At 59.2% G+C, this 230,686-nt stretch carries 182 protein-coding genes, 43 pseudogenes and 2 riboswitches (1 of these 227 cut by a window edge); of the genes and pseudogenes, 82 read left to right on the top strand and 143 right to left on the bottom strand.

All coding sequences use genetic code 11. From position 1 onward, the window contains the following. Nucleotides 1–124: 124 nt before the first annotated feature. The 16 genes and pseudogenes from ACSKB8_RS00195 to ACSKB8_RS00270 form a co-directional block, all read right to left on the bottom strand. A pseudogene (locus ACSKB8_RS00195) lies at nucleotides 125–355 on the bottom strand (acetyl-coenzyme A synthetase N-terminal domain-containing protein); the annotation flags it as partial. Beyond that, nucleotides 352–903: a hypothetical protein gene (locus ACSKB8_RS00200; protein ID WP_438101688.1), complete on the bottom strand. Its 552-nt coding sequence runs from the start codon at nucleotides 901–903 to the stop codon at nucleotides 352–354. The gene ACSKB8_RS00200 and the pseudogene ACSKB8_RS00195, both read right to left, overlap by 4 nt. 4 nt (nucleotides 904–907) lie before the next feature. Next, nucleotides 908–2,899 carry a c-type cytochrome gene (locus ACSKB8_RS00205; protein WP_438101690.1) on the bottom strand — a complete coding sequence of 664 codons (1,992 nt, stop codon included), beginning with the start codon at nucleotides 2,897–2,899 and terminating at the stop codon, nucleotides 908–910. Between the two features lie 9 nt (nucleotides 2,900–2,908). Continuing rightward, complete coding sequence (locus ACSKB8_RS00210) at nucleotides 2,909–3,352, bottom strand: copper resistance CopC family protein (RefSeq protein WP_438101692.1); 444 nt, start codon at nucleotides 3,350–3,352, stop codon at nucleotides 2,909–2,911. Nucleotides 3,353–3,480: 128 nt separating this feature from the next. Further along, nucleotides 3,481–3,948 (bottom strand): hypothetical protein, encoded by a 468-nt coding sequence (locus tag ACSKB8_RS00215; RefSeq protein ID WP_438101693.1) that lies wholly within the window; start codon nucleotides 3,946–3,948, stop codon nucleotides 3,481–3,483. Between the two features lie 95 nt (nucleotides 3,949–4,043). Next, a complete protein-coding gene (gene amoB / locus ACSKB8_RS00220) occupies nucleotides 4,044–5,366 on the bottom strand; it encodes a bacterial ammonia monooxygenase, subunit AmoB (RefSeq protein ID WP_438101694.1) in 1,323 nt (440 codons plus the stop codon). Between the two features lie 27 nt (nucleotides 5,367–5,393). Then, complete coding sequence (locus ACSKB8_RS00225) at nucleotides 5,394–5,816, bottom strand: methane monooxygenase/ammonia monooxygenase subunit A (protein ID WP_438101696.1); 423 nt, start codon at nucleotides 5,814–5,816, stop codon at nucleotides 5,394–5,396. Then, entirely contained in the window at nucleotides 5,761–6,042 is a 282-nt protein-coding gene (locus ACSKB8_RS00230; RefSeq protein WP_438101698.1) for a methane monooxygenase/ammonia monooxygenase subunit A, read from the bottom strand. The genes ACSKB8_RS00225 and ACSKB8_RS00230 overlap by 56 nt, the downstream gene beginning before the upstream one ends. After that, the gene (locus ACSKB8_RS00235; protein WP_438101699.1) at nucleotides 5,990–6,184 is read right to left on the bottom strand and encodes a methane monooxygenase/ammonia monooxygenase subunit A; all 195 of its coding nucleotides are present in this window, start codon (nucleotides 6,182–6,184) and stop codon (nucleotides 5,990–5,992) included. The genes ACSKB8_RS00230 and ACSKB8_RS00235 overlap by 53 nt, the downstream gene beginning before the upstream one ends. Before the next feature lie 194 nt (nucleotides 6,185–6,378). Then, nucleotides 6,379–7,170, bottom strand: a complete 792-nt coding sequence (amoC, locus tag ACSKB8_RS00240; RefSeq protein ID WP_283045335.1) for a bacterial ammonia monooxygenase, subunit AmoC — start codon at nucleotides 7,168–7,170, stop codon at nucleotides 6,379–6,381. Between the two features lie 91 nt (nucleotides 7,171–7,261). Then, nucleotides 7,262–7,366, bottom strand: coding sequence for a pyrroloquinoline quinone precursor peptide PqqA (gene pqqA / locus ACSKB8_RS00245; RefSeq protein ID WP_283021219.1), 105 nt, complete (start codon nucleotides 7,364–7,366; stop codon nucleotides 7,262–7,264). 1,055 nt (nucleotides 7,367–8,421) lie between these two features. Continuing rightward, entirely contained in the window at nucleotides 8,422–9,162 is a 741-nt protein-coding gene (locus tag ACSKB8_RS00250; RefSeq protein ID WP_438101702.1) for a P63C domain-containing protein, read from the bottom strand. After that, the gene (locus tag ACSKB8_RS00255; protein WP_438101703.1) at nucleotides 9,149–9,712 is read right to left on the bottom strand and encodes a hypothetical protein; all 564 of its coding nucleotides are present in this window, start codon (nucleotides 9,710–9,712) and stop codon (nucleotides 9,149–9,151) included. Before ACSKB8_RS00255 ends, ACSKB8_RS00250 begins: the two co-directional genes overlap by 14 nt. A gap of 2,036 nt (nucleotides 9,713–11,748) precedes the next feature. Next, nucleotides 11,749–12,072 (bottom strand): hypothetical protein, encoded by a 324-nt coding sequence (locus ACSKB8_RS00260; RefSeq protein ID WP_438101705.1) that lies wholly within the window; start codon nucleotides 12,070–12,072, stop codon nucleotides 11,749–11,751. A gap of 264 nt (nucleotides 12,073–12,336) precedes the next feature. Beyond that, nucleotides 12,337–12,495: a hypothetical protein gene (locus ACSKB8_RS00265; protein WP_438110868.1), complete on the bottom strand. Its 159-nt coding sequence runs from the start codon at nucleotides 12,493–12,495 to the stop codon at nucleotides 12,337–12,339. 229 nt (nucleotides 12,496–12,724) lie between these two features. Further along, nucleotides 12,725–12,941, bottom strand: a pseudogene (locus ACSKB8_RS00270) (ATP-dependent DNA ligase); the annotation flags it as partial. Here ACSKB8_RS00270 and ACSKB8_RS00275 point away from each other — a divergent pair. From ACSKB8_RS00275 to ACSKB8_RS00300, 6 genes are all read left to right on the top strand, one after another. Next, nucleotides 12,934–13,248 (top strand): hypothetical protein, encoded by a 315-nt coding sequence (locus ACSKB8_RS00275; RefSeq protein WP_438110869.1) that lies wholly within the window; start codon nucleotides 12,934–12,936, stop codon nucleotides 13,246–13,248. The pseudogene ACSKB8_RS00270 and the gene ACSKB8_RS00275 overlap by 8 nt on opposite strands. Nucleotides 13,249–13,322: 74 nt before the next feature. Next, nucleotides 13,323–14,804 (top strand): PLP-dependent aminotransferase family protein, encoded by a 1,482-nt coding sequence (locus tag ACSKB8_RS00280; protein ID WP_438101707.1) that lies wholly within the window; start codon nucleotides 13,323–13,325, stop codon nucleotides 14,802–14,804. A gap of 81 nt (nucleotides 14,805–14,885) precedes the next feature. Continuing rightward, entirely contained in the window at nucleotides 14,886–15,515 is a 630-nt protein-coding gene (locus ACSKB8_RS00285) for an FMN-binding negative transcriptional regulator (protein ID WP_438101708.1), read from the top strand. A gap of 45 nt (nucleotides 15,516–15,560) precedes the next feature. Beyond that, nucleotides 15,561–16,007: a DMT family transporter gene (locus tag ACSKB8_RS00290; protein WP_438101710.1), complete on the top strand. Its 447-nt coding sequence runs from the start codon at nucleotides 15,561–15,563 to the stop codon at nucleotides 16,005–16,007. 140 nt (nucleotides 16,008–16,147) lie between these two features. Next, nucleotides 16,148–16,453, top strand: coding sequence for a hypothetical protein (locus tag ACSKB8_RS00295; protein WP_438101712.1), 306 nt, complete (start codon nucleotides 16,148–16,150; stop codon nucleotides 16,451–16,453). Then, nucleotides 16,446–16,685 (top strand): hypothetical protein, encoded by a 240-nt coding sequence (locus ACSKB8_RS00300; RefSeq protein WP_438101714.1) that lies wholly within the window; start codon nucleotides 16,446–16,448, stop codon nucleotides 16,683–16,685. The genes ACSKB8_RS00295 and ACSKB8_RS00300 overlap by 8 nt, the downstream gene beginning before the upstream one ends. 405 nt (nucleotides 16,686–17,090) lie before the next feature. Here the strand turns inward: ACSKB8_RS00300 and ACSKB8_RS00305 are convergent, their stop codons facing one another. Further along, nucleotides 17,091–17,282, bottom strand: a complete 192-nt coding sequence (locus tag ACSKB8_RS00305) for a helix-turn-helix domain-containing protein (protein WP_438110288.1) — start codon at nucleotides 17,280–17,282, stop codon at nucleotides 17,091–17,093. On the opposite strand from ACSKB8_RS00305, the gene ACSKB8_RS00310 reads away from it, so the two are divergent. Further along, complete coding sequence (locus ACSKB8_RS00310; RefSeq protein ID WP_438110871.1) at nucleotides 17,190–17,474, top strand: hypothetical protein; 285 nt, start codon at nucleotides 17,190–17,192, stop codon at nucleotides 17,472–17,474. The genes ACSKB8_RS00305 and ACSKB8_RS00310 overlap by 93 nt on opposite strands. A gap of 883 nt (nucleotides 17,475–18,357) precedes the next feature. On the opposite strand, the gene ACSKB8_RS00315 is transcribed toward ACSKB8_RS00310, so the two are convergent. From ACSKB8_RS00315 to ACSKB8_RS00340, 6 genes and pseudogenes are all read right to left on the bottom strand, one after another. Then, nucleotides 18,358–18,519 (bottom strand): DUF2934 domain-containing protein, encoded by a 162-nt coding sequence (locus ACSKB8_RS00315; RefSeq protein WP_438101715.1) that lies wholly within the window; start codon nucleotides 18,517–18,519, stop codon nucleotides 18,358–18,360. Between the two features lie 147 nt (nucleotides 18,520–18,666). Then, nucleotides 18,667–18,870, bottom strand: a complete 204-nt coding sequence (locus ACSKB8_RS00320) for a hypothetical protein (protein WP_438101717.1) — start codon at nucleotides 18,868–18,870, stop codon at nucleotides 18,667–18,669. 414 nt (nucleotides 18,871–19,284) lie between these two features. Next, nucleotides 19,285–19,596, bottom strand: coding sequence for a hypothetical protein (locus ACSKB8_RS00325; protein ID WP_438101718.1), 312 nt, complete (start codon nucleotides 19,594–19,596; stop codon nucleotides 19,285–19,287). A gap of 1,202 nt (nucleotides 19,597–20,798) precedes the next feature. After that, nucleotides 20,799–22,956: pseudogene (locus tag ACSKB8_RS00330) on the bottom strand (peptidase domain-containing ABC transporter). Nucleotides 22,957–22,987: 31 nt separating this feature from the next. After that, nucleotides 22,988–24,073 (bottom strand): HlyD family secretion protein, encoded by a 1,086-nt coding sequence (locus tag ACSKB8_RS00335; RefSeq protein WP_438110290.1) that lies wholly within the window; start codon nucleotides 24,071–24,073, stop codon nucleotides 22,988–22,990. A gap of 716 nt (nucleotides 24,074–24,789) precedes the next feature. Beyond that, entirely contained in the window at nucleotides 24,790–24,933 is a 144-nt protein-coding gene (locus ACSKB8_RS00340) for a hypothetical protein (RefSeq protein WP_438101720.1), read from the bottom strand. A 1,423-nt stretch (nucleotides 24,934–26,356) separates the two neighbouring features. Between ACSKB8_RS00340 and ACSKB8_RS00345 the strand changes: the two genes are divergently transcribed. The 4 genes and pseudogenes from ACSKB8_RS00345 to ACSKB8_RS00360 all read left to right on the top strand — a co-directional run bounded on the left by ACSKB8_RS00345 (nucleotide 26,357) and on the right by ACSKB8_RS00360 (nucleotide 29,676). Then, nucleotides 26,357–26,485 carry a hypothetical protein gene (locus ACSKB8_RS00345; RefSeq protein WP_438101721.1) on the top strand — a complete coding sequence of 43 codons (129 nt, stop codon included), beginning with the start codon at nucleotides 26,357–26,359 and terminating at the stop codon, nucleotides 26,483–26,485. Between the two features lie 284 nt (nucleotides 26,486–26,769). Continuing rightward, nucleotides 26,770–27,613: pseudogene (locus tag ACSKB8_RS00350) on the top strand (polysaccharide deacetylase family protein). A 350-nt stretch (nucleotides 27,614–27,963) separates the two neighbouring features. Further along, nucleotides 27,964–28,362, top strand: a complete 399-nt coding sequence (locus tag ACSKB8_RS00355) for a CoxG family protein (RefSeq protein WP_438101723.1) — start codon at nucleotides 27,964–27,966, stop codon at nucleotides 28,360–28,362. 565 nt (nucleotides 28,363–28,927) lie between these two features. Then, a protein-coding gene (locus tag ACSKB8_RS00360) for an IS5 family transposase (protein WP_438101725.1) occupies nucleotides 28,928–29,676 on the top strand; the annotation gives its coding sequence in 2 pieces (ribosomal slippage) (nucleotides 28,928–29,252 and nucleotides 29,252–29,676; 750 coding nt in all). Here the strand turns inward: ACSKB8_RS00360 and ACSKB8_RS00365 are convergent. The 12 genes and pseudogenes from ACSKB8_RS00365 to ACSKB8_RS00420 all read right to left on the bottom strand — a co-directional run bounded on the left by ACSKB8_RS00365 (nucleotide 29,673) and on the right by ACSKB8_RS00420 (nucleotide 38,670). Then, on the bottom strand, nucleotides 29,673–29,852 hold the full coding sequence (locus ACSKB8_RS00365; protein ID WP_438101727.1) for a hypothetical protein: 180 nt from the start codon (nucleotides 29,850–29,852) through the stop codon (nucleotides 29,673–29,675). The genes ACSKB8_RS00360 and ACSKB8_RS00365 overlap by 4 nt on opposite strands. Before the next feature lie 355 nt (nucleotides 29,853–30,207). Then, the gene (locus ACSKB8_RS00370; RefSeq protein WP_438101729.1) at nucleotides 30,208–30,570 is read right to left on the bottom strand and encodes an ABC transporter permease; all 363 of its coding nucleotides are present in this window, start codon (nucleotides 30,568–30,570) and stop codon (nucleotides 30,208–30,210) included. 3 nt (nucleotides 30,571–30,573) lie between these two features. Continuing rightward, the gene (locus tag ACSKB8_RS00375; protein WP_438110873.1) at nucleotides 30,574–31,065 is read right to left on the bottom strand and encodes an ABC transporter permease; all 492 of its coding nucleotides are present in this window, start codon (nucleotides 31,063–31,065) and stop codon (nucleotides 30,574–30,576) included. After that, a pseudogene (locus ACSKB8_RS00380) lies at nucleotides 31,059–31,292 on the bottom strand (ABC transporter ATP-binding protein); the annotation flags it as partial. The gene ACSKB8_RS00375 and the pseudogene ACSKB8_RS00380, both read right to left, overlap by 7 nt. Nucleotides 31,293–31,344: 52 nt before the next feature. Then, nucleotides 31,345–31,623 (bottom strand): annotated as a pseudogene (locus tag ACSKB8_RS00385) (ABC transporter substrate-binding protein); the annotation flags it as partial. Then, entirely contained in the window at nucleotides 31,596–31,901 is a 306-nt protein-coding gene (locus tag ACSKB8_RS00390) for a hypothetical protein (RefSeq protein WP_438101730.1), read from the bottom strand. The gene ACSKB8_RS00390 and the pseudogene ACSKB8_RS00385, both read right to left, overlap by 28 nt. A 124-nt stretch (nucleotides 31,902–32,025) precedes the next feature. Then, a pseudogene (locus ACSKB8_RS00395) lies at nucleotides 32,026–33,452 on the bottom strand (M20 family metallopeptidase). A 31-nt stretch (nucleotides 33,453–33,483) separates the two neighbouring features. Continuing rightward, entirely contained in the window at nucleotides 33,484–34,026 is a 543-nt protein-coding gene (locus ACSKB8_RS00400; RefSeq protein ID WP_438101732.1) for a TOBE domain-containing protein, read from the bottom strand. Nucleotides 34,027–34,051: 25 nt separating this feature from the next. Next, on the bottom strand, nucleotides 34,052–34,612 hold the full coding sequence (locus ACSKB8_RS00405; protein ID WP_438101733.1) for an ABC transporter ATP-binding protein: 561 nt from the start codon (nucleotides 34,610–34,612) through the stop codon (nucleotides 34,052–34,054). After that, nucleotides 34,609–35,751, bottom strand: a complete 1,143-nt coding sequence (locus ACSKB8_RS00410) for a M24 family metallopeptidase (RefSeq protein WP_438101735.1) — start codon at nucleotides 35,749–35,751, stop codon at nucleotides 34,609–34,611. Before ACSKB8_RS00410 ends, ACSKB8_RS00405 begins: the two co-directional genes overlap by 4 nt. 123 nt (nucleotides 35,752–35,874) lie before the next feature. Next, nucleotides 35,875–37,671, bottom strand: coding sequence for an ABC transporter permease subunit (locus ACSKB8_RS00415; RefSeq protein ID WP_438101737.1), 1,797 nt, complete (start codon nucleotides 37,669–37,671; stop codon nucleotides 35,875–35,877). A 6-nt stretch (nucleotides 37,672–37,677) separates the two neighbouring features. Next, nucleotides 37,678–38,670, bottom strand: coding sequence for an ABC transporter substrate-binding protein (locus tag ACSKB8_RS00420; protein WP_438101739.1), 993 nt, complete (start codon nucleotides 38,668–38,670; stop codon nucleotides 37,678–37,680). Nucleotides 38,671–38,916: 246 nt separating this feature from the next. On the opposite strand from ACSKB8_RS00420, the gene ACSKB8_RS00425 reads away from it, so the two are divergent. Next, a complete protein-coding gene (locus ACSKB8_RS00425; RefSeq protein ID WP_438101741.1) occupies nucleotides 38,917–39,192 on the top strand; it encodes a winged helix-turn-helix transcriptional regulator in 276 nt (91 codons plus the stop codon). Then, nucleotides 39,193–39,399: an Lrp/AsnC ligand binding domain-containing protein gene (locus ACSKB8_RS00430; protein WP_438101743.1), complete on the top strand. Its 207-nt coding sequence runs from the start codon at nucleotides 39,193–39,195 to the stop codon at nucleotides 39,397–39,399. Nucleotides 39,400–39,414: 15 nt separating this feature from the next. On the opposite strand, the gene ACSKB8_RS00435 is transcribed toward ACSKB8_RS00430, so the two are convergent. Both ACSKB8_RS00435 and ACSKB8_RS00440 read right to left on the bottom strand, forming a co-directional pair. Then, nucleotides 39,415–39,978 (bottom strand): pyridoxal-phosphate dependent enzyme, encoded by a 564-nt coding sequence (locus ACSKB8_RS00435; protein WP_438101744.1) that lies wholly within the window; start codon nucleotides 39,976–39,978, stop codon nucleotides 39,415–39,417. Beyond that, nucleotides 39,954–40,637, bottom strand: coding sequence for a pyridoxal-phosphate dependent enzyme (locus ACSKB8_RS00440; RefSeq protein WP_438101745.1), 684 nt, complete (start codon nucleotides 40,635–40,637; stop codon nucleotides 39,954–39,956). Before ACSKB8_RS00440 ends, ACSKB8_RS00435 begins: the two co-directional genes overlap by 25 nt. A gap of 259 nt (nucleotides 40,638–40,896) precedes the next feature. Here ACSKB8_RS00440 and ACSKB8_RS00445 point away from each other — a divergent pair. Beyond that, nucleotides 40,897–42,088 (top strand): annotated as a pseudogene (locus tag ACSKB8_RS00445) (aminotransferase class V-fold PLP-dependent enzyme). 306 nt (nucleotides 42,089–42,394) lie between these two features. On the opposite strand, the gene ACSKB8_RS00450 reads toward ACSKB8_RS00445, so the two are convergent. Next, nucleotides 42,395–42,910, bottom strand: a complete 516-nt coding sequence (locus ACSKB8_RS00450; RefSeq protein WP_438101747.1) for a hypothetical protein — start codon at nucleotides 42,908–42,910, stop codon at nucleotides 42,395–42,397. Between the two features lie 425 nt (nucleotides 42,911–43,335). Here ACSKB8_RS00450 and ACSKB8_RS00455 point away from each other — a divergent pair. After that, nucleotides 43,336–43,629: pseudogene (locus tag ACSKB8_RS00455) on the top strand (AMP-binding enzyme); the annotation flags it as partial. A 71-nt stretch (nucleotides 43,630–43,700) separates the two neighbouring features. On the opposite strand, the gene ACSKB8_RS00460 reads toward ACSKB8_RS00455, so the two are convergent. After that, nucleotides 43,701–43,847, bottom strand: coding sequence for a hypothetical protein (locus tag ACSKB8_RS00460; protein ID WP_438101749.1), 147 nt, complete (start codon nucleotides 43,845–43,847; stop codon nucleotides 43,701–43,703). Beyond that, on the bottom strand, nucleotides 43,790–43,945 hold the full coding sequence (locus ACSKB8_RS00465) for an aldehyde dehydrogenase family protein (protein ID WP_438110291.1): 156 nt from the start codon (nucleotides 43,943–43,945) through the stop codon (nucleotides 43,790–43,792). Before ACSKB8_RS00465 ends, ACSKB8_RS00460 begins: the two co-directional genes overlap by 58 nt. A gap of 272 nt (nucleotides 43,946–44,217) precedes the next feature. On the opposite strand from ACSKB8_RS00465, the pseudogene ACSKB8_RS00470 reads away from it, so the two are divergent. Together ACSKB8_RS00470 and ACSKB8_RS00475 are read left to right on the top strand one after the other, a co-directional pair. Then, nucleotides 44,218–45,781 (top strand): annotated as a pseudogene (locus ACSKB8_RS00470) (S10 family peptidase). 474 nt (nucleotides 45,782–46,255) lie between these two features. Beyond that, a protein-coding gene (locus tag ACSKB8_RS00475) for an IS630 family transposase (protein WP_438101750.1) occupies nucleotides 46,256–47,198 on the top strand; the annotation gives its coding sequence in 2 pieces (ribosomal slippage) (nucleotides 46,256–46,591 and nucleotides 46,593–47,198; 942 coding nt in all). Nucleotides 47,199–47,210: 12 nt separating this feature from the next. Here ACSKB8_RS00475 and ACSKB8_RS00480 read toward each other — a convergent pair. Both ACSKB8_RS00480 and ACSKB8_RS00485 read right to left on the bottom strand, forming a co-directional pair. Continuing rightward, nucleotides 47,211–47,444, bottom strand: a complete 234-nt coding sequence (locus ACSKB8_RS00480; protein WP_438101752.1) for a hypothetical protein — start codon at nucleotides 47,442–47,444, stop codon at nucleotides 47,211–47,213. Nucleotides 47,445–47,826: 382 nt separating this feature from the next. Then, a pseudogene (locus ACSKB8_RS00485) lies at nucleotides 47,827–48,209 on the bottom strand (transposase); the annotation flags it as partial. Between the two features lies 1 nt (nucleotide 48,210). Between ACSKB8_RS00485 and ACSKB8_RS00490 the strand changes: the two are divergent. Beyond that, nucleotides 48,211–49,419: pseudogene (locus ACSKB8_RS00490) on the top strand (IS1182 family transposase); the annotation flags it as partial. 693 nt (nucleotides 49,420–50,112) lie between these two features. Here ACSKB8_RS00490 and ACSKB8_RS00495 read toward each other — a convergent pair. From ACSKB8_RS00495 to ACSKB8_RS00560, 14 genes and pseudogenes are all read right to left on the bottom strand, one after another. Further along, complete coding sequence (locus tag ACSKB8_RS00495) at nucleotides 50,113–51,054, bottom strand: ABC transporter substrate-binding protein (RefSeq protein WP_438101754.1); 942 nt, start codon at nucleotides 51,052–51,054, stop codon at nucleotides 50,113–50,115. Further along, nucleotides 51,051–52,151, bottom strand: coding sequence for an LLM class flavin-dependent oxidoreductase (locus ACSKB8_RS00500; RefSeq protein ID WP_438101756.1), 1,101 nt, complete (start codon nucleotides 52,149–52,151; stop codon nucleotides 51,051–51,053). The genes ACSKB8_RS00495 and ACSKB8_RS00500 overlap by 4 nt, the downstream gene beginning before the upstream one ends. A gap of 30 nt (nucleotides 52,152–52,181) precedes the next feature. Next, a pseudogene (locus ACSKB8_RS00505) lies at nucleotides 52,182–53,353 on the bottom strand (acyl-CoA dehydrogenase family protein). Then, on the bottom strand, nucleotides 53,347–54,138 hold the full coding sequence (locus ACSKB8_RS00510; protein ID WP_438101758.1) for an ABC transporter ATP-binding protein: 792 nt from the start codon (nucleotides 54,136–54,138) through the stop codon (nucleotides 53,347–53,349). Before ACSKB8_RS00510 ends, ACSKB8_RS00505 begins: the two are co-directional and overlap by 7 nt. Beyond that, complete coding sequence (locus ACSKB8_RS00515) at nucleotides 54,132–55,154, bottom strand: ABC transporter permease (RefSeq protein WP_438101760.1); 1,023 nt, start codon at nucleotides 55,152–55,154, stop codon at nucleotides 54,132–54,134. Before ACSKB8_RS00515 ends, ACSKB8_RS00510 begins: the two co-directional genes overlap by 7 nt. Continuing rightward, a pseudogene (locus ACSKB8_RS00520) lies at nucleotides 55,132–56,232 on the bottom strand (ABC transporter substrate-binding protein). Before ACSKB8_RS00520 ends, ACSKB8_RS00515 begins: the two are co-directional and overlap by 23 nt. 267 nt (nucleotides 56,233–56,499) lie before the next feature. Beyond that, nucleotides 56,500–56,701: pseudogene (locus ACSKB8_RS00525) on the bottom strand (hypothetical protein). Between the two features lie 272 nt (nucleotides 56,702–56,973). Next, complete coding sequence (locus tag ACSKB8_RS00530; RefSeq protein WP_438101762.1) at nucleotides 56,974–57,546, bottom strand: flavin reductase family protein; 573 nt, start codon at nucleotides 57,544–57,546, stop codon at nucleotides 56,974–56,976. Then, nucleotides 57,543–58,412 (bottom strand): ATP-binding cassette domain-containing protein, encoded by an 870-nt coding sequence (locus ACSKB8_RS00535; protein WP_438101764.1) that lies wholly within the window; start codon nucleotides 58,410–58,412, stop codon nucleotides 57,543–57,545. Before ACSKB8_RS00535 ends, ACSKB8_RS00530 begins: the two co-directional genes overlap by 4 nt. 20 nt (nucleotides 58,413–58,432) lie before the next feature. Further along, on the bottom strand, nucleotides 58,433–59,239 hold the full coding sequence (gene ssuC, locus ACSKB8_RS00540; protein WP_438101766.1) for an aliphatic sulfonate ABC transporter permease SsuC: 807 nt from the start codon (nucleotides 59,237–59,239) through the stop codon (nucleotides 58,433–58,435). Next, nucleotides 59,236–60,414, bottom strand: coding sequence for an FMNH2-dependent alkanesulfonate monooxygenase (gene ssuD / locus ACSKB8_RS00545; protein ID WP_438101767.1), 1,179 nt, complete (start codon nucleotides 60,412–60,414; stop codon nucleotides 59,236–59,238). The genes ssuC and ssuD overlap by 4 nt, the downstream gene beginning before the upstream one ends. Next, nucleotides 60,411–61,364, bottom strand: a complete 954-nt coding sequence (locus ACSKB8_RS00550) for a sulfonate ABC transporter substrate-binding protein (RefSeq protein WP_438101769.1) — start codon at nucleotides 61,362–61,364, stop codon at nucleotides 60,411–60,413. Before ACSKB8_RS00550 ends, ssuD begins: the two co-directional genes overlap by 4 nt. Before the next feature lie 38 nt (nucleotides 61,365–61,402). Beyond that, nucleotides 61,403–62,353: a sulfonate ABC transporter substrate-binding protein gene (locus tag ACSKB8_RS00555; protein WP_438101771.1), complete on the bottom strand. Its 951-nt coding sequence runs from the start codon at nucleotides 62,351–62,353 to the stop codon at nucleotides 61,403–61,405. 158 nt (nucleotides 62,354–62,511) lie between these two features. Next, nucleotides 62,512–62,790 carry a hypothetical protein gene (locus tag ACSKB8_RS00560; RefSeq protein WP_438101773.1) on the bottom strand — a complete coding sequence of 93 codons (279 nt, stop codon included), beginning with the start codon at nucleotides 62,788–62,790 and terminating at the stop codon, nucleotides 62,512–62,514. 545 nt (nucleotides 62,791–63,335) lie between these two features. Between ACSKB8_RS00560 and ACSKB8_RS00565 the strand changes: the two are divergent. From ACSKB8_RS00565 to ACSKB8_RS00585, 5 genes and pseudogenes are all read left to right on the top strand, one after another. Beyond that, nucleotides 63,336–63,655: pseudogene (locus ACSKB8_RS00565) on the top strand (integration host factor subunit beta). 189 nt (nucleotides 63,656–63,844) lie between these two features. After that, entirely contained in the window at nucleotides 63,845–64,297 is a 453-nt protein-coding gene (locus ACSKB8_RS00570; protein ID WP_438110293.1) for a hypothetical protein, read from the top strand. 295 nt (nucleotides 64,298–64,592) lie between these two features. Continuing rightward, on the top strand, nucleotides 64,593–66,476 hold the full coding sequence (locus ACSKB8_RS00575) for a phospholipase D-like domain-containing protein (RefSeq protein ID WP_438101775.1): 1,884 nt from the start codon (nucleotides 64,593–64,595) through the stop codon (nucleotides 66,474–66,476). An 86-nt stretch (nucleotides 66,477–66,562) separates the two neighbouring features. Then, entirely contained in the window at nucleotides 66,563–67,741 is a 1,179-nt protein-coding gene (locus ACSKB8_RS00580; protein WP_438101777.1) for a hypothetical protein, read from the top strand. A gap of 55 nt (nucleotides 67,742–67,796) precedes the next feature. Continuing rightward, nucleotides 67,797–68,690: a S1/P1 nuclease gene (locus ACSKB8_RS00585; protein ID WP_438101778.1), complete on the top strand. Its 894-nt coding sequence runs from the start codon at nucleotides 67,797–67,799 to the stop codon at nucleotides 68,688–68,690. A gap of 11 nt (nucleotides 68,691–68,701) precedes the next feature. Here ACSKB8_RS00585 and ACSKB8_RS00590 read toward each other — a convergent pair. After that, nucleotides 68,702–69,856, bottom strand: a pseudogene (locus ACSKB8_RS00590) (DUF2235 domain-containing protein). Between the two features lie 732 nt (nucleotides 69,857–70,588). Here ACSKB8_RS00590 and ACSKB8_RS00595 point away from each other — a divergent pair. Beyond that, nucleotides 70,589–70,804 (top strand): hypothetical protein, encoded by a 216-nt coding sequence (locus ACSKB8_RS00595; RefSeq protein ID WP_438101780.1) that lies wholly within the window; start codon nucleotides 70,589–70,591, stop codon nucleotides 70,802–70,804. Nucleotides 70,805–71,191: 387 nt separating this feature from the next. On the opposite strand, the gene ACSKB8_RS00600 is transcribed toward ACSKB8_RS00595, so the two are convergent. The 3 genes and pseudogenes from ACSKB8_RS00600 to ACSKB8_RS00610 all read right to left on the bottom strand — a co-directional run. Next, complete coding sequence (locus ACSKB8_RS00600) at nucleotides 71,192–71,395, bottom strand: hypothetical protein (protein WP_438101782.1); 204 nt, start codon at nucleotides 71,393–71,395, stop codon at nucleotides 71,192–71,194. Nucleotides 71,396–71,713: 318 nt separating this feature from the next. Next, nucleotides 71,714–72,335, bottom strand: a pseudogene (locus tag ACSKB8_RS00605) (LabA-like NYN domain-containing protein). 948 nt (nucleotides 72,336–73,283) lie between these two features. Further along, a pseudogene (locus ACSKB8_RS00610) lies at nucleotides 73,284–73,433 on the bottom strand (chorismate-binding protein); the annotation flags it as partial. A 1,025-nt stretch (nucleotides 73,434–74,458) separates the two neighbouring features. Between ACSKB8_RS00610 and ACSKB8_RS00615 the strand changes: the two are divergent. Continuing rightward, nucleotides 74,459–75,400 (top strand): annotated as a pseudogene (locus ACSKB8_RS00615) (IS630 family transposase). Nucleotides 75,401–75,709: 309 nt separating this feature from the next. Here ACSKB8_RS00615 and ACSKB8_RS00620 read toward each other — a convergent pair. Both ACSKB8_RS00620 and nac read right to left on the bottom strand, forming a co-directional pair. Further along, nucleotides 75,710–76,381, bottom strand: coding sequence for a 4-carboxy-4-hydroxy-2-oxoadipate aldolase/oxaloacetate decarboxylase (locus ACSKB8_RS00620; protein ID WP_438101784.1), 672 nt, complete (start codon nucleotides 76,379–76,381; stop codon nucleotides 75,710–75,712). A 96-nt stretch (nucleotides 76,382–76,477) separates the two neighbouring features. Continuing rightward, nucleotides 76,478–77,458 carry a nitrogen assimilation transcriptional regulator NAC gene (gene nac / locus ACSKB8_RS00625; RefSeq protein ID WP_438101785.1) on the bottom strand — a complete coding sequence of 327 codons (981 nt, stop codon included), beginning with the start codon at nucleotides 77,456–77,458 and terminating at the stop codon, nucleotides 76,478–76,480. A 186-nt stretch (nucleotides 77,459–77,644) separates the two neighbouring features. On the opposite strand from nac, the gene ACSKB8_RS00630 reads away from it, so the two are divergent. The 6 genes from ACSKB8_RS00630 to ACSKB8_RS00655 all read left to right on the top strand — a co-directional run bounded on the left by ACSKB8_RS00630 (nucleotide 77,645) and on the right by ACSKB8_RS00655 (nucleotide 82,314). Then, nucleotides 77,645–78,400 (top strand): SDR family oxidoreductase, encoded by a 756-nt coding sequence (locus tag ACSKB8_RS00630; RefSeq protein ID WP_438101787.1) that lies wholly within the window; start codon nucleotides 77,645–77,647, stop codon nucleotides 78,398–78,400. A 47-nt stretch (nucleotides 78,401–78,447) separates the two neighbouring features. Continuing rightward, nucleotides 78,448–78,918: an acetyl-CoA carboxylase biotin carboxyl carrier protein gene (locus tag ACSKB8_RS00635; protein ID WP_438101788.1), complete on the top strand. Its 471-nt coding sequence runs from the start codon at nucleotides 78,448–78,450 to the stop codon at nucleotides 78,916–78,918. Then, a complete protein-coding gene (accC, locus tag ACSKB8_RS00640; RefSeq protein ID WP_438101790.1) occupies nucleotides 78,918–80,273 on the top strand; it encodes an acetyl-CoA carboxylase biotin carboxylase subunit in 1,356 nt (451 codons plus the stop codon). The genes ACSKB8_RS00635 and accC overlap by 1 nt, the downstream gene beginning before the upstream one ends. Next, nucleotides 80,270–80,932 (top strand): 5-oxoprolinase subunit PxpB, encoded by a 663-nt coding sequence (gene pxpB / locus ACSKB8_RS00645; RefSeq protein WP_438101792.1) that lies wholly within the window; start codon nucleotides 80,270–80,272, stop codon nucleotides 80,930–80,932. Before accC ends, pxpB (ACSKB8_RS00645) begins: the two co-directional genes overlap by 4 nt. Beyond that, entirely contained in the window at nucleotides 80,929–81,906 is a 978-nt protein-coding gene (locus ACSKB8_RS00650) for a biotin-dependent carboxyltransferase family protein (RefSeq protein WP_438101794.1), read from the top strand. Before pxpB (ACSKB8_RS00645) ends, ACSKB8_RS00650 begins: the two co-directional genes overlap by 4 nt. Nucleotides 81,907–82,107: 201 nt before the next feature. Then, the gene (locus tag ACSKB8_RS00655) at nucleotides 82,108–82,314 is read left to right on the top strand and encodes a hypothetical protein (protein ID WP_438101796.1); all 207 of its coding nucleotides are present in this window, start codon (nucleotides 82,108–82,110) and stop codon (nucleotides 82,312–82,314) included. Here ACSKB8_RS00655 and ACSKB8_RS00660 read toward each other — a convergent pair. From ACSKB8_RS00660 to ACSKB8_RS00700, 9 genes are all read right to left on the bottom strand, one after another. Further along, the gene (locus ACSKB8_RS00660) at nucleotides 82,307–83,074 is read right to left on the bottom strand and encodes a LamB/YcsF family protein (RefSeq protein WP_438101798.1); all 768 of its coding nucleotides are present in this window, start codon (nucleotides 83,072–83,074) and stop codon (nucleotides 82,307–82,309) included. The two genes, ACSKB8_RS00655 and ACSKB8_RS00660, sit on opposite strands and share 8 nt — an antisense overlap. Before the next feature lie 35 nt (nucleotides 83,075–83,109). Then, on the bottom strand, nucleotides 83,110–84,087 hold the full coding sequence (locus ACSKB8_RS00665) for a biotin-dependent carboxyltransferase family protein (RefSeq protein WP_438101800.1): 978 nt from the start codon (nucleotides 84,085–84,087) through the stop codon (nucleotides 83,110–83,112). Then, nucleotides 84,084–84,821, bottom strand: a complete 738-nt coding sequence (pxpB, locus tag ACSKB8_RS00670) for a 5-oxoprolinase subunit PxpB (RefSeq protein WP_438101801.1) — start codon at nucleotides 84,819–84,821, stop codon at nucleotides 84,084–84,086. Before pxpB (ACSKB8_RS00670) ends, ACSKB8_RS00665 begins: the two co-directional genes overlap by 4 nt. Nucleotides 84,822–84,917: 96 nt before the next feature. After that, nucleotides 84,918–86,012, bottom strand: coding sequence for an ABC transporter ATP-binding protein (locus tag ACSKB8_RS00675; RefSeq protein ID WP_438101803.1), 1,095 nt, complete (start codon nucleotides 86,010–86,012; stop codon nucleotides 84,918–84,920). Between the two features lie 11 nt (nucleotides 86,013–86,023). Continuing rightward, on the bottom strand, nucleotides 86,024–87,088 hold the full coding sequence (locus ACSKB8_RS00680; RefSeq protein ID WP_438101805.1) for an extracellular solute-binding protein: 1,065 nt from the start codon (nucleotides 87,086–87,088) through the stop codon (nucleotides 86,024–86,026). Between the two features lie 28 nt (nucleotides 87,089–87,116). Then, on the bottom strand, nucleotides 87,117–87,920 hold the full coding sequence (locus ACSKB8_RS00685) for an ABC transporter permease (RefSeq protein WP_438101807.1): 804 nt from the start codon (nucleotides 87,918–87,920) through the stop codon (nucleotides 87,117–87,119). Next, nucleotides 87,920–88,852 (bottom strand): ABC transporter permease, encoded by a 933-nt coding sequence (locus ACSKB8_RS00690; RefSeq protein WP_438101809.1) that lies wholly within the window; start codon nucleotides 88,850–88,852, stop codon nucleotides 87,920–87,922. The genes ACSKB8_RS00685 and ACSKB8_RS00690 overlap by 1 nt, the downstream gene beginning before the upstream one ends. A gap of 219 nt (nucleotides 88,853–89,071) precedes the next feature. Further along, complete coding sequence (locus ACSKB8_RS00695; protein WP_438101811.1) at nucleotides 89,072–90,274, bottom strand: pyridoxal phosphate-dependent aminotransferase; 1,203 nt, start codon at nucleotides 90,272–90,274, stop codon at nucleotides 89,072–89,074. Continuing rightward, entirely contained in the window at nucleotides 90,267–91,070 is an 804-nt protein-coding gene (locus ACSKB8_RS00700) for an SDR family oxidoreductase (RefSeq protein WP_438101813.1), read from the bottom strand. The genes ACSKB8_RS00695 and ACSKB8_RS00700 overlap by 8 nt, the downstream gene beginning before the upstream one ends. A 240-nt stretch (nucleotides 91,071–91,310) precedes the next feature. Here ACSKB8_RS00700 and ACSKB8_RS00705 point away from each other — a divergent pair, with 240 nt between their 5' ends. Next, nucleotides 91,311–92,003 carry an SDR family NAD(P)-dependent oxidoreductase gene (locus tag ACSKB8_RS00705; protein WP_438101815.1) on the top strand — a complete coding sequence of 231 codons (693 nt, stop codon included), beginning with the start codon at nucleotides 91,311–91,313 and terminating at the stop codon, nucleotides 92,001–92,003. A gap of 522 nt (nucleotides 92,004–92,525) precedes the next feature. Here the strand turns inward: ACSKB8_RS00705 and ACSKB8_RS00710 are convergent. Next, nucleotides 92,526–94,081: pseudogene (locus tag ACSKB8_RS00710) on the bottom strand (ISL3 family transposase). 266 nt (nucleotides 94,082–94,347) lie between these two features. On the opposite strand from ACSKB8_RS00710, the gene ACSKB8_RS00715 reads away from it, so the two are divergent. After that, nucleotides 94,348–95,889, top strand: a complete 1,542-nt coding sequence (locus ACSKB8_RS00715; protein WP_438101817.1) for an acyl-CoA dehydrogenase family protein — start codon at nucleotides 94,348–94,350, stop codon at nucleotides 95,887–95,889. Nucleotides 95,890–96,025: 136 nt separating this feature from the next. On the opposite strand, the gene ACSKB8_RS00720 is transcribed toward ACSKB8_RS00715, so the two are convergent. Beyond that, entirely contained in the window at nucleotides 96,026–96,343 is a 318-nt protein-coding gene (locus ACSKB8_RS00720; protein WP_438110875.1) for a hypothetical protein, read from the bottom strand. Between the two features lie 630 nt (nucleotides 96,344–96,973). Between ACSKB8_RS00720 and ACSKB8_RS00725 the strand changes: the two genes are divergently transcribed. Next, entirely contained in the window at nucleotides 96,974–97,564 is a 591-nt protein-coding gene (locus ACSKB8_RS00725) for a hypothetical protein (RefSeq protein ID WP_438101818.1), read from the top strand. 294 nt (nucleotides 97,565–97,858) lie between these two features. Beyond that, nucleotides 97,859–99,208, top strand: a complete 1,350-nt coding sequence (locus ACSKB8_RS00730) for an MFS transporter (RefSeq protein ID WP_438101820.1) — start codon at nucleotides 97,859–97,861, stop codon at nucleotides 99,206–99,208. Nucleotides 99,209–99,615: 407 nt separating this feature from the next. On the opposite strand, the pseudogene ACSKB8_RS00735 reads toward ACSKB8_RS00730, so the two are convergent. After that, nucleotides 99,616–99,792 (bottom strand): annotated as a pseudogene (locus ACSKB8_RS00735) (integrase core domain-containing protein); the annotation flags it as partial. A 111-nt stretch (nucleotides 99,793–99,903) separates the two neighbouring features. Between ACSKB8_RS00735 and ACSKB8_RS00740 the strand changes: the two are divergent. Continuing rightward, nucleotides 99,904–100,074, top strand: coding sequence for a hypothetical protein (locus ACSKB8_RS00740; RefSeq protein WP_438101822.1), 171 nt, complete (start codon nucleotides 99,904–99,906; stop codon nucleotides 100,072–100,074). A 172-nt stretch (nucleotides 100,075–100,246) separates the two neighbouring features. Here the strand turns inward: ACSKB8_RS00740 and ACSKB8_RS00745 are convergent. The 3 genes and pseudogenes from ACSKB8_RS00745 to ACSKB8_RS00755 form a co-directional block, all read right to left on the bottom strand. Continuing rightward, a pseudogene (locus ACSKB8_RS00745) lies at nucleotides 100,247–100,420 on the bottom strand (transposase zinc-binding domain-containing protein); the annotation flags it as partial. Between the two features lie 262 nt (nucleotides 100,421–100,682). Next, the gene (locus ACSKB8_RS00750; protein WP_438101824.1) at nucleotides 100,683–101,423 is read right to left on the bottom strand and encodes a glycosyl hydrolase; all 741 of its coding nucleotides are present in this window, start codon (nucleotides 101,421–101,423) and stop codon (nucleotides 100,683–100,685) included. Between the two features lie 316 nt (nucleotides 101,424–101,739). Continuing rightward, nucleotides 101,740–101,952 carry a hypothetical protein gene (locus ACSKB8_RS00755; RefSeq protein WP_438101826.1) on the bottom strand — a complete coding sequence of 71 codons (213 nt, stop codon included), beginning with the start codon at nucleotides 101,950–101,952 and terminating at the stop codon, nucleotides 101,740–101,742. A 623-nt stretch (nucleotides 101,953–102,575) separates the two neighbouring features. On the opposite strand from ACSKB8_RS00755, the pseudogene ACSKB8_RS00760 reads away from it, so the two are divergent. Then, a pseudogene (locus tag ACSKB8_RS00760) lies at nucleotides 102,576–102,763 on the top strand (IS110 family transposase); the annotation flags it as partial. Nucleotides 102,764–103,202: 439 nt separating this feature from the next. Here the strand turns inward: ACSKB8_RS00760 and ACSKB8_RS00765 are convergent. Next, on the bottom strand, nucleotides 103,203–105,920 hold the full coding sequence (locus ACSKB8_RS00765) for an EAL domain-containing protein (protein WP_438101827.1): 2,718 nt from the start codon (nucleotides 105,918–105,920) through the stop codon (nucleotides 103,203–103,205). Nucleotides 105,921–106,362: 442 nt separating this feature from the next. Here ACSKB8_RS00765 and ACSKB8_RS00770 point away from each other — a divergent pair, with 442 nt between their 5' ends. Further along, complete coding sequence (locus tag ACSKB8_RS00770; protein WP_438101829.1) at nucleotides 106,363–106,719, top strand: methylamine utilization protein; 357 nt, start codon at nucleotides 106,363–106,365, stop codon at nucleotides 106,717–106,719. 5 nt (nucleotides 106,720–106,724) lie between these two features. On the opposite strand, the gene ACSKB8_RS00775 is transcribed toward ACSKB8_RS00770, so the two are convergent. Beyond that, a complete protein-coding gene (locus ACSKB8_RS00775) occupies nucleotides 106,725–107,735 on the bottom strand; it encodes a hypothetical protein (protein WP_438110295.1) in 1,011 nt (336 codons plus the stop codon). Nucleotides 107,736–108,007: 272 nt separating this feature from the next. On the opposite strand from ACSKB8_RS00775, the gene ACSKB8_RS00780 reads away from it, so the two are divergent. Further along, nucleotides 108,008–108,169: a hypothetical protein gene (locus ACSKB8_RS00780; RefSeq protein ID WP_438101830.1), complete on the top strand. Its 162-nt coding sequence runs from the start codon at nucleotides 108,008–108,010 to the stop codon at nucleotides 108,167–108,169. A gap of 33 nt (nucleotides 108,170–108,202) precedes the next feature. Here ACSKB8_RS00780 and ACSKB8_RS00785 read toward each other — a convergent pair whose 3' ends face one another. Both ACSKB8_RS00785 and ACSKB8_RS00790 read right to left on the bottom strand, forming a co-directional pair. Beyond that, nucleotides 108,203–109,228 carry a cytochrome-c peroxidase gene (locus ACSKB8_RS00785; protein ID WP_438101832.1) on the bottom strand — a complete coding sequence of 342 codons (1,026 nt, stop codon included), beginning with the start codon at nucleotides 109,226–109,228 and terminating at the stop codon, nucleotides 108,203–108,205. 421 nt (nucleotides 109,229–109,649) lie between these two features. Beyond that, on the bottom strand, nucleotides 109,650–109,847 hold the full coding sequence (locus ACSKB8_RS00790; protein WP_438101834.1) for a hypothetical protein: 198 nt from the start codon (nucleotides 109,845–109,847) through the stop codon (nucleotides 109,650–109,652). A 353-nt stretch (nucleotides 109,848–110,200) separates the two neighbouring features. Here ACSKB8_RS00790 and ACSKB8_RS00795 point away from each other — a divergent pair, with 353 nt between their 5' ends. Together ACSKB8_RS00795 and ACSKB8_RS00800 are read left to right on the top strand one after the other, a co-directional pair. Beyond that, nucleotides 110,201–110,404, top strand: a complete 204-nt coding sequence (locus tag ACSKB8_RS00795; protein WP_438101835.1) for a DUF6894 family protein — start codon at nucleotides 110,201–110,203, stop codon at nucleotides 110,402–110,404. A 570-nt stretch (nucleotides 110,405–110,974) separates the two neighbouring features. Further along, a complete protein-coding gene (locus ACSKB8_RS00800) occupies nucleotides 110,975–111,316 on the top strand; it encodes a hypothetical protein (RefSeq protein WP_438101837.1) in 342 nt (113 codons plus the stop codon). A 1,053-nt stretch (nucleotides 111,317–112,369) separates the two neighbouring features. Here the strand turns inward: ACSKB8_RS00800 and ACSKB8_RS00805 are convergent. After that, nucleotides 112,370–113,616, bottom strand: a pseudogene (locus tag ACSKB8_RS00805) (cytochrome P450). A gap of 201 nt (nucleotides 113,617–113,817) precedes the next feature. Between ACSKB8_RS00805 and ACSKB8_RS00810 the strand changes: the two are divergent. Next, complete coding sequence (locus ACSKB8_RS00810; RefSeq protein WP_438101839.1) at nucleotides 113,818–114,054, top strand: hypothetical protein; 237 nt, start codon at nucleotides 113,818–113,820, stop codon at nucleotides 114,052–114,054. 598 nt (nucleotides 114,055–114,652) lie between these two features. Here the strand turns inward: ACSKB8_RS00810 and ACSKB8_RS00815 are convergent. Next, nucleotides 114,653–114,880: a hypothetical protein gene (locus ACSKB8_RS00815; protein WP_438101841.1), complete on the bottom strand. Its 228-nt coding sequence runs from the start codon at nucleotides 114,878–114,880 to the stop codon at nucleotides 114,653–114,655. Nucleotides 114,881–115,650: 770 nt separating this feature from the next. On the opposite strand from ACSKB8_RS00815, the pseudogene ACSKB8_RS00820 reads away from it, so the two are divergent. From ACSKB8_RS00820 to ACSKB8_RS00835, 4 genes and pseudogenes are all read left to right on the top strand, one after another. Beyond that, a pseudogene (locus ACSKB8_RS00820) lies at nucleotides 115,651–115,764 on the top strand (IS3 family transposase); the annotation flags it as partial. A 113-nt stretch (nucleotides 115,765–115,877) separates the two neighbouring features. After that, nucleotides 115,878–116,318: an IS3 family transposase gene (locus ACSKB8_RS00825; protein ID WP_438110297.1), complete on the top strand. Its 441-nt coding sequence runs from the start codon at nucleotides 115,878–115,880 to the stop codon at nucleotides 116,316–116,318. 171 nt (nucleotides 116,319–116,489) lie between these two features. Then, nucleotides 116,490–117,827 carry a hypothetical protein gene (locus ACSKB8_RS00830; RefSeq protein ID WP_438101842.1) on the top strand — a complete coding sequence of 446 codons (1,338 nt, stop codon included), beginning with the start codon at nucleotides 116,490–116,492 and terminating at the stop codon, nucleotides 117,825–117,827. 1,217 nt (nucleotides 117,828–119,044) lie between these two features. Beyond that, nucleotides 119,045–120,075, top strand: a pseudogene (locus tag ACSKB8_RS00835) (Ulp1 family isopeptidase); the annotation flags it as partial. Nucleotides 120,076–120,581: 506 nt separating this feature from the next. Here the strand turns inward: ACSKB8_RS00835 and ACSKB8_RS00840 are convergent. Then, a complete protein-coding gene (locus ACSKB8_RS00840; protein ID WP_438101844.1) occupies nucleotides 120,582–120,893 on the bottom strand; it encodes a hypothetical protein in 312 nt (103 codons plus the stop codon). Between the two features lie 81 nt (nucleotides 120,894–120,974). Here ACSKB8_RS00840 and ACSKB8_RS00845 point away from each other — a divergent pair, with 81 nt between their 5' ends. After that, a complete protein-coding gene (locus ACSKB8_RS00845; RefSeq protein WP_438101846.1) occupies nucleotides 120,975–121,226 on the top strand; it encodes a helix-turn-helix transcriptional regulator in 252 nt (83 codons plus the stop codon). Next, complete coding sequence (locus tag ACSKB8_RS00850) at nucleotides 121,226–121,573, top strand: hypothetical protein (protein ID WP_438101848.1); 348 nt, start codon at nucleotides 121,226–121,228, stop codon at nucleotides 121,571–121,573. The genes ACSKB8_RS00845 and ACSKB8_RS00850 overlap by 1 nt, the downstream gene beginning before the upstream one ends. 216 nt (nucleotides 121,574–121,789) lie before the next feature. On the opposite strand, the pseudogene ACSKB8_RS00855 reads toward ACSKB8_RS00850, so the two are convergent. From ACSKB8_RS00855 to ACSKB8_RS00865, 3 genes and pseudogenes are all read right to left on the bottom strand, one after another. Beyond that, a pseudogene (locus tag ACSKB8_RS00855) lies at nucleotides 121,790–122,185 on the bottom strand (acetyl-coenzyme A synthetase N-terminal domain-containing protein); the annotation flags it as partial. Nucleotides 122,186–122,429: 244 nt separating this feature from the next. Beyond that, nucleotides 122,430–124,052 carry an MFS transporter gene (locus ACSKB8_RS00860; RefSeq protein ID WP_438101850.1) on the bottom strand — a complete coding sequence of 541 codons (1,623 nt, stop codon included), beginning with the start codon at nucleotides 124,050–124,052 and terminating at the stop codon, nucleotides 122,430–122,432. Nucleotides 124,053–124,066: 14 nt separating this feature from the next. After that, the gene (locus tag ACSKB8_RS00865; protein WP_438101851.1) at nucleotides 124,067–124,900 is read right to left on the bottom strand and encodes an alpha/beta fold hydrolase; all 834 of its coding nucleotides are present in this window, start codon (nucleotides 124,898–124,900) and stop codon (nucleotides 124,067–124,069) included. A 224-nt stretch (nucleotides 124,901–125,124) separates the two neighbouring features. Here ACSKB8_RS00865 and ACSKB8_RS00870 point away from each other — a divergent pair, with 224 nt between their 5' ends. Next, complete coding sequence (locus ACSKB8_RS00870) at nucleotides 125,125–126,474, top strand: sigma-54 interaction domain-containing protein (protein ID WP_438101853.1); 1,350 nt, start codon at nucleotides 125,125–125,127, stop codon at nucleotides 126,472–126,474. Between the two features lie 41 nt (nucleotides 126,475–126,515). On the opposite strand, the gene ACSKB8_RS00875 is transcribed toward ACSKB8_RS00870, so the two are convergent. Both ACSKB8_RS00875 and ACSKB8_RS00880 read right to left on the bottom strand, forming a co-directional pair. Further along, nucleotides 126,516–126,872: a hypothetical protein gene (locus ACSKB8_RS00875; protein WP_438101855.1), complete on the bottom strand. Its 357-nt coding sequence runs from the start codon at nucleotides 126,870–126,872 to the stop codon at nucleotides 126,516–126,518. A 187-nt stretch (nucleotides 126,873–127,059) separates the two neighbouring features. Further along, nucleotides 127,060–128,739 carry a cache domain-containing protein gene (locus tag ACSKB8_RS00880; RefSeq protein ID WP_438101856.1) on the bottom strand — a complete coding sequence of 560 codons (1,680 nt, stop codon included), beginning with the start codon at nucleotides 128,737–128,739 and terminating at the stop codon, nucleotides 127,060–127,062. 200 nt (nucleotides 128,740–128,939) lie between these two features. Between ACSKB8_RS00880 and ACSKB8_RS00885 the strand changes: the two genes are divergently transcribed. The 7 genes from ACSKB8_RS00885 to ACSKB8_RS00915 all read left to right on the top strand — a co-directional run bounded on the left by ACSKB8_RS00885 (nucleotide 128,940) and on the right by ACSKB8_RS00915 (nucleotide 136,817). Continuing rightward, on the top strand, nucleotides 128,940–129,938 hold the full coding sequence (locus ACSKB8_RS00885; protein WP_438110298.1) for a CobW family GTP-binding protein: 999 nt from the start codon (nucleotides 128,940–128,942) through the stop codon (nucleotides 129,936–129,938). A 141-nt stretch (nucleotides 129,939–130,079) separates the two neighbouring features. Further along, entirely contained in the window at nucleotides 130,080–130,802 is a 723-nt protein-coding gene (gene nthB / locus ACSKB8_RS00890; RefSeq protein WP_438101858.1) for a nitrile hydratase subunit beta, read from the top strand. A 9-nt stretch (nucleotides 130,803–130,811) separates the two neighbouring features. Continuing rightward, entirely contained in the window at nucleotides 130,812–131,432 is a 621-nt protein-coding gene (nthA, locus tag ACSKB8_RS00895; RefSeq protein ID WP_438101860.1) for a nitrile hydratase subunit alpha, read from the top strand. 5 nt (nucleotides 131,433–131,437) lie between these two features. Then, complete coding sequence (locus ACSKB8_RS00900) at nucleotides 131,438–131,752, top strand: nitrile hydratase accessory protein (protein WP_438101861.1); 315 nt, start codon at nucleotides 131,438–131,440, stop codon at nucleotides 131,750–131,752. A 188-nt stretch (nucleotides 131,753–131,940) separates the two neighbouring features. Beyond that, nucleotides 131,941–132,942, top strand: coding sequence for a GlxA family transcriptional regulator (locus tag ACSKB8_RS00905; RefSeq protein WP_438101863.1), 1,002 nt, complete (start codon nucleotides 131,941–131,943; stop codon nucleotides 132,940–132,942). A gap of 377 nt (nucleotides 132,943–133,319) precedes the next feature. Beyond that, entirely contained in the window at nucleotides 133,320–134,312 is a 993-nt protein-coding gene (locus ACSKB8_RS00910) for a GlxA family transcriptional regulator (RefSeq protein WP_438101865.1), read from the top strand. A gap of 801 nt (nucleotides 134,313–135,113) precedes the next feature. Next, nucleotides 135,114–136,817, top strand: a complete 1,704-nt coding sequence (locus tag ACSKB8_RS00915) for a carbon-nitrogen hydrolase family protein (protein ID WP_438101866.1) — start codon at nucleotides 135,114–135,116, stop codon at nucleotides 136,815–136,817. Nucleotides 136,818–137,371: 554 nt separating this feature from the next. Here the strand turns inward: ACSKB8_RS00915 and ACSKB8_RS00920 are convergent. Continuing rightward, nucleotides 137,372–138,472 carry an NAD(P)-dependent alcohol dehydrogenase gene (locus ACSKB8_RS00920; protein WP_438101868.1) on the bottom strand — a complete coding sequence of 367 codons (1,101 nt, stop codon included), beginning with the start codon at nucleotides 138,470–138,472 and terminating at the stop codon, nucleotides 137,372–137,374. 80 nt (nucleotides 138,473–138,552) lie between these two features. Continuing rightward, nucleotides 138,553–140,028, bottom strand: a complete 1,476-nt coding sequence (locus tag ACSKB8_RS00925) for a benzaldehyde dehydrogenase (RefSeq protein WP_438101869.1) — start codon at nucleotides 140,026–140,028, stop codon at nucleotides 138,553–138,555. Nucleotides 140,029–140,205: 177 nt separating this feature from the next. On the opposite strand from ACSKB8_RS00925, the gene ACSKB8_RS00930 reads away from it, so the two are divergent. The 3 genes and pseudogenes from ACSKB8_RS00930 (at nucleotide 140,206) to ACSKB8_RS00940 (ending at nucleotide 142,207) form a co-directional block, all read left to right on the top strand. Beyond that, nucleotides 140,206–140,412 (top strand): hypothetical protein, encoded by a 207-nt coding sequence (locus ACSKB8_RS00930; RefSeq protein ID WP_438101871.1) that lies wholly within the window; start codon nucleotides 140,206–140,208, stop codon nucleotides 140,410–140,412. Between the two features lie 6 nt (nucleotides 140,413–140,418). Next, nucleotides 140,419–141,631, top strand: a pseudogene (locus ACSKB8_RS00935) (sigma 54-interacting transcriptional regulator); the annotation flags it as partial. Nucleotides 141,632–141,784: 153 nt separating this feature from the next. Continuing rightward, nucleotides 141,785–142,207, top strand: coding sequence for a helix-turn-helix domain-containing protein (locus ACSKB8_RS00940; RefSeq protein ID WP_438110300.1), 423 nt, complete (start codon nucleotides 141,785–141,787; stop codon nucleotides 142,205–142,207). A gap of 651 nt (nucleotides 142,208–142,858) precedes the next feature. On the opposite strand, the pseudogene nodU reads toward ACSKB8_RS00940, so the two are convergent. Next, nucleotides 142,859–144,524 (bottom strand): annotated as a pseudogene (gene nodU, locus ACSKB8_RS00945) (nodulation protein NodU). 1,196 nt (nucleotides 144,525–145,720) lie between these two features. On the opposite strand from nodU, the gene hemN reads away from it, so the two are divergent. Continuing rightward, nucleotides 145,721–147,055 carry an oxygen-independent coproporphyrinogen III oxidase gene (gene hemN / locus ACSKB8_RS00950; RefSeq protein WP_438101873.1) on the top strand — a complete coding sequence of 445 codons (1,335 nt, stop codon included), beginning with the start codon at nucleotides 145,721–145,723 and terminating at the stop codon, nucleotides 147,053–147,055. Between the two features lie 65 nt (nucleotides 147,056–147,120). Continuing rightward, nucleotides 147,121–147,276, top strand: a pseudogene (locus tag ACSKB8_RS00955) (NYN domain-containing protein); the annotation flags it as partial. A 2,745-nt stretch (nucleotides 147,277–150,021) separates the two neighbouring features. On the opposite strand, the gene ACSKB8_RS00960 reads toward ACSKB8_RS00955, so the two are convergent. From ACSKB8_RS00960 to ACSKB8_RS00995, 8 genes are all read right to left on the bottom strand, one after another. After that, nucleotides 150,022–150,198 (bottom strand): hypothetical protein, encoded by a 177-nt coding sequence (locus ACSKB8_RS00960; protein ID WP_438101875.1) that lies wholly within the window; start codon nucleotides 150,196–150,198, stop codon nucleotides 150,022–150,024. A gap of 521 nt (nucleotides 150,199–150,719) precedes the next feature. Continuing rightward, on the bottom strand, nucleotides 150,720–151,076 hold the full coding sequence (locus ACSKB8_RS00965) for a PilZ domain-containing protein (RefSeq protein WP_438101877.1): 357 nt from the start codon (nucleotides 151,074–151,076) through the stop codon (nucleotides 150,720–150,722). A 655-nt stretch (nucleotides 151,077–151,731) separates the two neighbouring features. Beyond that, complete coding sequence (locus tag ACSKB8_RS00970) at nucleotides 151,732–151,932, bottom strand: hypothetical protein (protein WP_438101879.1); 201 nt, start codon at nucleotides 151,930–151,932, stop codon at nucleotides 151,732–151,734. Between the two features lie 773 nt (nucleotides 151,933–152,705). Continuing rightward, nucleotides 152,706–153,059 carry a hypothetical protein gene (locus ACSKB8_RS00975; protein ID WP_438101881.1) on the bottom strand — a complete coding sequence of 118 codons (354 nt, stop codon included), beginning with the start codon at nucleotides 153,057–153,059 and terminating at the stop codon, nucleotides 152,706–152,708. Nucleotides 153,060–153,478: 419 nt separating this feature from the next. Further along, on the bottom strand, nucleotides 153,479–155,284 hold the full coding sequence (locus ACSKB8_RS00980) for an FAD-dependent oxidoreductase (protein ID WP_438101882.1): 1,806 nt from the start codon (nucleotides 155,282–155,284) through the stop codon (nucleotides 153,479–153,481). Nucleotides 155,285–155,316: 32 nt separating this feature from the next. Continuing rightward, complete coding sequence (locus ACSKB8_RS00985; RefSeq protein WP_438101884.1) at nucleotides 155,317–156,147, bottom strand: phosphoenolpyruvate hydrolase family protein; 831 nt, start codon at nucleotides 156,145–156,147, stop codon at nucleotides 155,317–155,319. Nucleotides 156,148–156,152: 5 nt separating this feature from the next. Then, nucleotides 156,153–156,551: a hypothetical protein gene (locus ACSKB8_RS00990; protein ID WP_438101886.1), complete on the bottom strand. Its 399-nt coding sequence runs from the start codon at nucleotides 156,549–156,551 to the stop codon at nucleotides 156,153–156,155. Then, complete coding sequence (locus ACSKB8_RS00995; protein ID WP_438101888.1) at nucleotides 156,493–157,311, bottom strand: Tm-1-like ATP-binding domain-containing protein; 819 nt, start codon at nucleotides 157,309–157,311, stop codon at nucleotides 156,493–156,495. Before ACSKB8_RS00995 ends, ACSKB8_RS00990 begins: the two co-directional genes overlap by 59 nt. A gap of 724 nt (nucleotides 157,312–158,035) precedes the next feature. Here ACSKB8_RS00995 and ACSKB8_RS01000 point away from each other — a divergent pair. After that, complete coding sequence (locus ACSKB8_RS01000) at nucleotides 158,036–158,641, top strand: hypothetical protein (protein WP_438101890.1); 606 nt, start codon at nucleotides 158,036–158,038, stop codon at nucleotides 158,639–158,641. Between the two features lie 9 nt (nucleotides 158,642–158,650). Here the strand turns inward: ACSKB8_RS01000 and ACSKB8_RS01005 are convergent, their stop codons facing one another. The 10 genes from ACSKB8_RS01005 to ACSKB8_RS01050 form a co-directional block, all read right to left on the bottom strand. After that, nucleotides 158,651–158,929: a helix-turn-helix domain-containing protein gene (locus tag ACSKB8_RS01005; protein WP_438110302.1), complete on the bottom strand. Its 279-nt coding sequence runs from the start codon at nucleotides 158,927–158,929 to the stop codon at nucleotides 158,651–158,653. A 16-nt stretch (nucleotides 158,930–158,945) separates the two neighbouring features. After that, nucleotides 158,946–160,427: a phosphoenolpyruvate hydrolase family protein gene (locus ACSKB8_RS01010; RefSeq protein ID WP_438101891.1), complete on the bottom strand. Its 1,482-nt coding sequence runs from the start codon at nucleotides 160,425–160,427 to the stop codon at nucleotides 158,946–158,948. A gap of 33 nt (nucleotides 160,428–160,460) precedes the next feature. After that, nucleotides 160,461–161,573, bottom strand: a complete 1,113-nt coding sequence (locus ACSKB8_RS01015) for an ABC transporter ATP-binding protein (RefSeq protein ID WP_438101893.1) — start codon at nucleotides 161,571–161,573, stop codon at nucleotides 160,461–160,463. Further along, complete coding sequence (locus ACSKB8_RS01020) at nucleotides 161,573–162,400, bottom strand: HAD-IIA family hydrolase (protein WP_438101894.1); 828 nt, start codon at nucleotides 162,398–162,400, stop codon at nucleotides 161,573–161,575. Before ACSKB8_RS01020 ends, ACSKB8_RS01015 begins: the two co-directional genes overlap by 1 nt. Continuing rightward, on the bottom strand, nucleotides 162,393–163,163 hold the full coding sequence (locus tag ACSKB8_RS01025) for an SDR family NAD(P)-dependent oxidoreductase (RefSeq protein WP_438101896.1): 771 nt from the start codon (nucleotides 163,161–163,163) through the stop codon (nucleotides 162,393–162,395). Before ACSKB8_RS01025 ends, ACSKB8_RS01020 begins: the two co-directional genes overlap by 8 nt. A gap of 36 nt (nucleotides 163,164–163,199) precedes the next feature. After that, nucleotides 163,200–164,960 carry a PfkB family carbohydrate kinase gene (locus ACSKB8_RS01030; RefSeq protein WP_438101898.1) on the bottom strand — a complete coding sequence of 587 codons (1,761 nt, stop codon included), beginning with the start codon at nucleotides 164,958–164,960 and terminating at the stop codon, nucleotides 163,200–163,202. An 11-nt stretch (nucleotides 164,961–164,971) separates the two neighbouring features. Further along, nucleotides 164,972–165,934 (bottom strand): carbohydrate ABC transporter permease, encoded by a 963-nt coding sequence (locus ACSKB8_RS01035; RefSeq protein WP_438101899.1) that lies wholly within the window; start codon nucleotides 165,932–165,934, stop codon nucleotides 164,972–164,974. A 57-nt stretch (nucleotides 165,935–165,991) separates the two neighbouring features. Next, nucleotides 165,992–166,564, bottom strand: a complete 573-nt coding sequence (locus ACSKB8_RS01040; protein WP_438101901.1) for an extracellular solute-binding protein — start codon at nucleotides 166,562–166,564, stop codon at nucleotides 165,992–165,994. After that, complete coding sequence (locus tag ACSKB8_RS01045) at nucleotides 166,464–167,372, bottom strand: ABC transporter substrate-binding protein (RefSeq protein ID WP_438101903.1); 909 nt, start codon at nucleotides 167,370–167,372, stop codon at nucleotides 166,464–166,466. Before ACSKB8_RS01045 ends, ACSKB8_RS01040 begins: the two co-directional genes overlap by 101 nt. Before the next feature lie 438 nt (nucleotides 167,373–167,810). Then, nucleotides 167,811–168,491, bottom strand: a complete 681-nt coding sequence (locus tag ACSKB8_RS01050; RefSeq protein ID WP_438101904.1) for an HAD family hydrolase — start codon at nucleotides 168,489–168,491, stop codon at nucleotides 167,811–167,813. A 689-nt stretch (nucleotides 168,492–169,180) separates the two neighbouring features. Beyond that, a riboswitch (cobalamin riboswitch) is annotated at nucleotides 169,181–169,395 on the top strand. Between the two features lie 120 nt (nucleotides 169,396–169,515). On the opposite strand from ACSKB8_RS01050, the gene ACSKB8_RS01055 reads away from it, so the two are divergent. Both ACSKB8_RS01055 and ACSKB8_RS01060 read left to right on the top strand, forming a co-directional pair. Beyond that, on the top strand, nucleotides 169,516–172,404 hold the full coding sequence (locus ACSKB8_RS01055; protein ID WP_438101906.1) for a ribonucleoside-diphosphate reductase subunit alpha: 2,889 nt from the start codon (nucleotides 169,516–169,518) through the stop codon (nucleotides 172,402–172,404). Nucleotides 172,405–172,414: 10 nt separating this feature from the next. Then, nucleotides 172,415–173,573 (top strand): annotated as a pseudogene (locus ACSKB8_RS01060) (ribonucleotide-diphosphate reductase subunit beta). A 157-nt stretch (nucleotides 173,574–173,730) separates the two neighbouring features. On the opposite strand, the gene ACSKB8_RS01065 reads toward ACSKB8_RS01060, so the two are convergent. Together ACSKB8_RS01065 and ACSKB8_RS01070 are read right to left on the bottom strand one after the other, a co-directional pair. Next, nucleotides 173,731–175,200, bottom strand: coding sequence for an aspartate ammonia-lyase (locus tag ACSKB8_RS01065; protein WP_438101907.1), 1,470 nt, complete (start codon nucleotides 175,198–175,200; stop codon nucleotides 173,731–173,733). Between the two features lie 300 nt (nucleotides 175,201–175,500). After that, nucleotides 175,501–176,904 (bottom strand): carbohydrate porin, encoded by a 1,404-nt coding sequence (locus ACSKB8_RS01070; RefSeq protein WP_438101909.1) that lies wholly within the window; start codon nucleotides 176,902–176,904, stop codon nucleotides 175,501–175,503. A gap of 1,001 nt (nucleotides 176,905–177,905) precedes the next feature. Here ACSKB8_RS01070 and tnpA point away from each other — a divergent pair. Genes tnpA through tnpC form a run of 3 tightly spaced genes read left to right on the top strand, consistent with a single transcriptional unit; the run spans nucleotide 177,906 to nucleotide 180,350 of the window. Beyond that, nucleotides 177,906–178,307, top strand: coding sequence for an IS66-like element accessory protein TnpA (gene tnpA / locus ACSKB8_RS01075; protein ID WP_438101910.1), 402 nt, complete (start codon nucleotides 177,906–177,908; stop codon nucleotides 178,305–178,307). After that, on the top strand, nucleotides 178,304–178,651 hold the full coding sequence (gene tnpB / locus ACSKB8_RS01080; RefSeq protein WP_438101912.1) for an IS66 family insertion sequence element accessory protein TnpB: 348 nt from the start codon (nucleotides 178,304–178,306) through the stop codon (nucleotides 178,649–178,651). The genes tnpA and tnpB overlap by 4 nt, the downstream gene beginning before the upstream one ends. 46 nt (nucleotides 178,652–178,697) lie before the next feature. Then, entirely contained in the window at nucleotides 178,698–180,350 is a 1,653-nt protein-coding gene (gene tnpC / locus ACSKB8_RS01085) for an IS66 family transposase (protein ID WP_438101914.1), read from the top strand. 48 nt (nucleotides 180,351–180,398) lie between these two features. Here the strand turns inward: tnpC and ACSKB8_RS01090 are convergent, their stop codons facing one another. After that, nucleotides 180,399–181,316: a TauD/TfdA dioxygenase family protein gene (locus ACSKB8_RS01090; RefSeq protein WP_438101916.1), complete on the bottom strand. Its 918-nt coding sequence runs from the start codon at nucleotides 181,314–181,316 to the stop codon at nucleotides 180,399–180,401. Between the two features lie 394 nt (nucleotides 181,317–181,710). Then, nucleotides 181,711–181,935: riboswitch (cobalamin riboswitch) on the top strand. Nucleotides 181,936–182,041: 106 nt separating this feature from the next. Between ACSKB8_RS01090 and metE the strand changes: the two are divergent. Next, nucleotides 182,042–184,368 (top strand): annotated as a pseudogene (metE, locus tag ACSKB8_RS01095) (5-methyltetrahydropteroyltriglutamate--homocysteine S-methyltransferase). Between the two features lie 538 nt (nucleotides 184,369–184,906). Next, nucleotides 184,907–185,413, top strand: a complete 507-nt coding sequence (locus ACSKB8_RS01100) for an avidin/streptavidin family protein (protein WP_438101917.1) — start codon at nucleotides 184,907–184,909, stop codon at nucleotides 185,411–185,413. 333 nt (nucleotides 185,414–185,746) lie between these two features. Here ACSKB8_RS01100 and ACSKB8_RS01105 read toward each other — a convergent pair whose 3' ends face one another. Both ACSKB8_RS01105 and ACSKB8_RS01110 read right to left on the bottom strand, forming a co-directional pair. Next, nucleotides 185,747–187,051, bottom strand: a complete 1,305-nt coding sequence (locus ACSKB8_RS01105) for an MFS transporter (protein ID WP_438110304.1) — start codon at nucleotides 187,049–187,051, stop codon at nucleotides 185,747–185,749. 219 nt (nucleotides 187,052–187,270) lie between these two features. Continuing rightward, the gene (locus ACSKB8_RS01110) at nucleotides 187,271–188,170 is read right to left on the bottom strand and encodes a 3-keto-5-aminohexanoate cleavage protein (RefSeq protein WP_438101919.1); all 900 of its coding nucleotides are present in this window, start codon (nucleotides 188,168–188,170) and stop codon (nucleotides 187,271–187,273) included. A gap of 482 nt (nucleotides 188,171–188,652) precedes the next feature. Here ACSKB8_RS01110 and ACSKB8_RS01115 point away from each other — a divergent pair. After that, nucleotides 188,653–189,273 (top strand): annotated as a pseudogene (locus ACSKB8_RS01115) (GlxA family transcriptional regulator); the annotation flags it as partial. A gap of 64 nt (nucleotides 189,274–189,337) precedes the next feature. Here the strand turns inward: ACSKB8_RS01115 and bla are convergent. Beyond that, the gene (bla, locus tag ACSKB8_RS01120) at nucleotides 189,338–190,222 is read right to left on the bottom strand and encodes a class A beta-lactamase (protein ID WP_438101921.1); all 885 of its coding nucleotides are present in this window, start codon (nucleotides 190,220–190,222) and stop codon (nucleotides 189,338–189,340) included. Nucleotides 190,223–190,321: 99 nt separating this feature from the next. Here bla and ACSKB8_RS01125 point away from each other — a divergent pair, with 99 nt between their 5' ends. Further along, on the top strand, nucleotides 190,322–191,224 hold the full coding sequence (locus tag ACSKB8_RS01125; protein WP_438101923.1) for a LysR substrate-binding domain-containing protein: 903 nt from the start codon (nucleotides 190,322–190,324) through the stop codon (nucleotides 191,222–191,224). A gap of 70 nt (nucleotides 191,225–191,294) precedes the next feature. On the opposite strand, the gene ACSKB8_RS01130 is transcribed toward ACSKB8_RS01125, so the two are convergent. The 3 genes from ACSKB8_RS01130 to ACSKB8_RS01140 form a co-directional block, all read right to left on the bottom strand. After that, complete coding sequence (locus ACSKB8_RS01130) at nucleotides 191,295–192,299, bottom strand: Na+-dependent transporter (RefSeq protein WP_438101925.1); 1,005 nt, start codon at nucleotides 192,297–192,299, stop codon at nucleotides 191,295–191,297. Between the two features lie 110 nt (nucleotides 192,300–192,409). Continuing rightward, entirely contained in the window at nucleotides 192,410–193,444 is a 1,035-nt protein-coding gene (locus ACSKB8_RS01135) for an alpha/beta hydrolase fold domain-containing protein (protein ID WP_438101926.1), read from the bottom strand. 338 nt (nucleotides 193,445–193,782) lie between these two features. Next, nucleotides 193,783–194,553, bottom strand: a complete 771-nt coding sequence (locus ACSKB8_RS01140) for an outer membrane protein (protein WP_438101928.1) — start codon at nucleotides 194,551–194,553, stop codon at nucleotides 193,783–193,785. 480 nt (nucleotides 194,554–195,033) lie between these two features. On the opposite strand from ACSKB8_RS01140, the gene ACSKB8_RS01145 reads away from it, so the two are divergent. Both ACSKB8_RS01145 and ACSKB8_RS01150 read left to right on the top strand, forming a co-directional pair. Further along, nucleotides 195,034–195,456: a hypothetical protein gene (locus ACSKB8_RS01145; protein ID WP_438101930.1), complete on the top strand. Its 423-nt coding sequence runs from the start codon at nucleotides 195,034–195,036 to the stop codon at nucleotides 195,454–195,456. A gap of 717 nt (nucleotides 195,457–196,173) precedes the next feature. Next, nucleotides 196,174–196,638, top strand: coding sequence for a hypothetical protein (locus ACSKB8_RS01150; RefSeq protein ID WP_438101931.1), 465 nt, complete (start codon nucleotides 196,174–196,176; stop codon nucleotides 196,636–196,638). Nucleotides 196,639–196,963: 325 nt separating this feature from the next. On the opposite strand, the gene ACSKB8_RS01155 is transcribed toward ACSKB8_RS01150, so the two are convergent. The 4 genes and pseudogenes from ACSKB8_RS01155 to ACSKB8_RS01170 form a co-directional block, all read right to left on the bottom strand. After that, nucleotides 196,964–198,031 carry a CaiB/BaiF CoA transferase family protein gene (locus ACSKB8_RS01155; RefSeq protein ID WP_438101935.1) on the bottom strand — a complete coding sequence of 356 codons (1,068 nt, stop codon included), beginning with the start codon at nucleotides 198,029–198,031 and terminating at the stop codon, nucleotides 196,964–196,966. A 28-nt stretch (nucleotides 198,032–198,059) separates the two neighbouring features. Beyond that, entirely contained in the window at nucleotides 198,060–198,164 is a 105-nt protein-coding gene (locus ACSKB8_RS01160; RefSeq protein WP_438110306.1) for a CoA transferase, read from the bottom strand. 202 nt (nucleotides 198,165–198,366) lie between these two features. After that, nucleotides 198,367–199,380: a CoA transferase gene (locus ACSKB8_RS01165; RefSeq protein WP_438101937.1), complete on the bottom strand. Its 1,014-nt coding sequence runs from the start codon at nucleotides 199,378–199,380 to the stop codon at nucleotides 198,367–198,369. A gap of 86 nt (nucleotides 199,381–199,466) precedes the next feature. Further along, nucleotides 199,467–201,105: pseudogene (locus ACSKB8_RS01170) on the bottom strand (flavin-containing monooxygenase). A 557-nt stretch (nucleotides 201,106–201,662) separates the two neighbouring features. Between ACSKB8_RS01170 and ACSKB8_RS01175 the strand changes: the two are divergent. Continuing rightward, nucleotides 201,663–202,376 (top strand): methyltransferase, encoded by a 714-nt coding sequence (locus ACSKB8_RS01175; protein ID WP_438101939.1) that lies wholly within the window; start codon nucleotides 201,663–201,665, stop codon nucleotides 202,374–202,376. A gap of 293 nt (nucleotides 202,377–202,669) precedes the next feature. Here the strand turns inward: ACSKB8_RS01175 and ACSKB8_RS01180 are convergent, their stop codons facing one another. Together ACSKB8_RS01180 and ACSKB8_RS01185 are read right to left on the bottom strand one after the other, a co-directional pair. Beyond that, complete coding sequence (locus ACSKB8_RS01180) at nucleotides 202,670–202,852, bottom strand: hypothetical protein (protein WP_438101941.1); 183 nt, start codon at nucleotides 202,850–202,852, stop codon at nucleotides 202,670–202,672. Continuing rightward, nucleotides 202,849–203,858: pseudogene (locus ACSKB8_RS01185) on the bottom strand (MFS transporter). The gene ACSKB8_RS01180 and the pseudogene ACSKB8_RS01185 overlap by 4 nt, the downstream one beginning before the upstream one ends. A 494-nt stretch (nucleotides 203,859–204,352) precedes the next feature. Here ACSKB8_RS01185 and ACSKB8_RS01190 point away from each other — a divergent pair. Next, a pseudogene (locus ACSKB8_RS01190) lies at nucleotides 204,353–204,980 on the top strand (FMN-binding negative transcriptional regulator). Nucleotides 204,981–205,622: 642 nt separating this feature from the next. Here ACSKB8_RS01190 and ACSKB8_RS01195 read toward each other — a convergent pair. From ACSKB8_RS01195 to ACSKB8_RS01205, 3 genes are read right to left on the bottom strand one after another with little or no spacing between them, the layout of a single operon-like run. Beyond that, nucleotides 205,623–206,009, bottom strand: a complete 387-nt coding sequence (locus ACSKB8_RS01195; protein ID WP_438101943.1) for a Ulp1 family isopeptidase — start codon at nucleotides 206,007–206,009, stop codon at nucleotides 205,623–205,625. Next, a complete protein-coding gene (locus ACSKB8_RS01200; RefSeq protein WP_438101945.1) occupies nucleotides 205,978–208,938 on the bottom strand; it encodes a hypothetical protein in 2,961 nt (986 codons plus the stop codon). Before ACSKB8_RS01200 ends, ACSKB8_RS01195 begins: the two co-directional genes overlap by 32 nt. Further along, entirely contained in the window at nucleotides 208,935–210,635 is a 1,701-nt protein-coding gene (locus ACSKB8_RS01205) for a hypothetical protein (RefSeq protein WP_438101947.1), read from the bottom strand. Before ACSKB8_RS01205 ends, ACSKB8_RS01200 begins: the two co-directional genes overlap by 4 nt. Nucleotides 210,636–211,166: 531 nt before the next feature. Here ACSKB8_RS01205 and ACSKB8_RS01210 point away from each other — a divergent pair. The 5 genes and pseudogenes from ACSKB8_RS01210 to ACSKB8_RS01230 all read left to right on the top strand — a co-directional run. Further along, the gene (locus ACSKB8_RS01210; RefSeq protein ID WP_438101949.1) at nucleotides 211,167–211,349 is read left to right on the top strand and encodes a hypothetical protein; all 183 of its coding nucleotides are present in this window, start codon (nucleotides 211,167–211,169) and stop codon (nucleotides 211,347–211,349) included. Nucleotides 211,350–212,019: 670 nt separating this feature from the next. Then, on the top strand, nucleotides 212,020–212,664 hold the full coding sequence (locus ACSKB8_RS01215; RefSeq protein ID WP_438101950.1) for an ABC transporter substrate-binding protein: 645 nt from the start codon (nucleotides 212,020–212,022) through the stop codon (nucleotides 212,662–212,664). Nucleotides 212,665–212,728: 64 nt separating this feature from the next. After that, nucleotides 212,729–213,154, top strand: a pseudogene (locus ACSKB8_RS01220) (ABC transporter substrate-binding protein); the annotation flags it as partial. A gap of 81 nt (nucleotides 213,155–213,235) precedes the next feature. Then, complete coding sequence (locus tag ACSKB8_RS01225) at nucleotides 213,236–213,496, top strand: hypothetical protein (protein WP_438101952.1); 261 nt, start codon at nucleotides 213,236–213,238, stop codon at nucleotides 213,494–213,496. Nucleotides 213,497–213,596: 100 nt separating this feature from the next. Further along, nucleotides 213,597–213,932: pseudogene (locus ACSKB8_RS01230) on the top strand (chloramphenicol acetyltransferase); the annotation flags it as partial. 403 nt (nucleotides 213,933–214,335) lie between these two features. On the opposite strand, the gene ACSKB8_RS01235 reads toward ACSKB8_RS01230, so the two are convergent. From ACSKB8_RS01235 to ACSKB8_RS01275, 9 genes and pseudogenes are all read right to left on the bottom strand, one after another. Continuing rightward, nucleotides 214,336–214,959, bottom strand: coding sequence for an MATE family efflux transporter (locus tag ACSKB8_RS01235; RefSeq protein WP_438110308.1), 624 nt, complete (start codon nucleotides 214,957–214,959; stop codon nucleotides 214,336–214,338). A gap of 9 nt (nucleotides 214,960–214,968) precedes the next feature. Beyond that, a pseudogene (locus ACSKB8_RS01240) lies at nucleotides 214,969–215,249 on the bottom strand (MATE family efflux transporter); the annotation flags it as partial. Continuing rightward, nucleotides 215,200–215,511 (bottom strand): hypothetical protein, encoded by a 312-nt coding sequence (locus ACSKB8_RS01245; RefSeq protein ID WP_438101954.1) that lies wholly within the window; start codon nucleotides 215,509–215,511, stop codon nucleotides 215,200–215,202. The pseudogene ACSKB8_RS01240 and the gene ACSKB8_RS01245, both read right to left, overlap by 50 nt. Further along, nucleotides 215,508–215,699 carry a hypothetical protein gene (locus tag ACSKB8_RS01250; RefSeq protein ID WP_438101956.1) on the bottom strand — a complete coding sequence of 64 codons (192 nt, stop codon included), beginning with the start codon at nucleotides 215,697–215,699 and terminating at the stop codon, nucleotides 215,508–215,510. The genes ACSKB8_RS01245 and ACSKB8_RS01250 overlap by 4 nt, the downstream gene beginning before the upstream one ends. Nucleotides 215,700–215,848: 149 nt before the next feature. Next, nucleotides 215,849–216,976, bottom strand: coding sequence for a condensation domain-containing protein (locus ACSKB8_RS01255; protein ID WP_438101958.1), 1,128 nt, complete (start codon nucleotides 216,974–216,976; stop codon nucleotides 215,849–215,851). A gap of 71 nt (nucleotides 216,977–217,047) precedes the next feature. After that, nucleotides 217,048–217,686, bottom strand: a pseudogene (locus ACSKB8_RS01260) (AMP-binding enzyme); the annotation flags it as partial. Next, a complete protein-coding gene (locus ACSKB8_RS01265; RefSeq protein ID WP_438101960.1) occupies nucleotides 217,670–220,207 on the bottom strand; it encodes a non-ribosomal peptide synthetase in 2,538 nt (845 codons plus the stop codon). The pseudogene ACSKB8_RS01260 and the gene ACSKB8_RS01265, both read right to left, overlap by 17 nt. A 4-nt stretch (nucleotides 220,208–220,211) precedes the next feature. Further along, on the bottom strand, nucleotides 220,212–220,511 hold the full coding sequence (locus ACSKB8_RS01270) for a hypothetical protein (protein ID WP_438101961.1): 300 nt from the start codon (nucleotides 220,509–220,511) through the stop codon (nucleotides 220,212–220,214). After that, nucleotides 220,498–221,973, bottom strand: a complete 1,476-nt coding sequence (locus tag ACSKB8_RS01275) for an amino acid adenylation domain-containing protein (protein WP_438101963.1) — start codon at nucleotides 221,971–221,973, stop codon at nucleotides 220,498–220,500. The genes ACSKB8_RS01270 and ACSKB8_RS01275 overlap by 14 nt, the downstream gene beginning before the upstream one ends. 1,001 nt (nucleotides 221,974–222,974) lie before the next feature. Here ACSKB8_RS01275 and ACSKB8_RS01280 point away from each other — a divergent pair. Together ACSKB8_RS01280 and speD are read left to right on the top strand one after the other, a co-directional pair. Continuing rightward, nucleotides 222,975–223,178, top strand: a complete 204-nt coding sequence (locus ACSKB8_RS01280; RefSeq protein WP_438101965.1) for a hypothetical protein — start codon at nucleotides 222,975–222,977, stop codon at nucleotides 223,176–223,178. A 95-nt stretch (nucleotides 223,179–223,273) separates the two neighbouring features. Beyond that, nucleotides 223,274–223,624, top strand: a complete 351-nt coding sequence (gene speD, locus ACSKB8_RS01285) for an adenosylmethionine decarboxylase (protein ID WP_438101967.1) — start codon at nucleotides 223,274–223,276, stop codon at nucleotides 223,622–223,624. 1,310 nt (nucleotides 223,625–224,934) lie between these two features. Here speD and hypE read toward each other — a convergent pair. From hypE to hypA, 6 genes and pseudogenes are all read right to left on the bottom strand, one after another. Continuing rightward, nucleotides 224,935–225,976 (bottom strand): annotated as a pseudogene (gene hypE / locus ACSKB8_RS01290) (hydrogenase expression/formation protein HypE). Continuing rightward, nucleotides 225,973–227,115 carry a hydrogenase formation protein HypD gene (hypD, locus tag ACSKB8_RS01295; RefSeq protein WP_438101969.1) on the bottom strand — a complete coding sequence of 381 codons (1,143 nt, stop codon included), beginning with the start codon at nucleotides 227,113–227,115 and terminating at the stop codon, nucleotides 225,973–225,975. Before hypD ends, hypE begins: the two are co-directional and overlap by 4 nt. Beyond that, nucleotides 227,112–227,348: a HypC/HybG/HupF family hydrogenase formation chaperone gene (locus ACSKB8_RS01300; RefSeq protein WP_438101971.1), complete on the bottom strand. Its 237-nt coding sequence runs from the start codon at nucleotides 227,346–227,348 to the stop codon at nucleotides 227,112–227,114. Before ACSKB8_RS01300 ends, hypD begins: the two co-directional genes overlap by 4 nt. After that, a pseudogene (hypF, locus tag ACSKB8_RS01305) lies at nucleotides 227,348–229,601 on the bottom strand (carbamoyltransferase HypF). Before hypF ends, ACSKB8_RS01300 begins: the two are co-directional and overlap by 1 nt. Next, nucleotides 229,598–230,494, bottom strand: a complete 897-nt coding sequence (gene hypB, locus ACSKB8_RS01310; protein WP_438101973.1) for a hydrogenase nickel incorporation protein HypB — start codon at nucleotides 230,492–230,494, stop codon at nucleotides 229,598–229,600. Before hypB ends, hypF begins: the two are co-directional and overlap by 4 nt. Further along, nucleotides 230,494–230,686, bottom strand: partial view of a hydrogenase maturation nickel metallochaperone HypA gene (hypA, locus tag ACSKB8_RS01315; RefSeq protein ID WP_438101974.1) — the 3' portion only. 149 nt of this gene lie beyond the right edge of the window; the window shows 193 of its 342 coding nt (coding positions 150–342); its start codon lies off the right edge, out of view; the stop codon is at nucleotides 230,494–230,496. Before hypA ends, hypB begins: the two co-directional genes overlap by 1 nt.

Consider the following 230,686-nt stretch of genomic DNA (forward strand, 5'->3'; position numbering starts at 1 on the left):
AACTCACGTCAGATCAGCGCTCGTCACGCGTCGCATTGCAGGAGGCGCCCATTGAAGCCGCCGAGGAACTGCGCGGCGAAGAACCGCGTGATCCACATTTCGCCGGAACGGCCGCCGACCAGCTGCCATGTGCGACATGGCGATCGAGCGTGTTGTAGCAAGTGTTGACCGCTCCGCCGGCGCACCAACGGCCGTAGATGCCCATTGATGGATCGAAGATCTTTCTCGGCCACTCGATCCAATCAACCTCCTTCGCAGCTTCCGCCCAAAATCCTTCCGAATCAGCTAGCGCACGCGCAAGACTTTCCTGATAATGGCTCACACCTAAGCCCCCAATGATTGACGGCTTGCTCATTTTGATTCCTTCACAACCACGTTGAGGGTCTGTACCGTCTCGGAGATTGTGTGATGCTGCGGATCCGCCCAATAGAGTCTTATTGTGTGCGGACCAGGCTTGGCAGGGAGATCGAAAACATAGAGATAGCGGCCATCACCAAGCTGGATCAGCTGGTCTACCATTGGCATGAGCTCGGTTTCGTCCATCGCAACATGCAGATGAACGCTCGGATTGGCAGAGCTCATGGTCATTTCCGCGATGTTATCGTCGGCTTGGAAAACGAAAGCAACACGCTCGCCGATGGTATTACCCGATTGCGGCAGGAGGATCTTCAATGCGGGCAGCTCGCCGGTATTTCCCGATCTCGCAACAGGCGCACCGTCAGACCCGTGCATATGGTGCATGCCCGGCTCATGGTGTTGTGCGTGGGCTGGAGCCGCGACCAGAGCGCCAGCCACAAGAATCATGCACCAAATGAACTGTTCGAATCGATCGCCAAACCGGTTGGGACGGGATGATATTTGCATGCTTTCCTCGTTTGTTTGCGAGCCCTGAAAGATTTCCACTAATTCAGTGCACATGTTGAGCGGGTGGCGGGAGAATTTTGGATTCTCTATTGAGAACTCGGACCTGCGAGATCAGCTCGTCGGAATTTTGCCAACCACATTCGTCCTCCTCTTGCAACCAGCGCGCACGGATGTATCCGAACCTGTCGATTAGGAATTCCATGGAATGTCTTCCCATTTCCAAACGCTTGGGATCTCCACGATTTGTAGTGCTCCGGGAGAGCAGATCGTAACTTTCTCTAACCTCTTGTGCTCCATGCCGGACATTTGGGACGCCCGCCGCCAGCTTTGCGTCCGGCGACACGATAATCGCCCACAATCGTTCTTTCCGGAATCTTTTCTGCTCAAGGCGTAGCTGTTCAACGCGCATTGCGTCGGACTTTTCGGGAAACACGAGCAGCACATTGCTTTGCTCACGGAAGTCCTTCAGCTCCCTCTCCGCCCCATTCTCGTCCTCTAAGAAAAAGTTTGGAGCCCCCAGCCACGGATGATCGGGTACGATTTCAGGCGACAGGAGGCGCGCCTGAAATCCCTCTGAAAACGTCCGCAGGAAGTTGATCACATCCCAGCGGGCCTGTTCGTCCAATACATCAGCAAATCCGGGCATGCCGCTTTTTGGAATTCCATGGCTAAGCCACCAAAACATGTCGCCGGCCGTGTGCAGCACAGTATGCGGTTCGCTCAAATTCGCGGGCGGCTTGGGAAGGGTCGATGCCGCCGGACCATCGCCAAGCCCTCCGCTGCCGTGGCAAGCCGCACAATTCTGGGCAAATAGACGCTTTCCATTGGTTATTGATATCGTCGAATAGGCAACCGACGGGCGGCGGTAAGTATCGGGATAGGCTTGCACGGATATCTGCCACAGACCGCCTGCGACCGAAATAACGGCGGCGGCGCCTGCTGCAACTGCTTTTACCTTTTGCGGCTTTCTCAAACAAACGAGCAGGCCCCAGAAGAGTGACAATAGTGCTAGTGAGAAGGCGCCCGCCGCGATAACGGGCGTCGGCCACGCCGGCCACGTGGCTTCGATCGAAAAGCGAAACGGCAGCCACCAGATGGGCTGATCATGTCGTGCTGGTATGACTGAAGAGAGCGCGGCTGCGCAGCCGACGATCAGAACACCGCAAAAGAATTCAGTTGCTGCCCATCCAGCTCCTGCAAGAAAAGCCGCGGGTTTTGCTCCTACGGTTTCCATGACGGGTAGGAAGCGCGTGCGAATCCGATTGGCCACCAACAGGATGCATGCAAGTAGAGCAAGCTTCGTTATAACTAGTTGACCGTAGGTCGTGCCAAGCCACTCGCCAGCCGAACTAGCGGAGCTAAACGCGAGCACCAAACCTGATGCGACGACGACGACCACGAAACCGATTGCTAGTTGGGAGAAACGTCGCAGCGTCGCTGCGACATAGACGCGCCGAGTCTCCGTGGGGGTGACAGCGACCGAAGCCACCAGCCAGATCCAAGCCGGTAAGGCCCCAAGCCAAGCCGAAACCGCGAGCACGTGAAGTTGATGGGTCGGAACGAGCCAACGGCTGTCGTCTTCCCCGGCGGCGTGTCCAGCAAGTGGACCAATCAGCGCGATCAGTGCTGCTGTCCCGGCTGTCACGATTGAAACTAAACGTTGCTGCTCCCTCGACCAGCCGCGAATTAGGATCGCTGTCGGCAGCAGCAAAAGAAGAGAGAGCGCTAACCTTGCAAGCGTGATCCGACCGTAATGTGTGTCAAATCCGAAGCTTTCCAGCGTCTGGCCAGCCGCTACTATCTCCGATAGTGCCATATCTGTCGCAATCGCGACTTGAGCGATAAATAACCCAGCGGTAGCGAAGAGGTGAATGCCGGCCGCCCAGAGAAAGCTCACCTGCACTCGTCTTCGCCAAGCGGCAAGGAACGGATCGGAAGCCGGCGCTGCCAGCAACAGAAAGAGTACTCCGCCTATGACCCATGCAAGCGCAATGTCAGCGATGGCCTTGCACAGAGCTGGAAACAATACCGTCATTCCGCATGCCTAACGTTGCTCGACGGTGAACTGATAGCCGTAGTCCACCACATGCCCGTCTTGCGAGAGCACGCGGTAATGAACCGAATAGCTGCCCGGTCTCATGTCAGATACTGCCGTTACCATGCACTTCGGATCATTGCCTGCTTTCAAATCGCCGAGCGTTAGCGACTGACCGTTGGCGTTCTTGAGCTCCACTTTCGAAAACTTGAGCTCTATGCGTTCGTTGAAGCACAGTTCGATCTGCTGCGGCGAATGAGCTAACACTGACCGGCTCGCGGGATCGGACTTCACGAGAGCGGCATGTGCAGAGGCAGCCGTCGGCAGGCACACGAGGCCAACGCACAGCAACGTGATGCCAAGCGCTGATACCGGACGCCTGCTTGCGGACGAGAGTTCTTTTACCGTCCCTTGAATCAGCCTAGTTCGCGCCCTGCCGGTGCCGGCGGTCAAGTTTGGCGTGCCAGCATGATCGAGTGACGGCCCCGTCGCTACTCGGATGTAATCGCTCTTGTTTCCGTGTTTTTCGTGAGACATGAGTGTGACCCTTATTGCCGGACAGCGGCCGACAAAGTGCTAGCCTAGCTTTCCTTGCGCAACGTGGAGTACCAAAACAGGGCGGCCCCGGCTGCCAGCGTTCCTAGAACGATTGCGAAACTGTCCCTATATCGGACCCAAATCCCGTTGCCGTAACCAACCGAAAACGGAAATCTCGATACGTATTTCGGTCCGTCGCCGACTGTCACGAGGCCCACAAAGCGCCCGGATTCGGGGAACGTGTACTGAAACGATAGTGAGCCTGTCGGATATTGTTTTGGCGGGATTCGAAGGACGGCCTCGCTGTCTACGTCGTTGCCGGCGTCTCGCAACAACCGCACCTCGATGGGCAGATCACGTAGCACATCGCCGACGGCATCCAAGACGATGACCGTGCGGCCGATTTCCGGAATGTCCTCGCAAAATTCCTGATTCCCCTGCTTGGCCGGCTGGTATCCGGTAAAATGCATCATATAGGGCCCAGCGCGAAGCTTGCACACGTCTTTCTCCATCGATACTCCCCCGTGTGCAATCGCTGGCCGCGCCCCACCGCAGTCTAGGATGAGGAGCAAAGATGGAATTCCAAGCACTGCGGCTTTTACGATGTTCAACCCGGACCTCCTTTCGGATTCTCAGCCGTGCGGTTATCGGGATCGGTGAATACAGGGACCATGGGGCCGCTGACGTTTGAGATTGTCCGTTTGCCGTGCTCGTCATAGAAGAACAACAGTCCTCCCAACGTGTTGTCCGGATCGTTGATCAGGCTACTCAAGCGCTCCGTCTCCCATGCCGCGTCGGCCGCTTCGATATCGACTGTCTTCGTTTCACCCGGCTTGAGCGGTCGGGTGTGGCTCACCTTAAGCCCATTCGGAGGAAGCAATTCCTTGGGGTAATTCGGATCCACCGTCGCCATTGCCTGGCTAACCTCATGGTTGATGAAGCGCTGATTGGAAGTTAAGAACTCGCCAAGCTGTGCTGACGTGCTCCCATTGTTCGTCAGTGTCACGTTCATACGAAGCGAGCGGCCAGGGACGTCATAGTTTGACTTGTTGACCACAACTTTGACCTGCTCAGGCACTTCCGGTAGAGGCTCGACGGTTGCACGGGATCCCTGCAGCGGCACGGTCCTTGGATAAGCGGTGTCGGTCGCCTGAAAGCCGAAGAATACGATGAGAATCGTCGCCACGAGCAAACCGGCCCCAAATAGGCGATCGGTGCTGGTAACGAGCTGAGATCGATCGCCGCCTTTTTCCGTCAACGCGCGAAAACGAGGCAGCAGGAGCGGCCGGCGCAACCACCAGACAAGCCACACGATGGCGATCGCAACCCACAAGCCATGCCAGAAGAACACCCTGCCAAGGCCCCAGGTTTCGAGATTATCGATAGTCTCGCCACTGAGAGTTTTGATTGGAAGCTTGAAGTCGCTTTCGTTCCCCGTCACCGTCAGCCAGTTTCCCGGTCCGAGCAGCGGCCCGGCTCCCATCACGTTGATCATCGGATGGACGTGATGGTGGCCTGGCACTCGTCCTTTGAGCACTGTTTTGAATTCATAGTCCCGGTTCAACTCCAGTTTGGTGGACTGAATTGCTGGGACACCATTAATGTAGCTCTCGGTTCGGGCTAGCACCGGGCCCGGCGTCCCGTTTCCCAGAAAGGCCGCTTCGGGAAGGGGTAGGTTGACTGGCCAGATCGGGAAGAGTCGGAACTTGCCGGTGACAACGATTTCACCGTTCACGGGAATTTCGTTCGTGCTCCACTTCACATCGTAAAAATGAGCCGTTCGCATCCGCAGAAACGGCTCCTGATTGCGCTCACCATGCGCCAGAGCAGCATCTGGGATGAAGGTCAGTATTCCGATCTGCATGATCGCCGCCGCTGCCGATAAGATTACACGCACGCATGAGCTTTTGCGGAAACAGAATGTTCTCATTTGGAGTCCTCCACAGTCCCAGCAGGATCATTCGGCTGCGGCGAAGCGCCCTTGCAGGCTGGTGCCGTCTATGGCTTTTTGGGCTGTCTCAGCTGGCTCATCCTTATCGGTGAGCCCCATGAAATTTTTCAGGGTGTTTGGCGTCGTTACCACACGAGCGAGGAGCATTCCGATATGCCACCACGCCAAATACATCAGTATGGATACGAACGCCGAGAAAAAGGACGCGATAATGGCTGAGTGGCCACCAAAAGTTCGAAGCGTGCCCCGCTCTATCAGCCGGATATACTCAGGCAGGGCGGTGCGGGTGAAGGCATAGCTGATGTAATCGCCCACGGAAACAAGCTGCCCCATCACTTCTACGGGTAGCCGATATGGCGCCAGCCAAAACCAGTTAGCCGGGTAGAAAAGCAGTGCGAATGCAAAGGCGCCGGACATCGCCGTGAACAAACAATTCCCGGTCAGCAAAAGAGCGACATCGAGGACTGAGTGCGCCAGGCATCAGCAGCGCTGGAATGACCTCGCTCATCGGAAAGTACGACCACAGGTGGAAACCGAAATATCGATTTATCCACTGACCGAACAGGAGACAAACGACCGCAAATGTAGCGGCGATTGGAAGTCTAAATTTCGTCCAAAACACATACTGCAAAGCTGCAGGGAATGTTATGGCCATAATTGGAGTTAAGGGTGACCCACCACTGTCTGTCTTTCCAATCGATCCACATATCCCAGTCCCCTGCGGTCAGCATGTAATGCAGGTGGAATGCGCCGGAGACGGCCAGAAAGAGGATGGCGGCGACGAGAAGGTCAAACACTCTTGAGATTCTTGCTGACTCTTTAGGCCATTCGAGCCCATACAGTCTCACAGACGTTCCTCCTTGCATGGCTTCCTCCTAATTCTTTTACCGAGTTGAGATCGACCTTCCTGGAAACCGACGCCCGACATGATTGCAAGGCGGCATGCTTTGCACATGCCGGGCTGTCAGCAATTAATGGTTCATAAGCGGTTTCAGCGCTGGGTGGCGACCGAAACTTCGTCCTCTTGGGAAAGCCGCCCGATCACTTCAAGCATGTGCATCGCGATCTGGATCAGGAGCCCACCCAAGGCCAGCACACTCCAGCCCATCACGACAAAACCCCAGTGCAAGGGATAGGAGAACACCTCTTCCATCAGGAAGAAGGCATGACCCCACTCGTTGTAGCCCAAGTTCGGCAATATTAGAAACGGACCTACAACCACGAGCACGAATGGAATTGAGATCTGCGTTGCGAACTTCGGCAGCCTCGTCATCGCGTACAGAAATGATCCCACGCCAAACAGCACGTAGAGTGGCATGGTGCCGTAGAACAGCACGATGTGACTCGGCGTGAAGCTTGTATCCCGGACCACAACCTGATGCCATGAGGCGTCCTGCTCGGCAAAGAAGCTGGTAGCGAACCAGACGCAAAAGGCATAGACGAAGATGAACAGGACCAGATTGAAGTAACGCCGGAGCTCTTCCCGCGGTTTGAGCGCGCCAAGATTGCGGTCTCGCGTGAACCATAGATACGCCCAGGTCACCACCCAGAGCAAAGGGATGACGCTAAGCTCAACCTTCAGCAACGTCATCCAGGCGGCATCGAACGCGGGCTCAGTCGAATCCAGGCCGGCACTCCAAGCATAGACCTGCTGAAAGATGCGCCAGAACACCATCAGCGCTAGCACCGCCAGAGTGACTCCTGCTGCAAGTTTGAAATTCGCCAACGGCTGAGTACGGTCCTCAGCGGCAGACTTGGCGTTATGAGTCATCGTGATCGACATCTTGTCTCCTCCTTGAGATTGCCTAAGGTGTGGTGTTGTTTACGAGGGTAGTGCTCACTCCGATCGTTGACCGCAAGGATAGGATCTGTCTTCAAGCTCCCAGCTTTCTGGTTACCTCCTTGCGAACGGCGCACGCATACATGTTGATTTCGAGACCGACCGGTAATTCGACGATTTTTGGGGCTTTCCAGCTCATATCGATTTGCTCCTGGCTAGATGAATGCGGCGCAAAAGGTCGCGAGGACACGAGGTCCTCGCAGTGGGGAGAACTCACCGAGTGCGCTGCAAGTGCTCGGCGAAAAGAAACCCATGATCACGCCATCCCTGCCACCGCGCGCTGTGCCGTCACCCTGATGAGATTGGCGCGATAATCCGACGATCCGCAGGAATATGATCCGACTCTTGCCTCGCCCGCTGCTGCTCTTGCAAAGCAGCGTATTGATGCATCCAAGCGTCCGTATTGAACCATTCGTTATAGTTGGACTCCACATCACTCTCCCTAGATGAGGTAACTCTTCATAGCTGACCCGGAGCTAAGCCGTTCGCTCAGGTCGACGACCGCAACAAAGCCAAAGAACGACAGTCCTCCCCCTTCTCTTTGTTCGCTCATTACCCGCACCCTCCTTTTGAAAGAGCGGTGCGGCACGTCGGGTTTGAACCTGGCCCGTATAGACGCAAGACGTCCGCTTTCATCTCAAACAACCCGTCCAGCTCCGGCTTCAATTTGGAAATTGGCCGCGCGCTCGGTCTCAGGTTACAACCTCACGCCACGTACGAATCAAGCCTTGACGGCTGTGGCGAGGCTGATTGAGGTATGTGCAAGTGTCGAGAAAGCGGGTTCGCCTCGCGCTTTTTTCGTCGGAATCCGCAGAGGATCATTAACTTGAACGCGCTACCCGGGACAGGAGCAATAGCACCGGCAAAGCACCACTAAGCTCCATGGCGCCCGGCGAGACACTGACAATTACGTCTTGGGCGCGTGGGTGACGGGGGTCGGGGCCGGCACCTGCTTCGGAGCCTGCGTGAGTATGGTCGGGCAGCTGACGAGAGCAGCTACGAGGTTAGAAGACGAGGCCCCTCGTTGCTCAAGCGATCCGCAGAGGTTGCCCGAGCTTACCCCATTAAGCTCGGGCCCGACTGAGCAGCGCCTCCTGTAGAGGATCGCACGGACGTACCATATTCCTTGGTCATGATTGTACCTTCGAGTTAAAGCTGCTGAACGAGCCGGCATCCGCGCTCATTGCATTTCTCTCACGCCGCTTTCGAGGAATTTGTCTGCTTCTCCTCGCCAAGGTCGAGGGTTAGCTGCTTGCCGAAGACACGTTCCAGCAAGATTTGAAAGGTCGCCTTGTCAGGCGAGGCACGCAGAAGCGTCATTACGCTCACGACTTGAGTCTTGAAGTGCTCGAGTTCGATCTTATCAGTCAGGAATTGATGATGCTTGTATTTGCGGCGATGTTTCTCGTTTGAGGGATTGCACGCATCGAGAGCCGGCAAAACGGGAGACGGCATCTTCTCGTAGATCAGCTTTCGGATCAGTGTTCCCGCATAGCGGGGGCCGCGGTTATTCGACGTATGCTTCCAGCCATGCACGCGATGAAGCTCCTTCATGAAGTCGGGCGGAATTGCAGTGGTCCATGGGCGATGCTCCGGAAGAACGTAGGCTTCCAGGATGCGTTGAAGCTCGTCACTCTCACGCTTGTACTGGTACCCTGTCGCCTCATCGATCAGCGCGATAAGGCCGATTCTCGTCAGACTTGAGTTGATCAGCCGGCATTGAAAAGCGATCGCAAACTGCTGGCGCTGCAGGACCCCGGCGCCATCAGCACGGATCACCGCCTCCGCGATGTCGATCAGCGTGTCGGAATCAAAGCCGTAGGCGACAACTCGGTTGATCTTGAACTTTACCGGGTTGCGAACCCTCTCCAGCAGATCTTCGGAAACGAAAGGCCTGAGGAGCTTTCCGGAGACAAAAAGCTCAAGTCGGCTCATGCCCTTCTTGAAGGTCCTCGCGTGTCTTGACAAGATTCCGATGGTATTCATCCCAACCTTCGCGAAACGGTGTGTCAGCAACACGCGCAAATAGTGTGCGAGGCGAATTCGGTTTTCGATGTCTCTGTGCCGACGACACGAATTGCCGAATGACCTCGTTACGTAGGAAGGTCTCGCCTTTTCTTTGTTCGAGATAGGCCGTTCCGTACTGAAACAGCGGCGGAATGAGCGCTATAGCTATAGCCGCTACGACACTCCCGAGAACGAATTTCCAGAAATCAAGACGAGCCTTGTACCAGTCAAACTCAAACTGGCGCTGCTCTGTGGTCTTCGTACCGTCAAGCGCGATCCGTAGCCGTTCGAGTTCGATCTGCTTGGTCGCCGTGCGACGGCCGAAAAACCGGAAAAACCCGTGACGACGGAGAAGCCTGCGACGACGACGAAGCCAGCGACGACGGAGAAGCCTGTGACCACGGAAAAGCCGGCGAGAAACGGAAAACCTTCGACGAAAACCCGAACCTGACCTGTCCTCCAAGTCGTTGTTGGTCACGTCTACCTCGGCGATGGAATTTAAAGGAGGTCTGTTGCTTGAGAAGTCTACGAAACAGCTATCGCTGGCGACCGAACCGACAGTGCTGTCAAATTGCACACGAAATCTTTCAGCGGGTCAATCTCTGTATCGAAAGCTCGTCGATAGGAATTGAGCGACGCGCAGGACTTCGGCCGCTGCTCAATCCGAACCCTTCAACGTTTCGCATCGGCCGCCAAAAGAATTGCGATTTGGGAAAACATGTATGTGTAGGGTAAAAAAAGTTGAAATATCTAAGTAAATTCAATGAGATTGGTGCCTAGGAAAGGATCATAAGTCCGATTTTCTATCGCCTGCTATCACACGATTTGTAGTCAGGCCGGCGTAATTAGTGTCATTGCGTCACTTGCGCGCAGATGGTTCCGATTTACGGTTATTACTTCAAGGCGGACACTACCCCGTTGGCGGCTCCGGGGCCGCTTCGCCGACATTCTGGTTGAGGCGATCGTGAACGCGGCGGCGAGGATCCGGGCGGCCAACATCAAGCCCAACTGATCCTGCCTGGTAGGCCTGATCGAATGCGGGCATGTCTGTTCGTGGCCCATACCGACAAGCTCCGCCGTCCGGCTGAATGTCGGCTGTCGAGGGTAGAACGGAACAGCTAAGCAAGAAGTCTGCACCACGAGAAATCCAGAGTACGCCAAGACATTGGGACAAAGGATGGGAGCTGAGTGCGACATCACGTATAGCGAAGGTAGAAATGGCACTTATGCGGTTCCTGGAAGGATTGCCGTGGCGGTGGCCATTTTACGAGCGGTCGTTTCAGTCAATAATTACGATTGTCCATTGCTTTCTTTCCACTCCCACATCTCGACATGGTTGGCGAGCGCGAGGTCATTCTCGACGTTCGCGGAAAGCTGATGCATTCCCTGCTGGAGCTGCTGGGCGGCCTCTCGCAGGCCTTCCTCTGCTTTGCAACGATGTTGCGTCGTTCTTGGAGTGTCTTGCGCTTGTCGCGGTTGTCTTTCGTGTGTTAGTCCACGGCGCTGTCGAGTTCTGTTATGTGTGCTTCGAGATCGGCGTCTTCCTTTTGAAGTTTTTCAAAGTCGGCCTGCTGCGCCCCGACACAAAATCCGCGTTGCAGGCAGCCCCCAGGCTTTCTGACGGCGTTCCTCGATGAATAACTTGCGGGCAAGCTGTTGCTGTTCTTTAGAGAACGTCATATGAGGCCAGTATAGCGCGGCAGGAGATTAAGCGTGGCAAAAGCAAGGAAGACGGTGAAAGCAAGGAAAACAACGAATCGCGTTGTTCAACACACTTGGAAGGTAACGCGGCGTAATAACGAATCGGTGGAAATCACTGCGGACGACTTAAGTGTAGTGTACGGTGATTTGGTATTCTTGACCAAGGGGGTTGTCGTCAGGGTAATTGGGGTAGACGCTTATAGCGATGTTGAACTAGTGAGCGCCTTAGAACTCTAGCGCGGCAGCTTCATCACACCATCAAAGAAGGACAGGACGAAGCCAATTCCCATGACAACAATACATGAGCCCGACGACGGTGAGTGAGCCGAGCAATGCTCCGAGGCATATCTCCGTAAGTTCCCAGATCATGGCCGTGTTTGAGGTTTGTGAGTAAGGTGTCAGTGCCAGCATTTCGCGGCATTTACCGCGCGAGCGGTTTAGTCCATTGGACCGGGGCGGCTGATGGCCGAGGGCAATGGTGTGCGACGAGCTTTAGTGGAGAGGCTGTCTTCGTCAGGCATGATCGTACTCCTCCGTTTGTGAGGGCATCGAGCATGCCTTGTGACGCGCGGATCGTGTCTGCCTTCAGAGGCTTGCGGCCGTGGGGGTCCCGTGGGGCCGCTTTAGGTCCGCAGCGAATGACGAGTCGCCCGGAAGACTTTTCCCGCAGCTAGAGCCAGGAACCAAACTGCTCACTCTCGCTTGAGTCTTGCCGGCTCCACCCCGAGCTGGCGGAGCGGCCCCGGCCCATCCCTCAACCGCCCCCTGAAGCCGGGGCCGTCTCTCCCATATCGCTCATAGTAAACCGCCCGCCTAATTCTGTTCATAGAATCCGATAATCGTTACGACGTGGCCGTTGCCGATGTAAGTCGTATTATCGTATTTCAGAATGACGCTTACGCTACTACCGCCAGAGGCAATACGACCAAAACCCATACAGCCAATGACCGCCGTCTCGGTTGCGAGAACACTTGCAGCGCGTTTGGCCGTACCGGTGGGCAACGGTATCGACATTGTCTCCGATGCGGTGCCCTTGGCTGTAATTGTGATTGTGACGCAAAAGTAAACGAATTTCCCGATCACCTGATAACCACCGGCCGCAGAAACGGTGGTGAATGCGCCGCTGCCGGGCGTCACTGTCGGTGCCCATGTCGTCCATGCCGCGTCGCCCGTGACGCCGATGTTGGCGCGTGCCTGCGCTTGATCTGCAGCCGTCAGCGATTGGGCGCCGCCTCGGCGGCCTACCGCGACGCGTTGGTCGCCCGCGGCGCGTGCCGACCCTGGTAGAGGCCCGCGCGCATAGGTTTCCCCGACAATGCGCCGTCGTGACGCTCAGCGGCTCGACGGGGCGTAGTGTAGCTGTCGGTGGGCCACCATGTTCGCCGGCATGGGCCGGACAGGTCAGCCGGCGATTGCCGGGAAGCTGACGGCGGGATCATCGCTCAAGGGCGCGATGGTTTCCAGTGTCATGTAGCGGGCGCGCTGCCGGCGCTGTCGCGCACGGGAGCGGGCGGACTCCTCAACAACCCCGTTGCCGTCCTGCTGGAGGGACGCCCGCATGGAAGGCAATCATCGGGCATCGCGCGGTTGCCGCGCCCGAGGGGCGGCGCGACCGCGTACACGGTCGGCGACGCGCTCTCGCAGGCGCGCCGCACCGCGCCGTGCTCCGCGCGTACTCAAGCTGGCCTTGCTTATCAGATTGGTGCGCGTGTCGCGGTTGCCCTGATCAAGTAGAAGCGATCAGTGGACGCGAAGTCCGTCGAACGCGTTGCCCGCAGCGCGTCTGGCCCCCCATCAACTCGTTCTGCAGGACCGAGAAGTCCGTCGTCCCATCCGACGCCGGGACGACCCCTCGCCATCGCGGATTACCGACCTCGCTTTGACGCGCCAAGCGTCATCGGAGACCTTCTTGAAGCGGCCTGTCCAATTGTTGGCGCGGCGAATGAAGACCATGACGGTTTCGTTCGCCAGGTGGACCTGGGCGGGTAGCCATCGAACTTGATTTCCGGCTCGATGAAGGCAAATGGGACGACATCTGCCTCGGCCGGCGGAAGGGTGACGATCTCGTCTACGCTGGCGAAGGTCGACCACGGCTTCGACAAGGCCTCCGCCGCCGACTTGCAGACGCGCGTGAAGCCGCCCATCCGGAAGATGCAGCCCATCGCTCACAAAGGCATCTGGGTCGAGCCGAAGCTGCTTGCCCAGGTCGAATACGGGGCAAGGTGCGGCAGCCTTCCTCAAAAATCTTCGCGAGGATCTGCAGCAGTTCCTGGCAACGGCATCCTCGAGACCGAAATTTGTGGCCTCGATTAACGCCCAGCGGCTTGGCAACCGCTCGTGCAACCTCCAAACTGGACTGGACGATTTTTAGTTTTTCGGATGCTTGGATGGGCCAAATAAAATCCGCTCTGAGACGCCAGACTGAGGGCATAGGTGCCCGCCGGATCTACGAAGACTTGCGAGACCAGATACTGGCGCGGACGTATGGGACTCATGGCGTGCTGCCGTCGTCCAGATCTCTCGCCGGCGAACTCGGCGTCTCGAGATCGACGGTGACGGTGGCATACGAACAATTGGCCGCCGAAGGCTTCATCGAAGTTCGCCACGGCGCACGCCCACGGGTCGCGAAGTCCGTGGTAGGAGGCAGCAAATCGCGCGCTGTGGATGCACTACCGACGCACGTCGTTCCCCTCTCGGAGTTTGGAAAGCGACTGCGGAAAGATCCGCCGAAGTGGACCGCGCCGTCTGGCCATCCCGCCGTGAACTTCCGGTATGGCGACCTCTCGCCGGCCGATTTTCCGGTTCTCGCCTGGAAGAAAGCCATCATTGCTGCCGTTACTCGACGCCCGGCCCGACTGGCCTACGACGATCCCAGCGGCGCGTTGCGGCTTCGGACCGCGCTGCAGGGATTTCTTTGGCGATCGAGGAGCGTCCGATGCAGCGTGGATCAGATCGTCGTCGTCAACGGATCGCAGCAGGGTCTCGACCTTTGCGCGCGACTGTTGCTCGATGCCGGCGACCGCTTCGTCATGGAAGATCCTGGATATCTGATGGCCAGTCACACATTCTCGTCGACCGGTGCGGCCCCTGTGCCCGTTCCCGTCGATAGAGACGGTCTCCAGACTGCCCGGCTCGCCGGCATCGACGCGCGGCTCGCCTACGTCACGCCATCGCACCAGTACCCGCTCGGCGGCGTTTTGCCGATCGCGCGACGGCACGAACTCTTGGCATGGGCCCGGCAGCGTGACGCCTGCGTGATTGAAGACGACTACGACAGCGAATACAGGTACGATACGAAGCCCGTGCCGCCGCTGCACGCCCTCGAAGGCGGCCACAACGTCGTCTATCTCGGAACTGTCTCCAAGACGCTCTCGCCGACAATGCGGATCGGATACATGGTCGTTCCGCTCGCACTCGTCTCGGCCTTCGCCGCGGCCAAGCAAATCATGGACCGCCACACGCCGCTCGCCGAGCAGGAGGCGCTGGCGTCCATGCTGGAGAGCGGCGCCTATGACAGCCACATGCGGCGCGTCCGGCGACGGAATGCCGAGCGACGCCAAACTTTGCTCGATATGTTGCGCCGGCGGTTCGGGGACCGGGTCAGGATCGAGGGCGCAGCGGCCGGCCTGCACCTAGTCGCCTGGTTCGACGATCTGCCACAGCGATCGGAAGAGGCGCTGGTCCGAACGGCCCGGTCCAAGGGCGTCGGTATCTATCCGATATCTGCGCTGTTCGACCGAAGGCGGCAAGGCCGCGCGCGTCCGGACGCAGTCGGCTTGATCATGGGCTACTCGGCTCTGGAGACGCGGCAAATCGACAAGGGCTGCAGGCTTCTCGCCGCCGCGATCGACGAAATCCGGGAGCAATAACTGGACTAGCAAAATCGTACAAAACTGGTCGTTCTGCACAGACCAGATTTGCCCTATCTCCGGGCCGAACGGAGATGAGCCATGTACGTACCCCCCGCCTTCAAGGACGACGACATCGAAAGCATCCGGACCACCATCCGGAATGCCCGTCTGGTCAACCTGGTCACCGCGACGGCTGAGGGGCCGGTTGCGACGCCTCTGCCGCTTTTCCTCGACCAAAGCGAGGGCGAGCACGGTACGCTTTACGGGCACCTCGCGAGAGCAAATCCCCAGTGGAAACTGCTACCGATCGGCGAAGCGCTGGCGATCTTCAATGGACCGGAGGCGTACGTGACGCCGTCGTGGTACGCGACCAAACAGGAGACAGGAAAGGTCGTGCCGACCTGGAACTACGTCGCAGTTCATGCCTACGGTCCGGTCGAGTTCTTCCATGAACCGGAGCGCCTGCTGGAAGTCGTCACGCGCCTGACCCGGAAGCACGAAGAGGTCCGCGCCAAGCCGTGGGCCGTCTCGGACGCGCCGGCCGACTTCATCGCGTCGCAACTTCGCGGCATCGTCGGGCTCCGGGTCCCGGTTAGTCGCTTCGAGGGTAAGCGCAAGATGAGTCAAAACCGTCCTGAGGCCGATCGTGTCGGAGTCTCCGCCGGGCTTGGTGCAAGTGATAATCCTCAGGACCGTGATGTCGCGCCACTGATCCCGCTGCGGGGCTAAACACGTGCGATGGTCGAAAGCCGAGCGCAAGAATTCGGGCATCAGATGTTGAAACTCGCCTTTTCAATGACTTTAGCTATTGCGGCCGGGATCAGTCTCGTCGTGCAGCAGGCCCCCAATGCCAATCTGCGCGTCGGGCTGGCCTCCACCGCCTGGTCGGGATTCATGAGCTATCTCTTCGGCGTGGTCTGCATAGCGGCGCTGGCCTTGCTGCTGCAGGAAGCTCCACCCACGATCGCGGCGGCATCGCGGATATCCTGGTTCGCCTGGAGCGGCGGCCTGTTCGGTGCGATCTTCATCGGCCTCGGGATTTTTCTCGTCCCGAAGCTTGGCGCCGCCACCTTCTTTGCGCTTCTATTCGCCGGCCAGATGCTTGGATCGATCGCCTTCGACCACTTCGGTCTGCTGGGCGTTCCGATCCACGAGGTGAGCGCGATCCGCGTCGCCGGCGCCGCCATGCTTGTCGGTGGTGTCGTTCTCGTTCGCATGTAGAACAGCGGTTTCGCGCAATGCACGCTCCATGCAAACCGAAGCCCGCTCCGTTCTACGGCTGGCGGGTCGTCGCCGCCTGCGAGCGCCGGGACCAAGATATCGAGAGACAGCTCATACGTTGCGCCCTGTCGCGGGGCGTATTGGATGCGCTCTATCGCCATTTAGAACTCATCCTTTGCGGTGCCGAGTTGGACGACCTTCACTTCGATACGCGCAACGCCATCAGGTCGTATGTCGGTGACCTCGTACAAGGCGCGATTGCACAGCCGCATGATCCGGTAACCCTGCGCAAGCGGGAACGGCAGCGTGCCGTATCCGCGAACTGCGGGCCGGATGTGGCTGCCAGCCCACCAGATCAGATAGTTGAGACGGCGGGATCACGTCAGCAGACTCCGGCGAATCTGCCGTTCGCGCCGAGGGGAGCCATGAGGGCCGGTGATGAGTAAGGAAAGAGAAGGCGAAAAGGGAGCAATGAAGGGCGGCGGACGGCACGAATTCTTCCTGGTGAATCTGACCAATGAAAAGCTGAAGGGCCACGGAGGAGTGGCGGAAACGAGATCAAGCTCGACGTCAACGGGCTTGAGCCTGGCAGGGGTTGGCCGCGAAAGCAGTTTTTCCCGTCCAGTGGTACCCGGGATTATTGGCGCTGGTCAGAACGATTCAGGGAGTACCAGCTGAACTGTTACGACGGGGACACCTATGCCGTTGTCACCATCAGCGGCTACGGAATCGGGGTGCTTGTTACTGCCACGAGCCCCGATACGTGGAAATGGTAGTATAGCGCACGCGCGGTGCCGCCCTTCGGCCTCGCCTACGGCCGCAGTCCACGCCTCATCCGTCCAGCCCCGCATGGCTTCCGGCACCACCAAGGTCACCGCCAACACCACCGGCCATGTAAAGTTTCACCACTGGCGGCACCACCACTGGCTACATGAACACTGCGGGCAACTTCATCCTCCCCGGCATCGGCATCACTGGGACCATTAGTGCCTCGTCGTTGGCCGTCATCAACGGAGCCAACAGCAGTGGCGATTGCCAGCGGGAGCAAACGACACTTCGCTCTCTCCCATCGACGCATGATAGCTATTCCTTCCTACGATGCGGACGGGGTGGTTTGCGCCCTTTAGGCAAGGTCTTGGGAGTCCCTGCACGTTTCGATGGCCGAACAAAGAATTCGGACACATGAACGCCCAGCCTTTCGGCGATGCGGTCGAGAAGATCAATCGTCGGGCTTTTCGATTGCCGCTCAAGACCGGCGATGTAGGAGCGGTCAATCCCGGTATCGTAAGCCAATTTCTCTTGCGAAATACCGCGTTTCAGACGGATCCGACGCACGTTGCAGGCCACAAGTGCACCAGTTTTCATGCGGCAAACCATGCCATTCGCTCGGTCAAACCACTGGTTATAACCCCACTATTAGCAACACAGTTAGCTGCCTTTGCGGAAGCTGGCGACTTTGTCGGTTGAAGGAAGCGCTGGTTGCGACTGAGACGCCGCAGTCATGCTTCGCCCACCCCTACCAAGAATGCGTTGGCACATGACTTTTAATCACGGGGGCCTGGGTTCGAGCCCCAGCGCGCTCACCAAATAACTTAGAAAATCGCCTCAATACTGATCACGTGTCGTAGACCGTTTTGAGCCTCCGGGTAACACGGGGGTAACAGATTTCCCGGGCAAGCACGTACGGCCCTACACATTTTCGTCCAGAAGCGAACAGGCCAATTAGAACGAGTGCCACGAACGCGTCGCAATCTCCACGCACATAGGAGCCCGGGCTCCCTCGCACGATTCGCACTGTCTGAACGAGCCTGACAGGTTGGCCCGCCCAGCCGGGTACTAAATGGGTGCGTAGCATCCAGCCTGTCCGCTCGCCGCGTCACCTCGCATGTAGGCAATGCAGCATGCACGAAACCGCCCGCTGCGATCACTGCGAAGAAGAGTTCGCGCCGAAAGAGCTAGTCATTCACAACGTCCACCAAACAACCCGTCCTTCAGGTATAGAAATAGACCAGAGGCAGAAAGACGTATGTCCACCAGGCTAAGCCAGCTAATCCGGCCAGGACGACCATATCCTCGTCGCTCATGGGGACCTCCGAGAGCAGTTTCGATTACCCTCCAAACCAACGAGCGGCGGTGCGCGTTTCAATCGCGCATCAAATATACTTCAAAGGGGGAACATTTTGCGTTGCGCGGTCCCGGTGACCTTGCCGCTTTCAGTCTGCGAAGCTTATCGCTGATCTCCCGGGCGAATGCTTCGAGCAGGACAGCCCGATGAGCCAATTCGAGCGGATGCTCAAGTCGCTGCAGTTCGGGTAGGTAGTCCATCAACGCACTCGGGATGGACGGGGCGTCAGAGAGTGTCTGGCGTCTTAAGCTCGTGGCGGATTCTCTCTTCCTTCAACTGTTGCTCCGCTTCGTACCAAAGCTCGTCTATCCGACCTTCAGGCTTCCCGGCTTCCTCCCAAAGTCTGTATGCGCGGGCGCGTATCTCGTCTGAGTCTGTTTGGGGCATGGTGTTTCTCTCATCGAGCGCAATGCTAACTGCGGAAGTAACTCGACTGATTTTGAGGGGTTCCAGATTCCCGAAGGTGCGCCACGCGCGAGAGCCACCCTCACTCACGAGGCGGCCTGAACCGTTCCTAGCCAAGCGGCCAAGCGGTTACGCGGCAGCCCATGCCAAGAACTCGTTCATTACATGCTCTTTGATCGCCGCTGGTTCCCGCTCGCCTTGCGAAGCAAGCCATAGAATGCGCTCCGCGACCTCCACCGCAGAACGATGTTGCTGACGGGTGAAGGCCGGGCTCGCGAGCACTTCATCGAGAATGGTGCGGAGCAACTGCACCGTAGGTGTGTCGTACGCCATGTGCCGAATACCCGAATACTGAACAATTCACAGCTCAAAAGGTCGCCCGCGCGATATGAGCAAGCCCATCTTCTCGTTCGGTCCGACTAGCAATTTGCCGGAAACCGGTAATCTACGACGGGTTGATTGCGGGTCTATGACAGCGAAACAGCAACGCCAACGCTCGAAATAAGTGCAGGCGGCGCTGTCCAGCCCCCGGGAAGGTGATTGCAAAATTCCGGCACGGATTAGTCTGAACAGCTTAGGCCAAGGTTCAGTGGCACTCGCGGATAAACAAGAGGCGACCAACTGAGTGGTCTCAATTTAGGTCGGGGCCCTTAGCCCCGAAGAATTCAACCACCCATCGCCGTGTGGCTAGCCGCCTCCAAAATGCTTGAGGCCCCACTCAAACGCGCCCTTTACTAGCGGGTTTTCCTAGACCCGCTTCAGCAAGCTCTTCGCCTTTTCCTTCTCGACCGTGCTCGCGTTCGAACTGTCAATATAGTTGTTCAACCTTTCGAGATTCAAACTGACGTTCTGAATGTACCCTTGGCCCCCAACTTGCACGCCCTGCGAGCCGTGGATGTTGATGCTTCCGTCGAGCGTAATTGCTGTTGGCGGTATTGCGCGCCCCTCAATTACGTCTGTCCCTTCGCCGGTGATTCTCGCGTGTATGACCACATACTCTATAGTGCTCGTCGTTGACGGTTTGCGGGGCTTCCAATCTATCAGACCCTTGTCCGGCAAGCTGTTCAAGCGCTTTGCCAAGGTCGCGAGATGCTAACTCAAGATCAGCGAAGCCGGCCAATTCAAGATGGCCCTCGTTTCCCGCAGGTCGTAAAACCGCTTGAGCACCAGGCCCCGCGCCTCGCTGTCATTCATCCTGTAGGCGCCCGCATCAGTTGCAAGGATATTTACGGACCTCCGCCTGAGCTGCAAGGATTGCTCGCCCTCATCAGGAATAGGTGTTCGCGTCCTCCGAACAGCCTTCCGGCTTGCCGCTCTGATTGATGCACGCCCGATAGTGCCAGGGCGCGGCGTAACTCCCCGCCCACATGCCGCGCCCCGCGTGTTCGGCTTCGCGTTGCGCGCTGTCGTATTGCCTTTGGAGTAGCGAGGCCAATCGAGCGCGAGCCCACCCCGCACAAGCCACTCCGCAAGATCGGCACCGTTGACTGAGCACGTTGCGACTGTGCGCCCATAGACATCACCGCTCACCGCCATGTCTGATCTGCGTCTTAGCGACGAAGCCCCCGGCTCCTCGATCTCAAAGAAGCGGCCCGGCACCTCGCCGGGATCACGCGCGAGCAGGTCGAGTCTCGTCCTGATCGTGATCGAAGAACTGACCGAACAAAGAGCCACAGCCGGCGGCGTGCGGCGCTCATCCAAGACAAGATGCGCCGGACAAAGACGAGGTCGGTGAGAGCGAGGCAGCCGCGTGGCGCAAGCACCACGAGACGCAACGCTTCGGCCGGCCGCGAGCGCGTGAGGTTCGTTGCCTTGCTGAGTTTCGCCCGCTCGATAAGCGGCGCTCGCGCTACAACGCCAGCGGTACGACCGTCCTGCAATTCGAGAGGCCGTGCCGCCACAACGGTGAAAATCGGCACGCGGTGCCACGCCGTGGAGCATGCACCGCGTGCCGCCGAAGCTCGTGCCAGTGCGAAGCCGACGACCAGCTCGCCGATACTGGTCGCCTCTTCCACGAGCATCAGTACGTCGCGTATGCCGCATCCACCTGACGAGAAGCTGACCGGGCGGCCACTTGCATTTGTCTGGTCCGGAGGCAGCCATGACCATAATTGGAGCTGTACGAGAGCAGAAGAAGCGCAGGCGCGGCCAGCGTAGCGAATCTCACAACAACAGAGGTCACGATCCGGAGCGGCGCCGTCAGCGCGTTCGGTTTATCGCAAGATCTCGACAACACTCTGCGATGCCCCTCACCCGAACTGTTAGCTGACTCCGGTTTGCGCTCGCCACAAACGAGTGTAGGCGCCTTCGACTCTCAGCAGCTCAGCGTGCCTTCCTTGCGCAACAACCCGTCCCTTGTCCAAGACGACGATCTTGTCGGCTCCACAAATGGTACTGAGACGATGGGAGATGACGATGATGATTTTGCCGGCCCGACGCAGATCGTCAATCAGCCGCACGACGGATGCCTCGGCAGCCGAGTCGAGAGAGGATGTCGCCTCGTCCAAAATCAGGATCTTCGGATCGCGATACAAAGCCCGAGCCAGCGCGAGGCGCTGCTTCTCGCCGCCGGAGAGGCGTATGCCGCTCTCGCCCAGATAGGCCTGGAAACCGCCGGGCCAGCGCTTGATCAACTCGCACAGCCCAAGTTGATCGCAGATTTGCAGTATCTTCTCGATGTCAGGCTCGAACTCGCCAAGAGCGACGTTCTCGATCAGCGAGCCCGAGAACACGTCGATCGATTGCGGTACCGCAGCAACAACCCTGCACAGGGATACGGTCGAGAAGTCCTGGACGTCATCAGGGCCCGATCCCGGATGCGTCCACCCTCGAGCGGATAAACGTTCTGTAGTAGCGCCACAAGGGAGCTCTTGCCTGAGCCGCTTTCCCCACCACGGCCGTCATCTCGCCTCGGCCGAAAGTGACGCTGAGATCCCGGAAAAGGTTCGGCTGCGCGCCATGGCGAAACGTGACGTTCTCCAGGCAGATATCGCCAAGGTCGGACTTGGTGGCATCAATGCCACCACCGCTTGCCGGTTCCAGATCGAAGATCTCGAACAGGCGATCCGCCGCGATAAACGCATCCTGAACGATCCGATTGGTTTCGATCAGGTTGGCAATCGGCCGGGTAATATAGCCAAGCAACGTGTAGCAGGACAGTAGTTCGCCGGGCGTGATGGTCTGATCGAGGGCAAGCGTCGTACCGAACCACATCAGCACGATGGTGAATAGGCTCGAGAGGAAGGTCGAGGCATTGTCTCCGAAGACTGAGATGAGGCCGGAGTTGTAGACGGAATGCAGCGTCTTGATGAAGCGGGTCTCCATCTTAAGATTGGCCAGGCCCTCTATACCGAACGTCTTGATCGTGGAGACCGCTCCGAGTGATTCAACCAATTGCGCCTCCAGGTCGGCGGCATTTTCCATAATGGCCCGCTGGCGCTTCCTGTTCAGCCAGTTGATGGTCCAATAGACCAGTAAGTATAGTGGGATCGAGGTCGCCACTGCCAAGGCGATCTTCCACGAATAGACAAACATCAGCCCCAATGAGAACAGTATCACGAGCAGATTGACGAACATGTTGATTGAGACGTCGTTCAGGAAGGTCCTGATCTTCACCGCGTCATTCATGCGGGAGACGATCTCGCCCATGCGCATTCCGTCGAAGAACTTTTGGGGCAGGCTTAGGATGTGATTGTAGTAGCCGAGGATCAAGTGAACATCGATCTTCTGACCCGTTTGCAGCGTGAGCTGGTGTCTGAGCAGATCGATCAGGATCTGTGGCACCAGGATCAGCAGCATGGCGACGCTCATCAGGTTCAGCAAGTTGCGGTTGCCCGCTGTGATCACATGATCGACGATCTTCTGAACGTAGATGGCCGTGGAGAGGCCAAGGATCGTCGTCACCAATGCCCCGACGAGAGCCTGCACCATCACCTCTCTGTGTGGCGCAAGCAGACGGGCAAAACGGGCGAGGGGTGAGGTGGTTTCGTCGCGTCGCTCGAAGGTGCCTGCCGGAACCAGGAGCACCAGGACGCCGGTCCATTGCGTCTTGAATTCCTGATGCGACAGCTTGCGGATTTCGCCATAGGCCGGGTCCATGATGACGACCCACCTCGCATCGACGGCCTGGATGACGACGAAGTGGTGCAGTGTCTCCTTGACGATGACGTGCGCGATGGCGGGCTTGGGAATCTTGTACAGGCTATCGAACCCACCCTTCACCCCCTTGGCGATGAACCCTAGTTTTTGAGCCGCTTGCGTGAGGCCAGACACCGTGGTGCCGGAGCGATCTGTCGAGGCATACTGGCGGATGCGCGACAAGGGCAGCTTGTAACCATAGAAGGCTGCGACAGAAGCAAGACTGGCGGCCCCGCAATCTGTGATATCGCGCTGCTTGAATTTGATGACTTTGCTCGACATAGAGCGCCCGGGCTATTTGGAAACGAAACAACTAGCGGGCCACAAGGAGCGGATTGAGCCAATCGTCGAGCTCATTGTAGAGGAGTTGAAAGAGACTGCGCTCGGCCACGAGGAAGCGGGCTCGGACCGTCATGCCTTTTTTCAACTTACCGATGACCCCGTTCTTGAGCGTGAGATAACTGCCAGAGAGCGCGCAGCGGACCTTAAAGATCGGGTTCCTATCATGGAGGGTGAAGTCCTGGGCCACGTCGAGCACTGTCGCCTCTAGAACACCCCATTGATTGTAGTTGAAGGCATCCACCTGGAGCCGTACTGACTGGCCGGTTCGCACAAAGCCGATGTCGTTGGGGGAGACGTAGATCTCCGCCACCAGTTCGCCATCCGGCGACACGCGAGCGACAGTTTGTCCCGCCTGGACGTAGCCACCGGCGGTGAGGCCGGAGAATTGCTCTAGAGCACCGGACACGGGAGCTCGAATGCGGGTGAGATCTCGTTCGTTTTCGAGCTGATGCAAGCGGGCTATGAGCTCCTTTAAGCGTAGGTTCGTGTCGAAGAGCTGCTGGTTCCATTCGGCGGTTTTGCGCCGGGCAAGGATCTCGCCTTTGACCTCAATGCTCTGCAGCGCGAACGCCCTGTCGTCGACCGCCTTTGCGGGCGCTGCAGCAACAGCGAGCAGCCGCTTGGCGCGCTCGAGTTCTGCCGCGGCGTTACTGCGGGCATATTCGTTCTCCCGCAGCAGGTTCAGAAAATGCAGCCGTTCGGCCGTGGCAGACTCGGTCAGCAGGTGGATCGGGTCCTTGGCCTCTGTTCCCGAGGAGATCAGGGTCTCGAGGTCACGGGCCAGATCGCCCTTGGCGCGAATTTCGCCTGTAACTGCCCCAAGCTTCTCCTCAACCACCTGATCATCGAGGGTGAGGATCTCTTGCCCCTGGGCAACAACATCGTTCTCAACGGCAAGGATACGCGAGATGCGCCCTGAGATGGGCGCGATCAGGGGTGTCTTCTCGATGGTGGGCCGAATGGCGCCGGCACTTTGAACAGAGACCGTTATGGTGATGAGTGGCAGCGCCGACAATGCCGCGACCACAGAAATTAAAATGACCTTGTAGATGAGCAGAGATCGTCCTGACCTTCGGGAGAGGATGCTCTCCGCAGTGTAGCTGACAATTTCAGCCGGAAGTAAGACATCGCTCATACAACAAGTTCATTTCCTGACGACGATCAGCAGTTTCCATGGAAACTGCTAATCTGCCGAGAATAGAGAATTTCCGCCGCCTACGTTCTAATGGCGCGGGCTTGCGGCCGCTCCCCCTATAGCTGCAACTGCAAGGCCTACTACCCCCACAATTGCGAAAGCGATTGCCCAAAACACCCCTCCCGAAGTTGCGGACGCTTCTTCAGAAGTTAGCTCGGTCACACCATAGGCTGACATATCGGTCTTCATTGTTGTCTCCACCTTTAAGTCATTAGTCAGCGACTGACGCTCCGCAGCTCCTGCCGCGGCAAAAGGAAGTAACTCAAGAATCGTGCCACCGCAGGAGGAGCTCCAGAAGAACCGTTCGGTATTTTTTGACGATGACTGTGGCCCCGCGGTGCGCCGGCTGAACATAACCGTGTCGCGGACGCGACAAATCCGACACCAGGAGTGCTCGACGTCCAGCTGAAACGTCTCGAGCAAGTTTAAGATCTCGTAGCGATATACGATCGGTTCGGTCGGTAGGGGCTAGAACCCGAACCGACCAAGACCCGTTTGTAGACTTCCGGTCCAAGCCCGGTTGGCGTCATCCCGCGATGGCCCCGACCACATTCAACCTTCCTGGTTTCGTATGCGGATCAAGGGAGGAATAATCCAGCTGCAATGGCTGCCGCTAGCCCGGCCAAAACTCCCGCAATCGCCCAGAACCACCCTCCCGAAGTTGCGGATGCTTCTTCAGGAGTTAGTTCGGTTACACCATAAGCTGACACATCGATCTTCATTGTCGTCTCCTTTTCAAATGCGTAGATCAGTCAGCATACCGGTCGGCAGCCGCTGACGTTGTGCGAAGGAAGAAACTCAAAAATCGTGCCAATTGCACAGCAGCGCTCGAGAAAAGTCATTCTGTTGACTATTCAACGGTCTAACTGTCAGCACGGCGCCATGCTAGTCGAAACATCGTGCCGTCCTGGATGTGACAAAGCCGGCAATCGAGACAACGCAATGCAAGTCGAGAGCAGCAACGAACAGATCGTGCAAGTTCAGCTCAATGAACGAGGTGCGATCCGCGACGTCACAGCGATTGAACATATTTGCCGTCCGCGTTCGCGCTCTCTGGGCGAACGCGCCCTGCGCCATTTATGTTCTAACGACGCTTAATAGCTAATACCACTTCCGCTATGCCCGCGGCTGCTAGGGCTACTAGCCCAAACACTCCGAGAGCTACTCCCCAAAACATCCCTCCTGAAGTTGCGGATGCTTCCTCATGCGTTAATTCGGTTAGACCATAGGCTGACATATCGATTTTCATTGTCACTTCCTTTAGAGGATCAGTCAGTGATGAATGACTGGCCGGCAGCTCCTGCCGCTGAGAAAGAGATAAATTCAAAAGTCGGGCCAACTCCGCAGGAAATCACAGAAAGACCGCTCTGCTTTTTTATTCAGTGGCTTAGCTGAGAGCGCCGGGCACGCCAGCCATACCACGTCTCGGATGCGACAAAACCGACAACAGGAGGCAACACAAGATAGGTCGGGGAGCGGCAAGGAGGGGAAATGGATCCGCGGCACCTGGCGCGGAACAGCGGATTCCATCATAGCAACAGCGGACAGTGTTATGGACGTGCGTTCCTTCAATCTGGTGATGGACAAAGGAGCGCGGTGGGGTCGTCGATAATGCGGCAATTGACGCATCGCCGAAGCAGGTTTGTGCGGCACTCAACGGCCTCGACGTGCTAAGCGGTGGCATCTCTGGGACGGCGACGGACTTCAACGGCTGTCCAATTGGAGATACTCTGATGCCGATTGGCCGGTCTTTACCGGTTGAAGACAACGGTTTGAACGCGATTCAAGCTCTCAAACCGGGGGCATCGGAGGCGACCTGCCGGAAACCTATGGCCCCCGCACCACTTGCTATGATCGCTTCGTTGTGAGGTCGGAGTAGAGGCGTTCACGCAAACGGAACTGCAAGGGACAATTTCCGGCTGACGTCAGACGTCATTGGGCGAAGGCCCATCAACTGATCCGTCGAGGCTATAATCGATATAGCGTCGAACGCTTCGAGCCGGGCGGCTCCATCATCAATCTTCATGCTGTGAATATCATCTAAGCGCTTCTGAGTCAGTTGGCCCTGCCGGCACACCAGCCTAGCCCGCCCGTTCGATTGTCGCCTCCACACGCACCATCTCCGAATCTCATCGGAGCCACTGAATGACGGTCGCCGGCCGCAGCGAGCACCTTTTCAATCGCCGGATAGAGCTCTCAACTTATCTTACTGGCTTTCGCCGCAAGACTGCGAAGCATCCGCTATTCTTGCTGGAAAAGAGCATTCTTTCCTGATGACGGCGGGAATTGTGCATCAGATTCAAATTATAATTTATGTGTCGAGCGGACGAACGGCTGCTAAGCAGCGATTTTTGATCTCTATTCCGCCGTAAAATCGCGGGCATTCATGCGCAATCATGATCTTGTCTCCAGTGGTTTCCTGGGACTGACTGCGGCCGGTCTCGTGCTAATTGGCTCCAGCCTGCTCGCCATTGCCCTTATTTGAGGCCGAGGGCAGGACAATCTTGTTCAAAGCCGCAACCAGAAACCTGTTCGGGAACGACATCGAGGGCAGGTGTCTGCTTCGATGGGCTCTGCTGCTCGCTGGCGCGAGCGTTGTGCTTGCCGTCATCACGGCGGCGGACGCGGCCGACTGTCCGCGCCAGAATGCGCTCGGCACCGCGCGCGTACTCACGCTCGACGCCCAGACCTATCCGCGAGTTGGACTGAATAGCTTTCCGCAGACGCTGCCGCTCGCCGACCACGAGGTCGTGTTGACCTTCGACGACGGTCCGCGGCCGCCGTTCACGCAAAAGGTGCTGGCAGCGCTTGCGCAGGAATGCGTGCGCGCCACATTCTTCTTGGTCGGCAAGTCTTCAGCCGAGTTTCCCGAGCTCGTCCTGCGCACGACCGCGCAAGGCCACACCATCGCGCACCACACCTGGTCACATCCGATGTCGTCCAAAATCAGCTTCGAGCAGGCGAAGGAGGATATCGACCGCGGCATTGCGGCTGACGAGATGGCACTCAATGGGGTCTCGACCACGACACCCTCGACTCCATTTTTTCGCTTTCCCTATTTCGAACTCGACGCCTGCGATGCTCGATCTTTTGCAGTCGCGCGGGATGATCGTCTTCGGGGCGGACCTGTGGGCTAGCGATTGGGAGGACATGACCTCGGAACAGGAGCTAAAGCTCATCATCAGCCGCCTAGATGTTGCGGGCAAGGGCATCATCCTGTTTCACGACCCGAAGGCACATACTGCGGCCATGATGCCCGCCTTCCTGCGGTACCTGCACGACAACAGCTATCGCATTGTACACATTGTTCCGGAACCAACACCGCAGAAGAACTCCGACTTGCCTATACCGGGTCATGAGCGCCCAACACGGGGTGATGCGGTGCCGATCGCTACACCGTGACTTCGGCTGAATGAACGGCAGAGCTGAAGCTAAAATATAGGCTATGTCTGCAAGATCGGACAGTGCGTTCGATCTTGCCAGCCCGCACATCCCAAGCAGCCGGTTCTCACAACTCCGAACGGAGTCAACTCCCAGGCATCATTTTGGGGCCGGAACAATTGTAGGTAACTTAAGCGAAGCTACCATGTCCAACATGCCCAGGAAGCACACGATGCCAGTAAGAGAAGAGACCATCGCCCAAAAAGCTGCCCAAGAAGAAACAGTCCAAAAATCCACCTAGAACAAATAAGAAAGGAACGAGCGGCGGCCTGATTTCTGTGGGCTTTTACAGCACTTGCCGAGTTGTTAGCGTGCCTGGGAGCCGCAAGAAACTACAGGCAATGGTTGTCCTCAAGATCGGCCCGATCAAGTCGCGCTTCAGCGGCACCGTCAAACTGGATCAGAGCGGGGCGCCCGACTCTTTTTCGCTGTCAGGGCAAGGGAATGGCGGAATGGCGGGCCACGTGCGGGGCGGTGCTCAAGTGACTCTCGCGGCCGATGGACCTGATCGGACCATCCTGCGCTACGGAGCGCACGCTGAGGTCGGGGGTAAACTTGCGCAGTTGGGAAGCCGGCTTGTTCAGTCTACCGCACGCTCACTTTCCGCACAGTTCTTCGAGACCTTCGCAGTCGTCGCAGGTGGGGATAATCGCCTCAATCTGCCCGGCTCACCCGAAACTGCAGGACGTTTCTCTCATCCACAACGCTGATACGTCGGTATCGAATTCCACGATGTTCATGCGGTCCCCTTGGTTCGATCAAAATCGCCGCTACGTAGCTCGTCTAACGTTCTAAGCCCAAATGCTTAGACCCGGGCGCGCTGCCAAGATTGCCCCGCCATCCGTGCGGCGTGGTCGGTGACCGCGCTCGTGTCACCGAGAGTTGTGAAGCGACGCACTTCTGGGCGGAAATACACGTCGTGAGGATCTGCAGATCGTCGTCGGCACGCCGGGAGGCGCTTCGTCATGCGCGAAGTTGCCACCTTCGAACACGCCATCGGGTTTCACAGGCCGCGCTGTCCCAAAGGACAGAAGTCATGCTGCGCGGCGAGAGCTCGCCGGCGGGGGCGATCGGCGCGTAGCCCGCAGAACTCAGGATCGATGTGTCCATTTCCTCAGTGTAGGCGCGCTGGCGACCTTCCCCTGCGCCATGTCAGCATTCGGTTGACCGACGGAATTTTTCCGCATTCTCCGCGGCAACAGCTAAGGCCTGTTTACAGACAGGATTCCCAAATCAGTAGAAAATTGATTCAAGGCTGAAAATTGGAGATCAGCCTTGATTCGATTGATGTTGAGCGATGCGCAGTGGGAGCGGATTGCGCCGGAATTGTCTGGCAAAGCCGGTGATCCCGGCGGCACCGGGCGTAACAACCGGCTCTTTATCGAAGCAGTTCTTTGGATTGCGCGCACGGGCTCGCCGTGGCGAGATCTGCCGGAAGCGTTCGGCAAGTGGTTCACAGTGTATACGCGCTTCTGGCGCTGGGCGCAGAAGGGGGTCTGGGAGCGGGTCTTCAAAGCTCTCTGTGACGATCCCGATTTCGAATATGTCCTGATCGACGGCACACTCGTCCGGGTCCACCAACATGGCACCGGGGCAAAAGGGGAACTCAAAATCAGGCCATAGGCCGCTCGCGTGGTGGCCTGACTACCAAAATCATGGCTCTGGTCGACGCACTCGGCAATCTCATTCGCTTCGTCCTGCTGCCCGGCCAGCGTCACGACAGCATTGGCGTCGAGCCTTTGATCACTGGCCTCGATTTTGAAGCGCTGATCGGCGACAAGGCCTTCGATAATAACTGGCTGCGCGCCAATGTGAACCAACGCGGCGCCGCAGCGGTCATCCCGTCCAAGGCCGACCGCGCCGGGCGCATCCCGCACGACGCCGAAATGTACAAATGGCGCCACCTGGTCGAGAACTTCTTCTGCCAGCTCAAGGCATTCCGCCGCATCGCAACTCGCTACGAAAAGACAGACGCCTGCTTTGCCGGCCTCCTCAATCTCGTCGCGGCTTTCCTCGCAAACTAGCGACTGTAAACAGGCCTTAGTGCCTGAGAGAGCTTGAGCGCCTGATCGGCCGTTACCTGAAAATGAACGCCCACAAGGCTCGCGATAGCGACAGTGATCTCGTCGTCGATCTGCTCAACTATGATCGCAGCCGAATCGTCGATTTCGATCTCTAGCGATACGCCCGAGGTCGTCACGTTCCTTTGCCATCGCTACACTCCCCATGTGCCCCCGCCATTGGTATATTGGAGATCTTGTATTAGGTCACTGCGGAATTGATGGGCACCGCGAGAGCTCGCGGGCCAGAATGCTCTGAGCACTGCGCCTGGCTGTAATCATCGATAAAAGCCCGCCATGTAGCGGATTGCGACGAAAGTCCCGACGACAACGGCGGCCGTGATAGCGACTGAAAACCCCACTCGAGCCAAGAACTGGCCAGGGCTAAGTCCGTCCCATGACGGTCCGTTGGTGTCGAACCTGCGCTCGGCGCGGCGGATTTTAGTGTTATTGATCACGTCTCCAGCTTAAATGATTGCAATCGATCCATCGCGCTCACGCCCCGACCGGAGCCTTCCACCGCATCAAGCGCCGCTCCAGCGCCTCGAGCACCGCGTTAAACGCCAGGCCGATCACCGTGATGCCCAGAATGCCGAAATACATTTGCGGGATCAGGAAGCTGTACTGGCTGTTGATGATGAGATAGCCGAGCCCCGCCTTGGCCCCGACCATCTCGGAGGCGACCAGCACCAGCATGGCGGAGGCGCTGGCGAGGCGAATGCCGACGAAGATGGTCGGAAGCGCCGCCGGAAGGATCACCTTGCGGAAAAGTTGCGGCAGGCTCGCGCCCATCGTCCGCGCCGACTTGATAAGGAGCGGATCGACCTGCTTGACGGCAGCAATTGTGTTGAGCAGCAATGGTCAAGCGCAGCTGTAGATCACCATGGTGATCTTCGACATCTCGCCGATGCCGAGCAGCAGGATGAACACCGGCAGCAGCGCCAACGGCGCGGTGTTGCGGCAGATCTCGATGAACTGGTTGACGAGATTGCCGAGCCGGGCGTACCAACCGACGAGAAGGCCAAGCGGCACGATCAAGGCCACGGAGATCAGGAAGCCGCTCAACGCGCGCAGCAGGCTCGCCGACACGTCGTCATAGAGCTCGCCCGTTTGCGCGAGCTGCCAGCCGGCGGCGATCACCTCGGAGAACGGCGGCAGGAACACCGGATCGACGAAGCCGAGCCGCGGGGCGGCCTCCCACAGCGACAGTAGCGCGATGAGCAGCAGCGAGCGATGCCCGAACGCGCCGATCCCGCGCGCGCCAGCATGAAGCCGGCCGGCGATCGGCGATGGTCGGCGATCCACGCCGGAGATAGCCCCCGGACGCCCGTGGGCGAGTTCCAGCAGCGACAACGTTGCACTTCCTCGCGCAGCAGGCTCCAAACCGCTTGCCTGACATGGCCGAACTCCGGCAGCGAACGCACGTCGTCGGCCTCGCGCAGCGAAACCGGAATGTCGATGACCTCTTTTATCCGGCCCGGGCGCGAGGTCATCACGGCCACGCGCTGGCCGAGCACGACGGCCTCGTCGATGCCATGGGTGATGAAGACGATGGTCTTGCCGGTGGCGCGCCAAAGTCTGGTGGCTCTGCTCGAACGGAACGGCAAAGGTAAAGCCTTTCCAGTTCTTCGGATCGCGATTGTCCCTGTGCTTGTTGGCCAGGACGAGAGAGTTTCCATTTTGATTCAGAATGGTAAGCACTTTGATCGACTGGACATTGCCCCCAAGCCCTGCGGCCATCGTCAGAGGCACGGGCATTACCTGCTGTGAGATGTCCAGTTCTCCGTTGAGCATCTTGTCTCGAATCAAAGCTATTCCGGCGATCTTCTGCAGGCTGACCTCGAGGCCTTCCTTGCCGTAGCTTCCAAGCTTCTCGCCGTAGATCAGCGGAACGGCGCAGGTAATCGGCAAAAAGCCACGGCAAGCTTCGTCTTCTCAAGAGGCTTGCGCTCCTGGGCAATCGCCTTCAGCGTCTCGATTGGGAGAATGCTCGACAGCGCCCCGATGATCGCACTTGCTCCGACCTTGCGCAGCATTTCACGGCGCAAGATCGGTTGCGGGAACAGACCATGCAGCAGTGTCTGCTCGACTTGGTCCGACATGGCGGCCTCGAAGCTCGGCTGGGCTGGACCGGGATCGCAACAACGGCAACGCTTGCCGCCGCCATGATGATCCGATGCGTCAGTCATCTGCCCTGCCCCCGTTCTAGCGTCCGGTTTCAAACATGGCGCCCGTCGCCGCCTCGACGGAGCTTGGCGTATCGATTGGGAAGCGGTACCTCGAAAATGCGCAAGGGCCTTCGCAGAAAAGCGATCACCCGGCAACCGGCAAGCCGCACCCGATCAGTTCAGCCTCGTCGCACGGCGGAAGGCTATCCAGCTCCCCCAGATCCCAATATAGGCCCGCCATAACCTCCAGGGCCTCACGCGCGAGCTCGATCGGCAAGTGCTCATCGGCTGCATGTTGCTGGCATCCAGGATAGGCATGAGGCACCCACAACGTGGGCAAATTTAGCAGGTTGGCAAAAATGTCGTTCGGAAGCGAGCCAGCGAAATTGGGCAAGATCGCCGGCGATTTCCGCGTCGTCCGAACGATCGAGGCTTGGGCCCATTTGGCCCAGGGACCCTCAGGATCAAGGCGCGTGGCGAGAAACACACCATCGTCAGGGCTGGGCGTCACCTGGACCATGTCGAGACCGGCCTTCACGAGATGTCGCCGAAGCGCCGGCACGATGTCTTCGCAATCAACGCCGACCACGAAGCGGAGCTGACAGCGCGCCCAGGCACTCGCGGGAATGGCATTGACCGGCGCCCGCGGATTTCCGCAACTGATGGCGAGAACATCAAACGAGCACCAGCCATACACCTGCTCTGCCGGAGTTAGTCCCGGCTCGCCCCAGGCCGGATCGATGTCAGGTCCGCCAGGTCCCCCGTCAACGACACAGTCGGCAAGGACCCGCCGGACGGCATCAGGCAGCTCACTTGGAAGCCATTCTGCGATCAGAATGCGGCCGGTCGGAGAGACGATCGTAGCCAAGGCATGCGCGAGCTGGATTGCGGGATCGGAAAGCAGACCGCCCAATTGCCCGAATGATATGCGCTCTCGCGCGCATTAATTGAGATGTCGAATGTAACACATCCGCGCGAGCCCAGGAACACTGTCGGCCGATGCTCGGACAAGCGCGGTCCGTCCGACGCAACGAAGATGTCTGCGCACAGGAGCTTCTTGTGCGTCGTACATAGTTCGCGGAGGCCAGGCGAATCGACCTCCTCACCCATTTCGATCAGGTATTTCAGGTTGAACCCCAGCCGACCTCTAGTCTCGAGCACAGCACGGAGGCTGGCAATGTTGATGGCGTGCTGTCCCTTGTTGTCGGCGACACCACGTCCGTACCAGCGATCATTGAGCTTTGCGAGACGCCAAGGGGACCTTCCTGCGGCCCACGATGCGTCCATTCCCCGAACCACGTCGCCGTGCCCATATCCGAGCACCGTCAGCAATGATGGATCTTCTATGCGTTCTGCATAAAGGAATTGTGCGCCTGCAGCGGCCAAAACCTGGCAATCGCAGCCGAACTCTTCAAGCATGCAGCGAAGCTGGTCGAGATACTCGGCGAGCTGACGTTTTCGCTCCGGGTTCTGACTCTCGGAAGGAATAGCGACGAGCCGCGAGAGAACGGTCTCGAAGTCTCCAGAAGCCAGATGGCTTCTCGCGCGCGAGATTGCGGCGTTCCGGCTCATTACGGGTAGCTCCTCGCACGCCAAAGGCAGCTCAACTGGGGGCCGGAAACACGCGGGTATGCGCAGCCTCGATCTCAATGCGGACGCGTTGACCGGATTGGAACAGCGGCCGTCCGGGGCTCACCGAAGTCCGGGCGGTCAACCGAATGGACCCGACCTGCACGAGCACGCTTTGGTTCGTGCCCGTGTAAGCAGATTCCAAAACCATCGCGGTAGCGCGCTCGTCCGGTCTCAGGCCGACATACTCCGGGCGAACTGCCAGCAACCCTCGGTCGCCTGACGTCAGCACCTGACTGGCCTCCTGCACAACGTCAATGCCGAGATCGGCGCTGCGGGCACAGACCTCGCCTCCAGATTGCCGCAACTCGACCGGCAGAAAGTTCATCTCACCGATGAAATCAGCGACAAATGCAGTCGCCGGCTGCTCGTATAGCTCACGCGGTGTCCCACACTGCTGCAAGCGGCCTCGCTCGAGAACGGCAACGCGATCGGCCATTGACAGCGCTTCCTCCTGGTCGTGGGTAACAAAAATGATCGTGCTACCGACCTCCTTATGGATCAGCTTGATCTCCATTTGGAGCTGCTGCCTGAGCTTGCGATCAAGTGCCCCGAGAGGCTCGTCCATGAGCAGCAGGGGCGGACGGAAAACAAGAGCGCGGGCCAGAGCGACACGCTGGCTGCTGCCCACCCGACAACTGGCTTGGAAGTCGCGCACCATATCCGTCAAGTGCAACGAGCTTCAGGGCTTTTGCGACCTCACGTTCGACGTCTCCGCCACGCAAGCCCCGGCGCCGCAGCGGATAGGCGATGTTCTCAGCGATGGTCATATGGGGGAACAATGCGTAGCTCTGGAACACCATGCCGAAGCCGCGACGATAGCTCGGAACATCATTGATCCGTACGCCGTCGAGCATGATATCGCCAGAGGACGACACCTCGAATCCGGCGATCATCATCAACAGAGTTGACTTTCCTGACCCGCTCGATCCGAGCAAGGCGACGAACTCTCCTGGCTCTATCGACAGTGAGACGTCGTCGACCGCCTTGACCGGACCAAACATCTTGGTCAACGAGTTGACCGAAACGGAACCATGTTGACTTTGCGACGTCACTACACCTGTCGTTACCTTTTCGCTCACGATTGCTGTGCTGACGCTCATTTCGGCCTCGTCTCGAATATCTTGCGCGGTATTGAGGTCAATCGCTTCCCACCCGCACTAGTCACCACGACGGACTCGCTGAAGGCAAGGCCAGCAGCGGATGTGTACATGTGAAAGACCATTCCTTCCTCGATAGCCCAATCCGAACGAGGCGTGAAACAGCGATACAGGTCACTCGTGTGCTGGGAAACGAGCGGAGCGGTACCAAGCGTGTACCCGGTGATGTTATCGTAGGTCTCGCGCAACCCGGCCGCGACAACGCCTTCCCGCACGATGCGGTCGACGTCAGCGGCAATCGCGCCAGGCCGGAGCGCGGCGATTTGGCGATCTTGTAACGCGATAAGAGCCTGAGCCGTGGCTCGCTGCTCGCCGGTTGCGCGCCCTACGATGACCGATCGCATGATCCGTACCGTATAGAATCGCAAGCGCGGCAGGAGCTCGATATGAACGATATCGCCATCGACCAGCGGTCGCTCTGCGAGGAACCCATGCAGCGAATCCCAGCCCGATCCGACATTGAGAGGCCCAACAAAGCCATCGTCGAACCCAAGCCGATAGTAGGCTGCAGCGGCAGCTGCAGCGATATCACGTTGACTCTTGCCGCTCGCCACCTCCTTGATAGTCGCGTCGAAGGCCGCATCCAAGAGTGAACCGGCCCGGGACATATGCGCGATCTCTTCCGGCGACTTGCATCGCCTGAGATCCCATCCCGAACGCTCAAGGTCAAAAAACTCGGTATCCGGCAAGAGCTTGCGAAGCGATTGGAGTCTTTGGATCGTAAACGAGTTCGATTGAAACTCAGCGCCAATCCGGGCGGGCACCGAACCAATTGCCCGCAAGGTGCTCGCCAGCACCGTCAGCGGGTTGTCCCAATCGCCAAACCCCACGATGTTATCCATCCACGTGCGCTGCCGCGCCGGGGGCATATCAAGCTTGCGCACCAGCAGGAACGGCTCGGACGATTCCGGCACGATGCACGCTCGCCAGAGATTTTCGGAGACCGTATAGCCCGAAAGCCATGACATCATCTCGGGCTCGTCAAAGATGACACAGTCAAGGCGACGCTCTGCCATCAATTTTCGGACGGCGTCACATCGACGCTTGTACTCCTCGACGGAGAAAGTGAGATCGCGGCTCATGCTCGATGCTCCGTTGCGATTGCGAGACCTCGCCCCAGATTGGATCGAGTGGGCTGCTTCAGGAAAGGCGTCATTGGCTTCCTCGTAGGATGAACAATGCACAAGCGCGATCTCTTCATCTGCTCAACGATGGAGGCCTTCCTGCGGGCGACGACCTTGAACAACCGCGCCCACGAACAGCCGCAAAAGCATCAGAAGCGCAAGCACGATGAGAAACAGAACGGCGATGACGGCGATCTGGGGACTGATTTCCAGGCGGATGTTGTCCCACATTCTCATGGGCAACGGCGTCGCGGTGGGCCCGCTCAGGAACAGACCGAACACAACGTCATCGAACCCCACGATGAACGCGAAGAGCACCGCGCTCGCTAGCGTCGGCAGCAGCAATGGGAGCGTCACCGTTCTCAGCGTCACGAGAGGGCTCGAGCCTAGGCTGGCGGCAGCCAGCTCAAGGGTGCGATTGAACCGCTTGAGCCCCGCGATCATAACAACGACCGTATATGGAGCGCCAATGATCGTATAGCTGAGGGCAAATGCCAGCGGATTGCCGATCAGCGAGGATCCGGCGAGAGCGAAGAACAGGGAAACTGCGATAACGACATGAGGAACGATCAGCGGGGAAATCAGGAGAAGATAGACAGGCACGCGAGCAGAGAACCTGTACCGCACGAGAGCGAAGGCGGCGGGCACACCAATCGCCACGCTCAGGAGAGCGGACAGTCCTGCCCATCTCAGGCTGAAGCTTAGGGCATCGAGCCATTGCGTATTCTTGAGCAAACTTGAGAACCACCGCAGTGAATAGCCGGGCGGCGGAAAGGTGAGGTATGGCGCATCGCTGAATGCAAGAGGAATTACGACCACGAAAGGCAGCACCAGAAGAAGGAGCGTTAGCCCTGCGCTAACGTACAACGCGGGTCGCAGGACGACCGTCAACGCCTCATGCAGCCTCATTGACGGGCCGTGCAAAATCGCCGTCAGTCGCTCCAGTATCGGCCACCGCGCGGAGAGACCGGATGTCGACTTGCCGATCGAAGAAACGTTGTTATGTGGGCGATCGTCGAGTTCTTCCGCAATCCGCTGACGAAATATGAGAAAGACCGCGATCACCGTCAGCATCAAGATCGATGATTGGGCTGCGGCTTCATCAAAATTGCCGAGGATCAGCACGCGCAGGCTGATGCCCTGAGCGATCAGATAGCTGTCAGGACCACCAAGAAGCTCTGGCGTAATGTAGAAGCCGAGACTGGATAGAAAGACGAGCGTGCAGCCGCTAATCACGCCTGGCATCGAGGCTGGAAGCGTAACCCTCAGGAAGGCGTCAGTAGGAGGACTTCCGAGGCTTTGTGCCGCTTTTGCAAGGCTTGGATTAACGCGCGCCAGCACGGCGTAGAGAGGAAACACCATGAGCGGCAGCTGGACCTGCACCATGCCGACATAGACGCCGACCGAATTGAACACCATTTGCAGCGGCTCGGAGATAAGGCCAAGTTGCAAGAGGAGCTGGTTAATTGGCCCGTTGGGGCTGAGCAGGACGATCCATGCATAAGTTCTGATCAGGACACTCGTCAAATATGGGAGAGTGACAATAAGAAGCAGAAATGCCGCCGGACGCGGAGGACATTTCGATATGGCATACGCGAGCGGATAAGCAATGAGCAAACAGACGATCGTCACGGTCGCGGCCAGCGCGAGCGTCCTGACGACGATCCATAGAAATGCCGGCGAGTTGGCGATCTCGATGTAGCTCTCAAGCGTCCAGGCACCATCGTGCTGGAGGCTCTTGAGCACGAGTTGCGCGAGCGGCACGACGTAGCCGACCGAGAACAGGATCACGATCGGCAAGAGAAGGAGGACGGGCACCAGGCGCACCCGTCCTAGGCTGTCTCTGCTATGCGGCATGGCCAGACTCGCATCCACCATTTTGAGCTACCGTACGCCGGAAATCCAACGTTCCCATTGAGCAACGGCAATTTCATTGTTGGCCTTACCGTTGGAGCTCACAGCGTTCCAGAATTCGTAGTCCTGGACGAACTGCAGCTTCCGTGCTTCGGGCGAGGTCGGCAGGAGTTTTGCCCGTTCAGACGGCACATGCTCGAATGCACGCGAGTTTGGCGGCGCATAGAGGATGTGCTGGACGAACTTCGCCTGATTTTCGGCTCGCGCTGAGAACGCGAGAAACTTGAATGCGTTGTCCGCATTCTTCGTGCCTTTCAAGACCACCCAAGTGTCGTACTGCAGCATTCCCTGATTCCAGGTGTAGCCGATCTTGGCCCCCTGCTCGTTGGCTGCCGAAACCCGGCCGTTCCAGGCGCTACCAGCCGTGATCAACTTATCAATGATCATCTGCGGAGCTTCCGCCCCGGTGTTCCACCACTTCAGGATATTCGGCTTTACCCGGCTGAGGCTCTTGAACGCGCGATCCCAATCGAGTGGATAGAGCTTCGACGGCTCAACACCATCAGCCATCAGAGCTGCTTCGAAGGTGCCGCCGTCCGACGCCCAGGTTCCGGCCATGAGCGAACGCCGTCCCGCGAATTTTTGGGCGTCCCAGACATCTGCCCAAGTGTTCGGCGCATTGGTTGCAAATTTTGACGCATCGTACGCAATAAACAGCGAATAGATGATGGCGGGCACGGTGAACTTGCCGACCTTGACCGGACTGAACGCGTCGAGGTCCGCCTTGTCGAAGTAGCCATAGTCGATCGGAAGCAAAAGATTGTCCCGCTCGAAAGTCGGGGCCTTGCCGCCAGGAAGTATCGTCACGTCATATCGGGGGGCACCGGCGAGCACGCTCGCTCGCACGGCTCCCGTGTCGGTCCGCGGTTGAGCTATAACCTTGATGCCGGTCTCTTTCTCGAACGGCTCGAAATAGGCGATCCGCTTGGCCTCGCCCCAAGACCCGCCGCCGTCGTAGACCACGACTTCACCTGTGCCCTTCGGGATTTGCGCAATTGCGGGGCGGGAAACAGCGACCGCGCGGCCACCAGCGCCCCGGCCAAAGCGGTGCCCTGAAGTAGCTTCCGCCTGACTACATCCACCATGTAACCCTCCCTGTGTGGCAACTACTTGCTCGAACCGGTTTTGTGCATATAATCGTACAAGCTCGTGGCTAAAATCGCCGTTTTGCGACCCCAAATGCCAGAAAACTGCAAATTGGAATTTTAAATGGCTGTCACGCGCACCGACCTGGATCGCCTCGATCTGAAGCTTCTCATGCTGCTGCAGGAGAATAACCTGCAGACCTCTGAGGAATTGGCAGAGCGCGTGGGACTTTCGCCGACTTCTTGCCTGCGTCGGCTCAGGCGATTGCGCGAAAATGGGGCGATCATGTCCGACGTCTCGATCATATCGCCTTCGGTCGCCGGGAAACGGGTCACGTCGATCGTGCTTGTGGCGCTCGAGCAAGAGCAGCTCGATCTTCTGCACACCTTTAAGAATTGAATGAGCGCCTATCCTGAGGTTACCCAGTGCTACTACGTAACAGGTTCGGCTGATTTCATTCTGGTCGTCAACACTGGTTCTATGGAGGAATATGGGGCTTTCACCGAGCGAGCATTCTTTCCCGACAAGAACATCAAGTCGTTCAGCACATATGTGTCGATGCAGACGGTCAAGTTCACCACCCGCATCAATCTTGACGTATCCTGACTGCCCGGGCTCTGCTCATGCCAATTGGTTTCCGCTCCAAACCGATAGGTCGGTTGGGCCTTCTGTGGCAAAGAGCAGAACCTTGGCGGACTGATCGAGGCCAAGTCTCTTTCGGTCCTTCTCTTCGGCCGCCCTTAAGAGGCCTGCAAGTCCCGCCGCTCCCGACTCTCCGACGCGAAGACGCTGATCGCCCGAAACGCCTTCATTAAGCAAACGAACCGCGCCCACGGCCTCTTCTTCGGTTACCGTGATGTAGCCGCTGGTCAGCTCTTCGATAATCGGCCAAACCAACAACGATGGGCTTTGGCATTCGAGCATCGACATGTTCGTCCCAGGCCCCGGCGGGAGCCGCACGGGCATCTTGGCTCGGGCGCTCTCGTAAAGGCATGCCGACCGTTCTGGCTCGACGATCCAAAGATGGGTATCGCCCCCGAATAGACCCCGTGCCGAGCCATGGCCGAACACACTTGCTGCAAGACCTCCCACACCAGCCTGAACCAGAACATGCGTAAACGGCTTTGACTGTCCTGCCGTGGCTGCAATAATTTCGTCGATCAGTATCGCATACCCCTGGACCACAAACGTGCAAGCAGTGTCGTCCTCCCGGGGCCGACCGTATCCGGGACAGCGATCCAACCGTCCTGCGAGGCAGCCTTGGCCGCAACCTCGACGGAGTCGTTATAGTCTCCAGCCACGCGCACGATCGCAGCGCCGAGCCGCGAGATATGAGCGGCCCGCTCGTCGCTCACACCCGCATGGAGATATACGACCGCCCGCGCTCCGATGAGCCTCGCTCCGGCCGACACCGAACGGCCATGGTTGCCGTCCGAAGCACATGAAAATGTGAGCTGTGAAAGCATAGATCGCACGCCAGGCTCCGACAATTCTGCAGGCAGAATCGAGCGTCCAGTCCGTCTCTCAACGTGCTTCATAGCGAGCTTCAGCACTGCGTAGGCTCCGCCGAGCCCCTTGAAGCTGCCTATGCCAAGCCGCTGTGTTTCATCCTTGATCCAGATTTCGCCGAGACCCAGCTTTTCGGCGGTATGCGGCAGAGGAATCAGGCTGGTCGGTGCATAGCGCGGGCAGGCCTGAAGGAGGCGGAGCGGCTCATTTCCTGCGTTGCGGTCGCACCACCATGGAGCCTGTTCCAAGCCAGGTGAGCGATTGCGCAGCAGAAAGGGCCGATGATTGGCAAGCGTCTCCGACGGAGTTTCCGCGGGCTTTGATGTGGGAACCAAGGTCATCCTCCTGGCAAACAAGTACGATCTTCTCGAACCACTTTGCCGACCCGTAAGGCCGTTTGGCGCAATCTATGAAGCAGCCAATGAAGGATTTTGGCATTATCGGCCTTAAAACGGCGGGTTTGGGCCCTTCTGTCAGGTATGTTTCCAGAGATTTGCTGATCGAAGACCGTTAGTGCCTGCGAATCTGTATTTCTACCGCGTCGCGAAGAAGGGACTTCAGGTGCACGATATTCGGAAGCGAACTGCAAGCTCGATCGGCGATCTTTCCGATGCCGAAGTCGTTCGTTTGCGAGCGGATACGCCTGGCGTTGTACATCGAATCCATCTTAATAATGCCGGCGCCGCGTTGATGCCGAGCCCCGTCGTCGATGGCATGATCGCATACCTCCAGCGCGAAGCTGAAATTGGCGGCTATGAAGCGAGCGCCGAAAGCGCGGCGCGGTTAGAGGGTGTATACGATAGCATTGCTCGACTAGTCGGCTCAAAGCGCGAAGAAATTGCGCTGACTGAGAATGCCACTCTGGCATGGCAGCGCGCCTTCTATTCGCTCCGCTTTGGCCCTGGCGACCGAATTCTCACCACCTCCGCAGAGTTTGCGGCAAACTATGTAGCGTTCTTGCAGGTCGCCCGTCGTACGGGCGCACGGGTCGAGGTTATACCCGACGACGCAAATCACGTTCTGGATCCGGAAGCGCTCGAGCGCATGATTGATGAGCGCGTAAGGCTGATCGCCATCACGTGGATACCGACCAACGGCGGCTTGGTGAACCCAGTTGAAGCCGTGGGACGCATCGCGCGCGCTCATAGTGTTCCCTACCTGCTGGATGCGTGCCAGGCTGTTGGCCAGATCCCCGTCGACGTCCGCGCACTTGGTTGCGAACATGCTGACGGCGACAGGTCGGAAATTCTTGCGTGGTCCGCGCGGAACAGGCTTCCTCTACATGCGAGACGATTTCCTGAAGGACATTGAACCGGCTATGATCGACCTGTTCGGCGCACCTTGGGTTGGACCTGAGCGGTACGAACTTAGGTCCGACGCACGACGATTCGAGACGTGGGAAGCGAACTATGCGGCGCGGCTTGGACTTGGGATCGCCGCTGACTACGCGCTTTCAATCGGCATCGAGAGGATCGAACAACGTTGCCGCGAGCTTGCGAATGAATTGCGAGCAGCACTTGGTGGCGTCCCTGGCGTGGTGCTTCACGACCTTGGAGAACGTCCCGCTTCAATCGTGTCGTTCACACTTCGTAGTACGCTCGCACGCGAGGTCATGCGCAGCCTTGCAAGGCAGAAGATCAACGTATCCGTCTCGCCACCAACAAGTACACCGTTGGATGCAGCGCGGAGAGGTCTCTCCGACATCGTTCGCGCATCCCCGCATTACTACAATACGATTGAGGAGGTTCACAGTCTCGCGTCAGCGGTCAGGGGGATTGCCGCATAACCGTACGTTGCGAGCTGCGCCGAGACTAGGACGTTCAGTTTTCGACCACCGTGTGGGTGGCTTGTCGATAGCTCGTCGCTTCGGATAGCGGCTCACCTATTCCTTCATTTCGTCGGCGGTCGAGGCCTCAAAGAAGCTGTAGCGGCGAGCACCGCCTCAAAAATGACTGCGGTGCGCAGGTCCTAACGGTAGAACGCCTTGTTTGCCCCGAATATTTCAGTGACGAAATCAAAGACCGCCGCCATCCTGGGGACGTGCCGTAACTCTTCGTGGATGGCAATCCAGAACTCGCGATTTGTCCTGGCCTCAACCTCCAGTACGCGCCTGAAAGGTAGGCTCAGAAGTCCGCCAGATAAGTGAGAAACATTCCGATGCCGAAGCCTCGCCTGACGGCTTCCAATTGGACAAGTGGGCTGGTGCTGCGGAAACGACGCGCCTCTCCCCGACGGTGTCATGCAGCCATTTCAGTGCGGAGGTTTCGATCATATCGCCAATATAGTCCACAAAAACATGATCATCGGCTTCCTCGAGACTTTTCGGCTCGAGGTAGATGTCGCATCTGGCGATTCGCCGGGCGATATGGCGCAGACCTGTCGGGCGCACGATCCCGATGGATATATCAGCCTCTCGCCGCGTCAGATTTGCGGTCTGCAGCGCGGTGACGACCTCGACGAAGATCCCGGGATATTTGTCCTTGAAGGACGTTAGCGCGGGTACCAGCACTGTGGCAGCCAGCCCCTCCACCGCCGCCCCCTCACCGGCCCTGAAAGTTTGTCCTTGCCGGACTTCGAGGATGTCGGATGCCAGCCAATATTGCAACATCTGTCGCCCTCTTCATTGCACTGTCCCCACATGTTCGCGACAAAATCTAAACCCAAGTGCTACGCTTAAAGCCCCTCTATGCCTCGCATATTCAGCCCGGTCTATCTCATGTCGGTTTGGCTGGCGATGAGATTAAGGAGCTCAGTGGAGTATGTCACCGAGATCCTGAAGGACGCCTTGGGACCAGGAGCAAATCAAGAAGCGACCGCCAAGCGACTCGGTTCTCGTCTATCGAGTGATGCGGCCCTGACACGACTACTACGTTGAATTGGGTGGGCCACAGACGCCAGATTTTGCTGCAATTGTCTGGGAGGCTCCTGTGGCCCACGTTGCTGCAAGGCTCTGATCTTCAATAAAATTCGGCTCCGCTAGGGAGCGCCAGCAACTCAAGAAGGGCTGATAGATCAAAAATATCCCGCAGATCATATCCAAAGGAGATCGAGACCGAGATCGACGCGATCCCGGGCGTGGCCGAAAGCGCCGTGGTCGGCGTTCCCCATGCCGACTTCGGCGAAGGCGTCACGGCCGCGGTGGTGCGCTCGCCTGGATCGGCCGTGGACAAGCGCGCCATCCGCGAGGCGCTGTCGGGACGGCTGGCAAAGTTCAAGCAGCCCAAGCGCGTCATCTTCGTCGATACCTTGCGACGCAACGCCATGGGCAAGGTGCAGAAGAACCTGCTGCGCGAGCGCTTTGTCGATCTCAATTCCAAGGCCGGCTAGATCAAAGTGCCGTTCACGCGAGAAAACGCGTGAACGGCCCTTATCGACGAATGGCTACAGCAAACGCTGCTTCAGGGCGCGGCTGCCGAGCGCCGCCAGATCCGCCGCGTCTTGACCGATTGCGTATAGACGTAGGCGGCAAGGCCGTAAAACGGCCCCATCAGCGTATCCTTCTCCAGACCATTTGCCGACTTGACCTGCCTGACCTTGCCGACCAAGTGTCCACGAATGGCTGATAGACACTCTCGTGGACAAAAAACCGCGTCGGCGACTCGCAGACCAGGCCGGCGTTGCAGAATTTGCCTGCAGCGAGGATCTTCGGGCATTCTCGACGTCGCTCACCTCATTCGCAGGGCATGACATACAGCCCTTCGATGTTGCTGCAGGTCGTACAGTAGCTCGCTCTCTGCGGATGTGCCCGCCGGCGCGAGAGCGCTATCTGCAAGCACCGGCCCTGCCACTACCATCACCATACGGAATTCAGGAGCAATGAATACTGCTGGAGTTAGTAGGTGTTCTTTCTCGACCGTCATCTAGTTGTATGCGCCGTGCGCGCCATGCGCACACCGGTTGGCGGGAAAGGAAAACATGATGCAATTTGATTTCAGCACGGTCCGCGGCGCTTCTCTTGCGCTGGCTCTTTTTGCCTGGGGCACGATGGAGACCGGCCGGGCCGACGATCCGCCGCCGCGCCCTGAAGCCTCCGCGCAGGGCGTCCAGAAGAGCGGTCTCGACGAACGGGCGGGACAAACACCGAGCGCATCGTCTGCAAGCGAGCTGCATCGCTTGCCGCCGGATTCGACCACCAAGCATACGCTCAATGTTCCAGGCCGGGTACTCAGCTTTGCTGCGACCGCGGGCTCGATCCGCCTGTTCGACGAAAAAGGTGAGCCGCAAGCCGACATCGCCTATACGTCTTATCAGCTCGACGGGACGGACCGCACGAAGCGCCCGGTCACATTCTTCTTCAATGGCGGACCCGGCTCATCTTCGGCTTGGCTCCAGCTCGGCAATGCCGGTCCCTGGCGACTGCCGATCAACGCCGACGAGGTCACGCCTTCCACTTCTTTAGAAGCAAAGCCCAATGCGGAAACCTGGCTCGATTTCACCGACCTGGTCTTCATTGACCCGGTCGGGACTGGCTATAGCCGCTTCGTCGCGAACGGCGAGGTTGTCCGCAAGAAGTTCTTTTCCGTCGACGGCGATGTCAGCTCCCTCGCGCTGAGCATACGCCGCTGGCTTGAGAAGTACGACCGGCTCCTATCGCCAAAGTATATCGTGGGCGAAAGTTATGGCGGCATTCGAGGGCCGAAGGTCGTGCGTCAGCTGCAGATGCGGCAGGGCGTCGGAGTCAAGGGCTTGATCTTGATCTCGCCGGTGTTTGACTACGGTCCGACCGGGGTCCTGCGATATGTCACGCTGCTGCCGAGCTATGTCGCTACTGCCCGTGAAGCCAAGAGCCAAGCGAAGGGCTCCGATCTGACCGACGTGGAAAATTACGCGCAAGGCGAGCTCCTGGCCGACCTTCTCAAAGGTGAGGCTGATAGCGAGGCCAGCAACCGTATCGCCGACAAGATCGCCGCGTTAACTGGCATCGACCAAGGCGTCACCCGAGCACGTGGCGGCCGCATTGACATTAACGAATTCCGCCGCGAGTTGGATCGCCACAGCGGCAAGGTGACCGGAGGTTATGACGCCTCGGTGAGGGGTCTGGATCCCTATCCGCATTCAGCTGCCCACCCCTTCGGCGACCCCTCGGGTGATGCGCTTTCGCCGCCGATGACGAGTGCTGCCGTCGATATCCTGACGCGCAAGCTCAAGTGGCGGCCGGATGGCTCTTATGAACTGCTCAACGGTGCGGTCCGAAAGGCTTGGGATTTCGGCAATACACCTCCAGAGTCGTTGTCGGAGCTGCGACAGGCTCTTGCAACGGACGCGAAGATCAAGGTGCTGGTGGGGCACGGGCTGTTTGATCTTGTCACCCCTTATTTCGCCACGAAAATGGCCCTCGCTCAGTTGCCCGCCTTCGCCTCAGCGCCGCGGGTCATGCTCCTGGTCCTGCCAGGCGGCCACATGTTCTATTCACGCGAACTCCTCGCGTCAGGCTTTTCGTGCAGAAGTCGAGGCAATGATCACGTCGGCGGCAAATTAACCCGCTCACATTCTGAGCCGGCATATTTGAAGATCCGGAGCACGAGGAGGTCGCCGACAAAGCCGAGAGCGAATACCGCCTTGTGTTGCATAGGGGCGATCTTCGCCACAATCAGGAGATGACGACGCCATAGTTGAAGCCCGATCGATAGCTGCAACAGGGCCACGAACTGTCAATTGCCGATCGCGTTCCAGCCAAAGCGATGGCGCTGCAGCTCCTTCATTGATCTGGCGCGGCCGCTCGCTCTCGTGCCGCTCGGCAAGCAGTGTCGCCTTCAGCGTCTCGGCGTTATCGCTCACAGCAGATCGCCGTCCCAGACGCCGCGCTCCGATGCCAGGCGTGGCGCGCCAAATCTCGGCAGAGAGGCTGAAATTACTCTTCGGCTAGAGCATGTTGTTTTTTGCCGGAATCGGGATTCCCTGCGGGGAGGATTTCTGATTCAAGCTCCATGCTGGAAAGCGGAGGCCAGCATGGATGACGCGACCGCTTTCGGAAGACATTCGCGAACGCGCTCTTGCGCGAGCTGACGCGGGCGAGACCGTTCGTTCGATCGCAGAAGCGCTTCAGATCAGCCCTTCCTGTGTGACGAAGTGGAAGAATTTGCGGCGGGAGACCGGAGGCGTTTCTCCCGGCAAGATCGGCGGTCACAAGAAGCCGGTTCTGTCCGGCACCAATGCCGACTGGCTGCGCAAACGCATTCACTCCGGCCCATTCACTTTGCGGAAGCTGACGGAGGAACTGGCTGCGCGCGGGATCAAGACAGACGTGCGGGCGGTGTGGACGTTCGTTCACGCCGAAGGGCTGAGCTTCAAAAAAAACGGTCCTGCCGGCCGAACAAGATCGTCCCGATATCGCCCGTAAACGGACGCGCTGGAAGACCCATCAGGGCAGGATCGACGCTTCGCGCCTGGTCTTTATCGACGAGACCTGGATCAAAACCAACATGGCGCCGCTGCGAGGCTGGGGGCCGAGCGGGCAACGTCTCCAGGCGTCTGCGCCTTTCGGCCATTGGAAGACCATGACCTTCATCGCGGCGCTGCGCCACGATCGGATCAGCGCGCCATGGGTCATCGACGGCCCAATCAATGGCGAGCTCTTCACCCTTTATATCGAACAGGTACTGGCGCCGACCCTCGCAAAAGGTGAACTCGTCATCCTCGATAATCTCGGCAGTCACAAGGGCAAGGCGGCGCGCAACGCCATCCGCGCCACAGGAGCACATCTGCTCTTCCTGCCGCCCTACAGCCCCGACCTCAACCCGATCGAGCAGGTCTTCGCCAAGCTCAAACACCTGATGCGAGCCGCCCAGACACGTGATGTCGAAGCGACTTGGCGCAAGGTCGGCGAACTCCTCGACCTCTTCTCCAAGGAGGAGTGCGCCAACTATCTCAAAAATTCAGGGTATGTTTCCGTATAAAAACATCACGCTCTAGGCCGCCGACAACCTCGGCTTCGATTTCCGGATGGTTGTCTGCGATCTCGCGAATCCGTTCGAGAACGCTTTCCAGAAAGGAATCGGGGGCGCGATGATTTCGACGCCTGTGACGGCCCGATCACGAGTGATGGCGCGTCCCGCTCGACCAAGAGGTAAATTCGGAAGTTCGATGTTGTGCTCGCGGATGAACTCGCGCACGTCCGTGATGCACCCCATGTCCTCGATCATCCGCTGAAGCTGGTCCTCGTTTGCATTGACCGCAAGTTTCTCGATCAGCGCATCGGGCGCCGAACGGAGCTCAAGGCCGGCCTCGCCAGGCGCGCCGCGCGGCTTCGACGTTCGCGCGGACGATGCGCTCCTTGCCGGCGATCTCGACCAACCGCTGTGGCAGGCCGATACCTCACTTCATCGATCGCCGAACGCCTTCGCATAGCCCTGCTTCGGAATAGCAGGCAGCCCGTTATGGCGGATACGACCGCGTTCTATCGGAGTACGGACTCGGTTTGGAGAGGGGTAAGCGTCAATTTCAGTAGCTGATCGAGACGATTGGATTTGGTTACAGCACGTCTTCCAGGCCGCACGTCACTCTCGAGGAACTTGGCATGCTGCATTGATCACATTCTGTTCTCGATGGCAGGCCATTGTCTTTGCGGAAGTCCGCAATCGTCTTGTGATCAGGGACGAGCCGACCCAGCAGCCACATGACCTCGACATTGCGTCCGGCCTCTCGTTCCAGCCGCCGGCTCGACTGCACCCGGTTCAGATAGCCGTAGATGTAGAGCTTCAGCAGAACCGAGGGATGATACGACGGCCGACCGGTTGCCGCCGGCTCCACCCTTCGAAGCTCATCTCGGCCAAATCGAGCGTGTCGACAAACACGTCGATCACCCGAACAGGGTTGCTCTCGTCAATGAAGTCGTCGAGGCATTCGGGCGGTAACGTCGACTGCCCCCGATCCGCCCCCGCAACGAAGCTCTTCTTTGATCTCGACAAGGTGGTGCCGGCTGATCACCTGGTACGGCAAATCGACGGTTTGCTGGACCTGAGTTGGGTGCACAACGAGCTCGCTCCATTCTACTCGCACGATCCGGTGCTCATGATCCGGATGCTGATCTTGGGCTACGTATTTGCACTTCGTTTCGAGCGTCGGCTCTGCGCCGAGGTCCAGGTCAACCTGGCTTAAAGATGGTTTTGCAAGCTCGGCATCGAGGACCATATCCCTGATCACTCGGTGTTCTGCCGGGCGCGGCGCGAACGCTTCCATGAGAGCGATGCCTTACGCCGGGTTTTTGAGCGTGTAGTGGCGCTGTGTATTTCGGCGGGGCTGGTCGGAGCCGAAGCGTTCTCAGTCGATGCGAGCCTGATCAAGGCAGATGTGAACAAGACTAGGCGACGTCCCGGCGACCCGCCTATTACCTGGCCAAAGCCGGAGGAAGCATCCCATGCGGGTCGCGAGTACATCGCAGTGCTTGATGCCGCCAATAGCGATAAGGACAGTGATGAAGACGGCGGCGGTTCAAGTGAAGGCAGCCGTCGCCGCAAGCCTCCCAAGGAAGTCTCGCTCACCGATCCGCAAGCAACATGGGTTACGAGGCCGGGCGTGGATCCATTCTTTGCTTATCACGCGAACTATCTGATCGACAACAAGGCCGGGATCATCCTCGATGCGGTAGGCACGCGCGCGAACCGTGCGGTTGAGATTGCTGTCACCGAGACCATGGTGGACCGTGTTGAGCGTCGCTTCGATCTGCGCCCCAAAAGGTTGCAGGCGACACGGCTTACGGCGCGGTCAGACTGCTCAGATGGCTAGTGGATCGCAAGATCACGCCGCACGTTCCGGTGTGGGACAAGTCGGCACGCCCCGATGGCACCTTTAGCCGAGCCGACTTCGTCTTCGACCAGAAGCGCAATGTCTATGTCCGAGTGGCGCCGAACTGACCAGCACCGGCAATATCGATCAAGGTCACATCGTTTACTACAGGGTCAGCAAGAGCGACTACTCTGGCTGCGCCTTGAAGCCCAAATGCACGACGGCGGTCGTGCGCAAAATTACCCGCGACGTCAACGAAGATGTGCGCGATCGTGTCCGTGCCCTGGCCATACGGAAGCCTTCGAGCAATCGTGCCGCGAGCGCAAAAAGATCGAGATGCGGTTTGCTCATATGAAACGCATTCTCAGGCTCGACCGGCTTCGGAATTCCGGGGCGCCGCAAAGAAATCCAGAGGATTGGGCATGCTGCCCTTCATCCAGAATGGCCAGTCCCACCTCGGCGGATTCTTAGACTGAGAGTCGCTGCTCATGAGGTGGCTTCCTTCCGGCGAAGTCGACAGGGGACGATGTTGGATGTGGTCGCAAGTCGAATGTGGGCTGAGAGATCACTGAGCTATATGCGAGCTTTGGTTAGTCGTGTGTAGTATGAGGCTTTACTCGCTAGCCGCATCGGAACTTTTGGATGCAATCGCTCTAAAGAGATATCTACTACACCCTCAACCGACGACTACGCGAGCGACTTGGGTACCCTCAACGGCGCAGTGAAAATGACCGGATTTTACCCGCGATATCTGTGTTGAAGCCTATCCGGACGTACAGCAAACAATCAACAATGCCTACAATGCCCGGAGGCAGCGCTAAAAGCCGTTCCTTCAGGAAATCGCGCTACGGATGAAGTTGCTTTTGCTGCGAGCGGAAGCGCGTGTCGAGACAGTAGCCGACTGTAATCGCCCGAAGCACAAGCGCCCGGAAGCTCCGCTATAATCCCAACAGCTGTCTGCGAAGTCAGATTTTCGCCCGCAAACCACTTTTTCCGCTATGGTCGCGGTCTCGCAACGTGCGAGCTCTGCTTCACAATGGTGTCAGTCCAATCTCTCGCAAATCCGTTCTTGATACGCGGACTAACTTACAAACCTGCGCCCTTAGAGATCGCGTCTGAGAAGGAGCGATCGACGATTTCATCGGCACGAAGCTTTCGCTTGATAAGACCCCAGCGGAAATAGAGGTCGATCGTGCTCTGCTCGTCCCTCGTCACGCTATCGTCGATTGGCGCAATGCGCACTTTTGCCCGCGACAGCCAATTCAGCGGCACCACAGTTGGGATATTCATCAACCTGCCCCACGTCTCGGCGTAGCTGTTGGGATTTGTGAGCGACCACGCCCTCGCAGCCGCGAGTCGACGGATGAAGTCGGTCAGTTCAGACCGCTTGTCGCGTATGGAGTCAGGAGTGGCGACCTGGAAGCTGAGACCTGGCGTCAATCCTTGCGCGGTGATTAGGCGGCGCGATTTGAACAGCACCTCCTCCTGGCTGACATAGGGCTCCCACGTCGACCACGCATCGACCGAACCTTGTGTATAGGCAATCTTGGCGTCGGATGGCGTGAGGAATGTGATCTGCACGTCATTCGCCTTCCAGCCATTTTTCTCCAGCGCGGCGAGGATTAGCTGGTGGCCGATCGAGCCGCGTCCGGTGGCGATCTTCCTGCCGCGCAGATCATCAAAGCTCTTGATGGGAGATTTCTCTGGCACGAGGAGCGCAAGGCCCTCCCCCGTCTGTCGGATTGCCGCAATTGCTTTGACCGGCGCGCCGGCAGCCGCCGCGAAGGTGAAAGGCGCGTCACCCACGAGCCCCGTCTCGATCGCACCGGCGCTGAGCGCCTCCAGAAGCGGCGCTGCAGCTGCGAATTCCTTCCACTCGATCCTATAGGGCACGTCCCTCAAAACGCCTGCCGCTTCCATCACAGCCTGGGCATTGCCCTTCTGGTCTCCGACGCGGAGGGTGGTTTGTCCCGCCGCGGCCTCGATCGCACCGAGCAGCAGCGCGCCGGCCAGCATTAGCCTGATCATGCCGCGGCCTCCCCTCGTGCGAGCTGCCGCTTCGAGATGAGCTCGCGCGTGAGCGGGATCAGCTCGCGGCCGTATTCGATGGTGTCGATCAAGGGATCGAAGCCGCGGATCAGGAAATGGGTGATGCCGAGGTCGTAATAGTCGCCAAAGACTTCGGCGACCTGCTCGGGCGTACCGACCAGCGCGGTGGTGTTGCTGTTGGCGCCGGTGAGCTTTGCGATCTCGGTCCAGAGCCGCTTGTCGATGCGGCTGCCCTGATCGGCGAGCGCGAGCAGGCGCCGCGCGCCGGCCGTGGCGTGGCCATCGGCGGGCTTGCGATAGCCGGTCTTGTCCTGAAGCGCAGTCGCGCGCGCCAGAATGTCCTCCGCCTTCTCCCAGGCCTGCTTTTCCGTCGGCGCAATGATCGGCCGGACCGACAGGCTGAAGCGCGGCGTCGGCCGCCCCTGCCTGACCGCCGCGTTATGGACGCGCGATGTAACATCGCGCACCTGGGCGTAGGATTCGCCCCATAGCGCGAACGTATCGGCATGCTTGCCGGCCACATCGATCGCAGCATCCGAGGCGCCCCCGAAATAGATGCGGATGCCTCGGGGGTGATAGGGCTTCACCTGGGAAAACCCGTTCTCGACCTGGTAGTATTTTCCCTTGTAGGTGAAAGGCTTGTCACTGGTCCACTCCAGCTTGACGATGTCGAGGAATTCGGAGGTGCGGGCATAGCGCTCGTCCTTGTCGTCGAGCGTGTTGCCGTCCTGCCGAAGCTCAGTGGCATTGCCGCCGGTAATCACGTGGAGCGCGACACGTCCGCGGGAGAACTGGTCGAGCGCCGCGAACTGCCGCGCCAGCAACGTCGGGGCAGTGAAGCCGAGCCGCTGCGCGATCAGAACGTTGAGGCGATCGGTGTGGTTGAGGACGTGCTGCGCGACCTGGAGCGCGTCGGGCGTGGTCGAATGAAACGCCAGCAGCGCGCGATCGAAGCCGGCATTCTCATGCGCCTTCGCCACGGTCTCGATGTGGGTGGGGTTGAGCACCGGCCCCTCGCGGACGACGGTTTCGGACGAATTGTTGTTGCTGATGAAGCCGATGAACTCGATCGACATGACCGTCTCCCTGGTTGTTTTCCGGAAAAGCTAGAGGCCCAATGCGGCGCGGCCGAGGCGGATGCGCGTGGAATCGTCTTGCGGCGTGTGCACGCGCCCACACAGGACGTCGCGATAGTGCCGCTCCAGCGGATTGGCACGCGTCAGACCATGATTGCCGGTCGAGAGAGAGCGTCCTCGACCGCGGCGATTGCGTTGTTGGTGACAGCGAGCTTGATCGCGTTGGACTCGGCCGCCGGCAGCGTGATCCCATCGTCGAAGTCGCCGGCGAAACTATCGATCAGCCGCGCATTGACTGCGAGCCGCGTCTCGATGGCCCCGAGGATCTCCTGCGCCCGCGGCAAGGTCGCGAGCGGCGCACCGAGACTGGCGGGAACGCGCTGTTTCAGGAACGTGATCAGCCAGTCGCGCGCGGCGCGGGCAACGCCGTCATAGATCGCAGCAACGAGGACGGTGTGGACGGTCGCCTGCGTGGCATCAGGCGCGCGCCAGTCCGCCGGCTTGCGGACATCGATCTCGGCATCGAGCGGGATCACGACATCCTCGAAGACGACATCGTGGCTGCCGCTGGCACGCAGGCCGTGATGGTCCCAGGTCTCGACGATGCGGGTGCCCGGCAGGCCCGCCGGCACCAGGAACTGGCCGACGCGCGGCTCGACCTCGTCGGTCCGCGCCCAGACCAGGTACCATTTCAGGATCGGCGATCCCGTCGAATAGATCTTGTGGCCGGAGAGGCGCCAGCCGGTCTCGGTGCGCCGCGCGATCGTCGCCGGCAGGCCGCCGCGCGCCGGCGAACCGAGCTCGGGCTCGACCCGCAGCGCGTTGACGAGGGCAAGGCCTTCGACGCTCTCGCGCGCGAGCTTGCGCGACAACCGCGCCGGCCAGGTCGCGCTGCGCGCCATGACGAGATGATTGATGTAGTGCATCGACAGCACCAGCGCCGTCGACGCATCGGCCTTGCCGATGACGCCGATCACGCGCGCGGCGTATCGTGCGCCGGCGCCGGCCCCACCGTGGACCGTAGGAACCGTCAGCGACAACAGGCCCGCCTCGGAGAGCTCGCGGAAATTCTCGAAGGGGAAGCTGCCATTGCGGTCATGCTCGGCCGCGCGCGCGGCAAAGCTCGTCGCCAGCGCCTCGGCGCGTGCGATGTAGTCGGGCTCGCTAAGGGCCGTGCGCCCTTTCGCTAAAGAGGTCACCATGTGGCATCCAGCCCCAGCAGGCCAAGAATCTGGCGGCGCAGATCGGCCAGATAGGGATCACCGCGATGGCGTGGATAGGGTCGGTCGACACGGATGTCGGCCTTGACCCGTGCCGGGCGGTCGCTGAACACGATGACGCGGTTGGCGAGCACCAGGGCTTCCTCCGCATCGTGCGTCACCAGCAGCGTGGTGAATCCCTTGCGCTGCCAGAGCGAGACAAGCTCGGCCTGCATGGTGATGCGGGTCAGCGAGTTGAGTTTGCCCAGCGGCTCGTCGAGGATCAGGATTTTTGGATCGTTGACCAGCGCCCGCGCCAGCGCGACGCGCTGCGCCATGCCGCCGGAGAGCTGGTGCGGATAGGCGTTGCGGAATGACGAGAGGCCAACGAGATCGAGCGCGGCGTCGACGCGGTGACGCTGGCTCTTCAAAATGCCCTGGGCCTCGAGGCCCAGGGCGACGTTGTCCCAGACCGACCGCCAGGGAAACAGGGTCGGATCCTGGAACACGACGACGCGCGAGGGATGCGGATTTCTGATGAGATCCTCGTCCTCCCGCAACCTGCCTGCCTTCGGCTTGTCGAGACCGGCGACCAGCCGCAGCAAGGTCGACTTGCCGCAACCGGATGGGCCGAGCAGCGCGACGAATTCGCCGGGCTCGACAGAGATGCTGACGTCGCTGAGCACAGGCAGCTCGGCGCCGTCAATGTCGAAGGCGTGGCTGACCTGCTCGATATCGAGCGCGGCGCCGGCGGCCGGATGCGCGATCGCTTCAGCCAGAGCTACCATTTCACGGTCCCCTTCTGCCAGACCAGCAGGCGGTCGCGGATCGAAAACAGCAGCGTGATCGCGCCGGAGCAGAGCAGCGACATCACGATCAGCGCCGCATACATGTTGGAATAGGCGGCCCAGCCCTGCGCCCATTGCAGGTACCAGCCGAGGCCCGCCTTGACGCCGATCATCTCGGCGACGACCAGCACCGCGAAGGACGAGCCGAGCCCCATGAACAGGCCGACGAACACGTGCGGCAGCGCCGCCGGGATCGCGACCTTCAGCACCAGGAAGGACGGCTTTGCGCCCAGGGTCCGCGCGACGTCGTAGTAGGCGTTGCTGACGCTAGCGACGCCGGACCAGGTCAGCACGGTGACTGGAAAGCCGGTCGCCAGCGCGATCAGGAAGGTCGAGGCGCTCCAGCTCGACGGGAACGTGAAGAAGGCGATCGGCAGCCACGCGGTCGCCGGCAGCGGGCCGATGAAGCGCAGCACCGGATGCACCCAATAACCGACGGCGCGCGACCAGCCGATCGAGACACCGGTCAGGAAACCGACCGTGGCACCGATGAGATAACCGCCGAGCTGAAGCTTGACCGAGGCAAAGACGCTGTCGAGCAGTTTCGGCAGGTCGTCGGTATAGACCTCGATGATCGCCTGCGGTGGCGGAAAGAACGGCAGCGGCAGCCAGGCGAACTTTGCAGTGGCAACTTCCCAAATCGTCAGGAATGCGCCAAGCGCCACGAGCCAGGGCGCGCGCTTGCGCAAACCCCGCCCTGCGGAGCCGAGATAATCGGCACCAACTGTTCCGAACAAGGCGACCGCGGCGACGATGAAGGCCGCAATGCCGAGCGAATGTGTCCGCGACCAGTCGCCGACATCCTCCCACCACAGGCAGGACAGGCCGAAGGCGATCCAGGTAATGCTTGCGAGCACGCCGACGCCCGACTCTCTGATCCAGGTCGCAAGCAGTGGCGCGCGCGGGAGGCGCGGCGCGCCGGAGGCGAGGCCGTCAGACAGCGAATACGTCGACATAGATGCGCTCCGCGAATTTGGCCGTGTCGGTGCTCGGCTTGAAGACCTGCACGCTCTTCAGATCGTCGGCATAGGCCTTGAGCTCGCGCTTCGAGCACGTCGCCGACCGGATGATGATGGTGGGTGTGGTAGCGCACCATGCCCTCGATGTCGGCGAGCGTGGCCGCCTTCGGCGCGTAGGGCTGGAACGATTTTGCCGCAACCGACGCATTCTGCGCGGTGAACATCGCGGCATCGCGCAGCGCCTGCGTGATGGCGCGGGCGACCTGCGGCTCCTCACGCACCAGGCTGCCGCGCAGGCCGAGGATGCAGCACTCTTTTCGCGATACTCGCCGTCGAGATTGGAAGCGACTTCCTTGTATTGAGTATCCTTGAGCCAGAGATAGGCGAGCGGATCGGAGGACAGGAAGGCCTGCACCTCGCCCTTCTCCACGGCGACGTTGAGCAAATTGCCGGGATAGGCGCGCCAGTCGACGTCCTTGACCGGGTCGATGCCGAGCTTGGCGAGCTGGATCGAGAAGAAATTCTTGTCGGGGCCGGCGAGATCGCCGACCGCGACGATCTTGCCCTTGAGATCGGCGAGCTTGGCGACGCCGGAATCGCTACGCGACAGCACCCGCATGCAGCCGCCATGGGTGCCGGCGGCGATCTTGACGTCAAACCCCTGCTCCAATGGCTTCAGCCAGCGCAGCGCCATGCCGAGACCGGCGTCGCTCTTTCCCGTCGCGATCGCCTCGAGCAGCTGGTCGGTCGATCCGGAATAGTTGACGAGCTCGACGTCGAGATTGTGCTTCTGGAAGAAGCCGTGCTCGATGGCGACCGGCACCGGCGCGAGGCAGACCGCGCCGGCATTCCACGACAGTTTCAGCTTGCGCGGCGCACCGGTGAAGGCGGGTGCGTCGGAGGCGGTCCGGCACAGCGGGAATTCCGAGAAGTCGATTCCGCCTGCGATGCTGCGCGGCGCAAAAGCCTGCGCGCCCAATCCGCCGAGCGGTGCAGCGAACGCCGCGGACAGGCCCGCTTGGAAAAAATGCCGCCGATCGAGCCCCGATCCGCCGCGTTTATCGTGATTTCTCATCAGCCTCGTTTCCTGCGCTGGGCAAAACTGCGCCGCACACGCAACGTTTCGCGTTGCGCAATCGATTGAGAACTTGCGTTGTAAGACGATCCTGCTATGCGAGCGATCGCTCGCCACGTGGATATGATGCGCAAATCATGCGGCGCGATCGCCGCATCGTCAATGAAATGGAATTTCGAATGTGCCGCAGAGCGAAGGCATTCTCTCCATGCTGATGCCGATGAACAACCAATCGGTTTTTGTGTTAGCCCCGGCTTGATCTTTCGATCACTTCTCATTGATGCGCTTCGCCGATTCGGGAGAGAGCAAGACACGTGCGGCGCGCTCCGCATCGCGCGCCGATCGAAACTGGCGACCTTCCAGGCGGTTGAACAGGCGCTCCGATGAGAAGAATTCGAAAACCGCCTCTATCTCGTGTGATGATGCCGGCAGTCCGATCGTTGACCTCAATGATGTAAGCTTCGGGCATGGCTGTTTGTTCGCCGGAATTCGGCGCTCCTGCTTATTTCTCGCTTTCTGCTTAAAAGGTGCTCAGCGGGAGCAACAGCCGCCCGTGGCCGCAGAGAACCAGCGGCAAGCGATGCAATTGCTCGCGTCGCGCTCGATCCTCTGTGACACCAATCTCATGCGCTCTTCAACAATTCTCGATAAACGGGCTATCACCCGCTCACTTAAGTTTCTGTCCGACCGTTCCGCGCGGAAGGTCCAATGTGTGCAACGGCGAATGCGATGGCTTCGCGTTCAAGGGGTAGATCGACCTCGCTGGGGCACGCTGACCTGAGCTAATCTGATAGCATCCTCTTCGTGGTCGATCGCTACGTACTGAGAATGCCAATACGCCAGGCTCGCACCGCGGGTTGAACTCCGGACGCCGCGCACCCGCCCGATGACGATGCCATGCGAGTGACGCTCGATGATCTCTTCCACCTCGCAATCGAGTGCAGCCGACGCGCCCGCCAGCAGCGGGACGCCGGAGACCGCCGTCACCCAGTCGCTGCCCGCAAAGCGATCGACGCCCTTCAGGCCGCCCTTGCCAGCAAAGCGCTCGGCGATATCGAGATGATCGGCATTGAGGAGATTCACGCCGAAGGCGCCGAGGCGCTTGATGAGCGGAAACGAGGACGCGTGCCGGTTGATGCTGACAATCAGCGCCGGCGGATCGACTGAGAGCGACGTCACCGTCATGCCGGTGATGTCCCTGCCCTGCCCGGCTGTGATAACGCTGACGCCGCCGGTCAGGTGCCTCATGGCGGCGCGAAAGTCAGCAGACGAGACGTTTTTGTCAGTCAAAATATGACGGGAGATGACATTCATGGCGGACTTGCTGACCATAGCCCCTGAATCGAGGCTCGCTCGTCACCCGAGAGAAGAAGGCGTAGAATTGAGCCTTCGAGATTGGCAAGGTCCGGCGAACCGCGCTCGCGCGGCCGTGGCACGTTGACGGTCACGTCCTGTGCGATACAACCGTCCTCGATCACCAGCACCCGGTCGGCCAAGGCGACGGCTTCGGCGACGTCGTGGGTCACCAGGATCGCGGTAAAGCCCTGGTCGCGCCAAACGCGCTCTAAGAGACGTTGCATCGAGATTTGGGTCAAAGCGTCCAGCGCGCCGAGCGGCTCGTCGAAGGCGAGCACGCGCGGGCGGGAGACCAGCGCGCGGCCGAGCGCGACGCGCTGCTTCTGGCCGCCCGACAGCACTGAGGGCCACTGATCGCGCTTGTCGGCAAGGCCAACTTCGGTCAGCGCCTTCTCGGCGCGCGCATGCGCATCGCCGGAGACGCGATCGCGGCCAAGGCCGACCTCGACATTGGCGAGCACGCGCGCCCAGGGCAGCAACCGCGGCTCCTGGAACATGACGCGGATATCCTCGGGCTGGATATCCTGGCCAAAGCTGATGCTGCCGACGTCGATTTTTTCCAGACCGGCGATGAGGCGCAGCAGCGTGCTCTTGCCGCAACCGCTCTTGCCGACGATGGCGACGAACTGGCCGGCGGGGATGCGCAAATCGATGCCGCGCAGCACCTCGTTGTCCCCGAAGGATTTGCGCAAGCCACGGATGCTGAGCGGCAGGCCGGCGGTCGTCGTCGGGCACTCCTCGCGCACCACACGGGCGTGCGGCGCGAAATTGGCGCGGCTGGCGAGCTCGGTTTCCGGAAGGGAGGTACGAAGCGCTGTCTGCATGGGATTTCGAGTATTTCTGCTCAACGTTTCTGGAAGGCGGGGTGCCAGGCGAGCGTCAGACGCTCCAGCACGCGGGAGGCGCTGTCGGCGAGCTTGCCGAGCAGGGCGTAGATCAGGATCGAGAGCACGACGACGTCGATCAGCATGAACTCGCGCGCCTGCATCGCCATGTAGCCGAGGCCCGACGAGGCCGCGATGGTCTCGGCGACGATCAGCGTCAGCCACATGATTCCGAGCGCGAAGCGGATGCCGACGAAGATCGAGGGCAGCGCGCCCGGGAAGATCACCCGGCGAAACAATTCGCCATCGGTCATGCCGTAGATGCGGCCCATCTCGATCAGCTGCGGATCGACGGTGCGGATGCCGTGCAGCGTGTTGAGATAGATCGGGAAGAACACGCCCAGCACCACCAGGAACAGCTTTGCGCTCTCGTCGATGCCGAACCAGAGGATGACGAGCGGGATCAGCGCCAGATGCGGCACGTTGCGCACCATTTGGAGCGTGGTGTCGGTGAGCTTTGCCGAGAGCTGCGACAGGCCGTTGGCGAGGCCGAACGCGAAACCGATGCTGCCGCCGATCAGGAAGCCGATCGAGGCACGCCAGAACGAGACCCAGATGTTGCGGACGAGCTCGCCGGAGAGCAGCAGTTTCCAGCCTGCGAGCACGACGTCGCTCGGCGCCGGCAGCACCCGGGTCGGCACGAAACCAGTGACGCTCGCGACCTGCCAGATCGCGATGATGGCGAGCGGCACGATCCACTGGATCAGGCCGTCGACGCGCGGCAAACGAATGCCGCGCGGGAGCGAAATGCTGTCGATCAGGCTCATGACTGCGACACCCGGTACTGCGGACGGAAATCGCTGCCGACCGTTTCGCCGAAAGGACCGCCGTTGAAGTGCAGCTTCGTCACGTTCGAGGGCTGCTCCAGCGAGAGCAGCGGGAACACCAGCTCGGCGAAGCGATAGGCTTCCTCCAGATGCGGGTAGCCCGACATGATGAAGGTATCGATGCCGAGGTCCTGATACTCCCTGATACGGGCCGCGACGGTCTGAGCATCGCCGACCAACGCGGTGCCGGCGCCGCCGCGCACGAGGCCGACACCGGCCCACAGGTTCGGCGCGATCTCGAGCTGGTCGCGCTTGCCGCAATGGAGATGCGCCATGCGCTGCTGGCCGACGGAGTCCATGCGGGCAAAATTCTTCTGCGCCAGCGCGATGGTGTCGTCGCTGACATGCTTGATCAGCTCGTTCGCGGCACGCCAGGCCGCTTCATTGGTCTCGCGGACGATCACGTGAAGGCGGATGCCGAAGGAGAGTTTTCGCCCACGCGCAGCGGCGACATCCCTCACTTTCGCGATCTTCTCGGCCACCAGCGCCGGCGGCTCACCCCAGGTAAGGTATTTGTCGACGGTGTCGACGGCGACGTCGATGCCGGCATCCGACGATCCGCCGAAATAGAGCGGCGGACGCGGCAACTGCACGGGAGGAAACAGCAACTTGCCGCCCTCGATATGGATGTGCTTGCCCTCGACATTGACCATCTTTCCGGCGAGCAGGTCGCTGTAGACGTTGAGGAACTCGCGGGTGACCTCGTAGCGCTCGTCATGGCCGAGGAAGATGCCGTCGCCCTTGTTCTCGACGGGATCACCGCCGGTGACGACGTTGACGAGAAGCCGGCCGTTCGAGATGCGATCGAGCGTCGCCGTCATGCGCGCGGCGACACTCGGCGATTGCAGGCCGGGCCGGACGGCGACGAGATAGCGCAGCCGCTCGGTGAATGGCGCGACGCTGGAGGCAACGATCCAGGAATCCTCGCAAGACCGCCCCGTCGGCAGCAGCACGCCGAAATAGCCGAGCTGATCGGCAGCTTGCGCAATCTGGCGCAGATAGTTGAAGTTGACCTCGCGGCCGCCGATGCCGGTGCCGAGATAACGGCCGTCGCCGTGGGTCGGCAGGAACCAGAGGATGTTGGCGTTCGCTTGCTTGCTCATCGTGCTGCTCATGTTCCTGGTTTGCGCGCCACGTCGGAAATCTTGATTGCCTTGGGGATCAGACCTAGCGCGACGAACGCGTCCGCGACCTGCTGCTGGTCGGCGATGACGGCATCCGTGATCGGCTTGATGCCGTAGGCCTGCCGCTTCAACGCGACCTCGACCACGGGGACCGACAGACCGATCGATGGCGCCAGTTGCTCGGCCACCGCATGGATGTCGCCCTTGGCCCAATCGTCGACAGTGCTGAGCTCGGCGAGCACGGCGTCGACGATCTTCGGGTCGGCTTCGAGGAATTTTTTGGAGGAGAAATAGAACTGGTAGTTGGCGACGATGCCGGTGCCGTCGGCGAGCGTGCGCGCGCCCGTGGCCGCCTCCGCTGCGGCCTGGAACGGATCCCAGATCACCCAGGCATCGACCGCGCCGCGCTCGAAGGCGGCCCGCGCGTCGGCCGGCGCCAGGAACACCGGCTCGATCTCGGAATATTTCACGCCCGCCTTCTCCAGCGCCTTGACCAGGAGGTAGTGGACGTTGGAGCCCTTGTTGAGCGCGACCTTCTTGCCCTTGAGATCGGCGACCGATCTCAGCGCGCTGTCCTTCGGCACCAGGATCGCCTCGCCCTTCGGCGCCGGCGGCTCATAGGCAACATACTGGATCGGCGCGCCGGCGGCCTGCGCAAAGATCGGCGGGGCTTCGCCGGTGTTGCCGAAATCGATCGCGCCGACATTGAGCGCTTCGAGCAGCGGCGGGCCGGACGGGAATTCGGTCCACACCACTTTGTAGCCGTCGGCGGCGAGCTTCGGCTCCAGCGTGCCCTTGCTCTTGAGCAGCACCAGCTTGCCGTATTTCTGGTAGCCGATGCGGACCACCTTGTCCTGACCATAGGAGGTGCCGACCGCGGCGGCGACGATGCCGATCGACAGCACGATGGCTGCGATCAGACGCTGAATGATACGCCTCATGTTCAAACCCTTTTGGATAGGAAGGCTGGTCGGCACGATCAAGCTGCCGGGTTGCGCCAGACGATGTCGCGGATGACGATCGGCTTCGGGATCAGGCCGAGCTTGTAGAAGCGGTCGGCAACGCCCTGCTGGGTCGCGACGATGTCGTCGGTGACCGGGCCGACCACGAAGTTCGCGCGATTGGCCGCAACGGTCTGAATGTCCAATGGGACGCCGGTGATCGCGGCGAGCGATTTGGCGACCTCGTCGCGGTGCTGTTCGGCCCATTTACCCGCCGCGGTCGTCACATCGACGATCTGTTGCAGGACCGCCCCGTGGTTCTTCGCGAATTCGCGATTGGCGATGTAGAAGGAGTTGGTCCTGGTGACGTCGCGCGAATTGATCAGGATGCGGCCACCCTGCTTGGTCTCGCCGATCGCGAAATACGGATCCCAAATTGCCCAGGCCTCGATGCTGCCATTGGCAAAGGCGGGGCCCGCATCCGGCGGCGTCAGATAGACCGGCGTGATGTCGGCATAGGTGAGGCTCGCCGTCTCCAGGGTCTGCACCACGATGTTATGCGCGCTGGAGCCCTTGGTGAAGCCGATACGCTTGCCCTTCAAATCGGCGATCGTGCGGATCGGCGAATCCTTCGGCACCAGGATGCCCTGGCCGTTGGTGATGGGCTGGCCCGCAGCATAGACGATCGCGGCGCCCGCGGCCTGTGCGAACACCGGCGGGGAATCGCCGACCGCGCCGAAATCGACGCTGCCGACATTCATCGCCTCCATCATCGGAGGCCCCGAGGAGAACTCGACCCATTTCACCTCGATGCACTGGGACGCGAAATGTTTTTCCAAGGCGGCCTGCTGGCGCGCGATGACCAGCACGCCGTTCTTCTGGTAGCCGACACGAACTTCCTTCAGTTCGGCCTGCGCAACGGCGCGTGGCGCAATTGAAGCGGCTGCTGCTGTTCCAACAGAGAATTTGATAAACTCACGACGCCTCATCACCAATACCGCATGCTCATGGCCGCAAGGTCATTGCGATGCAGGAATGATGGTGTGACTTGTGCGAAGTGTCGAGTAACCAGGAAAAATAGCAATGCAGCTGCTGTCGCACAGGTCAATCGCGCGCCATTCGTTTCGATGGTGAGATGGCCGGGGGTTTATTCTTGCCGGTCACCAGAGACGAAGAAGATCGTTGAACGGACAAGAGAGTCAGCACCTTGCATGACCATAACTGCAGCAGCGCTGCGTGGTGTGAAGCCTAGCGCATTGTCCGTTGAATAATTTTCTCGCGAGAACAATGGCGGCAATTGATTTGTTTCCGAACCAAGACGTTTTGCGCATGAGCTTGCCAAGCTCGTCTTGAAGCTTTCAAAGAATTTGGATTTCGCCTGCTCATGATTTACCGTTTCGCGCAAACGGCGACCGCACAAGGACATTCAAACCGAATCCTTGCACGCTTCGGTGCCGCCGTTCATCTCGATTGGATCCAGAAAGGAGGCCTCGACTTAGCTTTCGCTTCGCGACGCGATGCTTCCCACTCCGCGCTTTTCATGAGCGAGAGCAGCGAAGGGCTGAAACGTTGGCGCGCACTTCTACTATCTCCGCGCAAATGGCCCGATTCGAAGCAGCGTGACATCGCCACGTCGTCAAGCGGGCGGAAGTTTGTTCACGCAGGGTGGGCGTGGCGGCCCGATGGCGCAGAGTGGAACACACGTGGTCAAGGGCTTCCTAGATCAACATCGAAGCTTGGAGCGTCAGCGCAACACCGTCGTTCACGTTCGGGCAAGATAAGCACAGTCCCAGGGAAATAGTCGCAGGCGCACGCTGATAGGAATGGTAGCGCTACCTGGCGATGACGAATTCCACCCTCACGCCGCCCTCCAGTTGGCGGGTTCTGGTCGTCATGGCATCTGTTGCGACTTGACAGGCAATAATGCTTTCGAAGAGATGCCTGATCGCGAATAGGTTGATGCGAGCGTCTATGATCAAGTCAGAACTCGTTGAGCGTATCTCGGCCCGCAATCCGCACCTTTATCAGCGCGATGTCGACAAAATCGTGGGGGCAATTCTCGGCGCGATCGTGGCTGCGCTGGCGCGTGGAGATCGGGTTGAGCTTCGTGGCTTCGGAGTTTTTCTAGCAAGCAACGGCGGGCTCGCATGAGCAAAAATCCGCGAACGGGCGAGCTTGTGCAAGTCGATAAGAAGCGCTTTCCGCTTTTCAAGGCAAGCAAGGAAATGCACGAACGCTTGAACGGCGACGGGAAAGCGGAGACGATCACTTTGGTGTCCAAGGCGGTCTAAGTGGCCGGGGCGAGCACCCAGTGTGGTTAAGAAGCAACGTTAATGTTGTTCATGCAGCCGGGCAAGTGGCACGGTCATCGCCGACAATGTCAAGATCAATCCAACTTACGTCATTGAGCGCCACAAATTCTTAAAGCCGGGCTTGGGCGGTCCCTCGCCCAGCTCCTGCATGCCGCGATCGACCTGGGGATCGCACGAGCCTCCTTTGCGGAGGCCGTAAGCCTTGCACGATCGGCCTCGCGCCCCTGGATCGACAGTGGCATCGAGCGCGCGCAGGACGATCCACATACGATTGCGGCGCTCGGCGACCTCCAGATCCGGGTGCACTCGGCAAATGGGATGGTTGAGCGTGCCGCCCGGATCCTGGATGGCGTCCGCGTCAACCCTTCCGAAGCGAGACGTTGCGCGCGCCTCGGTGGCGGTTGCCGAAGCCAAGGTGCTGGCCAACGACGTGGCGTTGTTTGCCTCCTCGAAGCTATTCGAGTTTGGCGGAGCGAGCAGCGGCGCACGAGCTTCAATTTCGATCGCCATTGGCGGAATGCGCGGACACACACGCTGCACGATCCTGTCCGATGGAAATATCATCTCATTGGCAATTACCTGCTGAACGGCAAGAACCCACCACTGCACAACTGGGCGTAGGAGCCGTTAATCTAACAAAGCTTCGCGCCCTCCCTTGGTATACCACGGCCGCAGCTCGGCACGGTTGAGGGGGCCCGCTCGCTCCAGGTTCTCGATCTGGTATCGCAGGCAATTGTCATGGCAACGTCCAAAGACAGCCTGCCGAAGACAAACAGCGTAAGCCTCGTCGCCGTGCGCTGACCATTCCAATGAGATATCTCGCTGCGTTTCGGCAGCAAGACGATTTTTATATGCTCATCTTTAGATTGTCATATATCGGCGCGATGATCATCTCGCGAGCTGGCAGGAGGGGCTGATGGGTAGAATCACGCGCGCGGTTGCCTATTGCAACAATGAGGTCGCCTTCATCGCCTGGGACGTCGACGAGATGCTCCCCGGCTGCCTAGGTTTCGATATCGTCCGGATTTATCCCGAGACCGGTGAACGCCGCGCTCTGTCGGCCTGGGTGCCATTTGAAGGCCAGCACAATCACGGCTGGAAGGAGCAGGATACAGGGGTCTGGCCCGTTCAGAAGACCAACTGGCGCGACCTGACCCTGCGGAAACGACGGGACCGGGCCGAGCGGCGTCCCGACAATGTGCGCGTCAAGTACGAGATCCGCCCAGTCGGGCGAATGGCGGACGGTCTAGACCCGGTGCCGGTGCGGCAGAAGAAGACCTATGATGGGCCCGTGATTTCCCTTGGTTATCTTGGTCCGGCCGTCGAGACCAATGAGATTGTCGTTACGTCCGACTACGGGGACGTGAAGGCGGCCTTCAACAATGGGATCATTGCCGGCCAGTGGCTGCGCCATGCGATCGAGGAGCAGAACAAGGCCTTCGACAAGGATGTCCTGATCGCCGAGGTGCAGGATCAGCACAGCACGATACGGGAGTATCTGTCAGGCGATCTCATCGCGTTTCTCAAGAGCATGATCGATCGCGCGCTTGACGAGGGTGGCCAGGTGCTGCTCGCGCTCTATGAGCTGGACGATTCCGAATTGATTGATCTGCTCATTCGCAATAAGTCGATCGTCAGGATCATTCTTTCGAACTCGAGCGCCGACCGCGAAACAGGCGAATGGGACAAGCGCAATTCACCGGCACGCGCCACCCTCAAGGCTGCCAGGGTCGAGGTCCAGAACCGGCTCTTCAACAACCGGCATATCGGTCACAACAAGTTTGCGGTCTATCTGGACAAGCACGGAGACGCCAAGGCCGTCATGACCGGCAGCACCAATTGGACTTCGCTGGGGCTGTGCGGGCAGACCAACAATTCGATCATTATCGAGGACGCCGCGATTGCCGAAGGTTATCGTGCCTACTGGCAACGTCTGCACGACGACGAGATCGAGGATCCCGACCCTCCCTCGGCGCCGGGCGGCAAGAACGTCCAAGGCGACGATTTACGCCGGGAGGACCAGACGGCCGTCGCCGCAAACCTGGCGTCATCGGCCGCTCAACTATGGTTTTCGCCGAACACCAAGGCCAAGACGCGCAACATCAAGAAGGCGCCACCAGACCTCGATGCGCTGTTCAAACTGATGCAGGACGCCGAGCAGGCCATCTTCTTCCTTGCCTTCTTGCCGGCACGTGGCGGCCTCTACAGCATCATCGAAACGGCGCGACAGGCCGGTGAGACCAGGCCCGATCTGCTGGTGGTGGGCGCCATCAGCGACCCCACGGCGATGCCAGGCTATCAGGCCAAAGAGGCCGAGGATGGCGAGGAGGACGACGAAACGCCCGAAGAGGCCGCGGCGCGTAAGCCCTATGTCTACGACGAGCGCCATACCCACATCGTGCGGGCAAGCAATCTCGGGGCCCGCACGGCGCTTGGCGATTTCGAAGCTGAGATTCTCAAGCTGGGGACGGCCATCGTCCACGACAAGATCGTCGTGATCGATCCGCTATCCGACAACTGCACCGTGGTCACGGGAAGCCACAACCTCGGTTACAAGGCGTCCTACGAAAACGACGAGAACATGCTCATCATCCACGGCGACAAGCGGTTGGCGCAAGCCTATGCGGTGCATGTGCTAGACGTTTACGACCACTATCGCTATCGCGCCTGGCAGGCGAAGAACAAGCTCGAGGGCAAGCCGGTCTTCTCGGGGCATATTGACCTGAACGACCGCTGGCTCGACCGCTACGTCAACGGGACCAAGGGAGACATCACGCAGTATTTCCTCAACGAACATTAGACGTTCAAGGCTGACGTATATCATTTCTTGCTCAGCGGCGGCGTGCGCCGTCATTTATATTGGACACCCTTTTTTGGATCACCACGATGTGGCGACGCCTTATTTCGATTCTTCTTGCCGCCATTGTTGGCGGCGGCGGCTTGCTTGCCTACGTCGCGCTTGCGAATCGCCAATTGTATCTGGCGCCGCTCATTCTGGTCGTGCTTTCCATGATGCTTACGGCCCTGCCGCTGCTGATCTGCTATGTCCAGACAATTTCATTGCAGCGGCAGTTGGCCAAGCTCGACACGCTGAACGACAAGACCGTTTCCGGGACGGCGTTCTTCAAGATCGCTTATGGAACGCTTCAGTCCATCAATCCGGCGACGCTCGATAAATACTACGCCGTGCCAATGCTGACATTCGCATTCGTCATCATCTTCTGCTGGCTCATGACCAACGCCGTGTACTTCAAGCCGGAATACTTCACGCTGCCGAACGTCGTTCTCGGCGGCTTCAATGTGCTTGATCCCAAGGATGTGGAGAGTGTCGCAAGCTATCAGCGTGGCACGTTCGTGGCTGGCTGCTTCGGCTTCATCGGCGCCTACATCTATACGAACTGGCGCCTCCTCGATCGCATCAACAACAACGACATCTACCCGATTTCGTTTTACTATTACGCGGCGCGCATGTTGGCCGCCTGTTTCATTGCAGGCGTGATCCGTCACATCGCACCCGAGTATGGCGCGAATGTTTCGGTAATCCTGCTTTCATTCGCAATCGGATTCGTACCCGACATTTTCATCACATCGATCGTACGCCGTGCTTCGCAGGCGGTGAGCGTCCTCAGCGATCAGCCGGATCCCAAGATAGAGGCCCTGCCGAGCAACTCCTCGCTGTTGATGATCCAGGGCCTTGATAGGGACAAGATCGACCGTCTTTCCGAACTCTACGTCACCAATGCGGAGGTCCTCGCCTGTCAGAACCCTTTTATCCTTTGGCTGCGACTTCCCTATGAGCTTCTTCTGATCATCAACTGGATCTCGCAGGCTCAGCTCTACCGCGTCATGCGGGACGAGCATTTCGCGAAACTGCGGCAGACGGGGATATGCGGCAGCCTCGATTTCGTGGGCATCGCCTCCTCGCCTGAGGCATTGAAGGCGCTGGCCCGGGCCATCAACATGCCGGTCGAACTGGTCCAGGCCGCGATCAACGCACTTCAGTCTGATCCGATCTTCATCCGCCTGGCCGAAGTGCAGAACGCGTTGCGTCAGCCTTTTCCTTAAGCGCGGGTCGAAACTGAAGCCATCTTTGTAATCATTCATCTGAAGGAGCTTATATATGCGAACGGCTTTCCATCTGGCAGTCTTGGCGTGCGGTGCGATGTTGAGCTGCGCTCACGTCAGCAGCGCGAACGCATGGGGCGATGAGGGCCATCAGGTGGTTGCCCTAGTGGCCCAATCGTTTCTGGAGCCTGATGTCCGCAAGCGCGTCAATGCCTTGCTTGCGGCCGATACCGATCCGTTGACCGCCCACGATATTGCTTCCGCAGCGACCTGGGCCGACAAATACCGCGATGCCAACATCGACAATTCCCGCGAGCGTACGCGGCAGTGGCACTTCGTGGACATTGAGATCACAGGACCTAATCTCGACCAGGCATGCTTCAATCACCCAGCGCTACCGAACGGAAAGCCGGCCTCCGAGGGGCCGAAGGATGATTGTGTCGTCGACAAAATTCAGCAATTTGCAGCCGAACTTACCGATCCGGCCACGGACGCGGAAGAACGCGTGGTCGCTCTGAAGTTCCTGCTCCATTTCGTTGGCGACCTGCATCAGCCGTTGCACAGCTCGGACGACCACGACCGAGGAGGCAACGACAAGCGGGTCTCGGCCGCGGGCTTGAGCGCGGGTAATCTCCATCACTTCTGGGACACCGAGTTCGTCGACCAGCTGGGGTCGGACGCCCGCACGATCGCTTCGGATCTGATTGGGCACATCACCAACGCGCAGCAGGCGCAGTGGCAATCTGGCGGCCCCAGTGACTGGGCCAAGGAGGCGTTCGCGATTTCTAAAGCTGACACCTATGGCGAACTTCCCGCGCCCAACCAGCGTGGAAGTTTTCGGTTGAGCGACGACTACGTCACCACGGCGACGAACGATGCTGCGCTGCAGCTCAGCAGGGCCGGCGTCCGCCTAGCTATGATCCTCAATCAGGCGCTACGAAGGCCATAGGACGCCGAGCATCAGGGCACGCCGACGTTAGGGTCGGTCGCCCGGACCGGGCTGTTGAATTTGGTGGGATCGACGCCCTTCTCCTTCGCCCACGCGACGAGGTTCGGCGGACGGTAGGCCGCGTCCGCGCGCCAGCGCTCGAACACCGAGCCGTCGATGGTCTCGTTGATGCGCGACGTCGTGGCCTGCGTTCCCTTCTCCGGCGCCAGCCCGACCGGCCGATAGAAGGGGCGGCTGATGATGCGGTAGAGACCCCACGCAAACTCGCGGTAGGAATCCGTAACGGGCGGCGCCACCTGCGAGACGTCGATCGCGACCCGGTCACGGAAGACGAGCCCGAGGCCGGCGGCCTTGTCCATCAGCCACATCAGGGGCCGCTGCGCCAGCGGGTCGCTCGCGTATCCGCCTCCGACGTTCGCGTGCGCTCCGACGAACCAGCGCTGCTCCACGCTGTCGATCCGACGCTCGGCCGCGCCTTCGTGACCGACCCTATCGGTCCTGGTCCAGAAGGTCGGCTCGAAGTTCTTGCGGTGTTCGTCCAGCGCGAGCGCGTGGAAGGCATATTCGTTGACGAGCCGCAGATGCGTGTCGAGAAACCGGTACTTGCGGACCTTGCCTGCGGCGCTTGCCAAGGGGAGTCCGAGCGAGCCGACGGTGTCCCACACTCCGACGAACTTTACCTTGGTCGGGCGCGAATACTTGGTCAGCCACTGCTCCTCGATGGATGCGTTTTACGGCAACGGCTTCGCCGACAGCGATCTGATCGTCGGCGCGTCGTAGATGCGATACCGGGCGTAGAGTTGCTCGATCGACAGCGGCGCACCAAGCTTGAGGACGCCGCACTTGCAAATCAGTCCCGACAGGCTGCGCGCCGTGTATGCACCACGGCTGAACCCGAAGATGAATATCTCATCGCCGTCATCGAAGTTTTGGATCAGCCAAGTATACGCTTCGATGATTTCGTTATCGATGCCCCAGCCCGTGACGCCGCCGTGCGCGGCCTCACCCCGCTGGGTGCCCACGCCTTGACTGTAGTAGACGCGCTGATCGACAGTCTCCGCCGTGAGCGACTTCAGCCGCCACACGTTCGTGTTGTTGTTCAGCGTATTCCAGGTACCGTCCAGAAAGATCGCCAGACGCTTCATATCCGCCCCCGAGATCGGCATTTCCTCAACTTCCGGCGCCCCACCTCGCGAAGGCAGACGGCGTCGAACACAGCCGTTCTACATAGGGCTGCACGATTTTAGCGCAAAATGTATGACAAAGTTATTTTCCTGCCACTACATGTGGATCGCATGCTAAAATTTTTGCATCTGGCCCCCCCCCGGACTACCGCGACGGTTGCGTAACAATTAGGGCCGCGATAGAGCGCGATGGCGCTCGCCGCACCGCCGCTGGAGAGTATTTTCCTGACGACGTCCGGGAAAATCGCGCCGCTCGGCTAACGGGTTCTCCCCACCGCTTTCGTAGCTCCTTCATACCGCCGTTGCCCTCGGGTTCTCAGTCCGGAATTTACCAACCAGTTCGGAATCTACCGACCTAATCCGGTCATCTCCCGACAACGACAGTACTGGCATCTTTCAGAGGGTGTCTTTAACCCGACTTTACTCCACAGGGGAGTGGCATCGTGGATCTTGAGTTGCTTTCTGCGGTTGAACTGTTGAAACTGCATGCGGATATAGCCGAAGAGTTGCGGCGGCGCGGTATTGTTCGCAGCTCAAACAATCCAACCGGCGATTTGGCTGAATACCTGTTTTGTCGTGCGTTTGGCTGGAAGCGATTTGGAAACTCGGAGTCCAGCGTCGACGCTGAGGGAACTGACGGAACGCGCTACCAGATCAAGGGGCGCCGTCTAACGCGGCACAGCAAGTCCCGTCAGCTCTCCGCGATTCGGGAAAATGAAGGGCGAACAATTCGATTTCCTTGCTGGACTGCTGTTCTCGGAAGACTATTCAATTCTGAAGGCAGCTCTTATTCCTCATTCAATTGTTCTTGCTGGCGCGACCTTTGTGGAGCGGACCAACAGCCACCGCTTTCTACTTCGCGACAATATGTGGGATATGCCGCGCGTACAGGATGTCACGAGCCGATTGCGCGCGGTGGCTTTAGAGTAAGGCTCGTCGTGAGCTTGCTGAAATTTGGAACAACATACCGTCGCAGCGGATCCGGAGTGATAATCCCCGCGAAAGGACGCCGCGCCGCCACGAAGGAAATGTAAAATCACCGTCAAAAATTCGGCTGGTCTTGTTGATCCCGTTTTTCGGCTGTTCCGGCATCAGAGCAGGACGAGTGCACGCCAACTCGGCGCATAGCTCTATACGCCGCGCGACCTCGGGGCCGCTTTGATCGATGCGATCAGGAAGGGCTCAAAGTTAATCCAGCTTGCGTTGGGCCAGCTCCATTTCCGCGGCCGGCCAGCCTCAGGCCTCCGGCGCGGTCCGCTCTTGCGCCGCTGCTAGGACCAACGGTCTCGCACTCTGATCCGCCGTGTCCCGACTGAGTTATGAGGACACGCCCCAATCCAGCATCCAGAGTGACTGAGCTATCTCAACGCCAAGCTCTGGCCAGCAGATCATGACGGCCAGCGACAGCAATAATCCGAATCCCGCGAAGAGCACGATCAGCTTTAGGCTTTCAATATCACTTTGAGCTTCGCTGCGCCGCAGTGAGGAGCCTTTTGCAAGGGCGGCCAAATTCTCGTTCATCCAATAGTCTCCAGTACGGATAAAGGAAGGCGAATAAGGCGCGACGCCGTGGCGGTGCAATTGGCGATGTCAGTCTACGGCGAAAATTCCAGGCTCGCTTCCTCTGGCCTTGACCACACTTCTGCAAGTATCGCTTGAACCACACTCCCAAGTCCGCCGAACGACCAAGATGCGCCATGCGCAAAACCTCAACGAGGTCGTCTGACATTCTGTAATCCCGCACGGGACCTCTCCAAATCGCATTATGAAAACAGATATTGAAATAAGCCGATCGACAAGAGCAGTGGGCGACTGCGTACGATGTATTTTGAATACCGTTTAATCGCTCGAAACCGTGTCCACGGAACCATTGTCGCGCAGCGGGACTTGCCGGGCATTGAGACGCGGCTCGCGATCGCGCGGCGTCGATCGTTCCAACGGATCGCGGCCAACCTTCGACTGCAGCTCCGCCAAATCGGTAAAGACGTCAGCCTGACGTCGCAACTCGTCCGCGATCATCGGCTGTTGACTTGAAAGGGTCGAGACCACGGTCACCCGCACGCCGCGGCGCTGCACCACCTCCATCAGCGAGCGGAAGTCACCGTCGCCGGAGAACAGCACCATCTGGTCGATGTGCTCGGCAAGCTCCATGGCATCGACCGCGAGTTCGATGTCCATGTTGCCCTTGACCCTTGCGGCGGCCCGAGGCGTCGATGAACTCTTTCGTTGCCTTGGTGACCACGGTGTAGCCATTGTAGTCTAGCCAGTCGATCAGGGGACGGATCGAGGAATACTCCTGATCTTCGATGATGGCGGTATAATAAATGGCGCGCACCAGATTGCCACGGCTCTGTAATTCCTTGAGCAGGCGCTTGTAGTCGATATCGAAGCTGAGTGTCTTGGCGGTTGCATGGAGATTGGCGCCGTCGATGAATAGCGCGACCTTGTTCGGGGAGGACATTCGAGCACGAGCCTCAAAATTGGATCTAAGCAATGGACTGATTACGACGCAGCGGCCACTGCCGCCGGCCCGAACCCGATTCGCCCGCCACGACAGCGCTCGATCAAGCCTCCAGCAACTCGCGGCGATCAGTTTCGGTCATCCTGCAGTCTGCCATGCAGCAATCATCAGAGACGCAAGAATAAGCAACAGAATAACGTAGAGCAGAAGTTGAGAGATCAAGTCATCACGTTCGAACATTATATCTCCCATCCGCGTTGCCCCTGTTCAGGCTAGACCGGCACGCTGACTTTGCCAGCGCTTTGGGCGCCTTTGCTCCGACCAACACTGCACGAAACGAACGAACAGTCTCCTTTCTCACCCGGGTGTGTCGCCTCGGCTTCACATTGGAGCGTTTCGTTCAACCGATTAATGCAACGAGTTCGCAGATTCACGCCCAAATCCTGCATTTGGCTGGCTTCTCCAGTGTATTTCAGCCCCTCCAGCCGAAGACGATGACGACGGCCCGGGCCATGTCTAGATCCGCTGCGGGTATTGTCCTCTACTGGCTAGCGCGATGCGCTCGCTACAATTCGAAGGCGTCGACCTCTCGTCCGGAAACTTCTCGGCCTCCAGGTCCAACCTGTACCGCGCCTCTTCCAGCGCTCCGGTGATGAGGACGTAGTCTTCGAACGTGCTCGAACAAGCTGATGTGCTTCTCGATCAGCTGCCCCAGCTCGTGCCTGAACTGATATTTGCTGACGGTCATTTGTCTTCTCCACTCCGCGCCAGCCGCGCCGGATCTAGTTCTTTTATCAGCGCGAAGCGTTCGCCGGCCACGCCCTTGGCTCGGCCACCAGCGCTGCAGCGCGGGCCGCAACGCGCATTGCGGCTGACGAACTGCTCCGCCAGTTCTATGACTTTCAAACACGCCATGGTACGACGGAGCCAAAGCAGGCGAGATCAAAATCACAATGCGCTGGATGGCTCAGCTCGAAATGCCTCACAGATTCGCTGCGCCTTTCTCAGGGTTTCCTCGTACTCGGCCTCTGGATCCGACATCGCCGTTATGCCGCTACCCGCATGAAACACGGCCTGATCGCCGTCGATCGTAACCGTCGCGCTGTGGATGACCGAGCATGGCTACCGTCACATCATGCGCGGCGACATTCCAAGCCTAAATTGATCCGGGGCACAGGAGTTCTAGGCGCGCGAAGGCGCATCGCCAACTCAAATGGCACCCGGACCGCGTGAGCAATAGCGACCCGAAGGGGGCACGTAGGACGAGTGCGACGACGAGACCGGTTAAAAGGGCACCCGACTGGATGGGGAGTGATAGCGATCGCCGAAGGCGAGCCCCTCCTGCGAGTGCTCCCGGCGAGGAGCACCTTGTGGCTGCGGCGTCGGTCTTTGCGGGCTCACGTCAAGCGAGGCTAGCGGAACATTGGTGCCGACGCCAACATTGCCGCTTGTGTCCAGGCGCAGACGTTCGGTACTGCCGGTCACAATGACAATGTTACCTGTCGCTGGATTTCCAATGCCGGAGTTCAGGTCGCTGGTGAACAGGCCCGCACCGCCGGACTGAGCGCGGAACACGGCATTGTTCGTAATCCCGCCGAGCGAAGTTTGTCCGCGCGCATGAATGATGCGGGGTCCAGCGGTCAGCGGTGGCGAGCGAGCGCATTAGGTTGCGCTGACGCGCGCCGCATTTTGCTGCAACTGAGACGATGTTCCGTCCATCACTCGTCGCGCGAATAACTAACCACGCATAAAACCACCGGTCTTGCACCAGAATTTGAAGTAAACAGGTGGGCGCTCTGCGCCATTATCTATCATTTCGTACCTTTGGATCCCGGTCATACGCGGCACATCTATCAAAGACACCGGCTTTCGCTGTTTTGCTTGCGTATCGCGTGCTATTCCCAACTGATATTGCCGTGGCCGACTGCACAGCGGTGTAGTGGTGCGCAGAGCTAGTTTGTGACGGCGCCACCGCAAGCCATCGAGCCTTCTATGGATACGGCTCTGCGACGCCAATGCTCCGATAGCCTCTCCTAGAGCATGTTGTTTTTTGCCGGAATCGGATTCCCTGCGGGGAGGATTTCTGATTCAAGCTCCATGCTGGAAAGCGGAGGCCAGCATGGATGACGCGACCGCTTTCGGAAGACATTCGCGAACGCGCTCTTGCGCGAGCTGACGCGGGCGAGACCGTTCGTTCGATCGCAGAAGCGCTTCAGATCAGCCCTTCCTGTGTGACGAAGTGGAAGAATTTGCGGCGGGAGACCGGAGGCGTTTCTCCGGCAAGATCGGCGGTCACAAGAAGCCGGTTCTGTCCGGCACCAATGCCGACTGGCTGCGCAAACGCATTCACTCCGGCCCATTCACTTTGCGGAAGCTGACGGAGGAACTGGCTGCGCGCGGGATCAAGACAGACGTGCGGGCGGTGTGGACGTTCGTTCACGCCGAAGGGCTGAGCTTCAAAAAAAACGGTCCTGCCGGCCGAACAAGATCGTCCCGATATCGCCCGTAAACGGACGCGCTGGAAGACCCATCAGGGCAGGATCGACGCTTCGCGCCTGGTCTTTATCGACGAGACCTGGATCAAAACCAACATGGCGCCGCTGCGAGGCTGGGGGCCGAGCGGGCAACGTCTCCAGGCGTCTGCGCCTTTCGGCCATTGGAAGACCATGACCTTCATCGCGGCGCTGCGCCACGATCGGATCAGCGCGCCATGGGTCATCGACGGCCCAATCAATGGCGAGCTCTTCACCCTTTATATCGAACAGGTACTGGCGCCGACCCTCGCAAAAGGTGAACTCGTCATCCTCGATAATCTCGGCAGTCACAAGGGCAAGGCGGCGCGCAACGCCATCCGCGCCACAGGAGCACATCTGCTCTTCCTGCCGCCCTACAGCCCCGACCTCAACCCGATCGAGCAGGTCTTCGCCAAGCTCAAACACCTGATGCGAGCCGCCCAGACACGTGATGTCGAAGCGACTTGGCGCAAGGTCGGCGAACTCCTCGACCTCTTCTCCAAGGAGGAGTGCGCCAACTATCTCAAAAATTCAGGGTATGTTTCCGTATAAAAACATCACGCTCTAGTTGGTACGTTTCGTGCCATAGCAAGCTTTTCATTCAGACTGAGGCCGGTTGTGATAGCTTAGGTACATACTCTTCTATGTTCGTCCGGCGACTTGCCAGCAGAGGTTTTGGCGCTGCAGATCATCAGCCAAAGCTGCGCCGCGCTGTATCGAGCTGGCGCTCCCATTATCCCAAGACTGGAAATTCGCTCTACCGATGCTCAAAACGCAGGTTCTCAAGTTCAAACTCGCCGTATTCCGGTTTGCGACCGACGCTTCCCTCGCCTCTACCACCTGGAGTGGCCCCGAACTGGATCAGCCGAAGGTGCAGCCCTTGGACTCCAGCACCTTGCCGATGCCCGAGAGCTCGAGGATGTTCCCGCCGGCCTTGAGCGCCTGCATCAAGCCGGCTTCCTTCTCCTCGCGCGCCGCAGACTTGACGCAGGCGTCGGCAATGTTCTCCTTGGGCACGATCACGACGCCATCATCATCCGCGCTGACAATGTCGCCGGGACGAACGGCAATTCCGCCGATGACGATCGGCTGATTGATGGTGCCGAGGGTCTCCTTGACGGTGCCCTTCATGCAGAGGCCGTAGGAGAAGACGTTGAAGCCGGTGTTGCGCACCGCGAGGCCGTCGCGAACGCCGGCATCCGTGACCAGACCGACGATGCCCCTGGCGACGCAGGCCGTCGCCAGCACCTCGCCGAAGCCGCCCTGCTCGGGATGATCGCCCGCGCTCACCACGAGCACGTCGCCGGGCCTCGCCAGCGAGATCGCCGTGATCAGCATCATGTTGTCGGCGGGATGGCAGCTCACGGTCAGCGCCGGCCCGCAGGCGCGCATCCCGGAATAGATCGGCTTGATGCGGGAAGTCAGCGCGCCCGATCGCCCCTGCGCCTCGTGAAGGGTGGACGGAGGAAACTTCTTGATGCGCTCGACAAGCTCGGCGGCGGGCCGATCGAATGTCCTGATCACATGCACCATGATAGCCTCCTTGCAGTCGCGATCTCCGTTACACCTCCATAACCAACCGCCTTAGGGCGGCAAATTCAGATTTTAGGATTGCCGCATCGCATTTCGTTATGGCTCGTCTTGCGAACCATCCCGAGCTGCTGTTGGAGCCATGACGGCGTTCGGACCCGTCGCGCAGTCGAATGGTCCCCACTCTTTTACAATGATTTCCAGCAATATCTTGTAGACTGCGAATGCGGCGTCGGACAAAGCAACATTGTCCGAGATACACAACGACATTTGTTGCGACGCGGATGGCGCATTGATCCGTCGAACCCAGAGCTCGTCGACATTCGGCAACTCCTTTGCGATCGACATGGGCAGCACTGCAGCCCCTATTCCGGCCGCGATCGCCGACGACAGGGTCGACTGCGAATGAATCTCGGCAACGATGCGCGGGCGCAGTCCCGCCTCGGCGCAGACCCGCTCGACCGCCTGTCGCAGGAAGGATTCCCGATAGGGCAGCAGCAGATCGAACTGCGCGACCTCCGCCGCCGAAACTTCCTCCGAAGACATCTGCTCCGGATACATGCTGCGGGGCGCGACGAGATAGAAATACTCGCGCATCAGCGGCTTGTAATCCAGACCGGTCACCGGGCGTTCGCCGTACAGGACAGCCATGTCCATGCTGCCCTTCAGCATCATCTCGCTGAGCATGATTCCGGAACTGTCGTAGATGTGCAGCACGATGCCGGGATAGCGTTCACGGACCTGCAACAGCAGTGGAGTCGCCAGCAGTGCCGCCGAGCTGAGCGGCGCGAGGCCGATCGTGACGTTGCCGGTCAACTCCGGCTTGTTGTCCAGAATGGTGCGCCTGGCCTCTTCGATCTGGCGCTGGATCGACTTGGCGTAACGATAGAGGATTTGTCCGGCCTCGGTGGGCTTGACCCCGCGGGCGCTGCGATGGAGCAGCTTGCTCTTGAAGTCCGCCTCCAGGCTCGCAATGTGCTGGCTCAACGCCGGCTGCGCGACATTCAGCACCTTCGCCGCGCTCGTCATGCTGCCGAGATCGACGACCTTGATGAAGGCCTCCAAACGCTTGGTATCCAATACGGCGCCTCCGGATATTCAGGCAGGGGCAATGCAGCAGCAATAGGCTGAAGCTATGGGATCAGAAGGAATTATTCTTACCACCTGGAACCCGGGCGGCCTATAGGTAGTGCTGAACTCGTCCGCCGCTTGCCTTGCAGCCGACGCCGCTCGCGCGGGTTGGACGGTAGCAGAGGAGCCCTTGGGATGGGATTTTCGGATTATCGGACGGCGCTGGTGACGGGCGCATCCTCGGGGATCGGGGCTGCGACGGTTCGCCGCCTGAGCGCGGAAGGGCTCCAGGTTCACGCCGTGGCCCGCGACGCCGCTCGCCTCACCGCCCTGGCCGCGAAAACCGGCTGCCGCCCCTGCGCCGTCGACATCAGCGACCTCGATGCGCTCGCGGCGCTGGCGAAGTCGGCCGAGTTCGACGTCCTGGTCAACAATGCCGGCCAGTCCCGACGCGGCAATATCCTCGACACCACGCCGGAGGATGTCGATGCACTCATCGACGTCAATCTGCGCGCAGTCCTGCATCTGACCCGCCTCGTCGTGCCGGGCATGGCACGTCGCGACCGCGGCCATATCGTCAATATCTCCTCGATCGCGGGCCATTACGCGTTCGGCGGCGGAAACACCGTGTATCACGCCACGAAAGCCGGCATTCATTCCCTGTCGCAGCAATTGCGCGTCGACCTCTTCGGAACCAGGGTTCGCGTCACCGAGATATCGCCGGCGCGGGTCGAGACCGAAGTCTTCGGCCGGCTGCTGGGCGATCTGGCCGAAGCCAAGCGCCGCTTCTTCGACGACTATGATGCGCTGCAGCCCGAGGACATCGCCAATTCGATCGCATTCGCGGTTGGATCGCCGGCGCGCATGAACGTCGCCTTCATGGAAGTCCTGCCGACCCAGCAGGTCGTCGGCGGCCTCAACTTTGCAAAGAGCAAGCCACCGGCCGAGTAATGCATGAACGCCCCGAACGCGATAGGCCGTCAACGCAGAGCGTGACCGTGGATCTCCCCAAGATCGAACAACTCGTGGATCTGGTTGCCCGCTCCTCCATCGCGGAGCTGGACCTGACGCAGGACGGCACCCGCATCCGCATCCTCAAGCGTCCGTCTGCGGAAGCGCCGCCAGCCCCGGCACACCCGGCGAGCGGAAGCGGCGCGCATGCCCTTGCCCCGGCCCCTGCCCCCAACCATCAGGACAGCCCTCCTTCCGGTGTCTCCACCGACATCGTCGTGCCGGCGCCGATGCACGGCGTCTTCTACCGGTCTGCGGCCCCGGACGAGCCGCCGCTGGTCGAGGTCGGTGCGAGGATCGAGGCCGGACAGAAGATATGCGTCATCGAGGCTATGAAGACCTTCATCGACATCGCTGCCGAGGCGCCCGGCGTCGTGCTTGCGGTCCTCGCCGAGAACGGTGACGAGATCGCGGCAGGCCAGGCCCTGTTCCGGATCGGTCATGCGGGTTCATCCTGATGTTCGACAAGGTCCTGATCGCCAATCGCGGCGAGATCGCGCTTCGCATCCAGCGCGCCTGTCGGGCCATGGGTCTCAAGACGGTCGTCATTCACTCGGAGGCGGACAGCGCGGCGCGCTATGTCGCGCTTGCCGATCAGGCGCTCTGCATCGGGCCGGCGTCGGCGAGCAGCACCTATCTCAACGTGGCGGCGATCCTGCTCGCGGCGGAGGTCAGCGGTGCCCAGGCGATTCACCCCGGATACGGGTTTCTGTCCGAGAGCGCAGATTTCGCCGATCGGGTCGCGCGTGCCGGTCTTACCTTCATCGGCCCTCCCGCCGACTGTATCCGCACCATGGGCGACAAGGTTGCTGCGAAGCGCGCGATGCGTCTGGCCGGCGTGCCTTGCGTGCCCGGCCCGGACAGCGCCTTGCCGGATAATCCGGCGGAGGTTCGCGCAATCGCGCGGGACATCGGATATCCTGTCATCATCAAGGCCGCCGGCGGTGGCGGCGGGCGCGGCATGCGGATCGTGCGCAACGAAGGCGCGCTGGATGAGGCGCTGGCATTGACCCGCGCGGAAGCCAGCAAGGCCTTTGGAAACGCCGCTGTCTACATCGAGAAATTCCTCGAAAAACCCCGCCATATCGAGATCCAAGTGCTGTGCGATCAGCACGACAACCATCTCTGGCTCGGTGACCGCGACTGCTCGCTCCAGCGCAGGAACCAGAAGGTGGTCGAGGAAGCTCCCGCACCCGGCATCGATCGGGCACTGATCGAGCGGGTGGGCACAAGCTGCCTTGAGGCCTGCCGGCGGATCGGCTATCGCGGCGCGGGCACTTTCGAATTCCTCTACGAAAACGGACAGTTCTTCTTCATCGAGATGAACACCCGCGTCCAGGTCGAGCATCCCGTCACCGAGATGACGACAGGGATCGACATCGTCAAGGAACAAATCCGCATCGCACGCGGCGAAAAGCTCGGAATCGCTCAAGGCGACATCGCCCGTGTAGGCCATGCCGTCGAATTCCGCATCAACGCCGAAGACCCCGCCACCTTTGCCCCTTCGCCCGGCACAGTGACGCGCTGGGACGTTCCCGGCGGCGTCGGCATCCGCGTCGATTCCCATATCGCAGCCGGTACCAGCGTTCCGCGTCACTATGATTCCCTGGTCGGCAAGCTGATTGCACACGGCGGCACGCGCGAGGAAGCGCTGGCGCGAGCGCGTGTCGCCCTGTCCGAGCTGCGGGCCGAAGGCATCCGGACCAATGTGCCGTTGCACCAGGCGATCCTTGCCGATCCAACCTTCTGCCGCGGCGGCTACGACATCCACCATCTCGAGCATTGGATGAATGCGAAGGTGGCCGCGCAATGACGGCGCACGACCGGCCGCAGATCAGCCTGCTCGGCACGTCGGCGCTCCTGTTCGAGGCCCCCGGCGCATTCGACCTGCCGCACCAACGACGGATCTGGGCGCTGGCGGCAACCGCATCAAAGTGGTCGGGCATCCGCGAGGCCATACCCGGCATCACCAACATGATGCTGACCTTCGAGACCCCTCCCCGCGAACTCGACAGCCTGATCGCCGCGCTCAATGACGCCTGGGACGCGGTGGAAGGTCTCGCGATCGGGGGACGCGAGATCCGGCTGCCGGTCACCTATGGCGGCGAGATCGGTTCGCAGCTCCAATCCGTTGCCGAACATTGCAGCCTGTCGATCGACGATGTCGTGTCGATCCATGCCGCCCCACTTTACACGGTGTTCGCGCTCGGCAGTCATCCCGGCTATTGCTATCTCGGCGGCATGGACCCGCGCATCACCATGCCGCGGCGGCAGACGCCGCTGCAACGCTCCGCAGGCGGCTCGGTCTCCATTGGGGGATCGCAGACTGGCGTCTCCGCCTCGCCCGGCCCCAGCGGCTGGCACGCCATCGGACACACGACTTGGACGTTCTTCGACCCGTCCTGGCCGACGCCCGCCGCTCTCGCTCCGGGCGACACGATCCGATTCGAGATCGAACGGGTGATCCGGTGATCGAGGTCCTGTCAGTTACAGGGCCCGCCAGCATCCAGGATCTCGGGCGCTTCGACCAATATCGTTTCGGCGTCGGCACCTCAGGCGCGATGGACGATGTCGCGCTTCGTGCCGGCAACATCCTTCTCGGCAATGACGAGAATGCTGCCGGTATCGAAATTCCGATGCTGCCGTTCAAGCTTCGTTTCGACCGTGAGATGGTCTTCGCGCTCACCGGCGCCGGTGTCGAGGCCGAGATTGCAGGACGCGCGATCCCCTCCTGGTGGCGCTCGCATGCGCGCGCTGGTGACGTTCTGACCATCAAGGCAATATCCCACGGCGCTCGCCTCTATCTGGCCGTCAGCGGCGGCATCGAGGTCCCTGTCGTGCTGGGCTCGCGCAGCACGCAGTTTCGCGGCGAATTCGGCGGATTGCACGGACGGCCCCTTCAGCCCGGCGACACCCTGCCCTGCGCCCCGTCAATCGCTGCTATCGGCGAACTCGGGATCGAACCGGCCGACATCACGCTGGCGCGGCCGAACGCCGCTCCGGACGAGACCGTCGTCCGGGTTGTCGCCGCCGGTGAATATGACGGATTCGATGCCGCCACGCAGGAGCTGTTCTGGTCCAGCAGTTGGAAGATCACGTCGCAGAGCAACCGCTACGGCTACCGCCTGCAAGGCCCCGCCCTGAAGCCGAAGGCGCCGATCGAAAAGCGCTCGCACGGCATCGTCCCCGGCGTCATTCAGATTCCGCCCAACGGACAGCCGATCATCCAGATGCGCGACGCACAAACATCGGGTGGCTATCCGAAGATCGCAACAGTGATCCGGGCCGATCTTTGGCGCGTCGGGCAGGCGCGGCTCGGCAGCAAGCTGCGGTTCGAGCGGACCACCTACACCGACGCACTTGCAGTCGAAGCCGAGATGTCGGCCTATCTCGATCGGCTCAGGACCGATGTGCGCCTTGTCGAGGAGACCCGAACATGCCGATAGAGCTGAACGATATCGCGCGCCTGGCACAGATCCTCGAAAGGTCCGGTGTCGACACGATCGAGATCGAAGAACAGGGGCTGACGCTGAAGCTCGTTGTCGAGACGGCCGCCGGGATCGCAACGTCTACGCCCCCCGCCGTCACAGCCGCCGCGGCCACCGATCATTCTGTCATCGCCAAAGCCGACGTTGCGGGACATTTCCTTGCAGCCCATCCGTGGCAGGACAAGCCATTCGCCGCGCCCGGCCAGCGCGTTCGAGGCCGGCGAGATCGTCGGCCTGGTGAAGATCGGCCTGCTGTACGCGCCGATCGTTGCGCCGGCCGCCGGCACCGTCGATGCCGTGATTGCGGAGACTGGTGCCATGGTCGGCTATGGCACCCCGATCGTACGGATCCTCCCGCTCAATTGAGCAACACGGTTGCGGGCGTGATCTCACCGCCGCCCTCTTCGATCACGCGGCGCACCGTGCCGGCGAGATTGACTGATCCCGGCGTGTCGCTGTGGATCAGGATCGAACGGGCTTCGACCTTGATCGACTTGCCTTCGATGGTCTTTACCGTTCCGCTGTCGAGGAAGCGCTTGACCCGTTCGGCCACCGCGTCAGTCGAGGTGATGACGGAGTTGGGAAGCTTGCGCGACACCAGATGTCCGTTCTCGTCATAGGCGCGGTCAGCCAGGAACAGCGTCAGGATGCGCAGGCCCACCTTGCGCGCGGCGCGCACGATCTCGGCGTCGGGTTGCGAGAACACGATGAAATCGCGGTTGATGGTCGCAATCGCGCGGGCGACGATTTCTGCCATGTCGGGATCGGCATTGACCATGTTGCCCATCGCGGCGTGGAAGCTGACATGGGTCACGCGATGGCCGGCATTGGCCGCGATCGCCTGCAAGGCGCCGATCTGATAGACCATGTGCTTCTCGAGTTCGGCGGCGCCCATCTGGATTACGCGGCGACCGAATCCGAGCAGGTCGGGCAGGCCGGGATGGGCGCCGACCTCGACCCCCTTCTGCTTCGCCAGGCGAACCATGCGATCCATGATGATGGGATCGCCGGCGTGGAAACCGCACGCCACGTTGGCCGACGAGATGATGCCCATCAGCGCCTCGTCGTCACAGATCTGATAGTTGCCGAAACCTTCGCCCATGTCCGAATTGATGCCGATTTTCATGCTCGTACCCTGCTCTTGTTATTTTTGACGTCCACTCAAAGCGCTCGATAGAGATCCGCGGTCGCTCGCAACTTCGCGAGATAGTCGTTGACGGGAGCCATGGCCGCGACCGCGTCCTGGTAGCTCACCTCACTGAAGGCGATGACCGATCCCGGTGCCGCCTGGCCGAGGCGCCAGAGATCGGCCTGGATCACGGCGGCCATCTTCGGATAGCCACCGGCCGTATTGGCATCGCTCATCTGGATGATCGGCTCGCCGGCCGGTGGCACCTGCACGACGCCGGCGACCACCCCGTGCGAGCGCATCTCGACCAGCGCGTCCAATGTCAGCTTGTCGCCCGTGAGACGGTAGCCGCCCCGATCGCTCCGGGCGCTGATCTTCCACGGCGTCGACCAGAACGTCGCCTGCATCGCCTCCGAGAACAGGTCGTACTCGCCGGCCCGCATCACCCGTATCCGCAGCACGCGGTCGTCCGCAGCAGCTGCGCCTGGAATCGCGACATCCGGCGGCGCGACGCCGAAGTCGAAGCGCCTGTCGCTGCTGCGCGACGAACTCCCGATCGGCACGACGTCGCCCGCCTGCAAGGTACGGCCCTCGAGCCCGCCGAAGCCGCCGCGCAGATGCGTGCTGCGCGAACCCAACACGCGCGGAACGTCGATGCCGCCGCCGAAGGTCAGGTAGACCCGCGCGCCACGTCGCGGCGCCGTGATCGCGAGAACGTCGCCCGCCTTCGCCCGGGTGCACCACCACGGCCGAACGGCCGATCCCGCCAGCGTCGCATCGTGATCGGCGCCGGTCAGCGCGAATGCGGTGTCGGCCGAAAATCGCAGGCGGAACGGAAAGGTCTGGATTTCGATGCCGGCCGCACCATCGTCATTGCCGAGCAGCGTATTGCCGGCGGTGAGCGCGACGGGATCCATGGCGCCCGACGTGCTGACGCCAAACCGACGCGCGCCGTGGCGGCCGAGGTCCTGGATTGTGTTGAAGGCAGGGCTGGTCAGGATCTCGATCACAGCTCGATCCGATCGATCCTGAATTTGACACGATCGCCCGGAAGCATCAGCGAGGGTTGTTCGGAACTCGGATCGAACATCGCAATCGAGGCCCAGCCGATGGCATTCCACCCGTTCGGACTTGTCAGCACCGCGACGCCTGTCTGCATCCCCCCGATGGTCACAGAGCCCGCCCGCATGTTGAGCGACGGCACCGATTTACGCGGCATGTGAATGCGCGTGTCGAGTCCGTGTAGATAACCGAACCCCGGCGAGCTCGCGACCGCACAGACGGTGTATTCGCCTTCGCTGTGAATCCTGATGACGTCGCGCTCGGACAGTCCGGCGCGGCTCGCAACCGCCGGCAAATCGAAGCCGAACTCGCCGCCATAGACCACGGGAATCTCGATGAGCTTGCCGTCGGCCTGGCGACCGGGCAAACGATGCCACAGCTCGGCGATCGCAGCGCTGAGCATGCCGATATCCGCCGGCGGCTGCTCGAAGACGAGCATCACGTTGGTGACGCCAATGACAGCCTCCTGGACGTTGGGCCAAGCGGAAACCACATCCGCAAGGGCCCAGATTCGTCCCTGCTGCACCAGGTCGAAGTCACCCGGCGCCTCGACCAGCATCGCAAGCGTGCCGATCAGGCTGATCTTCGGGCTTTTCTCGATCGTGCCGACAAAAGGAGCGTTGGGCTGATTAATCGACAAAAGGGCCTCGCTGGTCGAACGCCCGTGGGCGCTGCCACCCATAGATCTAGCCAAGCGGCGCAAGCCGATCCAAGACGATGTTCATCTGCGGGTATAAGGGATGTCGATTGCCGGCAGGACGTCGCGCTCGCCTCGATTTCAGTGACGAACAATGACGTGATTGCTGGGCGACTCCCACCGCGCCACGACCTCTTCGCCCACCGCGTATCGAAGTCCGGCCTGCTGCGACTGGTTCTGCTCGAATACGATGATCTGGCCGCCACTCGGCGTCCTCAGATAGTAGTGACTGACGAACCCGCGATAGATGGCCTGATCGACACGCGCCGTCACGCTGTTGGCGCGTTGCGCCGCCGGGCTCTGACCGGCTCGCTCGACCACGATCGCCTCGGGCCTGATCGAAACCATCACGTCGCTCGCCGATTGCGGGATCTCATCGACCTGAAGGCTCAATTCCGGCGAGACACGGATGACGGCCCCGCTGCCGTTTCGCTGCTCGATGGGGCCCTGAAACAGATTTGACGCGCCGATGAATTGCGCGACGAATTTCGAGGCCGGGCGCTGGTAGATCTCCGTCGCCGAGCCGACCTGCTCGAGCTTGCCATCGCGCATCACCACGATCTTGTCGGCCATCGTCAGCGCTTCGTCCTGGTCGTGCGTCACCATGATGGTGGTCAGGCCGAGCCTGCGCTGAAGGGCGCGCAGCTCGACCTGCATGCTCTCGCGAAGTCCCTTGTCGAGCGCCCCGAGCGGCTCGTCGAGCAGCAGCATCGCCGGCTCGATCACCAGGGCGCGCCCCAGTGCGACGCGCTGTTGCTGGCCGCCGGAGAGCTGCGCCGGATAGCGCTTCCCGAAGCTGGATAGCTGGACGAGACTAAGAGCTTCGCTCACCTTCCTCGCGGCGTCGGCCTTGGATATCCCGCGCATCTCCAGACCGAACACGATGTTCTCCTCGACGGTCAGATGAGGAAACAGCGCGTAGTTCTGGAACAGCATCCCGACGTTGCGGCGATGCACCGGAACGCCCGTCATCCGCGTGTCGTTGACGAAGACGTCGCCGGATGTCGGACGGATCAGTCCGGCGATCATGCGAAGGCAGGTGGTCTTGCCGCAGCCGCTCGGACCGAGCAGCGCCACCATGTGGCCCGGCTCGATCGCGAGCGAGACCTCGTCGACCGCAACCATGCGGCCATATTGCTTGCTGAGGCGATCAAGCCTGACTTCGGAAGACTTCATGGCACCCCCGCTCAGCTCGTGAACACCTGATTATAGCGCTCCAGCCAGGGACCGCGGCGCGGAACGATGAACTTCCAGTCCGGCGTGAACAGCCCGAGATCGGTTGCCTTGGTGTCGGGATAGGCGAGGAACTTGGCCGTCTCCGGCTTGAAGTCGATGCCACCCACCGAGGGCGCGCTCAGGGTCTGCTCGGACAGCATCTTGGCGACCGACGGCTCCAGGATGCGGTTGATCAGCGCACAGGCGAGTTCGGGCTCGGGCGCATTCTTGACCAGCGTCATGCTGTTGATGCCGGTGAAGGCGCCTTCCTTGGGGAAGGTCATGTCGATCGGCAGACCCTTGGCCGTATGCGGATAGATCGCCTTCGAGTATTCGATGCCGCCGATCGTTGCCTGGCCCTGCGCCACCTGCAGCACCTGGGCCTCGCTGTCGTAGATCGTCAGCACGTTGGGCTTGAGGGATGCGAGCTTGTCCCAGCCGCTGTCGACCAGGTATTGCGCTTCCTTCAGCGGCTTGCCCGTCGTCAGCGCCGTCGCCACGATGAGCATCAGCACGCTCTGGGTGTTCTTGGGCGTGTTCAGCAGGATCTGCTTGCGATATTTCGCCTCGAAGATCTGCTCATAGCTCTCGAGCGGCTTCGTCACCTGCGGGTTGATGAACATGGCCGCACTGGAGATCGAGAAGCCGACGCCATAGCCATCCTCGAAGAGATAGCGCTTATAGACCTTTTCGAGGTTGGGAATCCTGGCCGCGTCGAGCTTGTCGATCAGCTCCTCCTGCTTGGCCTGGGGGATACCGACGTCGTCCATCATCATCATGCTGAAGCGCGGCGTGTCGCGGGTCGCGCGTAGGGCGGCGATGTTGGAAAGCGTCGCGCCCTCGATCGTGAAGACGCGGCACTTGAACTCGGCCTCGAACTTCGGAATGACCTCCTTCTGGATCAGCTTGCCCAGCGCGGAGTTGTAGACGCCGACATGCAGCTGCTTGGCGTCCTGCGCCGACGCCCGGCTGATGATCGTCGGGAAGGCAATTGCGGATGCGCCGGCTTGAATGAGAGTCCTACGTGTCAGCTTCATGGGTCCAACCTCCATCTACCAATGCACATCAGGCGGCCAGCGCGCGGCGAAGGCCCACCAGTTTCTCCAGCAGCAGGACGCCGACCATCGCCATCAGGATGATGATCGTCGACATCGCGGGTACGGAAGGGTCAAAGACGTTGACCAGTTGCCGCATCAGGACGAGGGGCACGGGCGAATATTCGGAGTTCGCCAGCCACATGGTGACCGGGTAATTGTCGAAGGACACCATGAAGGCGAACAGCCCGCCGGCCGCAACGCCGGAGGCGATCTGCGGCAGCGTCACGCGCCAGAAGGTTCGCAACCGGTTGGCGCCGAGCGTGCGCGCAGCGTCCTCCAGATTCTCGTCGACCAGCTGGAGGCTGGTGACGACCGTGCGGATGACATAGGGCGAGGTCACGACGACGTGCCCGATCAGCAGATTGAGCCGCGCGTCCTGGGAGCCGAGCTTGGTCAGGACCTGGAGCAGCGCGAGGCCCGTGACCAGCGCCGGGAAAATCAGCGGCGACAGCAGGAAGCCCTTGATCGCCGCAAGGCCGAAGAACCTGCCGCGCACCAGCGCGAAGGCCGCCGGCACGCCGAACAGCAGCGAGCCCGCCGTCGTGCCGAGCGCGAGCAGGATGCTCAGCCTCATCGCCTCAAGGAAGTCGCGGTCCTGAAGAACCTTGGCGTACCATTTCAGCGTGAAGCCCTGCGGAGGAAAGGTCACGAAATAGGAATCGGAGACCGACACCGCCATGACGAGAAGGAGCGGCGCCAGGATGAACAGCATCACGCCGGCGGTGATGGTGTAGAGGATGAAGGCGCCGAGGCCCGAAAACCGCTCGTCCATCACTCGGGCCTCCTGAGACGCCGGCCTTCCAGAAGCCACATCGAGAAGCCGTTCACGGCCATAACCAACCCGACGAGAACGACGGCGATGGCCGCGCCGAACGGCCAGTCGTACACGACGAAGATCTGCTGCTCGATCAGGTTTCCGAGCATGATCGCCGAGGCGCCGCCCAGGATCGCGGGAATGACGAAGGAGCCTGCGGTGAGCGAGAAGACCAGCGTGAATCCGGCCACGAAGCCCGGCATGCTCAACGGCAGCGTCACCCGGAGGAACACTTTCCACCATGGCGCGCCGAGCATGCGGGCCGCATCTTCCAGGTTGGGATCGATCTTGCCGAGCGCCGAGGCCAGCGGCAGCACCATCATCGGGAAGAACACGTGCAGCGACCCGATCACGACGGCGGCCTCAGTGTAGAGGACCGATATCGGGGCATCGACGATATGCAGCGTCATCAGGATCCAGTTCAGCATGCCCTTCGGGCCGTTCTGGAGCACCAGCTGCCATCCGTATCCGCGGACGACCACGCTGACGATGAGGGGCGCAATGACGATCAGCGTGATGATCCGCGTGATCATCGGACGGCTCTTGACCATCACCAGCGCGACCGGATAGGCGAGCACCGTCGCCAGCGCAGAGGTGATGATGCTGATCCGCAGCGTGGTCCAAAGCACGCGCGCATAAAGCTCAACATTCATCAGGCGCGCGTAGTGCGCGAGCGTGAACGGGCGCCCGATGATGCCGCGGGTGTCCTGCGTCTGGATGCTCGAGAACAGCAGCACCAGCGCCGGATAGAAGAAGAAATAGGTCAGGAAGGCCAGCATCGGCACGGCAAGGAGCCCGACGGGCAACGCCAGGCGCCAGCGCGATCTCGGCCGGGCGACCGGCGGCGCTTCAACACCTAAAACCGCCACGACATCGTCGCTGGTGGTCATCGCTGGCCGTCCTCGACTGCGCGATACCAAGGCCTACCCCTCTTTAGAACGAAGCTTATGCGTCGGCATCCTACAGGACCAAGAACATCTTCGTTTAGGGGCATTAGGATCGATTATGACAACTGGTTCGGCATACTGCTCCGATCTTGATCGGCGGATGCCGCCGGCTGCAGCGTTCGCCCTCGCCCGGGGGCTGGCCCCGGCATTTCGAATGTCCGGTCAGCGCAGGCTCTCGCAGAAGCTCGCGATGCGCCGGCAGCCTTCCTTGAGGGATTCGGTATCGGTCGCGTAGGAAATGCGGAAATACGGGCTCATGCCATAGGCGCCCCCCGGCACGGCGGCGACATGCTGCTCTTCCAGAAGCGCCGAGATGAAGTCGGCGTCCGTTTCCAGCCGCCGTCCGCCCTTCGTGGTCTTGCCGATGCAGCCGGCGATGTTCGGAAACACGTAGAAGGCCCCCTGGGGCTTATGGCAGGTGATGCCGGGGATCCGGTTGAGCAGCCTGACCACCAGATCGCGCCGGTCGCGATAGATGTCCGCGCGCTCCTTGAGGAACTCCTGAGGACCGTCCAGAACCGCCACCGCCGCCGCCTGGCTCAGGGTACAGATTCCGCCGGTCGCCTGACCGTGGACATTGTTCATCGCCTCGATCAGGTCCTTGGGGCCGCCGCAATAGCCGACCCGCCAGCCCGTCATGGCGTAGGCCTTGGACGCGCCGTTCACAGTTACGACGCGATTCTTCAACCGCGGCTCGACCTCCGCGATGGTGCAGAACTCGAAGCCGTCGTAGGTGAGATGCTCGTATATGTCGTCGGTGAGAATCCAGACGTCGGGATGTTTCAACATGACGTCGGCGATCGCGCGCATCTCCTCGCGCGTGCATGCCGCGCCCGTCGGATTGTTGGGAAAATTCAGGATCAACCACTTCGTCTTCGGCGTGATCGCCGCATCGAGGTCCGTCGGGCGAAGCTTGAACTGGTTGTTCTCCGGGCAGGGCACGGCGACGGGCGTCGCCTCCGCGAGGAGAACGATGTCCGCATAGGTGATCCAGCCCGGAGCCGGAATGACGACCTCGTCGCCGGGATTACAGGTCGCGAATAACGCATTGAAGATGATCTGCTTGCCGCCGTTGGCGATCAGGATCTCGTCGAGTGCATAGTCGAGACTGTTTTCGCGCTTGAACTTGCGCTGCACTGCGGTCCGCAGCGCGACGGTCCCCGGCTGCGCAGGATATTTCGTATCGCCCGCGAGCGCCGCCCGATGCGCGGCCTCGATCGCGTGCGGCGGCGTCGGAAAGTCCGGCTCCCCGGACGACAGACCGACAATCTTGACGCCTGCATCACGGAGTTCGCGCGCCTTGTCCGTCATCGCCGCCGAGGCCGACACCTTCACGGTCTTGAGGCGGTTTGCGAGTTCAGGCATTGTCAGCTCCACTTCTCATGTCTTTCAAGCACGCGGCCTCGGATCGGCTCGCGAAACGCAATTCACCGACGACCTGGAACGTGGGTACGACCTCGATCATCGCGACGTTCATCCGCGCCGGCGCCCCCACCGCGAACGCAATGGCTTCGGCGATGTCTTCGGACTGGAGCGTCTCGAAGCCGCCGACGAAGCGGGCATCCGGGTTGTCGGCGGCATTCTGGTTCTGGAAGATGCTCGTCGCCACACGACCAGGCGATATCTCGGTGACGCGAACGCAGGTGCCGTAGAGATCGACGCGCAATTGCTGCGACAGCGAATGAATGCCGGCCTTCGTCGCGTGATAGGCCACGGATGAATTGAATGTCGTGGCGTTCTCGCCGAAAGCATAGTGGCCGGCGATCGACGAGACGTTGACCACGTGGCCGCGGTTGCGCCGCGCCATCCCCGGCACGACGAGGCGTGTCAGGTGCAGGACCGCCCGCAGATTGACGTCGACCAGCGTGTTGACATCATCAGGCGCCATATCCAGGATATTGCCGCGCCGCGACTGGCCGGCATTGTTGGCGAGAACATCAAACGCGGTCGAGCTCGCAAGGCGCTTCAAGGCGTCGAGATCGTTCACATCGACCACACATGCGTGGCATCCGGTCTCTGTCGACAGGCTGGCCAGCCGGCGAGCGTCACGCCCCAGCGCATGAACCTCGAGCCCCTCGGCGCGGAGGCGCCGAACCGTCGCAGCGCCGATACCTGAGGACGCGCCCGTCACCAACGCCGTTCGGTAGTCCGAAAATCCCATCCGCAAGGCTCTCTTGCAGTCAGCCAGAGCTGCGGAAAGTTACGTGCGGAGGCCGACGCACGCATACAGCGGATTTGTTCTGCCCTCATAAGGACATCCAATATCGCCGGCCGAAAGCCGTCGGGCGCGCGAGCCATAAGCACGCCCGATGCCGGCAGAGTGAATTTCTCTTACTCGCCATCGGTCGCGTCCCCTTACATTTCGCGATGCCCCTGGCTCACCCATAGGAGACGGACCCAGATGTTAGAGGTCGGCAATCGGATTGTCATGGTCTCGGGGGCGTCGCGCGGCATCGGGCGCGCCGTCGTCGACCGGCTGCTGGCGTCGGGCTTCCGCGTATCGGCGGGGCTTCGCGACCCGAGCCGTCTCGCCGGGAGCGAGAGGCTCATGACGCACCGCTATGACGCCGAAGACGCCAAGAGCCCAATCTCCTGGGTCAACGCAACGGTCGCGCGGTGGGGCGGCGTCGATGCCATCGTCAACGCGGCCGGCATCAATCCGAAGGTCCGTGTCTCCGACGATGGCGAGAGCGCACTCGACGAGATGTGGCGCGTCAACGTCAAGGGGCCCCTGCGCCTCGTCAGAGCCACCCTGCCTCATCTGGCCGTCTGCGGTCACGGCCGGGTCGTCAATCTGGGATCCCTCGCGGGAAAGCGTGTAGGAAGCAACGTCGGCTACGCCATGACCAAGTTCGCCGTTGTCGCACTGACCCACGGCATTCGCCGCGAAGGTCGCGCGGCGGGCATTCGGGCGACGGTGATCTGCCCCGGCTATGTCGCCACCGACATGACGCTGAACGACGACGAGATTCCTCGCCATGAGATGAGCCAGCCGGGCGACATTGCCCGTTTGGTCGAGACGGCGCTCATGCTGCCGAATAATGCCTCGGTGTCCGAAATGCTCGTGCACTGCCAGTTCGAGCCGATGCTCTAAGCCCGATGACCGCACTCCTTTTGGTAAAGCGAAATCGAAGCTTCTAGTCCAATCCGGCAACCCGTCTGGTTCTCATGCAAACAGGATCCGGCGACAGGTGGGTCAAATGTCCGGTTGCTCGCCCGAGTCCTCAATCCGACGACGACCACGTTATCGATAGGCACTTGTCGAGTTGGTCCGATGGCGCCCCGCACGCCCCTACAGCAACCCAGTCTGTCTGCTCGAAAACCAGATAGCACACCTCGTCCGCGAGCGACGCCAGCGCTATCGTCATGTGCATAGGCGTAGGAAATCGTGGTTTGGCGAAGAAAATCGCAGATTTGTAGCGGGGGAACGGTTCCGCCTTCCCCACACCAGCCAAACCTACGATATCTCATCCAGTCCTTCGCATGAGGCAGTTCTTGAGCGGCAGCGGGTTCAGCTCTACGCTCTTAGCGTCAATCGGCTTCCAAATTTTGGACGCCGCTTCCTCGGCTTAGGGGGTCAATATTGGGCTCTGACGCAATTTTGGTGCAGCTCCGATTATTCTGCACCGATTAGCCGGGCCTGGAGCAGATCGATCTTCCCGCGGCCATACATTTGACGCCTGACGAGCTTGAGGCGCGTGATCTGTCCTTCGGTTTGTCCGTTGGACCAGGCGAAGTGATCGCCGCCCGCACCGCCGCCCCATCCTTGGCGACGCCGTTGGCGAACGAAGCGACGAGACTGCTGCGGGCGCGCTCGATCCATGGAGTCAGTCCCGCCTCAACCTTGCGCCGGACCATCAAGTGGAATTCAGCGATGATCTCGCGTGCCTCGACCAGAGTCGGTATCCCAGCTTCGATTGCCGCTACCGTGACGGTCTCCGCTTTCGTTAGCAAGTCCCGGCCGAATGTCATTATCCGCGCGATCGTTCTGGCCGACGGAATCCTCTGAAGATTTCGCGCGTCGGCCTTTTCAGCCCGTCGTCTGCGAGTTGCCCACTCGCTGATGACACGGAGCGAGCCTCGGAAGCCACGCGCTGTTAAGCGGCGCCAAAGTTCAGCTCCATTGCGGCAGCCGGACGCCCATTGATCGTCGAGCCATGGCAAGTGCAGATCCAACGAACTTTGCCGGGTTCGGAAGACGTCGTGGCGTTCGCCGCGGACCACCTGTCGCACCAGCTTCCTGCTATGGCCGGTCTGACGCACGATCTGCTTGATAGGTATGCCGTTCTTCGACAGAGCCAGGATAGCCGCGTTGGTCTCCTCGCGGCGCAGATAGCCCTCATACTGGAGGCGCTCGGCGGCCGTGAGTAGCTTGGGATCGATCGTGGTCGCACCGATGACGAGGCGTATCTGGCGCATCGATTTGCGCACGGCATCGAGGAAGGCCCGACTGGCGTTCTCCATCAGATGCCAACGATCGGCTACCTGCACCGCGTGCGGCAGGGCCTTTGCTGCTGCTTCGCCATATCCCCCGCCACGATCGCGAGCGATGATCGCGATCGTGGGGTGAGCAGAGAGCCAGGCTTGAGCGGTCGCTGGTTCACGATCCGGCAGCACGGTGACCACCCGGCGCCTTTCCAGGTTGCAGATGATGCTCGCGTATCGGTGATTGCGCCGCCAAGCCCAGTCATCAATGCCGATAACCCTGAGCGGGTGAGCTGGGGGACGGCTACGGCGCCGAACTACCCGAAGAAGCGTATCTTTGCTCACCGGCAGCATTAGCCGCTTTGCAAAGCCCGCTGCCGGTCGACCGCCAAGCGCCAGACCGAGGTGATGGACGATGGAGTCCAGCCTTGCCGTCCGTCGCGCCGATGGCGCCAGTACCCCTTCGGCGAAGCGCTCGGTGAAGATTTGGCGCCCGCATAGGACGGCATCACAGCGGAAGCGGCGGGCGATCACCACGAGCTCCACGATCCGCCCGGACAGCGGCAGATCGGTCACGCGTCGCCGATACCGGCTATGGATACGCCGCGAAACTGTCCCGCACGATGGACACAGACCAACACTTCCGGACGCCCGGACCGTGATGACGGCCTTATCACCCTCGTAGCACGCACTCTCTACAACAAACCCACGCGGCACCAGACTGGAGCGGTGGAGTGCTTGCTGCATGGCGCTGATTCTCCCCTAATCAATGCGCCAAACATCCCTCGAACTGCATCAAAAGTGAGTCAGAGCCAATATTGCAGGCCGAATGAGTGGACAAGACGCATCTTGATGTGAGCCCGCGCAGCGCTCGCGATCGGGGAGCAATCTGCTTACACTGCGCTCGCATCCGCCTATACCAATGTGTAATCGAGCTATCCACGAGGATGACTGGCGCGAAGCGCGGGCACAATCATATGGCCTTATATCGTCCAGATAGTCCGAGGCAGGCTATGTCCGCTCAAGTTTACTCCCTATTCGAAGCGCAGGAACGCACAGCTGAAGGCGCTGGACCTACCCTATATTCCAGTTTGATCGATGATCTGAGTCAATTGAATTTCGCAGACGCGGATGACCGTCGAGCATTCCCTCCGACCCTGCACAGCATATTCGCAAGGCATGGACTGTTCGGGCTCACTACACCAGCAGAGCACGGCGGATTAGCTCTTCCCTTGCAGGAGGCCATCGACCTCATCTCCGCTACTGCATCCTTCGATGTCTCGGCTGCCTCCACCCTCGTCATCCATAACTTCCTGGCTTTGCCCTGCATCGAAGCGGCACCGCACATCCCCGAACAAAGGCGCATCATGTGCGGCGCAACGCGCGGCGACCTTTGCGCTTTCGCTTTGACGGAGCCTAAAGCTGGCTCTGCCCCGCGGCATATAGAGGCCTCGGCTTTCATGCAGGAAGATAGAGTTCGCATCTCCGGCCGCAAGATTTGGATCGGCCTCGCTGACTGGGCTCGTTGGATCGTTTGCTTTGCGCGAGCCTCTGGTCCCGATGCGAAAGGTCGGCTCGTTGGTGTACTAGTTGATAGACAGGCTCCGGGCCTAAAGGTCACGCACGAGCATCGCACACTCGGTCTACGTGGCATTATTCAGAATACTCTGGAGTTCCAGGATGTCGAGGTGCCGAGCGCTTACGTGCTCTCTCGCGATCAAGACGGCTGGGGAGCAGCAGCATCTAGTATGAACCGCGGGCGTATCGGTGTGGCTGCTATGGGTCTTGGGGCCCTTGAGCGCGCTCTCCAGGTCGCGGCCTCATATGCAAACCATCGTCGACTGGGTAAGCTGCGCATGATTGAGAACAGCTATATCGAGCAGCTATTTGAGCAGATGGTACTCCGGCGGGAAGTCGTGAAGGCAATGCTGGGCGCATCCTGCCGACTTGTCTCAGCGCAGGGCGCGCCCAACGTCCACTTGGCGTCGGCAACGAAGGTTTTATCGTCGGAGTGGTGCGGCCTGGTCGCTGATCAATGCGTCCAACTGTTAGGTGGCCGTGGTTACGATGAGGGAACGCCTGTAGCTAAAATCTATCGAGATGCTCGCATTCTCCGCATCTTCGAAGGTCCGACTGAGGCGCTCCTCTCGCATCTCGGCCGCTGCCTTCTTTCTAGAGCGACACGTGACGAGATAGCCGACCTTTTTCTGTCTCTTGATGCTGCGCAAATCCATGCTGCTGCAATTGAGGAACTCTCTGGGCTCAATGAGACGGACGGTGCCGTGCTGGTCTATGCGGGTTGGCTCACCACGCTAGGACTGGCACAAGCTGTCATGTCTGCTGGTTGCTTCGCCTCCTCAGATTGTGCCTCAGCCGCGGCTGACCTGGTCAGTTCCGAATTAGCAGCGCTCCATACTCGCGCGCCGGCACGGCCATCTTTCGAAGGCCGCATTCGCGCTAGTCGGACTCTGAATACCTTCCTTCAAGACGCAGCTTCTTCCATCGGCTCACCTGTCCTCACTGACGATTACCTCAAATTGGTACAGTATGTCTGACGTCCTGCTAGGGTCGACAGGCGTTCGCCGACTTCGGAATCGAAAACCTAAATGGGTTCATCAACTTCTACAAAGAAAACGCCCACCCTGTTAAGGGCTGACCAGTCGACTTGCGCCTACGCCGAATACGCGGTGTTTAGTCCCGGCATTTGCTGGATCGGATTGAGATTGAAATCGTTCTGGTTGGGAAGTGCAGCATTTGCAGATGTATTCGTAAGGCGTGAGGCCCTTCGCGGCTCACGTTGCATGTCGTGGCGTACCCCCACGATGTTCCGGTGCGAATGTCTTCCTCGAACCTTGCCATAAACCTTAGTTGGAAGTCCGCGGCAGCCTTTTGCAGGAACATTGCGCGGTCCGCCATGATCCGCAACTGCTTGCCGTGCTTGACCACTTCGGTCGAGAACGCGCGGATGTGGCTCGCGCTCTCAATGTCGTTTAGGGCGACGTTAAGCAACGTACGATCCCTTCTCAGGTGCGCCGCCGGCGCGTTGCGCGGTTGCGCAGGGTCGTCATCGCCATCCGGAACCAGGCTTTGGTTGCCTCCACAACGCGAAAGCAGTGGTTGGAAAATTCTGGTGCTTGCCAGCCTCTTGTCACCTGGCTCCCGTTGCGGCTTCGACACGAGCAAACGCTATTCCAACTCCGTCACCACTCATCCCCCCATTTCACATCATCACATCTCACATCAAGAAAATGCTGCGGGGGCCCTTGCACCGACGATCCTCATCGCCGAGGTGATTGGCCCCTCACTCACTCGCTATCAGGACCTCTCATGATTTTCCTGTTAGTCTTTTGCGCCAACGTGCCATTCTTACGCCGCCGCTTTTTCAACTCTACAACCTGACGCTACGTGCGGTTCAAGCCATTTTCACACTAATGCATATTCGAACTACGAAACTGCTACTCGAGCGCCACCATCTCAGCGGTCGGGCCTTTGCCGAAATGCTCGCTCGGATGTCGGCAAGTCGTTGGAGCCACCATCAGCAGCTGCCGATCGCTTTGCTCTGTCATCGTCATTTCATTCCACGCCGTGCGCGAGGCGCGGCTCTCGCAACGCTGGCGTCTCAGATCGCTTCCGGCCGTAATGTTGTTTCCTGTCATGTGGGGTTTCAACGGACTATTGGCCAGTCAAGCAATCGCTGAACTGGGCGCCGGAATTATCGCGCTGTTCGTCATGTTCCACCAGTTCGCAGACGATGGCTCCGGCACCCTACTTGCAAGAGCGATCGAGCTCGCGGGTGATCTGACAACGGACATCATGGGGGCCCGAGCATTGGGCCACGGGATGCTCGGTCTCGAAGATGGTTCTGGTGAAGACCACCTCAACATGCTTCTTGTCGACCTCGCGGACACGGGCCATTGCTGCGCAGTCCAAGACGTTGCTGTGAAAGGGCCAGAGCTCGTCTGCAAGCCGTTGGAGCGGTGGCGGCAGGTCGCGATAGCTTCAGCCCTGACCGAGGAAGCTGAGATTGTCGTGCTTCAGTTTCGATGGAAGAGCCATGCGCCTCTGGCGCCGACAGTTCGAGAGGCAGTGGTGCGGAGCGTGAGAGCGAAGGCAACTCTTGCCCTTGGTGCGGGCTCGATATGGCGTGCAGGCTCATGGACATCATCTGGCGTCGAAAGACAACACCAATTCACGAACTCGAGCGGTACATGTGCTGCCGGCATTCTCTGAGCTACAAGGCTATCCTTTCAAGCGTAGCCATCTGGTTGCGCTGCGCCCAAACAAATTACCATCGCCCAGACCCGATCCGCGACGCCGAGCGCGATCGCTGGCGATGTCCGCGGGCCTTCAGGGACACGGCAAACATTGTAATGGGCCACGTACAGGCTCACGGCTGCGCCGCAGTGCTCCAGCTTTTTGAGATGGCGAGTCGCGCGAGCCCGCTCCTGGCTCATGCGGAGAGCAAGGTGCTCCACATAGTTTGTCGAAATGTTTTAGGGGCGTATTCGAGACGGATCCAAGCGCATGGCTGAACAATTTACTCGACGAAGCTCGAAGCCGACCCTCATTGCGGCAGATGAACGCTTGATCAGCCATGCCGTGTTGGGCGCGACGATCGGCAATATGCTCGAATTTTACGATTTCGGGACGTATAGCTTTTTCGCCATCCAGATCGGTCACGCGTTCTTCCCGGCGAAGGATCAGTTCGCCAGCCTTATGCTGTCGCTCGTGACCTTCGGAGCGGGTTTCGTGACCAGACCCATCGGGGCCATTGTGATCGGCTCGTACGCGGATCGAGTCGGACGCAGGCCCGCAATGATCGCCAGTTTTGTCATGATGAGTGCCGCGATACTCGTGTTGGCTGTGACGCCCTCGTACGACACGATAGGCATCGCCGCTCCGTTATTGGCTATTTTCGCGCGTTTGGTGCAGGGCTTCGCCCTGGGAGGCGAAGTCGGTCCGACGACCGCCTATCTGATGGAAGCGGCCCCGGCCGGACGCCGGGGCCTTGCCGTCTCATTTCAGCCTGCCAGCCAACGAATAGCTGCAACGGCCGGAGCGCTGGTCGGAGAAATACTCTCCCTCACCATGACAAGCGAGGCCCTGGATGCCTACGGATGGCGGATCGCGTTTCTGCTCGGTGCCTGTACGCTGCCGTTCGGACTTTGGTTGCGCAGGGCGCTGCCCGAAACGCTGCACCGACCTGAAGCGCCGGCTCTCGCCGACGAGCCTGCAAGGAAATTGCGTGCCAGCCGCCGCATGATGAGCTTGGGATTGGTCATTTTGGCCAGCTGCACGATTATCAGCTATGTCACGGAATATATGACGACTTATGCGCTGAGCACCCTGCAAGTTGCCGCGCCTCTCGCGTTTGCGACCACTGTCGTCAGCAACGCAGTAGGCATTGCTGCGGCACTCCTGGGGGGTTGGCTCGCAGATCGGGCCGGACGCCGGCCCATCATGATATGGCCGCAGATCGCCGCGCTGCTGATGACCTATCCGGTGTTCTTGTGGATCGTAGAGAGCCGCAGTCCCATGGCGCTTCTCGGAGGTCTCGGCGCGCTCACCCTCGTCGGAACAATTCCGTATAGCGCCTTCTATGTCGGTATGGCCGAAGGGTTGCCCAAGAGCATCCGCGGCGGCGCCTTCGCGACGATCTATGCTGTTGCGATAGCGATCTTCGGGGGCACAGCTCAACTCGTCGTCGCTTGGCTGACCCATGTTACTGGGAACGCGCTTGCGCCCGCTTGGTACATGCTTGTCGCTACCGCGGCCGGGCTCTGCGCCATGCTGATGATGCCCGAGACGGCACCGCCGAAAATTCGGGCCGCCGCGAATACGTTTCCGTGCCACCCATCAGCAAACTCGCTCTAAACAGGAACAACTTCGGCGTCACCGAGAGGGGTGAGCGTATCGGTCAGCTTTTTGTAAGCTAGCGATGGCATTCAGACAGGCCGACGCTCGCGTCACAGGCCCCATCCGGCGAGGGGTTGCCTAGAGCGGACGGCGCGAGTTTCGGCGGCACGCGGCGGCGAGTCCTAGCGCCGCGTGCCGATCACCCAGACCGGCGGCCCAGTTAGCGCTGCCCGTGGCCTTCCCAGAGCTCCCCTCACTTCGCGGGCAACACCCGTCTCCAGCCTGCGAGCGCTTCAACCGGTCCTCCCAATCTGTCATGGCAGTCCACCTATCGCAGCCCCAGTTATAAGGGGCCATGAACTGCCATGGCATCGCCTATCATGCTGTTTCTGCCGAGACTTTTTGGCGCGGCGCCTCACTCGCGGGTGCAACCATCGACGACGCAGCCGGCCGTTGAAACTCTCGATAAAGGCATTCTGCATGGACTTACCCGGCGCGATGTAGTGCCATTTGACATGGCTCTGATCGGCCCATGTCAGGATGGCGTTGCTGGTGGGTTGGCTGCTGCTGTCGCTGACCACCATCTTCGGTCTGCCGCGTTCCATCCGAAGGGCGGGCTTCGTCCGCCAAGGTCGTTCGGTATCTCATGGTCATGGGCGGCCAGCCGATGGCTTTACATGCCCGCGTTCGCTCATCCGGAAGGCACCTCGGAGATGGGCGATATCAAGGACGTGCTCGGAGAAAACGACCAGATTTCCGAAGTCTGCCAGAGCACCGTCGAACTGGACGTGCGAAACGCTCAAGAGCGGAGCAGAAGGTCAAGGCCAAGTTTCGTGACGCTCGATGATCTGACCTCGTTACATCTTCCGGGCTGCAATTCCTGACCCGCTCCAGTCGGATGAGCGCTGACGGCGAACAAGCAGTTATTGCCGTTTGATGCAGAGGAAGGACGCCGATGCACAAGACTGGCCAAAAAACTTAATCTCAGCTCTGGTGATCTCGTCGGTCACCTAAACTACCGAACTTGACCGAGATCGACCTGGCGGTGGCGTACGGATTGCGACAGGAGTTGTAGGCAATGCACGTGGCGCCGCAGTCATCGCACTGCTCGACGTGGCCGCCGAACACTACCGCCCGGCATGCTGTGGTCGCGCGCATGACTCGCCGCTCGGCGCGGCCCAAATGCTTGGTATGGGCTTGCCGAAAGACTTCCCGAGATATCCGCCACATTCAGAACCGAAGCCATCAGGTCCGCTTAACTGGGCGGCACAACCTCCAGGCGGAGCCGGTCAAGAGACCCGACGTATTGCTTATGATCTTTGCGCGCAGCCAGAGAGACTGAAAGCCGCCACGCTCGAAGACGATCTGAACTCCACACGCCAACGCCGGGCCGAATTAGACGGGAGGCAGGCAAGGGGCCGCCTTGCTGCAGACGACCCGCAAGGACCTCCCGTTCGGGCGGACTATCACCTCATCGACGGTCCCAAAGTAGTCACTTCGAGATCACGGCCCAATGATTGACGTCAAAGCGTAGTCCGCCGGGAGACGAGGTGATCTCAACGCCGTATTGGACGCTGCCGACGGTTATGTCCCCAAAATATCCTTTCGACTTTATCCATTGCAGGATACTCTTGAGATCCACGGTCTCGCTGTTGGTCTTGGAAGTGCGCAGGAAGGAGATGACCTTGTGTTTGTTCCAGCCTTCAAACACGTTCCAAGTCGCTCCGCCCACATTGACGCCCGTGTAGACTGGGATCGCGGTAGTCCCTGACGAATTATATTTGTAAGAAATGGGCTTAACGTCGCCGCTTCCGTCAGGATTCCCGGTGTAATTGGTCCAAAGCATTATTTCATAGGCATTTGAGCTGTCCCAGATATCGTAGGCGAAGTTCCAGCGGCCGATACTCGGGGCGCTCTGGTTGAAGCTTGAACTCAGGTTGTTGATCGCGCTCAACGGTTTCCAAACATTGAAAGCCTCGTGGGGATAGCTCTTGATGCCGCCGGTATCAGGTTGATTCGACCACACGCTCCATTGATTGACCGAATGCACCGAGATCGTTTGAGGCCCAGCACCTTGACCATATACGTCGTTGTTCCAGGAATAGCCATTAAGGGAAAAAGTGCCGTATTGATCGCGCGAACTCCAGATCGGCGCTTTCGCGGATGCTGGGAATAGCGCAATCATTACCGCAAAAGGCAGCGCAAGTACTTTTACCTTCGACAACTCAGACATTCTAATCTCCACCTGAGACCTGCCCGCCAGCGAACCAAAAGTAAGCAAAAGTGAGGCCAGTCCCAGTGAGTTTGTCCCGGTTGTCTGAACAGATTTTCCGCGTCGATAAGTGGAGCCTCTGCCAAGGGTAGGCCGCCCAGCGCTGCGACGCTCATGTGAGCATCGACCGCTGCACGCGCTTGCGATTGACCTGAAGCCCCTCAGCCTTCACATTCGTCGCGAGCCCAGAAACGGCCAGGCGGTGAACACTCGTCGATCCGCCGCATCAGGGCAAGGTCGTTGTCGCCGCTATAACTTTGAGAGACTGAGTTGATGCTTACGGACGATGCCGCCGATGCGCCGCATCGGAGATGATCTTAAGCAGCCCAAAAACGTAATCGGATGCTTTGCGTATGAGTTCGGTGCTCGTAATCGCAAACTCATCAGGGCGTCCGCGCTCGCGGGTGGCATCTCGAAGTACGGCGAGCTTGGCGGGACCGGCAGAGCCAACAGTGGCCTCGAAAGCCGTTCCGAATTTGAGCCTGTCCATCTGCAGCAAGCCTCCCTAATTGACCGTCAGAGCCAACCGATGAAGAGAGCTTCTGTTTTTGAGGTGCCTTTCTCGCCATAAGCTGCGCGTTCGTGGCAAGCACGATGCTCGCTTCGGTCTGCCCAGACCATTCTCGGAGTACCATAATGGCTTTCTCGAAAGCCTGTCACAGGTCATGGCGTAATCTCCACGAAGCGCGGCGCTTGCCGAGGCCGCCAAAGCTTGGGGCGATAGAAAAGCCAGGGACGGCGGGAGGTCGCCCCGTGCAAGTTTACGCCGCGCGTGGCTATCTCATGGGTTGCGCAAAAATATGAGCAGCCAAGCCCATACGTCTCTCGCAACCAGCGAGCCAGACGAACATCAGAATGCAAGAGCGCAATAACAAGAGCGAATGAATAGTGTGCTTCGACACCGCCCCAGCGCACTGCTAGTTTAGCTTTCGGATATCCATGTGATAAACTGGACATTCATTGAACGAAATTGAACGTGCAGCACTCAGTGAAGCCGAGAACGTGAGGTGATTGATCAATCTCGTCATCGTGTGTCGATTAGCTCTGCGGGCTTCAGGCCAAGCCCTAGCAGCTGCTCCTCTTCGATCGCTAGTTTAGGACTGCGGCCTTGGCCAGATCGACAAGCTGGCGAAGAAGCTCGGTAAGGCTGACCGGCAGCTAAGTTTTTGCTACGAAGCCGGTCCCGGCGGATATGGCCTGCATCGACAACTGAGGTGACTGGGCAGAGCTGCATGGTGGTTGCCCCCTCGCTGATCCCGATGAAGGCCGCGCATCGGGTTAAAACCGACTGGCGCGATGCGGCTATACGCGATGCGGCTATAAAAGTTGCAGGAAGGGCGATCTTCATGGCCAATGGAAGATCGGAGCTGCGGTAGTTTGAAACCGAAAACGCTCTTTGCAATCGCAACAATTGCTCTCCGCGAATTGACGAACGCATTCAATTCCTTCAACTTTTCCGTTGGGCTCAGATCACTTGCGATGACAGCGCGAGAATCGCTTAGCCACTTTATGGCGACTCCTTGGTCTTCCGCGCGCGTCGCATGCTTTATGGCTGAAGCAAACCTAGCGGCCAGCCACTTTCTAATACCTTCCGTGATCAACATCGCGCCTGAGTCCGCCAATTCCCCTAGCCGACTCTGAGTGCGCACAGGGGTTCGCGGCGAACGCCGCAAGGCTGCGGGGATGCCCAGGACCCCATAACAATTTCGCTAAGTGTTAAGACACATGACATCGATGCTCCTAACTGGCTCTCGCTCTGCTCCGGTCACTTGGCTTGAGGCCGCTTCGCAAGCTCAGGATCGTTGATGCGAGTTCGGTTGCAGGGACCGGACGGCTGAACAGGAACCCCTGGGCCTCGTTGCATCCTTCCGCCTTCATCTGGTTCAACTGCTCAACGGTCTCGACCCCCTCGGCTGTTGTTATCATACCAAGGCTTCTTCCGAGGCTGGTGATCGCCCTGACGATCAATTTTGACCCGTTTGTCTCCGTTGCGTCACGAACAAAGGATTGATCAATCTTGATTTTGTCAAAGGGAAAACTGCGGAGATAACTTAGCGACGAATAGCCGGTACCGAAATCGTCCAACGCGATGCGCAGTCCACGTGCCTTCAGCTCATGCAGGGTTGCCATCGTTTCGGAGCTGTTGCCAAGGAGGATCGATTCCGTGATTTCGAGCTCAAGTCGATGTGGCGCCAGCGCTGACGCGTCGATCGCGGTGGCGATGACGTCTGCAAACCTCGGGTCACGAAACTGACTTGCCGAAACGTTGACAGCAATCTTGAGCTCCGCCGGCCAATTGGCCGCCTGCTCGCACGCACGATTGAGAACCCATTCGCCGAGCCGAGCGATGAGACCCATATCTTCTGCGAGCGGGATGAACTGGTCGGGCGGCACGAACCCCCTCTTGGGATGCTGCCAGCGCAACAATGCTTCGAAGCCGCTGATCCGGTCCATTCTTAAGTCATAGATGGGCTGGTAGAACAATGCGAACTCGTCCTTGTCCATAGCCTCGCGCAGGTCGATTTCGAGCGCTCGCCGGCTTCGCCGGTTTGCGTCCATTGCCGGCTCGAAAAACCGCCAGGTTCCCCTACCGTCCATTTTGGACCGGTACAGCGCCATGTCCGCGTTTTTCAGAAGCTTTTCGCGGGTCGTCCCGTCACTGGGCGCGAGCGAAATTCCGACGCTGCACCCGATGATGAGGCGATGGCCATTCAGATCGTAGGGCGCTCCGACACACTCCACCATGCGCTGGGCCAGGCGTTCGGCCTCTTCAGCGGCTCGGACTCCACATTGAATGACGGCAAACTCGTCGCCCCCTAAACGCGCGACGGTATCAACCTCTCGGACGCACGCACTTAACCGGTCGGCAACTGCGCAAAGCAGCGCGTCACCGACCGGATGTCCCAAGCCATCATTGATCTGCTTGAAGTTATCCAAATCGATACAGAACACGGCAAAGCCAGCTCCCCGGCCGACCTCGGCGACGGCCTGCTCGATCCGCTCGGCGAACAGGGACCGGTTTGGCAATCTGGTCAGAGCATCATGACGCGCCATGAACGCGATTTGCGATTGCGCCCTGTGTTGCTCGGTCACATCTTCGCAACTGATGAGCCAGCCGCCGTCGGATGTGGAGCGATGAGCGATCGAGACAACGCGCCCGTCGCTCAGATTCTGGAGGTAGTTGCCGCTCTTGCGCCGAGCCACGAACTCTTCGCATTCCGTCAGAAGATCGGCCACCGTCCGGCTGCCATGATTGCCGGCGGCAACACTCAGGCGGAGGACGTCTTCGAACGTCATCCCTGGCAGCAACAATTGCGGCGAAATATCAAAAATCTCGCAGAACCGACGGTTGACGACCTGGAGCCGTCCCTCTCTGTCATAGAGGCAGAGTCCTTGCGACATGTGCGCGAGCGCCGCATCCAGCCTCAGATTCGTCGCGTGCAGCTCGGCCTTCTGCTGCTTCAAGCCGGTAATGTCGCTGTAGACCAGCATCACGCCGCCTTCCCGGGTCGGACTGCGGCTGATCCGCAGCCACCGCCCATCGGGAAGCTGGGCTTCACCCTCCATGCTATCGGCCTGGCCAAAGCTATGCCGGAGATTGGGTTCTGGTGAGTTTTCGTCGCCTGACACCCGCGCCACTCCTAAGGAACCCGGGTGGACCAGCTGTGGCAGGCAATCAATGAACTCGCCGGCTCTGGAATTGGCCAACGCAATCTGGCCTTCCCTATCGAGCAGGACGACGCCCTCACGGGAGTTCTCAAGGGCATCCGAAAGCCGTCCCTGCGCTGAACGCCGCTGCGCTACCTCTCGATCCACCATCGCCCTGATGTTTTCTCGCATTCTCCCCATGGCAGTCAGAAGAGTGCCGAGCTCATCACCGCCGCCTTCTGGAATGTTTGTGTTCAAGTCGCCATCGGCGATGCTTCTTGCCGCTTTGGAGGCAATCGCGACTGGACCAATGATCCGGCGCACCAAAATCCATGAAAACAGCCCGGACAGAAGGAGCGCGACGATCAACCCGCCGACGTTGACTTGCAGATCGCGCTTGATCGCAGCAAGCGCCCGTTGACGAAATAGAAAGCCATCTCCGGCCGTATAGTTCACCAGTAATTCGATCTGCTGATTGAGAACGTCGGAATACTTTTCGAGATCGCCGATCTCACGCGTATTCGCTTCGATGCTCCCGTGCTCGGCGGCGGGCGCTTGAGCGAGACGGCGATGAAGCGCGATCCAGGCATTTGCGGCCTCCTGGACTTTGGCGGCCGCCTTTGCCGCGCGCGCGGACTGGGACCGCTCGGCCGCTATCGTCACGTCTTCCGAAAGCGTTTTGGCAAGCTCGTCAATAAGGGCTTCCAGTCGAGAATGGACCGTCGGGTCTTTTGTGAGAAGGCGTTGTGCAGACGCCACGCGCATGGCCGCGAAATCGGCGCCCGCCGCACGCGCGTAGTTGATCGACATCAGTGACTCGTCGAAGGTTCTGGCAACCAAGTCACCGGCGTGTCGGATACCGAGGGTCGAATAGCCTCCGAGGGCAGCCGCAACCGCGCTCATTGCCAGACAGAAGAGCAAGATCGCGGTTCGAATTGAGCCTCGCGCTCTGACAAGCCGCGACAGGCAGGCGACTGTGGGCCGAAGCGCCTCAAGAACCGCCTTCGGTTGCCGCATAACCCTCCCGACGAAAACACTCATCATGGTGTCTTTCGTTGCAAACAACTAATCGCAAAACATACGCGCGGACACAGTCGACCTGCCTCCGCCTCAAATTTCCCTAGTAATGACTGCAAGGGATGCGGAAATCGTTAAGATCAACCTGTGATAAGTACAGGAGCACTCACGCGCTCGGACGATCCGAGCAAGACGGTATATTTGGTAAAGTTGAAGTTTCAACGGGGTTGAACTGATGGTTAGACTTTTACCCTTGCGCGTGGGCAAGCTCGGTCTCCAGATCACAGCCGCGGTGACCGGCGGACTGCTCGCAGGCGCAGCTCTGGGGGCAAGTCCCTATACGATCTCGCAAAGGGATCGAGAATTCAGGCCACGAGAGATTATCATCAAGCGCGGCGAGACTTTACGGTTCATTAACGACGATGGTGAGCTCCTGCACCACGCCTATTTGAGTTCGGAGACCTTTGATTTCGATACCGGTGATCAGCAGCCGGGCAGTCAGTTCGAGGTGGTCTTCTCGGTGCCTGGTGACTATACGGTGCTGTGCGGCATCCATCCCAAGATGAAGCTTGGCGTGCGCGTCACCAAATAGCGCGCCTAAAGGATCGCGGTGTTGAAGATGGCGGCGTGGCCAACATAGTAGGCCAAGAGCGTAACTGTCAGCGCCGCACACAGTCCGGCCGGGGCGAGCCACGGACGTCGATAGGCGACCTCCGTCGGCCGATTGTCGGAAAGGATCGCGATCAGTACGACGATAATTGCTGAGTGCCCGATAACATCAAGCTTGCCGAATTCGAAGCACGCGCTGATGAACATGCCGAGCAGCATGGCTGCAGCTACACGACGAACCAGCGGCGTCCAAGCAAGCGCAAAGGCGAGTGTGAACTCGACCATGCCTGCTGCCCGCATGTAGAACTCGTTGTCGAACCCAAACGTAATACCAGGGTGCTCGATCAGAAGCGGGAAACTCCATTCCGGATAGGCCCACTTCTCTATCGACGCCCACATCAAGGTAACGGCGGTCGTGTAGCGCAAGACGTCGAGCGGCGGAACGCCGAACAGATTCCGTTGCAACCCGGTGAGAGCGAAATAGGCCGCGATGCCCAGAAAAATCGGATAATCGGCAAGATGAAACGTGCCGTAATCGCGCACGGCAAGCCCGAACAACACGACAATTCCCACCGCGGAGAGCGGCATGGTGCGACGCGACAGCAGGCCCGCTGCGATGGCGAGCTGCAGAGGTCCTACCATTGCGGACGACGTTTTCAGTTCGGGGGTCAGGATGATTCCTCCGACCGCCCAGACCGAGATGAAGAAGAAGCCGCAGACCGCGCGGATCATTACCTCGGTGTGCAAGCGCAGGCTTTCCGTGAAACGGTCCAGTGAGCGGGCCACTAGCTCGCCGAGCGACGTGCGCTCCACCACACAACCTGAAAAGAACCAGAGCGAGGCAACGCCCAGGAGGATCTCAAAATCCTGGCAGAGAACGTTTTCCAGGCCTCGCGGCTGACCGGCAGCGTCATAGGCGCAAAACCACTTGACGTGGGCGCTGGCGGCTCGGGTCCCCAGGACCCAGAAGGAGAATCCCGTGATGAACCTGGCAAACAGCGTAAGTCCCGAGATACCGATATGGTATCTCGTCCCAGAGACCCAAACATTTCAAGATCCGCCCGTCCTGGAAAAGCACAGCTTTAACGATTTATTCATCTTAGCATAAATTTTAAGGTTTGCGGCGTCCGCGACACCCGCTGGTTGATTGGTGGTTAATATGGCCGCTCCGGGCGGATTTCAGCGCCGTTCAAGTTTTACCGATTTCGAGGACGAGCCTTCAATCCCGATGTCGTACTGAACATCAGGCAATCGGACGGCTGGAGCAGTCCATGTTCGAAGCGTTACGTACGGCGCGTGTGGCAGTAGGCTCGGTGCTCGCCTGCGGCGTAAAGCGTTACGCAGCGCGGACCGAGACCCTGGAGGCTTGGACGGGCGCACTACTTGTGATCGGCTTTGCCCTGCTGGGGTCGGCATTGCCGCACATGCACTGAGGTCCGTTGCGGCGACGCGATTGGGGCAGCCAATTAGCGCAGCAAGTCGGGAAGAGGCGCGGCCGGAGACCAGGCGGTAAGCGTCTGAAGAAAAGCGAGCAGGTCGGTCTTTTCCTCGGCTGTAAGAGCTAAAGGCTTGATCGAAGGGGATCGGCTTGGACGGTCAATCCCACCCTGATCATAAAGTTCGATGACCTGTTCGAGGGTTGCGACCGATCCATCATGCATGTAGGGCGCACGCTTCGCCACATCGCGCAATGTCGGCGTCTTGAATGCGTACTGGAGCTTTTGTGACGTCGGAAACAGCCGCCCCCGTCCGATATCCCCGTCCTTTGCGGTGCCGATATCCTGAAACGATCCATCCGTAAAGGACGGGCCGCTGTGGCAGTTTGAACAACGCCCTTTGCCGTTGAAGACGGCAAAGCCGCGTTTTGCTGCCGCGCTGATCGCAGTTTCATCGCCCATAATCCAACGGTCGAACGGGGACTCGCCGGCAACAATGGTGCGTTCGAACGTCGCCAAGGCAGCTTCGATCCTCGGCCGGGTGATCGCACTATCGCCATACGCGCTTGCGAACGCATCGAGGTAGGCCGGGGCGGCGGACAGACGAGTAATCAACTCCGGCTCTGTGAGATTCATGTTCGACCGACCCGTGATTGGACCAAACGTGACGGATTCGATGTCCTTGAACTTCCCGTCCCAGCCCAGCGGCTCGATGAACGCCACATCAATCAGAGTGGGTGCCCGCAACGGCAGGCCTTTGGGATCCTCCCCAACCGCTCGCGCAAGGCCGTCTCCCCACGACAGCGACGGATTGTGGCAACTTGCACAGGAAACGGTACCGGACCTCGAGAGCAGCGGATCGAAGAACAACATCTTTCCGAGAGCCGCTTTTGACACCGAATAAGGATTGCGGTCTGGGAACGGAATGGCCGCCGGCCGGCGGTAGCCGGCGCGGATCTCCGCCGTCCCATCTGATTTCTCCGCTGCCGTCGCGGCAAAGCGCTGCCCCAGCAGCATGCATGCCGCAAGCAAAGCCAGGCTGACCCAGACCTTCATCGGCGCCTCGGAGGGAAATACGGCTCGTTGTATAAATAACTTGGTCAAGGAAGTCTTAACGGCCCTGTACCCCATTGCCTCGAAATGCCCACTCCCTTGCCATCGGCGCAGGCTCTAACTGACCTCGCAGGCTATCGCGGCCCTGCACGCTTTGAAAAAAGCTGACTATTGATCAATCATGCACCTCGGAAGCCGGCCACACCGATTTGGAAGCTAGAAGTGCCGTTTCGACGCCGACCCTGCTCCGAGGCGCTGCGGGGGCGCTGCCCAGCGGCCAATATCGTCCGGCTGCGTAAGAGAGCATCTCGAATTCAAGCCCATCTGCAGGCTACAGAGCAGCGCAGTCATCCCGACCTCGTCCTCGCAGGACGTCGTCCCACCTTGTCGGCGGGAGACGATTACCATCGCCGAAGAAAGACGATCACGACCGCGCCCTCGTGACGGTGAGGCGAAGCCTCTGCCCGTCCTCCAGAAGAACAGATAACACCGGGGAGTTGCCGGTGGTCTTGCCGATGGAAACCGCGGCCTTGCGCTGGCCGAAGGAGTAGTGTCTCAGGAGGGCTTCCTTGAAGTCCTCCGCTAGCATTTCCAGCGGGTCTGAAAGCACGGTGGTTGCCATAGATTTGGCTCCTGCGCGCGTTGAAACTTCAGCATACTCCTCTTGCAATGCTATTTACGGCGCACTTCCCTGCACTTTGGACACTTTCCTGCGCCACCGAAGCATTTCGCGGCGGAATTCACCTCAGACGATATTGGAGAGGGCCCCAGAAGCGGCCGAAAACAGGTCTAACGAGGTGTTCGGCGTCGGCAGAATTCGGGGGAGCCCGGCAAGCTCGGAAGCTCGCACGCGAAGCGCTTCGCATCTTTCCGATAAGGCGCCGGATTTCGGCAACACAAGGTCCTAGATCAGGGAATTCCGCTTTAATTGCATAGTAATGTCAGTGCGTCCGAAGCAACGAACCGAGCGAACAAATGGCTCGTTTTTACTTCAACCTGGAAGGCAAGCACAATGTCGACGACCCCGGCGGGCTGGCATTCGAGAACGAGCTCCAAGCCTTTCGTGCGGCACAACGTCTAGCAAATGCCCTAGCGAGTGTTCAGCCTCCACTACGGGGTACAACTTGCGTGGTTGTTACACGTAACGACCGAGGTGAGTCCTATTACGTGAGCGTTTGACCGAGCTTACCGATCAAAGCTTTCGGCCGTACTGCGCTTCGTTGCTGCGCTTGCCAACTGCCCTCATAAACCTGCCTTGCTGCCCCACACGGGCGTTCGCACGCCTTTGGTCCAAAATCCAAAAGGAGGGCCTGCTCAAGTTACATCGATCGTTTCTGCGAGAGATGTCTCATCTGATCGCAAACTGGGGGCAAAATGTTACGGGGCAATCAACGATTTATTCTATTGTTCGATCTGGCGATGGCGCCTCATCCACCCTTCTCGGCCTTTTCTATTTGACGCATCGAATTCATCGACCGAACCGGGTGGCTCGGTGGGGGTCGTCCGATGATGCCCGCCAGAACCGACTCCTTAGATCGCGGATCGCCGTTCAAGAAATTGGCGGGCTTAAGACTGCTCATTTTTTTGCCCTCCGCCCTATGTCAACCAGCAGTCAACTTGCGGATATACGCAACGTGCGGAGCGCATGTGAATGCAAGCCCACCAAATCGAGTAGTTGAAACGATAACGTTCCGTCAGCAAGCTCCAGTGACTCTGTCTTCCATCCGAGAGGACAGGCCATGAGGGACAATGATGACAAAAGAGAAGGAGAAAACAGCAAAGAAGGGCGGAGGGAAGCACGAATTCTTCGTGGTGAATCTGACCAAAGAAAAGCTTAAAGGGCATGTTTTGTGGAAAAGCAGCGGCAACGAGATCAAGGTCGATGTCGAAGGCCTTGAGCCGGGCAAGCGCTCGCTGCGAAAGCAATTTTACCCATCCAGTGGCAACCGGAACTATTGGCGCTGGTCGGAACGAGACGGGGAGTACCAGCCGAACTGTGACAATGGCTATACATATGCTATTGTAACCATCAGCAACTACGGAATCCGAGTGCTTGCTACCGACACGAGCCCAGATACATGGAAATGGTAAGGCATGACGCGACATGTCAGCTGCTAATCTCTGACTTTGCGTGTCTGCTTCCATTCCAGGAAGCGCTGGGCGCCGGCGCAGAATAAACGTCCAGATCGCAAGACATTTTTGGGCTTGATTCGCGAACGGCGCGGCCGACAGCTTGAACGTGCGTGCCGCGATGGCTACCCGACGGTCTCGTCCTGTTCGCGTGCAAGTCGTTCCAATCCTGCGGAAGGGCGGCGCTGTTCGTGAATACTAAGCCGATGACGTTAGCATTATGCGCTCAGCAGTCCGGCAAGCGTATTCGCTAGGTCAATTCAGGCGGTCTCGTGATGAACTGTCTTGCTTACGTCAGAGTATCCCACCAACGCTGCGACCATCTTTCGATGGCGGTGCGCCAGACCTCGCTAGCGATTTTTCGTCGTGCAATCGCTTGACTCTCTGGAGCGTTGCGTGTCGACGGCCTGTGCCGTCTAGCCCGGTTGGTTTATCTAGCGCAGCGACGTCGTCATACCGCGACTAAGTCTTTAGCAACCTTGAGCGGTGACGCTTTAACCGATTTACTGGCCGACTTGGCCGCAAATTCCATCGGCTCCTTTCAAGGGATCGATTTCCCTGCGGGCTTCAGTAGCGGGTTTATTCACGACCGACAGCTTTGACCAAGCCGGGAATGACGAATTCGTCGAACTCATTCAACTCGCTGTAGCCTACAGTCGCCATCTGTTCGATCACGGCCTTTACGTGAGCCTTGGAAAGCTATGTTCCTTCAGCAAATCCATCAAGAGCGGATTAGGTGGGCATCATCCGAGATCTCCAGCTCGGCCTTGATCAATGCGCTGATGTCGGCCTCGATCTCGGCGATCTCGCTGTCAAGGACCTCAATGAGATGGCCGATACCAATCGGCCATGCCGCGATCGCCGGCCTCGCTTCTTCTGTTCTTCTCCTGGGCGCGCGCGTGAGAACCAGTTGATCCCGCCGTTTGCAAGCTCGCCAAGGCCTTGCTGGCCGCGGTTGCGGCCGGCTCGGTCGCCGGCTGCTGCGTGGCGCTTCCCACGTCAACGCATCACAGCCTAAGCTCTAATCTGCACAGGAAGAGCGGAATAACCATGCACAAAGTTAGACGCAATTCGCCCGGGCTCGCCGACGACCTTGACTTCCAGCCGCGCATTCAACATTTCTTCCCAGAGGAGTTTCAACTGCAGTTCCGCGAGATGTCTGCCAACGCAGCGATGGATGCCGAATCCGAACGAGAGATGCTGCCGCACGTTCTTGCGGTCGATGCGAAATGTGTCGGCGTTCTCGAAGACCTCTTCGTCGCGGTTACCAGAGATGTACCACATGACGACCTTGTCGCCCTTTCTGATTTGTTTCCCACCTAGGACAATATCGGTCGTTGCATTGCGGCGCATATGTGCGATCGGCGTTTGATACCGGATGATTTCGGACACGGCGCTCGAAACCAATTCGGGATTATCGCGTAGCCTTCGCAGCTCGGAGGGGTGCTGGTTCATGAACAGGAGGCCCCCGGTAATCGAATTACGCGTGGTGTCATTTCCCCGACGATCAGCAGAATGAGATTCCCAAGAAACTCGTTCGGCTCCATGTGTCGAGTTGCAGGCGAGTGCGCCATCAGGGAAATCAGGTCCATGCGTGGCTCGGCATTGAATCGCTCGTTCCAAAGCCGCGTGAAATACTCCAGGCACTCCGACAAGATCGTGCTTCGCTCATCCCAGCTATCGATCGCATGACCCTTTTTCGGAATTGCAACAGCTACGTCTGACCAATAGGTCAAGAGCCGCCGATCCTCAAATGGAAAGTCGAATAGCGTGGCCAGCATCTGCGTCGTCAACTCGATGGAGACCATGTCCACCCAATTGAAGTCCTCATTGCGCGGCAAGCTGCCCAGAATCGTCTTGACCCGACAGCGGATCAAGCTTTCGAGCTTCGTCAGGTGTTCCGGTGCGACGATCGGACTTACAGTATGGCGCTGCTCGGCATGTTTAGGAGGGCCCATTTTGATGAAACTCTGGGTCCAATGCTGGTCAGGCACGTCGACAATAACGACACCCTGCTCCGACGAGAACGCTTTGTGATTTGTATCTACCGCCACGATATCTCGGTATTTCGTTACGGACCAATATGGACCATAAGCGCTGGCTTTACAGTAGTGAACGGGGTCTTCCATTCGCAAACGCTTGAAGTACCCCCATATGCTGTCGTCCTGAAAGCGCTTGGCTTCGCTTACATCCAGATTGGTCAGCGGGATCTGCCACACATCATCGGCTCTCAAGCGCGCCGATCGCGTTTTCATGACCATATTGTTCTCTCTGAGATCTACGGATCTGGTCACGATCCATAGTTCGAGCTGCCGTGGCGTTTTTTGGTTGCGCGGGTCGTTGCTCAACAGAGTATCCCAAAGTGCAAGCAGCCTCCCCTACCATATCCGACAGTAAGAACCGCATTGAATTTTCGAATCGCGCCTCCAACAAACGTTCCGATTTTGGCTGGGGCGGCTTCTATGTCGGTGTCAACGCCGCCGGTGGTCTTCGATCCGCTCTTGGTGCGAGGTGGCATAATGCAGCCGGAGGCACGTTCGGCGGCCAAATCGCTTATCGTGGCGAACTCGATGTTCGGTTTGGAGGCGCACGGTAACTGGGCCGATTCAAAGGCGCAACCCAATCTCGCTTTAGGCGGCGTCCAGGATGAAACCAAGTTCGATGCCTTCGGCCTGTTCACGAGCCCGGCCTACGCGTGAAACAACGTGTTGCAAAACAGTAAAGTGGTGCTGCGGTGGCCCGCGACAAGTACCGCGTCGTCGATCACGCCGGTTGACGGTTCGGAGCGAGTTCGACTTCAAGGTCTGCACCTACGGTGCCATTCCCGGCGCATCTCGCTGGAGGCGCCACCGGTTCAATGGGAATTTTCGCCAAGGCCTAATCGATATGCGACTCACAAAAACTTCAAACCGAACGGTCAGCCTCATACTCAGGGCGCGGCCTTATCCCGACAAGAGTGTTAGATAGGGTGCAACAAGCGCTCAGTCGTCATCGAAAACGGTCGGCAGGACAATGCCGTGCGTCGTTTCGATATTCCCGCAAGCCTTGGACTTACCAGTCCGTAGCAGCCTCCAGACATGTCACCAACGTACTGTTTCAGCAATCACGTTGCTGCTACCTTAAAGTGCGAAGTCTCTGGAAGGGGAACCGCGGTTGGTCTCCTTGCAAAAGCGAAACTTGGCGACATCAACTGCAAGCAACGCAGCTTTCAAGAAGCAAAAGGGGACGTATCTCAGCGGGCCCCATACGAGGAGGGCCGAATGACAGTTTGGTCTTTCCTGCCGCCGCAGGGCCGGCTCAAGAAGAATTGCCTGTAGCCGAGCGTCGCCTTAGCATCAGATGCGCTGTTTGCTTAAACCATTTCATCGGTAGGCCAATGTAGTAGCCGCGCCTGCGAAGCTCTGGTTCGGACCTGTTGAGCGTTTCGCAAATGGATTTCACAGGCGTGCCTGCATCAACAAGCTCGCGCAGCAGTTCGTCTTCTCGTTTGGTCCAGCGAGAAGCGCGCAGAGTAACTTCATTCAACCTCTTAGCTCCAATTTCACGCGGTTCTGGCGAAGAGCTCTCCCCGGCGAGACCCTGGCTCAGCCAATACCGTGCTGAGCCCGTTGCCAAAGCTTTGTCTGAGATTCGTTCGCGTTCTGGAATGCGCAGTACAGTCCCAATCAGGATATGGAAAATTCATTTGAACAGGCTCGAGTGTGACCGAATGTAGATGTTCTATACCGACGTTTCTTCCCAGTCATAGCGTCGGCCTCAAAATGAATGGCAGGGGAGGCATTCCTTCGAAAGCTATACGTTCGCATAGGTCGTCCTATCAGAGAGTATCCGCTGACCCAATTCTGTTGGCACGTATCCCTGTACCACCATGCCGCGAAGGCTGTCCTCGAGCCATGCCTTGCGTCCGAACTCCTTGCAGCCGCGAGCTTGCATGGCCTTCCCCCCGATACTGAGCAACGCTGATCCTGTCCCGGACCACCTCGACAACCGCCAGCCACGTGATCAGGCGATCCTCGGCCAGAACGCCGAATACTCGCCAGCTGCGTCGGCGTAGAGATACGCGTGTCCTTTCCGTCCATGCTTTTCGATGCGTAGTATTTGCGGCGGACCCGATCTTTGCTGAAACACGGACATGAGATTCCGCTTCATCGAAGATCGCCGCGCCGATTATCCGGGGACGCTGCTGTGCGACATGCTCAGCGTCTCGCCGGCCGGCGATCACGCTTGGCGCTCGCGCCCGGAGAGCCGACCAATCGTGATCTCGTCGACGACATCGGGCGGATCACCGCGACACCCGCGGGCGTTATGACAGCCCGCGTATCCATGTCGAGTTGAAGGCTCAGGGCCGGGGGGCGAGCCGTGCTCGCATCGAGCGGTTGATGCGGCGTCGCGGCATCAGGGCCACCATGGCGCGACCACGCCGGGTGCGGACCACCGACAGCCACCACGACCTGCCAATCGTCCCGAATCTGCTCGACCGCAACTTCATCGCCGCTGCCCGAACTAGATCTGGCTGGCCCATATCACCTACATCGAGACCGATCAGGGATGGTTCTATCTGGCCGCCGTCATGGATCTGTACAGCCGCAGGATTGTCGGCAGGGCGATGGCGGATCATTTGCGCGCCGACTTGCCCTTGGCGGCCTTGCGGATGGCGAACTCGGCGCAGCGGCTAGGTGCCGGCCTGATCCGCCATTACGATCGCGGCGTCCAATATGCCTCGGCGGATTACCGCACGCTGATGCAATCCGTCGGCCTCAGGGCGTCGATGGGCCGCAAGGGCAAGTGCTATGACAATGCTCCCATGGAGAGCTTCTTTCACGCGCTCAAGACGGAGCTCGTCCACGATAGGCACTATGCAACACGGGCAGAAGCCACACGGGATATCTTTGCCTATATCGAGGCCTTCTATAATCGAAACTCGTCGCCGTCGGCATTATCAGCCCGATCGAGATGGAGCTGAAAGCAGCTTAACTCTGTCCATTTTTTTGGGGGGAAGATCATCTTTTCCATTAGCTCCTCTTCTATTTTCTCTAGACCGCGTCAGCTTCTCGAAAGCTAACGGTAGGTACCGGGGGGCTTGAGAGCGAACGGCGCTGCTCAGATATGCGGCCGGCCCCAACCCGACAGGAACATGGCCCCATTTAAGAACATCAACCCATTGGACGGAGATTTTGCTACCTACAACTCCACGGTCCAACAGCCCCAACAGCAGCAAGCGGAATTTGAGCAGCATTTGAACGAGCTGCATCAAGCGGATGCCCTTAATCCCGACAGAGAGCTTTTCGATATCTCTGAGGAAGACGATCGCCTCATTAGAGCAGCGGCTGATGCAGCCCTCGATCGAAGGGGCGAGCCGAGGGCTGTCACAATCGGTAATTATGAACGTAGTCTTCGCAAATTAGCTGATGCGCTCAAGCCTTCTGGCCAAACTATTACTATGCTTGATCATAAGTCGTTGCTCGATCATGCTAAACGGTTGTTTCCGAGAGACAAGGTAATCGTTCCCGCGTTGTCAATGCTCAGTCGGCATCGTGAGCCCGACGCCCCCGCTCGCCCCATTACACCACAATATCGTGCCTCCAAAGAGGACGAGGACCTCATCAGAAGGGCGGCTGAAGGAAACTTTTGTCGGACGATCGGCCATCAAACCGGCGAAGATTATGCTAACAGACTTCGCAAGCTATCTGCAGCGCTCCAGCCTTCCTCAATTGCTGTGCTCGATCACGGTTCGCTGGTCCGTCACGCGAAAAGGTTGTTTCCGGGCAACGAGAGGCTCGTCTATGCGTTGAACAGGCTTGATGATTACCGCAGGCGGGGCGCTTCGCGCCGGAAACGAGGGGGTTCGCGGTTGGCATTAGAGCCGGCGGCCAATGCGCCGGTGCAAAGTGTCCGTCAGGAGCAGCTTTTGGATACTGAGGCCTCCCGGTCGGCGGGCGTAGCGCCGCCGACTGTAAGACGCGCTGTCCTGAATCCTTATCCCAACGACTTGGCCCTCATCGAAGCGTACAAAGCAGCGCCCGCGGAAGGGATCTCTGAAGATACGGCCATCAATTATGCAAACCGTCTTACAGGGTTCAGCGTCCACCTGCGCAAAAAAAGCAAGCCGGGGATTGCTGCTCGCCTTCACGACGGGTCGCTGGATACAGATGTCAAGGACTATAAGGACTCCGACGGTCGCTACGTCGGTGCGGCACTGGCTCATTTTCGGAAGTCGCTGCCGCACGGAGCGTTGGAACTTGGGCAGCACACTGATCCCGAAGACGCGGTCGCGAGGCGCGTCGGGAAGTCCCCTGCGCAGCACAGCGCGTCGGAGGGAAGCGCCAGCGGGCCAGAGATCCTGCTGCCTGCGGAAGGTCACGATCAGGATGTGATTTCGGGGATGATGGACGAAGCCGACCCGTCGTCCCTTTCGAGCCAACCCCGCGCGATCATCAGGCACCGGATCCCGATGAAGCCATTCACCCGTTGAACTGGCCACACAACGACCAGCCGGCTCCGGACGATCTGACAGGGAGCAACCTCCTACCAAGCGACGAGGTCCTTAGCGGTAAGGATTACACGGGGCAGTGGAGACCAGCGACGAGGCAGAAGACGCTAAGCAATCCCCACGGAGATGCCACCGGGCGGCAGCTGAGCGAGATCGGCAATTCAGGCGGTCGCGTGCTAATGCAAGGCCCCATTTATCAACTGAGTGCATCGCCATGGGAGGCGCAACTCATACTGCGGGGGAGCGGGCACCAACACGTCTCGGCGCCGCATGACGAAGACGGGGTTGTTGCATCGCCCGTCGTCCTCCCTGCGGAAGATTACGATCAGGATCTGCTCTGGGGGGCCATAGAAGAAGCCCCACCGCCGTCTCTCGAGCCAACCCCGCGCGATCATCATGCACCGGATCCCGATGAGGCCATTCACCTGTTGAACTGGCCGCACAACGACCAGCCGGCTCCGGACGATCTGACAGGGAGCAACCTCCTACCAAGAGACGAGGTCCTTAGCGGTGAGGATTACACGGGGCAGTGGAGTCCAGCGAAGAGGCAGAAGACGCTAAGCAATCCCCAAGGAGATGCCACTGGGCGGCAGCTGAGCGAGATCGGCAATTCAGGCGGTCGCGTGATGATGCAAGGCCCCATTTATCAACTGAGTGCTTCGCCATGGGGGGCGCAACTCATACCGCAGGGGAGCGGGCACCAACACGTCTCGGCGTCGCATGACGAAGGCGGGGTTGTTGCTTCGCCCGTCGTCCTCCCTGCGGAAGATTACGATCAGGATCTGCTCCGGGGGACGATAGAAGAAGCCGGCGCACCGTCGTCTCTCGGGCCAACCGCGCGCCATCCTCAGGCCCCCGATTTCGGGGAGGCTGTTCGTCACTTGAACTGGCGCCACGGCCACCAACGCGCCCCCGACGAGTTGATCGCTGCGCTAGACAGGAGCGGCCTCCCGCCGAGCCAGGAGAACCAACTGACCAGCTTATTGATCAACGGTGAGCACTACACGGCGGGGCTGATGCCAGCAGGGATGACGACGCAGAGCACGCCACTCAATTCGCGAAACGTTGCCATTGGTCTAAGATATCGACCGGAAGGCGTTCCGCAGCTCAGCTCGCGCCCGGAGAATCACGCCTCGCCAGAACACCTTGGGAGGACGATGGAGCAAGCTGGGCCCGTGTCCGCCATGGCAGAGGCGACGTCCCCCGCGGTCGGCGAGAGTTTTGATGTTTCATTCGCCACTCCCGAGGACTTTTCCCACCGTACCCAGCCCGTCCCGGACAGGATGCTTTCTAGGTTGCGCCAGTTCGGCTTCTTGCCGAACGCGGCGCAGCGGGTCATGAGCTACAACATCCGCGGAGAGCGCTACTGGGCCGTGTTGGGGCCGGAGGGCTTAATGACTTTCAGCTCATCCATCACCCTCCAGCTGATAGTGAAGCTGCGCCAGCGGCACCGGCGAGAGCTCCGGTAGACATCTACGGCGGTCTTGAGTCACTGGTCGGTTGGCCGTCCACGGCGCAGCAGCTGGGTGATGGCACTAACTATCTGTCGCTGTTCCCGCGGACACCGTCGGACGCTCAGATCGGGGCTTTGGGTCCGACAGCGCTCCGCGACCACAGCGGTCTAGAGCTTGGCGCCATCGACTGGCTCGGCGATGAGCATATCGCGGCGGATTACGCGCTCCTAGAGCAGGAGTTGCAGAGGGACGATCCGGATCTCGCCATGCGGACGCGCTTCGCCGATCCGCTCATAGCCCATTATCATCTGCGCTTGGGCGCCGATGGCATCGCGCTTCGCGCATTCCAGCGTCTGGTCCATAATCAGAACGGAAACGACACGGCGGACTTCCTATTCCTGCCCCTGAATGATGCCAGTGCTACGGATCCTAATCGCCGCGGCACCCATTGGTCGCTGCTGCTCATTGATCGCCGCGAGCGGGCCTGGCCAGTCGCCTATCACTACGACTCCAGGGGAACCACCAACAGCGCCATTGCAGCAGAACTCGCAGGAAGGCTGGGCTCTCGCCTGCAGCCAGCCCGCCTGGCCCAGCAGCAGAACGGTTATGATTGCGGCGTGTTCGTGGTGGACGGCACGCGGGCGCTGGTTAGACGATTGGCCCAAGGAGAGCGGCCACAGCACGAGCCGCTGCACCTCGACAACCTCGTCGCCGATCGGCAGGCACTTCAATACCGGCTGAGAACCATCCCGACTTGGGCTGATGGAGGTGGCTGAACGGCTCACGCCGACACCAAGTTGCGGTGGCTCCCTCTGTTTTGAGGATCGGCGGATCGAGACGCGCTCTCTTCCAAATCGTTGGCAAGCGGACCCAGTCGATCGGCCGCAGCAATCAATCGCCTGCCGACTCCAGGCCGGCCAGACGTTGTCGCGCCACGCAGTGGGTTCGAACGCAGGTCATTGCAGCGGGGCACTATGATGTTTCCAAACGCGTGCAGCATCGCGCTACACGCGCTTCAACTTGCGTGTCATGCTGATTTCTTTGAAGGCGCCTGACGTTGCGCCCTCGTTCGCCGGGCCACCAGCGTGCAGCGCCAGCAGCTATCCGATGTTGGAGAGTTCGTCGGTCAGGACTGGCGACGCTGGCTCGTCGAGGGCTTCTTTGCCTGTATCCGGTGGCAGTGCTGTATCCTCGTCCGCTGGGAATGTAATGTCCCCCCGAGAACTTCCTCGGCTGTGTTCAGCTTGCCTGCCCCCTATCGTGCTTCATGCAATTTACCCCATCAAGATGAATACGATGCAGTGGGTATTGCGAGCGAACTTGCCGCCCCGACCGCCACCTTATTTCTCCAGCTGTTCTGCGCTGCTGGCGCCAGATCGAAGGCAAGCAAGACAACGTTTGCGACGTTCTCGACCTTGAGAAGGATCACGGGCTGAGCCGCTACCGCCGGCCAGGCCACGCGACGGTTCAGCCAGCCGGCGGTTTGATCCGAGGTCGACCGGTCCTTGCTGATGAAAGCTCTCAATGGAGCACGATGGGTCATCCGTCGCGACAAGCTTTTATGCGTCAGATCCGATAACTCGATTTTATGCATTCTGGCGCATAATCCGCTCCTATGCGCCGGATCCGATATTCCGGTTTTATCGGATCTAGCACATAACAAACCTAGAGCCACATGACTGACCTTGCAAGAACGCCGCAGCAGATCGGCAATTTGGTCCGCCGCGCCCGTAAGAAGCATAATTTTAGCCAAACGCAACTCGCCGAACGTGCGGGCGTGCGGCAGGAGACCATTTCCCTGATCGAGACCGGGAATCCGGCGGCAAGGCTGGAGACCATCCTCGCCATACTAGCCGCGCTCGATCTTGAATACCGGATCGTGCCCCGCGGCAAGACCAGTCCAGCGGACATTGAGGATATATTCTGATGGCGCGCCGCCCCCGTCATGCGCCCTTGCGCGTGCTTCTCAACAACCGCCTCGTCGGCCGCCTCAGCAAGGCGGCAAGCGGCGCTATTGAATTCCGATACGAGGTGGTCGGGACAAACAACCACTACAGAATTGCCGAAGTGCAGGGCCGGCATTTCCTCCAGACGGGCGAAGCGGCGGGCGTACCGAAAAAGCTGGTGCAGGAGTCGATCGAAATGGTAGCTGCTACTGCTGAAGCTGCTCTCGGCAAAACCGAGGGCGAGTTGCCAAACCGATTTCCCGAGGCGATTCATACTTCCGTGAAAGCTGCCGTTATCCAGCGCTTGCATTCACTGAAAGTATCATAGCAAGCGGATCACGATCACTTGCATCAGCTGCAGGGCCAGCGACCAATCTCTCAAGGCAGTCGCAAACTTGGGAATGGCCAGCCGCTGCCCTTCGCAGCAGGCAGACATTCGAGCAGAATGGCGCGCTGTGGGGGATGCGGCTACCCTGCGACGTATTGATATTTTTAGCAGCAGCATCTGCTCGCCCAATTGGTGGATGGCGACTACATTCGCCAATGCCAGCGAACACGCGTTGACCTCGTCGTGCAGCTCCTTGTAGGTGATGTGCTTGGACTGCTAGGGATCGTCGCCTTCCCAGATGATCGCGGTCTGATTGGCGCGCTTGGCCAGATGCCGGTAGATGCAGTTCCCGGCGACGTTGAGGACGCCGTCCTCGAACCATTTGATGGAGATGTTCCCGGGCGCGTACGAGACGTTCTCGATTTTCGTCGGCGCCTTCATCCAGTCGATGTGCTTGGCCTGCTCCACCCAAAAACCGTTCGGGTCCGAGATCGAGGGCGCGTACATGTCCTTGTACTTGGCCTGGTCGAACCAGGCGCGCTTTGCCCACTCGGCCGATACCGGATATGCCTTGTCTCGGCGGCCACTCTCTTCTCTGCGCTCATCGAACATCCTCCGTTCGTTGTATACGTGCACATCTCGGAGGTGCGACTACGTTTTTTTAGTAATCCGGGGACGAAAAAGGGCCGCCGCCGTAAATCAGCAGCGGCCCATCCAGTCTAGGGAGGTTAAGCAGACAAGCCGGTCTGCCAGCGGATTGCTTACATTTTGCTCGTCGTCCGATGCCGAACGTGAACAATCAGTTGAAAGCCGGCGAGCGCAACATGACGATTTCGCCGATTCCCAACGTCCACGATCAAGTACTGATATCTCGACCGCGGGTTTCGGGCAGCAGTAGAGCCCCGATGATCGCGGTCGAAGCTGCGAACGCGATGGTGTACCAAAGCCCACCGAAAATATTGCCGGTTGCGATGACGACCGCGGTCGCGACGAATGGTGCAAATCCACCGATCCAGCCGTTACCGAGCTGCAGCGCCACGGAGACGCCGCTGTATCTTATGCGCACCGGGAACAGTTCGACCAGAAGAGCTCCGAGCGGCCCATAAACCATCGTCGCCAGGAACACGAGGGCAAATAGCACTCCGATGACCAGGGGACCATTAGGCTCCGCCGGTGCCTTCAATGCCGGTAGCCCCTTCTCGGTGAGCACCTTGAGGACCTTGGCCTCGTCGAAGGGCACGGCCGCTTCATCGCCGATCTGGACGGTGAGAGATGCCGCATCGGCCTTCACGACGTAAGGAACGGCGCGCGCGGTCAGGAACGACTTTACGCGGGTGCATTCTTTCGTCGCTTGGGGACTGAAGAGCTGACTGAACAATGATTGATCTTCGGTACAGTCGTTTGCGTGTATCACCACGGCCGTTTTCGCGCGGAATTCCGCGAGCGCGGGATTGCCGTAGGTTGCCAGCCCCTGGAAGAGAGGGTTGATCAACAACGCCGACAAGGCGCATCCCGCAACGACGATGGGCTTGCGCCCTATCTTGTCGGATAGCCAGCCGAACAACAGGAAGAACGGCGTGCCAAGAGCCAGGGCGACGAGCAGATAAAAGTTCGCCTGTTCGAGGCTCATTTTCAGAACTGTCGTCATGAAATAGAGGCTGTAGAAATGCCCGGTGTACCAAATCACGGCCTGACCAGCCACGACGCCGAAGATCGCGACAAGCACCAGACGCAGATTGCGGCGGTCACCGAAGGTATCGACGATCGGGTTCTTTGAGCCTTTGCCCTCGGCCTTCATCTGCTGAAACACCGGCAACTCGTGCAGCTTGAGACGGATATATAGCGAAAGGACCAGAAGGGCGATTGATCCGATGAACGGTATGCGCCAGCCCCAGCTCGCGAAGCTCTCCGCCGACATCGAAGAGCGACACAACAGGATCACGACTAGCGAGAGGAACAGGCCAAGCGTCGCCGTGATCTGGATCCAGCTTGTGGTGAAACCTCTACGGTCCGCATCGGAATGCTCAGCAACATACGTCACGGCGCCACCGAACTCGCCGCCGACAGCAAGACCTTGCAGCAGACGCAAGCCGACCAGGATGGTCGGAGCCCACCAGCCAAACGTTTCGAAGGTCGGCAGTAGCCCTACCGCCGCAGTCGCGAGACCCATCACCAGCATGGTCACGAGAAACGTCTTCTTGCGCCCGACGAGATCACCGAGCCGCCCGAAGACGACCGCACCAAACGGGCGAAGGACGAAACCCGCCCCGAAAGTCGCCAGCGCAGCGAGCAATGCCGCTGTTTCATTTCCCTTTGGGAAAAAGAGCGTACTGAAGAACGCGGCCAACGAGCCGTAGATGAAGAAGTCATACCATTCGAACACGGTGCCGAGGGCAGCCGCGAAGATGATGCGCTTGGTGTCGCGATCCAGATGTTGGGAAGCGAGGCCCGCTTGTGATTCCAGGGCGTGAACTGACATCTTGTCCTCCCGCATCAAACGTTTTGCTGCAAATGAGACGACACTTCTTCCAGACGTGGCGGTAACAAGCCTTGCCGTGCCACGAAATCCTCCAACAAGCGATTGAAGGTGTCCGGTCGCTCGAGCATTGGAAAATGCCCCGCCGATGGCACGTAAAAAAGCGTGCTGTTGGGAATGTTGCTCGCCAGCACTTCCGACTCGCTTGGAGGAGTGATGATGTCCTCTTCGCCGACGACGACCAACGTCGGCACGCGGATCTCACTAAGCCTTGCGCGGCTATCCGACGCATTAAGCGAGGCGATCGCCTGACGTGCCACGAAGGCTGAAGTCTGCGCCACCTCGTTTTTGGCAAAGTCGATGAGTGCGGGACTCGCAGCAGAACCGAAGGATCGTTCGATGACCTTCTGGCTTGCTGCGACCACGCCCAGATCATCGATGGCTTTGAGGACGTTATCGACGTTGACGTCGGCCCCCAAGCCGTGCGGTGTGGCTCCGACCAGCACAAGCGCCTTTACACGCTCGGGGTAGGACAGCGCGAAGTTCTGGGCCACGGTGCCGCCCATCGAAAGCCCAACGAGAACCGCCGAGTCGATCGCCAATGCGCGATACACTCGGAGTACGTCTTCGACGAAGGCATCGATCGTATAGCTTCGGTCTTCGGGACGTGGCGAACGGCCATGACCGGGTAGATTGATGCGGAGCATCTGGTGACGGGGCGAGAACGCCTCGACCTGCTCGCGCCAGAACTCCGCTGTAGTCGTGAAGCCGTGCACGAACACCAGCGGCATTCCCTCTCCCGACACCTGCACGACGGTGTCTCCGATTGTGATGGTTCTGATGGGTGTCATTCCGCTCCTCCCGAGATTGGTTTCCCAGCGAGAGGTTCGCAAGCGCCGTGCCATTTCGGCTTCTTGCGGCACGATGCCGCCTAACCCCGTGGCAGAGCGATCCAAATTTTGATGGCCGTGAAGGACCATCGTGGTTTGACGCCAATGGAGGGCGGGGCTAGTGTATCAATTACGTGACACACCTGTCGCATCACAGTGACACTCTAAAGAGACGGAACTGCTCCATGGTCCTTTCGCAGTGGATTGCCGGATCGTTGGAAGAGGCAGGCTTCCTGAGGCTTGTTCTCGATCATGTCTCAGACTGCCTCGTCGCGGTTGATACCTCCGGCACGATTGTCCTGATCAACCAGCCGTATTGCAGACTTCTCGGGGGCGCGGCAGACGACTTCGTCGGGCGGCACATCACCGACGTAGTGGGGCCACAGACCAAGCTTCATCTCGTCGCCCGTGGGGAAGGAAGCCATATTGGTTATCCGCTGAAGGTACGCGGCCACCAGCTCATCACGCGGCAGGTTCCCGTGCTCCAGGATGGCCAGATCATCGGCGCGGTCGGCCTGGCCCTGTTCTCGGATCTCGGAGCTCTGAAGAGAACTTTCCGACGCGCCACGCAAGCCGAACTCGAGATGCCCCAGGGCAACAAGCCTTGGCGGTCGCGGTTCAGCATGAGCGACATCGTAGGCCAAGGCGAGCTCATGGATACTTACCGCAATTCGCTTGAGGTGGTCGCCGGACACGACCTCCCCGTGTTGATCTCGGGAGAAACCGGTTCCGGCAAGGAATTGGCCGCCCACGCCATCCACGCGAGTTCAAGCAGATCCGAGGGGCCCTTCGTTTGGATCAATTGCGCTTCGATTCCAGGCGAACTGATAGAAGCTGAGTTGTTCGGTTATGAAGGCGGCGCGTTCACCGGAGCGCGGAGTCGTGGAAAGCTCGGGAAATTCGAGCTGGCTTCCGGCGGCACTCTATTTCTGGACGAAATTGGAGATATGCCGCTGCACCTGCAGGGCAGCCTGCTGCGCGTTCTCCAGACGAACGAAATAGTGCGCGTCGGCGGAACGACGCCAATTGCCGTCAAGGCCCGGGTGGTTTGCGCGACCAACCAATCGCTTCCAGAACTGGCTCGCGCAGGCCGTTTCAGACAAGATCTCTACTACCGCCTCGGCGTGCTGCCGATCGACGTACCTGCCCTTCGCGATCGCGATGACATCGAATTTCTCACCCGAGAACTTCTGAGGCGGATCGCAGAGCGCTTGGACGCGGTACCAAGAGACCTGAGCCGGAAAGAAATCAATTCACTCGCTGCACATAAATGGCCGGGCAACGTCCGCGAACTGGAGAATGTGCTCACGCGATTCATGGTCACCGGTCGCCTGACGACATTCACGGCAAGTCCAGGCCGAGAGCAAAAATCAGACCCTGCGCCGCAACCGCTCAAGCAGCGCATCCAATCGCAGACGGCCATCGAGATTCGAGCTGCCCTGGAGCAATCTGGCGGCAGCAAGCGCCGCGCGGCCGAGCTATTGGGCATCAGCCGCGGACATCTCTATCGGCTCATGAAAGAGCAGGCACTGTAGCCGCGCGAGTTGATCCGTCCGCAATCCCTCCTTTCCCAAGCCTAAACTTGGCCTCCAACTGAAGGCGAACGCCTGCGGGAAGCCAAGGCATCCACCGTCAGCTCACCGGCGACAATTATCTGCATCGGCCGGCGCGCGGTCAGCCCTGCCTTGCCAAGTAGCCACCGTAAATGTATCGCCTGACGAACAAGCTCACGACGCTGATCAGCAAGGCCCTGTTTTTCGGTTGTCTCGGGCATCTCCTTGCAAGTCGCGGTAATGAGCTGTACTGCACGCTCTATCGTTAGCAGCAATTCGACGATCGCGGATCCAAAATGGGTCCGAAAGTCGTCCAGCGAAAGTGCGCTGTCGAAAGCCGCCGGCACCCGCAACGAAACGGACTCTGAACTGTGATCCATTGGCAATCCTCATGCCGGTGACCTCGATTGACGCACCACCGCCGTCATTGAGCCATTACTTCATCAGGCGCGTCGACGATGCCTTCGTGTGAACGCCGTGCGTCGTCGCTGGGTCGGAGCTACGAATGAAGTAGTCCGACGGGTCTTCTTCGTGATCGCCGGCAGCTCGACTTCGGAACAATGCCCCCTATGCGGCTCTGACACTCGTAACAAAACTGGTAACTTCGTCCTGCAGCAGCCGCAGCTTACTAACCAAGCGTGCACTCGACCCAAGGACCGTGGCCGCCACCTGTCCGGTTTCAGACGTAGCGGTGTTGACCTCAGAGATGTTCTGCGAAACCCGGTTCGTGCCGGAAGCAGCGTCTCGCACGCTTTGCGCGATTGCTTGCGTTGCGACGCCCTGCTCCTCGACCGCCGAAGCAATCGACGACGATATCTCGTTGACCTCGGTTATGGTCGTCAGGATGCCTTGAATATTGCCGACCACTGAGGCCGTTTCGGCCTGGATCGACGAAATCTGCGTGCCGATCTCCTCGGTCGCCTTGGCGGTCTGCGTCGCGAGCGATTTCACTTCGGCGGCGACGACCGCAAAGCCTCTTCCGGCCTCTCCCGCACGCGCCGCCTCGATCGTGGCGTTCAACGCAAGCAGGTTGGTTTGCGCGGCAACCTGATTGATGAGTCCAACGACCTCACCGATCTTGGAGGCCGCCGTAGCGAGCCCCTGAACGGTCGCATTCGCACGCTGCCCGTCGTTGGCTGCCTTGTCGGCAACCTGAGCCGCCTGTGTTACACGATGGCTGATCTCGTTGATCGAGGCGGACAATTGGCTGGCGGCCGAGGCGACCATTTGCACGTTCTCGGAAGCCTCGTGACACGCCTCCGCAACTGAGTTTGCCCGCCCATTGGCATGATCGGCGCTCACCGACATGCTCTCGGCAGCCTTCTGCATTTCGCTCGCTTCGTCGAAAACCTCCCGCACGACGGTTTCGACGCTTGCCTGGAACTTGCCGGCAAGTTCGACCATCATCCTACGCTTGTCTTCATCAGCCATTTGCTTGAGTTCCTGCTGTTCGCCATGCATTTTACGGACGGCCGCGTTTTCTTTGAAGACACGCAGAGCGCGGGCAAGACTCCCGACCTCGTCGCGACGGGTCGTGTAGGGCACTTCGAAATCGTCCTCGCCCGAAGCGAGCTTCTCGGTAAGAGAGGTGACTGTGATAAGCGACCGCGTTACGCTACGACTGATGGCCAAGGAAATGGCGAGCACCAGAACGACGACACCAAGGCAAATCCACGCAAACGTCCAGGCAGTCTGTCGAAAGATCACGTCAATATCATCGACATAGATGCCTGTTCCGATGATCCAGCCCCAGGGCGCGAATCCTTTGACATAAGATAATTTGGAGACCGGCTGATCGGAGCCCATCTTCGGCCAGAGATACCCGTAGAAGCCGCTCCCCTGTTTCTGTACGATGTCGACAAAGCCCCGAAACAGGTAGTTGCCGGCAGGATCCTTGAAATCTCCGACCGGCTTGCCATCGAGCTCCGGCTTGGCCGGACTCATGATCATGTGCGGGACCATGTCATTGATCCAGAAGAACTCGACCTTGTCGTAGCGCAGCCCCTTGATCTCAGCGAGCGCCGCCGCCTGAGCCTGCTCGCGGGCAAGCTTTCCGTCAGTTTCGAGCTTGTAATAGTGCGCCAGGATGCCGTGCCCGACATCAACCATCTGGTGGATCTTGGCTTGTCGATCCGTCATCATCTGGCTGCGGATGTTGTAGAGCGCGATCGGCACCAGAGCGATCATGCCCGCAAGCGCGACAGCGATAACGACAAGGAACTTGGCTCTCAAACCACGAAAGAACATGGGGCTCTCACGACCAAAAATATGATCGACAGCCTTGCGCTCGTCCTCTTACCAGACGCTTAAATGTCGAGCCCTTGGCATAGCCAGTGCACGATATTGACGCTGTTTGGCAGGATTTGCACGCTCACGGAAGTTGCGGTGTCCCGCATCGCAAAACTAGCCTGCCCGACGGAGTATTCGTGCAACGAAGCGCAGGGCCGATGACGACGTCGCAAAAAATTCCGGTCACAGTGCTGACCGGCTTTCTTGGATCGGGCAAGACTACGCTGCTAAATCAGCTCCTCGAAAGCGGGCTGATGGCCGACTCCGCCGTCATCGTCAATGAATTCGGGGCCATCAGCATCGATGCCGAGTTGGTCGTCGGGGTCGACGAGGAAATCCTCCAGATCAACAATGGCTGCATCTGCTGCACGGTCCGCACGGATCTGGTTACGACGATCACCAGGCTTCTATCCGGGCCAAGGCGCATACGCCGGATCCTCATCGAGACCACGGGCTTGGCCGATCCCGCCCCCGTCATTCAGAGCTTCATTGTTGACGAGGCCCTGTCGGCCGCGACCACGCTTGATGCGGTCGTGACGGTGGTGGACGCCACCCATATCGATCGCTGGCTTGCCGACCAGAGCTCTGGCGAGAACGTCGCGGCCGAGCAGATCGCCTTTGCCGACATCGCGGTCATCAGCAAGCTGGATCTGGCTGAAGAAGGCGTCTTCGCCAAGACGGAAGCGGTCATCCGGTCCATCAATCCGATGGTTCGCGTGGTGGCCCCGATCGAAGGCCGGGTGAACGTCAGCTCGATCGTCGACGTCAGGGCTTTCGATCTGAAGAACTGTTTGGCCATCGAGCCGCGACTGCTCTCCGACCTCGAGCACGAGCACGATCAATCCGTGATCAGCGTGGAAGTCCGCGAGGATCGGCCCCTGGATGGACCTCGTTTTTTTCGCTGGCTCAACGCTTTCGTCCAAAAGAACGGCGAAGACATTCTCCGCTGTAAAGGCATTCTGTCGCTCGCAAGCGAAGCGCGCCGTTGGGTATTTCACGGCGTCCACATGACGCTCGACGGACGGCCCGGTCGCGCATGGGCCGCCAACGAGCCTCGCGTCAGCGCGATCGTCTTTATTGGAAGAGGTCTCGATGCGGCTCAAATTCGCGACGAGATCGCCAAACTGACCGAGAAGGACGCAAGTCTCGTTGCCTAAAACTGATCAGCAATCCGTCTTGTCCGATGCGCTTCCATGCCGGCCGGAGGCGTCGCTGGCTTCGTGTTCAAAGAATCCGTCTTCGTACATGCCGCCCCTAGCTGGCCGCATGCTCACTTTCAGTGAAAACCGGCTTTCAGCATGAAACTACAACACTATCTGGGAGGCCTGGAAGGCCTCGATCCGATCTCGCTCGAAACGCGCGTGTTCGTCGAGGCCTGGGAGGAGCGCATCTTCGGGATCCACACGGCGATGATGGCGCTGAGCCCGCAACTCGACCTCGAAGCGACGCCGAGTACGTTCAATACCGTGTGGACATGGGCAGACCTGCGCAAAGGCGCAGAGTCGATGAACCCGTTCGACTACTTCAAGTTCCGCTACTATGAAAAGTGGCTCGGCGGTATCTGCGGATACTTCGTCGCCAAGGGGTACATCACTGAGGCAGAGCTCGACGCACGCACCAAAGCCTTCCTGTCGTCGTCTCCCGCGATGCCTGAGGGTGGTGACGCCAAGGTCGATGCTCGCGTACGGAAGTATCTGCTGATCGGAGACGATCCGAAACGCGAGCGCACAGCCTCGCCCCGTTTCGCCGCTGGAGACATGGTCACGGTCGCCGATCCGAAATCGGTCGAACATACCCGCTTGCCCGGTCATCTCCGAAACAAAGTCGGCATCGTCGATAGTGTTTACCCCGACGCTTACACCTACCTTTGCGACACCGGACCCGACGGAATCGGACAGGCAATGACGGTGTATTGCGTCAAGTTCGATCCCGAGGATCTTTGGCCGGGCAATACCGAGGCGAACTTTACTTTCTACGCTGACTTGTTCGAGGCGTATCTCGAGCCGACGACCGCATCCTGAGGAACCGAGATGGAACGATTCGAGCATTCGAAGGACCGTGAAGCGGTGAACGCGGCGCGCGCACGCGCGCTGGAGGCCCTCCTCATCGAGAAAGGCGTCATCACCAGCGAGACCGTCGACAAGATCATGGCGATCTTCGCCACCGAGATGGGGCCGTTCAATGGGGCCAAGCTCGTTGCCAAAGCGTGGGTCGATCCCGACTTCAAGAGGCTTCTCGCCGAGGACACCATGGCCGCTGTCGAGACAATGAACTTCGTGACGAAGGGCGCCGGAGCTGAAGGCGAGCACATGAAAGCGGCGATCAACACGCCCGAGGTGCATAATCTCATCATCTGCACGCTTTGTTCGTGCTACCCTTGGCCGATCCTTGGGCTACCTCCGTATTGGTACAAGGACCCATCCTTCCGCGCGCGCGCGGCGCGAGAGCCACGCAAGGTGCTCAGCGAGTTCGGCCTTGATATCGACCCGAGCAAAGAAATCAAAACCTGGGACAGCAGCGCCCAGATTCGCTGGTTCGTGGTTCCCGAGCGGCCGGCGGGCACGGACGGCTTCAGCGAAGAGCAACTGGCAGCGCTGGTCACGCCGGAATCGATGATGGGCGTTGCCATCGTCAAGCCGCCCGGAACTTGACGTCCATGCAGACGAATTTCGAGCACTTCGCGTTGGGCAGCATGTTGGGGCAATCCGACATGCCGCCCAAGGACAACGGAAGCCTCTGCTTCGGCGCGCCGTGGCAGCGTCAGGCTTTTGGCATGGCGTTGGCCCTCTCCAAGCAGGGGGTGTTCGAATGGGACGACTTCCGTTCGGAGCTGATAGCCACGATCGCCGCGTGGGAGGCCATCCACGACAAGTCCGATCCGAGCTGGGACTATTACGAGATCTGGCTTACGGTGCTCGAGACGATGGTCGAAAGGTCCGGACTCGGCAGCCAAGGCGCTGCGGCGTCCTGATAAGGGGGCAAATGGCGACGCGCAAGTTCGGCGCTTACTCCCCCACATGCTATAAGTGCCGAACGCCTCAAGTCTCAATAGCTGCATGGTTGTCCGAATATCGGGCAAGTTTGGCCGAAACTGACGCATTCGCGGCGAACAACGGGAATGAAAGTTGCATAACAATTGATCTCGATTGAGGATTGTTGATGCGCATCGCCTTGCTTGCACCGCCAGGGGTTCAATCTCTCGATATCGTCGGCCCGGCCGAGGTGTTCTGGGAGGCGGCCAGACGGCTGGGAGATCCGAACGCCTACACGGTGCAGGTGATCGCCGGGTCGGCTGATCCGGTGCGCGGAACGGGCGGACTGCGGTTCGTGGCCGATCGCCATATCTTCGATCCCGACGAGCCGATCGACACGCTCCTCGTCGGCGGCGACCCGTCATTTGCGGCGGTCGATCCCGCCATGGTCCAATGGCTACGGCGCAGGGCCGGCACTGTGCGGCGCCTCGGCTCTGTCTGCACCGGCGTCTTCCTGCTCGCGGCGGCGGGCCTGCTCGAAGGAAAGCGCGTGACGACGCATTGGGAATGCGCGACGCGCTTGCGGAATGAATATCCCAACGTCGACGTGGATTCCGATCAGATATTCATCAGGGACGGCAATCTTTGCACGACGGCCGGTGTCACGGCCGGGATGGACCTTGCGCTCGCCCTCGTCGAGGAAGACTACGGACGCGAGCTGGCGCTGATCGTCGCGCGCTACATGGTCATGTTCCTGAAGCGCCCCGGTGGCCAGTCGCAGTTCAGCGCGCATCTTGCAGCGCAAATGTCGGGCAAGAGCAAGATTCAGCAAGTCCAGCAATACGTTCTCGACAATCTCACCGCCCCGCTTTCAGTCGATAATCTGGCCGAACAGGCCGGAATGAGCGTCCGGAATTTTACGCGCGTATTCCGCCAGGAGATGAACATGACGCCCACCGAATTCGTGGACGCGGCAAGGCTGGACGCGGCGCGCCTGCTTCTCGAGGATAGCGCAAAGTCGTTGCAGCAAGTCGCGATCCGATGCGGCTTTGGCAATTCCGACGGTATGAGGCGGGCGTTCATCCGCAACTTGGGCATTGGCCCTGGCGAGTATCGTCAGAGATTTCGCAGCGCCTGGGCCGGCACGCGCCACACCGCCGCACCTCATGCCGCCGGCAGCCGGCCCTAGCCAACAGATGCCTTTCCGCTGGTCGACAGAAGCCGCCGCGGTAAGCCGCGGCGGTGGCGATGAGACTTGCTCACCGGATTCTTACGAGCTCACATGATATTGTGCAGCAGGGGGCGCACTTTCGCGCACCGATGGCCGATGTCGACGTGAGTTTGGCCGATCGCACACGGCCAATTCCATTACATTTGTAACCTAGCAACTTGCCTGGTCGGGAGCTGATCAGCCCGCTCCGGCGGAGGCCGAGCTGTGGGCGACGGCGTTTGTCCGCGATACGCCTCGATCGCCGACTATCCGCAACAGGGTCGATGACGCACTTCGGACCTCCAGCCCTCGGGCCTTCCACAGATGATCACGGGGTACCCGAACAGATCATTCGTGTGGGAATCGTCGTCGTCAACGGCGCCAACGCGATCGACTTCATGGGGCCGATCGACGCGTTCAACGAAGCCAGCCGATCATCGACGACGCCCGTTTCCTACAAGGTAGATCTGATTGCCGCGACATCGGGCCCCATCGTGGGCTCTTCCGGCGTGCGCATGCTTTCCGACAAAGTCATCGGACCCGAGCTCGATACGTCCTACGACACGATCCTGGTCGCCGGCAGTCACGAACTTCAGCTAGCTGAAGCTAACCAGCCGCTCATCGATTGGCTTGTCCGAAGCGCACCATCGGCGCGCCGGATTTGCGCGACCTGCACAGGAACGTTCGTCCTCGCGTCCGCTGGTTTACTCGACCGGCGACGCGCGGCAACGCATCGCGACTACACCGGGCAGTTCTCGGCGATGTTTCCGAAAGTTCACGTCGAGTCAGACCGGCTTTTCGTTCGTGACGGCTCTTATTACACCGCGGTCGGCGGAACGGCCGGCATCGACCTCTGCCTCTATCTCATCGAGAACGACTGTGGACGGCCAACATCACTCGACGTCGCCCGGATGCTCGTCATCTTCCTGCGCCGGCCGGGCAATCAGCCGCAGATCAGTGAATTTCTCAAGGCGCAATCGATCCGAAATAACCAAATCAGTCACGTCATGGATTGGGCGCTGACGAATCTCGACGCAGATCTTTCGATTGATGCGCTCGCCAAGCGCGCCGCGATGAGCCCTCGCAACTTCAGTCGTGCGTTCATGGACGAAATGATGACGACTCCAGCCCGTTTCGTCGAAAGCATCAGGGTCGAAGCCGCCCGTATCCTTCTGGAGACAACCCCACTGTCTATCCAGCAAATTTCCCATCGGATCGGATTCGGCAACCCGGCAAACATGCGCCGCGCATTCGTTCGGGCCTTCCAGACACCGCCGGCGGAATACAGACATAACGTTGAACGTCCAATGCCCCGCGCCGAATACACGAATTTTCTGGAAGCCGACTGATCCAGGTAGCCCTATGGAGCATGGAAGACACCGTGCAGCAACGATGGTGAGCCATCTGAGGTCTGGGGCGTTTCAAGGGCGCATTCTTGTGGACGTTCATCTGGTCTCTCCCTGGAAAAATGAAGGTTCGCAACCTCAGCTTCCTCGGTTCAGACCAGATGGACAACTTCCTGAAAGACCACACCTAGTGCGCAATTTGACCTGGTCATCGCACCGGTCGTACCACGCCGTCGGAGAGCAGCTACACAATTATCAGATCGCGTTCGAATCAAAAACATGAGGTAATCAATCTGACACGCGCGTCTATTGATGCGCTGGATTGTCGAGCTTACGACGCGACGCCACTGAGCTGTGCACAGGAGATCTACTCCCAATGCGCCAATTTCCCAATCCAGCCGAATGGCATGGTTGTTGCCACCTTCTTTGATGTCAAACAGCAGGACACAGAAGATGTTGCGATTATCCACGACGCATGAACGAGGGCTTTGTCGAGCTGCTGGTCGATAGATATGTGTTTGACAATACCCGTACTTAGACTCTCATTGGACCATTTTCTGGCAAAGTTGGCGGTTGTCGCGACGCCGAGATCGTGCAGCGCCGGAGATCTGGACGTAGCCGCTGCCGCCTCCCGACGTGTCCTCAAAAGAGCGGATCGACCGATCCGGTCATCGTCACCTCAGCGCCAAAATGAAGGGACACAGGGCGTATCGGCACGCACACTGCTTTGAGAAGCAGCGGCGTTGCTCAGACAATCGCTACCGCCATCTCATACAGTCGTCATCGCGACTAACGGAGCATCCCATGAAATCCTATTTATATCGCGCTGCCGCGGTGCAGACGCTCGCCGAGGTCGGAAATATCGAGGCGAATCTTAAAATCTGCGAGCACTATGTGAAACAGGCTGCCTATCAAGGTGTACGTCTCATCGTGTTTCCGGAGTGCATGAACGCCGGATATCTTTACGATTCAATCTCCCACGCTCGAAGGATCGCGGACACAGTCAACGGGCGTTTTGTCCGCAGCCTTGCGAAGCTCGCGCGCGAGAACGATATGTTCGTCGCCACCGGCATGACGGAGTGGGATCCGAAAGCAGAAAAGATCTTCAATACCGGAATTCTTCTCGACAGAAAAGGAGAGCTTGTTGTTCACTATCACAAGCAATTCCTGACGACGCACGACCAGAACTGGTTCACGGTTGGCGAGCGCGGTTTCCCGGTCGTCGAGACCGAGCTCGGGCGCGTCGGGCTCATGATCTGCTTCGATGGCCGCATCCCTGAAATTCCGCGCTGCACGGCTTTAAGTGGAGCGCAGGTCATTATCGATATGGCCAACTTCTTTCTGATCGATCAGGCGGACATGTGGCGTCCTGCCCGCGCTTTCGAGAATGGCGTCTGGATATGTGCCGCTACGAAGGCAGGACAGGAGCGATCGATCTACTATCCGGGCGGAAGCATGATAGTCGACCCCAGCGGCAATCTGCGCGCCAAGGTCGCCTGGGACACACACGGCATGGCCATTGGCGATATCGACCCGGCGCTCGCGGACAACAAAGCCATGAGTCTCGGTGCGGACAAGTTCGCCGACCGGCGGCCCGACACTTATAAGGTCCTGACGGCTGCCTACACCGACACGAAAGTTGCGGAAGTCAGCAACCGGCCAATCGTTCCGGGCGAAATGACCTTCAACATGGCTGCAATTCAGAGCCATGTTTCGGAATCTCAGCTCACGACCCTCGATTGCGTAGTGGAGCAAGTCGGGCATGCGGCAAGGTTCGGTGTCAAACTCATGGTGCTGCCGGAATATTTCGCGTCGCCGAACTGGAGGATCGACCCCACCGAGGCTACGCGGCTAGCCTCCATAAATGGCAAGCTTCTGAAGACATTTGGCGAGCTCTGCAAGTCAGAAGAATGCGCAATCCTTATGCCGAACGTCGAAGAGGAGGATGGAAAGCTCTTCTCGACGTCCTTCCTGATCGGACCGGACGGCAACATGCTGATGTCTTACCGAAAAGTCCATCTCTTTACGGATGAACGTGCGTGGGCGACAGCTGGTTCAGACTACCCCGTCATCGAAACGCCGTTCGGGCGCATCGGCATCATGATGGGATATGACGGGATGTTTCCCGAATCAGCCCGTTGCCTCGGAACCAACGGCGCCGACGTGATCCTGTGGCCATCTCGCTTGCAAGATCGCAAGGAGCGGACCTTGCTGGCCGTGCCACGCGCAGTGGACAACCGATGCGCTGTCATCCTCGCCAACCGTGTCGACGCGCCATTCGGCGGCGGCAGCATGGTGGCGTTGCCCGCCCAGTTTCCGGTGTGGGACGTTGATGTCGCGGTTCCGTGCTATCCCGACATGCACAAGGTAGTCGTGGAGGTCATCGAGATCGCCAATGCACGTCAGAAGCATATGATGGCGAACGTCCATATGTTCGCCAACCGTCAACCTTCGACCTACGGCGCGCTCGTCGAGCCACATTGCGTTAAGAACATCACCGCGGAATAGGCGAGCGCAGCGCAGGGCGGCGGATCAACGGGCCACGCTGCCACTGTCGCAATTTTCAGCCAGTGGTGGGCCACTCGCCATCGACCATTCAATCGAACGGAGAGCGTTTCCTCTCGATTGTTAGCTTTCCGGCCGCCAGCACTTCCTCACGAAATGCTTAGAAGCGCGAGATTGGCGACGACGACGCGGTGCGAGCGCGACGAGAAGAGGAAACCGCCGCCGTGAAAATAGATATAGATGATGAGACGCTTGGCGTCAGACGCGGGGTGGTGGATCAAGTCACCGCCGACCGGCCCGACGCTACCCGCTCGATGATGGTACCGTCCGGAATCGGCGCCTGCACATTGATCCTTCGAATCAAGCGCGCATGTCCGCCGGGCTGCCATTGGCGGGGCGGGAATTGCGGGCTCATGTGAAAATCGCTGCGAGTTGCTGCTTGGACATGTTTTCCCTTTCGATGCTGTGCGAGATGCCGGTAGATCGGTCGTTGCCATCTCTTTGTGAAAGCGGACGAGCTGCCGGCCCGGCCCGTTGCCGCAACGAATGACCTGAGCTCAGTTCATCCGTACGATCGGCTTGATCACGGCGCCGGTCTCGGAATCGTGGATCGCAGTGTTGATCTCATCGAGCGAATAGAACTTGACGAGCTTGTCAAACGGGAAGCGGCCGTTACGGTGGAGATCGATCAGCATCGGAATGAAGACGTCGGGATTGGAATCGCCCTCGACGATACCGATCAGCCGGCGGCCGGCGCTCATGAAATGCGTCTCGTTCAGCACAATTTCCGCGTCTGGACCGGACGCGCCGAGAATGCCGCAGGCGCCGCGCGGGCCGAGGCTCTCCACGGCGTTGCGGATCACCGCCGGCAGGCCCGTAGTATCGAGCGCGAAGTTCAGTCCGGTGCCGGTGATCCGCATGATCTCCTCAACCGCATTGGTCTGACGCGGATCGATCATATGCGTCGCGCCCAAAGATTTCGCGATTTCGAGCCTTGCTGGATTGGTATCGATCGCAATGATACTGGTGGCGCCGACGACGTGCGCTGCCATCAGCGCGGAGAGCCCGACCGAGCCCGATCCGAACACCCCGAAGGATTTTCCTGCGGAGACCTTCAGCGCGTTAAAGACTGCTCCGGCGCCGGTCTGCACGCCACAGGCAAGCGGCCCGAGCAGTTCGAGCGGCACCTCGGATGCGACCTTCACCACATTGACCTCGTGGCAAATCGCATGGGTCGCGAACGACGACTGACCGAAGAAGTTGCCGTTGATCCGCGCGCCGTCCGCCGACAGCGCGCTTGTCCCGTCCGCGCGCGCGGCGAAGAAGTTGCGCGGGAAGAATTCATGGCAGTAGCTGGCCGCGTGGTCCTGGCAGCTCGAACACCCGCCGCAGGAATTGAAGGTCATCACCACGTGATCTCCGGGTTTTACCTTGGCGATGGCGGCACCGACCGCTTCGACGACGCCGGCACCTTCGTGGCCGAGCACGACCGGAAACGGCGTCGGCAGCATGCCGTCGCGAACGACGAGGTCGGTATGACAGACACCAGTAGCCTTCACCTTGACGAGAATCTCGTCAGGGCGCGGGGCTTCAAGGTCGATGGTTTCAAGGTTCAGCGGCGCGCCCTTTTCGCGGGCGACGGCGGCACGGATCTTCATCTGGTCTCCAGAGGTCAAATGTTGCCGGCGGATGGATCCCGGCGCGCGGACGCCGGAAGCAGTGCGATGCGCGAAGCGGATCAGAACGGATACGGCGTCGCCTGCGGCTTTTCCGAGGTCCAAACCCATTGTGTGAACTCTTCCCAGATTGCCGGACCGCCGATGCGGCTGCCATTGCCGGAACGGCCACGCCCGCCGAACGGCGCGAACGGACCGCCATTGACAGTCTGATCGTTAATGTGGAGCTGGCCTACGGCGAGGCGATCGCCCACGGCGCGTGCTCGTGCAATCGAACCTGAAATTACGCCGGCGGCGAGGCCATACTCAGAGCGGTTGGCAAGCTCAATCGCTTCATCGTCCGTGGCGAAACTGACGATGCACGCGACGGGCCCGAAGATCTCCTCCTCGAATGCGCGCATGCCGGTCCTCACGCCGGCCAGCACCGTCGCCTGGTAGTAGCGATCGTCGTGGCGACCGCCGGCAAGTAGCCGCGCGCCCTTTGCCACCGCGTCGTCGACGATCGCTTGGATCTTCGCCACCTGCGCGTCGCTGATAATGGGTCCGAGCGCAACCTGCTGGGAGGACGGATCGCCAGCCGGCAGATGTCGCGCCTTGTCGGCGACCTTCATCGCCAGCGCGTCAGCGATGCCCGCGTGCGCGAGCACGAGGCCAGTCGACATGCAGATTTGCCCCTGATGCAGGAACGCACCCCAGGCAGCGTTGGAAGCCGCAACGTCGACATCGGCATCGTCGAGCACGATCAACGAATTCTTGCCGCCGAGTTCGAGCTGGACCTTCTTGAGATGGCGGCCGGCGACCTCGCCGACCTTGCTGCCGCCTTCCGCCGACCCGGTGAAGGAGATCATCGCGATGTTTGGGTCGCTGCACATGGCCTCGCCCGCGGCAGCGCCGCCCGGCGCGACCTGCAGCACACCTTTGGGCAGGCCCGCGTCCTCGAAGATGCGGGCGATGATGATGCCGCCGGACACCGCGGTACGGGGATCTGGCTTGTGCACCACGGCGTTGCCTACTGCAAGCGCCGCAGCGATCGCACGGATGGAAAGCACCAGCGGGAAGTTGAACGGCGAGATCACGCCGACAACGCCATGAGGCACGCGCTTCGCGGTGTTCGACCGCCCCAGCTCCATCGACGGCAACATGATGCCGTTGGGCTCGATCGCGATCGCTGCCGCGTGGCGTACGAAGCCCGCGCCGTGCTCGATCTCGATCGCAGCCTTGGGTTGGATCGAGCCGCTCTCGCGCATGATCCAGCCGATCAGCTCTTCGCCGTTCTGCTCGAGCAAGTCGGCAGCCTTGTTGAGGATTGCCGCGCGCTCCTGCGGCAGCCTCGCGGCCCACGCCGGCTGCGCCTGACGCGCCTTTTGTGCGGCCCTGGCGATGTCCTTGGGATCGGCGAGACCGACCGAACCGAGCACAGCGCGCGTCGCAGGGTCGCTGATCTCCATCACACCGCCGGCGGTGGCGCACCACTCGCCCAAGAACGCCTTGCCGTGCCAACGGTCGACGGCAATGAAATCGCGAGCCTGCATGTTCATCGAAAGGTCCTCCCTCCGCTGGTGCGGATTGATTGATATTGCGGTCGTTGGACCGCGGCTTGCGGTGCCGGGAGAAAGAGGCGCAAGACCGTTTGCTGCACGCCGCGCAGTCGTCGGCGCTCGCCGCACCCAGGGTCAAGACCTTCGATTGGCCTTCTTGCTCGCTTCCTCCCGCGAATGGCTCAGCAATTAGCAAGGCCGATGCCAGCTGATGACGGCCGGCTAGGGCGGCATCGCGATTTCTATAATTTCTGTGTCAGAACAATCGCTTATGCGAAAAACGGCAATGTCGGGGTGCTCGATCGGGTGGGACTACCATGGCTTGATTTTCCTGAAATAATGAAGCTCTCTCCAGAAGAGATTTCACCATTTAATGAAGAGTGAGGCCTGATGGCGGAGCGTGGCTCCCGTATTTCACTGGCGGAAGCGTCCCGACGCGCCGCCCGAATCCTCGCGCGCGGCGCCAGCAGCGAGCTCGAAACCGGCGCGGCACCGACCTTCAATGATCTCGCCGAGTCGTTGCATTTCGCGCTCGGCGACGGCCGCATCTGGCTCAACGACCAGCGCATGGTGCTGATGCAGTCCCAGGTGCTCGGGCGCCTCCGCGCCGAGATCATCGACGCCTTCGGCATCGAGACCGCAAGAGCACTGTTCACGCGTGTGGGTTACGTGCAGGGTATGCGAGACGCCGAGTTGATCCAGAAGCGCTTCCCGAACGAAGACCTCACCCACGCGCTCGCTGCCGGGCCGCGCGTGCATACGCTGGAAGGTTTCGTCAAGGTGACCACACGGCATTTCGAGTTCGACCTCGACAGGTGCACCTATTTCGGTGAATTCCTGTGGCAGGATTCCTCGGAGGCAGCCGAGCACCTCGCGAGCTATGGCCTCGCCAGCGAACCGGTCTGCTGGCTACAGGTCGGTTATCCCTCTGGTTACACCACCAAGCTGTGCGGCTGGCCGGTGATCTTCCGCGAAGTCGAATGCGCCGGCATGGGCGCGCCGCATTGCGTGGTGGTCGGCCAGCACGCCGATGCATGGGGCGACGACGCGCCTGAGCGCAACTATTTCGGGTTGGATTGGAAGAGCCGCTCGGTGCACGCGGTCGGCAAGGTGCCGGTCGCGGCGGACGAAAGCCCTGCCCCCGTAGGCGATGACAATACCGTCGCGGTCGGCGTCTCCGCTGCGTTCGTCCGCACCCGCCGCCAGCTCGAGCGGGTCGCCGCGACCGACGCCACCGTGCTGTTCGTCGGCGAATCCGGCGTCGGCAAGGAGCTGTTCTCCAGCCAGCTTCACGCCATCAGCCGACGCTCCGACGGTCCTTTCGTCGCGATCAACTGCGCGGCGATCCCCGAGCAGCTCGTCGAATCCGAATTGTTCGGAGTTGAGAAGGGCGCCTATACCGGCGCCATCGCCTCGCGCGCCGGCTATTTCGAACGCGCTTCCGGGGGCACGTTGTTTCTCGACGAGATAGCCTCACTGACCTATTCGGCGCAGGGCAAGGTGCTGCGGGCGCTACAGGAACGCAAGATCGAACGCATCGGCGGTACCAAGACGGTCTCTCAACGTCCGTGTGGTGGCGGCATCCAATGTCGATCTGACCGCCGAGGTCGCGGCCGGCCGCTTCCGGCAAGATCTCTATTTCCGGCTCTGCGTGTTCCCTATTACGATCCCGCCGCTGCGGGATCGGCGCGACGATATCCCACTCTTGATGGCGCATTTCCTCGCCCTTTATTGCGCGCGCCACGGCCGGCATCTCATGGGCTTCAGCCGCCGCGCCACCGACGCGCTGCTCAAATATGATTATCCCGGCAACATCCGTGAACTGCAGAACCTAATCGAACGAGGCGTCGTCTATGCAGACGATGGCGGCGTCATCGATATCGGACATCTGTTCAGCGGCTCGGAGCTCCTGCCGCCGTTCTCCATCCAGCTCACCAGTGAAGGGCGGCTCGGACGCACAACGCTACTTGAAGTGGATCCGCCGTCAGCAAAAGAGAGCGCTGCCTTACTCAAAACAGGCGCAGCGTCAGGCGAGACGTCGTTTGCCGACATTGAGGTCGCCGCTTATCGCTCCGCCCTGGCCCAGGCCGAAGGCAACGTGTCGGCCGCCGCACGCCTTTTGAAGATCAGCAGACCAAAACTGGACTATCGACTCCGCCGGCTTGGCTTAAGGCCATAGTAGCTTGAATCCACTATCGCGCGGTCTGCCGTTCTTCTGGGTGCGCGATTCCAGGGGATGTGAACTGCGCAAAAAAAGACCGAAGATTTACATAGGCAAATGCGCTGTGCGGGATGGCCCCCTTCCCTCGACAAACAACTGGAGGCCAATGCTTGAGCGAAAGTGCGTCTTCACCGGCCAGATTTTTCATCCGCAAAGGAGGCAAGGGTTGGATGGTTTATGATCGTGAACGAAAGGGTCCAGCGCAGATTGGGACCAGTTTGGCGGCCAACCTGACGATGGAGCAAGCCGAACACGTAAAGCGGATACTGACTAGTCCGCCGCGTGACAAAGTCTGATTGAAGCAAAGAATTCTAGAGGCGCATTTGTGTGCTCGTTCGAGCCTACGGGGTGGCAACTGGATCAACTAAGTCAGGATGCATGGCGCCTTTGAAGCGCCAGGTATCTATTGAACGGGCAGACCGGATGCAAGCATCAGCTGAGGACGAACGTCGGCCAAATCGGCATTGCCCGGATGGAGAAAAGGATGTTTTGGCGAACAACTCGAACTGGCAGGCAAAGCTATCAAATCGTTGCACATTCCTAGGCCGCAAGACCCAAGGGCGATCGCTTACTTAGACCCGTTCATCAGCGAAAAAGCAGTCAACCAGCTCAGTTCCGAGTCCTCTTAGTCCATAGCAGGCCACCCGACCAAACGTGTTCGACGCGTCCCCACCGGCAGGCTGAGGCCACATCCGGGAAGAAGCCGCGTCCATGTTGATTGGCGCTCGTATTGCAAAGCAGGGGAATGCTCGTGAGCTTCTCGTATTCGACAAGAAGCTCTGCGACTTCATGCTGAGACGTTCTAGGTATTGTCTGCAGTCGGGCCGATCCGTCAAGGTGTACAATGGCGGGGACTTTGTCCCGCCATTCTGCCCGCGTCTCGTGATCGAACAGCATGTAAGGATCCGGCGTTCCTGGGTTGAAAATAAAGGGAGCGCGATCTTCTAGGCATATCGGCGCCACTGGCCGGAAGTATTCGCGAAGTTTGATATCGTTGAGATAGTTCTTCATTCCTCTCGACGTTGCGGCGGCCAGAATGCTTCTGCCACCCAATGCCCGCGGTCCGAGTTCGGCGCGGCCGGCAAGAAACACCACAGGCTTGCTGCTCGCAAGGAAGACGGCGAGTTCACGCATGCTGCACGGTGTCGCCTCCCATTCAGGTGGCACATCACCGCGCTGCAGGGCTGGGCCACTGTACACCGACCACTCTAAGGGAATGAAGCCGCTGTCTGCGGCCATGGCCGAGCAAGCGGCACCTATTGCCGCCCCGCTGTCATTCGGAAAGGGCGGCACCCAGACGGCGTCGAACAGACCGGAGGCACGCAATGCGCTGTTCCATTTTATATTGAGAGCGCAGCCACCAGCGATACACAAATTGCGTGAGCCCGGAAGGCCCGAATACTGTTGTAAAATAGTCGTCATGCTGTGGATGAGAAGGCGCTCAAGGAAACAATGAAAAGATGCAAGCACATCTTCCACTCGCTTGGCCTTTAGGGCCATGGCGCTCGCGCAGAAGAAGTCGTGTATGGCCGCAAGTGAGGCGTCCACACTGCTCTCTGCATGATAGTTCCGAGCGTGCTGCGGGGCGGCAGCAAGACGCTCCTCGTAGAGGCCCTGAAATACAGCTATGATTTCTTCGTCGGCAGATCCCAGAGCGATGTACGCCATTAACTTGCCGGCAACACCTAGATCATCCCAGCTGGACCGATTCGTGTACGGTCCGAAGTGATCCGCTGCTGTCGCGTAGACCTGACCTATCAGCGGAAACAGACATTCAATGAGCCGAGCGCCGCGGGGGTCCACATAGTAGAGTCTGTGGAAAAATGATACCGTCCCAGATCAGAACAAATGCGCCCTGTCCGGCTTTGGCAAATGGGCTGGTGCAGAATGCGGCGGCCAGATGCCCAGTGACATGCGGATAGCTTCGATAAGGAAATGACCTGCCGCTGAGGATGAGGCCAACGCAGCCGTGTGAAGCAAGAAGGTCCTCTGGATGGCTTTCAACATACGATGCCCACTCGAGACTGACAGGTTTGCCCCCACTGCGGAGCCGAAGACCGTCTCTCCACCACGCTCCGTCGACGACGAATAGATCAACATCGCACGGATCAACACCGTGCTCCGCTAAATCGTCGACGACAACGTCGAAATCCTCGATCGCTTGGTATCGTCGATTGTTGCCTCGTTTCTCCTGCTCGACACAAAAGACCAGCCGCCCATCTTCGACGAGAGCTATCGCCCCATCATGCCCCAGCTTGATACCACAGATGCGCAATTAACTCTCCACGAGTTCGGGGGCAATTGGATTCATTCGGAGATAAATCAGGGGCCGGTCGAGTACCCGCACCTGCTTCCGTGAGCACTCGGTAAAGAGCGTCATGCCGTCCAGCAGCGCTGGCAAGACCGATGCCACATGGGACGCTGAGGCGAGGAGTATGCTATTCTGTGCTGCTCTCGCACCTAACGCCAAAAATCGAACCGAAGTGTAAGAAGTCTGGCACGCGTCGTCTGCCGGCGCGGCGGATTGTCGGATTTATGACGAGGCATCTGCCGGTTGCAGACCTAAGATGCACTCCAAACGTTCCCATTTCCGAGTCCAGCTGCTGGCACGTTTGTTGCCAACCTTTCGAATGTCAAGGTAACAGGACAAATACAATGCTGCGAATGTCCGCGGTCATGCCGCTTGCGCTCCTGCTTCTCGGACCAGCATTTGGCGAGCAAATCAACATGGTGACACCGCGCAATGCAGGCGACGCGACAATGGCTGAGTTTGCTGGAAAGTGGTCTAATGAGGACCGGAGCACCGGGATCGTCACACAAATGTTTGTCGACCAACAGTTCGACAAAGCCCTCGTTCATGCATGGAGCAGGTGTCGGCCGACCGACTGCGATTGGGGTATCGCGCGGACGCAGAGTTCCGACGCTTATTATGGAAGTCTGGAAGTCAAATGGAGCTCTAGATCCTCAGTGAGAAGCACACGCTTGACGCTCGTGGGACCTGATCGATTGCAAGTAAAGACGACAGTTCACTTCACCGACGACTCCGGCAGATTAGATTACAGTTTTGTCGACCACCTCATCCGAGTACCTGAGGAGGCCGCTCGAAGAGCTCGTACTCGCCAGCATTGCCCTCAGGACCGCGGGTTGCATGCTTGAAGCAGGAAGCGCGGCAACTCAGCTCGTCGCTTTCGGGTGATGTATGCCACTCTGTTCAAAGGCACTCGCTCGCTCCATGTAGCTTCGGCTCGGACCGAACAGCGATTGAGCGGCGCTTAAACTGGCGAGTGATCGTGGGTACCGGATTAGCACCAGTGCTAATGCTAATCAATGTCGCACAAGGAGGCTTTCATCGGTTAGGCGCTGGCTGGCCTCTGCAGCCAGCCAGCGACGAGAGACCCACGTGCATAGCACTCCGGAAACGCTTTTGCATTGTTGATTCTACATCCGAATACAGGTGAGAGATAGGAACCATTGCAGTCGTCAGTCCTGAAGAAATATTGTGGTGCCCAGCCGCCTTGGTACACGATTTATCCAACTGCATCTCAGTTCTCCGCTGAGGTCGATGCCAAGGCCTATGAGAAATGGTTAAGTCGCCTGCCGCCCTGCGAGCCTGTGTCGCTCTATTTCCACATTCCGTTCTGCCGCTCGATTTGCTGGTATTGCGGCTTTCCAACTACCATGATCCTTCGGCATGCGCCGCTCCTCGATTACTTGGCAGTGCTGCGAGAAGAGATCCGCTTGGTCGCGGAGCGGGCGCCTCAAGGATTACCTGTGAACGACGTACATTTCGGCGGCGGGACGCCGACCCTCATCAAGCCAGCAGAGTTTCTGGATTTGATGGGGCTTTTACGTCTTCACTTCGCATTCAGGAGATCGGCAAGCATCGCCATCGAGATCGACCCGCGTGCGTTCACGGCAGAGATGGCGGAAGCCTTGGGAGCAGCCGGAGTGAGCCGCGCCAGCCTGGGCGTGCAGAGTTTTGATCCCGTTGTTCAAAATGCCATCAACCGAGTTCAGACTGAGGCGCAAACAGCGGCTGCAGTCAAAAATCTGCGCGAGCATGAAATAAACCGTATCAACTTTGATCTCATCTACGGCCTTCCAAGGCAGACTGTGCAGTCATGCGTAGAGACTGCGACACTGGCTGCGGCCATGCGCCCCGACCGGCTCGCGGTTTTCGGGTACGCCCACATTCCGTCCTTCAAGAAGAACCAGCGCCTCATAGACGAGGCAGAGTTGCCAGATAGCGGCACACGCGCTGAACAGGCGGCGGCGATTGCCGATACGCTTGTCGCCGCCGGCTACTGTCAAGTTGGACTCGACCATTTCGCCTTGCCTGACGACGAGCTCGCGCTTGTGCAGAAAGCCGGTCGCTTACGGCGGAACTCCTTGGGTTACTCGGCAGACACCTGTAGAGTTCTGATTGGCTTCGGACCATCGGCTATTGGGCGGTTGGGTGACGGCTACGTCCAGAATGAGGTTACTGCGGGTTCTTACAGCCGGCAGATCAGAGCGGGCCGTTTGGCGACGTTAAAGGGCTGCTGTCTTACTCCGGAAGACCGCGTCCGGGGTGCAATAATCGAACGGCTGATGTGCGATTTGGAGGTCGACGTGCCGGCAATCTGTGCCGGCCACGGATTTGATCCGGTTCCTTTTCTCGATTCAGCTGAACGCTTGGTGCCCCTCGCCGAAGACGGCATAGTGGACATCGAAGATGGTTTGATCCGCGTGAGGCAGGAACATCGTTTTCTGATTCGATCTGTTGCTGCCGCTTTCGACGCCTATCCATACCGCTCCCCCAGTTAGCACAGCCATCGTGCCGCAACAGGATCCGGTCGCGTCGCGTAGGGGGTCGAGCGCCCGCGTCTGCCGTGATCTCCACGATCGCCGGCCATCCCACGATGATTGCCGACGAGCTGCGCCGCCAAGGCGACGTGTTCATCGATATTATCGAGCTCCAAGCTGAAATCGGTCGCAATCCCTCTGAACGGCCGGCGTCGCGCCTGCGCGAGGCGCGCTATCGCGCAGAGCTTGATTCTTCTGCTATTCTGAGCGAACGGCTCCGAGCGCTTGTGGCGGAGCTTAGAGAGGTGGAGAAGCTTCGAAATAAGCTCCGGCATGTAGAAGCGAGAACGATCGGCAGAAGACGGCGCACCAAAGCGAGCGGCAGAGCGAGAGCAGTTTAGAGATCCTCCGGGTCCGAAGATTGATTCGCGTTCGCTCACTCGCGCGATTTCCATGCATGGATCACCCGCGATCATCGCATCTGCCATTATTTAGAGGAATGCTGGTGCCTTCATCCCGCAGTCGCCAGCCTCGGCGATTGTGCCCTGCGAAATGTCGCACCCTGCCGTGCTGGCGTGCCTGACAATGTGCAACCTAACGCGGCGGTGAGACCGGCCGTCTTTTCGGACGGAGCCGTCACCCCCATTTTCGTTCGACGTTGCACCTCGAAATATAGCAACGAGTTCGATCACCTTCCCAAAGCTCAACGTCATGCCCGCCATCCATTTGCTCGGCTCGACGTCTCGCGGCCTGTTCGTCAATGCAGTCGAGTTTTGCGGCGCAGATCACTCGCCGCCTGCTGTCCACCACGAACACTTTGTACCGCATGATGCAGCCCCACTCCAAAGGGACCGTCATCGTAATCGAATGTCCGTCTAAGGCAGTGCCAAACCACGTGCGGACGCGCGGAACCTTTGTACGTGTGGCAATTCGGCAATACCAGCTCCTGGAATTCATCCCTCGCGCGGCGGCGAGCCAGGTATGGTGCCTAGCATATCGAGCTACCTCAGCGGCGTAATCTCACCGCGTATTGAAGCGTGCGGGCTCGAGCTTCGAGTAGCTACCAAATGCGATCAGCAACACACCGAGCCAGGCCGTCCAGCTGCGCGCTTCGTCGTGCGCCTTTCGCAACGCGCGCGCTCATCGGCATAGCTTGAGGTGAGTCGGCGGCGCGGCGGCGAGAAGTTGCTCAACCTCGACTTGGCCCGGCACGCGCTCAAATCTGGCGGCGCGGTGGATTCATCGTGCTCCTGACGCGAGATCCAGGTCCGAATGCGAGCCAACTCCAGCAGTTCACGGTGGAGCCTCGGCGATCGCCGGACATCACGCCTTTGGTTCCCTATGCGATCCACTGCTGTCTTATTCGTGCTGAGGTGCATCGGATGTTAAGGGTTGGTTTAGTTCCCGGCATGATCATTGGGGACCACAAGGGGCGCGAGCATGAAATTGCACCATGCCAATACCTTGGAAAGGATCGAGAAGGTCGCGGATCACGATAGTGGCGGGGCAGCAACGTGCCCCGTCACTCTCGACCAATTCGATTTCTCGACCTCCAATCGCGACGAGGTCCTGGCCCTACTTGCGCGAAGCGGTCAGTCACAATCCACTATTTGGCTCGTCGTGGTCGCATTGGCCGCGGGCTTTGGATTGGGATGGGCTGGCGCTTGGTACGGTCCCGCAACCATCTCGGCTCTCAACCAAAGTGCTCAGATAGAAACGGCTTCTCGCCGCATGCCGGACACAAAGCCAGGCGGTAAGGCCGAAAGCACCCGAAAGGTGTCATCAGGATCAGGCTCGCGAACACCGCCTGGTTTAGGTCAACCCTCCACACTCAGCGCGAGCCTTGCTCCGAAGCCTCTAGCCAAGGCGGCGAGTGGGGTGCAATCGGCGGAGGCTTCGAACCCAGCTTCTTCGGGTGTCGAGACGGACATGTCTGTGACGGGCTCGGTCCAGCCTACAGGGCCGCTCCTGTCGGTCCCCGACACAAGGCCGACGACTATTGAGGGTTGGGCAGTCCTTGACGTTCGCGGTGGAACGGCGGTGCTCGAAGGACCCGATGGGATTCGAATGGCGGCACGGGGCGACATAGTCCCGGCATCGGGCGAGTCGAACTCTATCGTGCGTTGGGGCAACCGCTGGATAGTTGCAACAGCGAGCGGGCTAATCTCGACGCGATAGACGTGCGCGCTTTCGGCGAAAAGGCACGGCACCATTTTCGAAATTACCGCTAACACCAGACTTCAAACGATTAGCTGCCATTCCTCACTCCCGGCATTCGGACAGGCGGCAACGGCGCCTTTACATCTTGAAGAAGCCGATATCGCGCCGCGAGTTTAATGGTTATCCTTTAACCTGCCCTCAATTTTCCAATCCGTGTGCAGTCGCCGACATTCATCGCGATGCGAACTCGAGCGGCCGGCATGTGGGCGATGATTGCAGCCGAAGCTGCCCTCGAACGCACCAAGAGGATCGCCAAGAGCAGCGGTACGTTGGACGCCTCAGGAGCTTAGGGAAGAAACTGCACGACAGCTCACAAAGCAGCAGACGGCGAATGTCCTCACTGCGTCTCGCATAGAGCCCAATGAAATCGGGCAGTGGTCTCGCGAAATAATTCGTTAGCTCCTCTGTGCCTAATCTTGGAACGTGCCGCCCACCGTCGATTGCGGCACATGGAATGGGAATGCCGGCCCCGGCTGCTTACCCCATCCTGCGGCTGGGGCCGTGTTGAACTTGCTCAGCATCGTTCAATCCAGGCCACAACTATGCTTAGAGGCATTGCTATCGCGCTATTTGGAATGGGCATCTTCTCTCAGCTTGATGGAGCGCTCTTCAGGGGGCGAAATACTGAGGCCGCGATCAGGCTTATCCGGGAGATCAGCCGCGGGTTTGGTTTCTAGACGGGCGGTCATCGGAAATTCCAGGCCCGACAGCTCGGCTACGGCGGATTGGCCAATCCTGAATGCACAGTCTCAGTCCCCGGCATAAGGCTACTTCGGCTCATGCTTGCCAGCCAACTCGCGAGCAGCCATGTTGAGCTCCAGCTCTCTCAGCTGTTCGATCAACTGCTCTATGATCTCGTCATAGTCGGATGGCGTCAAAGAATGAACGCCGCGCAATGCCAGCTGGTCCTGAAGAATCCTCACCATCATAGCTTTGACGCCCATGCGTCTTCATCCAAAAACTAGATCGTCACAAACGTCGATCACAACTCGACGCCGAACATTGCATGTGCAACGCAAGACTAGGAAAATGTATCCGGCGGAGGAAGAGCCGTCGCACCGCACTATTTCTTCAACAGTATTCCCTTCGTTCGCGCTATCCGCCCTACTGATCCGGCGTAGCCGCCTGATTCGGCGGCGATCGTCGATGCGCCAACGCCCTGCCTGCTCAGCGTGACCCAACCGTCGAACCTCCTGCGCAGCCCATTGCTCGGGCTTTGGTGTTTTCATGGGGTGCTCGACCTGCACAAATCGGAGAAGGTTTCGTCGTCGGCAACGATTACTTCGATAGGGGAGCTAGATAGTTTCGGTCGAGGACCGTCGGTCTTGTGGCGCCGTCGAACAGCACCGTTATGCCGCTCGTACGAATGCCAATTGCAACAACGGTCCCGGTCTTGTGGGCTAAGTGTGGGAACTGAACGATCCCAAGCCCGCTCATCCGGAAGCGACAGCCGACGATAAGCCTGTCAGTCTGCTGAGCGATCATGGGTAAATCCCGACCCGTCTGATTGTGAACCGACGAGACGCTTCTCTGCGTTCGTCTTACCCTTTGTCTTTGCTGTGACGAATTGAACTCCGACGTGAGACCCGTCCACCCAAATCAGCTCGCATCGTCGAAATGCCAGACCCGTGGACGACAGCACCAAGAAGAATTCCTGTGCTTTCAGGGGGTCTGTCGAGCCTTCGACCTCAAGCTTGGCGCCGCTTGCAGAGGCGTCGACAAGAATACAGCTGCGCCGCCACGTTCCATCGACACCCATGATGCTGACGGTATGCTTGTGTTCAAACCGAACACGGTACGCCTTTCGATTGTTGCCCGTCATCTGCAATCCCCAATTTCAAATCAGTCTCTCCAAATAAATGCGCCGCGTCCCTGCGCGCCTCTGCAATGAGCAAATCGATCTTCGCCGACTGAGCTAGTAGAGTTGTTCTGGTCATGTCATTCAGTTTGGTCTGTCCCACGATCGATCGGATGCAGCAATTCGCGAATTCAAGAATGAGGATGGCTCGATGGATGTCATCTTTTGTTTGAATTTCGAGCGCTTGAACTTGGGACAACAGAGCGGCGACGTTCGCTAGAATCTCAGGCAGTCTCTGGCACGAAGGACTTGTCTTAGATTTTGCTTTGTGGCGTGGCCGAAATCTTAGCACTGACGACATCGTCGCAAATCTCTAGGGGGTCAGCGCTGCTGTGCCGAAGATGATCAAAAAAGTGATGAAGAAAAAATACAGCTATACGCGAGTACAACGGACAGGCCAACTCGGACTAGCCTTGCCATGACAATCATGGCCGCGCCGCTGTTCGGAATTTACGCCAAAGCGGTTGACAAACAGTTATGAGGTTGCGGGCGGCCGGTATTATAGTATGCAAGTTGCGTCGAGGACGCTATCGAAATTCGGCAAGCATGGCTCGCGGAATACGCTGGGCATCGGAGCCAAGTTGGCCAAGTAGCGGCTAAACGCCAGACCGGACCCGAACTAGATCATCCCCTTCCTCGTGACCCGCAAGCTACGGACGTAATAGCCTTGTCGCTGAACGGTTGACCTAATCTCGTCGCTTACTTTGAGAATTCTTTTTCTGCTCTTGCGCCACTTTTTTGCAGAGTAAGCCCCCGGTATCGCGGAGCCTGCGCTTAGAACGAGCAAGTCACGCTTCCCATTGCGATAGACATCAAACACTTTTCGCCCCCGCTGATCGTATCGAAGTAAACACGAAATATGTTTTGGTCATTCCGATCGACCAGCCTACTACCCCGAACTGTTTTGCGGGTTGCAAATATGCAACGCTTCGCAACGATCTGCCTCACGGCGTTGCCTACCCAGCGAAAGAGCGACAGCAATAGCGGCTCACCGATATCAAGCCTTTCGCAGAGACCTTCGAACCGGACTTTGGGCCAAGTCATGGCAAAGCTTTCCTTCGGAGCTCACGGACTCTGTACGGGCTGCGGCACTGCATCGCATTGCCTTCATGAGTGACGCTTAGCCCCGCCCCCGCTCGGTCATCATGCCATCTCATAAGCGAATGATGTCCTCACATACCAATGAGAATATCGTATCAAGTACGCATGGAATTAGGGCGCATTCCTGCAGGTCCTCTACGGTGCTCGATCTTGGCCACGTCAAGATCCTAAACCTTGCAACACGAATGAAGACTGCGCCGGCCGCGCTCCAGTGAGATGAAAGCCAGGGAGCGACAGGGTTGCTTTAGCAAAAAGCGATCTCAATGCCTGCCGGCGCCCACAACTCGTTGGCCGCCGATGTGCTAAAAGGAAGGTCGGTTCCTCGCTAGTTCATTTTCCTGTTCACGTGTTAGCTGAGCGTCTCAACACACAGCGCGGCAGTGCCGGGTTGTAGCGGATGCCACAGATTTTGTTGGGTCTATGTCAACATGAAGTCCCTTACCCGAGATCGAGGCGCCGAACCAATGCAGGCGCTCGCCGGGGGACGGGTGCTTAGACACTGTATGCGAAGTACAAGTCTTCTTTGTAGTCGAAAATGTAGGCTTCAACGCCCGTGACGCTTACAGAAAAGTAAGATGACGTATCGTGATCGAAGCCGCAATACACTCCCGAGGCTTCCGGTTTGATCACTAAATGCGAACGCTCACCATGGTGGTACAGGTTCGGTAATGCGCCCGTAACATAGCAATGCCTGCCGTGGTCGTATGCGCTAACGAGGCCGTCTCGTACGCGCACGCTCATCCTGAGAGATACAGAGGCTTCGAATTCATGAACGCGGACGATAGCGCGTCCGAGAGTGTGGGCCAAGGCAACCGCAGCCACGGCAGCCCGAACGTGCACCTTCATGAATTTCCTATCGATGGGCGTTCAGAAAGGAAAGCGCGGCGGCCCGACGCGCGAACGCCTCAGGTGCCGCGCCAACTCCGCCCCGACATCACCCAGGATATCGGCGATGTTGACTTCAACGAAGCAAAGAGCATGCCCAGAGGGACCGGAGCGGGATTTAATAGCTGCTCCACTACCTGTCATGAAGACTGGATATGTTGCAGCGCGACTTGCCTCGTGTTGTGTGGCCGGCGGGCGCCACAACGGATTGGAAACCGCCCCCGAGGAAGGTTTCTAGATCAACGCCAGTGGGCTGTGTAGCACTTCTCGCCAGCTTGCGGGGCTTCAATCATGGAACAACCGAGACGTGCCACACTATGCTTGTGATGCTGCGTTGCTTCGATCGGATAGGCACTCGGCTTACTGTTTCTGCGACAGCATCACTGCGTGGCGCGGTGAACTTGATCGTCAAGTCCCCGAAGCCGCGGCTTTTGCCGAAGCTGAGCTGATAGTACGATGCTGTTGACCGCGCGGTAGGCGAACACGATGGCCGGACCGATTGTGATGCCTGCCCCGGGATAGATTCCGCGCATTGGCGAGGTCATGTCGTTGCCGCAAGCATACAGACCTGAGATCGGCCAACCATTTCGGTCCAAGACCTTTCCGTAAGTATCAGTTGCCAATCCAGTCGCCGTGCCGAGCGTTGCCGGAACAATTGGCAGCGCGACAAAAGGGCCATTTCTGATCGGTCCGAGATTTGGATTTTTCGTTCCCAGCGCTGGATCGCCCAGCGTGCGATTAAAGGCTGATTCGCCGCGCTTGAAGAGCGGATCGCGTCCTTCGGCAGCGTGCGCGTTGTGTTCCTCGATCGTCTTCTGGAGCTCTCCGGCCTCCAGTCCCAACTGCTTCGCGAGTTCCGCAATCGTGCGGCCGACCTTTATGTAGCCGAGGCGCGCGTATTTACCGATGCTCAAGGTCCAGGGCCAGGGGAGTGAATGTCCCATGCCTCTCAGGCGAACGAAGTCCTGGTCGCAGATGAAGTAGAACCGCTTATCTGTTGGATATCCGCTTTTGAACATTGCGAGGCAAATGTCATGGTACGAGTTCGACTCGTCGACGAAACGACTTGCATTTGGCCCCACAGCAATGACGCCGGGACGGCCGCGATCGAGCCAGCCGTAGGGGACAATTTGCTCAGCGCTGCCGCTCCTCAATACCGACACCGGCGTCCAAAAGCCGGCTGAGGCGACATCATTGTCAATCGCAGCTCCGAGCTTGGTCGCAAGTTTAATACCGTCGCCCGTGACATCGGGATGGGCCAGCGTCTCGTTGTGCTGGTGGGCGCCGCTGAGCTGCGCTCTCAATTGCGCATTACGAGCAAAGCCGCCCGTTGCCAGAATCACTCCATGCGAGGCGCGCACGCGAATATGAGAGTCGATCAGCTTGACGACTGCCCCGGTGACACGCCCCTCTTCCTTGATCAGCTCTATGAGAGGAGACGAGGGCCAGATTTCCACGCCGCGCTTGCGTAGGCTCACGAGCAGCCGCGCGATCAGGGCGTTGCCTCCGCTGAGCTCGGTGCCACGCCTGTAACTTAAGCGATCCCACGCGTACCGGCTGACGCGGCGCAAGACATGTTTCAGCGAAGTTAAAGATTGGAACGGGTTCAGGAAGCTTCGCACCTCGCCCGATGAGATCATCATTCCACCGAGCACAACGCGAATTGGGTCGCCTAACAACTCGAAGTCAGTGCCGAGAAGCCGCCCATCGTAGGGTGCAGGGCTCAGTGCGCGGCCCTTGTCGACCCCGCCGTTTTGGCTTGAATGATAGTCAGGGGCAGTCGAGAGCGTGAACTTGACCTCTGTTCCGTTCTCAAGTGCGGCGAGTGCAGTTGGGCCGTCCTCAAGATAGGCCTCAACAAAGCTCGCCCGATAGGAGGCGCCAAGTTCATGCTTCAGGTAGGTCCTCGCTTTCGTGAGCGAGTTATCGATGTTTGCGGATCGCGCCTGGGGTGAACAAGGAACCCAGATCATGCCATTCGACAGAGCTGTCGTGCCGCCAAGTCGCGGGGATTTCTCGCATACGGTGACGCGCAGTCCGGCCTTTGCCGCATAGAGGGCCGCCGACAGTCCGGCCGCACCGCTCCCGATCACGAGAACATCTGTTTCCCAATCATGATCCGGCCCGCTTCCTCCCGGGAATACCGCGGTCTTATGCTCAGTTGCTTGGCCCATTGGCTTGTCCATTTCGGTCCCGCTGCAATATCTTGCGATCAACGTCAGTGATTTCGCGCAAGCGGGACGGCCTTGAACTCCTGAGCGGCCGACTTCACTGCCCGTTCGATTGGAATTCGTTCAATGGACGAAGCGCCGACGAACCCGACACACTGCGTCGATCGATAGACCTCGACCGTATCTTGCGGTTCCGCGATTGCCCCGCCGTGGCAAAGCAGGATCACATCGGAGCGCACGCTTCTCGCCGCGGCATTGATGTCGTTGATGCGCCTGATCGCTTCTTGAATTGACTGCCCCTCTTCATGGCCCACGAGGCCGCCGCGCGTTGCACCAACATGGGGCACGATGCAATCAGCACCAATGCTTGCCATCGCTTTGGCGTCTTCTGGGCTCGCCACATAGGCCAGCGAGAAAATGTTCTTCTTGCGAGCCATCGCGATCATCTCGAGCTCGCGTTCGAAGCCGAGCCCGACGCGGCCGCGGCGATCACGCCATTTTTCGCCCATGGTGGAGATGGTCGGATAATTGATCACGCCGGAGAAGCCAGCAGCCCAGAACTTGTCAAGAAGCGCATTAAGATCGAGCCGGAGCGGATCCCAGGCTTCCACACCACCGATGACCGGCACGGAAGAGACGACGTTGCGAATTTCCGCCGCAAGCTCAAGCGTACGCGCGTTGGAATCGCCAATCCGGCTCGTGGGAAGCCCCATGAGTCGCGACAGCCCGGTGCTGTAGACCACCAGCAGGTCGGCGCCTCCGAGGACGGCGCACTTGGCAACCAAGCCGCAGCTGCTTCCAGCGGCAAGGACCGCTTTTTGCTCTGCGACTTGACTTGCAATTCTCGAAAGAATCTCGGTGCGCTCAAACATCCGCATCGCGATCAGTCTCCTTGTCCCAATTGTTTGAGGATCCATGTCGCGGCCGCCTCGGAGAATTCGGGATCGTTGATGTGGCAGTTCAGTTCGCGGATTGTGACTTTTGGCGGGAGATGGTTCTTGACCGCATCGAGCCAAGCCCGGTCGGCATCGGCGTTGCGAAAAATTCCGCCATCACGGTCGTAATCGGAAACACCTTTCGTTGGCCAAAGGACGATTGCCGGCCCCTCTGCCCGCGACAGCCGCTCGGCCGTGAGGCGGCCGATGCTCTCGTTCTCGGAAATGCTCGTGCGCATGAGCGTCGTATATGGGGTATGCGCGTAGAATTGGCGGCCGCGAAATTGATCAGGCACACTCGAAGGCGGACCAAAATTGACCATATCGACCGCGCCAGGCGCGATCACTTGAGGGATCAATTGGCGTGAAGCTGCCTTGAGTTCGATCTGGACCAGCGCTCGCGGTCCCTCCGACGATTTCGTCAGCGAGCTCCGTTGTGGTGAGATCGATGACAGCGTCGAATTCGTCGGCCGCGATCAGCTGCTCCATTTTCCGGCCCCCAGCGCCATTGGCAGGAAAGACGATCGTGTCTACGCCGGCTTGCGCAAGGCGGGCCATGCACAAATTTGCCGCGGGCGTCGTCACACCAAAGGCCGTGATCGCGACGATCTTCTTGTTTCGTCCCGCTTTTGCCCGCCTGTAGTGCATCGCGGCGATGGCCCGCCCGGCATTTTCAAGCACCCTTTCAGTAAACGCGTTGATGCCGCAGAGATCGACCAGCGTCGGATAGAGAATAATGTCACTATGAACGGCCAATTCGGCGAGAAGCGCTGGTCTTGCACTACTCACCAGCAGCTTGGGAAAGCCATAAGGCAAGTCAGATACGACCTCGCCGAAAGCCGCACTCCCCTTACCACCGGCAACGCCGATAATCGCGCTGATGGTGCCTGATGCCTGGAGATCATGAACATTGACGCGCGTTGTTGCGGCTATCTCTTTCAACAGCTCAGCGGGCGAAGCGACGCGATCGCGATTGCCATCAGCTTGCTTCGTCCTGCCTGCTATGCTCGAGGTGCCGACATCGATCAGAACGGTCTTGCGGCCGCAGGTCGCGATAATATCCGCAAGGTAAGACACTTCGCGCCCCTTGGTATCAAGCGTCGCCACGATCGCGACTGCGCCCGAAAGTTCGGACGGGCTACCATCGCGGACCGACCCCTGGGCGTCCGTGCAATGGTGAGACACGATTTTCCTCCCGGAACGTTTTTAACAACAAGAGGTCTAAACCGAGCTCAAACCGCGAATAAGAACGGCAGAAGGTCCAAATGGGTAAGGTTGGGTAGCACCTCCCTGGAAATTTGTTGTAGGGTTGCGCCCTCGTCTCGCGGCGCATGGCATCGGCACCCGCGCATTGTCGGTGGACGAGATTGTTGGCTCTCCACTGAGACGCGCACCGCGGCGTCGACCTGTCCTGACGCGCCGATGACAATGCCGACAGAAAAGGTGCCGCTGCTGGATTGCTCCAACAGCGGCTCAAATCCAGGGAGGAGGCAGACGAACCGGTCTGCCAGAGGAGGTACAAATCGAGTCCGCTATGCGCGCTCGCCTGGGGCACAAAGTTGCTGTCAAGCTAAGCCTTTGCTCGCCCCCATGGTCGGAGTTTTCATATCGCCGAACGGCACTTCAGGATCACGAATAACGGTGCGAGCTTGAGCGAGGCCTCGCTTGGAACGGGTTTGAAGAGGCCGTCGAGGCCCGAACCCGGTCGTGCGTCCAAAGTTGACACCCGATCTTCCTTCCGGAACATTCTCAACACAGGTTTGTCTAGACCGCTCTGACACGGCGTATAAGATCAGCGCCACGTCCAACTGGGTAGATTTGGGTAGAAGTGGTGAAAGCGACGCTTGTCGGCAAACTCGTCACGCACCTGTCGGCTGCACCTCAGAGCGCGACCGTAGAAGTCTACGCGCCGTCTTTGCGACGCCTTCCAGAAGGCTCCATGCTCGTCATGGCCACCTTGCCTGTCATTGACTGGAACGACTGCCTTTTGCAAGACTTGCGAACACTTCCCAAGAGGACATCCGATAATGTCTACGCCGCGATAGTCATGATCGATCCCTTCGCGTGCTGGGAGGATGTTGCCGAGTTGTTGGCCGACGCTGGAATCAACGGGTTGATAAATTTTCCACCTGCATCCCTCATTGAGCGAGCAACCACTGGCGTGCCCGTTGACAGCGGACAGGAGCTCGAACTTCGGCGAATGGAATGGTTTGCACACCTCGGATTCAAGATCTTGTTCGCCGCCGGTCATCGTTCCGAAGTCGCAGCAGCCGAGAGGAGACTTGGCTCGCATCTCCACGGCATCGTCCATCTGCCGGAGGAGGCTCTCAAACTGTCGATTGGGCGAGAGATGAAGCTGGTCGGCCTCAATGACCAGGATTTGTCAGTTCCGACGTTCGCGCTCCTTGATGGGACAGGCGCGATGCGAAAAAGGTGAAGACAGGAGCTACTCCAGGATCCGCAGCTTCTTGATCTTGTTGTATAATGTTTTTCTTGAAAGACCGAGAGACTTGGCGGTCTTTCCGCGGTGAAGCTTGTTGCGCTTCAAGCCTTCGATGATCCACTCGCGTTCGGAGAATGTAGCTGTCGGCTTGACGGGTGATGACCCGGTCAATAGCGGCTTCAAGACATCAGCGGTAATATGCGTCTGCTGCAGAGTCACCAGCCGGTTGACGATCTGGCGTAGTTCCTTAAGGTTGCCGGGCCAATTGTGACCAGCGAGCACCAAGAACGCAGAATTTTCAATTGCGAGCGTCGGGGCGTTCGAGTTCTCCCTTCGCCTCGACCGTGAAATGCTGAATGAGCTGCGGAAGGTCCTCCAGGCGGTCCGGCAAGGCGGGTAACTCAATATCGAGCCCGGCAAACAGGGCGAGAAGACGGGGACATAGCACAGTTTGAAGGCTCGCGGCGCGAGCGACGGAAGCGGTTGCGATGATCCGCGCAGTAGAGCGCACAGTGGATACCCCGTTTAAGGGCATGAAAGCGCCGGCCTCAAGGTAATCGGCAAGACGCTCCTGCCCGTCCCGGGACAGCTGATCCAGATGCAGCAGCAACACGGCAGTATCGCTTGCACTTTCCAACAGTGACAGTTGACGTCGCCTATTTTCACTGCGCTCGGCCCCGAACAGCGCACCGATCGTATCGATTGCTGGCCCCGGCCGGCAATGAAACAGCGCCGGCTTGGTGTGTTTCCGATCACTGAAGGCATGAACAAGGCTCGCTATGCGCCTTTTTCCTGAGCCCGTCTCACCCCAAACGAGCACGGGATTGGGATTGGCAGCCAAGCGTTTCGCAGTCTCGAGGACGCGCTTCATGATTGAGGACTGTGCGATCACTCCATGCTTGAACCCGCTCAACTGAAGCTGGCGCTCAAGGAGATCGACCTTCTCCCGCAGCAAGTGAATGGTCTTGAACCCTGAGGTGACTTCAAGGACTGACATTTCCAATGGGACGCGATCGAGCGAAGAGCCGCCGATGAACCCCTGGACACCAGTTTCGCGACAAATATCCAGCAATTCGTCGGGTTTCGTTATCGGTCCGCCACCCAGCAGGCAGATCACGTTTCTGTTGATGGATTGAGCGACACGCGCAACAGCGCTCGTACGCGCAGCAAGCTCCGCCAGGCTAATCGACGGATCAGATCCGCTTTCCAGGCCGCGATTGAGATTGAAGTTGATGCAGATGGCCTGAGTGCCAGCTTCGACCATCTGTTTTACTTCGGCCTGGGTCCGCGTATAACCAATGGTCATCAGCCCGCGCCTTGCGGCCTTCACCAGGAGCTCAATTTCCCGAGCGTAGCCGAGGCCGCATTTCTCAAGCAATGACCTCCTGTATCCATCGATGTGGATCACGGATGGAAAGTTGGTGACGCCGGAGAAGCCCCACCTGATGATCCGATCGAGCCAATGGTCAATATCGAGCTGCGGATCGAAGGTACAGGCTCCGAAAAATACCGGCAATTTCGTGCTGGGCAGGATCTCTGTTCGGCCGAACGCGGCCACGAATTCGTTGCAACTGCGGATAGGTAGAATTGAGGCCGGCGAAGAGCCACCCATCGCGCGAAAGCGGCCAGCATTGAGCGCAAGCACGAAATCCGCCCCTGCGCGTTCGGCAGCTCTCGCAGTCATGCCCGATCCGATTGCTGCCCCGAGCACAAACGAACGGGAATTCCGGAAGAACTGCCTGATCCCGCCGCCCTTTACCTGGTCCACCCGCGTGTGCATCCCGGCCCGCCTCCTGCAGGGCGGTTGCGAAGACTAGCTCCAATTTGCAGGCGCGCGCAATCGTCGCAGCGCTTTTCCGTTCGTCGTGAAGAGGTGGCAGTTCGCAGGCGAAGCCGCAAGATGAACTCTGCCAGCCCTCTTCGGCGGCTCCACCGTTGGCGCTTTGGCAACGACCGTTTCCCTCCCGGCGTTGCCATAGATGTAGGTGACGCTGCCAAGATGCTCGATGAAATCGACATCGAGCTCGATTCCGATGTCGGTCTTCTCCGCCGCGGATGGAGAGAAATCATCCGGCCGAATCCCGAGCGTGATCGGTTTGCCGACAAGCAGTTGATCCGGATGGACGGGCACGCAGAGCGTCGCGCCCGCGTCGAGCCTGACGTCCATGCCCGTCTCGTGCGCCGCCTCGACGTGGCCATTGAGGAAATTCATCTTGGGCGAGCCAATGAATCCGGCTACGAAGCGAGATGCCGGATTGTGATAGAGATCGTGCGGGCTGCCCACTTGCTCGATATTGCCGTCCTTGAGCACGACGATCTTGTCAGCCATCGTCATGGCCTCGACCTGGTCGTGGGTCACGTACATCATGGTATTTCCAAGCTGCTTGTGCAGTTTAGCAATCTGAACCCGCATTTGCACCCGCAATTCCGTGTCCAGATTCGACAGAGGCTCGTCGAATAGGAACACCTTGGGCTCGCGGACGATCGCGCGCCCGATCGCCACGCGCTGCCGCTGTCCGCCTGAGAGTTGTCGAGGCTTACGATCCAACAGATGATCGATCTGCAATAATGATGCAGTCTCGGCGACCCTGATATCGATCCCGGCCCTCGCCACTTTCGCCATCCGCAGAGGAAAGGCAAGGTTGTCTCGCACGGTCATGTGCGGGTAAAGAGCATAGCTCTGAAACACCATGCCGAGGTTCCGGTCAGCGGCATCAACATCGTTGACGACCTCGTTGTCAATCAGCAGCCGCCCTCCACTGATGCGCTCCAGTCCGCCGATCATTCGCAGGAGCGTCGATTTGCCAGATCCGGATGGCCCGACGAAGACGACGAATTCGCCGTGGTCGATCGTCAGGTCGATGTTACGCAGGACGTGGATGGTCCCATAGGCTTTATTCACTCCCTCCAGGCGAACATCGGCCATCATGCTCTCCTCTGTCTGGGGCTTTGAGCCAGCGCCGGCAACACCTTAATTTCTGCCAAGCTGGACACGACGAAATCCGGCGGCGCCAGAGATGGATCCTTGAGGGGCGGCACGCCGGTCGTGACCAACACGGTCGGAAGACCGGCTCGCTTACCAGCTTGAATATCGGTCGGAATCTGATCGCCGATCATCAGCGTGGCGCTGCGAGCTGTTCCTAGGCGGGACAGTGCGGTTTCGATCATGTGTGGCTCGGGCTTACCAACGATTAAAGGTTTGACCTGTGTAGCCACAGCGACAGCGGTGATCGTTGCTCCTGCGCCCGGCTCAAATCCGCCTGCGGTGGGCAAGAGGAGATCGGGGTTGGTGCCGATGAATACTGCTCCATTCAAGATCGCATCGACAGCAATCCGCATCTTCTCATGGGTAATCTGACGGTCCAGCCCCATGACGACAGCTTCGGGCTTCCGATCGGTTATCTCGAACCCCGCGCCTGCCACTGCATCAACAAGGGACGGCGCGCCGATGACAAACACGCGCCTGAGATCCGGGTATTTGGTGCGAGCAAGCTCAGCGGCGGTGACGGCGCTGGTGACAACGTCTTTCGGCTCGATAATAAGCCCAAACCTCTCCAGCTTGCGGACGACCTCTTCCGGAGTGTGCGTCGAATTATTCGTCACGAAGCAGAACGGCCATCCGGCCGCCTGCCACTCTTTAAATGCCTGAATGGCCTCGCCGATCGCAGCGTTACCACGATAGACGACGCCATCCAGATCCGAAATGATCCCTTCGATCGACGCCCAGTTGAGGTCAGAAGCGGTATTAGCCATTCATCAGCATCCCGCCGTTCACGTGCACGATCTGCCCGGTCATGTAGGACGCTGCAGGACTTGCGAGGAAGACTGCAAGCCCTGCGATATCCTCCGGCACGCCCACGCGTCCCAGCGGGATGCGGCTGCTGTGCCGGGCTTCGGTCTCCTCACGCGGACGGCCATGCATTGGCGTATCGATGATTCCGGGCGCGATTGCGTTCACATTGATCTTGAGGGGCGCGCATTCATAGGCAAGCAGTTTGGTGACGTCGTGAACGATCGCTTTCGATAGGCAATAGTCGGCGCCGCCGGCCTGGTAGTTGAACACTGCCCCCTGCGAAGACAGTGAGGAGCCAACGTTGACGATGCGACCGCCCTTGGTCTTCATGAAGCGTTCAATCGCCAGTTTTGAGCAGCGCAAGACAGCGACCGAATTGATCTGAATCGTACGCTCAATCGTCTGCGCATTGCCATTGAGGAGCGGCTGGGCGGATTTAATACCGGCGTTATTGACCAGCACGTTGAGGCGGCCAAAGCGTCTGGCAACCTCATCGAGAACCCTGGTGACATCTTCCTCGCGTGCGACGTCCATTGCCATCGGTAATGTGCCGTTACCATGGGGCAAGGCTGCCAAAGTGTCTTCGAGGTTTTCGAGGTTAGCATCGGTGGCAAGGACGTTCGCTCCTCCTGCCCGAAACGCATTCACAATGGCAGACCCGATGCCTCCACCGGCTCCGGTCACGAGCACCGTTCTGTCTGAAACTGAGAACTGTTCGGTCATTCCAACTCCAAGATCGTTTGGGACTTCAAAAACTCGTCAACGGCCTCTGCGCTCGGCATGGAGGTTTGAGCGCCGCGACGCGTCACACACAGGGCGCCCACCGCCAAAGCCCTTCTCTACGGCTTCTCTCAAAGGCAAGCGCTGTGCCAGTGACGCGGCGAAAGCTCCGTTAAAGGCATCTCCTGCGGCCGTCGTATCGACGACCTTGACGGGAAAGGCACTCAGAGCAAAGGAGCGTGCGGCGTCAGCGTAATAAGCTCCTTGCGCCCCGAGGGTAATCAGCGCAGCCCGAGGTCCGAGCTCGATAAGCTTCAAGGCGGCGCTGGCGGCGCTGTTGAAGTCGCAGACCTCCACCCCTGTTAGCTCGAAAGCTTCTGTCTGGTTCGGTGTGACGAAATCAACGCTTTTCCACGCGGCTGATGAAAGCCCCGGCCTCACCGGCGCTGGATTGAAAATCAGTTCGAAACCCTTGTCGCGCTTCATCTCGAAGAGCCGATTGAGCGCTTCGATTGGCATGCCCATTTCAGCCACCACGATCGCGTCGCGCTCTATGAACCCGGCCGCGCTCTCGACCATATCTGGCGTCACGTTCAGATTGGCGCCAGGGTCTATGACGATCATATTGGAGCCGTCATCACCGACCATGACCAGGGCTGAGCCCGAGACTTCCCCCGGCGACATCTCGATTGCGTCCGCGCGAACGCCGGCCTTCCGCAGCGACTGCAGCAAAAAGCGACCGGCATCATCATCGCCAAGACGCGTGTAGAAGTTTGGCTCGAGCCCAAGGCGGGCGGCCGCAACAGCCTGATTGGCGCCCTTACCTCCCGCGTAGCGGATCAGCGTGCCCATCACGCTTTCACCTGGCGTTGGAAGCCGGTCGACCTGGAAGCATAGATCGAGATTTGTCGTTCCAAAGAACATCAATGGCCTGGAACTCGATTTCACGGCACCAAAGGTAAGGCCACGTTCGAGGTGACGCTGTCCGATGACGATTAGAATGACGGGAATGATCATCGTCACAACCAGCCCTGCGGCCATGACGGGATAGAACTGCACGCCGGGATTGAGCAGCTTGAGAAGAGCGACGGTCACCGGCGCCTTGGTCGAACTGAGGATCAGACCGAGGGCGAAATTGTGCCAGGCCAGCAAGAAGATGAGCAATGAGGCGCCGATCAGGCCCGGCTTCAAAAGCGGCAGCACGATGTGCCACACGACCCTTGCTGGCTTGGCGCCATCCATGGCGGCCGCCTCCTCGATGTCCTTCGGGATGTCTTCGATATAGGAGCGACTCAGCCAAACGATCATCGGCAATGTGACGACCTGGTAGACCCAGATCATGCCGATATAGGTGTCATATAATCCAATCGCCTGGAAAACACTGAAAAGCGGGATGACCACTAGAAGGACGGGGGCGAAACGGAAACCCAAAATGAAGAAGGCAATGTCTTCCTTGAAAGGTACGTCCCGCCTCGCCAGCACGTAACCGGCCGGCACTCCCACAGCCAAGGAAAGGACGACAGAGCCGAGTGCTATGAGGACGCTGTTCGCGATCGGCGTCAAAAAGTCGACTTTGATCGTTCCATAGCTCGTTGCTCCTGCCTGGGCGACATCGAATAGGACGCGGAAGTTTTCCAGTGTCGGCGAAAACAGGAAGCTCGGCGGCCAGGCCATGACCTCTGCTTGCTGCTTCAGCGACATCATCAGGATCCAGATAAGCGGAAAGGCGAGAATCAACGTACAAACGCCGACGAGCAGGTTGAAGACCAGGTTTGCGAGGGTCGAGCGATTGAAGCGCATGGGCGACCTCTTCAGCTGACGCGCCGCCGAACGAAGCGCCACAACTTGACCATGGCGAAGGCTCCGACCAGCACGATCATCCAATTTACGACCATGAGGGCGGCACCACGTCCAAAGGCGAGATTTTGGAATGCGGTAATGTAGGCGCGCACCGAAAGTACGGAGGTGCTATTCCCAGGCCCGCCCTGCGTGGTTCCGAAAACAATGTCGAACTGATTGAGGGATTCGATCAGGCGAAACAACGCGGCAATCAGAATGTACGGAGTAATCAGCGGCAGCTCGATATGAACAAATGTCGCCCATCCCTTCGCACCATTGACGCGGGCTGCCTCCCTCACCTCATCATCGATGCCCTGAAGGCCAGCGAAGATAATTAGTGCGAAGAACGGCGTATAGGTCCATACATCGATGAGGACCAAGGAGAACATCGCGGTGTTCGGATCCGAAATCCACGCAAATCGGCTGATGCCGACAAGGGACAATAAGTAGTTCATGATCCCGTTTTGCGGATCCATCATTGTCGTCCACATCAGCGCTACGCTCATCGGGGGCAGAACGAGCGGCAAGAGAATGACCGGCCGCATCACACGCGCTAGGAAAACTTCAGTTGCGAACAGCTTGGCAAGTGCAAGACCGAACGCGGCCTCTGCAATGACCGCCGATCCGGCGTAGACCAGAGTGCCGCGGATGCTGTTCCAGAAATCATCTGTCTTGATCAGCGCTGCGTAGTTGTTGAGGCCAATGAAGTGAACCAGCGGCCGACCGAACTTGAGGTCAGTCAGCGACTGAAATACGCCATAGAAGAACAGGAAAAGAAATCCGAGCAGTATGGCGATCGCTGGAGCAATCGCGGCAATACTCCACCAGTCAACACGCACCGGCGCGGCGTTCTTGACCAGATCATCTTTTGACGAGGTCAGTTGACTGGCCGAAGACTGCAGCGTCACGGTTGCGTCGAATCCTCGAAGGTCCATTTCACTATTCTCTAATATGCAAAGGGGCGGCAGCTCGATCTGCCGCCCCTTTTACCTTCACATGGACGAACGGATTTCCGAGGCGAGGTCGGATAGCGTTGCCTTGACGTCAGCTCCATTGACCATTTTCTGCATGGCCACGGCCCAGGCATTCATTGCTTCGGCAAAGCCGACGCGGGCTGTAAAGGCCAGCTGCGCCCTGTCTTGCACGGCCCTGAACGCTTCGACGAAATTGTTGAATTCAGGCTTTGCCGCGTATTCAAGCCAAGCCTTGTCGCTCCACGTCGAGGAACGCGGAGAGTTGACGAGCTTGCCGGCTACAGCGCCGTTCAGCTCGACCTGCTTTGAAGTTGCCCACTGGATGAACAGCCAGGCTGCACCCTTCTTCCGGGAAGCAGCGTTCATCGCAAGAGACCAGATCCAGATGTTGGATTCAAAATTCTTGCTGTTCGGAGCCCGCAACGGAGGCGCGAATGCGATCTTGCCTGAGGCGGGCTTGCCAGCCACATCATTCCAAAAGCCAAACATGTTAGAGTCGATCGCCATCGCGGTGCGTCCTGAATTGATGCCATCGACGACCTGGTACCAGTTGTCGTTGGCGAAGGACGGAGCTGCGCATTTCTTGATCATGTCCACATAGTCCTTGTGGAACGCGATCGAACTCGGGTGAGTCCAGGCCTGTGTCGAGCTTTCCGTCCTTGACGATGAAATCATGCACGCCGTAGGACCTGGCAATCGAGATCGCAGCGGTGTGAATGCTGCTCCAAAACCGCACACCGCGCACGCCCAAAGGTGTGATCGCGGGGTCCGCAGCCTTGAGTTTCTCGCACGCGAGGGACATCTGCGGCGGAGTTGTTGGAACCGTGACGCCATGCTTCTCGAGGATGTCTTTGCGGTAGAACAGCTGAATATTCTCAAAGCCGTGTGGGATGGCCCACACCTGCCCGCTTCCCGGCTCGATCTGCCCTTCCTTGACCTTCCAGGTCAGTGCATCCCGCAATGCAGGGAAGAAATCTTTGTAGTCGTACCCGGCCGCGGTGAGTTTCGGATCGTTCAGATAACGGTCGAGTGGCTCGAGCAATTGGCCTGGCGCAAGATCCCAGGCCGGTTGAATGCCCGTGCCTACGACGTCCCAGCTCGGCGATTTTGTGCTGAGCTGGATGGTCAGCTTATTCCAATAGGCATCGTCCGGATAAAGCTCGGGCGTCACCTTGATGCCGGTGAGTTTCTCGAATTCTGGCAACTGGGCTGCGACCGCATCGGCATAGGGATGAATGTCGTAGGCCCAGACGATCGAAGTGCCCTCGAACTGGCGCCAGTTGATGTCGTCCGCCTTGGCTTGGCTGATGACTGTTCCGGCCAGAAGCGTGGAGCAGATAAGAGCCTTTTTGACAAAATTGGCCGAATGGCCGCGCAAAACGGCGAGCGTCCTTGGCATGATTCCCTCCGACATGGGCTCTTTGGCCCGCAAACCACGCGCCCCTCCTCTTGCAGAGGCCGCAGTAAGTGAAAGCTAGCCGCCGTTCTCAACCGTAAGCGGCCTTTCCAGACGAAGGTTGGGTAAGTTTGGGTAATGTGAGAATGGCTTGCGAACGACGTCTTGGATCGGTAGGCGCGGCTTTAGCGGGTCGCAATGCCGGCCCTCACAATAGCGAACCGTCTGAGCGGCAAACCGGGATTCTTCGCAGCCTGAATAGTCCAAGGGCGCGAACCCGCGCAGCTCTACCGCAAGGAAAACGGCAGAATGGTTAAATTCCATTCGTGGCCACTACAATAAACGCGAGAGTCTATGGCCGCCGTCGAGGTATTCTCAGCCTAGCTGAGGCACATGCGTGATCGCTGCAGCAGGACGTCGCATCATCGTTCTTATTATCGTTTATGCATCCCGGAAAAAGCCGTGCCCCTGCAAGATCGGCAACAGCTCGTGGTGACTGCGAATGATGTAGTCCGGTTCTGCTGCCTGCAATCGCGAATCGGAGACAAATCCGCCGGTAATGGACACGCTTATGAGCCCGAGGTCGCGAGCAATATTCGTTTCGACTGGCATATCGCCGATGATGAAGGTCGCCTGTGGCTTCAGGTCGTTCTCTTGCATATAGCGACGAAGCCGCTCACCTTTGCTCGTTGACTTGAACTGCGCCGCGCGGCTTTCAAAAGCGATCACCTCGTTAATGTAGTCATTGATTCCAAGCCTTCGCAATTGCGATTGGAGAGGCTCGACGACATGGTTGCTTACGATGATGGACGAAGCGTCTCGCTCGCGCGCCATTTCCAGAATTCTACGAGCGCCCTCGCGCAGGTCAGCTTTGCTCGCAAACTGTTCGTAGGTGTCGTGAAACATTGCACCCGCATCTCGATCTACGTCGGCAATTTCCGATTCCGACATTCCCAGACTGCGATACAGGATAGAAAGTGGGACGTCGCAATGGTTCCGAAACGTATCCATATCGATAGTTGTGCGGCCGAAGCGATCCAGTATTGCATTTGTCGTCTGCAGTAGCATGTGCGCATCGTCGAGCAGCGTGCCGTTCCAGTCAAAGACAAGAATAGGTTTCATGATTCGACCTTAAGCAGGGATGGATCGGCGCATGGAAAAGATCCGCCATTGAATCGCGGTTTTGCCCTTCTGCGGTTCGCATCTCGACGTGGACGATGAGAAATCGATGCCATCATGCCCGCACAGTCACGACGACACGGGAATTAGCAAGCGCAGATGGGGTGCGGGTTAAAGGCGAAGGAAACGCGCCGGCAACGTCCGACATGCTAATCTTCTTGTTGAGGAGCCCAGCGTCGGAGGGAGAATAAGTTCGGCCTAGGCTACGTGAACACATCGTCTGACAATCTCAAGCAAGCGTCGTACCAGTGCATAAACGAAGTGACTCGACCCATCTCACCGGTCATCACCTGAAAAACACGACAGGCTTGTGAAGCAGCAGTGATCTCTCGTCGAAGTCGCAACACATTGTCTGGAACGCGACATTGGTACTAAATAGCCAGGCTTTGGCGGTTCGTGGTTATCCCGACCCTACGGAGTCCTCCCAAACTTCGCTGTAAGCTTGGAGAGGAGAGAGCCAATTCGTGGCCGAGTTGCAACGCGGCTGCGCAAGCCTGGCCGCTCTCTCGGTATCGAATGAGAACGCCCATCGGATCAGGAGGTCAGAAGCAGGCGCCCGTGAGATTTCAGCATTCCACGAGCAAGTCCGCGCCGGCACCTTCATCAGGTGTTGACAGCGCGTCCCGGACATCACTAGATATAGGCGTCACGGTTCTACTGAATCGCAAGATTTAGTGGCTAAGAGGGAAGCCGGTGAACTGCGCCTTGTGCGCGGAATTCCGGCGCTGCCCCCGCAACTGTCAGCAGCGAGCTGCTTCCGAACGACGTCACTGGTGCGACTGCGCCGGGAAGACAGGAAGTGCAACGACCTGCAAGCCAGGAGACCTGCCGTGACGGTCAGAACGTCCACGGGCGGGGTGTCCCGGCGGTCGCTTGCATGCACCGTCCGGCAACTCCACTGCCGGCGTTTCTGCAGCGCCCTCCCTACAGCCCCGTTCAAACACAACACGCATCACGGGGCCTATTGATGTCACTGAACCTGCACGACGCGGACAATGCGTCCGCTCCCATTTTCCAGTCGCGTCCTCAATCGCTCGCGCCAAGCGAGCCGACCATGCAGATCATCCGCCGTAACGGCAAGGTGACCACGTTTGACTCCGCCAAGATTGCGGTGGCCATGACCAAGGCCTTTCTGGCCGTCGAAGGCACCACGGCGGCCGCCTCGCGTCGCGTGCATGAGAGCGTTGAGCAATTGACCGCCGAGGTCGTCGCAGCGCTGATGCGGCGCGCGGGCGAAGGACGCACCTTCCACATCGAGGATGTGCAGGATCAGGTCGAACTCGCCTTGATGCGTAGTGAGAACCACAAGGTCGCGCGCGCCTATGTGTTGTATCGCGAAGAGCGCGCGCGTCAGCGCGCCGAGGACGCAGCCGCGCAGCCGACGCCCGCCGGCGCTCCGGCCCTTCACGTCACGTTGGCGGATGGTTCACGTGTCGGGCTGGATACCAACCGCCTTGCGCTTATCATTGGCGAAGCCTGCGCCGGCCTCGATGGCGTCTCTGTCGAGCCCGTGCTGGCCGAGACCACCCGCAATCTGTACGACGGTATCAGCCAGGACGAGCTGGCGCTGGCTTCGATCATGGCAGCGCGCACGCTGGTCGAGCACGAGCCAAATTATGCTTACGTCAGCGCGCGCTTGCTGCTTGACAAGCTCCGCGGCGAGGTGCTCTCGCACGTCTATGGCGTTGCCACGTCGGCCTCGCAGGCCGACATGGCGACACGCTATGCCGAATACTTTCCGGCCTATGTGAAGGTCGGGATCGCCGCCGAGCTGCTCGATCCAGAACTCGCCCGCTTCGATCTCCAGAGCATCACGGCAGCGCTGAAGCCGGAACGAGACCTGAACTTCCAGTTCCTCGGCCTTCAGACGCTTTACGACCGCTATTTCCTGCATCAGCACGGCAAACGGATCGAGCTGCCGCAGGCCTTCTTCATGCGGGTTGCGATGGGGCTGGCGCTGCGCGAGATCGATCGCGAGGCAAAGGCGATCGAGTTCTACGATCTCTTGTCTTCGTTCGACTTCATGGCCTCGACACCCACGCTGTTCAATTCCGGCACGCTGCGTCCGCAGTTGTCGTCCTGCTTCCTCACCACGGTCTGCGATGACCTCGACGGCATTTTCAAGTCGATCAAGGACAATGCGCTGCTCGCCAAATATTCGGGTGGCCTCGGCAATGACTGGACGCCAGTTCGCGGGTTAGGCGCTCACATCAAGGGCACCAATGGCGAGAGCCAGGGTATCATCCCGTTCCTCAAAGTCGCCAACGACACCGCGATCGCCGTCAACCAGGGTGGAAAGCGCAAGGGCGCCGTCTGCGCTTACCTTGAGACCTGGCACATCGACATCGAGGAATTCCTCGACCTTCGCAAGAACACCGGCGACGACCGCCGCCGCACCCACGACATGAACACTGCCAACTGGGTGCCGGACCTATTCATGCAGCGCGTCGATGCCGACGGCGAGTGGACGCTATTCTCGCCGGACGAGACGCCAGACCTGCATGATCTCTACGGCGAGGCATTCAGGACGGCGTACGAAGCCTATGAAGCCAAAGCCAAGGCCGGTGGCATGCGGCTCTTCAAGACGGTACGGGCCAGCGACCTCTGGCGTCGCATGCTGACCATGCTATTCGAGACCGGCCATCCCTGGATTGCTTTCAAAGATCCTTGCAACCTCCGCTCGCCACAGCGCCACATGGGCGTGATCCATTCCTCGAATCTCTGTACCGAGATCACGCTGAACACTTCGGCCGACGAAGTCGCCGTTTGCAATCTCGGCTCCGTCAATGTGCTTAATCATGTCGGCCCCGACGGCATCGACCAGGCCAAGCTGAAGCGGACGGTGACGACCGCCGTGCGGATGCTCGACAACGTCATCGACATCAATTTCTACACCATTCCGGAGGCGCGCCGCTCCAACATGCGCCACCGGCCGGTCGGTCTCGGCCTGATGGGCTTCCAGGAGGCGCTTCAGGTCCAGCGCATCCCGATCGCGTCGGATCGGGCGGTCACGTTCGCGGATATCAGCATGGAGGCAATCTCTTTCCACGCCATCGAGGCGTCGTCCGATCTCGCTACCGAGCGCGGACGCTACCCGAGCTTCGAGGGCTCACTCTGGTCGAAAGGTATTTTGCCGCTCGACTCTATCCAACTGCTGAACGATGCACGCGGTGGACTCGATGTCGACCGCTCCTCGACGCTGGACTGGGAGCGCCTGCGCAAGAAGGTCGTCGCTGGCGGCATGCGCAATTCCAACGTCATGGCAATCGCGCCGACGGCGACGATCTCCAACATCTGCGGCGTGTCGCAGTCGATCGAGCCAAACTATCAAAACCTCTTCGTCAAATCGAACATGTCCGGGAACTTCACGGTCGTGAACGAGCTTCTGGTCCGCGATCTCAAAGCCCGCGGCCTATGGGATGAGGTGATGGTCTCCGACCTGAAATATTTCGACGGCAGCGTCGGCCGGATCGATCGGGTGCCCGACGATCTCAAGCATCTCTATGCGACAGCCTTCGAGGTCGACAGCTCCTGGCTGATCGAAGCGGCTGCGCGCCGGCAAAAATGGATCGACCAGTCGCAGTCGCTCAACCTCTACATCGCCAATCCATCTGGCAAGAAACTCGATGCACTTTACCGCTTGGCTTGGCGCCGTGGATTGAAGACGACCTACTATCTGCGATCTCACAGTGCCACCCACGTCGAAAAATCGACCCTGAAGGGCACTGACGGCAAGCTCAATGCCGTGTCCGCCTCGGCCGCGATCTCGTACGCGCCGATCGTGGTCCCCGAGCCGGACTTCGACGGCATGAAAGCCTGCCGGATCACCGATCCCGAATGCGAAACCTGCCAGTAAGGAGATGACGATGCTCGATTGGTCCAATACCGAAACGATCGCTGCGGCGGCTCCCGCCGTCTCAAGCCTCACCACCACGCGGCCTCCACAGAATCGGCTCAAGCACGAGCCGGCCAATCCGACCGGCCTCGGCGAGATTGACCGTGCTGGCGGCCGCGTGTCGGTCGATGAGAAGCGGATGATCAACTGCCGCGCAGACGTCAACCAGCTCCTGCCGCTGAAGTACAAATGGGCCTGGGAGAAATATCTCTCTGCTTGCAACAATCACTGGATGCCGACCGAAGTCTCGATGCAGTCTGATATAGCTTTGTGGAAGTCGCGCAACGGGCTGACGGAGGATGAGCGGCGCATGATAAAGCGCAATCTCGGCTTCTTCGCAGCTTCGGAATCGCTCGTCGCCAACAACATCGTGCTGGCAATCTACCGTCACCTCACCAACCCCGAGTGTCGGCAGTACCTCTTGCGGCAGGCGTTCGAGGAGGCGGTCCACACCCACACCTTCCAGTACATCGTCGATAGCCTTGGCCTGGACGAGGGTGAGCTGTTCAGACATGTACCGCGAGATACCCTCGATCACCGACAAGGCGGCTTGGGCGCTCAAGCACACGCAGCACCTCGGCGACCCGTTGTTCGAGACCGGGACGCCGGACAATGGCCGCGCCTTCCTGCGCGATCTCGTTGCCTTCTACGTCGTGTTCGAAGGCATGTGGTTCTACACCGGATTTGCTCAGATTTTGTCGCTTGGCCGCCGCAACAAGATGGTCGGCATCGCCGAACAGTATCAGTACATCCTGCGCGACGAGAGCATTCACCTGAATTTCGGTATAGATGTCATCAACCAGATCAAGATCGAGAATCCGCACCTATGGACACCCGCATTACAGGATGAGGTCCGCGGCATGCTTCGTGACGCAACTGAGCTCGAAGCCGCTTACGGGCGCGATACGATGCCGCGTGGGTTCCTTGGCCTGAATTCGGCTCTCTGTGAGCAGTACATGCACTTCATCGCGAACCGGCGCTGCGCGCAGCTCGGACTTTCGCCTGTATTCGCCGAAGTCGAGAACCCGTTCCCCTGGATGTCGGAGACGATGGACCTGAAGAAAGAGAAGAACTTCTTCGAAACCCGCGTCATCGAATATCAGAACGGAGGCGCATTGAGTTGGGAATGACCTGCGGCATGGCGATCGCCGGCGAGGACCTCGCAACGGTTTGCGAGGTCGTTCGGCGCTTGATGCGCGCATTGCAAAAGCGAAAGCTTTGCAGAAGAACGTCTTCCAACGATCCCCGCTCTCAGACTTCGTGTCCTGTCGCTTTGGCGGATCTGACTCACTCGGCCCGCGATACATCGGCAGCGCGGCGCATGAGTGAGTGCACGTCGTTCTGCCCCAGCAATCCACGCTCGATGGCGATCTCGAGAAACGATCGATGTTCATCATGCGCTGCCCGCACGATTGCGGCCACATTTGCGTAGCCGAACTCGGGTACCAGCGCTGCTGCTAGCCCGGTCGACGCGAGCAGATTTTGCTGGCACCGCTCCTCATCTACCGTGAGCGAGCGTACACACCGTTCGCGCAAGATGGTCGCTGAACGTTGGAGAAGAATGATAAAATCGATCAGGCGATCGCAGACGAGCATGCCGTAGCAATTGATCTCCAGCAGTCCTTGTTGGCAGGCCATTGCTACGGCCGCATCGTTTCCGGAGATGGCAAACGCCGCTTGGCAGACCGCTATTGGAACAACTGGATTCACCTTGCCGGGCATAATGGAAGATCCAGCCTGGATCGCAGGCAACGCAATCTCTCCGACAGCGGCGACAGGGCCTGACGAGAGCACCATGAGATCGTTGGCTATCTTCCAGAGGGAGTTTGCGGAATGTCGGACTTCGGCTGATAACCGGGCACACGCATCTAAGTTCTGCATCCCGTCGAATGGATCGGCCGCCGGTTTGATCTCCTGGCAAATTAGCGCTGACAAATGCTGGAAAATCGCCCGTTTGTAGCCCGGTCTCGAATTTAATCCGGTACCAACCGCAGTACCGCCCAGCGGAACGACCAATAATTGGCGCCGCAACTGCTCGACATACTTGGCATGGCGTTCGAGGACCGCCTGATATCCCCCGAATGTCTGACCGAACAGCATCGGAACGGCATCCTGCAAACATGTCCGACCAAGCCGTAGGGTTTGGGAATGCTGTATCTTCTTCTCCGAGAAGGCGGCGGCCAGTTGCATCAAGGCAAGCGAAGTCCCCTCTGAGACCCGAAAAACCGCAAGCTTTATGGCTGTCGGAATCACGTCGTTGGTAGATTGACCGAGATTGACGTGATCATTTGGATGGACGAAGGTGTAGTCACCGGCTGGCTTTCCGGCCAGCCGTGCGGCCAGATTTGCGATCACCTCATTGAGGTTCATGTTCGACGATGTGCCGCCCGAGCCTTCGAGCGCGTCGACAATGAGGTGAACATCGTACTTTCCGGTGCGGATCTCTTGGCACGCCTCAACGATAGCTTCCGCTTTCTGCGCTGACAGCGCGCCGATCTCGAGATTGGCGAGCGCCGCGGCTTCTTTTATCATGACCAATGCGGGGACAAACTGAGGCAGCGCAGCGATCGTGCGGCCCGTTAGTGGGAAATTCTCCAAAGCCCGAACAGTATTGATGCCGTAGAGTGCGTCCGCAGGCAGCTCTTTCTTACCGAGATATCTTCCTCGGTTCGCATTTGGACCATGACAATAACTTTCTAGTGTTTCTACGACCCTCGATATTCCGACGAGGCGGCAAGTTCGACCCAATTCGAGCAATGCCGCTAGTTTGCAAGCTACGATCTAGCGCTAGTGCGGCGGCCTCACGCGAGCCGGCTGCGATGTTCGCCCGAGCATCAGGGACGACGCGGGCTTCCAAGCTCCGCATCTCGATTTTTTGCTTAGAAGAATACCGACGTGGACACCAGCAAGTTCAACGCATGTCCTGTTTTGGGTGTGTATGTGATGCTTGTCGGGTTGTTGATGTATGTCAGTCCTACGCTTGAATAGATCCCGGGCGCGAGATGCGCGGTGTATGTTCCCGAAATCGCCGTACTGTCGCGATGAACAAGATGGCCCTTACCCATGGCAGCATCCACTGCAACGTTGCTCCACGCAGTGTTGGTGGCAACGAGGGCAATCTGGTCGCGTGGACGGCTGTCGTAATAAGCCCTTGGCATAAAGACGGAGCTCGTAATATTGGCTCACTCTGTTCAAGTCCGGCGGCGCGTACATCACAGAGAATCCTGCATAGATGCCACGCGCGGCGGAACCCTGAAGGTCGGACTGCCAGAGTTGCCTGTCGGCTGCGACGTAATAGATGCTATTCGCGTTGGCTCTCGGTTGCGCCGGATAGCGCAAGTCGGTGTAGCTGCTATTGTTGAAACCGGCGCCTACCCGCAACCAAGTTTCGGGCAAGCCTGGTGCAGCTTTGTTCTTGTAGCCAGCTTCGTCGAGGAAAAGAACGCCGGAGTTTGCAGTGCTCCAGTCTAATCCGGTCGGATTTTCGGTAATGTGTGCAAATTGACCGTCTGGACTGAGTGAGCGCTGTATTGACGTCCTATTGTAGAAGCGTTCATCGAAATTGTACTTCAGATTGAGAGCTGGCGTCGGCGCAGCATTATTGCTCATGCCTGCCTGGTACAGGATATTGGACGAAGCCCCAAAAACGTTTACTGCTGCGTTCCCTCCGACCACGGTACCTACGAACTCATTTATGTTTCTGAGATAGCCCATTTCGAGTTCGAGCTTCCCGCCAAAAAGCGTCTGATAGTAGGCAATGGTATTGATCCCCGCTCTATCTGGTCCCCCGGGCTTCCAGGTCCAATACTGCTGCTGCGCTCCTACGATGATCTGACCATCGGGAATCCCAAATCGACTGAGATCGTACGTCGCGATCATGAAGTTTAGAGTATTAAATGTGGGGTTCTGACCAGCATATAGCTGATCGCGGATGGTGCTCCTCGCGGCATTCGGCAGTTGATTGGCCACAAAGGTGTTTACTGTCCCGCCAATATAGCCGATCCCGACTTCTGCCAGCGCAGATCTAACACCGCCGTAGTCCTGATCTATCGTATCGGCTGGACCAGGAATACTGAGCCACATACCTTTTTCGCGGAGGCCCTCGAACTTTGCAAATGACTCGACTTTCTGTTGAGTTCTGTTCTTTGCAACTAAGCCCGCACTGTCCCGCTTTGCTGCAAATGCATTGGCAGTTTGTGCCAGGGCCTCGCTAGCACTGAGATGGACTGGTTGTTGAGACCGAGAGCTTCGGGGGAGCGTAGCCGGGCGGCTCTTCTTCTGAATTGCTGCTCGGGTCATCTTATTGGAAATGCCGCTTTGCGGGCCAGGCATGCTGGCATCTTGTGCCAGCGCCGCCCCCCCAACGGGGCTCGCAGCGAGGGACAGTGCGACAGCAATCCATCTTTGTGCGCGGGATTCCTGAAGTTTCTTTTGCAGCGCGGTAGCCGCAAGCCGAAACAATTGACCCGCGCCAAACGCTGAGTTCTTTGAGGGCTGAGCGCTCGAGGACCGCGCGGGACAGTTTGCTACAGACGTCGCTGAGGCGTGAGGGATCCCAGTAGGAGTAGGCCTGATAACTGCGGATGACGAGACAGCAGATCCATCACGCCTGCCGGCGTCGTCAGATCCATATTGCATCCCGCTTTCCCTAACATATAAGGCCGACCTTCGTTGTCCACGATTGCCATGTGTCCGACATCCGCATCAATTGCTAGGGTTGGTAGGTGACGCGAGCCGCAGCGCATTGCTTCCCGATTCGCGCCCTCACGTCCGATGGGACGAGATAAAATGGCGCTCGTTTCTCCAGGCCCGGCGCCTCGCGACGAATGCGAGGACCATTTCGGGACAGGGATTCAGCTACAGATTGGAGGGACGCCCGCAGCGTTCTTGCCATCCTCGTTACGAAAATTGAGACGATCTCGTATGCTTGAAGAGGATGGCGTCTGCCTCACAGCGGGTCTCTTAAAGACGGAAAGTCGCGCAAGATGAACAAAACGTGCCGTTGTGACTCCGAAGGCTTCGACGGAGCTCGGCGACAATTGAGATCATTGCGGATGAGCAACGAGACAGTGAGACTGGCGCAATGGTTGCGCGCAAACTACTTGGAGCTTTTCTTCGAACGTCGCGCGCTTTTACCGAGCGCGCGGACCCCACATTGTCGGAGAGGAGCCGAAGTTACGGCCCAGCTGCTTAAATGAAAATTGGTCCACCGCCGCGCAGCAGCTGAACTCGATGTGGCGTCTCTCAGGGTAGATGCTGCTCGGATTTTATCCGAGTACTCGCAGCGCGACACTTTCAATGTGCTGCGAAGCAGGTGCCGGTCTTGTGAACCCGCTAGGCGACCTTCGCGGCGGGTTCCTTGGGAGCTTTTACGCGTGTCACGCGTATTCCTCCGTTGAGGGCCGTCTTGTTTGACGGACGCGAACGCTGCAGGTCCTAGGGGTAATCCTAGGAGAAGCACTATGACGATTTCGAGGGCGGAGGTGATCACATCGGTCGAGCGGCGGCGCCGGTGGTCGCAGGATGAGAAGGAACGGCTTGTTGCAGCATCGCTCGAGCCCGGAGCCAGTGTTTCCGAGGTGGCTCGCATGGCTGGCCTTCATGTAAGCCAGCTGTTCAGGTGGCGCAAAGAGCTTTGCAAGCACGGTGAAGCGAGTATAGCGCCGTTCGTGCCGGTCGAGATTGGGCCGTCTGTGCCGCCGCGGGAGGTGGCCGAAGCGTCATTGACGACGACGGCGGCGCGTCGACGGAAGAGCCTGGGCATCATTGAGATTGATCTTGGTAGCGGGCACCGCATCCGGGTCGATGGCGACGTTGATGGAGACGCGCTGCGTCGAGTTCTCGATGCTTTGGTACGCCGATGATCCCGGTTCCGACGGGCGCACGAGTGTGGCTTGCGACAGGCTACACGGACATGCGCCGAGGCTTTCCGTCGCTGGCACTCCAGGTGCAGGAGGTGCTGCGCAAGGACCCGCTCAGCGGTCATCTGTTTGTCTTCCGCGGTCGCCGAAGCGATCTTCTGAAGGTGATCTGGCACGATGGCCAGGGAGCATGCCTGTTCACCAAAAGACTCGAGAGAGGGCGGTTCATCTGGCCTTCGGTTGCGGGCGAAGCAGTGACGATCTCGCTGGCGCAGATGAGCTACCTGTTGTCCGGAATCGATTGGCGCAACCCCCAAGAAACCCAGCGTCCGACGCGGGTCGGATAGCCGTTTTGGGTTTGAATCTTCTGCTTGATCCTGATTCAATGGCTTCATGATATCGAAGCCGGACGACCTTCCATCGGACCTTGTCAGTGCCCTGGCGGCGCTGCAGGCCGAGCGTGAGGCGCGGCTGCGAGCCGAGGCGGTGGCTGCCAGTGCACGGGCGGAGCTGTCGGATAACGCGGCGCTGATCGCGCATCTCGAGTTGCGGATCGAGAAACTCAAGCGCGAACTGTACGGGCAGCGCTCCGAGCGCACGGCGCGGCTGATCGAACAATTGGAATTGGAACTCGAAGAACTCGCCACCACGGCGAGCGAGGATGAGCTTGCCGCGCGCGCCGCCGCGGCGAAAACCCAGAGCGTGCGCGCCTTCACGCGCAAGCGGCCGGTACGCAAGCCCTGGCCGGACGACATCGAACGCGAGCGCGTCGTCATTGAGGCGCCAAAGACCTGCGCCTGTTGCGGTGGGGCGCGCCTTGCGAAGCTGGGCGAGGATGTGACCGAGACGCTGGAGGAGATCCCGCGCCGGTTCAAGGTCATCGAGACCGTGCGCGAAAAGTTCACTTGCCGCGATTGCGAGAAGATCAGCCAGCCGCCGGCACCGTTCCATACCACGCCGCGCGGCTTCATCGGTCCGCAATTGCTGGCGACGATCCTGTTCGACAAGTTCGGCATGCATATCCCGCTCAACCGCCAGAGCGCGCGCTTCAAGTGCGAGAGGATCGACCTGCCATTGTCGACGCTCGCTGACCAGGTCGGCCACGGAACCTTCGCCGTCATGCCGCTCTTCCAGCTGATCGAGCGTCATGTACTCGCAGCCGAGCGCCTTCATGGCGACGACACCACCATCCGCGTCCTGGCGAAGGGCAAGTGCACGACCGGCCGGATCTGGACCTATGTGCGGGATGACCGGCCCTATGGTGGGCCGGCGCCGCCGGCTGCGGTCTATTACGCCTCGAGCGATCGACGGGGCGAGCATCCCCAGAAGCATCTGGCCGCCTTCGCCGGCATCCTGCAAGCCGATTGCTATAGCGGCTTCGAGCCGTTGTTCGACCCGCAAAGGAAAGCGATGCCGATCACGCCGGCATTCTGCTTCGCGCATGCGCGGCGGGGCTTCTTCGAGTTGGCCGATATCGAGAAGAACGCCAGGGAAGGCAGTAAGGGTAAACCGGTCTCCCCGATCGCGCTGGAGGCGGTCAGACGCCTCGATGCGTTGTTCGAGATCGAGCGCGCCATCAACGGCCGCAGCGCCGACGAGCGGCGTGCCGTGCGCCAGGAGAGAAGCAAGCCGCTGCTCGACGACATGTACGCCTGGCTGCTGCGCGAGCGAGAAACCCTCTCGCGCTCCTCCGAGGTCCTGAAGCCCATGAATTACATGCTCAGGCGCTGGGCCGACTTTGCCCGCTTCCTCGACGATGGCAGGATCTGCCTCAGCAACAACGCCGCCGAAAGAGCGTTGCGCGGCATCGCCTTGGGAAGGCGCAATTGGACCTTCGCCGGCAGCCTGCGCGGCGCCGAACGCGCCGCCATCATGCTGACGATGATCACCACCTGTCGTCTTAACGATGTCGATCCCAAAGCCTGGCTCGCCGACGTCCTCGCCCGGATCGCCGATCTTCCCGCTTCGCGTCTGCACGAACTGCTGCCCTGGGAATGGAAGCTCCCGCGCCAAGCCGACGAACCCACCGATCAGCAAGCTGCCTAACCTTCACGCAGCGCTATCATAGCGCTACCCGGCCCCCGCGCGCATGCGTCAATCAGGCGGTCTTCGTCGTATGCGTACTGTCACGCTGCTCTTTCCGTCGATGCTGACGGGGACTTCGCCGACGACGGTTGCGCGACGAACGAGGCGATGCTGGTCGCCATAGTCGTTCACCGCATAATGTTGCGTGGCGCGATTGTCCCAGATCGCGACATCGCCCTCCTTCCAGCGCCACCGCACGGTGTTCTCGAGCGCCGCGATATGAGATTGAAACAGATCAAACAGCTTCTGGCCGTCGTATTTCGGAAGACCAACGAAATTTTGCACCAGAGCGCCGAGCACTAGCGCGCGTTCGCCGGTCTCGGGATGCACGCGCACGACAGGATGCTCAGTCTGATAGATTGTTCTAGTGAAGATTTCGTCCAAATGCTTTTTGTCGAGCTCGCTGACGCGGGCCAATATTGCATAGTCGAAGGCGTTGCTGTGAACGGCCCAGAGCTTGTCTGCAAGCCGCTGCAGCGGCGGTGCGAGGTCGAGATACGCCGTAACGGTGTTTGACCAGACCGTATCGCCACCGAATGGCGGCATCACGAGGCTTCGTAGGACCGCAATCTTGGGGTAGGCATCGACGAAGGTTCCATCCGTGTGCCACAAGTCGGCCCGGCTCCCGGCGCGCGCCGAATCAAGCTCGATGATCGACGCCGTGCCTTTGATTGCACCGAGCGTCGGATGAGGTGCCAGCTTCCCGAAACGAAGGGCAAAGCGCTCTTGCTCCGCATCGTCGAGATGCCCCTGGTCGCGAAAGAAGATGACCTTGTGCTCCAATAGCAATTCATTGATCGAGCGGATCGTCTGCTCCGGCAAGTCGCCCGATAGCTTGACGTTCCGGATTTCCGCGCCGATGCGGGCTGCGCATTTGACGATGTCGCCGCGAGGAGCGTCACTATCCGACAAGATCGTAGCAGTCATAGCTCCAACTCTCGAATTTGGCGGTTTCCGTTAAACTCGACTAGAGCTGACGAACCTCAAGTGCCGACCGCATCGCGGGATCCGTCGGAGTCCCGGTGACAGCGTCGGGTTCCTGCTTGCGCTCCTAAGGCGGCCTCGGACTTGTTGGTGCGGCTCCGCTACGGTCTTTGATCTAAGAGTTGACGAGATCTGTCAGATTGACAATTGCCAGCACTGGTAGTTGACCGGTGTGGAAGCTTAAGCGATCGATGTTACGCCACTGCCGAATCAAACGCGCTTAGAGCTTCACACCAACATGGTTCGGTGACCTCGATGCCTCATGGGTAAGACCGTCAGGCTTGCCGGGATGCCGCAGCAAAGACGATCTCAGGGTTGACGTATTGGTTCTGTTGCAGATAATCGGAGGCGTCGAGGTTCTCCAGGTCTTGTTTGATCCGGAGCTAAGAGGGAAGCCGGTGCGCTCTCGATCCGTTCAGGATTGAAGCAATGCCGGCGCTGCCCCCGCAACTGTAAGCGGCGAGCCCGCATCCAAACGTGTCACTGAAGCAGAAGCTTCGGGAAGGCCGGATGCAGGCGATGACCCGCGAGCCAGGAGACCTGCCCCGACAACTTATTCGTCCACGGGCGGGGTGTCCGGTGGTACGCCTAGTAGCGGGTCCCGCTTTCGTGGCCTCCTGCCTGCGTTTCCGCCATGGCCTTTGCCCCCACACAATGGGGTTAAAGCTATGTCTCTTCTCTCACTTCCTGTCGCAACCCTCGGCACGCCGCGTATCGGACCGCGCCGTGAACTCAAGCTGGCGCTCGAAAGCTACTGGGCTGGCAACATCAGCAACTCGCAGCTTCTTGAAGCAGCGGCTGCTCTACGCGTTGCCAATTGGGCGCGTCAGAAGTCGCTGGGCGTCACCGTTATCCCGTCAAATGATTTTTCACTCTATGACCAGGTTCTCGATACGAGCGTCATGGTGGGCGCCATTCCTGAGGCGTATGGCTGGGATGGCGGTCCGGTCTCACTGAAGACCTATTTCGCCATGGCAAGAGGCTCACAAGACAGGGAACACGACGCGAGCTGCGGTCACGCGCAAGGTCACGGCGCCACTGCGCAGGAGATGACTAAGTGGTTCGACACCAACTACCACTACATGGTGCCCGAATTCCATAAAGGACAGACCTTCAGGCTCTCCTCCCGTAAACCGATCGAGGAATATGAGGAGGCCAAAGCCCTCGGCTATCAAACGCGTCCTGTCTTGGTAGGACCGGTCACCTTCCTAAAGCTGGGCAAGAGTGCCGATCCGACGTTTGATCCGATTTCGCTGCTCGAGAGCCTCGTGCCCGTCTATGTCGAGGTTCTCAAGGAGCTTGCGAAACGGGGAGCCGAGTGGGTCCAGCTTGACGAGCCCTATCTGGTGCTTGATCTCGATGAGACTACGCGGAATGCGCTCCAGCGTGCTTATGGGCGTCTCGCTGAGGAGGTGCCTGGCATCAAGATCATGCTTGCAACTTATTTCGGAGCGATCGGCGACAATCTGGCGACCACTCTGGGACTGCCCGTGGCCGGACTGCACGTCGATCTGGTTCGCGCTCCCCAACAATTGAGCCAAATTGAAGTTGGTGCTCATGCCGACCTCGTGATTTCGCTTGGCGTCATCGACGGCCGCAACGTGTGGCGCTCGAACCTATCGGCACTGGTTGAGCGGCTCAAGCCCGTCATTGCAAAGTTCGGCAAGGATCGCGTGCAGCTCGCACCCTCCTGCTCGCTCTTGCATGTCCCAATCGACGTTCAGCTCGAGACCGATCTCGATTCGGAGGTGAAGAGGTGGCTTGCCTTCTCGGTCCAGAAGATCGACGAGCTCACGATCCTGGCGAGAGCGCTTGCGAGCGACGGAAACGCCATTGCTGCGCTTTCCGAGTCAGCCCTTGGAGCGAAGGCTCGACGGACATCGCCGAAGATCCATGACAGGGCCGTCGCCCAGCGGACGGCGGCGATTGACGAGGCTATGTGCCGCCGCAAGAACGCTTTTGCGAGCCGTGCCGAGGTTCAGCGCAAGCGTTTCGGCCTGCCGCTTTTTCCCACGACCACAATCGGGTCGTTCCCACAGACCCCCGAGGTACGTAACGCCCGCGCCGCGCGTGCCCAAGGAGAATTGACAAAGGCGGAATATGAACAATTCCTGAAGGAGGAAACGGCTCGCGCGGTCCTCTGGCAGGAAGAGATTGGGCTGGACGTTCTTGTCCACGGCGAGTTCGAGCGCAACGACATGGTCCAGTATTTCGCTGAGCAGCTCTCCGGCTTCGTGTTCACTAAGCATGGCTGGGTGCAGTCTTACGGCTCACGTTACGTTCGTCCGCCGATTCTGTTCGGCGATGTCTCGCGGCCGAAGCCGATGACCGTCGAATGGTGGCGCTACGCGCAGTCCCTAACCAGAAAGCCGATGAAGGCCATGCTTACGGGGCCGGTGACGATCCTGAATTGGTCGTTTGTCCGTGACGATATTCCGCGCAGCCAGACCTGCCGTCAGATCGCGCTCGCGATCCGAGACGAGGTCGCCGAACTGGAAAAGGCCGGCGCAACCATGATCCAAATCGATGAGGCCGCGCTCCGCGAAGGTTTGCCCTCCGCCGCTCCGATTGGAAGTCTTATCTCGACTGGGCAGTGGAGAGCTTCCGCCTCTGTTCCTCCGGTGTTGCCGATGCGACGCAGATCCATACCCACATGTGCTACTCGGAGTTCAACGCCATCATCGATGCAATTGCCGCAATGGACGCGGATGTCATCTCGATCGAAACGTCCCGTTCTAAGATGGAGCTGCTCGATGCATTCACTGCCTTCAAATACCCAAACGACATCGGCCCGGGCGTCTATGACATCCACTCGCCGCGCGTTCCCGAAGTTGCTGAAATAGAGGATCTCATCGCGCGGGCCCGCCAACGGCTGGCGGACTCACAGCTCTGGATCAATCCGGATTGCGGCCTAAAGACCCGCAAATGGACCGAAGTCCGTCCGGCGCTCGTCAACATGGTTGCGGCGGCCCGCGAAATGCGCAAGGCGTCCTGATGTCAGGGTGAGCTCGCGATTAGAACCGGTTTGTTTAACGAAGCTTCCCAATGCATTTCTGGATCGAATGCCCTCTACGGCGCCGGGTGGGCCGGCGCCGAACAGGTTAATGTCGCGCAGGGCACGGCCGGCAGCATCCGGGTCTGCGAATGATCATACAAATCGAAGCGCCACGAGCGTCAGTTTCCATTTCACGCAAGGCACAACGAGCCGCATTTGGACTGGGTTTCCCTTCCGGTGTCCACGTGTACCTAGACAGACGCGGGATCCTGAAACGATGGACATGAAGACTGACGACCGGAAGCCCCTGTCAGCGTTTGATGGCGCAGAGCTAACAACAGCTCAAGCAAGACCGGCCCGGTCGCGAATCGGCTGCTCGCGTCTGAATGACCGCACCACGCTGCCCTGCAGAGTTGGCACTAGGCATCAATCACGTTTCAACCTGATAGCGCTATCACGGCATAACACTCGTTTAAATTGATCATCGAGGGCCTTATAACGAAGTACGCTCCGCTACCGGAGCGATATGGAGTTGGAAATGTCTGAAGCAAAGTGGAAATTGACGAGTTGTATGAGTGCAGCCTGTCTAGGTCTACTCCTAGCGGCGCCTGCAGCGGCGCAACCGATCTGGACCTGGACCAACCAATACGGCTCAACCCTAGCGGTCGACAATTATAATCCAAACACAGGCGCGATTTCCGGCACTTACACGAACAATGCGAGCAATAGCTGCGATGAAGGTACCCCTCAGGCGTTGACGGGCTGGCTCGCGCAGACCAATAGTGGCGCGGCGATCAGCTTTTCGGTGAATTTTGTGGGCTGCGGATCGACCACGGTATGGACTGGGCAGTTGAACGCTGCATCGGGATTTCAGGGACTCTGGCTACTTTCACTCGCCGAACCGGTGGCATGGAATGGCATCAGCGCCGGCGCGGACACTTTCACCTTTGCAAGCGGCGACAAATCGAAACTGCCTTCCCCTAGCGCAGAGACTGCCAAGAGCCGCCCAGGCGAGAAGCTCTCGAATACAAAGAACCGCAAATGACATGACCTGCGCGCGGCGGGCAGGAACGGCATCACGCCAATCTTTTATCCCGCCTTTATCATGCGCCGAAGCTCGCTTCGTCCAAAAGCTGATTTGGCGTCGACCTCGAGATCGATCCTTGCCGAGCCTGAACGGCCGACCTGTTCAGGCTCGGTTCTATCGTTGAAAGTCTGGGCAGGCTAACATATCGGTCGGCAAAGTTTCGAATAGGCCTGTTTTGCGCACATCGTCAGGATTGAGTTGCCCCTTAGGCCGATACCGCGATCTCCTTTAGCAAGGTCCGCTCCAAAAGGCGCCGCCTTGCGGACAGTTTTTACCCCGAGGGTGCTCTGCTTAGGCGGTTCTGACAGAAATGTCATCATTATGCGTACCCAGGAGTCTGAGACTGCCGGCGATGCCCGTTGCAAAAACTAGAATGATTGCCATCCCGATCATGCCAGTTTCAAAGGATCCCGTCCTGTCCTTAAGGAAGCCCATCATGTACGGGCCGACGAAGGCGCCGAAGGCACCAATGGAATTGATAAATGCGATGCCTCCGGCCGCAGCAGGACCGGTAAGGAAACTTTGCGGGATCGTGTAAAGGACTGTGCGCGCGGAAATCGTGCCGATCAGAGCAAGTGTCATGCATGTGAGCGCCGGTACGAGCGACGTGAGCATTACCGAAAAGAGAAGTCCGGTGGCGCCAAGCATCAATGCGGCGATCAGATTGTAGATCTTTTTCCCCTTGCGATCGACAAGGCGTGCCCAGAGCAACATGCCTATTGTCACAAAGAAATAGGGCATGGCCGAGAGCCAGCCAACCTGCATGTTGTTCAAGTTGTGGCTCTTTAAGATCAGAGGAAGCCAGATACCAATCCCATAGGAGCTGATCGTGAAAGCGAGAGTGATGCCCGTCAACATTACCACGCGGACGTCCTTCATCGCGGCCCAGAGATCCTTTCTGACTTTATCGTGCTCTTCCCTAGCGAGCTCATCCAGCAACGCTTCGCGTTCTCGGGGCGTCAGCCACGCTGCTTTGTCCGGCGTGTCGGCCAGCAGAACGAGGCATAGGACGCAGGCCGGAAGACCTTCGATCAGAAACATCCATTGCCAGCCGGCCAGCCGCCACACTCCATCCATTCCCAACAACGAAGCCGATAGCGGATTGCCGATCAAAGAAGACAACGGTGTTGCAGCCATGAACCAGCTGTTCGCAATCGCGCCGGAAACCAGATGGAGATGTACCATATGACGCCGGAAAAAAGCCGATTCGAAAGCACCCAGAAGAAAACGTATCGCATAGAAACTGTATGGTCCAACAGCGAACGCCGTCGCCGCGGCCGCAAGGCCCCAGGTCATCATGATGCGAGCCAGCCAGCGGCGCGCACCGAAACGATACATCATCATGTTGCTGGGCACTTCCAGCAGGCAGTAACTAAAGAAGAGGATTCCGGCGCCCCAGCCGAGTTGTGCGGCACTTAAGCCAATGGCTTCGTTCATCTGCAACGCGGCGATGCCGACACTGGTCCGGTCGAGGTTGTTGAAGAAATAAGCGACGCCCAAAAGCGGCACGAGCCGCCGCGTATTCTTGGCGACAGCGCTCGCGACCAAGCCAGACCTCAGCTTGTCGTCGGCAGCATGACACTGGGCAGCAACCACGTCCAACAATTCGGTCTGCTCCTAAACACGTCGCTGCCCACCCGCACATTTTGCTCAAGCCTTGGAGCTGCGCGGCGGCATTAGGCCGATGGGCCGAGGTCCGATCTCACCTTCAAAGATCGACAGCACTCTACTCGTAGCGCCCGCGCTCAGGATCTATCTTGAACGACGCATCGAATGCGCGGGCCAGCGCACATCCCTTCCACTCGAGGGCGGCGACTATCCCAATTTGCGAGGCACCAGCCCAAGCATCGCTCGAGCCTCCACTGCAGTGGCGGGCTCGTACCCAAGTTCTCGGATAATCCTTACCGTCCGTTCGACCAGCCGCACGTTAGTAGCAAGTATACCCTGTTCGAGGTAGAGATTGTCCTCTAGCCCGACACGAACATGGCCACCAGCGAGCACCGCGTGAGTTGTTGCCGATAGCTGCGCTCGACCGATCCCACTAACGCAAAACATCGCTCCTTTGGGAAGATTCCCGATCAGCATATCAAGGATCTGCGGAGTGTACGGCAATCCGCCCTGAATTCCACGATCGGCACCCAGAACGAAATTGACCCAATAAGGGGGCTTGTCGAACCCTTTATTGATGAGACGTATTGGATCTTGGACAAGATGGGAAAGTGAGAAACATTCCCATTCAGGTTTGATGCCTGTCTTTTGGAATCGTTTCGCCATGATGTCGCAGCGGGCCGGCGAGGTATTAACGACAATCTCACGTCCGCCAAAGCTGGCCAAAACGGTGTGAGCGTCAAAAGTCGCCATGTCGGCGCCAGCCTCGAGCCCTTTTAGGCGCTCTTCGAATATAACCTCATCAAGACCGGGCTCTAGGGATCGCACCATATCTCCATCAACGCCTCCACCAGTGCTGTTGTTGATGATGATGCTGCACTTTGTCATTATCCGAGAATTGATGTCTTGGTAGATTTCCGGATTACAGGTCGCGCCGTCGTCTGGCCTGCGCGCATGCAGCGCCACGATAGAGGCACCCGCATCGTAGCACCGGTACACATCCTCGGCGATCTCCGCGGGCTGGGTCGGCAGGTGTGGGTTTTGCGATTTTTTCACCACGCCTCCCGTCGGAGCAATCGTGACAATCACTTTGCTCTCAAACTTCATACTGCGTCTCCTATCATTGACAGCTTAAGCCATTCAAGGCCGGATTTCAGATCTGTTCCGGATGGCGTCGATTGGGCCCTGGGAACTCTCCACGACTTGGACGCGAATGCTCGCATCAGGAAATAGCTGCTGCTAGCCCGCTTTATGCGAGGGAAGTCGCGAACTTTCCGGGTGGAGTATGGCGTTCGAACGTGAGAAACGACCCTTTTGGGCATCGGCCGCTACCGCATACTGCCTCAGTCCACGTTTAGACTCTCGCGCGGCGTCTTGCTCTGCGCCCTCCTCGCAAATGGAGCTGCCCAGCTCGCGCCAACAGCTGGGTAGCGAAGACGTCGCTTCGTCGGAAACGGCGTTTGTCCAGGTCATTTCATTCCTTCGGCGGGTCAGAATTCAGCGTACGCAATGCCAGTGAAGTTGCCCTGAGACCAGAGGAGATTGTGTTTGTTCTTTCCATCAAGGTCGGCGGAATAGATCGAACCGGCGTGCTGGCCGAAGCAGGCCTGCTCGACGGTCGCCGCGCCACCACGCATTGGGGCCGAACGCGCGAATTCGTCGTGCGTTATCCGAAGGTCAAGTTCGAGCCGGACCGGATCTTCACCCGCGACGGCAACGTGTGGACATCGGCGGGCATCTCCGCAGGCATCGATCTGGCCCTTGCGATGGTCACCGAAGACTATGGCGAGGAGGTCGCGCAGGCGGCCGCGCGGCAGCTCGTGCTCTATCATCGCCGCAGCGGCGGCCAATCGCAGTTTTCCTCGCTGCTGGAGCTGAAGGCGCCGAACGGCCGCTTCGGCGCGTTGTTGTCCTGGGCGCGCGAAAATCTCGACGCGCCGCTGGCGGTGGAAGATCTCGCCGATCGCGCCGGCATGAGCGCGCGGCATTTCGCCCGCGCCTTCGTCGCCGAGACCGGTACGACGCCGTCGAAGGCGATCGAGCGGCTTCGGCTCGAGGTCGCGCGCGAGCGCGTGCAGTCCTCGCGCGAGGGCATCGAGCTCGTCGCGGAGGCAACCGGCTTCGGCGACCCCGAGCGTATGCGGCGCGCCTTCATCCGCGCCTTCGGCCAGCCGCCGCAGGCGCTGCGGCGCGCGGCGCGGGCGGGGTAGGGCGCCAGGCACAAGCGTTCCGCTCCGGGATCGCCTATGCCGGACGTCGGTGTGAGCGACCAGATCAGCCGAACTCTCTCGCGACCTCGCGTCCGGCGGAAGCGATCACCTCGTTTTGCCCGTTCACATCGGGCGAGGCTCCCGTGAGGTAGACTGCGATGATGAGCGGCGAACGCTGCGGCGGCCAGACCACCGCAACGTCGTTGGTGGTGCCGTGTGCGCCGGCTCCGGTCTTGTCGCCCACGCGCCAGCCTTGTGGAAGACCGGCGCGCAATCGTTTATCGCCCGTCTTGTTTGCGATCAGCCATTTTGCGAGCTGGTCGCGAGATCTGGGCACGAGGTCGTTGCCGAACAGCAAACGCCTGAAATTCTCTGCCATTGCGTTCGGAGTCGTGGTGTCGCGGGGATCTCCTGGCGCGGCTTCGTTCAATTCGGTCTCGGTCCGGTCCAATCGCGTCACGTTGTCACCAAGACTGCGCGCAAAGGCGGTGAGGCCGGCGGTGCCGCCCATGTTCTTCAGAAGCAGGTTGCCCGCGGTGTTGTCGCTCCTCGTCATCGCGGCCTCGCAGAGTTCTCGGAGCGACATGCCGTCTGGCCCGACATGCTCACGGGTGACTGGCGAGTTCTCGACGATGTCGGCTTGTTCGATCGGGATCCGTCGGTCGAGCCGGTCCAGCTTGTCGTCAGCGCACTTCAGTATTGCTGCGGAAGCAAGCACCTTGAAGGTGCTGCACATGGGGAATCTTTCATCTCCCTTGTGATGAACCGACGCGCCGGTCTTGGTATCGAGCACAGCGACGCCGAGCCGACCGCCGCTCTTGTTCTCAAGTTGTTGAACGGCATCGAGCAGTCGTGTTGCTTCGACTGTTGAAGCGCCCGAGGCTTTCGACAGGAACAGGCTTCCTGCGAGCGCAAGTGTGGATGTGCCGAACTGACGTCGCGTTAGCATCGTGAACTCCCATTGAGCGTAGGCGTTTCTTGCTGCGCGCTCTTGCGATTGACAAACGATGGTTCGTAAGGCCATCCATAAGCAAAACTTGGATCAGATGTGGCCCGCCGTCCTCTCAGCGTTTCCAGCCTTCCACTGAACGCGCTCCGCGCCTTCGAGGCTGCCGCGCGTCATCTCAGCTTCACCAAGGCCGGCCTGGAACTTCGTGTGTCGCAGGCCGCCGTGAGCCAGCAGGTGCGGACGCTCGAACGCAGCCTGCGCGTGGAACTGTTCAGGCGGCTAACTCGCGGGCTGGCTCTGACAGAGGAAGGCGAGGCACTGTTGCCTGCCATTTCCGACGCGTTCGGTCGCATCAACCAGGTGCTGGATCGGTTCGAGAATGGTCGCATGCGCGAGACCCTGATGATTGGCGTCGTCGGAACCTTCGCGTCGGGCTGGCTCGTTCCTCGCCTCCGGAGCTTCACGTCAAGTCACCCGCAGGTCGACATAAGGATCTTTGCGAACAACAATCGCGTCGACCTCGGCGCCGAAGGTCTGGACTACGCCATTCGATTTGGCGACGGCGCGTGGCACGGGACCAACGCAGAGCGTCTGGTCGAGGCTCTTTTCACGCCGATGTGCGCGCCGTCCGTTGCGAAGCGTCTCAGGGCTCCAAGGGATCTCCACGAAGAGGTGCTGTTGCGTTCCTATCGGTCAGGCGAGTGGGCACAATGGTTCGATGTCGCGAAATGCAGGCAACCTCGGATGACGGGTCCGACCTTCGACTCGTCGGTCTCCATGGCGCATGCCGCGGCTCAAGGGGGCGGGGTTGCGCTGTTGCCAGTCGCGCTGTTTTCAGAGGATGTGTCGCGCAAGCAGCTGGTCTGTCCTTACGATATCAGGGTCTATCTCGGATCGTACTGGCTCACGTCCCTGAAATCGAAGCGGGACACGAACGCGATGCAGGCATTCCGGGACTGGATATTGGCGGAATGCAAGAAGATGAAGCGGCACAAGGCGTGACCGTCACATCGGGACGGCGCCTCGCGGCCTCGGGGAGTCGCCATGGTACTGGGGCGCGCGGTGCAGGCGGCTAGGTGACGCGGCCTGCGGGGGCAGTGCTGGAGGTATCGCGCCCCGTCAGCCGCCGCGCGATCGGCATCAGCATGTACGGCGCAAGATGAATCGGAAACTGCGTCATCGCGAAATAGAGCCAGGTGGTGGGCGGCAAGGCGCCCGCCGTCGCCGCCAGCATCAGGCCGAGATTGCGCTGTGACACCATCAGACCGAGTGCCAGTGCGCGCTCGGTGCCGATGCGACGGAACAGCAGCGTGGTGATGGCGAGCAGCGTAAAATAGATCGCGAAGGACAGAGCTGCGAGGCTGAGGGTGAAAAGCGGCTGTGCGAGGAGGTCGCTCACGACATCGCCCATGATCGCGGTAGCGAAGATGAAGAGGATAATGATGTTGAGACCGTCGATCGGCGTCTTGTGACGCTGGATCGCCTTTGCGCCGAAGAGCCATCGGATGATTGTGGCGGCCAGCAGCGATGCGGCGAGGATGCCAAGCAGCTTCAAACCCAGTGTCAGCGGCGTGATGCTCAGCATGTCGCCGAGGAAGAGGCCTGCGAACATCGAGGCCGTGAAGGGCACCAGCGCGGTCGAGGTTACCAGCGTGATCAGCACGAGCGTGGCATCGAGGCCCATCAGCGCCGCCAGGGCCGGGGAAGCCATCATCGGCGAGGCAATGCTCTGGAGCATCAGGGCGAGCGTCAGCCCGGGCGCACGGACCGTGAGGCCGGTTGCGTGCGCGATCAATCCGACGATCAGCGGCACGCCTATCGTGGTCCAGGCGGTGGCGGTCGCAACCAGCGCCGGCCGGCGCAGATGGCTGTAGAGGGCGGCCAGATCGACCCGCATGAAGGAAATGCAGAGCAGGCACAGGATGGCCTCGGTGAGATAGGGACGCAGCAATGCGCCGAGCGGTGGCACCGCGGCCGCGATGAACACGACAGCGGCGACCGCGCGGGTGCCCTGGCTGCCGAGCCATGTCAGGACGCGCAGCGGAACGGCGAAGATGGTCTGAAGAACGGGAGGCATCTCGATGTTGCGTCAGTGAAGATCCGTAGCCCGGATGAGCGCAGCGATATCCGGGACAAATGTTCGCGTGCGGCGAGAGCGGTCCCGCATGTCGCTATCGCTCATGCGGGCTACAAGGCCTTCAGCCACGCACCGATCTCGCTGACGGCGACATTGGCCTGCGGCAACAGTTTGCCCATGGTGAAGAAGCCATGGAATTGGCCGGGATAGTGCTTGGTGGTGACGGGCACGCCGGCCTGGCTGAGGCGCGCGGCATATTCGTTGCCTTCGTCGCGCAGATCGGCACCGGCGGTCAGCACGTAGGCTGGCGGCAGACCGGCCAGGCTTTGCGCCCGTGCCGGCGAAGCGCCCCAATCGTGAACGTCGGCGGCGCCGTTCAAATAATGGTGCGTGATCAGAATTTCCGGGTCCGTCTTTAGATCGACGCGCGCGCGATTGACTGTGTTGCCGCGGGGAGGATCACCGCGGTCCGTCCAATAGAGAACGCGGTTAGCAAGGTCCAACTCAAGGTGAACCGGTTCCGGCAAGCCTTCGAATAGCACCTCGATGTCGTAGCGATTCGCCGGGCTCTCACCGTTCGGAATGTCGATGTTGGCGCGGAAGATTCGGCCTTGACCGGCATTGTCAGGACCTTTTTGCGTCCAATAGAGCCGGCGGCGCTCGGTGTCGATGGTGACGCCAATGCACCACCTGGTCGGGTCGCGCCGGTCCACCTCACCGCGGCCTGCCTCGATGAGCGTCTCTATGTCCGTGCCGTCGAGGTTGCACCGCATACCCCGCATCCCTTCGCGATCACACCAGTAGAGCTTGCCGCATTTGCGATCGAGCTGGATCTGCTTCGGTGTGAAAGTGGCACCGCGGGGAACGATGACTTTACGATCTGTTCCATCGATATCGGCACGCTCGATCGAGCCATCGTTGATGGCGACACCGGATCCCATGTTGGTCCAGTAGATATGACCGGCGCGGACATCAATTGCGACTCCGTCAGGAAGCCGACAGTCGGTAACAATAACTGTTCGATCGGAGCCATCTGGATTCATGGCTTGAATGCGGTTGGTGCTCACTTCGAGAAAGAACAGCCGACGAACTACCAACTCCGGGTCGGGCGACAATTCCGATGTGACGGCGTTAGCGTCGGTCATGTTCTCCCCTCACGATTGGTCGGATGTGCTCGGCGCAAGATTGCGCTCCAGGATACGATGCTTGCCGAACCCTGTTTTCGTGCATGGGTGAGAGTCGATCATCAGTTGTTTGGCGCACTGAAGTAGCTTGCATTTACGCGCTATCCTGCGGCAATCCGGCGGCTGAGCTGCACAGTATCGGTAAACAGCGGAGCAAGAGCCGGACCAATTGCCGACCATTCAGCCCATCGATTGTCGGCCAAACCATTTAGCTGGAGCCTAAATTCACCGGACAGTGGTTTCCACACACCACCTTCCTTCGCAGCTTCCAGCGATGGAATGCATCTTACAGACGAGGGTCAATATTTCGCGACGGCGTCACTCGAGCGGTAATTCACACGGACTAAACCGATGTCGACGTCCTGACTGATGCGGGCGGTCCCTGCTCGAGCGCCCGCCGGAATGCCTACGCCGCCGATTGAAAAAACGAAGTCCACGTCCCGACGGCCAATGAACAAGTGATCGTACTCAATGCCGACGGACCAATTCGGAGCGAAGCCAAATTCGAGGCCCGCGCCTACCGTACCGCCCCAACGAATTTCCCTGCCAGTGTCGATTGTCAGCCCAGTTGCAAAGTCGAAGACCCGATATTTGTCGCGGACGCCCGCAGCGCCCCCCTTCATATAGAGCAGCACGTTATTCCAGACGTAACCGACCTGACCCGTAAACAACCCAAATGCATCAATTCTGGATTCATCCCGGACGCCCGCGAAAGCGTTATTGGCGTTAGAGCCCTTGAAATCGCCCCAGTTGCCCTGCGCCTCAAGGCCGAACACTGAGTTCGCTATCTGCCAGCGGTAGCCGATTTGACCGCCGGCGGTACCTCCTGTTGCGTCATGGCACCCCATGGCGAGCGGCGGAGCAATGACCAGGCCGCCAGCGTTGACGACATCCCAGCACTGGTGCGCGGAGCCAGCGCCCCCGTTAATGCCGGTGTAGAAGCCGCTCCACTCGTAGATCCGAGTGACCATTGGGAGCGCTTTGATGGAGGGCCGCGCGGCCAGATCAGCGGCGGAGACCGGCGCGGCCAGTGCGATAAGCGCTAATGTGCCCAGCAGGACTTCTTTCATTTGTTTGGCTCCGTTGCGTATCGATTACCTTGATGGTTGATCGAGCACGATAGCCATGTGTACGCCCTCTGCATCAATTGCCAAAGCTGGCAGTTGACCGCACCGCAAGCCTTCCCTGAGCATTCGACAGAAGAACAGAATTTGATGTCGGGAAGTTAGCGATTTAGTCGTCCGAACAGCCGATCGATGACCCTCCATCTGAGTCTCATTCCTCCTTCACACTTATGTAGCGACTAGCAGAAGCGACTTTGACTAGGCGTGCGAGAGATCGGCTTGTTCGCCGTGCGGGTGACCAGACCGAACACAAGCCCTGTTCCGCTGATGCGCATCCTTCCGCAGAACTAGGCAGAGCGGCGCCTTGGAGCCCCTTTCAGTTCATCTGCGTAATAGCATCATACTTTCGTCCGTGCCGTTGGCACACCAATTGCTGGAACACGACTACGAAAGAACGTCCCTACTTCGATGGTCGAGAGAATATCGATGTCAAACCCGAATTGGTTCTCATGGTACTCTTTTCCATTCTTTGCGCCACTCAGCGGGGCAGTGGCTCAGGACATTGAAACAAATGTTGGCGCGCAACTCGACGACGATGTAGCCAAAAAACTTAGCGTAACGGAACGGTTCGACGCCCTATCCGACGCCGTGGAAGAACTTGATGATAAGCTCGCGACGCTCGCGAAGGCACTCGGGCAGACACCTACACTGGAGACCTTCGGGGAGAAATCCGGGCAGACAACGCCTATGCGGCGCCTAAGAAACATGGTAGATGCGGTAAACAAGATCAAAGACCGTCATCGCCGAGACGCCGATCTGGAAGCTAAGCGCGCGCTGAGCCGCCTGAAGACCGTTGACCCTGCGCGGTACAGCGAATTCATTCGTGAGTACGAGGAGGGCGGCCGCTGACATTTGATCGCTCGATAAGCGCGTCTTCTGTCGAACAGCATCATTGCCGCCCTCCCAGGTCGATCAGCCCTGGATGGAGAGTTCTTTCCATACAATGTTCGGCCTAGAAGAGCGGCGCGACATCTCAGTGGTCTCAAACAGATGCCACCGATTTGGAACTTCGAGGCTCTCTGGTGAGATGGCGCCGCCAGCCGGCCGCTACTACGGTACGATCCGTCCAGGCGATCGCTCTCGGTTGGGATCTTCACCTCTCTCGGCCCGACGACACGGATGCCCAAACTTCTACACGAAGGCCGATGCATTCCGCGGGGCGCCGCGCACAGTACATAGTTTCCTGTTCTTAAATGAAGGGACTCGAACACGTCGTTAGTGGCACGGCGATTGCTAAAGTAGAGTTGGACGCGGTGATGGGCGACGATGTGCTCTTGCAGTCTCCAATCCAGGGGTTCAGATGAGGGCTTCTCGTTCGATCAATCAAAGCCATGCAGATGCTGCCGTCCCTCAGGTGCGGAGCCGCTCTTGGCGTCGCGGCGCCGAGCTGAGGACAGCGGCAGCGTTCACTCCTACCGCCATGTTGCTACACAAGAATCCTGAAGGCCCGCCGGCGACGAATTTCTGGTGTGTTTCGACGAACTGCATTTTACATCGATGCCTTTGCCACGCTGGACGATTCCAGCGTACCAGTGCTGTCGCGATCGATCATAACAGGAGATGAGGATGACGAAGGAAGCCGGAATCAACGATGACGTCGGCGGTGCAACAGGCGGATTTCAGGACTTTGCCAAGCAAACCATCGAAACGCAGACGGAGTTCTCGAAAAGATTGTTCGATATCTATTGGCATTGGCAAGAGCGAATTCAAACCGAATCTACGCAGGCGATAGAGCTCTTCGGGAAGGTCACTTCCACGACCTCCGCAAACGATCAAATCGGCTATCTTCAGACCTGGATAAAAGGTGCCACGCAGCGGGTCTCGCAGGATGTGATCTACTCGATTGAAACCGCGAAAGCCCTCGCGAACGTCGACCTTCCGCTGTTCGCCAGCCCCGAGCTCTTCAAGCCGACAGTTCTCTTCCCTCCTTTGGCATCGTTCAACTTGCCAGCCGGGGCTGGGATCAACTTTCATTACGGCTCTTGGCAGCTGCCGACGCTCCGGATCGAAGGCGGTCGACCAGAGCGTTGAAAGTTGGGCTTCCTTATCAGGAGTTCACGGTAGGACAGGGTCTCTGAAGGGGCGCCACCAGCACATGCCATTGGTGCGTTGTTCGCAATGATGTTCACTCCGCCGCTCGCAAAGCCAACAGCAACATTTCGGCCCGGCTATGATCGTCAGCCAAGCCGGGCGTGACTGCACTAGATCGGTAGTCCAACCCGGTGGTGTCGTTACGGGCGCCTTTTGCGTCGCTACTCTCGGACCAGCAGATGCCGGCAACATCGGCATCACTACGTTTTGGTCTCCTGGACGTCGTTGGCTCGACCATTAGGTTCACGACCAGTTGTTTGCTGTGCTAGCTCCCGTCGGAGAGCATCGACGTCCCGATGATTCCCTCCGAGGCCAATTGTGCGATCTCGGCGCAGGAGAGCCCGAGAAGTCCTGATAGGATCTCATTGTTATGCTCTCCGAGCGTTGGCGCCGCTGTGCGGATCGCAACCGGCCCCGAACCGTCGCGGATCGGCATCGACGGCTGTGGATGCAAGCCAATGAACGCGCGTTCCACTTCCTGTAGAAATGCACGCGACCTGAGATGCGGGTCCGTGAGCAGGTCAGTTGGCTGTCGGGCCACGCCGGCCGCAATTCGTCCCGCCTGCAACTTTGACATCGCCTGGTCGGCATCGCGGGTGATCGTCCAGGCTTCGATGGCCCTCTCTATCTCGTCCTCGATACAGCGGCGAGCTTCTGCAGATTGCAGCGATACGTCTATTGCCCAGTCTGGCCGTCCGATGACCATGGCGAGCCTCTGCCACATCTTCTCGTCGATCGCGGCGAGCATGACCCAGCTGTCCTCACCCGAGCACCGGAAGGAGCCATACGGAACGAACTGCGGATGTCGAGTACCATACTTAGGGAGCGGCATGCCGCCAATCGATTGAAATGTGATCCACGGCGCCGCAAACGGCATCATGCATTCGATTTGCGCAACGTCAATGAACTGTCCGCGTCCGGTATTGCGGGCGTGAATCAGCGCGACCAGAACTGCTGCGCAGCCGTTCAGCCCACCGACGGCGTCCCCAAAGGCGACATGGCTCATTACGGGTGGCCCGTCCGGATTTCCGACGACGATCGGCAGCCCTGACCCCTGCTCGAGAGTCGAACCGTAGGCCCGACAATCGCGATAGAGGCTGTTCGCGCCAAAGGCTGACATCGACAACATGACGAGCCGAGGATTGAGCCTTCGGAGCACATCGTAACCAAGCCCGAGCTTCGGCAGCACATTAACCGAATAATTGTCTACGACGACATCGGCTCCGGCCACAAGACGCTTGGCAAGAGCGAGGCCCTGGGGCCGCGACAGGTCGAGCGTGATGCCCCGCTTGTTGCGGTTCATGACGCAGAAGGCTTGGCGCCTTTCGTACATCTGAGCGTCGACATAAGCGGGCCGCCGGTCAACGCCACGCCACCAATCCGGATACCTGGTGGAACTCGATCTTGATGACATCCGCGCCAAGATCAGCCAGGGTGCGCGTACACAACGGGCCCGCCCAGCCCATCGTGAAGTCGATAATGCGAACCCCACGCAACGGCTGTCGTTCGGCATCGATGCACGTGGACGACCGGGGCCCGGCCAAAGAGGGCTGCTTTGGGATATACGCGACAGGTTGCTGCTCGCCGGGAGCTGGAACCCTGCCCCTCGACGCGGGGGCGTCAATGTCAGCCGCTGTGTCGACCCTACCGTCATGCCCTCTTCTTGGCCTAGGACGACAGGCACGATTGCGCCGCGCTCCCTTTTTCTTTGTCGAGGAGCAGATCGGATATGTCGGGTACTGGTACAATCGGGATCTTCCGCTTCAGTCCCTCCGCAAACCACTCCTGCGCTGTCCGCGTCTTCAGCCGTGGCATGAATTGTCGCTCGATCTCCTCGATGTGCTGCAGACGCTCTTCACCGAGGGACAAAGCCGGACTATCGCGGAGTTCGAACAGCCCGAGCATATCGCAGAATGCGCGCCATTGTGCTGGCGTGAACGTGGTAACGCCGACCCAGCCGCTTTTGGTGTCGTAAATGCCGCCCGGAAAAACCGGCCAGAAGCGGTTAATGCCAATCCGGCGCATGACCTCACCACGCGCCGAAGCCTCGAACATGAGATATTCGCTGATAGCGAGGCTCGATTCGAAGATACTGACCGACCACGACCGTCCTGACTGACCCTCCATTTGTGCCACCGCCGAAGAAGCCACCGCGATGAAACCCCACAGACCAGCGAGGATACCGGTTTGGAAATCGGGCGCGTGCAGCGGCGGGCCCTCGGCCGGTCCAACAAGTTTGATAAGCCCGGCGAGCGCGCGGATGGTCGCATCGGTTGCGGCGAATCCTGCATAAGGACCCTCGCGGCCGAACCAGCTTGCTTCGAGGTGGATCAATCTGGATCGCCGCTGGCGGATCGCGACGATATCGATGGAGGGGCAATTCGTCGGATCAATGTCCCTACCGTCAATCAGAATATCGCAGTTCTCGATCATCGCAGTCAACTGCGTGACCGCGTCCGGAGCAGCTGGGTCAATGATCGTGCTTGACTTGTTGAAGTTCAGGAAAGCGAACCAAGCGCTCTGGCCCATTGGAGTGAGCGGCGCGCAGCGCCGAATTGGATCGCCCGCTGGCGGTTCGACCTTCTGAACATCCGCGCCGAAGTCGGCAAACAATCGCGCGCAATAGCTGGTTGCCGCCGAGCTACCAATTTCGACGACCCGCAGATCCGACAGCACTCCCATCGTGGCTCCATCTTTACAGTCAAAGGTCTTCAATCGGGAATTTTGACTGTCACAATTGCTCCCGCCGGATTCGGTCTAAGCAGGAACTAGTGTGTGGCAAAGCCTCGATAGTCGCTTGCGGCCACTTCGTCGCACTTTTTCCGATAGCTGCCTACGCCACCTGTGTAGGAGAGTACTCGCCGCGGCTTCCCTTCAACGTTTGATCCCACGTACCAGGAATTCGTCTTTGCGATCAGCATTGCGTTGGCGAGCTCATCGTGATGCGCCACCCATTGATCTTCCAACTCTTTGGAGGGCTCGATCACGTTGAAGTTTTTGTCACGGAGATAGCTGATGCATCCGGTTATCCACTCGACCTGCTGCTGCAAGCAGGTGGTCCCGTTGCAAAGCGCGGCGACGGGGGCAAGCGGTGCCGCGGTCGTGAAGAGATTGGGATAACCGTGCACCTGCAACCCCATGGTGGTCCGGATGTCTCCGCCAATCCTCCTTCAGCGATCGTCCACCGCGACCGCGGATGTCGATGCGGGTTAAAGCGCCCGTTCCTGCGTCAAATCCTGTTGCCAGGATAATGACATCGAGCGCGTGAACTGTGCCGTCGGCGGTCTGAATGCCTTCGGCCGTGATGCGCTCGATTGCGTTCGTCTTAACGCTGACAATTTCCACATTTGCTCGATGAAACGCCTCGAGGAAATTCTGCTCCAAGGGGACTCGATGGGTGCCGAATCCGTAATCGCTCGGGATCAAGAGGTCGCACAGTTTTGGATCCCTGAGCCGCTCGCGCATTTTAGCGCGCACGAACTCGGAGATCTCAGCGTTCACGGCTTCATCGACGAACAGTTCGGCGAAGGACGATACCCACAACTTTATAGAACCATCTTTCCAGCAGTCTTCAATCACCTTGCGGCGCTGTTGCGCTGACAAATCAGCCCAGGCGTACTCAACATCAAATTCGAAGCCCGTGAACGTGTGTGGCAGCCGTTCGGTAAGATCTTTGAACTTTGACTTATAGGCTTCGACGTCGGCGGCCGTGTACTTGGGATTCTTCATGGGGATGATGTATTGGGGCGTGCGAACGAACACCTTGAGGTGGTCAACTTCTTCCGCGATCGTTTGGATTACCTGAATCCCCGTCGCCCCGATGCCAACCACACCGACACGTTTGCCCTCAAACTCAACCCGCTGCCGGGGCCATCGCGCTGTATGGAACACCTGCCCCTTAAATGTCTCCTGCCCAGGGAAGGACACATGGGGGGCCGAAAGCATACCGCAGCATGTGACGAGAAAGTGGGTATCGATCACATCACCTTTGTCGGTCGCGACTTCCCATCGCTCCGTCGCTTCGTTGAAATGACAGCTCTGGACTCTCGTGCCGAACTGAATGTCCTTGCGCAGATCAAGCTGGTCCGCCACGTAATTCAGCCAACCTTCGATTTCGGGCTGGCTCGGAAACCTTTCGCTCCAGCTCCATCCCTTGTAGAGGGCTTCGGAAAAAATGTAATGGTAGACGTAGCCCTCAGAATCGACACGCGCACCAGGATAGCGGTTCCAATACCAAGTACCGCCGACGCCCGAGGCCGCGTCGATCGCCTTGACGTTCAGCCCGAGCTGTCGTAGCCGATACAATTGATAGAGGCCGGCGATGCCGGCTCCGATTACGAGGGCATCGACTTTCGCAGTCGCATGCCTGCCATTAACAACATTGGCCCTGTTCGTGGTCTGGCTCATTTCTCCTCCCGGCTGTTCTTGCGAGCTGGCGAGGAGAACAGCAAGGATCGTACCAGTTGGCGGGCCGCCATAGTCAAGCGGAAACACACCGCCTAGAAAGTCGCGACGACTGCAGTCGTCTTATGAGCTTTGAAGCAATTGCGACATATGTCTGCAGTATCACACCGCCCTCCGGCGTTGGAAGACGTGCAGGCGTATGAGATTCGTCAAGTCAATACGCATGGCTCTTCTACATTTTTCCTCATCACTGAAGAGCTTCCGACTATCCGATTGACCGCCGCTACTCCGAACCGCGCGCGAGCAAGTTTGCGAACGGTCAACTACCAACACTAGCAATTGATCTAAATGACAGACACGTGTCACCTGATTGCTTGCTGAACGTCGGATTAGAGCTTTCCGACATGCAGCAATAAGGTCATTCGGGGATACGAAATCGTTCTGAGAAGGACTTGCGGCAATGCATTCGTCTACTCCGACGTCACGCGCCCAAAGATCTGAAGCCGCACCTATCCCCTCTCCGGATATTGCTCAAATCATCAAGTGGCGCGACAGCTCCTATGCCGCAGATCTATTTATCGCCGCAGTCTCATGGCTTGATCTCTTTACTTACCTGGATGGCGGTAACCGAAGAGGAACTGCGAGTTCACTTCTCTCTTCGCGCGCGGCCAACACGGACCATGGTTCGAACTCTTCGAATCATGGGGCCTCATCTCCAAGCAATCTGGCCGGCTACACGCAACCGCAACAGCCCTTCAGTATCTGAGCGGCAATTCCGGGACAACATCGCGTCCTACATTGCAACGATGAAATATAAGCCTTCCGTTCGGGAACTGTATGAGATCCTGCGACAGGATGGCTCTGATACCTGGCACATTGAGCGCGGCGTCACCAAGTCTTGGGACGCCTTGATGCAGACGGATGCGTTCGCAGATCTCAACACACGCGGGATGGAGGAACGCGGACGGATCTTTGCTCCGCACCTCGCAACGCTGCTTGATTGCACGAACGATACCCACGTACTCGATGTAGGTGGGGGATCTGGTGTGTACTCCGCGCATTTGTTGATGCGCTATACGTCACTCTCGGCAACAATATTTGAGCGCCCTCCCGTCGATCAACTTGCACGGACGTGTCTGAAAAATCGTAATTTGTACCCGGGTCGCGCCAATGTCATAGCTGGCGACATGTTCGTTGATCCCCTGCCTGCGGATGCTAGCGTCCACCTCTATTCGCACGTGCTGAAGACGTACTCGCTTCCATGGTCAGTCTAGGCTTTCCTGCTCCGCTTCGAGCCGGCGGAATGCGCTGTGCCCATGTAGAAGTTCGAAAGTCCATGTCACTTCCAGACCGGTGAAGATCCAATCGAGGCGATCGCTTCGAGCAGAATTCAGAGAATCTGCGAGTTCGTCTCCAGTCTCAACGGAGCGCCTCGAAAGGTAGAAATGGTGGTCGCGCTTTGAGACAACCTGAAATGACACATCAGAAATCCAGAGCAGGTTTCGGGGTGACGATTCCATCGTGTGCAATCCCTTCTCAGTCCAAGGACGGCAACAGCTCGAATGACTCACGCCGCCGTCGCAACTTCCGCAGGTGACCGGTCACGCATGAAGATAATAGCGAGCCCGACGCCGATGATGCCAATCAGAATGGCCCCCACAGCCAGTGATGTGACCCCGCTAATTTCGATGAGGAGTCCGCCGATAAAAGCGCCAATCGCGACGCCCGCGAAGGTAATGGAGCTGTTCATGCCAGTACCAGCTTCGATCTATCCCCCGCCAGACCGAGAAGACGGTGTTGGATGGGAACGAGATACATATAGCTCACGTTGCCCGAAAGAAAGGCGATGAGCACGGTGACGGCGCCATCGTGTCCGTACGCAACCAAACCAACGAGCAGAATTAGTTGTGCGCCTACGGCCGCGATCAGGACTTTGAAAGGGCCGAAGCGGTCGGTCAGAACGCCGCAGGCTGCGTTTCCCGTCACGGCTCCCAAACCGTACGCAAAGAGCGCAGCCGAGAGCAGTGGCACTCCGGCAAGCAGGGAACCGGTGATGAAGACGCTCACATAGGAGTAAATGATGAACTCGGAAACGACCACGAATAGCGTCACGGAAAGGATGCCGTAGATGATCTTTGGGAAGCCTTTCGTGGTCGGGCCGTTTCCGCGGTCCGGCGCCTCGGCAGGAATACCAAACATCATGGGGGCGACGATTAGCAATGCGGCAAGCCCGACAATGACGACAAAACCGAATGCGAAGCGCCAGCCGATAACATCTGCAATCCAACTAGTCGCGGGAGCGCCGGCAACCTGCGAAACGGTCATGCCGCCGAAGATGAGGGACAAAGCGAAACCCTTGCGGGCTGGGGCAGGAGTTCGGCCGCCAGTGCGGTGGCCGCCGGGGTGAACATCGCCGCGCCGTAGGCCGAAATGACGCGACCCGCGGCAAGAATGAGAAAATTGGGAGCGATCGCGCAGATCAGGTTGCCGATGATGAAAATTAAAACGGACAGGATCTGGACATTGCGGCGGCTTATTGCCTTGAACATCCACGCATTCAGCGGCGCGAAGGCTGCGTAGCAGAGGGCGTAGATGGAGATGATCCAGCCCGCGGCACCAATTGAAATCGAGAGGTCACGAGAGATCACATCGAGCGCGCCGATGATGACAAAAGTATCCAACCCAATCGCGAACGCAGCGATGGTAAGGGCGGCAAGGATGAGCTTCGTTCGTGCGTCGGAAGCGGACGAGGTCATGACAGTGCTCGTTCATGTTATTGTGATGTGTTCAAGGCAGCACGTAATGCAATTCAGGATAGAGGCTTGCGATAATCGTACCGGAATAACGGGGGACGGGGTCCGTACTAGCAGCCAGGTTGTCACATCTCGGCAATCTCTTGCATGATCTCGAACTTGTCGGGATGTGGAGCGCCGATCTGCTGTCAGCAACGCCCGCGTCATACATGCCTTCGAGCAATTTTTGTGCCGCAAATTTCGAGAGGAGGCGCTGATCCGAATTGCCCAATCGAAAGGCTTAGGCACCTACGCTCCGCCCTGTACGACTACCGCCGACACAGCCGCTTCATCCGTCCGGACGCGGCCGGCCGCGTCATGGGCTACTCGGCCCTGGATGCGCAGCAGATTGATCGCGGTGGACGTGATCGCTGGCAAACTGGACCGGTAAAATCGACACAAGCTGGCCGTTTCAAGCAGGCCAGATTCTCACTATCTTTCTAAAACGGAGACACGCGATGTATATTCCCCCCGCCTTCAAGGACGACGTCGAGAGCATCCGGAACACTATCCGTAGTGCCCGCTTGGTCAACTTGGTCACAGCTACCGCCGACGGACCGGTGGCTACGCCTCTTCCGCTCTTTCTTGAGGAGAGCGAGGGCGACCACGGCACGCTGTACGGACACCTCGCTAAGGCTAACCTGCAGTGGCGTCTGTCGCCGCTCGGCGAGGCCCTCGCAATTTTCGCGGGCCCTGATGCCTACGTGACGCCATCCTGGTACGCGACCAAGCAGGAGACCAATAAGGTCGTGCCGACGTGGAACTACGTCGCCGTCCATGCCTACGGGCCTGTCGAGTTCTTTCAGGAGCCGGAGCGCCTGCTGGATGTTGTGACGCGCCTGACCAACAAACATGAGGGTGCACGCCTCAAGCCGTGGGCTGTCTCGGATGCACCCGCGGACTTCATCGCATCCGAGTTGCGCGGCATCGTGGGGATCCGGATGCCAGTCACTCGCTTCGAAGGCAAACGCAAGATGAATCGAGAACCGGCCGGAGGCGGATCGTGTCGGCGTCGCTACGGGCCTCGCTGCGAGCGAGAACCCTCGGGATCGCGAGGTCGCTGCTCTCATTCCGCTACCAGTGTAAACGTCCGCTACAGGATGACGTTTCTTGCCTGAATCGGGGTTCCCAGAGGAGACAATCTCATCCGTGGCCAGCATCGATGACGCGACCCTACTCGACATGCGTGAACGCCCTCTGGCGAGGGCTCACGCGGGTGGGACGGTTCGTTCAATTACAGACGTGCTTCAGACCAGCCCTTCCTGTGTGACGAAATGGAAGCTGAACTGAGATCGGCTGGCGCCGAGCTACTGCCGGTGCGGGTGTATGGAAAAGCGCACGCGTCCGCACCGGGCTGGGGGGAGCCCCTCAAGAACATCGAGAACCTTCGCAGCCAATGGGAACACTACAGTCGACACCCATCACCAACCCCGCTCAGTCGCGAGATTCTATACTTGAAGACCTCCGAGTGATCGAGGATGGACTGGAGCAGCTCCGGCCGCCCCGGTACGGCTGAGGCGGTGATCAAGTGACCCGCACGTTAACGCTAGGGTGCCTGCTTTCTGCAAGGCAATGCTCTCCAACACGCTGGGTGTGTCAGGAGCAGCTCGAAGAGAGGACTTGCTGTCGAGGCCAAGTCCTTGAAGGAAAATCTGGTATGTCCGCCTGGTGAAAAGGGTAAGTATTCGTCCTCACATTGCGAGTTGTTGGGAGTGTCCATCAACGTGGTCAGCCCCTAAGACGGTTTTGCAGTGCCCGCCGGCTCGCGACGAGGTTGTCGAGGTTTAGCTGCTCTGGCCGTTGTCCTTGCGACAATTGGCTAACCAGCTCTCGCGTGCCATCCACCACGTAGACGCCGCAATCATAACTGTTCTGCTGCTGGGCCATGGGGCGTCGCTCAAGGCGGGCATCTAGCACTTCTGCGAGCTTTGCTGCATGGGTGTGATTGCGTCCCTCGGCGGAGTCGTAATGATAGGCAACCGGCCCTTCCGGCGCGTCGCGATCAAGGAGCAGCAGGGACCAATGGCGGCCGCCATCGTCCTCGTCATCGTTCACCGGCAGAAACAGGAAGCGGGCCGTATCGTTACCATCCTGGTCGTTGACGATCCCATGCAAGTTTTCCAGGAGGACGTCCTCGTTCAGAAGTCCTGCGCAGCACATGTGCTGTTGCAGGCTCCACGAGGCGAGTCCGGGCCGCCAGATCCGGATTGTCCTTCTGCAAGTCCCGTAACAGGAGTGCGTAATCCGCCGCGATATGCTCATCGCCCAGCCATTCCATGTCGTCGAGCAACTGCCCGCTAGGTCCGTGGATCGAGGCTGTCGGAACCCAAGTCCCGAGTAGAGCATCGGACGGTGTGCGCGGAAACGGATAGTGAGCATCGTCACGCAGCTCGTACGGTGTCGACGGCGACTGAGCCGCGACAGGCAATGATGGCTCGGCTTCCCCGGCCGGCCACATACTCCAATCAAAGTCAGACGGTATCTGTAGCGACCACGTTGAGGTGGACCCGGCAGGTTCCTGCCGTAGAGCTTGTTCTACCTCCTGCGTGCGTTCAGGGGTAGTCACGCCGTACGATGGGCCGCCTTCCTCTATCCTCCAAAGCAGATCCTGATCGTCACCTTCCGGAGGGAGCTCCTCTGGCCAATTGTGTTCCAGAGCGAGACCATCAACGTTCCTCCGGCGGACTGTGATCGACGCTATTCCGCGCTCAGACCGGAAGTCCCGGAGACGATCTAGAGCCGTAGGAACGGTTCGCCTCTTTCGATCTTTTTCGAAGGCCTCGGCATCGCGGTCGAGCGAGCCATCGTTGAGCCGAGCAGCGATCCCCGACCTGTGGTTTGCAAACAGCCACTGGCTGAATCTGCGAAGAGGACGAACATATTGGGTTTTGGCAGTGATCGCCTCGTACCCCGCGCCGATCAGTGCGGGCTCGAGACCTGCAATAAGGGACGCGTCCGCAGAGTATAAGGGAGCGGGCATGCGTTTGCTCGCTCCGTCCCGGAGATCAGCCAGCGCCGCATTGACAGCTCTATAACCGCCGGCTTCTCGATAGAGGTTGGCATCTTGATCCAGTTCATTGACTGACGTGTCGTTAAGTTGGGCAGCAATGCTGCGTTTCTTGTTCTGACGAAGGTAGCGACTGAAATGAATGAGAAGACTCGCATAAGACTTAGCTCTGCCCGAAGTGCCCTCAATCGCAGCTTGTATTTTGTAGTTTTTGATGAGGTTCACGTCGTCGGGATAGGCAGACTCGTCTCCTGCGGCCGTCACAACTTGGCTGGCCGAGTGGGAGGTCGTGGCAAGACTTTGCGGACTTAAGATCTTCCGCCTCTTCGCCGGCGTGAAATCCACTGTTCGACGTTCATAGTTGATCATCACCCCGTCGCCTGGCGGAAGGTTGCTTGTATCTAGCGCATGCAATAGCTCGTGGGAGTCCTGACGGTGCTCATGCCGCCAGCTCTGAGAGAGGACGGCGTCGCCAGGGCCGTGAGCCTGGTACCCGCTCGCAGCGGGCTCGAGAGACATCCGGTCGTTATCCTCCGCCGGCGGCATTCCTTGCTCAGGAATACCCTGGTCATCCTCCCCCGGAGGGAGCTCCTCCGGCCAGTTGAAAGGCCTTTGCGACGCGCCGTGCTGTGCAGCGGTCTCCGCCGCAACCTGACCTCGCAATGTGATTGGAGCGATTCCGCCGGCCGATTTGAACGCCCGGAGGTGGTTTAGTGCCAGACCGGCGAAGTACCCACCGCACTTCTCGGCATCCCGGTCCAGCGATTTGCTCTCAAGCCGAGCATTTATTGCTGATTTCTCGTTGACCAAGAGCCAACGGCTCAGCCTGCGCAGAGCCCGTACATTCTCGATTGCGGTACTCTCCTGATAACCTGCCGACATCATCGCTTCCTTAAACCCCGAGATGAAAGACGCATCCTCAGGATAGATCGACCGCGTGCTCGGCCGTCGGCCCACGCGCAACTGGCGACGAGACTCCGCTTTCATGTTGGCAGGAAGCTCGACTGCCCCGCCTACCGCATGCGACGAGCTCGTGTATCCATATCCGCCTGCGTGCATCGTGGGCTGCGCCTCCTGCCAGGCCGGCTCCACTTCATCCGTGAAAGCCGGTGGCGCGCGACCGCCTAAGTTATCGCTCCCGCCGAGCTGGCGCTCAGCGGGAACTGCTTGCGAATCGTCTGAAGCACCCGTCCTCTCTGCTAGCGTTAACGCCGCTGTGACTTGCGTATCTCGCTCGTCGTTGATGACGACCTCTTCGCGTGATGGCTCCTCAAGTTCAATCGCCCGGGCGCCTGCCGGCGATTCTCGCAGGTGAGACAGTGCGGTACCGATCCTCCGATTGCTGCCGGCCTCCTTCCTGTAAGCCGTGACATCTTCATCCAGCGATTTATTGGAGAGCCGAGCAGCAAATCCCGGCTTGTTGCTCGTGCGGAGGTACTCACTGAATTCGCTAAGAGCGGTTGCGTATTGGCTCTTGGTTTTGCGATTCTTGGTGGCGGTTGCTTTGTACTCTTCAATGAGCGCCGCATCATTGTCGTAGGGATTGAGTTTTGTGCGGCTTGCGATTGGCGGGCCCCCGCTTTCCGACTGTGAGGCTCGGAGATGATCTAATGCCTTAAGGATGGACCGGTTCGGAGTCTTGTCGAATGCCTTGGTATCTTCATCCAGCGACTTGTGGTTAAGCCGAGCAGAAATTTCCGGCTTGTTGTTCTTAAGGAGCCAACGTCCCAATCTGAGAAGAGCGTTTACATTATCGGTGATGGTGCGCGGCTTGAAGCGGCGCTTGATGAGTGCTGGCTTTAGTCCAGCGATAAGGGATGCGTCCCGGGAATAGAGGGGGTCTCCGATGAGACCGACGAAAGCCCAAGGCGACTGGCCTGACTGCAGCGGGGACGCGCCGGGCACTGATCGGTCTTCGTGCGACGTGGGGGTGTATTCGCCCCCTCTCGCCTGCGCGATGGGCTGCCTCTCCGGTACTGAGGCAGCGAGTTGCGCGGTTGGCTCAAGCGCCGACGATGAGCCGGCTTCGTCCATCATCTCGGAAGCCAAATTCTGGTCGTACCCGTCCGCGGGAGGACCTCGGCCAAGCTCACAGCTCCCAGCGAGGCGCTGTGGTGCGAAGCATCATCTCCGACGTGTCCCGGCTCTGTCAGGACCACGCCGGGATCAGGACCGGGGGGAAACTGGCGCTCGAGCTCCATCGCCCTGACGCCTGCCGGCGACTTTAGAAAATGAGCCAGTGCGGTACGAATCTTCCGCTTACCACCGGAGTCCTTATAGCCCTCGACATCCCTATCCAATTCATGCAGCGACCTGCCGGAAAGCTGAGCGGCGATGCCCGGCCTGTTTTTGTTACGCAGATAGTTGCTGAAATCGGCAAGAAGGGGTGCGTAGCTCTTCGCGGTATCTTGAGTGATCCCTTCCGCAGGCGCTTTTTTGTACTCGTTCACGAGGGCCGCGTCTTCGGGATAGGGATTCAGGACGCGTTTCACACGCGGCGGAGCTACGTCCGCCGACCGGGGAGCCCTCAGAAGAGCTAAGGCCGTAACGACGGATGAGGAGCCACAGCTTCTTTCGAACTCTTCGACATCCCGACTGAGCGAGTTGTCGTGCAACCGAGCAGCAATACCCGGCTTATCGCTTGCAAAGAGCCAGCGAGCTAAGTTGAGCAACGGCTCTCCATTGGACCCAACGACGGTCTCCTCGAGGCCGAGGATAAGGGATGCGTCATCGGAATAGAGAGGGAGCGGGCCGCCATCGACGTAAACTCCAGCTGACCGAGCCGACTGTGCTAGCGAAACGCCAAGCATCGTTCCGCCGTCTTTATCATACGGAGTTGGCGAGTGGTCCTGCACGCTCTGCTGCACGATGAGCGGATCCCCCGCGGGCGATGCGCCCACTTGGGTACTCGACTGGAAAGGTGACGAGGGGTCGGCTTCGTCCATCGACTCCAAAGGAAGGTCCTCATCGTGACCTTCCGCACGAAGGACCTCTGGCCAGCTGCTAGCTCCCTCCGACAAGCTGTGCTGCGTAGCGGCGTCCCCAATGAACGTCGGCTCCGCCAGGACCGCGTCTTCAGAACATGGAGCGGGCGGAACATGGCGCTCCACTTCAATCGCTTGTGCGCCCGCTTGCGATTTTCGCAGACGACCTAATGCGGACACGATCTTCGGATCATATCCGGGCCTTTTCTTATAATCGTCGACATCATTGTCTAGCGACTTGTCGGAAAGCCGACCAGCAATGTTCGGCTTGTTCTTTTCGCGTAGGTAGTCACTGAACCTGGTCAGAGCAGTCGCGTTGTTTTGGCCGGTACCGGTTCGTGTTTCGTTTTTGTACTGCCTGATGAGAGCCGCGTCCTCTGGATGAGGAGTTAACTTAACGGCGCCCGCAATCGGCACGACTCCGCCCGCGGACTCGGAGGTGCGAAGATGATCTAGTGCCTTACGGACCTTCTTGGTACCGCCCTTTTTTATGAACTCCTCGACATCAGCCGCCAGCGACTGGTCATCAAGCCGAGCAGCAATAGCCCCCTTCCTGTTTTCAAAGAGCCAGCGGTCGAGAGTGAGAAGATTACTTACATTGTTCCCTGCGGTGCGCTTCGCAGCGTTTCCTTTGATGAGGGCAAGCTCAAGCCTCGAAATAATGAGCGCATCTTGGGAATAAACGGGGCGATTGCTGTGACCGACCAAAACCCCATTTGACTGAATCGGCTGCGCCGAGCCCCCCAGCATCGCCCCACCACCTCTACTGTGCGGCGCTGGCGCATCTACTGGCCCACTCCCTTGCGTGACGGCCTGAGGCTCCGATGCCGATCCCTCCAGTTGATCGCTGAGCGGCTGCATCAGCACGCGACCGCCTGAATTGCCGATTTCGCTCAGCTGATGCTCAAAGGCCGCCGAGTCTGCGGACGGAGCCTGTGAGCTCTCTTGCGGGTCGGCGCTGCCCGATTGTTGACGCAGCCGGTTGGTTGATCGGAGCTCCATTCGTTCTCACTTTCGGAATATAGGCCAACTGAAGCCTGTGATTTGGCCGGGAATTGAGTTGGCAGCATCAGAGCCCAATACGCAGTGAACGTCCCAACATGCCGTATCCAAGCACCCCAACCGCGCTCCATGTTCTTTCCTTGCGATCGGCAGCTATGACCGCCTCTGGAGACCCAGCTATGGGTGATAGCTGTCGAGAACCTGACGACGACGCTATTCCGAGTTCCGCCAGGGGCAAGATGCGTGCGTCTTCTGTTGGGGGTCAGCAGGTCACGCCAGATGCGGCATGCACCGTGGGTGCAGTCGCTGGCGCGGAAGCTTGCCTTGATCTTGCTCCCGAGCCCCTCGTCGCTGCAGGTCCTGACGCTGGTCGAGCTGATGGCAACAGCAGCCATCCCGCATATCACGATGCAGCGTTATGGAGTTCAGGTGGCGCGGAAGCGCTCAATCCTGCTGGTCTGATGACAGCAAAGTCGCGGTATGGTTCACGTCGTAAAGGAAAAAAATCGTCTCCGGCGAAATGCGCTCGACAGCACGGCATGCAAGCGCATTGCCTCTAAAAATTGTTCCTGGCCTGTTGGCGCCGGAGTCGGAAGGCTGAAGGCAGCTACATTGATCGAGCTGTCCACTGGAGCTGGGCCGTAAGCCGGATACTAGGCCGATCCTGAACTCGATGCGCCGGCAAGGTCACTGCGACGGCAGCGTACTTGGCTGATGAACATTTTCGTCTGTCGCATAGAGTTTTGGCAAGTCCTTCCAGAATCCCGATGTATTCTAACCGGCAACTCGCCCATACCATCCTCTTCTACCGCGCGACATTGCAAACGCCATCTGCGCCAGAGGAGCGCATTTACTCTTCCTGCCGCCCTACAGTGCCGACCCTAATGCGATCGAGCAGGTATCGCCAGCTCAAGGGATGCGAGCCGCCCCACACGCATGTCCAAGCAATTTGACGCAAGGTCGGCGAACTCCTCGACATCCAAAGACGAATGCGCGAACTATCCAAAAAGCTCAGGATATGTTCATATCCCTCTAAGGGCGAACACTATTCCCTTGATTTTCTAGCGCAGCGCTCTGCGCGGCATCCATCGCCGGCTCATTTTCCGGCCGCGCGATCGCCGCATCTGACACTGTGGCGATCGCCTCCCTGCACGATTTGTCGGGAGCGCTGGATATCTATGGCGTCCCTTCTAATTTGTGCATGAAGGTGGTGGCCGTCGAGGAGATCAATGCCGCCGGCGGCCTGCTCGGCAAAAAAGTCGAACTCAAGGTCTATGACGGCCAGTCCGACATCAACAAATATCCGCAATATGCGCAGAAGGCGGCATTGAACGACAAGGTCGTCATGGTGCAAGGCGCGCTTAGCGGGGCCGCGCGCGAGGCCACACGCCCCGTCTTACGCAAGTACAAGATACCGTTCATTTACGGCTCGTTCTACGAAGGCGGGCTTTGCGAGAAGAACACGTTCTGTGTCAACACGGGGGGCAACCAGCAGGTGGTGCCGCTGCTCGAATGGTCATTCAAAAATCTCGGCAAGAAGCTCTACTACATCGCGTCAGACTATAACGCGCCACGCAATTTCGGCATCTGGAACCACGTGATGGCCAAGCGCGAAGGCGGCCAAGTGCTAGCAGATGATTACTACCCGCTGGATGTCACGGATTTCACCGCGGCCATCGCCAAAATCCAGGCCGCAAAGCCGGATATCGCCATTCCTGTCTCGTTGGCGGCCCTGCCATGGCGTTCTACCGGCAGCGGGCAGCGGCCGGAATGCTGACCAAGATCCCGATCATCTCGATCGTGTTTGCCGCCGGCAATGAGCACGAGTCCTTGCTCCGGAAGAAACTGACGGGGTGATCGTCGCCTACAATTACTTCCAGGAGCTCGACACGCCCAAGAACAAGGAATTTCTGGCCAAGGTCGAAGCCGTAGCCGGCAAGAGCCACCCCTACATCAACGGTGAAGTCTTTGGCGGCTACAGCGGCGTCATGCTTTGGGCTGAAGCCGTCAAACGTGCCGGCGGCTTCGAGCGGGAGCCGGTTCTGGCGGCTCTCGAAAGCGGCATCCGGTGGGAAGGCCCGGCCGGAGTGATGACCACGAATGGCCCTACCCACAACACGACTCAGGACGTTCACATCATCAGAGTCAAGAACCGTGTCTGGAGCCTGATCGAGAAGAAGGAGCAGATTCCGCCGGACACGTATGGCGGCAAGTGCAACGTCTTCACCAATCCCAATCAGACCGATTTTCTGATGCCGCAGATCTAGGTGGCTGGGCCCGCGGCGCCGCACATTTGCCGGCGCCGCCGCCCACCGGCCCGTCTCCGTTTTCGCAAGCCGAGATAGATCATGGACCAGTTCGTCATATTGTGCTTCGCGGTGGTCAACTCCATTGCGCTTCTCGCCCTGATCAGCTTGGGGCTAGCCATCATTTCGTCCAGAAGGGACAGATCGTGGCGGAGCGCAATCCAACTGAACTCCTCGCCGATAGTGTTTTCGACAGGGACTGAGGTCATGCTGGCGGCCTGCGTCCCGGCGATGCTGGATGTCGGCAGTGCCCTGCTGCTTCAGATTCCAGCAAAACAGTATCGACCAGTCCGAAAATCATGATCAACCCGTTCAAAACAAGCGCCCACCGTTCATTTGCAGAGCAGCTATGACCGCCAAATCCCTTTCAGTCCAACCGACCGTCCATCCCGCCGCGCAGCTGAGGCAACATCAGGTCCAGATCGGTCACGATGTCTGGATCGGTCACGGCGTAATCGTACTTCCAGGCCGCAACATCGGCACCGGTGCCGTGGTCGCAGGCGGTGCAATCGTTACCAAAGACGTGCCGGCCTACGCGATCGTGGCGGGCAATCCGGCCCGCCTGGTCAGGCCCCGATTCTCGGAGGAGATCGCCGGGCGGCTCGCCAGGCTTGCGTGGTGGGACTGGGATCACCATCGCCTGCATGCGGCGCTGCAAGATTTCCGCAAGCTAACGATTGAAGATTTTCTAAGCAAGTACGAAGCGGCCGATCTTGCCAGGTTGGATTCTCCGCGTTGATCGCTTCGAGGAAACTGGCTTTTCGGTCATCAGAGGTTGGGGGCATATTCCCTTTGGCCGCTGCCAACCGCTCACCGAGACGGAATCGCGCTTCAAACCCGATTGCGTCGTAAGATCGGCAGCTCCCCCTTGGCGATCAAGACCCGGGGACGAGCTCGTCATGCGGTTTCAGTGACGCCGGTAGGGAGCGGGAGCGCTCGTCGGAGCTCAGCGAACTGGTGGGACATGACAAATAGTGCGATCATGCCGGCGCCCACCTCAGCGATTGCTTGACTGGCCAACACTCCCTTGAAACCCGCTATGACCGGGAACACCAGTACGGCCGGTATGAAGAGATAACCCTGCCTCGCGAAGGACACCACCGCACTGAGGCGTGCTCTCCCGAACGACTGAAGCATCGTCGTCACAAAACTCTCAATGCCAAACAGTCCAAAAAAAGATGGAAGACGATGCAGGTCGAGACGGCAATTTCCGTAACCTTATCGCTATCGCTGAACAGCCTGACCAAAGGTCGCGCAAAGATCACAACAGCCGCAGAATACGCAATGGAAGAAGCGACAGTTATGGAGAGCATGAACTTCGCAGCCTTCAATACGCGTGCAAAGTTGCGTGCCCCCCAGCTGAAACCGAGGATAGCTTGAGAACCTATACAGAAGCCGGTAATAGGCAGTGCGCCGATCGTCAAGATTTGCACGGCTATTCCTACGGCCGCGATGGACTCGTCTCCGAACGGCGCAGCGGCTCTGTTCAAGAGCATAACGGCAATAGCAGATAAAATACTGGTCGCGGACGCCGGCGCCCCAATGAACGCAAGCTGTCTGATTCGGCCCGCCCCCAACGAGACGTGTGACATCCTGACAAGGATCACCCCGCGTATCTTCGCAAAATGAGCAATATAGAGACTAATAGCAGCGATCTGAGATGCCAGCGTAGCGAGGGCTGCGCCTCGCACACCGAGGTCCAGTAGGAATATGAACACCGGATCAAGCACAGCGTTCAGTATGAAGGCAGTAATCATCGTCCACATGCTGAAACGCGTATTGCCTTCGGCTCTGACAATGAATCCATTGACGATGTTTAGTAGCATCAGGGTGTACCCGAACAAAAGCGTCGCGGCGTAATCGACTGCCATGGGCATGATGGTTGGAGTTGCCCGAGGATTACGAAGATCTCTCGTAGGTTTAGAAGCAGAGCGGCGGTGACCGCCATACCGATCGGAACGGCGAGCGCAAGTGCGGTACTCGCATCTCGACTCGCCTCCAGGTCATCACCAGCGCCAAGATGACGAGATATGAGCGACGCCGTTCCAACACCGATCCCCTGTCCGGCTGCTCGCTAGTAGGACCACGATTGGCAGGGCCATGCTGACGGCTGCGATAGCCTGCGCGCCAAGTGCACCCACAAAGATCGCGTTGACGATCTGCTGTAAGGCATTGATCGATAAGCCGACGACAGAGGGAATGGCGAGCCGAAGGATGAGGCGCGAGAGATTGGGGTCCGATAGATCGATGTGCTGCCTTTTCTTTGGCGTCACATCGCGATCGCTCTCGACGACAAATTCCGTATCGGGCTCATTCATGTGAAAGTGTCGCGAGCTCTTCCGAATTCGCCAATCGTCTGCAACAGCTCCTGTTGCAACGCGGTGCAAAGCTCTCGGGTCACCTGGTAACCAACTTGGGTTGAATCATACCTCGCTTCAATCTGCAGATGGCCGGCTTGATATCCGACGTCGAACCAGAAGAGGTGAATCACGGATGCTTCATCCATGTCTTCGCCGATCCATAATCGAGATGGTTCGTTGTCTAGGAGACGGCGTGGAAAATGGCGCTGCACACCAGCTCGATAATTCAATCCAATTCTGGGTAAGGGCAGCCGATCGATCCGGCTCCGCACGGCTGGATCTCGGTTTAGGAATTTCATGGCCCGAAACCCCAATCCCCGCGCGGCAGGGCATTGCGCTGGCGGTATATTGAACGAGCGCGATCGGGACGCTGCTCTGTTCCGGTCAGAATCAAGGGAAGCGGGACGAGCTCGCTGATATGGCCGATGATCTGAGATGGATCGAAATCGTCAAACAGCCGACCTCGGATTGAGGTAAGGCTATCAATCCAGAGCGAGTAGTTGCCGAAAACGCGTCCAAAGGCACCAGATATGGCGGCAAGAAGAACATCAACGTCCTGACAATGTGCCACTCTGGCTGCAATATTGAGGAGATCAGCTGTCGCTTCTTTGTCAAGCTCGAGATGGTACTTGGCCTGATCTTCCCAAAGCGATCGGCTGTTCGCTTCGTCCATGCGACCTTCAAGCCTCGCATTGTGAAGTTCTCTCGCGGTCACTTTCGAGAAGGTCGCGCCGCCTGATGACGTGTCGCTGACGTGAAAATTGAACTGATCGTAGCCAATCCTCTCCCAGTATTTGAGTTCGGCTGGCGCTTCGTTGTTCGCATACTGCTCAAGGCGCTTCCACCATGGAGAGAGCATTTGTATGTTCTCGGGACCACTCACGGTATGACCCGAGGCAACGGCATTGTACGCCGCATCCAATGCTTCCAGGAACAGTCGATAACCTATCCCGTCCGCTGCAAAATGATGCATCAGGACCAGCAAATAGCAATCACCGCTTTTTCCTGTGCGGAACGCCGTGACGTTAACAAGAGGCGTCTGGCCGTCAAACCGAAACATCTGTTGACGTCTTGCTGAGATGCTCTCGATTGTCCTACGCTGCTGTAGGTCGGGCATCCCAACAAGATCGATCTCTTCCACGGGGCGTTCGGCCACGTTAGTTCCAATTGTCAGACGTAGGCCATCGGCAGATCGGGCAATACGGAGACGAAGGCCTTCGTGCCTGTCTATGACATGGGCAAGGGCGCGCTCCAGCGTTCGGACGCTTAGGATGCCGGCGGGCAAAAAGAACAGATCGCCGATGTTGAAATGCTCATCGAAGCGGGCAACACGGTTCCAAGATGAGATTGCGGGCGCGACTGGCAATGAGCCATCCGCGGAGGGGACGGTATGGAGTGTAACCACCGCTTCGTCTGCCGCCAACTCCCTGATGGTCGGTGTTCGATAAGTTGGTCGACAGTGAGATTCAGCCCGGCTTTGCGCGCTAGCGTGACGCATCGCACGGTGAGAAGAGAATTTCCACCGATATCAAAGAAGCTCCGATCGATTCCGACGCACTTGGCGCCGAAGAGATCCTGCCAAATTCCAGCAAGAATACGCTCCTTCCCCGTGCGGGGCTCAGCAGATGGAACTGGCTCGACGTCGCGGTAAGAAATGGACGACAGGCGAAAACGATCTACCTTCCCGTTTGCCGTAAGGGGGATGCTATCAGCCAAACGGAAGGCTGCTGGTATCATGTAGGATGGCAATGTGTGGCGCAGGTGGGTGACGATATCTCCAGAGCTTAGACTGTCGCGAGCCGCAACCACGCTCGCGATCAAGCGACGATGGTTATCCATGCCTTCCGCCACGACCGCGGCCTTTGTGATTGCCGGATGAGACTGAAGGGCTGCCTCAACCTCCTCCAACTCGATGCGAAAGCCCCGTACTTTGACCTGGTTGTCCGATCGGCCGCAAATCTCGAGCACGCCGCTGGTTGAGATGCGTGCGATATCGCCACTTCGATATAGGACGCTGTATTGGCCGTCATCATACGGATTCGGCACGAAACAGCAGCTGGTCCGATCTTGATCCCGCCAGTACCCGGCAGACACGCAGCGTCCGGCGATGCAGAGTTCACCGGAAGCCCCCACAGGGACTCTGATTCAGCTGGGCATCGAGCACGTAGAGTTTGACGTTGTCGATTGGGCGTCCAACGGGAACAAGCGACGAGGCGTCGTAGACATCCGATGTTTCGTAGACAGCTGCATTCGATGCACATTCCGTCGCACCATAGAAGTTCCACAACGGAACGCCCGGAAAATACGCACGCCAGCGAACGGGGAGCGAAGGAGGCATCGGTTCAGCGCTGCTTGTGACCAGCCGTAAGGCGGTCGGTCGCCAGTGCCGTTCTTGGGAAGCAATGACACCGGACAGTAGGGGCGGCGAGGAAAATAAACGTGTCGCGCGATGTCTCACCAACGCGCATAGCAACAGATCTGGATCCAGCAACTGCTCTTGGGTTAGGATCAGCGTCTGCACGCCCTTCAGAAGCCCTCCAAAGTACTCCCAAGCGGACGCAACGAGTGATGCGGACTTCTGGATAACCATAACGTCGGTGGTGTCGAAGGGAAAGCGTCGCCACATCCAATTCAATCGATTGAGAATTGCTGATTCCGGTATAAGAACCCCCTTCGGCTTCCCGGTTGAGGACGACGTGTATATAAGGCTTGCAATTCCCGGATGATCTGATGGTTTGTCGCTACACTCACAATCGTGAGCGGGCACGCTGGATCGTTCTAGGGTCAATAGACAGACCGACGACACGTCGAAGCCGAGTTCAGCGGGATTTGCGTGAACTAAAAGTTTAGCCTGACTATCTCGCAAGATGTTCTCGATCCGATCACGCGGATAATCGGGCGATATAGGGACAACAATGGCCTGCAAGGCTCGTGCAGCAAGAATAACAGCGGCCACGTCGGGCGACCGGTCGACCAGCATGGCGATCATATCGCCGGCCCCGACGTCCGAAGCTCGTAGCAGCGATCTGATAACTGTTACGCGATCCCGCAGGTCGCCGAATGTGATCTCGCCGAAATCGCCAAAATATGCCACCCGGCTTCGATTAGACACGCTGATTTGCTCGAACGCGTCGACAAGCGAACATTCAGCCTCATATGGCTGCGCCGAGCCATTCAGCGAGTCCAGCATCATGACGTCTGACGAGCTGAGGCAGCTCAGATCTTTAATGGGCGCGAGCGAGTTCTCAATGCAGGCTGCAATCAGGCAGCGCAGATTGTCGGCCATGCGGACGATCAGATCGCTTGAAAATATGTCTTCCGCATACGCTAGCTGGAGAGCAATTTCTTCGCCCTGATCTTGGGCGTACAATGTCAGATCGAATTTTACGTAGCCAGTCTCATACTCGCGGAATGTGAGATTCAACCCATCTTGGCCAGGCGGCTCCGTGGCCTCGGAGTACATGTTGAACATGACCTGGAAAATCGGTGATCGCCCCGCTTCGCGATATAGACGGGCATCCCTTACCATCCAGCCGAATGGATATGCTGAATTTGCGATTGCGTCGCTGACCAGGCCCTGGATGCGCAAGGCATGAACCGCAAAGGACTGGCCGACATCGATCGCGGCGCGGATTGGCAGCATATTCAGGAAAAAGCCAACAATTTCGGTGCTGCCAGGTTGATCCCTTACGACGTGCGGTATGCCAACGATAATATCGTCCTGACCACTATACATCCGCAGCAGCAGCTTGAAGCATGCAAGTAGCGTTGCCGACGTGGTGCACCCATGTTGGCGTGCAAACTCCCGTACCTGCTTGGAGAGCTCGCTGCCAAGCAGGACCGCATGGGAGTCGCCGCGGTAGGAAGTTGTTTTCGGCCGCGCTCGTCCGCTTCCAAGCGAAAGAACCGGCGGATCATCACCAATCTGACGACGCCAATAGCTACGTTGGTTGGCAAGCGACTCCGGAGTAATCTGTTGTGTTTCCCAGACCGCGTAGGCCGAGAGAGACACGCGGTTCTCTGGCAAGAATGCGGCGGCCTCGACATACCTTTGTCGAAGGTCCCTGAGCAAGACGGATATCGACCAGGCATCGATGATGATTTCGTGAGCGGTGATCAGTATGAGATGGTTGTCTGGGCTAAAACGGATCATGCGCGCGCGAAACAGATGGCCTTGATTGAGATCAAAGCTGCCGTTCAGCTCTTTTCGCCGTAACTGTGCGATCAGCTCCTCAGCTTCCTGAGCCGTGAGATGATCTGCGTCAGTCAATTCAAGACTTGCGTATTGCGGAGTATCGAAAAGCTGAACCGGACCGTCCTCGTCGATGAAGCGTGCCGAAAGTGCCTGATGGGATTGAACGACATCGATCCACGCGCGATTGAACGCGGCCAGATCGATGATGCCCTTTATTCGCAGGCCTCCTTGAATGATGTAGTTCCTGGCGGAAGGGTCGAGCTGCGAGAGAAACCATAAGTGCTCCTGAACACGCGTCAGGGACGAACGCGTAAGCTGACCGCACGTCGGGGCTGTGCACGGTTTCGAGTCGACTCGGGCCGCGATCGATGCTGCGAGCGATCGGATCGTTCCATTCACAACCAGCCTGAAATCCGTTCTTACACCGAGCAGAGTTCGGAGCTGACCCAATATGAGCATTGCCTTAAGAGAGTTCTCCGCCGAGGCTTATGAAGTCGTCATTCACGCCAATTTTCTCGATACGCAGAATGCCGGACCAAATTTGACACAGCTGGGCCTCAAGCTCTGTTTGCGGCTCCTCGAATGGCGTCGGCAATGCAGGGCGAATACTGGTCGGGTCCGGCAACGCTCCAAAATCGACTTTTCCGTTCCTCGTCAGTGGAATACTGCCGATGTGGATGATTCTTTCTGGGACCATGTAGGTAGGAAGCGCTTCGGCAAGAAAGTTCTGGAGCTCGCCTTCCCCGACTTCAGCCGGAGCCAATACATACGCGATGAGTTCGCCTCGATCCTGTTTCCCCTTCGGTCCTGGCTATGTCTCTCGCCGTAAGCTTTACGCCTGCGCAGACGGAGGCGACCGCGACGGCGCCGCGCACCAATTGATGAGCGGAGAGGCGGGCCTCGATTTCTCCCAGCTCAATTCTGTGCCCGCGAATTTTGACCTGACGGTCCCGTCGACCGAGACATTCCAAGAGGCCATCGGAACGAACGCGCCCGAGATCACCTGTCCTGTATAGGCGCTGGAACGAAGGGGCGTTTGAGAACGGGTTTGGCCCAAAGCACTCTTTGGTGCGGTCCTGGTCGTTGACATAACCAGCAGCGACACCAACGCCGCTAACACAGATTTCGCCGACCTCTCCCGTGTTGCACAGCCGCGATCCGTCCGCGACATAAACTTCAAGGTTAGAAATCGGTTTGCCGATTGGCACATAAGTGTCGGCTAGCGCAGGCGGGATGGAAAGCAAATGATGCGTAACACCGTCCGCGCACTCAGTCGGCCCGTAGTGGTTGAGAATGGGAATCCTAGGATATAAGGCAAGCCACGCGCGCACCAGTCCGGGTGTAAGAGGTTCGCCGACGGTAGAAATAATCCGCAAACTGTCCAGTTCTCGCTCAGCCGGCGCAAGCGACTGCAGATATTCAACAAATACTGCAAGCATCGACGGAACGAATTGAACAACCGTTACGCGGTATCCTTGAAGTGCTTGGAGAAGATATACTGGTGATCTCACCGTCGCATCGTCAATGAGTGCAATACAGCCTCCGACGCAAAGTCCTGCCAGAAGCTGCCACAGCGAGATGTCAAAGCAGTGCGACGCCGTTTGCGCGACGCAATCCGTCCGAGTGAGGGTTAGAGCGTCAATCTTTGCCATCAAATGATTGTTTAAGGCCGAGCGCTCGATCATTGCGCCCTTGGGTCGGCCCGTCGAACCAGACGTAAACAGAACGTAGGCAAGTCCATCGTCGCTCGATGATGGCACAAGAGACGAAGTTTGGACCTCGCGCAGCGCCGCCCCTATTGCGACGAATTGCGTGATGGCCTTGCTGCCGGCCGGGAAAAGGCTAAGCGAATCCAGCTGATCTGGGCCAATAATCAGAGCGCAGCGACTTTGCTCGATCATGAATGATGTACGGGACGCCGGTAACGATGGATCGAGCGGCAGGTACGTTGATCCCGCCTTCAAAATTGCGACTACCGCCGTCGCCCAGTCGAGATCTCGATTACCCCAATAGCCGACCACCGCGCCGTGAGTGCCATGCTCTCGCAACGTCCTTGCGAGGGCATCCGATCTTAATCCCAGCGCCTTGTAGGTGAGTGCGTCGGCGCCGTACCTCAGCGCAACCCTCTCCGGATCCGACCTTGCAAGGCAATCGATCGCAATGATCGGGTCGATGTGTTGATGTTCCACAAGCAGATCTTCGCCTGACCGATTTTCTGTAGGCATACGCCTCCCGCCATTCGTCGCCCTGTGCGGCTCTTAAATCAGAAGACCGAGGATCCTGAACGGGGCGTACATTGCGTAGCCACCCTGCTTCTGCCAGTCATAGCGTGCCGTTTTGCCGGTTTTGTTATCTTCTCGTCCTTTGCGTCCACATTTTCCTCGATGATCAGAAGGGGAACAGGGTGGGACGTTAGGGACCCAAGTTGGTGTTAGCACCTACCGGATCTTGTAGTAGACACGCGATGGTCCGCTGGACCCGCAAATCAGCGCGCCCGGAGATTCGTTCCGGGTTGTCATTTCTTATATTTGTAGGTACCTGCACTATGGCTTGGTGGTCTTGGCGTGAAAGGCAAACTTGATGCTCGACGGGCTGCAGTTTGCCTGCGGCCGCAAGCGATGACTTCGACTGTGCCAGTACCAAGGCTGAGGCGCGTGATCCTTTTCCGCGAGGCCTGTGTTGGTTGCGTAGTCGTTGAGAGACAGTCGTTAAGCGCTCGAACATTTGCTCCCTTCGCAATACGATAGCTATGGCCAGCATGACAAATCGCGCCGGCGGAGCCATCTACGGCGGGGTGGTCCGTGGTGTCTGCCGATGTTCGCATTCGTGTCGCGTCGGTGCCGCTTAGCTTTCACGAAATGCATGCTCGACTATTCCTTTTGCGCGTCAAAGCAGCTTCCGTCTGGTCGCCTACAGCAGAACCGGTACAAATGATATTGCGGCAAGTCCGCTTAGCACTACGACGAGGCCGGAGCCGGAGTGTTATTATCGCGCGTGCGTGGTAAGCTGCGTTGCGTGAGTGATCGATGGTGACGATTTCCCCACGAGCCGAGCTTCGATAGCCGCGGCGTAGCCGGCTCGAGCACTGTGCGGGTAGACGGGCCCAGCGTCCAGACCGGCTCCGTTCTCAGTGATACCGATTGGCTTTCACAGTTTCGTAGGTGAGATCGAAATTCTGAAGGCCAATAAAAGTCCTTCTGCTGCAGCGAGAGGGCGGATTCTCGCTATGCAGCATACTGTCGGACGCTACAGAGTGATTGTCAGCTTTAAGACCATTGTCGACAACTCGACACTTGCAGCCGGTATGAATAACCGGAAATTCCTCAATTTCCAGCGGCACGCCGCTTGCTTCATTCGCGACGCCATCACTGATGCCAGCTCGTCACCTTCTCTTCTAAATCCCGAACAGCTCAGCTTAATGGGCCGATAGTTCAATGGAGATTTCTTAGTGACTATTGTTAGCAAGAAGAATGCCCTTGATAACAGAAGGATGCCCCAGCGGCTTCGTCCTCCGGTGCAACGCATATGATTGTCGACCTGTGGGGAGCGAAGAATCTCGACGATCCGACCATTGCGGAAGATGCAATCCGAAAGGCCATCCGTGCGGCGAGGGCGACGTTACTCCACCTTCATGTTCATAAATTCTGTCCGGGGCACGGCGTCTCCGCTATAGCCTTGTTGGCCGAATCGCACATTGCGTTGCATACTTGGCCTGAGAGGTCCTACGCGGCCGCTGATATCTTCGTATGTGGCAACAGCGATCCTGGGAGCGCCCTGCCGATTCTAGTTGAGGCCTTTCAGCCCGAGCAATCTGACGTTCGCCGCTTCCGCCGATGTGTGTGTCAATCAAGCCAACGCGTTGAAACAGATAGTTGATCTCTGGAATAGCCGCGAGCGCACGGCCGCGCAAGCGAACACAGCTTGGTGTCCGCCGTCGTTCTCAATCTTGAGGCCGATATCGCCGATGACGCTCCGAGATAGATCCGCAGCGTCTTGGGGACTTGTTGGCCCTCTTGAAGTGATGGTGTTGACGGGCCCCGCACGCGACATCTCGGTGCCAACGTGGCTGCAATCGCCAGTATTATCTGTATTATCGACGCCGGTGCTCATGGTGGATAGCCGCATTTTATCGGCTATCTGATTGCGGCGATCGTTCACGAGCATCCGGATCGCGCAGCGCCGCTTTGGTCGGCAAGGTTTCAGCGCTCTCCGCAGCACCGTTGCGGAACCATCAGCGGGAGTGCGATCTGCACTGTTCCAAAGCGTAGACGGGATTATATCGCAATAAGCGTCTGCGCCTGATGCGCTGGGCTATAGCTCGAGAACTGGCAACTACCCAGATATCCCCAGATACGCCCAGCAATAAACGTTTTGTCGACCCGTTTCCCGTTCCAGACCGATCCCGCGGAGCGACGATCGCGCTTGCCTCCGTTGGAGACTACGAGCACAATAACAAACAAGCGACAATAGCGCATGGACACACTTGTCCGACCTAATTTCTCTAAGCTAACTGATCCAACCTGCGTCTTATGATCTTGGCCAATCGAACTAACCACCGTTTGCCGAGCCTAACCGGAAGCCACAACGCGCCGAACGATACGTTGACTTCAAGTGAAGACAAAGGCGAGCAGGCTCGAGCAGAGCAGCGCAAGGCCCGTCATGGTCAGCGCCAGCAGATGATTGGAAATAAGGTCACAAATGCTCGATTATACAGCCCTCGCTTGCACAGCAAGAGGGATAGCGCGCGGTCGGGGCTTCCGGTCGACGCCTGTACATCAATCATTACTCGAATCCGGCGCAAATAATCCTGCAGTTTCTACGAAGACATGCGGTTATCCGGCGTGATCCGGGACGGGCTTGCCGTCTTGCGGCGCGAGCAAAGAAAATCGATGCTGAGGAGCATGCAGCAGCTCTCCAATATAACATCGAGCCTTTGCGGGCCAATATTATTCAGCCTTCATTCAACGCAGAATGCTATGAGCTTTGTAATCACGATGCAGCTTCTGGAATAACTCTTCGAATGCGTAGGCTCCTACTTCTCATTGCGGCATTTGCAATCATGTTGGCGGCACGGGGCCGGCACCAAGACGCTTTCGTGCCGCGCGCGACCGAATCCATGCCGCGAGTCAACGTGCCTTAGTCGATTCTGTGCGACCGCGACGTTGCGATCTTTGCATGCCCGAGGCTCAGCAGATACGTGGTATTTGCTCGCCCGACAGCCAATCGACGATGCAGCCCCCGCCAAAACTGGTCGCCATCTGCACGAAGTGATGGTCATCCGCGATCGCCTCGCCGATGTCGGCGGCATCGTGGCCGAGCGGATGCGCCTGCATGGCAGAGAGCACGGCATTGGCGACGTCGGGCGACACGACCGCAACCAGCTTGCCTTCATTGGCAACGTGGAGCGGATCAAGTCCCAAGAGCTCGCAGGCAGCCGCCACGCCCGGTTTCACCGGAATCGCCTCTTCCTGCAAGCGAAAGCCCAGCTCCGAGTGCTCGGCAATCTCGTTGAGTGTTGCGGCAAGCCCGCCGCGGGTCGGATCACGCATGAGGCGGATGCCGCCGCCGCCGGCCTGCACCATCTTCGCGACGAGATCGTGGAGCGAGGCCGAATCTGAGACGATCTCGGTTTCAAAAGCCAGGTTCTGCCGCTTGGATATGATGGCGATTCCGATGATCGCCGAGCGTGCCAGAGATCAGCACGCGGTCCCCGACGCGCGCGTTTTCTGCGGAGAGATCGAGCCCGTTAGGGATCACACCGACGCCAGCTGTCGTGATAAATAGGCGGTCGGCTTTGCCGCGTTCGACCACCTTGGTATCGCCGGTGATGATGTGGACACCGGCCGATCGTGCCGCTTCCCCCATGGATTCGGCGATCATCTTGAGGTCGGAGAAGAGAAACCCCTCCTCGATAATGAAACTCGCGGACAGGTAAAGCGGTCGCGCTCCGGCCATCGCGATGTCGTTGACCGTTCCGTGCACGGCCAGCGAACCGATATTCCCGCCCGGGAAGAATATTGGCGAGACGACGTAGCCATCGGTCGTCATCACCATGCGCCCGGCGCGGACATCGAAGGCCGATTGATCATTGCCGCGCGCCAGCCATTCATTGCCGAAAGCCTCGTGGAAGAGTCCCGATATCAGCTGCGTCATCGCACGGCCGCCGGAGCCGTGAGACAGGTCGATGCAGCCGTTCTCGACGTCGAGCTTGCGCTGATGGCCTCTCATGAGGCTCGCCTCTGTCTGTGATGGCGGAAACGGCCATAGGTCCAATGCGCGGCGCAGGCGCCTTCCGAGGAAACCATGCAGGATCCCATCGGCGTTTCCGGTGTGCAGAGCGTCCCGAACAGCTGGCAATCCACCGGCTTTTTTACGCCGCGCAGGATGGCGCCACATTCACAAGCCCGATTGTCGGCAGCGCAAAGCTCTTGCATATCGAAGCGCATCTCCGCGTCATATATGGCGTAAGCGCGCTTCAGCTTCAACCCGCTATAGGGGACTTGACCGAGTCCGCGCCATTCGAACCGGTCTCGCAGCTCGAACACGTCGGAAATCTCCTTCTTGGCGCGCAGATTGCCGTCGCGGGTCACCGCGCGGCGATACTGGTTTTCCACTTCATGGCGACGTTCATTGATTTGCCGGACCAGCATCAGGATAGACTGCATCATGTCGAGCGGCTCGAAACCGGAGATCACGACCGCCTTTTTGAACTCCTCTGCGAAGACCTCGTAAGCCTCCGTGCCGATGATGGTTGAGACATGGGCCGGCCCTACGAAACCGTCGATCTCGACCTGGCCATTATCGCGGATATCGGAGCCTTCCAGAATGTTCTTCATCGCCGGCGGCGTCAGCACGTGGTTGCAGAAGACGCTGAAGTTCGAAAGCTGCTTCTTTTCGACCAGACGTACCATGATGGCCGTCGGCGCCGTCGTGGTCTCGAAGCCGATGGCGAAGAACACGACCTCGCGCGAGGGATTCTCCTCTGCGATCGCGATGGCATCCATGCTGGAATACACCATGCGGATATCAGCGCCGCGGGCCTTTGCCTTTAGCAGCGAGATGCCTTGCGAACCCGGCACGCGCAACAGGTCACCGTAGACGCACAGGATGATCTCGCGCCGCGTCGCGAGACGGATTGCCATATCGATACGCCCCGCCGGCAGCACGCAGACCGGGCATCCCGGACCGTGGATCAGCCGAACGTTGGTCGGCAGCACGTCCTCGAGACCATAGCGCGAGATCGCATGCGTATGGCCGCCGCAGAATTCCATAAAGCGATAGGGTTTTGCCTTATCGGTCTCGGCGCGGATCGCTTTCGCCAACCCCAACGCGATCTCCTTGTCGCGAAACTCGTCGGCGTATTTCATTGCATGGGCCCTTGTTCATCGGCGCTGAGCTCGCGCAACAAGTCCAATGTCCGTCTGGCCTCCTCAGGATCGATCTTGGCGAGAGCATAGCCGACATGAATGATCACGTAGTCACCGACGGCGAGATCCTCGATCAGGGCGACCGAAATCTTCTTGCTGACACCGTCCATGGAGATGACAGCCATTTCGTCTGGCAAGATTTTTGTCACCTCTGCTGGTATAGCGAGACACATCAGACGGCTCCCTGGCCGTTGTGTTCCAAGCGGAGCGCGGCAATCCAGGCTTGCCCCAGGCTTAGGCCTCCGTCATTCGGTGGCACCTGGCGGGGTAGCAGCGGCGCGAGATGCGCGGCGAGGCAGCCCCGCTCAATCTCGGCACACAGGATCGCGTTGAGGAAGCAGCCGCCGCTCAAGGCCACGATCGGTATACCGGTCTGCTGCGCCGCGCGAACGATCCATTCGACGCAGGCGGCGGCAAACGTGCCATGGAAGAGCTCAGCGCCTTCGGTCGGCTCCAGCCCGTTGCTCGCCAGCCTTTCGAGCAACGGGAAGAGTGAGAGAACGCCATTCTCGACGACCCAGCCGTCCTGCGCAACACGGGGCTGGCGAACACGTGCTTCCAGCTTCATCGCGGCCTCGCCTTCGTAGCTCTGCACCGCGGAAAGCCCGAGCAGCCCTGCCGCCGCATCGAACAGCCGTCCAGCGCTCGTTGTCGCCGGCAAGTCGCGCCGATCGAGCAAAGCAGAGAGATGCCTTGCATGCGGCTGCGCCGCAAAGCGGCGCGAAATGTCCTCGCCGCGGTGCAGGCTATGTAACACGCTCGCAGCCATCCGCCACGGCTCGCGCGCTGCGCGGTCCCCGCCGGGCATCTTGAGCGGTGCGAGATGACCCAGACGCCGGAAGTGCGCGCGCTCGCACAGCAGCAGTTCGCCTCCCCAATTGCCGCCGTCGCTGCCATAGCCGGATCCGTCGAGCACCAGCGCCAGCATCGGCCCTTCGATACCGTGTTCCGCCATCACGGAGGCCGCATGGGCGTGGTGATGCTGGACCGCGACCGGCCTTGTCCCGCTCGCTTCGGCGAAGCGGGACGAAGCCGAAGTTCGGATGCAGGTCACGGGCCACGACGACCGGCTTGACATCCAGCGTGGTAAGCAGATGCCCCACCGTTTCCTCGAAGAAGCGGATCCCTTCCGCAGTATCGAGATCGCCGATGTGCTGGGAGACGAAGGCCTCGTTGCCGCGCGTAACCGTCACGGTCGACTTGAGGGCGCCGCCAACCGCAAGGATCGACGGCACGGATCGCGCGAGGCGGACCGGTTCGGGGACGTAACCGCGGGCGCGACGGATGAACTGCGTGCGGCCCGTCACGACCGATACGACGGAATCGTCGGCGCGAGTGACGATGTCGCGGTCATGGGTGACGACGAGATCGGCGATGCCGGCAAGCCGTCGCGTGGCCTGATCGTTGTCGATCAGAAGCGGCTCGCCGCCGAGATTGCCGCTTGTTGTGACGATCGCCCAGCTTTCGGCGTCTCGCGGATGGCCCACATTCAGCGCATCGAAGATCAGATGGTGCAACGGCGCAACCGGGAGCATGACGCCGACCCGCGACAGCTCCGGCGCGATCGCAAACGCGAGACGATGACGCGACGTCATCAGCACAATCGGGCGTGCTAACGTCTGAAGCAGCGCCTGCTCGGCAGCATCGGCTGCGGCGATCTCGGTAACCGCGTCCAGCGATCCGACCATGACGGCGAAGGGCTTTTGATCGCGCTGCTTGCGCTGCCGCAGGCGCTCTACGGCCTCGTCGTCGCGGGCATCACAGATGAGCTGATAGCCGCCGAGTCCTTTGATCGCGACAATCATGCCCTTGGCAATGGCGGCGGCGATATCCGGGACGGCATGGCTAAGTCTCGGGCCGCATCGTGGGCAGGCAATCGTCTCGGCGTGAAACCGGCGGCTGGCGGGATCGGCATATTCCGCGGCGCAGGCCTCACACATCACAAAGCGCTTCATTGCCGTGGCCGCGCGGTCATAGGGGAGCTGCTCGGCGATGGTGTAGCGTGGACCGCAATGGGTGCAGTTGACGAAGGGATAAAGGTGGAAGCGGCTGGCCGGATCGAACAGCTCACCCAGACACTCCGGGCAGGTTGCAGCGTCGGCGACGATCCGCGTCGACACCCTGCCCTGCTCGCTGGCGCGGATGCAGAACTCCTCGCTCGCCACTGCGCTGATCGGCTGCACCGAAATCTTGTCGATCCGCGCCAGCGGCGGCTTTTCAAGGGGCAGTGCGGTCACGAAATCGGATGCGCGCTCGCCCTCGACCTCGATGACGACGCCATGCGGATCATTGGCGACGAAGCCGCCGAGACGGTAGCGCATGGCGAGACGGTAGATGTAGGGACGAAAGCCGACGCCCTGCACGGCGCCACGCACATGCAGGCGCAGCCGCCGTCCGTACGGCGCTGAGGCTTCGCCGACCGTCATTCTACCGCAGTCCTTGCGGCCGGTTTCGCTCTGAACGCCTGCTTGCGGATCCAGTCATAGAAACCCGGAAGCCCTTCGCCTGTGCGCGCCGACACCGTCAGGACCTCGATTTTGGAGTTGACCCGATGGGCATATTCGACGGTTCTGGCGAGATCGAAATCGAGTACCGTCGCGAGATCGATCTTGTTGATCAGCATTAGCGATGAGGCCGCGAACATATCAGGATATTTCAGCGGCTTGTCCTCACCCTCGGCAGTCGAGAATACGACGATCTTGCAGGCTTCGCCGAGATCGAACGCCGCGGGACAAACGAGATTGCCGACGTTCTCGATAAAGAGAATGCCACCGCCCAGCCAAGGCAGCCGCTCATAGGCCTCACCGACCAAGGCAGCATCGAGATGACAGCCCTTTCCGGTATTGACCTGAATGGCCGGCAGGCCTGTGGCGCGAATGCGCTCCGCGTCGCGGGAGGTCTGCTGATCACCTTCGATCACGCCGATCGGAAAGCTGCCCTTCAACTCGGACACGGCGCGGACCAACAGCGACGTCTTACCAGCACCCGGGCTCGAGACAAGGTTGAAGGCAAGCACTTCGTCGGCGCGGAAGCGGGCGCGGTTGTCGGCGGCGAGACGATCGTTCTTGCCAAGAATGTCGCGCTCGACCTGGATGATACGGTCACTGCTCATGCGGGCTATCTGCTGATCCGCCGGATTCGTGCTGCAATCAAGAGGTCCGACGTTGTCACGCATATGAGCGCTGGCTTGATGATCGTGACGATGACCGTGCTCGCCACCATGATGGGGATGAATGACGTCGTTGCCATGCTTATGATCGTGATCATGCGCATGCTCGACGATGGTCTTCCCGTCACTGCAACCGCAAGCCGTACACATTAGTCGACCTCCAATTCCTTCACGCGCATTTCCTCACCGCCAGTCACCTGCAGTTGGTAGCTGCCGCAGGATGGACATGGCTCGTAACGTTGCCTGATCTTGGCGCTCTTCGAACAGGCCATGCACCACGCGATCCCGGGCATCTCGAAGATCTCGAGCCTTGCACCTTGCGCAATGGTCCGCGCGGCAACA

Source organism: Bradyrhizobium sp. BR 1432 (assembly GCF_051547705.1).
In the GTDB taxonomy this organism is placed as follows: Bacteria; Pseudomonadota; Alphaproteobacteria; order Rhizobiales; family Xanthobacteraceae; genus Bradyrhizobium; species Bradyrhizobium zhanjiangense.

Excerpts from the sequence above, each read along its gene's own strand:
- ACSKB8_RS00205 (WP_438101690.1), bottom strand. The coding sequence starts at position 2,899 with ATGACGGTATTGTTTCCAGCTCTGTGCAAGGCCATCGCTGACATTGCG.
- ACSKB8_RS00215 (WP_438101693.1), bottom strand. The coding sequence starts at position 3,948 with ATGGAGAAAGACGTGTGCAAGCTTCGCGCTGGGCCCTATATGATGCAT.
- amoB (WP_438101694.1), bottom strand. The coding sequence starts at position 5,366 with ATGAGAACATTCTGTTTCCGCAAAAGCTCATGCGTGCGTGTAATCTTA.
- ACSKB8_RS00230 (WP_438101698.1), bottom strand. The coding sequence starts at position 6,042 with ATGGCCATAACATTCCCTGCAGCTTTGCAGTATGTGTTTTGGACGAAA.
- amoC (WP_283045335.1), bottom strand. The coding sequence starts at position 7,170 with ATGTCGATCACGATGACTCATAACGCCAAGTCTGCCGCTGAGGACCGT.
- pqqA (WP_283021219.1), bottom strand. The coding sequence starts at position 7,366 with ATGAGCTGGAAAGCCCCAAAAATCGTCGAATTACCGGTCGGTCTCGAA.
- ACSKB8_RS00250 (WP_438101702.1), bottom strand. The coding sequence starts at position 9,162 with ATGAGCCGACTTGAGCTTTTTGTCTCCGGAAAGCTCCTCAGGCCTTTC.
- ACSKB8_RS00265 (WP_438110868.1), bottom strand. The coding sequence starts at position 12,495 with ATGCGGGCGTCCCTCCAGCAGGACGGCAACGGGGTTGTTGAGGAGTCC.
- ACSKB8_RS00280 (WP_438101707.1), top strand. The coding sequence starts at position 13,323 with ATGGGCCAAATAAAATCCGCTCTGAGACGCCAGACTGAGGGCATAGGT.
- ACSKB8_RS00285 (WP_438101708.1), top strand. The coding sequence starts at position 14,886 with ATGTACGTACCCCCCGCCTTCAAGGACGACGACATCGAAAGCATCCGG.
- ACSKB8_RS00290 (WP_438101710.1), top strand. The coding sequence starts at position 15,561 with ATGTTGAAACTCGCCTTTTCAATGACTTTAGCTATTGCGGCCGGGATC.
- ACSKB8_RS00300 (WP_438101714.1), top strand. The coding sequence starts at position 16,446 with ATGAGTAAGGAAAGAGAAGGCGAAAAGGGAGCAATGAAGGGCGGCGGA.
- ACSKB8_RS00310 (WP_438110871.1), top strand. The coding sequence starts at position 17,190 with ATGAACGCCCAGCCTTTCGGCGATGCGGTCGAGAAGATCAATCGTCGG.
- ACSKB8_RS00315 (WP_438101715.1), bottom strand. The coding sequence starts at position 18,519 with ATGCCCCAAACAGACTCAGACGAGATACGCGCCCGCGCATACAGACTT.
- ACSKB8_RS00320 (WP_438101717.1), bottom strand. The coding sequence starts at position 18,870 with ATGGCGTACGACACACCTACGGTGCAGTTGCTCCGCACCATTCTCGAT.
- ACSKB8_RS00340 (WP_438101720.1), bottom strand. The coding sequence starts at position 24,933 with ATGAAGATCGATGTGTCAGCTTATGGTGTAACCGAACTAACTCCTGAA.
- ACSKB8_RS00345 (WP_438101721.1), top strand. The coding sequence starts at position 26,357 with ATGACGGTCGCCGGCCGCAGCGAGCACCTTTTCAATCGCCGGATAGAG.
- ACSKB8_RS00390 (WP_438101730.1), bottom strand. The coding sequence starts at position 31,901 with ATGACTGACGCATCGGATCATCATGGCGGCGGCAAGCGTTGCCGTTGT.
- ACSKB8_RS00400 (WP_438101732.1), bottom strand. The coding sequence starts at position 34,026 with ATGGAGATCAAGCTGATCCATAAGGAGGTCGGTAGCACGATCATTTTT.
- ACSKB8_RS00405 (WP_438101733.1), bottom strand. The coding sequence starts at position 34,612 with ATGAGCGTCAGCACAGCAATCGTGAGCGAAAAGGTAACGACAGGTGTA.
- ACSKB8_RS00410 (WP_438101735.1), bottom strand. The coding sequence starts at position 35,751 with ATGAGCCGCGATCTCACTTTCTCCGTCGAGGAGTACAAGCGTCGATGT.
- ACSKB8_RS00415 (WP_438101737.1), bottom strand. The coding sequence starts at position 37,671 with ATGGTGGATGCGAGTCTGGCCATGCCGCATAGCAGAGACAGCCTAGGA.
- ACSKB8_RS00425 (WP_438101741.1), top strand. The coding sequence starts at position 38,917 with ATGGCTGTCACGCGCACCGACCTGGATCGCCTCGATCTGAAGCTTCTC.
- ACSKB8_RS00430 (WP_438101743.1), top strand. The coding sequence starts at position 39,193 with ATGAGCGCCTATCCTGAGGTTACCCAGTGCTACTACGTAACAGGTTCG.
- ACSKB8_RS00450 (WP_438101747.1), bottom strand. The coding sequence starts at position 42,910 with ATGTTGCAATATTGGCTGGCATCCGACATCCTCGAAGTCCGGCAAGGA.
- ACSKB8_RS00480 (WP_438101752.1), bottom strand. The coding sequence starts at position 47,444 with ATGATCGAGGACATGGGGTGCATCACGGACGTGCGCGAGTTCATCCGC.
- ACSKB8_RS00495 (WP_438101754.1), bottom strand. The coding sequence starts at position 51,054 with ATGATCAGGCTAATGCTGGCCGGCGCGCTGCTGCTCGGTGCGATCGAG.
- ACSKB8_RS00500 (WP_438101756.1), bottom strand. The coding sequence starts at position 52,151 with ATGTCGATCGAGTTCATCGGCTTCATCAGCAACAACAATTCGTCCGAA.
- ACSKB8_RS00510 (WP_438101758.1), bottom strand. The coding sequence starts at position 54,138 with ATGGTAGCTCTGGCTGAAGCGATCGCGCATCCGGCCGCCGGCGCCGCG.
- ACSKB8_RS00515 (WP_438101760.1), bottom strand. The coding sequence starts at position 55,154 with ATGTCGACGTATTCGCTGTCTGACGGCCTCGCCTCCGGCGCGCCGCGC.
- ACSKB8_RS00530 (WP_438101762.1), bottom strand. The coding sequence starts at position 57,546 with ATGAATGTCATCTCCCGTCATATTTTGACTGACAAAAACGTCTCGTCT.
- ACSKB8_RS00535 (WP_438101764.1), bottom strand. The coding sequence starts at position 58,412 with ATGCAGACAGCGCTTCGTACCTCCCTTCCGGAAACCGAGCTCGCCAGC.
- ssuC (WP_438101766.1), bottom strand. The coding sequence starts at position 59,239 with ATGAGCCTGATCGACAGCATTTCGCTCCCGCGCGGCATTCGTTTGCCG.
- ssuD (WP_438101767.1), bottom strand. The coding sequence starts at position 60,414 with ATGAGCAGCACGATGAGCAAGCAAGCGAACGCCAACATCCTCTGGTTC.
- ACSKB8_RS00550 (WP_438101769.1), bottom strand. The coding sequence starts at position 61,364 with ATGAGGCGTATCATTCAGCGTCTGATCGCAGCCATCGTGCTGTCGATC.
- ACSKB8_RS00555 (WP_438101771.1), bottom strand. The coding sequence starts at position 62,353 with ATGAGGCGTCGTGAGTTTATCAAATTCTCTGTTGGAACAGCAGCAGCC.
- ACSKB8_RS00560 (WP_438101773.1), bottom strand. The coding sequence starts at position 62,790 with ATGTCCTTGTGCGGTCGCCGTTTGCGCGAAACGGTAAATCATGAGCAG.
- ACSKB8_RS00575 (WP_438101775.1), top strand. The coding sequence starts at position 64,593 with ATGGGTAGAATCACGCGCGCGGTTGCCTATTGCAACAATGAGGTCGCC.
- ACSKB8_RS00580 (WP_438101777.1), top strand. The coding sequence starts at position 66,563 with ATGTGGCGACGCCTTATTTCGATTCTTCTTGCCGCCATTGTTGGCGGC.
- ACSKB8_RS00585 (WP_438101778.1), top strand. The coding sequence starts at position 67,797 with ATGCGAACGGCTTTCCATCTGGCAGTCTTGGCGTGCGGTGCGATGTTG.
- ACSKB8_RS00595 (WP_438101780.1), top strand. The coding sequence starts at position 70,589 with ATGAAGGGCGAACAATTCGATTTCCTTGCTGGACTGCTGTTCTCGGAA.
- ACSKB8_RS00600 (WP_438101782.1), bottom strand. The coding sequence starts at position 71,395 with ATGAACGAGAATTTGGCCGCCCTTGCAAAAGGCTCCTCACTGCGGCGC.
- ACSKB8_RS00620 (WP_438101784.1), bottom strand. The coding sequence starts at position 76,381 with ATGGTGCATGTGATCAGGACATTCGATCGGCCCGCCGCCGAGCTTGTC.
- ACSKB8_RS00630 (WP_438101787.1), top strand. The coding sequence starts at position 77,645 with ATGGGATTTTCGGATTATCGGACGGCGCTGGTGACGGGCGCATCCTCG.
- accC (WP_438101790.1), top strand. The coding sequence starts at position 78,918 with ATGTTCGACAAGGTCCTGATCGCCAATCGCGGCGAGATCGCGCTTCGC.
- pxpB (WP_438101792.1), top strand. The coding sequence starts at position 80,270 with ATGACGGCGCACGACCGGCCGCAGATCAGCCTGCTCGGCACGTCGGCG.
- ACSKB8_RS00660 (WP_438101798.1), bottom strand. The coding sequence starts at position 83,074 with ATGAAAATCGGCATCAATTCGGACATGGGCGAAGGTTTCGGCAACTAT.
- pxpB (WP_438101801.1), bottom strand. The coding sequence starts at position 84,821 with ATGGGTGGCAGCGCCCACGGGCGTTCGACCAGCGAGGCCCTTTTGTCG.
- ACSKB8_RS00675 (WP_438101803.1), bottom strand. The coding sequence starts at position 86,012 with ATGAAGTCTTCCGAAGTCAGGCTTGATCGCCTCAGCAAGCAATATGGC.
- ACSKB8_RS00680 (WP_438101805.1), bottom strand. The coding sequence starts at position 87,088 with ATGAAGCTGACACGTAGGACTCTCATTCAAGCCGGCGCATCCGCAATT.
- ACSKB8_RS00685 (WP_438101807.1), bottom strand. The coding sequence starts at position 87,920 with ATGGACGAGCGGTTTTCGGGCCTCGGCGCCTTCATCCTCTACACCATC.
- ACSKB8_RS00690 (WP_438101809.1), bottom strand. The coding sequence starts at position 88,852 with ATGACCACCAGCGACGATGTCGTGGCGGTTTTAGGTGTTGAAGCGCCG.
- ACSKB8_RS00695 (WP_438101811.1), bottom strand. The coding sequence starts at position 90,274 with ATGCCTGAACTCGCAAACCGCCTCAAGACCGTGAAGGTGTCGGCCTCG.
- ACSKB8_RS00700 (WP_438101813.1), bottom strand. The coding sequence starts at position 91,070 with ATGGGATTTTCGGACTACCGAACGGCGTTGGTGACGGGCGCGTCCTCA.
- ACSKB8_RS00705 (WP_438101815.1), top strand. The coding sequence starts at position 91,311 with ATGTTAGAGGTCGGCAATCGGATTGTCATGGTCTCGGGGGCGTCGCGC.
- ACSKB8_RS00715 (WP_438101817.1), top strand. The coding sequence starts at position 94,348 with ATGTCCGCTCAAGTTTACTCCCTATTCGAAGCGCAGGAACGCACAGCT.
- ACSKB8_RS00725 (WP_438101818.1), top strand. The coding sequence starts at position 96,974 with ATGTTGTTTCCTGTCATGTGGGGTTTCAACGGACTATTGGCCAGTCAA.
- ACSKB8_RS00730 (WP_438101820.1), top strand. The coding sequence starts at position 97,859 with ATGGCTGAACAATTTACTCGACGAAGCTCGAAGCCGACCCTCATTGCG.
- ACSKB8_RS00740 (WP_438101822.1), top strand. The coding sequence starts at position 99,904 with ATGGGCGATATCAAGGACGTGCTCGGAGAAAACGACCAGATTTCCGAA.
- ACSKB8_RS00750 (WP_438101824.1), bottom strand. The coding sequence starts at position 101,423 with ATGTCTGAGTTGTCGAAGGTAAAAGTACTTGCGCTGCCTTTTGCGGTA.
- ACSKB8_RS00755 (WP_438101826.1), bottom strand. The coding sequence starts at position 101,952 with ATGGACAGGCTCAAATTCGGAACGGCTTTCGAGGCCACTGTTGGCTCT.
- ACSKB8_RS00765 (WP_438101827.1), bottom strand. The coding sequence starts at position 105,920 with ATGTCGATCAACTACGCGCGTGCGGCGGGCGCCGATTTCGCGGCCATG.
- ACSKB8_RS00770 (WP_438101829.1), top strand. The coding sequence starts at position 106,363 with ATGGTTAGACTTTTACCCTTGCGCGTGGGCAAGCTCGGTCTCCAGATC.
- ACSKB8_RS00780 (WP_438101830.1), top strand. The coding sequence starts at position 108,008 with ATGTTCGAAGCGTTACGTACGGCGCGTGTGGCAGTAGGCTCGGTGCTC.
- ACSKB8_RS00785 (WP_438101832.1), bottom strand. The coding sequence starts at position 109,228 with ATGAAGGTCTGGGTCAGCCTGGCTTTGCTTGCGGCATGCATGCTGCTG.
- ACSKB8_RS00790 (WP_438101834.1), bottom strand. The coding sequence starts at position 109,847 with ATGGCAACCACCGTGCTTTCAGACCCGCTGGAAATGCTAGCGGAGGAC.
- ACSKB8_RS00795 (WP_438101835.1), top strand. The coding sequence starts at position 110,201 with ATGGCTCGTTTTTACTTCAACCTGGAAGGCAAGCACAATGTCGACGAC.
- ACSKB8_RS00800 (WP_438101837.1), top strand. The coding sequence starts at position 110,975 with ATGATGACAAAAGAGAAGGAGAAAACAGCAAAGAAGGGCGGAGGGAAG.
- ACSKB8_RS00810 (WP_438101839.1), top strand. The coding sequence starts at position 113,818 with ATGTCGGTGTCAACGCCGCCGGTGGTCTTCGATCCGCTCTTGGTGCGA.
- ACSKB8_RS00830 (WP_438101842.1), top strand. The coding sequence starts at position 116,490 with ATGGCCCCATTTAAGAACATCAACCCATTGGACGGAGATTTTGCTACC.
- ACSKB8_RS00840 (WP_438101844.1), bottom strand. The coding sequence starts at position 120,893 with ATGCATAAAATCGAGTTATCGGATCTGACGCATAAAAGCTTGTCGCGA.
- ACSKB8_RS00845 (WP_438101846.1), top strand. The coding sequence starts at position 120,975 with ATGACTGACCTTGCAAGAACGCCGCAGCAGATCGGCAATTTGGTCCGC.
- ACSKB8_RS00850 (WP_438101848.1), top strand. The coding sequence starts at position 121,226 with ATGGCGCGCCGCCCCCGTCATGCGCCCTTGCGCGTGCTTCTCAACAAC.
- ACSKB8_RS00860 (WP_438101850.1), bottom strand. The coding sequence starts at position 124,052 with ATGTCAGTTCACGCCCTGGAATCACAAGCGGGCCTCGCTTCCCAACAT.
- ACSKB8_RS00865 (WP_438101851.1), bottom strand. The coding sequence starts at position 124,900 with ATGACACCCATCAGAACCATCACAATCGGAGACACCGTCGTGCAGGTG.
- ACSKB8_RS00870 (WP_438101853.1), top strand. The coding sequence starts at position 125,125 with ATGGTCCTTTCGCAGTGGATTGCCGGATCGTTGGAAGAGGCAGGCTTC.
- ACSKB8_RS00875 (WP_438101855.1), bottom strand. The coding sequence starts at position 126,872 with ATGGATCACAGTTCAGAGTCCGTTTCGTTGCGGGTGCCGGCGGCTTTC.
- ACSKB8_RS00880 (WP_438101856.1), bottom strand. The coding sequence starts at position 128,739 with ATGTTCTTTCGTGGTTTGAGAGCCAAGTTCCTTGTCGTTATCGCTGTC.
- ACSKB8_RS00885 (WP_438110298.1), top strand. The coding sequence starts at position 128,940 with ATGACGACGTCGCAAAAAATTCCGGTCACAGTGCTGACCGGCTTTCTT.
- nthB (WP_438101858.1), top strand. The coding sequence starts at position 130,080 with ATGAAACTACAACACTATCTGGGAGGCCTGGAAGGCCTCGATCCGATC.
- nthA (WP_438101860.1), top strand. The coding sequence starts at position 130,812 with ATGGAACGATTCGAGCATTCGAAGGACCGTGAAGCGGTGAACGCGGCG.
- ACSKB8_RS00900 (WP_438101861.1), top strand. The coding sequence starts at position 131,438 with ATGCAGACGAATTTCGAGCACTTCGCGTTGGGCAGCATGTTGGGGCAA.
- ACSKB8_RS00905 (WP_438101863.1), top strand. The coding sequence starts at position 131,941 with ATGCGCATCGCCTTGCTTGCACCGCCAGGGGTTCAATCTCTCGATATC.
- ACSKB8_RS00915 (WP_438101866.1), top strand. The coding sequence starts at position 135,114 with ATGAAATCCTATTTATATCGCGCTGCCGCGGTGCAGACGCTCGCCGAG.
- ACSKB8_RS00920 (WP_438101868.1), bottom strand. The coding sequence starts at position 138,472 with ATGAAGATCCGTGCCGCCGTCGCCCGCGAAAAGGGCGCGCCGCTGAAC.
- ACSKB8_RS00925 (WP_438101869.1), bottom strand. The coding sequence starts at position 140,028 with ATGAACATGCAGGCTCGCGATTTCATTGCCGTCGACCGTTGGCACGGC.
- ACSKB8_RS00930 (WP_438101871.1), top strand. The coding sequence starts at position 140,206 with ATGGCTCAGCAATTAGCAAGGCCGATGCCAGCTGATGACGGCCGGCTA.
- ACSKB8_RS00940 (WP_438110300.1), top strand. The coding sequence starts at position 141,785 with ATGGGCTTCAGCCGCCGCGCCACCGACGCGCTGCTCAAATATGATTAT.
- ACSKB8_RS00960 (WP_438101875.1), bottom strand. The coding sequence starts at position 150,198 with ATGGGCGTCAAAGCTATGATGGTGAGGATTCTTCAGGACCAGCTGGCA.
- ACSKB8_RS00965 (WP_438101877.1), bottom strand. The coding sequence starts at position 151,076 with ATGACGGGCAACAATCGAAAGGCGTACCGTGTTCGGTTTGAACACAAG.
- ACSKB8_RS00975 (WP_438101881.1), bottom strand. The coding sequence starts at position 153,059 with ATGAAGGTGCACGTTCGGGCTGCCGTGGCTGCGGTTGCCTTGGCCCAC.
- ACSKB8_RS00980 (WP_438101882.1), bottom strand. The coding sequence starts at position 155,284 with ATGGACAAGCCAATGGGCCAAGCAACTGAGCATAAGACCGCGGTATTC.
- ACSKB8_RS00985 (WP_438101884.1), bottom strand. The coding sequence starts at position 156,147 with ATGCGGATGTTTGAGCGCACCGAGATTCTTTCGAGAATTGCAAGTCAA.
- ACSKB8_RS01010 (WP_438101891.1), bottom strand. The coding sequence starts at position 160,427 with ATGCACACGCGGGTGGACCAGGTAAAGGGCGGCGGGATCAGGCAGTTC.
- ACSKB8_RS01015 (WP_438101893.1), bottom strand. The coding sequence starts at position 161,573 with ATGGCCGATGTTCGCCTGGAGGGAGTGAATAAAGCCTATGGGACCATC.
- ACSKB8_RS01020 (WP_438101894.1), bottom strand. The coding sequence starts at position 162,400 with ATGGCTAATACCGCTTCTGACCTCAACTGGGCGTCGATCGAAGGGATC.
- ACSKB8_RS01025 (WP_438101896.1), bottom strand. The coding sequence starts at position 163,163 with ATGACCGAACAGTTCTCAGTTTCAGACAGAACGGTGCTCGTGACCGGA.
- ACSKB8_RS01030 (WP_438101898.1), bottom strand. The coding sequence starts at position 164,960 with ATGCGCTTCAATCGCTCGACCCTCGCAAACCTGGTCTTCAACCTGCTC.
- ACSKB8_RS01035 (WP_438101899.1), bottom strand. The coding sequence starts at position 165,934 with ATGGACCTTCGAGGATTCGACGCAACCGTGACGCTGCAGTCTTCGGCC.
- ACSKB8_RS01040 (WP_438101901.1), bottom strand. The coding sequence starts at position 166,564 with ATGATCAAGAAATGCGCAGCTCCGTCCTTCGCCAACGACAACTGGTAC.
- ACSKB8_RS01045 (WP_438101903.1), bottom strand. The coding sequence starts at position 167,372 with ATGCCAAGGACGCTCGCCGTTTTGCGCGGCCATTCGGCCAATTTTGTC.
- ACSKB8_RS01050 (WP_438101904.1), bottom strand. The coding sequence starts at position 168,491 with ATGAAACCTATTCTTGTCTTTGACTGGAACGGCACGCTGCTCGACGAT.
- ACSKB8_RS01055 (WP_438101906.1), top strand. The coding sequence starts at position 169,516 with ATGTCACTGAACCTGCACGACGCGGACAATGCGTCCGCTCCCATTTTC.
- tnpA (WP_438101910.1), top strand. The coding sequence starts at position 177,906 with ATGACGATTTCGAGGGCGGAGGTGATCACATCGGTCGAGCGGCGGCGC.
- tnpB (WP_438101912.1), top strand. The coding sequence starts at position 178,304 with ATGATCCCGGTTCCGACGGGCGCACGAGTGTGGCTTGCGACAGGCTAC.
- tnpC (WP_438101914.1), top strand. The coding sequence starts at position 178,698 with ATGATATCGAAGCCGGACGACCTTCCATCGGACCTTGTCAGTGCCCTG.
- ACSKB8_RS01090 (WP_438101916.1), bottom strand. The coding sequence starts at position 181,316 with ATGACTGCTACGATCTTGTCGGATAGTGACGCTCCTCGCGGCGACATC.
- ACSKB8_RS01100 (WP_438101917.1), top strand. The coding sequence starts at position 184,907 with ATGTCTGAAGCAAAGTGGAAATTGACGAGTTGTATGAGTGCAGCCTGT.
- ACSKB8_RS01110 (WP_438101919.1), bottom strand. The coding sequence starts at position 188,170 with ATGAAGTTTGAGAGCAAAGTGATTGTCACGATTGCTCCGACGGGAGGC.
- bla (WP_438101921.1), bottom strand. The coding sequence starts at position 190,222 with ATGCTAACGCGACGTCAGTTCGGCACATCCACACTTGCGCTCGCAGGA.
- ACSKB8_RS01130 (WP_438101925.1), bottom strand. The coding sequence starts at position 192,299 with ATGCCTCCCGTTCTTCAGACCATCTTCGCCGTTCCGCTGCGCGTCCTG.
- ACSKB8_RS01135 (WP_438101926.1), bottom strand. The coding sequence starts at position 193,444 with ATGACCGACGCTAACGCCGTCACATCGGAATTGTCGCCCGACCCGGAG.
- ACSKB8_RS01140 (WP_438101928.1), bottom strand. The coding sequence starts at position 194,553 with ATGAAAGAAGTCCTGCTGGGCACATTAGCGCTTATCGCACTGGCCGCG.
- ACSKB8_RS01145 (WP_438101930.1), top strand. The coding sequence starts at position 195,034 with ATGTCAAACCCGAATTGGTTCTCATGGTACTCTTTTCCATTCTTTGCG.
- ACSKB8_RS01150 (WP_438101931.1), top strand. The coding sequence starts at position 196,174 with ATGACGAAGGAAGCCGGAATCAACGATGACGTCGGCGGTGCAACAGGC.
- ACSKB8_RS01155 (WP_438101935.1), bottom strand. The coding sequence starts at position 198,031 with ATGTACGAAAGGCGCCAAGCCTTCTGCGTCATGAACCGCAACAAGCGG.
- ACSKB8_RS01160 (WP_438110306.1), bottom strand. The coding sequence starts at position 198,164 with ATGGGCTGGGCGGGCCCGTTGTGTACGCGCACCCTGGCTGATCTTGGC.
- ACSKB8_RS01165 (WP_438101937.1), bottom strand. The coding sequence starts at position 199,380 with ATGGGAGTGCTGTCGGATCTGCGGGTCGTCGAAATTGGTAGCTCGGCG.
- ACSKB8_RS01175 (WP_438101939.1), top strand. The coding sequence starts at position 201,663 with ATGCCGCAGATCTATTTATCGCCGCAGTCTCATGGCTTGATCTCTTTA.
- ACSKB8_RS01180 (WP_438101941.1), bottom strand. The coding sequence starts at position 202,852 with ATGAACAGCTCCATTACCTTCGCGGGCGTCGCGATTGGCGCTTTTATC.
- ACSKB8_RS01200 (WP_438101945.1), bottom strand. The coding sequence starts at position 208,938 with ATGATGGACGAAGCCGGCTCATCGTCGGCGCTTGAGCCAACCGCGCAA.
- ACSKB8_RS01205 (WP_438101947.1), bottom strand. The coding sequence starts at position 210,635 with ATGCTGGGGGGCTCGGCGCAGCCGATTCAGTCAAATGGGGTTTTGGTC.
- ACSKB8_RS01210 (WP_438101949.1), top strand. The coding sequence starts at position 211,167 with ATGCGGCATGCACCGTGGGTGCAGTCGCTGGCGCGGAAGCTTGCCTTG.
- ACSKB8_RS01225 (WP_438101952.1), top strand. The coding sequence starts at position 213,236 with ATGGACCAGTTCGTCATATTGTGCTTCGCGGTGGTCAACTCCATTGCG.
- ACSKB8_RS01235 (WP_438110308.1), bottom strand. The coding sequence starts at position 214,959 with ATGTGGACGATGATTACTGCCTTCATACTGAACGCTGTGCTTGATCCG.
- ACSKB8_RS01245 (WP_438101954.1), bottom strand. The coding sequence starts at position 215,511 with ATGAATGAGCCCGATACGGAATTTGTCGTCGAGAGCGATCGCGATGTG.
- ACSKB8_RS01250 (WP_438101956.1), bottom strand. The coding sequence starts at position 215,699 with ATGGATGAAGCATCCGTGATTCACCTCTTCTGGTTCGACGTCGGATAT.
- ACSKB8_RS01265 (WP_438101960.1), bottom strand. The coding sequence starts at position 220,207 with ATGCTCATATTGGGTCAGCTCCGAACTCTGCTCGGTGTAAGAACGGAT.
- ACSKB8_RS01275 (WP_438101963.1), bottom strand. The coding sequence starts at position 221,973 with ATGCCTACAGAAAATCGGTCAGGCGAAGATCTGCTTGTGGAACATCAA.
- ACSKB8_RS01280 (WP_438101965.1), top strand. The coding sequence starts at position 222,975 with ATGCAGCATACTGTCGGACGCTACAGAGTGATTGTCAGCTTTAAGACC.
- speD (WP_438101967.1), top strand. The coding sequence starts at position 223,274 with ATGATTGTCGACCTGTGGGGAGCGAAGAATCTCGACGATCCGACCATT.
- hypD (WP_438101969.1), bottom strand. The coding sequence starts at position 227,115 with ATGAAATACGCCGACGAGTTTCGCGACAAGGAGATCGCGTTGGGGTTG.
- ACSKB8_RS01300 (WP_438101971.1), bottom strand. The coding sequence starts at position 227,348 with ATGTGTCTCGCTATACCAGCAGAGGTGACAAAAATCTTGCCAGACGAA.
- hypB (WP_438101973.1), bottom strand. The coding sequence starts at position 230,494 with ATGTGTACGGCTTGCGGTTGCAGTGACGGGAAGACCATCGTCGAGCAT.